This window comes from Bartonella sp. B30(2025), assembly GCF_053793825.1.
In genome coordinates this window covers 1,092,501-1,323,186 of the sequence record NZ_CP200034.1, presented here as the reverse complement: position 1 = coordinate 1,323,186, position 230,686 = coordinate 1,092,501, and the positions used below count along the sequence as shown (strand labels likewise).

Genomic DNA, 230,686 nt, shown 5'->3' with positions numbered 1-230,686 from the left:
ATTCTTGTATGGAGCGTTACCGTTCTTATAATAAGAATGATAATAGTTATCAGCCTTTTCATGGTCCCCGTAAACAATGTTTTTCTCGCATTTTTAAGGGGTAAAAGATACTAAAAGCAAAAAAATCGAGAAGCTTTGAGAGTATATCGTTTTCCATTATTAGTGGTTGTAGTATGAAATTTTTATATTACTTTTAAGTTTTGTTAAATCTTATTATAATAAATGTGGGATTTGCTACCAGCGCAGATTGTGAGGGGATAACAGGATAGTAATCTAGAGTTTTCATTTTGTTAATGACAAAATGTTGAGAGCAGGGTGGAGTTTAAAGAATGGCAACATGGGAAGCAATGTTGATATTGCTTGTTTTGCTTCCCTTTTGTGGAAGTGTTGCTGTTGGCTTTTTTCGCACGACAGCAAAAAATAACGAGGCGTGGTTTACAGGGATTATTGCGCTTATTTGTCTTATTTTTACAACAATGCTTTATCCCGCGGTGCGCGAAAACCATATGGTGCGTTTGGATCTTTTTTGGCTTCCCGAATGGGGAAGTAATTTAATTCTTCGTATAGATGGCTTGTCATGGCTTTTTTGTGTTTTAATTACAGGAATCGGGCTGCTTGTTGTTGTATATGCGCGTTACTATATGGATCCAGCAGATTCTATGCCGCGTTTTTTTTCTTTTTTTCTTGCCTTTATGGGATCAATGATAGGAATAGTCTTATCAGGTAATCTCATTTTTTTGGTTATTTTTTGGGAACTAACCAGTATTTTTTCTTTTTTATTGATTGGTTATTGGCATCATAATGCCAGCGCACGTGAAGGCGCTCGTATGGCTTTAACAATTACAAGCTTTGGCGGTTTTGCACTCTTTATAGGGGTTTTATTGATTGGCCATATTGTTGGCAGTTTTGATTTAGATAAAGTTTTGCAGTCTGGGGATCTGATTCGGTCCAGCTCTCTTTACAAGCCAGTTCTTGTTTGTATTTTGTTAGGGGGACTAACAAAAAGCGTACAGTTTCCATTTCATTTTTGGCTGCCTAATGCGATGGCAGCTCCGACACCTGTATCAGCTTATTTACATTCAGCAACAATGGTAAAAGCAGGACTGTTTTTGCTTGTTCGCTTATGGCCGGTTTTATCTGGAACAGAAACCTGGTTTTGGTTGGTTGGTTTTTCAGGGCTCTCGACACTGCTTCTTGGCGCTTATTTTTCCATGTTTCAACAAGATTTGAAAGGATTGCTGGCTTACTCAACTATTAGCCATCTTGGCTTGATTACAACTCTTTTGAGCCTTGGTAGTCAACTTGCATGTGTTGCGGCAATTTTTCATATGGCCAATCATGCAACCTTTAAAGCTTCTTTGTTTATGGCAGCTGGCATTATTGACCACGAAACAGGGACGCGTGATATGCGCAAGCTGACAGGACTTTTTCGCTTTATGCCGATCACAGGGACGTTGGCTTTAGTGGCTAGCGCAGCTATGGCTGGTGTCCCTTTGCTGAATGGTTTTTTATCAAAAGAGATGTTTTTTGCTGAAGCGGTTGAAACACATATGGAGTCATGGCTAGATTGGGTTGCGCCTTATGTGGCAACGCTGGCTAGCTTGTTTAGTGTAACCTATTCTATACGTTTTATTCATGGTGTTTTTTGTGGACCAAAACCTGTCGATTTGCCTAAAATACCACATGAGCCTCCGCATTTTATGCGTTTTCCAATGGAACTTTTGGTGTTTATTTGTTTAGCGGTTGGCATTTTCCCCAATTTCACAATAGGTCCTATTTTGGATAATGCAGCCATGTCTGTTTTAGGAGAGATGACATTTTCTTATAGTTTGGCTGTTTGGCATGGGTTTAATATGCCACTCGTGATGAGTTTTATTGCTTTATCAGGAGGTATATTGTTTTATGTTGTTGCACACCGTTATTTTTTATCTTGTGAGGATGGAGCGCCTTTTTTTCGTCATTTGAAAGGAACGCGTATTTTTGAACAAGTGCTTGTGATTATTTCTTGGAAGTGGGCACGTTCAGTAGAATCTTTTTTATCAACACGCCGTTTACAAACACAATTGCACTGGATTTTTTTAGTCTGTTTTGCATTTGTTGGTATTTTACTTTGGTATGATGGTTTGGTTTTAGCTGGTTTCTCACCGCTTTTTCCATTTGATATTCCTTTTTTTGTGTTGTGGTTGGTGGGTGGATTTTGTGCGCTTTCAGTGGCTTGGAAAGCAAAGTTTCACCGTTTGACATCATTAATGTTATTGGCGGGAGCTGGTTTAATAACTTGTGCAACTTTTTTATGGCTTTCTGCGCCTGATTTGGCAATAACACAATTGGTTGTTGAAATTGTAACAGCAGTCTTACTGCTACTTGGTTTGCGGTGGTTGCCTAAACGTTTGTGTGATACTTCCCCAAAGCCGATAACATTTTTCGTGTTTTTGCGTCGTGCGCGTGACTTTTGCATAGCTCTTATAGGAGGAAGCAGTATGGCATGGCTCTCCTTTGCGATAATGACACGTCCTCAAGGTACAACAATTTCTGATTTTTTTCTCAAACATGCTTATTCTGACGCTGGCGGTAAAAATGTTGTGAATGTCCTTTTGGTTGATTTTCGTAGTTTTGATACATTGGGAGAAATTGTTGTATTAGGTATAGTTTCACTTACTGTTTTTGCTCTTTTACGGCGGTTTCGTCCCGCTCCTGAAAGCATTTCTTCTCTTATTCAACAACGATTTTCGGTGTTTTTTGATACACTAAAGTTTGATAGAGGCATAGAAGGTAAAATGTCAGATTATTTAGTTATCCCTTCTGTTATGATGCGTTGGCTTTTTCCTGTTATTATCGCTTTTGCCATTTGTTTATTTATGCGAGGGCATGATCTTCCAGGGGGTGGTTTTGCTGGCGGTGTAATTTTAGCAATAGGGTTTATTTTGCAATATCTTGCGCGTGATATTCGATGGGTAGAAAGTCATTTGAGAGTTCTACCTTTGCGTTGGATAAGTGGCGGCTTATTATTAACAATCATAACAGGGATGGGTTCTTGGTTTTTTGGGTATCCTTTTTTAACTTCCTTTTTCCAATATATTCAACTTCCGTTGATCGGAAAGGTTCCCGTAGCATCTGCTTTTTTATTTGATTTTGGGGTATTTTCTTTGGTTTTTGGAGCAACAGTTCTCATTTTAATTGCACTTGCACACCAATCGATCCGTAGTTATCGAATTGGTAGGAAACCTATTGCAAAAAAGAAGGAGGATTAATGGAAATTATTCTTTCATTGAGTATTGGTGTTCTTGTTGGATCAGGTATTTGGCTTCTTTTGCGTCCACGAACTTTTCAGGTTATTCTTGGCTTGTCTTTGATTTCTTATGGTGTCAATCTTTTTATATTCTCGATGAGTAGACCGCGTAGCAATAATGCGCCTATTATTGATCCTTCCACTGTAATCAATACAGCTAATTATGTTGATCCTCTTCCACAATCTTTGGTTTTGACAGCGATTGTGATTAATTTTGCAACGACAGCTTTATTTTTGGTTATTCTTTTGGTTTCGCGCGGTTTAACAGGTTCAGATCACGTTGATGGGCGTGAGGTGCCGTGATGGAAATTGGCATGTATCATTTTCTGATTTTGCCTATTCTTTTGCCGTTAAGTACCGGTGTCATTCTTCTTTTCTGTGACGAACGCTATTCAAAACTTAAGTCATTAATTAGTATTTATTCTGCAATATTGTCGGTTATTATTGCGGCTATACTTGTTATGCGTTCTCGTGAAGTTGCACCAGCTGCAGATGTTTATTGGCTTGGAAATTGGTCAGCTCCTTTTGGGATTGTTTTAGTTCTTGATCGCTTGAGCGCTATGATGCTTTTACTTACCAGTTTATTAATCATGGCTGCGCTGGTTTTTGTACAGGCGCATTGGTATAAAGCTGGTTCTCATTTTCAGTCGTTGATGCAATTTTTTATGATGGGAGTGAATGGTGCTTTTTTAACAGGTGATTTATTCAATTTATTTGTGTTTTTTGAAATTATGTTAACAGCTTCTTACGGGTTAGCTTTACATGGTTCTGGTCAATTTCGTGTGCGTGCTGGGCTGCATTATGTGGTGGTGAATCTTGTTGCTTCGTTGCTTTTTTTAATTGGTACGGCGCTTATTTATGGAATTGTTGGCACTCTTAATATGGCTGATTTGGCTGTTAAAATAAAACAGATAGCCGACCAGGATATTGTTTTGTTTGAAATTGGTGCTGCACTTTTAGGTATTGCTTTTTTACTTAAAGCAGGTATGTGGCCACTTAATTTTTGGTTGATGCCAACTTATAGTGCGGCAGCTGCGCCTGTTGGAGCTTCTTTTGCAATTTTGAGCAAGGTAGGTATTTACATTATTTTACGTTTAACGCTGTTATGGTTTGGTTCTGAAGGTGGACATTTCAGCTCCTTTGTCCGCACAGTTCTATTTTATGGCGGACTTGCTACTATCATTTTTGGTTTTGTAGGGATATTGGCTAGCCAAATTTTAGTACGTTTAGCTGCTTATAGTGTTCTTGTTTCTTCTGGAACATTATTGATGGCTATTGGAATAAGCAATACAGCATTAATAGCAGGTGCACTTTTCTACATTGTTTCCTCCACTTTAGCTCTTGGAGCTTTTTTTCTCTTGGTAGAATTGGTTGAACGCAGCCAAGATGTGGCTGCCAATGTTTTGGCTGTGACGATGGAGGTGTACGGTGATGATGAAGAAGAGGAGGAAGATGAAGTTGGCGTTTATTTTCCGGTAACTTTGGCAATTCTCGGAGCTTGTTTTAGTTTATGTGCAGTTTTAATTATTGGGCTGCCGCCTTTTTCTGGTTTTGTTGCTAAATTTATGATGTTCATAGCAATTTTAAACCATAATCAATGGGGGGAAATTGCTTCTGTACCAGCTATACGTGATTGGCTTTTTATCATTTTTGTTACCATATCTGGCTTTGCAGCCTTAATTGCTATGACACGAACTGGTGTTCGAACTTTCTGGGTTTCTCTTGAAGCTAAAGTGCCACGCGTTCAAGTCATAGAATTTGCACCTATTGCTGTCCTTCTTGCTTTATGCTTTCTTATGACAATTATAGCTGCTCCCGTTGGTCATTATATGTATGAAACGGCTAAAACTTTGTATGACCCTCAGAGCTATATTGGAAGCGTGTTAAAGGATTTTTCTCTTAAAAATGGGGAGGTAAATCGATGAATCGTTTTTGTCTTTCCCCTTTTTTCAGTAGTTTGATTGTCTTTATGTGGATAATTTTAAATGGTTTTAGTGTGGGACAATTGCTTTTAGGGAGTGTAATTGCCCTCTTTTGTAGTTGGATGATGCAACTTCTTGAACCAGAAAAAGTCATTATTAAAAATTGGAGAGCGGTTTTTCATCTCATTTTTCGAGTATTTATAGATTCTATCACCTCAAATATTTCTGTAGCTTGGTTTGTTTTAACAAAAAGATCTCGAGAACAGCTGTCTGGTTTTATTGTCGTATCACTCTTGTTAGAAAACCATACTGCGTTAGCTGTTTTAGCGTGTATCATAGCCGCAACTCCAGGAACTGTTTGGGTTGCTTATAATAGTAAAAACGGTGAGCTTTTGCTCCATGTATTAAATTTAGAAAATGGAAATGATTACCAAAAGCTGATTAAACAGCGGTATGAGAAATTACTTTTGGAGATTTTCTAATGAGTATGATGATTCTTTATTGGGGTCTTTTTATCTCACAAAGTTTTTTAAGTTTGGCGATGATGTTTGCATTGTATCGTTTGATTATTGGCCCACGAGCACACGATCGCGTTATGAGTTTAGACGTCCTTTATATAATTACTATTCTTTTGTTTCTTACGTTTGATATCCAGTCAGGAACAACCATTTATTTTATAGCGGCTCTTATTATTGGGCTTTTAGGTCCGGTATCGAGTATAGCTTTGGCTAAATTTTTAATGCGTGGAGAAATTATTGAATGAAGAGTGATATATCACTTGCGGTTGCTATTATTATTACTATTTTTCTAATATTGGGATCTGTTTTAACACTGATCTCAACAATAGGGTTGGTGCGCTTTTCAAATTTTTATGAACGTTTGCATATGTCCTCTATGAGTACAAGTTGTGGCGCTGGAAGCATTCTCATTTCTTCGTTTCTTTATTCAACTTTTGTGGATGATCGTTTTGTTTTTCACGAAATCTTGTTGATGGGCTTTTTATTTGTGGCAGCACCTATAGCTTCTATGTTGTTATCACAAGCAGCTGCCTACCAATCATACCATTTAGAAGATCAATCGAAAGAAAAATCACTGGCTCTTTTATCACACAAAAGGGAAGAAGAACGACAAGCATCAGAAGAAACTTTATGTGAGGAGAACCAGTGCGATTTTTAATGCTTAATAACTTATTTTTCTTTTTCCTCTACACAAAGTATAGGCTTTTCTTGTTGAGGATCATTAATAAGGTCATAAAGCGTGGCTTCGTTCTTACTGGTCCACCAAACGTATTGAGCGCCCATATACTTTGCTCCGGATGCAGCAATAACATTGGCACCAACGACGCGATGATCTTTCCATTTAAAGTCAACTAACGAAATATCACCAGCATTATGATAAGTTGCTTCAACACGCTCTGTACCTGTTCCAATATTGCACTGATAGGCAATGGTCTCTGTTGTTGGTTGCGAATCATCTAATACTTCAATGACTAAAGAGCCAGCAAAAGCGCTTATTGAGCTGAAGAGTGATAAAGTTGAAGCGGCAAAAAGTGGTAAAATAAAAGAAGTTTTTCTCATGTACATTTCCTTAACTATCTAGAATAATAACGTTGACTCCTCCTTACAAAGGATAGGTCTTTTTTCTTCTGGATCATTAATAAGATCGTAAAGCGTTATATCGTGTAGGGTCTTCCATAAGATATAATGCGCTCCTGCGTATTTTGTTCCTTTCTCGGTCATGACATTGGCAGCAATGACGCGATCATTTCTCCATGTAAAGTCAGCTAATGAAACATTTTGAGCATCAATATAAGTGACCTCAATGCGTTCTTGGGGGGCGTCGGTATTACATTGATAAGCCAAAACCTCTGTTGTTGGTTCTGGATTGTCTGGTACTTCAAGAATTAAAGAGTTTGCAAAAGCATTGGTTAGCTTGAAGAGTGACAGACTTAAAGCGGTGAAAAATCCTAAAACAAATAGAGTTTTTTTCATAGTGCTTCCTTATTATTATAGAGTTGTGCAGAAAATAAACTGATTGCTGCGATGGCGTCTACGGCAGGATTCGAACCTGCGGCCCCAGGATTCATACCACTTCGATTTTCACCGCCAACCTTACAGGTTGTTTGTGGTCTGGACTGTCTCTTCACCTTGAAGCTTGCGCTTTTTAGGTGCTGCCCGTTCAGTCTCTACACCTTCCTCCTGCTTAACAAGAGGCTTGGCTCGGGATTGACATACAGTTTCCTATGAAGTTTTCCCCGAATTTGAGCAGATTCACTTTAAGAATTTCTTCTTAAGGTGCCCAATTCTTCAGGAATCCTGTGCTCTATCCTACTGAGCTACGCAGACATAATCACGTTTACTCCTTTAATATAAGTGTAAAAACGAATCAATTATATTCAATATGAATTAACCAATTTTAGCTAATTTTTGTTTTAAAAAGTTAAAAATTGTATTTTGTGGAACATTTTTTGCAATAAATGATTGTCCAAGTCCGCGCGTTAAGATTAAAGTTAAGCTGTTTTGCGAAACTTTTTTATCTTGAGCAATGAAAGTCATGAGTGTTTCAGCGTCTGGTAATTGGCCAGGAATATCCTTTAGTTGTGTGGGTAATCCTATAGTTTTCAAATGTGCTTCAATGCGTTGTGTGATCGCTGGACTTATTAAATTTAATTGAGCAGAGAGTTGGTGAGCTAAAATCATTCCAATTGCAACTGCTTCTCCATGAATTAAACGGTTTGAATCATAGGCAGTCGCTGTTTCAAGCACATGTCCAAATGTGTGTCCGAGATTTAATAATGCGCGTTCTCCTGCTTCATATTCATCGCGAGCTACAATGTCGGCTTTAAATTGGCAGGAGCGAACAATAGCTTCCATTCGTGTTGGTCCATTAGAAAAAACTTTTTCTCCATTTTTTTCAAGCCATTCAAAAAAATCAGGTTGGTTAATGAGTCCGTATTTGACAATTTCCGCATATCCAGCGCGAAATTCGCGCGACGGTAGCGTATCAAGAATACAAGTGTCAGCAATAACACATTGGGGTTGATAAAAAGTCCCAATAAGATTTTTACCATATTGGCTATTAATCCCGGTTTTTCCTCCGACAGAAGAGTCAATTTGCGCGAGAAGCGTTGTGGGCATTTGAATGAAGTTCATACCTCGACGTATGATGCTTGCGGCAAATCCTCCCAGATCTCCAATAATACCACCACCAAAAGCAACAATACAGTCACCTCTTTCCAAACGCGCGGAAAGAATTTTATTGATGACTGTTTGCAAGGTTGAAAATGATTTTGATTGTTCCCCTGCTTCTACAACAATAGGAACAGTATGAATTTTATTTTTTGCTAACTCCGCCTGTAATGTATTTAAATGAAGGGATGCAACATTTGTATCTGTAATAAGTGCTAAACGCGTTTGATGAAAATCTTGTTTGCTAAGAGCATGCTTAATCTGTGAAGCTGCTTGCTTAATCAGATTTGGACCGATAATGATATTGTAACAGCGCTTATCCAATTGAACAGTAACGGTTTCAGCTTGCATGCTTGTTATTCCTATTGTTGATTTCTGTATATAAATAGCGTTGTACAGATTTTATGGCATTTTGTGCTACGGCATGACAGCTCTTTTTATAGCTGTTAATAGTTAAGTTTGCTTTTGCGTAAATAGGGTATCGTTGTTCCATGAGTTTTCGCATGGTTTCTTTAGGGTTTTCTGTTTGTAGTAATGGTCGTGTGGGGCGTCGTGAAACACGTTTCATGAGAATATTGAGATCTGTTTTAAGCCATATAGATATAGCATTCTCATGAATGGCTTTGCGGATATTTTCATTGATATAGGCACCACCACCTGTTGCTAAAACAAGAGGACTTTTTTTTATCAAATTTAAAATAATACGCTGTTCAAGAGCACGAAACTCTGATTCACCATAGTTTTGAAAAAGTTCGGTGATTGTCATTTGTGTTGCTCTTTCAATTTCTTGATCAGAATCATAAAAAGGCAAATTGAGCATGGTTGCGACATGTTTTCCAATTGTTGATTTGCCTGTTCCCATAAGCCCTACGAAAACAAGAGCCCGTTTATCAAGGAATGAGAGGAGATGTTTTTTGATTTCTACCATAGGGATATGTTGAGATTGATTACTTTGCATGCTTTTATTTCGGCATTTAATTTGCTTAAAGTCAATTCCTGTTAATCTTTTTAAGGCATGATAAAAGAGAAAGAGGATATTTTTTATAGAGTTTATTGTCTTATGCCAACATTAACCAGACTTTTGATGATTCTTTTTATTTTGTTTGTTGTTCTTTTCAGTATAATGGTGTCTCTCGTAGTTTTTGTTGAACCGAGAACAGCAGATATCTATATCGATGTTCCTTTCGATTCACCAAATCTTTCTTTTAGTGAAAATCAATGAAGAATAGCTTTGTGATAGATCGTTTTCTTGAAATGATGAGTGCTGAGCGAGGAGCTTCTGCTCATACGCTTGCAGCTTATCAACATGATTTGCAATGGGCCCAGGATGAGCTCTATTCGCATTCAGTTTCATTGTTTTCGGCTAAGAAAGAAGATCTCATTGGTCTTTTATCACTTATGCACACTCTTGGTTTTGCTGCATCTTCGCAAGCACGTCGTTTATCAACATTGCGTCAATTTTATCAATTTCTTTATTCGGAAGGGTTGAGAGAAGATGATCCTTCCGATGATATTGAATCGCTTCGTCGAGGGCGTCCTTTACCGAAAATCATAAGTGAGGATGCAGTGATAAAATTGCTTGATTTTGCGCAATACGAAGTTAATCAAGCAGATTATGGATCAAAAGATTACTTTCGTGCATTGCGTCGTCAAGTATTCCTTGAGATGCTTTATGCAACAGGACTTCGCATTAGCGAGTTGGTAAGTCTTCCAATGCAGGCAGTTCGAAGAGAAGAATATTGTATTTTGGTACGCGGTAAAGGAAAAAAAGAACGAATGGTGCTTTTATCAAAAAAGGCACAAGAAGTTCTCTCAAAGTGGTTAATATTGCGTGGTAAGGGAAAAGATGCTACAAGCCTTTATCTTTTTCCTGCTCACTCTAAAACAGGGTATATTGCGCGTCAAGTTGTTGCGCAGGAATTGAAAAATCTTGCTAAAAGAGGTGGAATAAAAGCTGATTGCTTTTCTCCCCATGTGTTGCGCCATGCCTTTGCTAGCCACCTTTTGCAAAATGGTGCTGATTTGCGTGCTGTTCAACATTTGTTAGGTCATTCTGATATTTCTACTACTCAAATTTATACACATGTATTAGAAGAGGGGCTTTATCGTTTAGTTAATGAGCATCACCCACTTGTCGATGAAGAGAAGGCTGGATAAAAAGAGAAATGTTTAAAAAAATACTTTAACAATAAATTAATAAATTTATAAATCATACCAAATAAGTTGGCTACAATGCATAATTATCTTGATTTTGAAAAACCAGTTGCTGATCTTGATGGACAGATTCTTGAATTAAAAAAGATTGCTCAAGAAGAAAATAGTCTTGATATGAGCGAAGAAATTGCTCGTCTTGAAGTGCGTTCTCAAACGGCGTTACGCGATATTTATAAAAAATTATCACCATGGCAAAAAACACAGGTAGCTCGCCATCCTGATCGTCCCCATTTTATGGATTATTCTGCGCAATTATTAAGTGATGTTACACCTTTGGCGGGTGATAGAAAATTTGCTGAAGATGAAGCTATCCAAGCAGGTTTGGCAAGATTTAAAGGTGAAGCCGTTGCATATATAGGCCAAGAAAAAGGTCATGATACGCAAACACGTTTACGCTATAATTTTGGTTCTGCACGTCCTGAAGGATATCGTAAAGCTGTACGCATCATGGAAATGGCTGATCGTTTTGGTCTGCCATTACTAACTTTTGTAGATACAGCAGGTGCTTATCCTGGTGTGAGTGCTGAAGAACGTGGGCAAGCAGAAGCAATTGCGCAATCAACAGCAGCAACTTTACGCTTAAAAGTTCCTGTTGTTTCAGTCATTATTGGAGAAGGTGGTTCAGGAGGGGCGATAGCAATTGCTGCGGCTAACAAAGTTTATATGCTAGAGCATGCAATTTATTCTGTTATTTCACCAGAAGGGGCAGCTTCTATTTTATGGCATGATTCAGCACGCGCGAAAGATGCTGCAATGAATATGCAGATTACTGCACAAGATTTGTATAAATTAAAAGTTATTGACGGCATCATTCCAGAACCATTGGGAGGTGCTCATAGAGGAAAAGAAATTGTGATTGATGCCGCCGGTGATGCTATCTTAGAGGCTTTAAAGTCCATGTCTGGAAAAGATGGTGAGGTTATTAAACAAGAACGATGGGAAAAATATCTTCAAATTGGTCGATCCTTAGCATAAGGCGCTTTGCAAGAAATGAAGGTTTAATAGGTTAGGGTTTTATTCAATGATATTAAATAGGTTTTGTGCGGTATGTATTTTGTTGTCAATTGGAGTATTGACGGCATGTGGGATGAAATTGCCCCCTTCTATTCAGGCTAAAACTGAGCAGCCATTACCAAAAAACATCCAGAAAAAAATGGCTTTGTCTAATGTGGACAAATATGCACCAATTATGATGCGATTTTTTAAGAAAGAAAATGTGGCAGAAGTTTGGAAGCAGAACCGTCAAGGAACCTTTGTGCTTATAGCTAGCTATGGTATTTGCAAATGGTCGGGTAAACTTGGACCTAAATATAAGGAAGGGGATTTGCAGACTCCAGAAGGTTTTTATTCTGTTAGCGCAAGTCAAATGAATCCTTATTCAAAATATTACCTTTCATTTAATATCGGTTTTCCTAACCTTTATGATAAAGCCAATGGCCGTACAGGAAGTTATCTTATGGTTCATGGTTCTTGTTTTTCTGCGGGTTGTTATTCCATGAGTGATAAAAATATGGCGCAGATTTATGCTTTTGCACGAGATGCTTTTAGAGGTGGACAGAGAGAGTTTCAATTGCAGGCTTTTCCTTTTCGGATGACTGATGACAATATGAAACGTTATCGTGGCAGCCGGCACTATAAATTTTGGGTTATGCTTAAAGAAGGATACGATTTTTTTGAAAAAAATCGTAAGCCTCCGAAAGTTGATGTTTTTGGAAGAAATTACATTTTCAATCATAATGTGAATAAAATGTCAGCTTCTGTAACGCAATGAGTATCATAAATTGTAAATATTTTTACATGTTCAGAATATGATATTTTTCTATAAATGCGAAATAGAATGCTGATGTTTAGAAAGATGATAAGAAGAATAGGTAAAGCGTGTTTGCAACGGACGTATTTTTATACGTTCCATAAAAAATTTTTACGCATTTAAGCTTGAAGGAAAAATTAAAATTTCATTCCTGGGATGGACAATGGATTATTTAATATGGCCGCTTTATCTGCGGTGTCTATTGCTGGTTTATTTGAAAAGGCATCAAAGAGTTTTTGTATTTCCTCTTTTTTAATTCCATCGGCAATGATGACAAAGCGGGTTTGTGAGATTCCTTTCGGCCATGTTGAAAGTTTTATTGGCGGATGGAAAAATGTTTGTACACTGTGCAACACAAGTGGGTGGTATGGATCGTCTCGTAGTGCAATAATTGCTTTGATGCGTAATATTTTTTTTCCATAAAGATTTTTTAGAGTATCTAAAAAAGCTTCTAAAGTGGCATAATCAAGAGGCTCATAGCAGTCTAGTGAAAAGGCGTGAATGCTTCTGTGGTGATTATGTGCATGCGGAGCAACGGTGAGCCATTGTTTAAGCTCTGTATTTTCTTCTTTTTCATTCCATAAGGTTTTATTGATTAAAGCCTTTGGACGGCAAAGATCGGAATGAACGTTAATAATTTGTGCTGTAGGATTAATCGCTTTAAGTGTGCTGATAAGCGTATCTAAGTGCCTTTTTGAATCAATAAGATCTGTTTTTGTAAGGATAATTTTATCAGCGAATGCTATTTGTTTCTGTATTTCAGGATGTTCTTCCAGTATAGAAAGCTTGCTTAATGTATCAAATGTTGCAATGATAGCATCAATGGACAATGTTTGACTTAAAAAAGGATGGCTTAAAAAAGCTTGTAAAATTGGAGCAGGATCGGCTAATCCCGTTGTCTCAATGACAATACGATTGAGTTGTTTAAGATGTCCTTTATGTGTACAATTGACCAAATCTGTTAATGTATCAATGAGATCACTACGCAAATTGCAGCATAAACAACCATTTGCTAGTTCGATGATCCCTTCTGTTGTTTTTTCAACAAGAAAGTGGTCAATGCTCATTTCACCAAATTCATTGATGATAACAGCGCTATCGGCCAAAAGAGGATCTTGTAACATGCGATTAAGCAAAGTTGTTTTGCCAGATCCTAAAAATCCAGTGATCAGAGTGATAGGAATACGTTGTATTTTCATATTTATTATTGGCCGTGATTTGCAGCCTTTATCATAGAAGAGCGTTCTTGTTGTTTATGCGGAATGTTGGGTTTTTTTAACGGTTTTACTTTGATTTTATGCGTCGGCGGGTTACTAATGAGCCGTACTTGTAGAGGGAGAGCAGGAGAAGGAGACGCCGTGATTAAAGGTGAGGTGATGATAATATTTCCTTTATCGTCATAAGAATCCGCAAGTATTCTTACGGATTCAGCATTGCAGGTTTGCTGTCTCATGTCTGTTGCTTGTTCTATTTTCGTGCCATAAGGTTCTAATGTTGTTAATGTTAATTGTAATGATCCTTGATTTGAAAAGCCTGTTTCAAGAAGTTCTGCAGCTTTTTTTTCTCTTTCGCTCATGTTATGAGCCCCTAAAATAATAGCAATAATTGTGCGTCCATTGCGGGTTGCTGAAGCAACAAGATTGAAACCAGACGCACAAATAAAGCCTGTTTTCATACCATCTATTCCTTCAAAGCGGCCAATGAGGTTATTGGAATTTGGATGGACTTTTCGTTCATCACCAAAATCAATTGCAGGAATAGAAAAATAGTGGGCATATTGAGGAAATTCTTGGCGAATTTGAACTGCTAAAAGGGCAATATCGCGTGCTGTAGAGTAATTTTGGGGATTTGGTAATCCGCTTGCATTAGCAAAATGGGTTCCAAACATGCCTAAGCGCTGTGCTTCAGCATTCATTCTTTCCACAAATTCTTCCTGCGAACCAGCAACTGCTTCACTCATGGCAATAGCTAAATCATTTGTGGATTTGACTAAAGTGATGCTCAAGGCTGTATCAAGTGAGAGAATGGAACCGGCTTTATAACCTGAACGGTACTGAGGAGCTTTGACAGCATGTTCGCTGACAATAACATGCTTATCGGGTGAAATTTCTCCTGTGCTCATGGCGCGAAAAATAACATAAGCAGTCATTAATTTTGTTAAAGAGGCAGGGTACCAACGTTCAAAAGCTTGATTATGTTCCAGGATACGTCCAGTTGCAACATCAACAGAAATAAAAGGATGAGAGAGAGCAAGATTGCTTGTTAAGCTCAAAGTAAAAAACAAAAACAAATTATGTAAAAGACGCCGCATCAAGAAGATCCAATTATTTTTTATGTATTAGTTAGAATTATTTTAATGTATCACAGAATAATTTTGAGTCCATACAGGTGGAAAGTAAAGGTTAAGGATATATCCACTGATTTTCAATGATGACCGAGAGTCTGTAACTTTTTTACTGCAGAGGGGGGCATAGGAGGAGGTGTGGGATCTTGTGCTGCTTGCACAAGCAATTCGTCGCAAGCTGTTTCTGTTTTTTGTATAAGTTTATCCAGGAACTCACGTTTGCTTAAACCAGCTTCGATAGGAGGAAGGATACGAACACGAATTTTTCCTGGGTAGCGGCGAAAGTTATTGCGTGGCCAATATAATCCAGCATTATGGGCGATGGGAACAACGGGAAGTTTCAATTCATTGTAGAGCGCAACAATTCCTGGTTTATAATCTGGTTCTTGTCCAGGAAGCCGACGTGTTCCTTCTGGGAAGATTAAAATTTGGCGTCCTTGTTTTACCTTTTTTTTTGCTTCTTGCACTATGATTTTAAGGGCTTTAATGGGGGTCGTTCTATTAATCGGAATGATTTGTGTTTTTGCCATATACCAGCCAAAAAGAGGAATCCATGTTAATTCACGTTTTAAAATGAGAACAGGATCATCAAGATGAGGGACAAGACCGAATGTTTCCCACGCAGATTGGTGCTTTGGAGCAATGATATAAGCTCCACTTGGTAAATTTTCTATACCTTCAATTTCATAATCAGTACCAGCTATATATTTTTGTAAAAATAATGTAACACGTGCCCATGTTTTAGGGACAATCCACGCTTTTTTGCGTGGCATGAGAAAGTAGAAAGGTGCATAAAGAATCATTTGTAGAAAGGTCGTTATGTAAAAAGCGAATGTAAAAAGAAGAGAACGCAAAATAAGCACTGTATTGTTCCGTTTTGTATCTGCAAAAAAGTTTGTGTGTAATTTAATTTATAAGAAAAATATACCTTATTTGCATATTTTCAGATATTTTAAAATCCTAAAAGGCAGCGATTGATGACATCACAAGTTTTCAGAGATAAATTGTTTATTCCACGAATTTTATCTATTGCAGGCACTGATCCTTCTGGTGGAGCTGGAATGCAGGCGGATTTAAAGACTTTTTCAGCAATGAAAACCTATGGCATGAGTGTTGTGACTGCTGTTGTTGCACAGAATACACAAGGGGTCCGGGCTTTTCACGCATTAGATGCATCTTTTGTTGCTGATCAAATTGATTCAGTTTTTGAAGATATTCATGTTGATGCCGTTAAAATTGGTATGATAGCAAATGCTCAAATTGCTCAGATTATTGCAGAGCGTTTAGCCTATCATAAAGTGCGTTTTATTGTTTTTGACCCAGTTGTGGTAGCAAAAAGTGGAGATATCCTTTTAAAACCTGATGCGATTGAAGTTATTCGTGATGTTCTTATACCTATGTCAACTTTGATTACGCCCAATTTACCTGAGGCAGCTATGTTATTGGGATGTGAAGTGCAATGGTCGTTAAATACTATGTATGAATATGGCCCGAAGCTTTTGGAACTTGGTTGTGGTGCCGTTTTACTAAAAGGTGGGCATTTAAATAATTGTGCGAAGGAGGGAGACAATTATGATGATTCTAGTCCTGACCTTTATTGTGATTGTGAAAGCGTTGTGGCATTTGAGTCTTCCCGTTTTGCAACTATTAATGATCATGGTACAGGTTGTACTATTTCAGCAGCAATAGCTGCGCTTTTACCAACAGAGTCTTTAGTTTGTGCTGTAAAAAAAGCCAAAAACTATCTTAACAAGACTTTAGCGACTTCAAGTGTTTTAAAAGTCGGCAAGGGGCGCGGTCCAGTCCATCATTTTTGTGAATTGTGGATATAATTTCGTTTTATACATTTATACATATAAGCTTGTTTGCATGTTTTAGTGTATACTTGTATACGGCATTTAGTATTGAAAAAAGATTAATTTTTTAAACAATCAATCCTATTGTATTTTTAAACAAAAATAATTACGAAATATTGTCTGGACGTATAGACAATATGCGATGCGAAGCAACATAAAGAGAAAGGAATGCGCTCCCATATCGCGCTGTAGTGACCGACCAACACGCGTCAGCTAAAACATTAACGAAATTAACAATTGATTAGAATAAAAATAAAACATGAGTTTTGAGAAATATGAAAAAATTTTTAATTATCATTGTATAGATTTTTACAATTTAATATAATGACAAAATTAAAAGAGGGGGAGATATGAAAAAAAGCTATGTTGTAGTTTTTGTTAACTGTATCATGTCTTATGTGTTTGCAGTATTGAAACAGTTTCTTATGATTTCTTTTTATGTTCTGTATTTGCCATTATTTTTATTATTAAGTTGTGGTGTAATTGCCATTATTATTAACATATTTATTTTGTTATTTGTCGCTTTTAAAACAGAAGGAGGATGGTCAAAAGATATAATATTAATTATAGTTCAGCGTTTTGTTGCGGGTCTATTAGTAACTGCTTTATTAGGGCTGCTTTCCGCATGTAATATGTATTTAAAGCGCGGACGTATTAAACGGTATCGTTGATCTTTTTTCATCTTATTCCTTTAAGACAAAAGCAAATATTATTTATTAAATATTTTTTTACGATATGAAATCCTCAAGATCGGCTTGATATTTGTTATCCAAAAGATTTAATTTATTGGAAGATGATTGGTTTGGATCTTTTTGTATGAATGTCACAGATTTAGAATCTCTGAAAAATATAGAAGGATTAACCCAATATTGATTAGTTAACTTTGGTTTCAAAATACTTTTTTTATGAGTTCTTGTAATCAAAGTGCCAGTGTTTTCTTTTTCATATCAAGCTCTTTTCCATTAGCTATGATAGGCCCAAAGAACATATTTTTCCAAACAACAATATTTGCTGTTGATAGAATTTGTGTGCAAAGAAAAAATAACCTTGAAAGCGTATCATCCAATGCTTGCCCCCCAGTGATAATTGGGTGAATAATTACATTCCTTTTAACATTGGCTAATATATCAAAAGCTTCATTTTCTTGCAGATAATAAGCTAAAGGTAAAAATGTTGTCGCTCCGTTATCAATAACATATTGATGATCAGAATGAAGTAATTCTTCCATGAGGGCATCAAAATTACGAGGAATCATTACACTTTTCTTGAGGAGTTCTCATTGTTTTACATTAAAGTTTTTATAGTTTGCAAAAGTTTGATTGACTGGGTCCGTATCAATCCCTCTAACGTCGGTTTTATTTTCTAGTAAATATTGCATCACAAGACTAGCTACAAGAGATTTTCCTACCCCGCCTTTTCCTTGCAGGACTATGTGAATATTTGTCATACCATATCCTCTAATTTTTTATTTGGATTGTGCTTAAATGTAAGCGAAGCTTGCTTTTTTGTAATAGGCTCAACAGAGGTAGTTAATGTAGGTACTGGCACGGCATCTGCTTTGTTTTTTGAATATTTCCGAACGTATGATGCCAAAGAATGGTACGGTATATTTAAAGTTGGATTTTTTCTTAAAATTTCTTTTAGGGAGTATCCTTCTTCAATAAGACCTAAAATTAAATCTTTATTTGCTAAAAAAACTACACGAAATCCCCCCCATTGTTTTTTCTGTTTCATTTTTATTAAACTTATTAAATTCTTTAAAAACTTTTCAAATCTTATTAAATCTTTTTAAAAAATCAATTTATATTTTCTTTTTAATAAGATTTAATAAGATTTATTTTAAAAAGTATGGCAAGATGTGTAATGTAGCGCTACGCGATAACATTACTTTACATATTCGCATAAATGTTCAAGCTCTCTTGCTCTACGAGGTTTGATTGCTACCGCAATTTGGGAGGGAGAAAAGTAGCTTATAAAACGGGTATCTTTTTACGTAAAATTTAAATCATTATTTTTATAAAGAATAGAAATAGTGGTGTATAAGTGTTGATGGTGGCACAAATTATTGATTGCTGATGATAAATTGAAGCAGAAAAATTTACAATAAGGTCTGCCTACATTGCATTAAGTCTTGCTATCATAACATTTATTGCAATACAGTTATCAAACTATGAGATTTTTAGATCGGTATTTATTTAACGTAGTTAGCAATAAGATAACCAATTTTTCAGGAATATATCATGTTTAATTCATTTTTTCCCAGATCAGGATATTTTATCTCGGTTTTTATATGGGGATGTATTGCAGTTATTATCTGGCAAGCAGGCGGTAATCTTTATCTTGCTGAGTGGTTTAATGTATCAAAAACACCCCCCATTAGCATAGCACGGTTTTGGTCTGGCAGTTATCTTATTTTTTATACCTATTATGCACTTTGTGTTGGAATTTTTGCCTTGTACTGGTTTATTTTTCATCCACATAACTGGCAACGCTGGTCTATTTTGGGATCAGCAGCAATTATTTTTGTAACGTGGTTTTTGGTTGATGTTGGTGTTACTATCAATGCTTGGTATGCTCCATTTTATGATTTGATTCAAACTGCGTTGAGCAAACCAAATTCAATAAGCATTACACAATTTTATCATGAAATTAACACTTTTTTAGAAATTGCACTTGTTGCTGTTGTGGTAAGCGTGCTTAATAATTTTTTTGTTAGCCATTATGTTTTTCGTTGGCGTACAGCAATGAGCGATTACTATACAAATAATTGGCCACGTTTGCGTCATATTGAAGGGGCAGCTCAACGTGTGCAAGAAGATACCATGCATTTTGCTTCCACAATGGAAAGTTTAGGTATCGGCCTCATCAAGGCTATTATGACACTCATTGCATTTTTACCTATATTAATGCATCTTTCTATGCATGTTCCGACGCTTCCTATTATCGGAAGTGTCCCTTATGGGTTGGTGATCGCTGCTCTTATATGGTCAATAGCGGGAACTGGAATATTAGCAGTGATGGGAATAAAACTGCCAGGTTTGCATTTCAAAAATCAACGTGCTGAAGCGGCATATCGTAAAGAGTTGGTTTATGGAGAGGATGATAGTAAACGTGCGTCACCGCCAACAATTAAAGAGTTATTCAATGAGGTACGCGCTAATTATTTTCAATTGTATTGGCACTATGCTTATTTCAATGTTGCGAGAATGCTCTATTTGCAGGTTGACAATATTATTGGAATTCTATTGTTATTGCCGTCTATCGTTACTGGTGTTATTACGTTAGGGTTGATGACGCAAATCATTAATGTGTTTGAGCAAGTGAGAAGTGCGTTTCAATATCTTATTAATTCGTGGACAACTCTGGTAGAGCTTATGTCGATTTACAAACGTTTGAAAAGTTTTGAGCAGGAATTGATGCATCCAATCAATGAAGGTAATTAAAGAACTTGAAAATGAAATGATAGTTAACGATAGCTCATATTGTTTTGATACCTTAATATTATACCAGAAAATAACAATGAGGTAATAATCATTTTGGGTATTAAGAGCTTGAAGGCAAATTGATCTCTGGCTGCATTCGCTATTTCTTCATCAGAATTACACGTATTCAGAATACATCTTAACTTTTGGGTACGGGTCTTTAGCAATATCGGTTAGTAAATATGTTGTCATAGGTTGAAATGAGCCATTTCGACACTCACTCAATTTCAATATATTTTAACTTGAGCTGTCGTTAGATTTTTTAATATGTGCAGTGATGTAATCTAGTAAAAAAGAAATTTGATTCCTATAATAACTATTACGCGAAATGACATCAAGCTTTTTAAGCATAGTCATCCCCCAATTTGTTTATTTACCTTAGTTCATTTCTGAAGTCATAAAGTGGTTTGCTTTTCGAATATAAATTACAAAACCCACTATACAGCATGTAGCTAATAAAACAGCAACTTCCAAAGGATTATGTCCAGATATTCTCCCTATAACTGCTGCACTAAACGTTGCACTCCCTAATTGTAAGGTTCCCATAACGCCAGATGCTGCTCTAGCTTGGGGATGTGATGCAATAGTTAATGCTGTCTCTAACGGCAACAAAAAACTATTGCCAAAAGTCAATGATGTTAGTCATCTCACATCTGTAAGCGGTTGCATTAAAAGTTCTTCGATTTTAGTAAAAAAGTATATATTTTGTAGCGTCATGATACATTCATTGGATCAAATTTTTGGAACTATGATTATTGCTGGTTGTGAAGCCGGTTTTATTCACGGATCAAAGTTGTTTTTCCGCTTTTTATTTTCCTCTTTCCCATTTTTTCGTGGTAAACTTTTTCTCTTGCTCTTGTTTTTGGCGTTCTATAGCAAGTTGATAGTCTGCTACTCGTGCATTTTCACAGTTTTTCGGATGTTTTGTCCATCCACATCTCCTATCCATTTTTCACGTAATTTTTCATCTTTCTTAAAGTTTGCTACGCTATAGTTTTTTTCGCATCCAGCAGGCGAAAATTTCGGTGCCAAGAAGCAAAATTATTACAGTGATTTTGTTCATGATTTTCCCGCTCTCTGTTAATTGTACCCATTACATTTGTAATCGGCTCCATTAAAGCATGCTCTCTTATAGCAAAAATGGTTGTCTTTCCTAACGCCATTATATATTCACTTTGTTAAATTTTCGGGAATACAATTGGTTTTTATGAAACATTTCTGCCTATCGTTTTTCGGTTTCTTTGATTAGTTTTTGCAAGTTTTTTTTCGCTCTTGCTTCTGCTGCTTTTGTTTCTTCTTCTATTTGGATTCGTACTTTTTCACGTTCAGCTTCTCGTTCGGCCCTCTCTTTTTCTTCTGTTCTACGCCATTCTTCTTCTTCTTTACGAATTCTCTCTTGCACTTCTTTTTGGCGTTCCATAGCAAGTTGATAGTCTGCTGTTCGTGCATTTTCGCAATTTTTTAAAGTTCCTGTCCATCCACATCTCACTATCCATTCTTCACGTAATTTTTCATCTTTCTTAAAGTCGGATACGCTATAGTTTTTTTCGCACCCAGCAGCAAGAATTCCAGTGCAAAGAAGCAAAATTACTCCAGTGATTTTGTTCATAATTTTCCCGCTCTCTTTAATTGTACCCATTACATTTGTAATCGGCTCTATTAAAGCATGCTCTCTTGTAGCAAAAGTAGTTGTTTTTTTTAACGCCATTATATATTCGCTTTGTCAAATTTTTGAGAATACGATTAATCTTTCTGCAACAGTTCTTTCAGTTGTTTTTCGTTTTGTTCGATTAGTTCTTGCATTTTTTTTCTAATATTTTTATCTGCTTCTATTGACTGTTGTTCTCTTAGAATTCGCATTTTTTCTTCTTGAGCTTTTCGTTTGGCTTCTTGCTGGGCTCTCTCTTTTTCTTCTTTTTTACGTCTTTCTTCTGCTGTTCTACGCCATTCTTCTAATTCTTTACGACGTCTCTCTTGCGCTTGTTTTTGGCGTTCCATAGCAAGTTGATGGTCTGCTACTCGTACATTTTCGCAATTTTTTGAAGTTCCTGTCCATCCACATCTCACTATCCATTCTTCACGTAATTTTTCATTTTTCTTAAAGTCGGATACGCTATAGTTTTTTTCGCACCCAGCAGCGAAAATTCCGGTGCAAAGAAGCAAAATTACTCCAGTGGTTTTGTTCATGATTTTCCCCTTCCTTTGTTTTGAGATTTAATTGCCTAGCAATTGTTTTGCATAATTTCTGTATCGAGCGTTAAATTCTTCTCTGGTGCGCGGATTTGTACAGCTTTTTCTTGCGGCTTGTTGAACCATGGCGGTTGCTTGCATTTGTAGGAGTTGTGCTTGTAATTCTGCTTGCACGGTTGATAATTGTGTTTGAATGTCCTGGACCTGAGCAGCCGTTTTGGCATTTTTAAGTTTTGCAGAAAGCTTTCTAATTGTTTTTTTGATTTCATTAGTGTCGTTGTAGATCGATTCATCTAATGCTGCTTGTCCTACATTGTTCTTATGTAGTTTTTCGACTTTTTGTCGATAAAAAGCATCGACTGCGGCTTTTGATTCCGCACCGCTTGGTGGCTCTTTGTAGAGAAGTTTGTCTTCCCATTTTTTAGTATTTTCATTGTTACCGTTACTGGTGCCCTCTATTGATTGTTCAAAATGATTAAAATCAGAAGGCAAAGTAGAATTTTTACCTATTTTATCGAAAAATTCTTGTAAAATAGACAAATCAGTGACACCATTTAAGGAACCATATAATCTTTTCATTTCATTGATTTGTCCTTTTAATTGTTCAAGTAGCAGTTGTCCTTGCTTTAATTGGTCTATCATTTTGGCGAGAGCTGCGGCATCAAATGTAGGTACTACTGCAAGTGCATTTGTATGCAAACCAAAGAAAATTACATTAATAACTATCGCTAATAAATATTTTTTCATTTTTCGCGCTTTGTTTGAAAAAGTGATAACCATTTTTCTGGAGTTCACCGAATTCATCAATGTCTTCTAGTAATTCAATATTCCTAGTTGTGCTACTAAAAATGGATATTTCATCATCTAATCCACGCAAATTTAGTTCTGCTACAACAGAATTTTGCCCTTGTTTGATGAGAAAACGTCGTGACTCTCGTGTTAATTCTGTTTGTATAAGGTTAAATTCTCTCTCTGATAATTTAAAACCTTCTACATAATCAGTATGATTTTCCTTTTGGTTAGGAAAATAAATCTGTGTTGGACATTGCTCTATAATGGTGTGTGCAATTGTTGAGTTAAGTGCATCTTTGGGGGGATTGTGTAGCAAACAACATAAAACCATTTTTTCTGTGTATTTGATAAAGATAGTTGAGAATTATTCTTATAATTCAATATATAATTTTTTCATACAGTATTCCCCCAACAATTAGCATGTATAAATTCCCTTATGCAGTTAGACTAATTGATTCTTGAGCAATGCCTATACTAAAAACTACATAAAATTTGTAAATATCACTTTCTATATGAGATAAAAAAAGCAATACTTATTAAGTTTAGTAAATATAATTAAAAATAAGAAGCTTACCACAGTGCGCCATCACTACAGCGCTATATGAGGTTGTGTTCTGGCTCGTTTGCACATCCCATAAAAAGGAGTGCGGCTAAAGCTGGAAAACTTCTTATTTTTTTGTTTCTGTAAAAATTTTTAAGAACTGTTTGGTATCATTATTTGAAAAGTCTAGATTTAAGTCATTTAGTTTTTGCGGAAAATGGCTGCATTTGATATTTTTGCATGAACGTTACAAATGAATTGTCTTTGAAGAATAAAGAAGGATTAACCCAATATTGATTACGTAATTTTGGTTACAAAAATCCTTTTTTGGTGAGTTCATATTTGCATAAAGTGGAGAAAAAGTGGGATTAGTTAAGAATAGGTTATAATTTGTTGTTTTTATGTATACCTTCACCACTAAATGTATGTCCAATCAAATTGGAATTTGACACCTAAAAGTTGTAAAAATCAGAATTTTAAAATAAAAAAGACAGGAATCTTTGAAAAAATAGATCGGTGTAAAATAAGGTGGAAAGCTACAACACACGAGCACTAAGCAGAATATTATCAATTAATGGAGCGGGCGATGGGATTCGAACCCACGACCCCAACCTTGGCAAGGTTGTGCTCTACCCCTGAGCTACACCCGCTCATAATATTCGAAACATTTCTACTTCAAACGTTGTCTGTATGACTTAGGCTTATGAGAATTGCAACAAAAAAATAATAATTCAGTGTAATTTATTTTTTTATGTTAAAAAAAATAGAAAAAAGGTTAGTTTTTGAGCGTTCATTTTTAATAACTTATTTTCTGTAATGATTAAAATCATTAGGAAAATAAATTTAAATGCGTAAAATTGTGTATTGCTGTTCGGATTATTTTTAAGAGCAATAGCTTTATTAAAGTAACAGAAAATAATGATAGTTTTTATAAATTATGCTGTGTCTTGTTAAAGAGCGCAATTTGTTGAGAAGTGTGGGATGGTGCACATTTGCAGAAAATGGCTATAAAGATAGCGGGAATCGCAAATATATATTTATGGACGACAAGGCTGTATTTTTGCAACTAATGCAAGTTGCATAAAATTTATTTATGATAAACTTGATGTGATTATCATTATTAGCATAATTTCAGCACAATCAATATCTATCGATATTTGCTAATAGCACAAACAATCCTACTATTTTGACTGAGATTTTTAATTGTGTCGCAACAAATTATTATTTGTATTTATAGCGCTAAAAAATGCTGGTTCTGTTATGCAATTGAAAAATAATTGAAGAGAAAAGACTAATCACGATTATAGTGATACATTCTATATGCTAAAAATCCTAATTATAGAGAAAGATACTTATGTTGCATAGTGAGGTACTTTTTCATATCTCTTAAGAAGAATCTAGAAGATTTGTGGTGAACTTTTTTATGATGAACTTGTAATGGACTAATATTTTGGCTCAGACAAAAGCACATGAAGTTGATAGTTTTTTAACACGCCTTTCGCGTTCTTTTCCCATTGTTCTCATTTATGGACCTGATCGTGGTCTTGTTTGTGAACGTATACAGCGTTTTATTAAGCTTACGCAGATAGAAGTACAGGATCCTTTTTCTACTGTTCGGTTGGATGCGATTGAGATTGATAAAGATCCTGCGCGATTGGGAGATGAAACACGCACGCTATCGCTTTTGGGTGGGGATCGTTTGGTATGGATATCTAATGCAGCTAATCAAAAAAACTTTCTTGCAGCGCTAAAGCTTTTAGTTAAAGAACCACCAGAAAAAAGTTTTGTTTTAATTGAAGCAGGGGATTTAAAAAAAGGAACGGGGCTTCGTAATATTATTGAGACAGCGCAAACAGCAATGGCTTTGCCTTGTTTTGCTGATGATATTCGTTCTCTTGATGTATTAATTGATAAGGTCTTGAGAAATTTTAATATGACCATTTCTTCAGATGCGCGTAAATGGTTGCTTCATCATTTGGGAGGAGATCATCTTATTTCTCTGAGTGAATTAGAAAAGCTTTGCCTTTATGCATTGAAAAAAACACATATTGTTCTTGAAGACGTGAAGGCTGTAGTAAGTGATGTGAGTCCGCTTTCTCAAGATGAAGTGATCGATGCTGTACTACTGGGAAACATAGCGAACTTTGAAGCACATTTTAGCCGGCATGAAGCGACGCAAAGCGCCTATTCTTTTATTTTGAATACTGCGCAAAGACATTTGCAACAATTACAGCTTTTGCGTTATCAAATGGATATTGAAGGTAAAAATGCCTTTACAGCAATTTCTCAAGCGCAGCCTCCCATTTTTTTTCAGCGAAAAAAAACTATTGAACGAGCTCTAACATATTGGAAAGTTGAGCAAATTTCTTATGCGATGGAACGAATCCAGCGTGCTGTTTTAGAAAGCCGTAAAAATCCACTTTTGAGCGAAGCTATTACTCGTCAAGCTTTATTGGGGGTGGCAATTATTGCGCAGCGTCAAATGAATTCTTAAAATATTTTGCTCTGTTGATGTTTATCTTTTTGTATTAGAATTCTGAATATAGTATTTTATCTGTTCTTTTTGTTAAGAGGAGAAGGATAACATGAGGATTGTTTTATCTCTTTTTATGCTCTGCCTAACAAAATTTTAAATATGATAAAAGAGGTATTCACTCTCGTTAGCAAAAGCGCTGATGAAGAGAAAGATTAAGTTTTCTAATATTATGAAGAAATGTGCATAAAGCCACAGAAATTTACTTTTAATTTGAATAAAAGCTATTTTCACATAGATTTTCCGTCTATACTGAAATCACAAATTTGTAAAAATGTTAGCTTTTTATTCTTTATGTCAATAAAAAGTGCTTAATCAATAAGCCTAGAATTTTTAGAGTAATATTATGTTTTCTATTGCTGGTTTTTATATATTATTTCAAATAAAAATAATGTGTTATAAGCTTTTGCTTGCGATGATTCATGGATGCTTATCTTGTTAATGACGATGATTTTTTAAGATATTTCGCAATGCTGTTATCAGTATCCATTATCGATAGCGGTATTATTATCGCTTTAAAGGTGAAAGATGCTCTATATTCGGTTTGAGAAAATAGCCCTAATTGGAATTGGTTTAATTGGTTCTTCTTTAGCAAGAATTATTAAAAAGAATAATCTTGCTGATCAGGTAAATATAGCTACACGCAGCCGGAAAACGTTAGAAAGAGCACGAGAATTAGAACTTGGAGATTTTTATACAACAGATAATGCAAAGGCGGTTGAAGGAGCAGATTTGGTCATTATTGCTGTTCCTGTTGGAGCAAGTGTAGAAGTTGCAAAAACCATTCGTGACCATTTAAAGCCTGGTGCGATTATAAGTGATGTTGGTTCCACAAAAGCATTGATGATTGCAGAAGTGGAACCTTTATTACCAAAATCTGTACATTTTATTCCTGGTCATCCCATAGCTGGAACTGAATATTCTGGACCAGATGCTGGTTTTCCTGATTTATTTATAAATCGCTGGTGTATCTTGACACCTTCAGCTGATAATGACACCACTGCTATAGCAAAATTAACCGCTTTTTGGGAAGCTTGCGGTGCACGTGTTGAGAAAATGGATCCAAAACATCATGATCTTGTTTTGGCTGTTGTTTCGCATTTACCGCATTTAATTGCATATAATATTGTTGGGACAGCAAGCGATTTAGAAAAAGTCACCAATTCAGAGGTGATTGCTTATTCAGCTTCAGGCTTTCGTGATTTTACGCGTTTGGCATCTTCTGATCCTGTTATGTGGAGGGATATTTGTTTGCATAATAAGAATGCAATTTTAGAAATGCTGGGTTATTTTAATGAAGGTCTTGCGTATTTAGAACGTGCAATCCATCAAGGAGATGGAGATGCGTTGTTTGATTTTTTTACGCGGACGAGAGAAGTGCGACGCAGCATTATTGCTGCTGGACAGGAAATTGATTCTCCTGATTTTGGACGGCATGCGGTTCTTAAAGAGGATGTGTAAAAAGAGTAAAATTATTTACTGCTATTTAACCGCAAAAGTTATTTGTGAATAATACAGAGTCGGTTTTATTCTTACATTAATCTTTAGAGGTGGTGAGGTATAGTCTTGAGATAAGAAGAAACGTGTATTTATATGTGTGTAGCAATGAGTGTTTATTATTTTGTTTATAATAATAAATATTTCAGTTGTCGTGTACGCAACAATATCATCCAGATGTTATATTGTATTCTAGCTTTTAAAAATATTGGTGAGGTTTGTTAATCTCATTCTTAGATTGTTCGATACAAATGAGTAGTGCTTGATTATATTTACTCTTGCTTTTAAAATATATAGCATTTGGGGAGGGAACAGATTTTAGTTAATGAATGCAGATAATATTTTTTACAATATAGTTTTTCCAATAAAGTTTTTTCAGAAAGTGCTAAATTTTGATACGACATATATTGAGATATAGTTATCGTATTTTTGTCAATGCTGTGAGCCATTATTTACGCGATAACGGGAATGCTTTTGCAAGTCATGTAGCACTTTCTGGACTGTTGTCATTTTTTCCTTTTTTCATTTTTGGAACTTCCCTTGCCAGTTTTCTCGGAGCTTTTACCTATACGCCGCAAAAAATAAAAGAAGTCGTACAATTATTGCCAGATGCAATTGCGGAGCCTTTGTCTCAGGAAATTGTTAATGTTTTAACCACTCAACGAGGAGGGTTACTAACAATTTCTGTTATTGGAGCAGCATATTTTGCTTCTAATGGTGTGGAAGCTTTGCGTACAGCTTTAAATAGGGCTTATCGCGTTGTTGATTATCGTAATGTATTTTTTTGCCGTTTACAAAGTTTATTTTTTGTGATCGTTGGAGCAATGGGTTTATTGGTGCTCAGCTTTTCATTAATTGTTGTGCCTTTGTTTATCCGAATAATGCGAAATCATTCCTCTTTTATAGCCGAATATATTGGCGTAATACGGTTATGGCATTATGCGATTGTGTTGGTTGTTCTTTTCGTAAGTCTTTTGATTGTTCATAGATGGTTACCGGCTGGGCGTCGGAAATTTATAGATATTTTGCCAGGAATTATTGTAACAATATTCCTTTGGTTTGTGGTTTCTATTGCCTTTACCCAATATCTTGCAATGTTTAATTACATTTCTACCTATGCAGGATTAGCATCTATTATGGCTGCGATTATTCTTCTTTATATGTTGAGTGCGATTTTTATTTTTGGAGGAGAAATAAACGCAGCGATAATGTTTTATCGCGATAATTTGCAACATTCATATAAATGAAAGAGCTTGTTATTGAATAGAAACCAACAGACCAATACACGACAAAAATCTTCCATTACTTTGTTGGTTGATGCTGACGCTTGTCCTGTAAAGTCTGAAATTTACCGTGTTATGAACCGTTATCAGCTCAAAACATTTATTGTGGCAAATCGTTTTTTGGTTCTTCCAGATGAACCAATTCTTGAAAGAGTGATTGTTGCTAAAAAACCAGATTGTGTGGACAATTGGATTGTTGAACATCTGTGTGAGACTAGTATTGTTATTACAAGTGATATTCTTTTAGCCGCGCGTGTTGTGCAGGCGGGAGGAACTTGTCTTTCGCCAATAGGACGTATTTTTGACGAAAATTCGATTGGTCAGGCTTTGGCAATGCGCAATCTTATGGAAGATTTGCGGGGACAGGGTAACGTTACAGGTGGTCCCCGTCCTTTTTCTCGCAAAGACCGATCTACTTTTTTATCGGCATTGGATTTAACGATACAGCGTTTAAAAAAGCGCGGCTATTAGGCTATTTTTCATTTTTAATAACGGCTTTTATGAGCGCTTTTGCATCGTCGTTGCCCCATGGAGCGGCACCATTGAGTGAGGCAATGAGATAACCATTTTTATCAATTAAAAACGTAACGGGTAATCCCAAAGCTGGAAATATTCTGCCAACATTTTTAAAAATATTCATTGTGCTATCGCGGTAATAAACAAGATTATTGGCCTGAGCGTCATATAAAAATTTTTGAATTTTTTCAAAAGAAGCGACTTTATCAACATTAATCGCCATGACATCAAAGTTATCTCCACCCATTTCACGCTTTAATTGTGCTAATTCTGGCATTTCTGTTCGACAAGGTGCACACCAGATGGCCCACAGATTGATGAGCATCGGTTTTCCAGAAAATTCAGCGAGTTTATGGTCTTTCCCTTGAATATCTTGAAAAGAAAGCTGTCTCATATCATGAGAAGCATTTGCAAATTGTATATGGGTAAAAAAGCCTTTAGATGCTTTTTTTATTTCCATTATTCTTTCTTCTTGCGTTTTATCAAGATTTTGTGCTTGTTCTGTTGTTTCTGACATAAAGTGGGACGTAAAAAATACTTTTTTACCTATGTAATTTATTGCTGCGTATAGACAGACGATGACCAAAAGTATTAGGAAAAATTGTGTTTTTTTACCCTTTTTTCTAAAATTATTAAAAATTTGAGAAGTCATAACGTTGTCCTTTTAAGAGATATTTTTAGAAAATGAAAATACAAATAATTGCCAAGATAGCAGGAGATACAGCAATTAATAAATATAAAATAATGAATGCTTCAGTCATTTTTGCTCAAAATTTTACCAATAGAGTGTATAGAAGGTTCAATTTTTGATGCAGTAATACTGCTGTAAATAAATTTTGTTTCACGGATTGGTTATAAAGAACTGCTCCTAATTTAAAGTTTATTCATTAAAGAATAAAAAGTATAGAGTGACTTTTTTATAAAATTTTGAATATTTATGAGAATATTGAGATATGGTTCAATAAATTAAGCACTTTTTTAGTAAAGTGTTTGCCTATAGTATGGTTAAAATTCTTTTGTTGAATGCTTAGTTGGAAGAAATGTTCATTTAAGTCATTCTATTTTTCATAAAGATACAAAAAAAGATTGATATGAGTAAAGAGGGCATATGGAAATTGTTTTAAAGAATTGGATAATTATCCTTGTTTCTAGTATTGTTTTGTTTGGGTGTGGACGTAAAGGTGCATTAGAACTTCCTTCTTCAGCTGTAAAAAAAACTACGCAGAGAACATTTGTTGATAAAAACAAAACAGATAAGCCTTTTATTCTCGATCGATTGATAAAATAGAGATTTTTATGCGTTTTTTTTCTTATCATAAAGGAGAGCTTTATGCTGAGGGTCTTTCTCTTGCTGCGTTAGCGCAGGATGTGGGGACACCTTTTTATTGCTATTCAGCTAGCGCAATGGTTGCACGTTTAAAAGAGTATCAAAACGCATTTCGAGATATGCCAAATTTGATTGCTTATGCAGTGAAGGCGAATTCTAATCAGGCAGTTTTACGACTTTTAGCTACAAATGGTGCGGGAGCTGATGTGGTTTCAGAAGGTGAGCTGCGACGTGCAATTTCTGCTGGTATTCCTTCTCATCGTATTATTTATTCGGGCGTTGGTAAAACAGTTAAAGAAATAGATTATGCCCTTATGCACGATATTTATTGCTTTAATGTTGAATCAGAGCCTGAATTGGAACAACTTTCGGCACGTGCTGTCGCGCTTTCAAAAACAGCCCGCGTTTCATTGCGTATTAATCCTGATGTAGATGCAAAGACTCATACGAAAATTACAACGGGAAAATCTGAAAATAAATTTGGTATTCCACTCTCATTGGCGTTGGACGCGTATAAAAAAGCTGCACAATTGCCAAATCTCCATGTATGTGGTGCAGATATTCATATTGGTAGTCAAATTTGTGATTTAAAGCCATTTGAAGATGCATTTCTTATAGTGGCAGATTTTGTACGCCAGTTATGGAATCATGGACATAGAATAACACATATCGATATTGGAGGAGGGCTTGGTATTACATATGGTAATGAACAAAAGTCTCCCCCTGCTCTTGCCGATTATGCAGCGTTGGTAAAGAAACATATTGCACCTTTAGGGATTAATGTTATTATGGAACCTGGACGCAGTATTGTTGGTGAAGCTGGTTTATTAGTAACAACTGTTATTTATATGAAAAAAGGGGAAGGGCGAGATTTTGTTATTGTTGATGCAGCAATGAATGATTTCATGCGCCCAACACTTTATGATGCTTGGCAAGATATCGTATTGGTGAAGCAAGCAGAGATGAATACACCACGCATGAGAGCAGATATTGTTGGTGCGGTTTGTGAAACTGGTGATTATTTAGGGTTAGATCGTTGTATACCAGTTTTGTCCGCGGGGGATTTGCTCGCAGTTACTGGGGCGGGTGCTTATGGAGCAGTGATGGCTAGTACCTACAATAGCCGGCTGTTAGTGCCAGAAATTCTTGTGCAGGATACGCGTTATGCAGTTATTCGTCCACGCCTTGATTATGCGCAATTAATAGGCTGTGATCATGTTCCAGATTGGGTTAAGCATTGTTAAATCTTTTTTGTCTTATTTTTATTAAATTTTGATGAAACAATCTATTTTTTGGAACTGTTCTTATTATGAGCTTTATAATCTCAACTTGCCGCTGTAAAAAAGGACAGATGTTGGCTTATGGGAAATAAAAGCATCGGAATTTTTGTAACAATAAAGTTTTTATATGTACATATTGCGGTGTGGTGTATCTTAACTTTTGAACGGATATGGCCACGGTTGTTACCGTTTTTTCTGATTTTGAGTTTCCTTTGTTCGCTTAGTTGGTTTGGTATTTTTAGCTTTTTGGGTTATTGGCCACACTTACTATTGCTTTGGCTTATACTTTTTTTTGCTGCAGGAAGTTTATTTTTTCTTGTCCGTTTTCGCTTTCCTACTGTTAAGGATGTTATCCATCGTATTGAACAAGTCAATGGTCTTAAAAATCAACCTTTAAATGTTCAAACAGATCATTTATGTCCAGAAAATGATGACAGTTTTCGCGCAGTTGTTTGGCGTGAACATCAGCGCCGTATGGCAAAGCAATTGGATAACTTAAAAACAGGATTTGCTCACCCTCATAGTGCAACTTATGATCCTTTGGCGCTTCGGACTTTATGCATTTTACTTTTTGTTTGCTCTTTTAGTTTCTCTTTTGGCTCTTTGGGAGGGCGCTTGGCAGATGCATTTGATTTACGTCCTATAGTCGATGAAGAATCAGTACGCATTGATGCTTGGATAACACCACCTGTTTATACAGGCGTTGCACCTATTTATTTAACAAAAAGCTCAGCAACACAGCTGACAGTTCCTGAAGGAAGTAATGTTGCTGTGCGCGTTGTTAATGGCGCTGGCATTACAGTAAAAGGGATCTTTAAAAAGGATGCACGAAAAGTTTTATTTTCCCAAAAAAGCGAAAAAAACACTTTTGATGATTCAATCGTTCAGTTTGAAACGCGTTTAGAACATTCAATGGATTTGCTTATATCATCACGCCATAAACAACATAAATGGTATTTACAGGTGATTAAGGATCAATCACCAACAATTCGTTGGTTAGAAAAACCAGGAAGAGTTTTAGCTGGTTCACTAGAGCTATTTTATGAAATGAATGATGATTATGGAGTGACAAAAGCTTTTGTTGAAATAGAACCTTTTCTTGATCAGCAGAAAAGGACTTCTTTTCTTTATAATGCACCTGAAATAAAGCTTCTTTTGGCACGAGGGGGAAAGGGTAAAATGCGGATGGTACAAGATATATCAAATCATCCGTGGGCTGGCTTAGAAGTTAAAATAACTTTGGTGGCAGAAGATGGTGCTGGGCAGCAAGGTCGTAGTAAAACTTTTGTAATGACACTACCACAACGTGTTTTTTCGAACCCTGTTGCGCGTGCAGTGAGTGAATTGCGTCGTTTATTGGCTCTTAATGCTTCTGCACAGGACCGTGTACTTGATATGCTTGCCGCTTTACTTATGAATCCAGAAAATGGTTTGCAGAATCTAACACATTTTCTTGCTTTACAGAGTGCGTGGACAAGGCTTTTTTTAGCACAAACAGAAGATCAGTTATATGATGTGGTTGATTATTTATGGCAGATTGCTTTGGGTATTGAAGACGATCAGCATGAATCAGTTCAGAAAAATTTAAAACAAGCGCAAGCTGCTTTACGTGACGCACTGCGCCATGGTGCTTCAGCGGCAGAAATTGAACGACTTATGGCAAATTTGCGTCAAGCTATGGATGATTATATTCGCACTTTGGTTGAAAAGGCGCAAGATCGTAGCAATTCTTATAAACCGAGTCTTTCTGAAGATACATTACAAAAAAAACTGAACGAAATTGAAGAAATGGCTAAAATGGGTTCTTCTTCTGCTGCTGAACAGTTGTTAACTGAAGTTGAAAAAATTCTCGATCATTTACAGGTTCATAAAGGCTCTCCAGAAGAAGAAATGAATAATAATCAAACCTTGCAGATGAGAAAAAAAATGAATCAGCTTGGTGACTTGATGCGTCGTCAGCAAGAAATCCTTAATGAAACACATCAGCTTCAAATGGAACAACAACGTGAGAAAAATTTGCTCAACAAACAAAGCGAAGCTTTAAAAAAACGTCAGGCTGAATTGCAGAGTGAATTATCAACATTAGAAAAAGAATTGTCAAAACAGGGACTTAATCATGAAAACGCTTTTAAAAAAGCTGAAGAACATATGAACTTTGCAAAGGATGCTCTTGATTCTGGAAACCATGAAATGTCGATACAAAGTCAGTTAGATGCTTTAGAAGCTTTAAGGCAAGGTGCACAAAATGTTGTAAAAGAAATGCGTGAAGTGCTCAAAAAAACAGGAAATAATCAAAATGCTGATCCTAGTATTAAAGATCCTCTAGGACGTTCACTTTCTTTAAGTACAGACCGCGAAGAAGGTGTGGTTATACCACAAGAAAGTGATCAAATGCGTGCGCGACAAATTTTGGAAGAAATTCGTAAACGTCTTAGTAAAGAGCATATTCCCGAAGCAGAAGAAAATTATCTTGAAAGATTGCTTCATCTGAATTAGTCGCTTAAATTTTCTTTAATAGATATAAAAACAAAATTCTGGAAGCTTTTATAGGGCACTGGATTTAAAGATAAATAGAAGTATTTTGTGTATTTTTTGCGGTTATAAGGAAAAAATATGAAATGTTAAAGTTTTTGTCATTGCAGAAAAAAGGCAACAGTTCATATAAATGCGTATATAAAAGCCTGTAATTTTTGGATTTTTTATACGGTATATTGAGTTGGATATAGTCACGCTTAGAAATTTTTATGATTCTGCACTTGGTAAGCGCGTGCAAGAAACACTGCGTTATCAATTAAATTTACGTTGGCCAGATCTTGTTGGTAAACGGGTTATGGGTCTTGGTTATGCATTGCCCTATCTTTCTGTGTTACGTGCACGTGCACAACAATGTTTTGCTTTTATGCCTGCGGCTCAAGGCGCTTCACCTTGGCCTTGTGTTGATAAAGTGGCGACAGCACTTGTTTTTGAAGAAGATTTGCCTCTTCCCGATGCTTCAATTGATTGCATTTTGTTGGTACATGCGCTTGAATATACAGAAAATTCATTTGAAACGTTAAATGAGATATGGCGTGTTCTCGTTCCCAATGGAAGCTTGATCGTTATCGTTCCTAATCGCTCTGGATTTTGGGCGCGCAATGGTTGCACTCCCTTTGGTTATGGTGAGCCTTATAGTCGACAACAAATAGCCCGTTTATTTGAAAAAACAAATTTTATTTCTGGATCAGTACAAGAAACTATACACTATATGCCTTCTTTAGGATATACTTCTCGGTTGTTCTCATTTGTTTATGAGCCGTTTGCGCGTTATCTTTTACCTTATTTTGGCGGACTTTTAGTATGTCAGGCTCAAAAATGTGTTTATCAGGGGGTGCCTGTACAACGCCGTCAGTCACGTCGTGTTTTTATTCCTGCATTATCGCCACAAGCGTGAAAAAGATTTCTTTTGTCTTGTCTTTGTTTTGTTGCATAAAAATAAGAGTTTAAAAATCCTTTTTTAAATATCCAAAAGATAAAGCTGAAAGATTAAGGCGATATCAATTATGATTTATGATGATAATGGACGCATGAAACTTTTATGTGCGTAATTTTTATTGCGCTATTATGTTTTCTGTATCAACAATTTTTACTGCAGGAGTTCTAAATTTTTATGTCTTTAACAAGTGCTTTATCAAAGTAAGATAGAGATCATTTTCAATGATTAAAAGAACAGAGTCGTTTATTTTCCTTTCATAATAAGATAGGGCAATGCTACAATTGGTTGAAAGAAGCTTCATGAAAAATAAGATCTCATGCAAAGAAAATTGAAGAAAAATCTTGTAAAAAAAACTTTTGTTTCTTCCATCACCATTCGTCGGCAAGCTGGTGGACAGAGGCGGGGCATTTTATGCGCTGGTCAGAACCGTTTTTTTTGCGCATTGGGGCGGACAGGTATTTCGGCTTTGAAACGCGAAGGTGATGGCGCAACACCTTTAGCACATATGCGCTGTTTAAAAGGATTTTTTGGAGATTCTTATCGTCCTTTTCTACGTTCTGTTTTGCCTTTTCACCGCATTCGAATACAGGATGGTTGGTGCGATGCCAGTGGTGATGCTAATTATAATCGCCTGGTACGTCTTCCCTATTCTAACAATGCTGAAAAGATGTATCGTGAAGATGGTCTTTATGACATTGTTGTTGTTCTCGATTGGAATATTACAGAGCGGAAAATGGCAAAAGGAAGTGCTATTTTTATGCATTTAGCACGAAAAAATTATACACCAACGCAAGGATGTATTGCACTTTCTCGCCGTGATATGGAACGACTTTTGCCGCATATGAATCGACAAACAAAAATTATTGTTTTAGGTTGACAGCATTTCCATTTTAAGATTTCCCATTAAACAGACTTCTTTCCATTCATCTTCTGTGACTGGTTGTACTGATAAACGGCTATTGTTGACAAGTACCATATTTTTCAATGTTGGGTTGGCTTTGATCTGCTTTAGTGAAACAGGAGTTGGCATATCATAAAGTGCGCGGATATCTACACATTCCCAGCGTGGATCAGAGGTTGTCGAATCATGATGTGCTTCAGCACAGACTTCTACAATGCCTACGATTTCCAACCCTATATTTGAGTGATAAAAAAAACCTTGATCACCACATTTCATAGCGCGCATATTGTTTCTGGCTTGATAATTGCGTACACCATCCCATTGTTCACCACGATCTCCTTTTTGCTTTTGCATGTTCCATGACCATTTATGTGGTTCTGATTTAAAAAGCCAATAAGCCATAAGATCTCCTTTTATAGATTGTGCTATATTTAACCTATCGTAGGTGTTTGTATAGCATTCTAAAAATTATTTTGGATTCACAAAGAATATAAACTCATTTAGGATCGATCTGTTTCTTTATTTTTGACAAAAGAGAACAGTGCTAGTCTAATGCTCAATGTATTTTTTCATATGTTTTATGAAGATGTTTTGCCCTAAATTTACTTTCCGTAAAAAGAGATATGGGAGTGTAAAAAATAGAAAAATATAGAAAGTTAAACTGTTTTTTCTCGTTTGGTATAGAAAATTTTTTCAGCATTATTGCGTTAGAAAAATGTAGTAAAAAAAAACGTTTCTCTAATATCAAAGCACCACAACAATAAAGATTGTGGGAAAGCATTACGTAACGATGATTTACTTTGTCTTGTATGAAAAACATGAAGTGCTAATCTGTTTTTATGCTTTGCTTCCACGGCGCCCCGTTCCAATTAAAGGAGCGGCTTGTTCATCCAGTGGCCAACGTGAGCGAGGAGCGGTATCAAAGGAGCTTGTTTCTCCCCGTGCAAATCGTTCCGCACCAGCAAAAGCAATCATTGCTGCATTATCGGTACATAAAGAGATGGGGGGAGCTATAAATTCAAAACCATGTTTTTGTGCAAGTTCTTGCAACGTAGATCTAATGGCTTGATTGGCCGCTACTCCACCAGAGACAACTAAGGCAGGAGGACGATGTCCTTGATATTGGGAAAGAGGATATTGATGCGTAAAGTGTTGCAAAGCTAAACAAACACGATCATGCACTGTATCAGTAACTGCGGCTTGAAAACTTGCTGCAATGTCAGCAACATCGCGTTCTGTAAGGGGAGCTATGGCTGTTGCTGCTTGTCGGACGGCGGTTTTTAAACCAGAAAAAGAAAAATCTAACCGTTTTTCACCCTTTAAGGGTCGTGGAAGAGGAATACGATTTTTATCACCTAATAATGCAGCTTTTTCAAGCGCTGGTCCACCTGGATAAGGAAGACCTAAGAGTTTTGCAGTTTTATCAAAAGCTTCTCCCAATGCATCATCAATGGTGGTTCCCAACCGTTGGTAATTTCCCACTCCGTGAACAAGGATTGTTTGCGTATGCCCCCCTGAAACTAATAACAACAAGTAGGGAAATTTAACATTATGAGTTAAGACAGCTGTTAAAGCATGTCCTTCTAAGTGATTGACGGCAATAAAAGGCTTTCCCGTTGCAAGAGATAATGCTTTTGCACTCATAACACCTACTAAAAGTCCTCCTATTAAACCAGGACCACTTGTAGCTGCAATGGCATCGATATCTTCTAACCGTGTCTTAGCTTCCTCTAATGCTTTTAAAATCAATCCATCGAGAATTTCAACATGAGCACGAGCGGCAATTTCAGGAACGACACCACCATAGGGAGCATGATCGTCAATCTGGCTCCAAACAACATTAGAAAGAATTTGGCTGTTTTCTTCATTGTTGCGTTCAACAACAGCTACCGCTGTTTCATCGCAGCTTGTTTCTATTCCCAACAGGCGCATTTCAGACAAAACCTTATGTTAATATACTTTTCGTATGTGGGTATCACGGACGAGTAAAGATGCAAAGAGCTCCCCTTAAAAATTGTTTCCTATAGAGAAAGTTAATTTACTCTTTATTCTGATATCGTATTTTTGGGTATACAATGCTAATGTATTTCTAAAAACTTGTTTATTGAAGTATATCATTGTAAATACAGAGAACAATGATGCAGTGTTAAAAATTTTGAAAATAAATGCTCTTGATAAGAAGAGCATAAAATGAGTTATCTTATTAGGGGCACTTAAGTTTTAAAGCTTTTTTCATTTTGTTATTGTACAGTTTAAAAGAATTGCGAAAAAAGTGAGTATGATGGTAGATTCTTCAAAACCAAAAACTATATCACATGATGCTAATGCTCGTCGTAAAAAAACTGTGATTGAACAGGAAGTTGTAGGTAATGATTTAGAGAAAGAAACACAAAATTGTGAAGAATCATTGGTTACAATAAAAAAACAGCGTGAACAAAACACGAAAAATAAATGCAAATTGGATATAAAGTGGATCTTCTTACCACTTTCAGGCGTTTTGGGTGGTTTTGTTGCTTTTTGTCTTTTGATAGGGGTACAATGGGCAGGCTTTCTTTCTTTTCCTTTTGTGAAACATCATACGGATCATACTGGGGAAGGGAAAGCTGTGCAGATTGCTGAAAGTACAAAAGATCTGGTTGAAGAAACAAAGAAGCAATTAGAGTATGCTTTTCAAGAAATCAATTCGTTAAAAGCAGAGTTTTCTTCTCTTTCATCGCAAGATGTTGAAACTTTTCAAGATGGTGAAACTTTACAAGAGGAAAACAAAAAAGCCTTTACGGCTTTAGAGGAAAAAGTGCGTAATCTTGAAGAGCATCTGCAAACTTTAAGTGAAGTATCAAAAAATGTTAAAGTGGCTTTGTCCATGGGACAAAACAATACAGATGATCTTGCACTCTTAAAGCAACAGTTAGAAACTGTAGAGAAAGAAATTGCCACAAGAAATGATGACAAAGAAAAAACAAGTACTGCACTGTTTATTGCGATCAATTCTCTGAAAAATGCTGTAGAGCGCGGCGGATCTTATAGCAATGAGTTGAAAATAGTACAGCAGCTATCGCCTTCTATTGAAGGGCTTGATCTATTACAAGAAACAGCCACTGTAGGTATTCCAAGTTCTGTGCAACTTTCAGCGGATTTTGCTAATGTTGCGGATGCAATTGTTGGTACGCAAAACATTGTTGAGCCAGGTGTTCCTTTTTGGGAACGGGCTTGGGCATGGGTAAAGAGTTTGGTTGTTTTACGGCCAGTTGGAAATGTTGAAGGCATGTCGTTAGGAGCGATTGCAGCGCGCATGGAGGTTGCTATTCAAAAAGGTGATTATGAAAAGGCTTTGAGCGAATGGCAAACGTTGCCTCAAGGTGCAAAAGATGTTTCTGTAGATTTTGTTCGTAAACTTGAAAAATATATTGCGATTCACAACTTTCTCCAACAGCTGCCGTTCTTTGTGCAACAAGGGTCTTTTGAGGAAAAAGAGATGTAAATAGGCTCAAAATGATACGTGTTTTTATTTATAGTCTTGTGGTATGCGTGCTTGGTTTAGCTTTTGGATGGATTGCTAATCACAATAGTGTTTTTGTTGTCACATTTTTACATTTTCGATTCTCTGTTTCATTGTTAACAGTTGTAAGTACAGCTATTTTATTGTTTGGAATTATAGCGCTTTTGTGGTGGATTTTGCGGGCTATTTTTTTCGCACCCAGAAATTTATTCAATTATTTTTATAAACGACATAAAAAGTACGGCTATGAGGCTCTTTCACAGGGAATTTTAGCGGCTTTTGCTGGTGATAGTGTTGTAGCGCAAAAAATGGAAGCACGGGTTGTAAAATACCTTTCCGGCAATCATGAGCCATTAATAAATCTCTTAAAAGCGCAAACCTTATCTTTGCAAAACAACTCTGCTCGTGCCATTGGCCTTTACGAGCAAATGAGCAAAGAAATACCAACAAAATTGGCTGGGCTGTACGGTTTATTTCGTGAAGCAATGAATACCCAAGCTTATGAAGCAGCACAGCAGTATGCAGAAGAAGCATTAACTTTATCACCAGCACTCCCATGGGCCAATAAAGTGGTACTTGATCGATTAAGTGCGCAAAGCAAATGGGATAAGGCACTTGGTATTTTTGAGCGGGCGCAGAGAGCTTTACCGCGTTCTACTCGTTCAACTGTAGAACGCTATCATACACAGGTTTTACTGTTAAGTGGACAAGCTCTTCATCTTTTTGAAACGCATCTTATGGAAGCGCGTGCAGCTATTTTAAAAGCTCATAAATTAGAACCTGATTTTATACCGACAACAATTATTGCGGCTAATATTCTTTATAAACTAAATGAAACGCGTAAAGCTGATAAAATGATTATTGCAGCTTGGCAAAAAGAACCTCATCCTGACCTGGGAGCACTTTATCTTGAGCAAGAAGAGAGAGCTGTTGGTCGGTTAAAAAGAGCCAAGACACTTGCTGCTTATAATAAAGACACATTTGAGTCAGCTTTTCTTATTGCCAAAGCTGCTTTAGATGCTGGAGAAAAAACATTAGCTAGGGAATATGCACAAAAAGCCTTGAAATATCATCCACGAGAAAGTGTTTATTTGTTATTGGCAGAGATTGAAGAAGCGCAGGGGAATAATCAAGGGGCGGTGCGTCAATGGCTTTCTTTGGCACTGCGTGCTGAGCGTGATCCTGTATGGATGTGTGACGGTGCCATTTTTTCTTCTTGGTTAGCTGTGTCTCCAATAAGTGGGCGTTTGGGTTGTTTCGAATGGAAGGCACCGCCCTGCAGGCCTCCTCTTACTTTAGAAGCTAATAATATTGTTTTGAAAAAAGAAGACAAAGAAGATATAGTTGACAAAAGTACTGTTGTTGAAGATAAGCGTACTGAAGAGTTATTACCTATAAAAGAGAGCTCTTTGCATAACATTGAAAAAGAGAAACAAGATACAAAAACATTTTCCCAAACGCGCTTAAATGTTGACGATCCAGGAATTAAAACAGAAGAAGATCATGGATTTTCATCGAAAGATCAATTCATGTTATTTTAAAAAGAGGCGTGTGACGGTGAATGTGTTTCACTGAAACCACTTTTTTTATGCTGAAAAAATTAAATGTGTCTTGTTGCAGAAATAATTGATGAGATATGTCTTTGATAGAAAATAGTTGTCATAAAAGGCAAGAAAATTGCAAACCTAAAATTGCCATTGTAACTCATCGCCAATCCACATATACTGGCCGTTTAGAAAAATTTTTGCAAAAAAATGGCTTTGTTATTGATATTTATCATCCTATTTTAGGACAAGAACTTCCTCATACATTACAGCATTATGCTGGCGCTGTTATTATGGGAGGGATGATGAGTGTAAATGATAAAGATCTGTATATTGGTAAGGAAATTGATTGGATTTCCTTGTTGCTGAAAGAAGATAAGCCTTTTTTAGGGATTTGTCTTGGAGCACAAATGTTAGCGCGAAATTTAGGTGGGTGTGTTGGTCCAAAAAGCGATGGGACTGTAGAAGTTGGTTGGTATCCACTCGAAGCAACCCCACAAGGTAAAGAACTTATGGATTGGCCAGAAATGGTTTACCAGTTTCATGGAGAGGGTATTTATGACCTTCCTAAAGATGCAGAGCTTTTGGCAACAGGACATACATATCCTACACAAGCTTTTCGTTACGGAAAAAATGCATGGGGTTTTCAATTTCATGCTGAATTTACACGTTCTATGATACAGTTTTTGATAAAGAGCTCAGAAAAAAAATTGACTGAAAAAGGTGCTCAACCTGCTTTCGCGCATTTAAAAGGTTACTTATTATATGATAGAGCTTTGAGCCAGTGGTTTGAAAATACATTACGGTATATTTTTCTACGCCCATTGTATTCATAGGAATGCTAACTAAAAAGTTTGGCTTTATTGGTTATTATTACCAAGAAAAGCAAGTTTTAGTTCGGCAATGTTTTAATTGATTTCATTGCGGAACGTTTTATTGGCTGTCTGTTTGGTCTTCTTTTGGTACTTATTTATATCTTACCTGTTTTTTTTCACGTAAAAGAAAAAATAACATATGCTTACCAATATATCTTCTCGCAATAAGGTGGTTGTGTGCCAACATATGCGCAAGAATAGTTATCCGTTACATATTGGTATTATTTATGATAGATTTCAGTTTGCTTTGTTTTTTCACGATTTTCTTTATCAACTGGGTGTTTGATGATTAATATCAATTTATATGTCTTATCTTGTTAAGATTAATGTTCATTCTCATGCACCAATTATTGTAGCAGGAAAAACTTTTACAGTATCAAGCTGATACAATTTGCTGATTGAAACAGGGACTTATTGAAAGATGAATAAGGCATTGAGACTTGTGACAGAAGAGATTGAAATTTTTACTGTCGCATCATCTTTTTGGGAAAAAACTTCAGGCAGAAAATAAAAAATAATATAAAAAAACGAAAATTAAGCATCTTTGGAAGATGTTGATGATACAATTGCGTATTCGTTAGACACAAAAAATGTGCAAAAAAATAACAGTAAAATTTAAACTTCTCTTCATCTTAACTAGCAAAGTTTTTTCTATGATATAGCCGTTTGTTTCTTAAATAAGCAATAGTTTTCAAGTTTTGTTTTTTGGCTCTCTACTTAAAAACGTAGACGACCAATTTTATTTTTCCTGACTAGATTACCCATGGGTGGGTAAAATTAGGAACATTTAAGTTTGGCCGTCTTGCCGTACTTTAAGTTTTTTAAAATAATCCTTTATGGATTTAAGCTTGAAAAGCGGTGTTTTTAAGCTGAGCAATCATGCCTGCTGCAAAGGTAAAGCGAGAAATGTTAAGATCATTTTCAATAAGAGCGCAAATTTTGTTCGTTACATTGTATATATGATCTTTTTCTACTTCACTCCAAGCTGCAAACGGATCGTTTTTGTCTCCATAACTTTTCAAGATTTTTGTGACAATTTGTCGCAAGTTCTCGGCAATATTTTCTTTAGCTTGGCTTAAAACCATATTATCGTAGTAATCAAGCATGGGTATTGTTTGACTTGCTTCATTAATGCGGTTTGCACGAATGATTTGGGTCAGTGAAAAGTAAATGTTTGCAATTTTAATAAGATCAGTCTTATTTTGTTGTGCGAGTAAAGAAATATCACAAATTATTGGAGCAGCTTCTAAGAGAGCCAATTTTTCTGCTAAATTTTTGGGTGCTCCTTCTTCATGGTATTGCATTACCTTTTCTTTGATTTTTTTATTAACATCCCTATCGTTGGAGCTCATTAGCTGTTCTTCAATAATAGAGCGAGCTTGCTTAATTGTTTTTACGAGTTCTTCTAGCGAAACAGAAAGATCCATATTGCGCAGACCCCAATAGGTTGTCTCAAAGAGCATTGAGGTTATAATGGCGTAAAATTTATTTTGAACAAGACCAGGTATTTTATTATCAAGATCATCAATCTGGTTGGATAATTGATCAATTTCAAATCCATCACGAAGAGCGATGAAAACGCGAAGAATATTTTCGACCTTTTGTTCTGTTGCATCTTGTAGACGACTAACAAAAGTAGATCCTCCACGATTCACGATATCATTGGCAATAAGGGTTGCAATAATATTGCGGCGTAATTGGTGATTAATGACTTCTTTCTCAAAATTTTGCTGAATTTGAGTTGGAAAATAATGCAATAAAGTCGTGTTAAAATAGCCATCATCAATGATAGGGCTGTGAACGATTTCTTCTTTCAGGGTTAATTTTGCATATGCCAAAATAACAGCGAGTTCTGGACGGACTAATCCTTGTCCTTTTGTTATTCTTTGGCGCAAAACCTGCTCATCAGGAAGAATTTCAACTCTACGATCTAAAAGTTTTTTCTGCTCCAGATCATGCATAAAGCGTATTTGATAAGGTGAATCAGCAATGCTTTGATTTTCAGCTAAGGAAAGAGTAAGTGTCTGCAAATAATTATTGCGCAAGACTAATTGTTCAACTTGTGATGTCATTTCTTTTAAAAGCGCATTACGTTCTTCACGCGTAAGTGTTTTTGCACGAAGCGCTTGTGCGAGAACAATTTTGATATTAACCTCAACATCAGAACAATTAACGCCTGCGGAGTTATCAATGGCATCGGTATTGCATCGTCCACCGTTTAAGAGATATTCAATTCGACCACGTTGTGTAACGCCGAGATTAGCGCCTTCACCGATCACTTTTGCGCGGACTTGCGTACCAGTAATGCGCAGGGCATCATTAGCACGATCGCCTACTTGAGTATTGGCTTCTGTTGTTGCACGTATATAAGTACCAATGCCTCCAAACCATAAAAGGTCAACAGGTGCTTTAAGAATAGCAGACATAATTTCAAAAGGCGTTCCCGTTTGTTTTTCAAAACCAATAGCCTGTGCCGCTTCAGGTGAGAGTGTGATGGTTTTTGCTGTGCGTGAAAAGACGCCACCACCTTTTGATAATTTCGCATGGTTGTAATCTTGCCAGCTCGAGCGAGGTAGTTGAAAGAGGCGCATACGTTCTGCATAACTTTCAGCTACATCTGGATTAGGGTCAATAAAGATATCGCGGTGATCAAAGGCAGCTATAAGCTTTGTTTGTTTGGAAAGTAACATACCATTTCCAAAAACATCACCAGACATATCACCAACCCCAACACAGGTAAAAGGGGTTGTTTGAATATCGCGATCAAATGATTCTCGGAAGTGTCTTTTAACTGCTTCCCATGCGCCTTTTGCTGTAATCCCCATGGCTTTGTGGTCATAGCCTGCGGATCCTCCAGAAGCAAAAGCGTCATCAAGCCAAAAATGATTTGCTTGGCTAATAGCGTTTGCAGTGTCAGAAAAGGTTGCGGTGCCTTTGTCGGCAGCGACAACAAAATAGGGGTCATCACCATCGTAACGGATGATATTAGAAGGTGCGCTTACTTTCTCATTTACTACATTATCGGTAATGGACAGTAAGGCTGTGATAAAGTCGATATAAGCTTGTCGTGCGGCTTCCACCACAACGGCTCTATCATTGGTTTGGGGGAGACGATGAGGATAAAATCCACCTTTGGCACCAACAGGAACAATAACAGCATTTTTAACTTGTTGTGCTTTGACAAGATTGAGCACTTCAGTACGATAATCCAATGCACGATCAGACCAACGAATTCCTCCACGGGCAATAGGACCAAAACGTAAATGAACCCCTTCAACTTCTGGTCCATAAACGAAAATTTCTCGATAAGGGCGTGGTTCAGGCAAACCTTCAATTTGTCGTGGATCTAACTTTGTTGCTAAAATGCGTCGTGGGCTGCCATCTTGAAGGGGGGTAAAAGCATTCGTTCGTAAAGTTGCACTGATGAGGTTGAGATAACGGCGTAAGATAAGATCATCATCTAAACCGAGCACCTTTTGTAATTTTTCTTCAATACGTTGTTGAATGATTTGTTGGTTTTCTTCTCTTTCTTTTTCTGTATAACTTTGGTGAAATTTGAAGTGAAACAAAGCATAAAGATCTTGTGTAATATCAGGATAAGCATTTAAAGTTTGAGCAACGCGCTCCTGTGAATAAGGAATTCCCGCTTGTTGGAGGTAACGTCCATAATGGCGTAAAATAACAATTTCATGCCAATCAAGCTGCGCTGTTTGTGTTAAAGCATTAAAGGCATCATTATCAGCATTCTGGTCCCAAACGGCTTCAAATGTCTCTGCATGTTTTTGACCGGTTTTATCAAGATCAATGCAGAGTTGGAAAGCACTTTCCAGTTGCATATCATGAAGATATACAGAGCCTGCGTTCCCGTCTGGTAATTCAAGTGTTTGCTCAGCAATAACCCGAAATCCCATATTTTCAAGAAGCGGTACACGTTCGGAAAGAGCAAGAGTTTCACAGCGATGAAAGAGTTTGAGAAAAACAGTGTGCTTTTCTTTGTTATGTGCATGATAAAAAGTAACAAAAAGCGATTTTTTATCATTAAGATTTAAAATATGTCCTGCATCTTCAATTGCATTTTTAGCTGAAAATAAGTCACGATAGCTATTGGGAAATTGGCTGGCTAAACGCTCTTGTTGATCTGTTGTTGTGCAGGTTAGAGCTGCGGCTTTAACGCTGTCCTCCCAGTTTTGAGCTATAGAACGCACATTTTGTTCAAGTGTAGTACGTTCGATGACAGGAACGCTTTCGCTGCTTTTGCGGCGTATGATATAATAAACGCGTATTAGAGTACTTTCTAAAAATAATGGGTAGGATTCAAAAAAATCACCTTTGTAAAGTTCAACAAAATACTCACCAATTTTTTCACGAATATTGCTGCTGTATTGATCACGGGGAATATAAACAAGTATAGAAACAAAGCGCCCAAAAGAGTCCGTATGAGCAAGCACCCGTAAGCGTGGGCGTTCATCTAGCTGCAGGATAAGTTTGACATTTTCTGTTAATGTATCAACATCAGAGCGAAACATCTCATCTCTTGGATAAGTTTCTAAAACACTAATGAGTGCTTTTCCGGAATAGTCAGCACTGTCATATCCAAGACGTTGAATAATGATGTTGGCTTTTTCTTTCAAGAAAGGAATTTTCAAAATAGAGCGTGTATAAGCTGAGGAAGTAAATAATCCTACAATACGTAATTCCCCACAAAGGAGTCCTTTTGTGTCAAAGATTTTAAGACCAATATAATCGAGCCAAACAGTACGGTGAATTTTTGAGCGACTGTTAGCTTTTGTCACAATAAATAGATTATCACTTTCCATAAAGGATAAAACTTCTTGAGGAGGCTCTTGTACACGTGCATCACCAATAATACGAATAGAAGCATCGGTGAGAATACCAAGCTCAACATCACTAGCGATAAAGGCTTTTGTAGGTTCCTGGTCTTTTATAAAGTCATAACTACGCATGCCAAGAAAGATAAAATTATTGTCCATCAACCAATTAAGAAATTCAATAGCTTTTTCGCCTTTTTGTTTATAGTTTAATGGAAGATTTGTTTGATAGCCATGAATATGCTTTTTTACTTGTTCAAGCATAGGCTTCCAGTCTTGTACAGCAGCATTTACTTGTTCAAAGACTAAAGTTAATTCCTCTTTAAGTTTTTGCACCTGCTGTTCATTTAATGATTCAATGTGAATTTGTACTAAACTGATACGTTGTCCAGAAGAACAATCTAGTATGGGATGTGCAATCAAATAAATGTGATTTTTATGCTGGTTAAACACATTTAAAACAGAATCCAGAAGGAAAGGCTTATTGTCGTTGACGAGTGTGACAACGGTTATAGGCTTGTTATTGCGGGTTAAATTTTGTTCAAAGCAGATAGTACTTTTGCCTGCCTGATGTAGATTAAAAGCTGAGATAGCGGCAGTTGCTGCTTTTTGCAGTTCTTGATTTTCATAACAGGCAATATCCTCTTTATCTGTATGAGCAAAAAGAACTTGTTCTATTTTGTCCTGATTATTTTTTATCTCTGATGCCTCTGATTCTAACACTATAGTCTTCCCCTTTTTTTTGAGCACTCTCTCTATTTTTTATAATAAGACGCTTTTATCTCGTTTTTTTATGTATCATAAATTATTTGTTTCATTCTATAGTAATAATTTGACATTCTTAAAAAATAATATTGTGTCTATATAAAGAACATTCTTAGCATTTTAATAGTGCTGTATTGTACTAAAAATGTACAAAATGAAAAAATATGGGGAAATCAATATAGATGACATATCTACCAGAAAGACTTTTAAGTGGGTATAAATCTTTTATAGAAAGCCATTTTTTATACAAAAAAGAACATTATTTCCAATTAGCGGTTGAGGGACAAAAACCTGAGATCTTAATTATTGCTTGTTGTGATTCACGTGCAGTACCAGAAATGATTTTTGATGCAAGACCAGGCGAAATTTTTGTGGTACGCAATGTGGCAAATTTGGTGCCGCCGTATTCTCCTGATGATAAATATCATGCAACATCAGCTGCTATTGAATATGCGGTGCAATATCTTAAGGTTAAGCATATTGTTGTTTTGGGTCATGCCTGCTGTGGAGGGATTAGCACTGCTCTCAAAGGAGGGTATGAATCTTTACAGTCAGATGATTTCATTGGCAAATGGATAAGCATTTTGGCTCCTGTAGCAAAAGCAGTTATTGATAATAAATTGCTGACTAAGGAAGAAAAACAAATGGAATTAGAACGACTTTCTGTCTATCACTCGCTAAAAAATCTAGAAACATTTACATGGGTAAGAGCACGCAAAGAACAAGGTGTTTTGACTTTGCATGGAGCTTGGTTTGATATTTCAAATGGCCAATTGTGGGCTATGGAACAAGAAACAGATAATTTTGTGCGTATTAAGAATGAAAATGTTCATCAGCTATAAAGGTGCGTTTGCTGCTTTTGCGTTTTATATAAAGGGCACTATATGATAAACCTTGACAAATTGAGGGTTTTGTAGTTTGAAGAGGCGAGAGCTTTCAGTGACAAAATGAACTTGGAGCCACCGACTGAGACCCCATTTAAATAGGGTATAAAGAGATCTCAGAGGTCAACATCCGACGACGCGGTGCGTTCTCGGATGCCGTTTTGGTTTATTTGTTGTACAGCAATGAGGTAAATGATGTTTGAATCTTTGCAAGAACGACTTAGTTCCATCCTGTCTAATTTAACAGGGCGTGGTGCATTGTCTGACCAGGATGTCGCAACGGCATTGCGTGAAATTCGTCGTGCTTTACTAGAGTCTGATGTTGCTCTTGAGGTTGTTCGTTCTTTTACCGATCGCGTTCGTGAAAAGGCTGTTGGGTCTGCAATTGTTAAATCAATTAAACCTGGACAGATGGTTGTTAAAATTGTCCACGATGAATTGGTTAATATTCTTGGAAATGAAAGCGTTATAAGTGATTTAAATGCTCCAGCACCTGTCGTTATCATGATGGTTGGTTTACAAGGTTCTGGGAAAACAACCACAACCGCAAAGCTTGCAAAGCGTTTTACAAATAAACAGGGTAAAAAGGTTTTAATGGCGTCATTAGATACGCGTCGTCCTGCAGCGCAAGAACAATTGCGCCAGTTGGGAGAACAGGAAAAACTTGCAACTTTGCCGATTGTTGAAAATCAATCTCCTGTTGATATTACAACACGTGCAATACAAGCAGCTAAACTGGGTGGTTATGATGTGCTCATTCTTGATACGGCTGGTCGTAATCATATTGATGAAGCTTTAATGCTCGAATTGACCGAAATTAAAGCGTCTTCTCTTCCTCATGAAATTATGTTGGTTGCTGATAGTCTTACGGGGCAAGATGCTGTTCACCTCGCACGTTCTTTTGATGAACGGGTAGGGATTACAGGAATTATTTTAACACGTATGGATAGTGATGGCCGCGGTGGTGCTGCTCTTTCAATGCGTGCTGTTACGGGGAAGCCAATTAAAGCAATTGGAACCGGTGAAAAAATAGATGCTTTAGAAGAGTTTCATCCAAGTCGTGTTGCAGATCGTATTTTAGGAATGGGTGATATCGTTTCTTTAGTGGAAAAAGCTTCTGAAGCGATGGATTATGAAAAAGCTGCAGCTTTTGCAAAAAAGATGCAGGCTGGAAAATTTGATTTAAATGATCTTGCAGAGCAATTGCAGAAAATGAAAAAGCTTGGAGGTATGGGTAGCTTGATGGGAATGCTACCAGGTTTGGGAAAGATAAAAGATCAAATTGCTTCTGCAGGTCTTGATGATCGTTTGTTTAATCGTCAGTTGGCAATCATTTCGTCAATGACACCTGTAGAGCGTGCAAATCCAGAAATTTTAAAACATAGCCGTAAACAACGTATTGCAAAGGGATCCGGTACAAGTGCTGCTGATATTAATAAGCTTTTAAAAATGCATCGCCAAATGGCTGATATGGTAAAAGCTATGGGCGGTAAGGGTAAAAGCGGTTTGATGGGAAAAATGTTTGGAGGGATTGGTTCCAAAATAGGGCTTGGAGGTATGGGCGATTTTGGAAAAAATCCTGGTGCTATGCCTGATTTATCAGGGTTTGATTCAAAGAAATTATCAGAATTACAAAAGCAATTTGAAAGCGGTAATAGAGGCAGTACATTACCTGGTTTACCAGGGCGCGGACCTATATTTCCTGGAATTTCTAAAAGTACGACTGATAGTAGGGGAATATTTCCTCAGCATTCCAAGAAAAAATAGGCTTCAAAGAGGGAAAAAGTGTCATGCAGGAAGAAATATTGAATAAATTGGCGCATTTACGTTCATCCATTGATAATTTTGATGCAGCTTTAATTCATATTTTGGCAGAGCGTTTTCGGTGTACCAAAGCTATTGGACATTTAAAAGCATGTCATGATTTGCCTATGGTAGATCACCTGCGTGAGCAACGTCAGGTCACGCGTTTGCGTCAACTCGCTATGGAAAGTCATCTTGATCCCGATTTTACCGAAAGATTTTTAAAATTTATTATTAAAGAAGTTGTTCATCATCATGGGATTATTGCTGATGAGCAAAAAAGAGAACAAGTAAATTTAAACGAAAGCCAGAGCTGACAATAGGAGATAAAATATGGCATTGAAAATTCGTTTGTCCCGTGGAGGCTCAAAAAAGCGTCCTTACTATCACATCGTTGTTGCTGATGCACGTAGTCCGCGCGATGGGCGGTTTCTTGAGCGTGTTGGTGCATGGGATCCAATGTTGCCTAAAGATGGACCGCGCGTAAAGCTTAACGAAGAGCGTATAAAACATTGGCTTGGGCAGGGTGCGCAGCCAACAGATCGCGTTTTGCGGTTTTTAGATGCTGCTGGTTTAAAACAGCGTCCAGCTCGCAATAACCCACATAAAGGTGAGCCTGGAAAAAAAGCACAAGAACGTATAGCTGCTGCAAAACAAGCTGCTGAAGAGGCAGCTGCCGCCGTCGCAGAAAAAGAGGCATAATATTTTCTAGCATAATAAATGATGCTTTTAAAAACTTGATATATAAGACAGCTGTGGTGATCTGGAGCTGTCTACTTTTGTCTTATCTGTAAAAACAGATTCTCTTTAAAGAGTGTTGATTCTTGAAATTCACATCACACTTTTTTAGAAGCCAATAGCTTTAAAAATCAATGGCGCGACCTTTAATTTCCCAGTCTCCATAGCGTGAAGGGTCTTTACCACCGCGCCCGCCGTTTTCAAAAGGTTTGTCTTCATTTATTTCTTTTGTACGTCTTTCTTCAGCTTCAAGAAGTGCACGTTGTGCTTGTGGAGAAAGGGATTGCAGTTTATGAGTTATTGCATTTTGTTTGTTTATTTTTTCACCTTTTTTGTCCATTTTATATCTCTAATTTTATTGAAGAAGAAGAAAGAAAATCCCATCATATAAGAACAATTATAAAATATAAAATAATTATATTTTATTATGGAGTTTTTGAACAATGAATATAATGCGTACCGCAATGCTTTTAGCTTTTATGACCGCTCTTTTTATAGCGGTTGGTTATCTTGTTGGAGGTAGCAACGGTATGGTTGTTGCATTTTTAATAGCAGCAGCATTAAACTTTTTTTCTTATTGGAACGCGGATAAAATTGTTTTACACATGTATGGAGCGCGGGAGGTTAATGAACATTCTTCACCAATTTATTATAAAATTGTTAGCGATTTAGCGCAAAAAGCATCTCTGCCTCGACCGCGAATTTATATTATTGATAGTACACAGCCAAATGCTTTTGCGACAGGACGCAATCCTCACAATGCAGCTGTTGCTGCAAGTACTGGGTTGCTAAAGCAATTGAGTGTAGAGGAAATTTCTGGGGTTATGGCACATGAGTTGGCGCATATTGAACATCGTGATACATTAACAATGACGTTAACCGCAACGATTGCAGGTGCGATTTCTATGTTGGGTAATTTTGCTCTGTTTATGGGGGGGCAGCGTAATGCTTCTGGACAGTCTCATGGTTCTGGAGTGCTTGGGGGTGTTATTGCATTGTTTGTGGCGCCTTTTGCGGCGATGCTCGTGCAAATGGCTATTAGCCGCACACGTGAGTATGCTGCTGATCGGCGGGGTGCTGAAATATGCGGTAATCCTTTATGGTTGGCTTCGGCGCTGGGTAAAATTGCAGGGGGCCGACATAAGGTTTATAATGAAGAGGCTGAACATAATCCAGCAACAGCACACATGTTTATTATCAATCCTTTAAGTGGTGAAGGTGCTGATAGTCTTTTTTCTACGCATCCAGCAACCGCGAATCGTATTGCAGCTCTTTATCGGCAAGCAGAAGAAATGAAGGGGTTTATGACCAAGAGCTTAGGGTGGAATGAGGAAAGCTTTGTTTATCAAAAAGATAGGAACTTAAGTGATAGGGATTTAAACCACAGTGCTAAAGCCAATATCCAAATTGATCAGGAAAACAATACCTTGAGGCGTGTCACAAAACGTCCTTCTTGGCTTCAGTATGAAGGCTCAAAAAAATCGAAATCATAAAATTCTTATTTAAAGGATAAAAACATAAAGGTATTATTTTGAAACATAAAAAAGCGGGGCATGCATCTGAAATAAATGTTCCAGGATTAAGTGTAAGACAAGTATGTGTCCGTCTTTTAGGGGCAGTGCTTGATAAGCGCACGCCTCTTTCTGGTTTAACAGATAATGAACATGGACATCCACAATATTTGAAGCTGTCGCACCAAGATCGTTTGCTATGTCGGGCTATTTTGGGAGCTGCTTTGCGTCATCGAGGACAGATTACAGCGGCTTTATCGCGTTTTTTGGTGCGTCCTTTACCCCAAAAGGCCTTTTCATTACAGCATCTTTTACATATCGGTGTAGCACAAATTCTTTATCTTGATATTCCTGATCATGCTGCAATCGATTTGGCTGTGCGTGTGGCTAAAATTGATCCTCGTATGCGCCGTTTTGCAGGGGTCGTAAATGCTCTTTTGCGTAATGTCGCACGTGAGGCTGTATTTTTACGTCAACAAGCCCCTACCATTAATGGGGTTCCATCGTGGTTTGGAAAAATTTTAATTTCAGCTTATGGAGCAGAAAAAGCTGACAAAATTTTAGCAATTCAAACTCTTGAGCCGCCCCTCGATTTAACAGTGAAATCTGACAGCATCGGATGGGCAGAACGGCTTGGGGGTGTTGTTTTGCCTAATGGTTCAGTTCGACTGATTCGTTTAGATTGTCCCGTCTCTGATTTACCAAGTTATGCAGAGGGCGCTTGGTGGATTCAAGATTTTGCAGCAGCTTTGCCTGCTCGTTTGCTTGGAAATATTCATGGAAAACGCGTTGCTGATCTTTGTGCTAGCCCTGGAGGAAAGACGGCACAATTGGCTTTGCAAGGAGCTGATGTGACAGCTGTTGAGATGTCTGCTAATCGGATAAGACGTTTGAAAGAAAATATGGAACGGCTTCATTTTTCAGTGCGCTATTTTGAAGGTGATATGAGAAATTTTCGTCCAGATCAACTTTTTGATGCCATTCTTCTTGATGCTCCTTGTTCTTCTACAGGAACGATACGTCGTCATCCAGATGTTTTATGGACAAAATCGATGGATGATATCGCTAAATTAGCAGCACTACAATATGATTTGCTTTTGGCGGCAATCGCTTTGCTGAAAAAAGGTGGATGTATTGTTTTTTCCAATTGTTCATTGGCAAAAGAAGAAGGTGAAGATCTTATTGAGAAAGTTTTATCGACATGCGATGACGTTGTGTTAGATCCTATTTGTCCAGAAGAAATGGGAGCTATGGCACATTTACTTTCAGCTCAAGGAACTTTGCGCACAACACCTGCTGATTTCTGTCACGAAAATTTTACCAATCAAAACTGTACGGCTGAAAAAAAAGTATTTTTGGGAATGGATGGTTTTTTTGCAGCTCGCCTCCGGAAAGTCGTTTAATTAACGGTTTGTTTATTAAAATGACCGAAATTGTGTTTGATTAAGCACATACGGAGACAAAATTGTGACAATTGCGGTAAAAAATATTCAAATAAGAATGTTCGATTTTGTGAATATGACGCATCAACTTATGCGGCGTTTATGGGTAGGGCCACTCTTTCGTTGGAGGTTTTCGGGGTTTCGTCCTCATAAAATTTTAGCACATCCTGTTGATTTGTATTTTGCTGATCCAGGAGTGGCACACGAATTTTACTATGGTCGTTTTGTTTTTGCTGGTCGTATTGTTAATGCTGGTGCTTCTTCGCCTTTTTCGTTAACGCCGCCAACGCCAGAATGGGAAGCAGCACTTCATAATTTTCATTGGTTACGGCATATGACAGCAGCAGATAGTAATTTAGCTGCAGCGCATGCACGTGCTCTCCTGGAAGATTGGCTTGACCATGGTGGAAAGAAGGTGAAAGGGATTCCTTGGAATGAAACTATTGTGGCACAGCGTTTGATTGCGTGGATTTGTCACTCTAAAATGCTATTGAATGGAGCAAGTAAACGGTTTGAAAAGCGTTTTTTGCGTGCACTTGGTTTCCAGTTTCGCTATTTGCGTACAACCATTTATAGTATGGAAAATAACCATAAACGTTTACAGGCAGCAGTAGCTTTGACATTTGCTTCTCTTGCTTTACCTGTTGCTGTAGCAATAAAGAAAAAGGTGCAAACTTATCTCGTAAAGGAGCTTTCGCGCCAAATTTTGCTTGATGGTGGACATATTTCGCGCAGTCCTGCACTCTTGCTTACTTTATTACCCAATTTAATATCTTTGCGTCATCTTTTTGCGTATAGTAATGAAACGGCACCGCGTATTTTAATTGATTCTGTTGAACGGATGTTGCCAGCTCTGCGGTTTTTTATTCATGAAGATCAAACATTGGCGCGTTTTAATGGGGTTGGGCCTATTGCTCCTGAGTGTTTATCAATGATTTTAAAGCATGATGGAACAGCAGGCAGTCCTTTTAGCTATGCACGTTATTCAGGATTTCAACGTTTACAAGCAAATCAAACCACAGTGCTTGCTGATACAGGAAAATTTCCACCATCTTTTACAGCAGAACATGCTTGTTCTGGCTGTTTGTCTTTTGAAATGTCATCACAAGGAAGCCGTTTTATTATTAATACTGGTGTCAATTCTTATGGAAGCCAAGAGTCTCAACATTTTGGCCGTGTTACTGCAGCACATTCAACAGCAACGGTTAATGATTGTTCGGTGGGTTTTTTTAGTAAAAAGAAGAAAAACAGTGCTCCATTTTTACTTGGAGGACCGATGGATGTGAGAGTACAACGTATAGAGGATTCAAAGAAAACAGGTTTTGTCGCTAGCCATGATGGTTATATGCGGCGTTTTAATCTTGTTCATAAGCGCGGTCTTGTTTTAGCGAAAAATGGCGCAATAATTGAAGGTTTTGACCATTTTTTTACGCCTTACAAAAAGAAAGCAAGTAAGTATAGCAAAGAGCAAAATGTACAAAATCAAAATAATGTTGCAGTTCGATTTCATCTTCATCCAGAAGTGAAGGTAAATTATGACGGAAATTCTGTGCGTTTAGCTGTAGGTAATGATGGTGATGGTGAGCAGGTATGGTACTTTATGTCACCTGATGCTGATATTTGCCTTGAAGATTCAATTGATTTTGCTGGATTAACAGGTCCGCAACGCACCCAACAGATTGTTTTGTATTTTCGTCCTGCCTTCCAAGAGAAGGTTCGTTGGCGTTTTATCCGCCGTTAATTGAGAAAATGATGTGCGACTTTGTTATACAGACAAAAACGGTATCGCTCTTTGTGCGTTAAAACAAGGAATTTATCCTTTTGATGTTTTTTAATAAAAGTTTACGCTAAAAGCTAATGAGTGTATAAACGCGTTTTGTTGTTATTTTTATATGTTATTTCGGGATTCTTAATTTATGGGTATTGTTGCAAAAAATTTTCCCATACCTGACTTGCATCAGGTTCGTCGTGCTCTTCTTTCTGTATCTGATAAAACAGGTCTCGTTGCTTTTGCACAAGTGCTTCGCACTTATGGTGTTGAATTAATTTCTACAGGAGGAACAGCAAAAGTTTTAATGGACGCTGGTTTACCTGTAAAAGATGTCTCTGAAATTACTGGTTTCCCAGAAATAATGGATGGACGTGTCAAAACACTCCATCCTTTAATTCATGGTGCTTTATTAGGAGTAAGACAAGATCCAAGCCATGCGGTTGTTATGGAAAAGCATGGTATTTATGGAATCGATCTTTTGGTTGTTAATCTTTATCCTTTTGAAGAAACTTCCAAATCTGAAGCTGATGAGCAAACAATTATTGAAAATATTGATATCGGCGGACCGGCAATGATTCGCGCTGCAGCAAAGAATCATGCTTATACTGGTGTTGTAACAGCAGTGAACGATTATGATTTAGTTTTGAATGAATTAAAGCAGAATGGTGGACGTTTAAGCCTTGCTATGCGACGTCAATTAGCGATGCGTGCTTATGAGCATACTGCTGCTTATGATGCAGCAATAGCAGCATGGTTTGCGCAGGATTTAAAAGTTAATACACCTTCCTGGAAGAGTTTTTCTGGTCATCTTAAAAATATCATGCGCTATGGAGAAAATCCTCATCAACAGGCCGCATTTTACCGCAATAATGATAAACGCTTTGGCGTTGCAACAGCACAGCTTTTGCAAGGTAAGGCTCTTTCTTATAACAATATAAATGATACAGATGCGGCATTTGAACTTGTGGCAGAATTTGATCCTCAAAAAACTGCTGCTGTTGCGATTATTAAACATGGTAATCCTTGTGGTGTTGCAGAAGGGCGGAATGTAAAGGAGGCTTATTTGAAAGCTCTTATGTGTGATAATGTTTCCGCATTCGGTGGAATTATTGCTTTAAATCAGCCACTTGATGAAGAATGTGCGAAAGAAATTGTCAAAGTTTTCACAGAGGTAATTATTGCGCCTGATGCAACAATGGCTGCACGAGAAATTATTGCACAGAAAAAAAATCTCCGTTTGTTGATTACAGGAGGTGTTCCTAATCCACGTGATGCAGGAATGGTTGCGAAAACACTTGCAGGGGGAATCTTAGTGCAGTCGCGCGATAATGTGGTTGTTGATGATCTTGAGTTGCAGGTGGTGACAAAGCGAGCGCCAAATAAAGAGGAAATGCGTGATCTGCAATTTGCTTTTCGTGTGGTCAAACATGTGAAATCAAACGCTATTGTTTATGCCAAAGATAGTGCAACAGTTGGGATTGGGGCTGGACAGATGAGTCGTGTTGATTCAGCAAAAATTGCTGCACGTAAAGCAGAGGAAAGTGCACAAAGAGCAGGCTTAAAGCAATCTCTTGCTAAAGGCGGTGTGGTTGCATCGGATGCATTCTTTCCTTTTGCAGATGGTTTATTAGCAGCTGTGGAAGCTGGTGCAACGGCGGTTATTCAACCAGGAGGATCAGTGCGTGATGAAGAAGTTATTGCTGCAGCTGATGCCCATGGTTTGGCTATGGTGTTCACAGGCGTAAGACATTTTCGCCATTAATAATAACAGTTTTATTTTAAGCAAACCGCACACTTCTTTCATGTTGCAGAGGTTATAGTACCTGCTTGTTATAAAATTGTAGCGCTAACAGTTTTGCAATTTTCTCTATGATTGATAGAAAGTTTGTCTGAGGTTTGGTTAAAGAGGGACGATATTTTATTTTTTCTGTGGTTGGCGTTGGGATATCATGCTCGGCGGTTAATGACTCTTGTTATCTTTGAAGATATGCACGCAATTTTTGATATTAATGAATAATTTTAATATTAAGTAATAGGCGACTGATAGGAACTCGATTTATTGTACTCTTTACATCAATTTTATTGATTATTGATGGACACCTAAATGGTGTGTTTATGATCGATAAACATCTGATACACGCGCGTGGTGTTTTGTTATGGGACAGAAAATTTGTAATAGAAAAAGATGTTTGTCTTTTTTTAGATTGTTGCTTTCGGACAAAAAAGTTCAAATACGCAATGTTTTGGACATAACCCGTTTAGATAATGCTTTCTCGCGAAGAGTGTATTTTTTGAAATAAAAAACAACCAAAATTTTATTACAAAGCTTGAGGTATTTGTTGTCCATTTTTATTCAGTTTTTTGTTGCGGCAAAAAAGTAGGCACCTAAGATTCCAGCAGCTAAAATAAACCACGTGATAGCATAGATAAGATGATTGTTTATAAAGTGTACAGCGGTAAGACCAGCAATAGGAAGGTCTTCCTGCGGAACTGTTTTTTTTCCAGCATCAATAAAATAAGGTGCAACGATGGACAGACCAAGTTTTTGTGCCATAGCAGGAATATTGCGTGTATACCATAAATTCTGATCAGGATTATTCTTGCGTGGAAAAACCCCATTTTTTTCACTCATACGCAGCAGACCTATTACCGTGGTTTGTTCTGCATCTGCGGCAGAATCTCGGTCTAATGTGTTATGTACGTGCGACTGTTTTTGGTATTGAAACTTATGGTACGCATCCATAGGGATAAAACCGCGATTCACGAAAACCAATGTGTTATCATCCGTTTGTAAGGGGGTTAAAACCCAGTAACCACTAGTATTTTGAGCGACAGCAGTGACAAAAATATTTTTATCTTTCAGAAGTTTTCCTGTAATAATCACGGGTCTATACTCGTCTTTTTCAAAAGTAACATTCCTCCATTGATTTTGAGGTGGTGCTTTTATGGGAGGCAAATGAATACGCTCATTAGCACTGGTAATAAGGTTTGTTTTCCAACTTAATCGTCGGACTTGCCATACACCAAGTGCACTGAAGATAAGAAAAAAACATAAACATAAAATACTAAACAAAATAAAAGAGAAGCTGATGTATTTTTTATGAGGCTTGGTCATAGGGGCATCTCTTATTTTGTTTATGTTAACAGCTTCTTTTAGCATGGTAAGAGTTTAAAAAAAATATTTTGTACATCTTTCGTACAAAAAGATTAAGAGAATTAATTGGCGAAGTACATAAAAGGCTTGACCTTTTATCGTCAAAAGCCTATTAGAAAATAATTCTCAGTAGTTTCTGTTCAGGGTAATGTTTTGTGTTTATCCTGTTTTGTTGAGATTAGGGTTTGTAAATTTCTCAGAGTTTAAAGGTGAAGTCTATGTCTCGTGCATGCGAATTGACAGGAAAAACAGTTCAGTATGGCAATAACGTTAGCCACGCGAATAATAAGACTCGTCGTCGTTTTTTACCAAATCTTTGCAATGTGACGTTGATTTCAGAAGTGTTACAGCAAAGTTATCGTTTGCGCGTTGCGGCAAGTGCTTTGCGTTCTGTTGAGCACCGCGGTGGTCTTGATAGTTTTTTGATGAAAGCTGATGATAAGGAATTATCGCAACGAGCACGTTTGTTAAAACGGCAAATCGTTAAGAAAAAAGCTGAGCAAGTTGCGTAACTACTTTTATTTATCCGCAAGGGAAAATTGTTTGTTCTCATGTTAAGGAACATGAGTTTTTTGCTGTTTGATTGCTGTATTTAACTGATTCTATTGCAAGGTGAAAAGATGTCTTCAGCACGTGGTCTTTCATTAGCGCAGCAAAAAAAGAGATATATTGTTTTTTTTAGCTTTGCGATGTGTTTTGCTGTGACCATTTCTAATATTTTGGTCCAGTATCCTGTCTATTGGTTTGATTTAAATGACCTTCTAACCTATGGTGCTTTTACATACCCAATAGCTTTTCTTGTAAATGATTTGACTAACCGTTTTTATGGTCCAGCTGCTGCACGGCGTGTGGTTTATGCTGGTTTTTTTGCTGGTTTTTTTGTTTCTTGGGTATTGGCGACACCGCGGCTTGCAATTGCTTCTAGCTCTGCATTTTTATTTGGACAGCTTCTCGATATTGTTGTTTTTTCCCCTTTGCGACGTAAAACATGGTGGAAAGCGCCTTTAGCAGCAGCGCTGGTTGGTTCGGCTTTGGATACAATTTTGTTTTTTGCTCTTGCCTTTTCTAGCTTTTTTGCTTCTATCGATCAAATAACAGGGCATGCTGATAGTTCTATTTTGGAGAATGCTATTTTCTTTGGTTTTGAAATTCCGGTTTGGCTTTCGTTTGCTTTTGGTGATTTTTTAATAAAAATTGTTATGAGCTTTCTCATGCTGATCCCCTATGGAACAATTCTTAGCAATTTTAAGCTTCCTCTTTACCAGAGCGGCTCAAAAGACTATTAACCTTTAGTTTTTTTATAAAAAACAATATTTATTCTTGTCTTCTTAAGAAGAGAGCGAGCTTTACATTTATATTTAAGTGAGAGCCGCATTTGAAAAATATGTTTTCCGTAGATACTTCCTCAGATACATATTAAAAAAATATTTAAACTTATCTACAAAGCTATGAGCTTAGACTTAAGAGATTTGTTTTTAAAATCTTCTGTGAAGATAACGTTTTTTATCGCTAAAAAGCTCTGCCAATTGTTCTGTTATAGCGTCAGCTAATTCTTCAGCATTCATAATTGTGACAGCATGTTGATAATAACGTGTGACATCATGACCAATTCCAATGGCAATGAGTTCAATAGGTGAGCATGTTTGGATTTTTTGAATCACAGCGCGCAAATGTTTTTCAAGATAACCGCTGGAATTAACTGACAATGTTGAATCGTCAACAGGTGCTCCGTCAGAAATTACCATGAGAATTCGACGTTGTTCACGCCGTGATAAAAGGCGCTGATGAGCCCAAATAAGTGCCTCACCATCGATATTTTCTTTCAATAAGCCTTCTTGCATCATAAGCCCTAAATTGCGTCGTGCGCGACGCCATGGCGTATCAGCGCTTTTATAAATGATATGGCATAGATCATTAAGACGTCCAGGATTATTGGGTTTGTTTTGGTTAAGCCATTTTTCACGTGATTTTCCACCTTTCCAAGTTTTGGTGGTAAAGCCTAAAATTTCAACTTTTACGCCGCAACGTTCTAGAGTTTGTGTCAAAATATCCGCACAACTTGCTGCAACAGTAATTGGCCGTCCTCGCATTGATCCAGAATTATCAATGAGCAACGAAACAACAGTATCTCGAAATTGGGTATTGCTTTCTCTTTTGAAGGAAAGTGGTTGCATTGGGTCAATAATAAGGCGCGGAAGTTTTGCTGTATCGAGATATCCTTCCTCTAGATCAAAATTCCAACTGCGATTTTGTTGTGCCATAAGACGGCGCTGTAAGCGGTTTGCTAAGCGTCCAACAATGCTTTGAAGATGATTGATTTGCTTATCGAGATAATGACGCAAGCGATCTAATTCGCTTTCAGAGCAGAAATCGGTTGCTTCCAAGATTTCATCAAATTGACGGGTAAAAATTTTATAATTCGTAAGTTCTTCCATTTCTTCCGAAATAGCGAAAATACGTTTAGATTTACTCAGTTTATCTTGCTTAAAGCTCTCTTGCTCTTCATCAATTTTATCGTTGTCACTTGACCGTGTTGCTTGCGTTTTTCCGTCATCTTGTACATCACTTTCTTGTTCAGTGCTTGTTTGTTCTTTACTTTTGGCGTGTTTTTCGTTTTCGCTTTCTTGTTCTAATTGGTTTGGAGGTTCACACCCATTTTGTAATTTTTTATTGTTGTTGCTATCAGAGGTTTCTTCTAATTGAACTGTCATTTTTAGTGCAACAAGCATTTGCCGAACAATTTGTGCAAAAGCATATTGGTTATAAATATGATGTGTAAGCTCGTTTAGTTCTGCTGCGGCTTTTTGCTCGATTGAATGACGCCATAATTCCAAAACAGATCCAGCTTCTTTTGGAGGGATTCGTTCTGTTATTTTTTCACGTAATAAAAGTGCAATTGCTTCTTGAATAGGAGCTTCACTCTGGGTGCTTATCCTTTGATAATGCGCCCTTTCATATTTATCTGCGAGCATAATATCAAGATTTTTTGCAACCCCTTTCATGGATAAAGTTCCAATTGCTTCAATACGTGTTTGCTCTAATGCGTCAAAGATAGCACGTGCTTCTGGTTCTAGAGGGGCAAATTGGGTGTGGATTCGACTATTATGCCATGCTTTTCGTAAAGCCATGGAATCGCCTAATCCACGGGTAACGGCGATATCTTTATCATTTGCTTGTTGTGTAAGTTCTGGCAAACGTGCGCAATTTTCGCTCAGTGATGGTCTGTAATTACCAAAAGCAACTTCAAGACGATGTGTGCCAGCGATTGCACGGATACAAGTAGAAATGGCTTTTTTAAAAGTGTCAACATCAAGGGGACTGTGAGGCAGGCTGTCTGTTAGATTTTGGCTATTGTCTCCAGCTTCTGCGACCATGTGGTATATCCTTAAGGCAAAACACTGTTAATGAGTGATTCGGGAAGCTCTTGTCCAAAAGCACGCTGATAAAACTCTGCAACAGTAGCGCGTTCAAGTTCATCACACTTATTGAGGAAGGTTAATCGAAAAGCAAATCCAATATCTTGAAAAATTGTGGTATTTTCTGCCCAAGTAATAACAGTTCGAGGGCTCATGACTGTTGAAAGGTCTCCGTTGATAAAAGATTGACGTACCATTTTAGCAACATGCACCATTTGTGAAATTGTCTTTTTTCCTTCAGCAGTTTGAAAAGATTTGACTTTAGAACAAACAATATCAACCTCTTTATCGTGAGGTAAATAATTTAATATTGTGACAATGGACCAACGATCCATTTGAGCTTGGTTGATTTGTTGCGTGCCATGATAAAGCCCTGTTGTATCACCAAGACCAATGGTATTTGTGGTAGCAAAAAGACGAAATGCTGGATGAGGGGCTATGACACGACTTTGATCGAGTAAACTTAATCGTCCAGAGGCTTCGAGCACGCGTTGGATAACAAACATAACATCAGGGCGTCCCGCATCATATTCATCAAAAACAAGTGCAATATTGTTTTGGTAAGCCCATGGTAAAATACCTTCTTTAAATTCAGTAATTTGTAAACCATCTTTTATGACAATGGCGTCTTTTCCTACCAAATCAATACGACTGACATGGCTATCTAGGTTGATTCGGATACAAGGCCAGTTAAGACGTGCTGCCACTTGTTCAATATGTGTTGATTTTCCTGTACCGTGATAGCCTGAAACCATGACGCGACGGTTAAATGTAAATCCTGCCAAAATTGCCAAAGTCGTTTGTTGATCAAAAAGATAATCAGGATCTAGGTCAGGAACATGAGAACTTTTTGTACTAAAAGCAGGGACTTGCATATCTGTATCAATATTAAACAGATCGCGAGCACAAAGCGTGATATCAGGTAAATTTTCAATTGTAAGTTTTGTTTTTGTCATTATTTTCTGGAAAATACGCTATTCATTTTTTGTTAGAAAACGATACAAGAGTTAAAACACTTATGCAATGCTCTAGAAAAAAAGTCTATAATAGGAAAGAGATACTTTTTTATGCTGTTTTTGAAAAGCAATAACAGTATGAAATGAAGTGCGTTCGCATTGGTATGCACTTTTTAACAGAGACCAGATTTTTTTAACAAATTATAAGCATTTAAGACATCACGAAAGCGTTCTTCTGAAGAACGGTTTCCACCGTTAGTATCAGGGTGATGTTTTTTAACCAATTCTTTATATTTCATTTTAATATCTTCAGCTGAAGCATTTGCTTTGAGTCCCAATGTATCAAAAGCTTTAGCTTCTAAGGGTTTTAATCTTCGTGAAGAATTATTAACCGAATGGCGTTGAGTAAAGAGAGTAAAGGGATCACGCATGCGGTTTTGATAGGCAGCAGTCCCAGAGCGAATTTTTGCATAACTGGCAGCAGTTTTTTTCGACATGCTATTTTTCATATCTGTTGGCCATGTAGGACGATGACCTGTAAGATCTTCTTTTCGAAATTTAGCTATATCTTTATCACTTAGATTAGAGAAGTAATCAAAATTTTTATTATATGCACGTACATGATCGAGGCAAAAATGCAAATATTGCCCTTCGTAATTGCGCCCTGCTGGTGCTTTATGGATCCCGGCTTTTTCACAGCCTTCCCATTGGCACTGTTGCGCTTGCGATTCAGTTTTTCCTTTTTTATTAGAGCTGATTCTGATTGAATCGAATAATTTAGATGTTATTACCATATCTTTTGTGTATGAAAAATCGATTGATTTGACAAGAATTGACTTTTAAAAATTTATTTGATGATAGATAAAGACTCATTAATACTGCGTGAAAAAACACAAAAATATTTTGTGGAGAAACAAAAATGTCTACTGCAGTTCAAACAATAATTACAGAAAAGCTCCAAGATGCTTTTTATCCTAAGAAGCTTGAAGTGATTAATGAGAGCCACCTTCATGCAGGACATCCTCATGAGGAGCACGCCTTTGATGGCAAAGGGGAGACACATTTTCGGATAAAAATTTTATCTTCTGCTTTTTTAGGCATGACACGCGTGGAGATACATAGAGCGATTTATAAAGTTTTGCAGAAGGAGTTAGCAACATGTGTTCATGCTCTGGCGCTTGAGGCTGATTCCATTTAATATAGTGCTTTGTTTGAAATTTTTTTAAGCCCGTGGGTGCGCTTTTTGGTAGATTTCCAACAAACGCTCGGTATCGATATGCGTGTAAATTTGTGTTGTAGATAAGCTGGCATGGCCGAGAAGTTCTTGAATGATGCGCAAATCTCCTCCACGTGATAAAAGATGAGTTGCGAAAGAGTGGCGCAGTGCGTGGGGTGTTGCGGTTTCTGGTAAACCAAGATGTGCGCGTAAATTTTGAACGGTTCGTTGAATAATCGCCGGCTGCAAGACACCACCGCGAGCACCACGAAACATTGGTTGGTTGTCCGCTAAAGGATAGGGACAACATTTAAGATAATTTTGAACTGCTTCGTAGACGATTTTTATGAGAGGAACAAGGCGCCTTTTTCCTCCTTTTCCAATGATTGATAAACTTGTTTTTTCAGGATCGGAAAATTGCTCTGGTGTGAGTGATAGAGCTTCTGATATTCGCATTCCACAACCATAAAGGAGCATGAAAACAGCAGTGTTGCGGGCGTTAATCCAAGCTTCGTCTTCCAGTTGATTTTCTTGTTTAACGATATGAAGTGCTGATTTTATAGCCAAAGGTTTTGGCAATGATTTTGGTTGTTTTGGGGTTCGGACAAGTTTAGAAGCAGGGACATTAACAATTCCTTCGCGGGACAAATAGCGAAAAAAAGAACGCAAACTCGCCATTTCGCGGCTTAAAGAGCGGGCGCTTATATTATGCGTGCGGCGATATGCTAAATAAGCGCGGAAATCAATTACGCGCAAATTGTTAAAATCATGAAATGTTGGCACATGTCCGAGATGTTGACAAAGAAAAAACAAAAACTGTCGTGTATCGCGCTCATAGGCTTCTACTGTTTGTGCAGACATACGGCGTATTTGTATAAGACTATCAAGCCAATTTTTTCTTGCGTCTAAAACAGTATGATCTGCTAAAATCTGAGAGATATTTTTATTTTTTCTACTGTCACTTTTTATGGACATCTTTAATTAAGAGTTTCTTGCTTTTTAGATTCTTCATTATCGGAGTTATCACCCTTTTGGAGGGATTTCTCTTCATGATTAATGGTTTGTTTCTCTCCTTTGAGAGAAAGTATTTTTAAAAGATTGTTCATTGACATAAGATGTGCAAAAATTTGTCCTAAAAAGCCACTTTTATGAAGTTTGGCAAGCTGACTAGCAGATAATTTATTGAGTTTTTCTTCATCAACAATCCAGAAATCTTCTAATTGTGCTGAAAGACCTCTATCATTTTTTACATTAATTGACTTTTGACTTAGAAGATTCATTTCTACAAGAGTATCAATAAATTCGGATGTTTTTTCCATGGCGAGTTTAAAGCTTTCAAGAAAGCGAATACGCTCTTCCATAAAAGGCGAAATAGATCCATCTGAATTAAAAAGTTCTGTTCCTGCAACTTCATTAAACATGCCTGATTGTTGATCAAAGCAAACAGAAAGCTCTGTTTCATTAGGAACTTGTGCAAGAACGAAAGGATAACGACGCACAAAGGCTGGGACATAGGTATTTTTTTTCCAGTTTTTGTTGGAGATGATATAATCATTCTCGTCATTAGAAAGTCCCACAAGAGCGGCAGATGTGTAGTGTCGTTTTTTTTGATCATCTTCTGCAGACATAAATAAAATCGGATAATCTAAAGCCGCTTGAAAATATTCACTGCTTGCTAAAGGAATCCAATGGGTATCCTTGGCAAAGGACATATCATTTGGAGGAGAAAATTTTAAATTTTTATGTATAACTTTGTTGATTGGGGTTATATCTTTATAGAATAGCATAATATTTGCCATAAGACTTCTCCTTATTATTAATTTATTTTTGTCACCAAGAAAAGTCTTTTTGGAAGATTTCGATATGGTAACAGAATAGTAGGTTACGAGATTTAAAGTTTAACTTTTAAAATACGATATTTTGCATGGAAGATAATCAAAAAAAACTTAAAAATAAAGTCTATCTTGCTATTATTAATTCAGCACATGGCATAAAAGGGAACGTTTTGGTTAAAGTATTAAGTGCTGAACCTCAACGTTTAAGAGATTATGGTACTCTTTATGATGATACAGGACGTTCTTATGAAATTGTAACACTTCGTATACAAAAAAATAAAACCAATACTGCAATTGTAGGTTTCAAAGGGATTGAAGAGCGCAATGTTGCCGAATCTCTAAAAGGGATTCGCCTTTATGTTATGCGTGATCAATTAAGCAATGATTTGGATGAGGACGAGTTTTACCAAATAGATTTAATAGGGCTTCGTGTTCAAGATTGCACAGGTAAAATTTTAGGTGAGGTAAGCAGTTTTTTTAATTTCGGAGCCGGTGATTTGCTTGAAGTACGCTTAGAAGAGCGCAAAACTGTGCTCATTCCATTTAGTAAGGCGGCGGTTCCAAAAATTTGTATTGCTTCTGGTTTCCTTGTTGTTGATCTCGTGGCTGCTGGTTTAAATGATAGCCAAGGAGATGAAGGGTAAGGGGTGGCTTGAAGAAAAATATGGGTACCAAAAAAGATGAGAGAATGCAAAAATGGGTTTTCAAGCGCGTGTAGTAACGCTTTATCCTGAAATGTTTCCTGGATTTTTGGGTTATTCTTTAGCCGGAAAAGCTTTAGAGCAGGGAATATGGTCGCTGGAGACCGTGCAGATTAGGGATTTTGCCCTTGATAAACATCGCAGTGTTGATGATACACCAGCCGGCGGTGGTGCGGGTATGGTGATGCGAGCGGATGTATTAGCCGCTGCACTTGATAGTTTTCCCAATGATTCGCCAAAATTATTAATGAGCCCGCGTGGGCGCCCTTTTAATCAAGCTTATGCGCGCTCTTTGGCGCTTAATTCTGGCGTAACCTTGGTTTGTGGACGTTTTGAAGGTGTCGATGAGCGGATTATTACAGCACGAAAATTAGAAGAAGTATCAATTGGTGATTATATTCTTTCAGGTGGGGAAGCTGCAGCATTGGTGGTTTTAGATGCAATCGTACGTCTCTTACCCGGCGTTATGGGCAACGAAACTTCTGGAAAGTGTGAAAGTTTTGAAAATGGACTCCTTGAGTATCCTCAATATACGCGCCCTTCTGTTTTTGAAGGATGTGGTATTCCGTCAGTGTTAATGTCAGGGCATCACAAAGCTATCGCGGATTGGCGTCAACAGCAAGCTGAGTTGTTAACACGTCAACGTCGTCCTGATCTTTATGCTCTTTTTGATAAAAATCGTCGGAAAACTTGATTCATTGTGCAAGATGGTGTATTGCACGACCACTTTCGAGAGAGTTTTTCCGTAAAGGACTTATGTGAATCCAAAATTAAAATTGAGGGATGGTGTATTCGCTCCTGTGTAAAGCATAGCCTAAAGAGCTTCTTTTTTCTCGTGTGAGAAGGCTTTTTCGGTAAGAGTTGAGCGCTCTGACTGTTCGAAAAGAACATGAAGGATAAGAACATGAATATTATCGCACAGCTTGAAGCTGAACAATGTGCAAAAATTGAAGCAAAACGCCAGTTACCAGCGTTTCAAGCAGGGGATACTGTGCGTGTCTTGGTGCGTGTGACAGAAGGTACGAGGACACGTGTTCAGGCTTATGAAGGTGTTTGTATCGCACGTTCAGGAGGCGGCTTAAATGAAACTTTTACAGTACGCAAAATTTCTTATGGTGAAGGCGTTGAGCGTGTATTTCCTGTTTATTCTCCTTTGATCGAAGGTGTTGAGCTCGTGCGCAGAGGTAAGGTTCGTCGTGCAAAGCTTTACTATCTTCGTGCCTTAAGAGGAAAAGCTGCGCGTATTGCTGAAAAGAGAGATTATCGAAAAAAAGACGCAAAAGCGAGTGAAGGTGTAGAAGCAGGAGCTATTGAAAAGCAAACTGCTCAGTAGTGGATATGTCAAAAGTTGATGAAGGGAGCGGCTTATATGCCGCTTTTTTTATGCTGTTAATAATAATGTTTCCAATTATATTATAAGGCGCAGTTTAAATGTTAAAATTTTATAGGATATAGGGCATTCATATGAGAAAGTGGTGTTAAGTGCACTTGAAAAAATGCGTGTTTATGCCTTAAAAATGCGTGTTTATACCTTATAAGAGATGTTAGACCTTTGACGTGAAGGCAAAATTGTACTAAATAAGGCAAGTTTTATGGCTTTTGTCTGTAAAGCAATCGGTTTTTTTTATGCGCGACCTTTAATCCGTTATTTGAGACAACCGACCTGGAGTATTGGTTATTAAGATGCCAAGTAAGTGGAAACGGTAATGCACTTGGTCATTTTTTGCGAATCTTCTCGCTATGACGCTGTTGCAGTAGGAGTCAGGTCAGGACTATGTTATGACAGATATAATTAAGACAAAAGAGCGCCCTCGTTCCCCTCATATAACTATTTATCGTTGGTCTATCACTATGGCGATGTCAATTGCACATCGAATCACTGGTATAGCACTTTATTTTGGGATGGTTCTTCTTGCTATTTGGTTAGTTTCTATCGCTTGTGGAGCTGAGGCGTTCAGAACGATTAATGGAATTTACGGTTCTTTTCCTGGGCTTTGTGTGTTGTTTCTTTACACGCTTGCCGGAGTTCATCACATGGTTGGCAGTGTTCGCCACATTGCTTGGGATATGAAACCTTGCCTTTTGGCTAAAGAAAAAGCAACCTTAACAGCTTGGACGACAGTTTTTATTTCTCTTATTATTACTTTTACAATTTGGATTATTGGATATATTGTTGCATAAGTTAGGGGGGGATAGAGAAAGATATGAAAAAAGATTTTCGGACAGAACTTGGAAAAGCGCGTGGATTAGGAAGTGCACATAGAGGAACAGAGCACTTTTGGTTAGAGAGCTTGGTAAGTTTTATTAATCTGCCATTTTTAATATTTTTCATTGTTTTGGTTCTTTCATTGGTTGGAAAAGATTATAGCGTTGTGCATGCACGGCTTGCACACCCTGCGATTGCTGTTGTGATGATGTTGATGACGGTATCAGTTCTTTATTATATGAGACTTGGAATGCAAGTTGTTATCGAAGATTATATTCCACGCGAAAATATACGAATATTATTTTTGGCATTAAATGTTTTCTTTTGCTTTGTTCTGGGCGGTATAATTATCTTTTCTCTTTTAAAAATTGCGTTAGGGGGGTAATAGGATGGGCACAAGATCATCTCTGAATGCTAAAGCAGGTAACACCTCCTATCACTATGTAGATCATAAATTTGATGTTGTTGTTGTCGGTGCAGGGGGTGCAGGCTTACGCGCAACGCTTGGTATGGCTGAGCAGGGGTTAAAAACAGCGTGTATCACAAAAGTTTTTCCAACGAGGTCACATACGGTTGCAGCACAGGGCGGTATTGCAGCGTCACTTGCAAATATGGGACCCGATAATTGGCAATGGCATTTATACGATACGGTAAAAGGCTCTGATTGGTTAGGAGATACCGATGCAATGGAATATTTGGTGCGTAATGCACCTGCTGCGGTGTATGAATTAGAGCATTATGGAGTTCCTTTTTCGCGGACACAAGAAGGTAAAATTTATCAACGACCTTTTGGGGGGCATACAACAGAATTTGGGGAAGGACCACCAGTCCAACGCACTTGTGCTGCTGCAGATCGTACTGGCCATGCAATTTTACATACTCTTTATGGACAAAGCTTAAAGCATAATGCGCAGTTTTTTATTGAATATTTCGCTCTTGATTTGATTATGACTGATGGAGTGTGTACAGGCGTTGTTGCATGGAACCTTGATGATGGCACAATCCATCGTTTTTCTGCCAAGATGGTTGTTTTGGCGACAGGCGGATATGGGCGTGCGTATTTTTCTGCAACATCGGCGCATACATGCACCGGTGATGGTGGTGGAATGGTTGCGCGTGCTGGATTGCCGCTTCAAGATATGGAGTTTGTTCAATTTCATCCTACGGGCATTTATGGCTCTGGTTGTTTAATCACAGAAGGTGCTCGCGGTGAAGGAGGCTATTTGATTAATTCGGAAGGTGAACGCTTTATGGAGCGTTATGCGCCTTCCTTTAAAGATTTGGCTTCACGTGATTTGGTTTCGCGTTGTATAACGCTTGAAATTCGTGAGGGACGTGGCGTTGGTCCCAAAAAAGATCATGTTTATTTAGTTCTCAACCATATCGATCCTGCTATATTGCATGAACGTTTACCAGGAATTTCTGAGTCTGCACGGATTTTTGCTGGTGTTGATGTGACAAAAGAACCTATTCCTGTTATTCCTACGGTCCATTATAATATGGGAGGAATTCCTACAAATTATTATGGGGAAGTTTTAAATCCGACAGCTGATTCACCCGATCGTATCCAACCGGGATTAATGGCTGTGGGTGAAGCAGGGTGTGCCTCTGTTCATGGTGCTAATCGATTGGGTTCAAATTCATTGATTGACCTTGTCGTATTTGGGCGTGCAGCTGCAATTCGCGCTGGCGAAGTCATTGATCGTAAAGCAAAAATTCCACCTATTAATGAGGATGCTGTTGATGTGATTATGGCGCGTTTTGATCGTTTACGTTTTGCTAAAGGGAAAATGCCAACAGCGATGTTGCGTGAAAAAATGCAGCGTACGATGCAAGAAGATGCTGCTGTGTTCCGTACAGCAGATTCTTTGCAACAGGGGTGTCAAAGAATAACGAAGATCTGGGGAGAGCTCGCTGATCTTAAAGTAACAGATCATTCGTTAATATGGAATTCTGATTTGGTTGAAACATTAGAACTTGAAAATTTAATGGCTAATGCAATTGTAACTGTTTATTCTGCTCAAGCGCGTTTAGAAAGCCGAGGAGCTCATGCGCGGGAAGATTATCCAGAGCGTGACGATAAAAATTGGCGCCAGCATACGCTTTCGCATTTATCAAAAGATGGTAAAGTGACGTTATCATATCGTCCTGTTCATGTGGATCCGTTAACATCTGAAGCGGATGGTGGTATCGATTTAAAGCGCATTGCGCCTAAAAAGCGTGTTTATTAAGGGGGAGAATGAATTATGGTACAAATTAGGCTTCCCAAAAATTCTCAAGTTAAAGCTGGAAAAGTTTGGCCTAAGCCCGAAGGTGCTACTCGGCTAACAGAGTTTCATATTTATCGTTGGTCGCCTGATGATGAGGAAAATCCTCGTATTGATACGTATTATGTCGATCGTTCAGCTTGTGGTCCGATGATTCTTGATGGACTTTTGTTTATCAAAAATCACATCGATCCGACTTTGACGCTTCGTAGATCATGCCGTGAAGGGATATGTGGCTCTTGCGCAATGAATATTGATGGAACCAATACATTGGCTTGTACTAAGGGGATGGATGATGTGAAGCATCCAATTAAGGTCTATCCTCTTCCCTCTATGCCTATTGTTAAAGATTTGGTTCCGGATTTAAAGCATTTTTACGCGCAGCATCGTATAATTGAGCCTTGGTTGCAGACTGTTTCGCCTGAGCCTGAAAAAGAGTGGTTGCAAAGTCATTCTGATCGCCAAAAAATCGATGGTCTTTATGAATGTATTTTATGTGCATGCTGTCAAACATCGTGTCCGAGTTATTGGTGGAATGGTGATCGTTATTTAGGACCTGCTGTTTTGCTTCAGGCCTATCGTTGGATTGCTGATTCACGTGATGAAAAGCATGGTGAGCGTCTTGATAATTTAGAAGATCCTTTTCGACTTTATCGCTGTCATACCATTATGAATTGTACGCAAGCTTGTCCAAAGGGATTAAATCCAGCTAAAGCGATTGCTGAGATTAAAAAGCTCATGGTTGAACGCCATCTTTAAAAATTTTACCGCTTATTTAAGCGGTAAAATAAGAATTGATTAAACTATCCTTTACATATTTTTATGCTTCTTTGGACTGCTTTGTACGAGGGTTTGCCTTATAAAGCTGATTGTTTTTTTATGAAGACGAAAATGTGCTATTGTCTTATTAAAAGGCGAATACACTTTTAAGCTACGCTGCATTGGATAAGGGATTAAGCCGGTATATTTTGGGCAATAGAAGAAGATGAACAATGTAATAGATGGAACTAACCGTCATAAAAAACATGATTGATCTTAAGGAAGTTTTGTAAATATCAATCTTATATTCTCTGATTTAAAGGAAACAGAGATTTTTGTTTTTTAGGGAAGTACTCTAGTTATTCTGCCATTTGTTTTCGTACAAATTTCACAAAGTGTACTTGGAAACAAAAAATGTATATTGTAGCTTTACCTTTCGAGATGAAAGGTAAAATTTAAAACAAGTATCAGTGATATAGCTAATCAGTCTTTGCTGTTTATATTTTTTCTGGCGAGAGAATCAAGGCAATTAAGAGATTTTGTGTTCATTTGTTTACGATTTTTTGTAAGTATGTATAGATTATATTTCTAACCAGAACTTATGCAAAAAGTTAAATTTCTCCATTGGTTGACACATGATTTGTGATGACACAAAGTTCTTGTCATATAAGAAGATTTAAAATGGAGTAGCTATAACCTTGTATGAGTAGTACAATAAAATCGATTTTAATATACTCTTAGGTGCCAGTTTGTTGCTATAAATGGGTTAGTATAATATTGAGCATAACCCATAAAGAAAAAGCTAAAAAAATCATCAATTATAATTGTACAATCGATAAAATATAGCAATGGATGTTTTGCGTATACGTATCATTTATAATATAAAAATAAAATAGCATATTCTTTATTTTTCGTTCTCATAAGTTTTTTGCAAGTATAGCAAAAGTCGAAAGAAGAATAAGAAAACTATTTTAGACAAGCTTAATAAAAAAGCTGCGATAATTCATCACAGCTTTTGTTATTTTTTTCGATATCTTTAGAAAAGCTTTTTTATTTTAGATTAGCTTTGATTTAGCAAAAATTGGATCATAAAAAACTTCAGAAAGCTTTCGGTTGTTGAAAAACAAGACTACATCAACAGTGGTATAAAGAACGCGTTTTATCATTTGTACGTCAAGCTGACGTCCAATGTCTGACCTTTTAATCAATGTAGCGCATCGTTCAAATGTTTGCAAAGCACTGTTGGCGTGTGTTGTTGTGATTGATCCAGGGTGTCCAGTATTGAGTGAGTTGAGATATTCCCATGCTTCGTTACCACGCAACTCAGCAAGAAAGATACGGTCAGGCGATTGACGCATACACGCATCTAAACATTCTTCAGCTGAAACACGGTCAGTACTGTTACCATAGATCATATGCACATGGTTAGGATGATTCGGAAGAAAAATTTCATGAACATCTTCAATTGTAATAATACGCTCTTCCACCGGCACTTTCCCGATTAAAGAACGGGCAAATGTCGTTTTCCCTGATCCTGTTTTACCTGCAATGATGATATTACGTTTATGAAGTATGCATTTTTCTAAAAAATCAATAATTTTTCCATCGCGTTTTAGCTGCAGTAATTGCGCTTCAAATGGCTCTAACCGCGTGAAATCATGCTGTAACAACAGGTTATTGACTTCTTGTTCAGAAGGCTTATTGAAGCTCACGTCAATAAAATCATCAAATGCACCTTCGTCCCTGAGGTCTTCTAGCGTCTTAGCAACAAGGGAATGCTTACGAATCATAAAAGACAGCGTACCATTAAGAACAGCTGGTTCTTGTATAATTGTACCGCGCTGTCCTCCAGGCAGCAGGACATAATTGATACTTTTAGGGGACATACCATTATAAACAATAACGGCTGTGATCAGTGTTTGTAAAAAGGCGTCTGTTAGCTCCGGCATACTATGTACCTGCCATCCCTCAAAACTTTTGGCCCATATTTCACCAGGACGGCAGATCGATAATTCAGTAACTTTTGGATCTTCCAAAAAACGATCAAACGGTTGCAAAAGTTGCGCAACTGCTTGATCTTTCTTTAATTGATTAACGTGTAACGAGGCTGTAGACATCACTGAAGTCCAGATCACGAGCGACAAGGATATTAATCCGTTCACCTTGGTTTTTGTAAAGGGTTGGTGCAATACTGATTGTGTTTTGCAAGACATCCGCGATAACCGCTTCAGCACTTTGCGCTTTTTGAGATCGCGGATCTTCCTGTTGTGGATTTTCCTTTTTCGGATCTTCTTTGTCTTTTTTTCCTAGGCTAAATTGACTTATTTGACCTGTTAACCATTCACTTAAATCACTGATTACACTAATCATAATTGCTCCACTGAATCGTTCCCAAAAATGACGGTCAACCCAACCACCAAGACCAGATTCTCCAAGTGGACCACTTCCAGGTGAGTCAAGATAAACAATAACACCAGAAGGTGTTTCAACACGAGACCATTGTACGAAAACACGCGCTTGTCCCTGTTGTAGACCACTTTGATAAAAGCCCGTAACTTTAGAACCACGATCTAACAAGATAACACGACCGCTTGTAGAATAAACATCACGTGTTAAATAGCATATCGTCATTCCGGGCTGCGTTGTGATGATCTTGGTTTCTAGCACGCAATCTATCTGTGTTCCTTGCGTTATCAATAAGTCACGATTACGCAATTGAGCTGCATGTGATCTGTTTAAGCGTATAGGCTGTAGCCTGTCTGATAAGATACCACTATCTACATCATTAGATGTTGCTGGGCGACTATCTGAGGAGCCTTCACTACCGCCATTATTAAGACCAGAGTGCAACATACGTTGTCGAGCCAGTATTTCAGAATCCCTCATTAATTGTGATGGAATAGTTGTTTGCAGAAGTTGAGCCAAAGATGTTGAAAGATCTTGAGCTTCCTCTTCTTCAGTTTTTGTTGGTTTTTTTAGCTCTTCTGCGACTTCTTGCTCTTCTTTAATTGGAGGACTGATTCGGGGAGTATAGCTTGGTATAACTTGTTGCACCGTTTGCTGCGACTTTTCTTCCTCAATACTCACGGTATTGCTCATTTTTAAAGCTTTCCAAGACAGCATAATTGGTATTGCTATTATAACAATGATTCCCACGAATAATAATGCACGTACACCAGGAACTTTAGGGCGATGCTCAAGACCTAGCTCAGAGCCACCGTAAGCCCCTTCAATATGTTTTTGCTCATCGTAGTTTAATTTTGTGTTTATATTAATTCCATCCCCTTTCTTACTGCCGAACATTATCTTTCTCCTTTATTAATACGATGAACTACCGAGGATACTGTTCCTGTTGTGCTTGGTACGCCGTGGGGATCATAAGCCTCGTTAAAGATTGCCAAAACGCTTTTACCAAGTCGTATCATCCATTTTGGATTGATTTTGTGTACAGCAATAATATCATTGGAATTGCCAACAATAGTGCGTGGTATTAAACTTTCATTTCCCTCTGGGTCCACTACATAAATTGATGGCATATCCACGTTGGCGGAGAATTTAAAATAAGTGATGCGCCCGTTATCCCAAACGTTAACCGGAGCAATATCTTTGTTTCCGCTCATAGTGTAGCTCAAGTTGTACCCCTTCACGCCTTGATTAAAGCCTTGTTCAATAGAGGCACGCTGTTTATCTTCGTCTATTTTTTTTACGCCTGTATCAGGATAATGAAACGCTAATTCATAAGTTGATCCGGCACGATCATTGCGAAACTGTAGTCGAAATTTATAGCTACGCTTATCAGTAACAACAATGAGATTCGTATTAGCAAGTTCTGCTTTGGGCTTAATAAAGATATGTCTTCCTTTATGAGCAAAAGCATATGCATCAGAATCACCAAAAGCATGAGTGATATACTGCTCTCCTTCTTCAAGAATGATGTGAGTTGCCACGCCAAGAACAGTTTCAATCTGGACTACATCATCTAAGTTATAGGTCACATAGCGAATGCGATGATCATATTGAGAGTTTGATGGGATCTTAAGCGCTTGTACAGGCATAGTGTAAAGAGAGGACAGCAAAATAATAAACGCAAGTTTTTTCATAACAATCACTTCCTCAATTATTTAAAAGTACTTCCGAATCAGCACGGTAGCTTGTAACTTGGAAACCAAGGGGATTAAGCAATCGATCAGATGATTTCATTGGCGCACCAACATATGTGTATCCAATCGTTGCAATTTGATGGTGTTGTGGTCCATCAACTGCCCCACTGCTGTTGAGCTGTTGTGTTGTAAAACGTACAGTTGCCTGTCCACGCCCATTTGGTTGAATTGAGCGTACTTTCACTGTGATACGTGCTTTGTTTGAGAGTACTTTGTCACGTGCATTTTCACCATCATAGATTTTATAAAACTCTTGTTGAACTGCGGGTGAACTTAAAAGCGCTGTCGTATCATAATTCAGTTGAACAGTATCATAGTCGTAAGTTTCACGATTTAGCACATATTGATTAAGCCAATATCTGTCCACAACTTCACCATAAGTGTCTTCACGCTCACGCATAATAGAGATAACATCAACCGCACCAGTTGTATTATCCACACGCAATACCAAAGGTGTTGGAGCCGGTTGAGAAAAACCAGCTACTCCGCATGCCATGCCAAGCAATCCCAAAATACCAACAGCGCCTGCCACCCGCCACGCTGTTTTACGTGATTTTATAAATTCACTAATGAGTTCACGTTCCAACCCTTTGCTTTCTTCATAATAACTACTGAGTCGCTCGGCTTTCACTGGTTTAAATTCTTTTCTTGTCATATCGCTTCTCGTTGAATTTCTATCGGGACTGTTTTGTTCACAGGAACTCGATTCCAATTGCTTGGTTGTTTTGGCTTGGGAGCCAATAGACAAGCCGATAAAAGATTAGCAATCAAAATTACAAAAATGATTGATCTCATTTTAATATCCTTTTTTTCGACTGTTAGATTCTGTCTAACACTTTTTTATTATTATTTCAATTTTGATTAGAAATATAGCGCACTATTGTTTTAATTTTTTATAAATTTTACCTCATGGAGATATTTTTTTTCGTACTCTGAGATATTTTGATTATTTTGTTACATGATTTTCTACGCTCTACGGGAAGAATTGCCACTTCCTGCACTTAAATTCCATAAATGTCCAAACGTAACACCTTTTGCTAAAGCATTTGCCATGCTTGATAATTTCAGCAACAACACAATAGAAAGAATGGATAGGGAAAAAGCACCACCGAGCGTATAACTCACATTTTGCTTACCATCAAATTTAAAGTCCGCCATGTAATTTGCAAAAATATCCATCATAAAACCGAAGACGGCAGCTAAAAGAACCATGAGAACGATATAGCTTAATAATTGCGCGATCCATTGTTCAAAAAAGCGATAAGTTGGTTGCCAGAGCAAAGCCATAATGAAAAAAGGTCCAAATCCGATGAGAAGGATAAGTGCGAGTTTTACTAGCAAAATGAATGCCCCACCAATTGCCACTAATGAGCTTGTTGCAATTAAGATGAGGGTACCCAAAATTCCGTAAAGCAATCCGTCAGAATTCAAGAAAGCAGCTTCTTCGAAAGCTTCAGCGGCTCGGCTGAAGCCTTGTGTGGCGGCTCTATCAATTAACGTGTTTAATTGCATATCTGTTAATGGATATTTTATCAGTGCTTTTGATAATTCATCGGGAAGGGTCTTTATTAACTCCACAAGTTCTGTCTGATAAAGTCCTCCAGTGAATGCAATTGAGGTAATAATACTGACTCTAAGACAACGATTAACAAAGCTGGTGAGGGGCATATCTATCGCCCCCCGAATAATAAGCCATCCATATATGATAAAAGCTATGGTTATACCTACTGATGCTATAGGTGTAATTGCACGGATCGCTTCTGATGAAATATCTGTGATATATGATTTTGTTATATGATCAACTTTATTAAAAAGTTGCGTGAACATTGCAAAATTCGCGGCATGATTCATAGCATTTCTCTTTAATGAATTTTTACTGTTTCGTTATTTTGGGACATCGGCATGGTATGTCTTTCATGTGCATTCACATAAACTTGCCACAGAATATCAAAATCATTTGGATTGGCTTACTATCTCCCGTGCTTGCTTCTCAAACTATTGAAGTCGCACGGGATGTTCTGTTGGTATTGTATGATGTTTTTGCATTTGTAGTTAAATTAAGATCGGCAGCATAAGCACAACATTCATCATAAAACTTTGTTACCTGGGGCTTGTATGCCGTATAGTTGGCATTGATAGATTATGACTGCTGAGAATTTTTACATTACGAGTCAGTTTTTGCTGATCTATGAGTATTTTCTCAGCATTACGTTGATGTAAAATCATTTGCAATTTTGTGGCTTCATTCTGGATCATTGTGAGAGTGCCAACAATTTTTGCCTGTAAATCAGCTGCGTCTTTAAGATTACCTGTTTTTTCTGCTTGTGCTAATAGTTCATTAATTTTCTTAAAACGATTTTCTGTTTCTTCGAAAACGCGTAAACTGACAGTCTGATCCATTTCTGCTGCATATTTGCTGCGAGCACGAATAGTTTCACGCATAGAAATGGCAGAATCATCTTGCAATTTATTTTTTTGCTCAACTGATTTGAACAAATCAGAAATTTTACTATCAATCCCCCCTTGATCATATATGAATTGTGGATTTTTAAAAAAAAGATCACTGTCATTGCCCAGCATTGCTAGACTTTTCTGTTTGTTATGAGATGCCATGAGTGATCCATAGACGTTTTCTAATTGTTTTAGCTGTTGTTTAGCCACTTCGAGTTGTTCTTTTGGTAGATTAGCTTTTAGATCAGTCTTTGGTGCAGGTTGGCTAAGTTTGCTGGCTGAAGCAGTATAATGAGTACCCATACCGTAACTACCACCTATTCTTAAATTGTTGAAGCTATTTCCGTCATAGCCGATATCATTTCCTGTATTTGAGACATAGCTTTTAGGTGGGACATAACTTTTTGATCTAGGATGGTGTATCCCTGGAAGCTCATTACTAATAATGTGATTATCATAGAAGCCAGGTTTGCTTTTTCCTGTAGCTAAGCTTGGCATTCCTAAAAAAGCACTTATTACTACTGTAACAATAAGCTTTCTCATATCTTTCTCCTTAGGCTTTTATATATTGCGAAAAAGCTCGCTTTATAAAATAATTTCTGATTTTATAAATTTACCAATAAGTTTACGGTCCAATCTTTTGCTTTCTTCATAATAACTACTGAGTCGCTCGGTTTTTACTTAAAATCCTTTTTTGTCATATCGCTTCTTGTTGAATTTCTATCGGGACCGTTTTGTTTACAGGGACTCGATTCCAATTGCTTGGTTGTTTTGGCTTGGGAGCCAATAGACAAGCCGATAAAAGATTAGCAATCAAAATCATAAAAATGATTGATCTCATTTTAATATCCTTTTAAAACTGTCATATTTTATACTGTTTGTTATTATTTCAATTTTGATTAAAAATATAGAGCACTATTGTTTTAATTCTTTATAAATTTTACCTCATGGAGATATTTTTTTTCGTACTCTGAGATATTTTGATTATTTTGTTACATGATTTTCTACGCTCTACGGGAAGAATTGCCACTTCCTGCACTTAAATTCCATAAATGTCCAAACGTAACACCTTTTGCTAAAGCATTTGCCATGCTTGATAATTTCAGCAACAACACAATAGAAAGAATGGATAGGGAAAAAGCACCACCGAGCGTATAACTCACATTTTGCTTACCATCAAATTTAAAGTCCGCCATGTAATTTGCAAAAATATCCATCATAAAACCGAAGACGGCAGCTAAAAGAACCATGAGAACGATATAGCTTAATAATTGCGCGATCCATTGTTCAAAAAAGCGATAAGTTGGTTGCCAGAGCAAAGCCATAATGAAAAAAGGTCCAAATCCGATGAGAAGGATAAGTGCGAGTTTTACTAGCAAAATGAATGCCCCACCAATTGCCACTAATGAGCTTGTTGCAATTAAGATGAGGGTACCCAAAATTCCGTAAAGCAATCCGTCAGAATTCAAGAAAGCAGCTTCTTCGAAAGCTTCAGCGGCTCGGCTGAAGCCTTGTGTGGCGGCTCTATCAATTAACGTGTTTAATTGCATATCTGTTAATGGATATTTTATCAGTGCTTTTGATAATTCATCGGGAAGGGTCTTTATTAACTCCACAAGTTCTGTCTGATAAAGTCCTCCAGTGAATGCAATTGAGGTAATAATACTGACTCTAAGACAACGATTAACAAAGCTGGTGAGGGGCATATCTATCGCCCCCCGAATAATAAGCCATCCATATATGATAAAAGCTATGGTTATACCTACTGATGCTATAGGTGTAATTGCACGGATCGCTTCTGATGAAATATCTGTGATATATGATTTTGTTATATGATCAACTTTATTAAAAAGTTGCGTGAACATTGCAAAATTCGCGGCATGATTCATAGCATTTCTCTTTAATGAATTTTTACTGTTTCGTTATTTTGGGACATCGGCATGGTATGTCTTTCATGTGCATTCACATAAATTTGCCACAGAATATCAAAATCATTTGGATTGGCTTACTATCTCCCGTGCTTGCTTCTCAAACTATTGAAGTCGCACGGGATGTTCTGTTGGTATTGTATGATGTTTTTGCATTTGTAGTTAAATTAAGATCGGCAGCATAAGCACAACATTCATCATAAAACTTTGTTACCTGGGGCTTGTATGCCGTATAGTTGGCATTGATAGATTATGACTGCTGAGAATTTTTACATTACGAGTCAGTTTTTGCTGATCTATGAGTATTCTCTCAGCATTACGTTGATGTAAAATCATTTGCAATTTTGTGGCTTCATTCTGGATCATTGTGAGAGTGCCAACAATTTTTGCCTGTAAATCAGCTGCGTCTTTAAGATTACCTGTTTTTTCTGCTTGTGCTAATAGTTCATTAATTTTCTTAAAACGATTTTCTGTTTCTTCGAAAACGCGTAAACTGACAGTCTGATCCATTTCTGCTGCATATTTGCTGCGAGCACGAATAGCTTCGCGCATAGAAATAGCAGAATCATCCTGCAATTTATTTTTTTGCTCAACTGATTTGAACAAGCCGGAAATTTTACTATCAATCTTCGCTTGATCATATATGGATTGTGGATTTTTAAAAAAAAGATCACTGTCATTGCCCAGCATTGCTAGCTTTTTCTGTTTGTGATGAGATGCCATGAGTGATCCATAGACATTTTCCAATTGTTGCAGCTGTTGTTTAGCCACTTCGAGCTGTTCTTTTGGTAGATTGGCTTTTGAATCAGACTTTGGGGCAGTTGGCGAAAACTGATGACGATAATCCACGTTAAGACCATAACTACCACCTAATTTACTGTAATCGATCTCTGGAAGAATTCCTTGAGCGAGAATATCATTGCGTATTTGTTTTGTACTATCTTGTAAATCTGAGATGCTATTCCCTGAATCTGGAACTTTACTTTTGGGACCGCTAAATCTACTTGGAACACCACCTAGGGAATTGCCACCCATCATACCGTTGCCCAAGGGGTACTTCCTATATTTTGGACTGCTTGGGTAACTACCTCTTGAGTCGCTAAAGCCACTTCTCTTTTGCCCTACAGCTAAGCTTGGTGTTCCTAAAAAAGCACTTATTACTACTGTAACAATAAGCTTTCTCATATCTTTCTCCTTGCGGCTTTCACTGGTTTAAATTCCTTTTTTGTCATATCGCTTCTCGTTGAATTTCTATCGGGACTGTTTTGTTTACAGGGACTCGATTCCAATTGCTTGGTTGTTTTTGCTTGGGAACCAATAGACAAGCCGACAAAAGATTAGCAATCAAAATCATAAAAATGATTGATCTCATTTTAATATCTTTTTTCGACTGTTAGATTCTGTCTAACACTTTTTTATTATTATTTCAATTTTGATTAGAAATATAGCGCACTATTGTTTTAATGTTTTATAAATTTTACCTCATGGAGATATTTTTTTTTCGTACTCTGAGATATTTTGATTATTTTGTTACATGATTTTCTACGCTCTACGGGAAGAATTGCCGCTTCCTGCACTTAAATTCCATAAATGTCCAAATGTAACACCTTTCGCTAAAGCATTTGCCATGCTTGATAATTTCAGCAACAACACAATAGAGAGAATGGATAGGGAAAGAGCACCACCGAGCGTATAACTCACATTTTGCTTACCATCAAATTCAAAGTCCGCCATGTAATTTGCAAAAATATCCATCATAAAACCGAAGACGGCAGCTAAAAGAACTATGAAAACGATATAGCTTAATAATTGCGCGATCCATTGTTCAAAAAAGCGATAAGTTGGTTGCCAGAGCAAAGCCATAATGAAAAAAGGTCCAAACCCAATGAGAAGGATAAGTGCAAGTTTTGCTAGCAAAATGAATGCCCCACCAATTGCCACTAACGAGCTTGTTGCAATCAAGATGAGGGCACCCAAAATTCCGTAAAGCAATCCGTCAGAATTCAGGAAAGCAGCTTCTTCAAAGGCTTCAGCGGCTCGGTTGAAGCCTTGTGTGGCTGCGCTATCAATTAATATGGTTATTTGCATATCTGCTGATGGATATCTTATCTCTATTGATGGATATTTTATCAGTGCTTTTGATAATTCATCGGGGAGGGTCTTTATTAACTCCACAAGTTCTGTTTGATAAAGTCCTCCAGCGAATGCAATTGAGGTAATAATACTGACTCTAAGACAACGATTAACAAAGCTGGTGAGGGGCATATCTATCGCCCCCCGAATAATAAGCCATCCATATATGATAAAAGCTATGGCTATACCTACTGATGCTATAGGTGTAATTGCAATGATCGCTTTTGATGAAATATCTGTGATATATGATTTTGTTATATGATCAACTTTATTAAAAAGTTGCGTGAACATTGCAAAATTCGTGGTATAAACCATAGCATTTCTCTTTAATGAATTTTATTGTTTTGTTATTTTGGGACATCGGTATGGTATGTCTTTCATGTGCATTCATATAAATTTGCCACAGAATATCAAAATCATTTGGATTGGCTTACTATCTCCCGTACTATCTTCTCAAATTATTAAAATAGCACGGGATATTATACACTAATTTTTTATTTTAATGAAAAAGTTAACCAACAATATTATAATATTGATGATAAAGTTCTATCGTATAGAGCGTATAGTTGGCATTTCTGTATTACTACTGTTGAGAATTTTCATGTTGCGTTTTAGTTTTTGCTGACTGATCAATTCCCGTTCTGCATTACGCATATGTGCAACCATCTGCAATTTCGTAGCTTCATTTTGAATCATAGCCAGTCTTGCTTTAAAACGGGCCTGCAATTCAGCGATGCTTTTCAAATCTTTTGCTACACTAATTTCTTCTAATAGACCTAAAATCTGCTGAAAACGTTTTTCTGTGTTGTCAAAAGCGTGTAAACTAACGGCTTTATCGATAACAGCAGCATATTGACTGCGTTCACCGATAGACTCACGCGCATTACGAACAGAATCGGAAATTTTTTCTTCGTTCAAAATTTTTGCGAGTAATACACGGACATTAGAGATATCAGAATTTTTACTTTCATCGTAAATTGACTGTGGGTTTTCAAGTAAAAAATCGGCACGCTTCATTTTTGCAAGACCAACACTTCGATTTCCCGTTATAGATTTATACATCTCTTCTGTTTTGGCAAGTCCCTGCTCTTTTAAACGAATGTGTTTTTTTATTAAATCAACAAGCTCTGTATTATTAGGTAAAGAGGTTTTCTTTGGGGGCGTTGGTTTCGTAGCTTTTTTAGATGGCGCTTTTCCAAAAAACCAACTAGAATTTGGAGTTGAGCGTTCTAGATCTGCCATTCCCGCTCCCCCCCACCATGTAAAAGCAAAAGCAGTGCTAGGTGTTCCCAAAATTGTTGCTATTACCATTGAAATAATAAGCTTTTTCATGTCGTTCTCCTATCAACTTTTATATGTTGTAAAAAAACTGGTAACCACTTTGCAGGATCATCGCCTACTTCGGCGATGATAGCTTCAACCAATTCTGCATTATCGGGTGTTCCCGATAATATTAAAAGTTCATCATTAAAGTCTTGCTCGACAATTTCTCCGTCAATTACTGTATGAAATTTGCCTAAATTTAATTCTGCAAGCGCTGATTGATCTCCTTGTTTGATAAGAAATTGTCGACTAAATTCACCAAGCCCTTTGACCAAGTCAAATTCAGCATCTGTTAATTTGAATCCTTCTGTATATTCTTCATAGTTTGCTTTTGGATTTGCTAGAAAAATATAAGTCGCACATTGCTGGATCAGTGTTTTTGCAATATTACTTTCCAGTGCGTCGCTAGGCTCTTGGGTAGCGTAAACAAAGATACCATTTTGTTTACGAATAGTTTTTTGTTTATTCTTTGCTAAATCTTCAAAATATGGATCTTGCAAAGGTTTCCAAAACTCATCAAAAATATACATAAACCGTTGTCCGGTGATCATTCCCTCCGTGCGATAAAGCAAATACATCATCATCGGAGTACGAATTTCTGGATTATCCAAAAATTCAGTCGTATCAAAGCCGTAAATTCTGTGTGTTGAAAGATCAAGTGCATCATTGGGGTTATCAAATAACCATCCGTAATCATTTCCTTCACACCACCTTATCAAGCGGGCATGAACGGTTGGACGACTATTATAATCACTCATACGTGGATTTGGTAAAAACTGTACTAAAAAAGATAAGCGCCGCAATGAGCTGTCAATATTGTCACTCATAATGGCATTAACGGCTTGATCAATTTCTTCTTCGTCGCGGTGTGTAATCTCACCACCTGTTTCTGCTAATTTTTTAACAAATTGTTTAAGAAAAATAAGGTTATCTTGTGTGGGTGGGAGCTGAAACGGGTTAAAACCACTGGGTTTGCCAGTTTTAAATGCGAGATATCGACCACCCATTGCCCGAATAACAATTTCCATACCACGATCTTTGTCGAAAACAACAGTTGTTGGCTTAAACTTTTGCGCTTGAGCCAATAAAAATCCAAGTAAAACTGTTTTACCAGAGCCAGATTGCCCGATAATTGCAGTATTTCCAAGTAAGCGTTTATCTGTCGCATCTTCTTCAAGTTGAGAGGCATGAAAATTAAAATAAAGTGGCGTTTTACTAACAGTTTTTAAAATTGTAACCGCTGGACCCCATGGATTTCCTGTCGGTTTTCCTGACATAAAATTATGAAAAGATGAAAATGACAAAAAATTAAGTGACGTAATTGGTGCGGGACGTGGTCGCCATTTCCAATTTGCGGGAAGCTGCGCCCAATAACCAGCTTCTAGAGCCAGATCTACAGGTTTTGGCAATATTGCAGCATCAAGCATAGCCGCACCTGCTTTTGCCATATAATCGCGAACTTTTTGAACTGTATCGCCGTAAATAGTCAGTGTACAATGATGCTCGCCCATGACAAAATGCCCACTTACAAGCTGATTAAGCGCCTCGTCAATTTGCTCAATTTGACTTGTTGCCACATCTCGAGCATCGATAAGATTACGCTGGTGTCGCTGTAAATAATCTTTAGCAGCGTGCCGAGAGAGTATAGAAAAACTCTGCGTCAACACAAATTCGAAATCGCTTTCTAACAATACATTTAATTGACCAGGCCTAGTTGTAACATCATATTCTTTAATTTCTATCATTCCAAATCGGCGTATTCCAGTGGATGTCTGCAATTCACCGACAGCACCCCATTTCGAAAAGAAGGGGCGATTAATAGACATATAATCAGCAAAACGATCTTGGCAGATCGGCATAGGACGATATTCACCATTAAGCAGCATTCCAAGAAACTCAAGGGCGGAAGAATAAGCATAACCATTTTTTTCATAAGCACCAAGAAGCTCTGCACCGTAACGTTTAAACGACTGACTTAGAGTGTGGTTAATGTCATTGAGAGCTTTTATACATGACTCTTGTCGTAGCTTTTTTTGATCAAGGGTTTCACGTTCATGTTGAGAAAAAAACGATATAATCTTATCAGCTACCGGCCTATAAACGACAGTCAAATATAAATCATTGACCATGAGATTATAGCCAGTAAAACTTTGACGGTATTTTTCATCAAGCTGATAGCAAAATATTTCATTAAATGTTGAATCAGGATATTCATAAACACGGCGACGTACAATATGTGTCCACAAAGACAAATTAGCAGACGCAATACCACGTAAAGTATTGTTAAGCTCTTTAGTCCACTGGAAAATATCTTCTTCCGAAGCACTTTGATGCGAACGTCCATCAATTTTCCAAACGGATAAATATTCCGCATCTTTTGTAGAAATGATCGTGTCCGTAACGTGATGTGAATAGGGTACGAATAGACTCACAGGGACTTCTGACATGAGCAATTTGCTGCTTTCAACAGCTTTCATGCTTATCTCCTTTTACGATAATTAGAGGGACTGTAACTCGATGCACCCCAAAAGCTCTTGTTACGATTACGAAATTTGGTATCAATCCACAACCACCAGATACGAAACGCTTTGTCATCATGTTTAGTAACTTGCACCATAATGAACCATAATGGTGGTGCAAAGAGCCACAAAAAAAAGTTTATTGTCATGGCAACAGAAGCCACTCCTATAACCATAGAGATAGCTGGCATCATGGGAACACCCCAAATTGTTGGAACACGAGTTGCTCCTTTAAATAAGGGAAATTCTTCATGTTTTTGCATTTTCATGAACAACCTCATTAATGAATATAAAACAATATATTGCTAAGATAAAATGCTGCACCAGCAAGTACGATACTAAATGCCCACCGTAGAAATGTCGCTTTCGCAATAAAACGCAATAGATAAATAATTAATAAGAATACAAACAGAATAGCTGCAATAATAGGAATAAGCATGCTTAATCCGTAATGCACCCCCATTAAGAGATAGGCATCATGAGTTGTTGCTTGAACATATGCAGGTTGAGTCACGAAAAACATGATAGCAGCTATAAAGGCCATATCTACTTTATGACCAATTCTTACTTTAAAAGTATTTGAGCATTTCATATTTTTTATTACAGCTAGAATGATCATAACTAATACTCTCTGTTTGCAATACAAATAAATCGATAATTCACTGTATTCATAATTACTGGGATGCTAATCTTATTTAAATAAAAAATATTTCACGCTATATCATTATGGTTTACGTTAATTTGGTTTGAATAACATATCAGCAAGTCCTGTTGCTGATCCGGCGATAATAACGCCCACTGACCAACGTAGAAACGTATCTTTTTCAATGAACCGTCCTGCATAACTGATTGCTAGACATAAAAGTATAACTGCAGCAGCAATAGGAACAATATCTACCAATTGTTTTTGCAGAGCCTTTAGAGCTTTTCCGGCAGTTTCCAAATCTTTAGCATATGTAGGGTGAGTTATAAAAAATGTACTCACAGCTGTAACAGCGATGATGAGCCTATTAATCATTTCTGATTGAAGAGTTTTCAAATATTTCATGTCATGTATCCTGATTAAAGTTGTCACAAGTAATATTTTCTATTGCGTTATAATTAAACATTCACACTAATGTGTTTTCAATACAGGAGTGCTAATCCTTATTTTAAATAAAAATATTTCACGCTATATCATTATAATTTACGTTAATTTGGTTTGAATAACATCTCGGCAAGCCCTGTTGCTGATCCGGCGATAATAACGCCCACTGACCAACGTAGAAACGTATCTTTTTCAATGAACCGTCCTGCATAACTGATTGCTAAACACAAAAGTATAACTGCAGCAGCAATAGGAACAATACCTACCAATTGTTTTTGCAGAGCCTCTAGAGCTTTTTTGGCAGTTTCCAAATCTTTAGCATATGTAGGGTGAGTTATAAAAAATGCATTCACAACTGTAACAGTGATGATGAGCTTATTATTCATTTCTGACTGAAGAGTTTTCAAATATTTCATGTCATGTATCCTGATTTAAAGTCGCTACAAATATAATATTTTTTGTTGCATCATAAAAAACACACTCACACTGATGTGTTCTCAGTTATTGAAAGCCAGTCTTATTTTAAATAAAAATATTTTACGCTTATAAATACGGTTTACGCTGGTGGCTTAAATAACATCTCAGCAAGTCCCAGTGCTGATCCCGCAAGAATAACGCCCACTGACCAACGTAAAAATGTATCTTTTTCAATAAACCGTCCTGCGTAACTGATTGCTAAGCACAAAAGTATAACCGCAGCAGCAATAGGAATAATTTTATCCAATTGCTCCTTTAATTTTTCCAAAGCAGTTTTAGCGTTATTCAAGCCCTGTGGCGCTTGAGCACACACAGGATGAGACATCAAAAACGCGGTTACAAGTATGGCAGTTGAAGTAATTTTTTTATTAATTGTTTTCTGAAGAATATTTAATTGTTTCATATTGTGTGTCCTGTTTATCCTGTTTAAGACTGAACTGCCCACAAACAACGCCTCTCTCATAAAGAAATTTAAAGAGATACTTTGGATCAACCCAAGTTCTCAATTTCCCCCTTTGTGTTAGAAGCGCATATTTATTTGGCTTTCCAGTTACTGGATCATCTGCAACAAACGTAAAGTACCACTCTCTTTCCGAGCGCATGATGACTGTAATTTCACGTGCTGCCTTTTGATTAAATGCTATATCAACGCTGTTTTGTTCTATCATTTTCATTATTTTGGCCCTCAATTAGAATAGATTTTTTTCCAATCTTACTAATTAGAGCTTTAATACTCTTTTATCTAGTTTTCATTTTTGCACCTTATCAAAATTGAAATTTTAATTCATAAATGTAGAAACGTTATCTTCATTATCTTTAAAAGAAGATGGAGTTTTCTCCGTAAAGACATCTTGTGCACTGCTCGCTTTGCTTTTAAATGCGTCTGCTAATTCTTTTTGTGGAACAACAGAAGGTTTTACTTTAACTGTCTGTTTTTGCGCTGCAGTTTTACTCTGCACATATTCTCGCTCTCCATTATTCATAGAGATGAATGTGGGAATCCTTGTTCCAACATGCGAAACAATTTTTTGTACATATTGGTTAATAAAACCATGTTTAAAGTCCCCTATCTTGTAATAGCTTAAAGCAGTTTGCAATGCATCTTGCTCAAAACTATACTTCAATGCTGTGCGCTCATAACAATGAACCGAAACTGTCTGCACAGCTTGAAGATTTTTACATGGGTTAAACAAACCAGAGAGAGACATACAAAGCCATTTAAAGCTTTTGATATTAATCTGTCCTAAACCAGCGTCAAAACTATATCCGCTACGTTTAAGCTGCTCAGCTGTCATAATAGCTTTTTTAAATGTGGATGGTTGATGCAATAATTTATAACCACCGTTAATGTCTATTGTACCAAGATCACCCCGAGACTTTTGCATAACAACAGCTGATAACTTTGTGGGATGAATAGAAGGGGCATATGCAGTTGCAAACATCATGAGATCTGGTACAATCATGAGCGCACCCTCGTATTACAGAAAAACTTATCAATATAAATATTAATTTTGCGCCAATTCCATAAATATTGCTGCATCACATTGCACTTATAAATTAGCGAAATGAAACCACTTGGTTTCCAAATTCTTTTTTTTCGATGATAAGTTTGATTGTCCCCCAAAATATTTTTTGCGTATATCGGTATATAACCGATCTTACGAATATATGAGACAAAATTTAAAATACCACGCTGATCAATACTGTGATTATTAAAGCCACAAAAAACAAAATTATATCTAAAAGATAACCATACTTTTTGATTTGCTATGGATGTTGATACCATATTGCAGCCTTTGATAGACTTTACTTTTTGAGAATATGGTCCATATGAAGTAGAGAATGGCTGCAAATGAAAATGCTCCTTATTAGCACAATAAACTACTATATCGCTATGCATAAAGGGCTTGTTCTTTGACAAATATTGCCATAGTTTATAAAGTTGCGATTTATATTCATTTTCGTTTGCTGATATATGGAACTTAAAGAAGTATAACAAGGAATGTATACTCTCATTGCCAATCCTAGCAACCGAATTGAAAAAGGATACGGCTGTAGCAACTGATGCACAAACGAATTTTTTTTTGTGTTTCAAAGTACATCTCCGTAAAAATTTTTATTGATCGTAATTATATTTTTGATCCTAAACGGAGGGAAATTGTCTATAAATTGTGTCTAAAATATGACAAGATGCAATTCTTTTTTGCAAAGGGAGGTAATAAGGTGAATGATTTCAAAAACATGAATCTTGATGAACTACAAGAAATACGTGCTCAAATTGATATAGAATTGAAAAAAAGACAAGCAAAAGAGAAGCAAGATGCACGGCAAAAAATTCTTGAAATTGCTAGCGCGCATGGCATTGATATTGCTGATCTTATCAAGAAAGAACGTCATTATAGAAACCCCAATAATCAGTGGGAATTATGGAATGGGCGCGGGCGTAAACCTAAGTGGATTAAAGAATGGTTAGAAAGAGGTTATTCGCTTGAAGAATTAGAAGTTACGTGACATATATGCAACAATTGTAAATTATTTACAATTAGTAATTATGAATGGGGGATTGTGTTTTTTGGTGATCTGATACGCTTAAATATCGAATCAATATGATAAACTCTTCAATTGATATGATTAATAAATAATGGATTTAAGTGTAAGTAGAGAAAGCGATCGTGTCTATTTCTTTTATGTGCTTGCAACGCTTATTTGGATAGTAAAAGCTTTTAGTATTTTTTTAGCTTTTTGAATTGTGTAGACAAAAAACAGTGTCTGTTATGTATAATTCTTTCTGTAGGGAGGATGAGCTTTTTTGCTGTAAGAGAAGCAAAAAAACTCAGCGATCTTTTTTATCTAATTTTAAACATAAATAAAACAAATGAATGAGCGCAGGTCTTAAGTCCTATGCTAAGAGAACACAGGTATAATAAAAGATTGCATTCAAATTTATGGATTATTTACGAATGGTTGAATCATAAAATATTTCTCTTTTTAAGTTTTATGATAGGGTTTTATTTTTTGTACACAAACTGCTGTGATCTTAATATTATCTTAGATAATATTAAGATCACAGCAGAAAACCAATTGGAATTGTTATAAAACAATCAGCAAAAGAGTTTTGGAATGATCTAAAATTTGATAATCCCTTTTTAAAAAGAGGAGTTTTTTATCAAGGATCGTTTTAGTAATAGGTCAAAAACAGAGAAAAATATTTTTAATTTTTACTTAAAGCGGAAGCCCGCGTAAAAGACGAGGAGCATTAGAGGTAAGTCCTGCTGCTTCTTGAATAAGATATTTTTTCATTTTAGGCATTTGATTGACAACTCCAAGACCAATATCACGAAACATTCGCAAAAAGAGGCGATCATTAGAAAAAAGTTGATTAAGCCAATCATTACTCAATGCCATGCGTACAATTTCAAAACGTCTCCAACGTTGATAGTTTTCGAGAGCTATGAAAGACCCAATATCAAGACCCAATCGCGCTGTTTCAACAATGACTTCTGCCAGAGCAGCGCTGTCACGCAATCCTAAATTGAGTCCTTGTCCTGCAATAGGGTGGATTGTATGAGATGCGTCACCGACGAGAGCAAAACGAGGCTTGATACATTGTCGTGTTAAAGAAAGCGTTAAAGGAAAAGCTTGACGTTCGCCGTTCCAAGAAAGGTTTCCAAATCGGTGACCAATGCGTTTTTCGATTTCTGCTTCAAAAATAAGAGCATCAGCTTTGAGGTAATATTGAGCCGTTTGATAATGTTCACTCCAAACAATAGCGGAGCGATTCCCTTTAAGAGGAAGAAGAGCAAAAGGTCCAGTAGGTAAGAAATGTTGGATTGCTTGTCCATGATGGGGTTTTTCATGTTCAATTGTGCATATGATCGCTGTTTGTTTGTAGGCACGAGAAAAGCTTCTAAGTCCTGCTTTTTTGCGCAGTTGAGAACGCGCTCCATCAGCTGCAATAAGTAATTTTGTTTGCCAGATTTCTTCATTATTTAAAACAACCGTTGTGTATTGATCTTCTTGGTGAAAATCAGTGACAAGCACATTTTTGATGAAAGGGATATCAAGATCTTTTACACGCTTTTTTAAAGCACTGATGAGCTTATTATGTTCAATTGTCGTTGCAAAGGGTTCGTTGGGAGTAATATCTCCTTCAAAGGTAAGAAAAGTTGGCTTTATAGGATCATTTGCATACGCATCAGTAATAATCATTGAACGAATGGGTTGAGCACAAGATTCTATATGTTCCCAACATTGCAATTGTTTAAACATACGAACGCAAGCAGCGGCAAGGGCAAGTGTTCGGATATTTGCTGTGGGAGAGTCTTGAGAAGTTGCGTCAACGATATTAATTTTTAGGCTGGGTGCAGCTTGTTTGAGCGCTATTGCAAGCGTTAGACCAACTGCTCCACCTCCCGCAATGAGAAGGTCACATTGTTTTATATTTTTATTGGGATCAAAATGCACAACGTTTCTTTTCACTTTCGCACAGTTTATTATTTTTTATATATCTTAAACAAAATCGATACTTTTACTTCATAACATTTTTTGCATAATATTAAAGGAAATAGTTGTAGTTATAATGGTTAAAACAGTGTTAACATTTTTAAAGCATAACTTTTTATTTGAAGTATTAAGCTTAAAGATTTTATATTTGGGGTCGATGAATGCATCAGAGCTCTTCTCCTTATGATTTATTAGAAGCACAAAGTGCTCAAAGATCACGCCTTATGAAAATGTTTTTGCGCCAAATCGGCGTGTTCATAGGGCTTGGGCTTTTTGGCTTCATTGTTTTTTGTATTGTAGCTTTGGCAACTTGGGATATAGCAGATCCTTCATTAACACATTCAAACACCAATGAAGTTACAAATTTGATGGGACTGCCAGGAGCAATTTTTTCAGATTTGTTTATGCAGTTTTTTGGTTTAGCAAGTCTTCCTGTTTTGTTGCCACCACTTTTTTGGTCGTTTCTTTTGTTAGCACAAAAAGATATCCATAATTTAATTTTTCGCTTTTTCTTGTGGGTGTTTTCGACAATTTGTTTTCTTGTTTCTTTTTCTCTGATGACTCCTCTTGCCTCTTTTACCTATTGGCCATTGCCAATAGGCTTTGGAGGCGTTTTGGGTGATAAAATTTTAAGTGCTATCTATTTCATTTTTCCTTCTGTTCTTTCCTCTTTTCAGAACGTAATTTTGGGAATTATTCTTGCACTTTTTAGTTTTTTTATGGCTGCTTTTGCTGGCAATGTCGTGTGGCGGCGCGATACAAAAAAAAGAAAAGTAAACACTATCCAAAAGATTGAAACTGCAGATCCAATTTTTGATATGTTAGAAGAAGATGCAGAAGCTATAGAAGATGCAGAAGATTTTGCAGATGAAGCCCGTCACGGTTTTTGGGCTACAACTTTTGGAGCAGTTTTGCATCTTTTTTACTTTTTACAAGCAAGATTGTTCCATCTTTTTCGTTTCAACCGTAAAAATAAGAAAAAAGAAAAATCATTTGATCGGGTTGAACCAGTTTTTTTTGATGAAAAAGACGAAAAAATAAGATATGACGCTTCTGAGGATACTGTATCGAGTTCTTCTGTTAAAAATCGTGTTGTTAAGCCTTTAATCTCTTCCCCACAAGGAAGCTTTGTGCTTCCGAGTTTGGACTATCTTTCAGCACCTGCACCAGCAACAAAAGATGCAAAACTTTCTCCTGCTCATTTAAAAGCAAATTCTCGTGAACTTGAGGGAATTTTGTCAGATTTTGGAGTTAAGGGAAAAATCATTGATGCACGCCCTGGTCCGGTGGTGACTTTGTATGAATTTGAGCCAGCTGCTGGAATTAAGTCATCTCGTATCATTGGTTTAGCAGATGATATTGCGCGTTCAATGCGTGCGATATCCGCGCGTGTTGCTGTTATTCCTGGACGCAATGTAATAGGAATAGAATTGCCCAATGCAATACGTGAAATGGTTTATTTAAGAGAAATTTTGCAGGCGAAGGAGTTCGTGGATAGCAAAGCAAAATTAGGGCTTGCTTTGGGAAAAACAATAGGTGGTGAAGCTGTCATTGCGGATTTAGCAAAAATGCCACATCTTTTGGTGGCAGGGACAACAGGATCGGGAAAATCTGTTGCGATTAATACGATGATTTTATCTCTTCTGTACCGCATGACACCTGAGAAATGTCGTTTAATCATGGTGGATCCTAAAATGCTGGAACTTTCGGTTTATGATGGGATACCACATTTATTAACACCGGTCGTAACAGATCCTAAAAAAGCGGTTATTGCACTTAAATGGGCTGTTCGCGAAATGGAAGAGCGCTATAGCAAGATGTCAAAAGTAGGGGTACGAAATATTGATGGATTTAATGCGCGTCTTAAGGACGCGGAAAATCAGGGTGAGGCAATATCGCGTACAGTTCAAGTGGGGTTTGATCACGAGACTGGTGAACCTCTTTATGAGACGGAAACACTTCATTTAAGTCCCATGCCCTATATCGTTGTCATTATTGATGAAATGGCTGATTTAATGATGGTTGCCGGCAAAGACATTGAAGGTGCAGTTCAACGTTTAGCGCAAATGGCACGTGCTGCTGGTATTCATGTGATTATGGCTACACAGCGTCCTTCAGTAGATGTGATTACGGGTACAATTAAAGCCAATTTTCCCACACGCATTTCTTTTTCTGTGAGTTCAAAAATCGATAGCCGAACAATTCTTGGTGAGCAGGGAGCTGAGCAATTATTGGGGCAAGGCGATATGCTCTTCATGATGGGGGGAGGACGCATTCAGCGTGTTCATGGACCTTTTGTCGCTGATGATGAAGTTGAACAGGTTGTAGCGCATCTTAAAACTCAAGCCGTTCCTGATTATTTGGAAACTATTACGCAAGACACTGCAGAACATGGGGCTGATGTTGCTCTTAATACTCCTGCAGCCGATGATCCTTATAGTCAAGCTGTTGCTGTTGTCCTTCGTGATCGCAAAGCTTCCATCTCTTATATTCAACGCCGTTTAGGGATTGGTTATAACCGTGCTGCTTCTCTCATTGAGCGTATGGAAGAAGAAGGGATTATTAGTCCAGCTAATCATGCTGGTAAACGAGAAATTTTAGTGCCTTGTGCTATCAATGATGAGATTGAATGACGAAATTGGGCTGTTTTTATGCTTTTCAAAAGAGCAGCAGTGTTTGATGATTTAAAAATCACTACATAAGAAACAGGAGGGGAGCTTGCTGCTGTTGTTCTTGACGTTTTATGCTGCTGCAGTTGATAACCTTTATAATCAAGCTGTATATTCAAAGCTATTATTGTTGTTTTTTGTGATAGCCAAAGCTTTCATTTTTTATCTTCAGCAGCATTGAGAGAGTATATTATAATTCATGCGGCTTCCTGCATTAAGTATATGGAAGAAAAGATGCATTGGTCTCGTTTATGATATCATTAAATGAAAAATTTTTCTATTTTCTAAAGGATTCTTTTGAAATCAAAGTCTTTTAGTAGTTTTTTCAAAAAATATACTTTAAAAAGAGCATCTATTCATCATTTGTCAGGAATAGTGAAGGCGAAAAGACATTGCTTGGGAGTATTTTTATGAAAACGTGTAGAAGAACATTTTGGTTTGCTAAAGTTATTGTCTTTTTGTTCATAGCTTTTCCTGCGTTTTCTCAGTCTCCTAATCAGGTGGCACGTGCACAAAATATTGCTAACCGCTTTGCTGCTATTAAAACAATGACGGGTGATTTTATTCAGTTTAGTCCAAAGGGAAAAGTAACCGAGGGAAAATTTTATTTAGAGCGCCCAGGAAAGATTCGTTTTGCATATAAACAATTGCCTCTACAAATTATTGCGGACGGAAAATTTGTGGGCATTAATAATCGCGCTCTCAATACTTGGAATTTTTCCAATCTTTCTCAGACGCCAATGAAGTTTTTGTTGGGTAATAAAATTGATTTATCATCAGGACGTTTATTAGCATTTCGTGAAGATCCAGGAGCAATAACGATAGTTTTGCGTGATGATACGATTGGGAGAGGACAAATAAAAATGGTTTTTGATGCTAAAAGCTATGCTTTACGACAATGGACAATCATTGACCAACAAAATTTGGAAACCACTGTTCAAATCATGAATGTGCGAACGGGTGTTAGGTTTGTGGATGGGATGTTTAAGCTCCCTTATAAACACAGTGCAGTATCGCGTCATCGGAATTGAAATTGATGTTTTTTCGTATTGCTACTTGGAATATCAATTCTATTCGTTTGCGTCTTGCACAGGTTCTTCAATATCTTAACAGATTTGATGTCGATATTTTGTGTTTACAAGAAACAAAATGTCCAGATAATTTATTTCCACGTGGGGCTTTTGAAGAGATAGGTTATGCGCATATCGCCGTGAGCGGACAAAAATCTTATAATGGTGTGGCAATTATTTCTCGTTTGCCGCTTAAAAATGTTGAGACACGCTTTTTTTGCGAAAAGCAAGATTGTCGTTACATTTCAGTTATTGTTGAGGCGTATGGCAAGTCGGTACAGATTCATAATTTTTATGTTCCCGCAGGTGGTGATGTGCCTGATGCTGATGTAAATGAGAAATTTCGTCATAAGCTTGATTTTTTAGAAGAAATGTCGTCTATTAAAGTGGATCAAAGGGGCCATTTATCTTCTCTTTTAGTAGGTGATCTCAATATTGCTCCTTTGGAAGATGATGTTTGGTCTCATAAACAGTTGTTAAATGTCGTAAGTCATACACCAATCGAAACTGAGCGTTTACAAGCTTTATGTTTTCAAGGGGGATGGGTTGATTTAGTGCGCAGGCACTTTCCTGCTCCAACCAAGCTTTACACATGGTGGAGTTATCGAGCGCGTGATTGGGCACTTTCTGACCGTGGTCGACGGCTTGATCATATCTGGTCTTCTCCAGATTTAGTTCCTTTTGTTGCTGATCTTAAGATTTTTCGTGATGCACGAGGATGGGATCGTCCTTCAGACCACGTTCCAATACAAACTACATTTGATTTTTCACGATAAATTTGAAATAAGAGCTTTGTAAACAAAATGTTCATAAGGTGATTCTGAAAAAAAATGCGGGAGAATCAATGTATAGGTGGGTGCACATCAGAAGTCTAAAGCGGATAGCTTTTAAAAATTCTTTTTGTATTATACCTTTATGTCTCTATGTCTTTTCAGGATGTACAGTTGGTCCTGATTACCGTAAAGCATCTTTTAAGGTTCCGTCTGTTTGGGGACAGCAGCCTTCACAAATATCTACACATCCCGTTGTACTTGCAGGATGGTGGAAGCGTTTAGATGATCCTATTTTAAATATATTAATAAATGGTGCGATTTCTGAAAGTAATGATGTTGCTCTTGCCAAAGCACGGATCCGTGAAGCGCGTTCCGGTTTAGGGCAAGTAGTAGGGCATCTTTTACCAAGTTTATCAAGTTCAATTTCAGGAACGCGCAATTCTGAATTATCTGATACATTTTTTAATCAGTATCGTAGCGGTTTTGATGCGAGCTGGGAGCTTGATTTCTTTGGCAAACATAAACGTGCGATTGAAGCTGCGCGTTATGGTATTGATGCTGCTGAGGAAGATATGCGTGCCACAATGGTAACGTTAGTGGGAGATGTGGCAACAAATTATATTCAAGTGCGTGGTTGGCAACAAAAATTGTTGCTGATGAAACAAATTGCTTCATCACAACGTAAAACATTAGAATTGGTGCGTTCTAAGTTCAATGCTGGTGAAATTTCACAGCTTGATGTTTCAAATGCACAAGTACAAATGGCAAATACAGAGGCAGATATATCACAGACAGAAGCGAATTTGGCTATGAGCATTCATCGTCTTTCTGTCTTAGTAGGCCGTGTGCCTATGGCTTTGAATGATCTTTTACAAAAAGATGCCGAAAATATTAAAATTCCACAACCAGATTGGCCGATAGCAGCGGGAATTCCTGCTGATATTTTATTAACACGCCCAGATTTACGACGGGCAGAACGTCAATATGCGCAAGCAACAGCGCGCATTGGTCAGCGTGAAGCAGAGCGTTATCCATCCCTGACCTTAACCGGTAATATTTCAACAGTAGCAGAAACAATTGATCAGTTATGGAAAAATGCAACAATTGGTTGGTCTTTTGGACCCAATCTGCGTTTTCCTTTTTTTAATGGAGGACAAATTATAGCTTCTGTAGCGGTGGCACGTGCGCAGCGTGATCAAGCTTTTATTGCTTATCGGGCTGCTGTGTTGAAGGCATTAGAAGATGTAGAAAATGCGCTTGTGAGATTGACGAAAGAACACCAGCGCTTAAAAAAGTTGATTGTGGCAGATTCCGCTTCTTTGCATTCATTAAAGCTTTCACAACGTCTTTTTGAAAATGGAACCATCAGTTTTCTTGAATTGTTAAATGCTGATCGTTCTTATTATTCTGCGCAAATGGCGCTTAAAGATAGCCGGATTGCTTTAGCTACCCAATATATTGCTCTAATGAAAGCCTTGGGTGGTGGCTGGGACGGTATGGTTGATGTATCACGTCCAGAAGTCGTTGATGGTGTTACACATGTGCGCACAAAGGTAAGGCAATGAAAAAAAAATTAATCAAAAATTTTATTATGAAGCGCAAAAAACTTTCCTTATTTTTAGGAGGTCTTTTTCTTGTAATCATTTTGTTATGGTTGCGTTCTTGTGAAAGTTCTAAACCGATTTATATGACAGCGGTGGTTAAACGGGGTGATATCGAGGAAAGTGTTTTAGCTTCTGGTATTGTACGTCCTTATCGGTTAGTTGCTGTTGGTGCACGTGCAACAGGACGTGTTATATCAATGAATGTTTTTCCTGGAACTGTTGTGAAAAAAGGAGATCTCTTAGCGGAAATTGATCCTACAGATCAGGAAAATGATTTAAAAAGAAAAAAAGCAGTTTTAGCGCGTTATTATGCGAGTTTATCAGAACAAGAAGCGCATCTTGCGCTTGCACAAAAAAATTTAGATCGTCAAAAACAATTGATTGAAGCGCGTGCTATTTCACGGGCTAACTTTGATGATGCTACAGCACAAGTCAGAATACGTGAAGCGCAAATTATCCAGCTTCGTGAGCAGATTGCTCAAGCACAAATCGACGTAAATAGTGCAGAGGTTAACCTGAGTTATACGCGCGTGACGGCTCCTTCAGCCGGAACTGTTTTAGCAACAGTTGTAGAAGAAGGACAGAATGTGAATGCAGTGCAGTCAGCACCAACAATTGTTATTTTAGGTGATTTATCAAAGATGACAATTAAAGCGCAAATTTCAGAAGCAGATATTCTAAAAGTTCGTACCGGACAATCTTTGTATTTTACCGTTTTAGGTGATTCACAACGCCGCTATGATGGCATTTTAGAACGGGTAGAGCCTGCTCCTGAATCAATTCGCTCTGATGTGAGTATTAACCCTGGTATGGTTGGAAATTCTAGTGCTTTAGCATCATCTGCTATTTATTATAACGGGATTGCGCATGTTGATAATAAGGATAATTTTTTACGTACTTATATGACAGCGCAAGTCCATATTATCTTAGGCCGTGTTCAAGATGTTTTGGTTGTGCCAAGTGATGCCTTACGTGATATGACAAAAGAGCGTAAAGCTTGGGTTTCTCTTCTTGTGAATGGGAAGGTGATTGCAAAACAGGTAACAGTTGGGCTCAATAATAAAGTGATGGCAGAGATTGTCTCAGGGTTAAATGAAGGAGATGTGGTTATCACAGGTTCACGCAGTGAAAGGGGATTAGATGCTTCTAATATGCACGACGATAAGGATGAGATCTAAAATATGAAACCAGAGCAAACGGATGCTGTAATCGTTTTGGAAAATATCGTGCGCAAATTTCCTGCGGGGGAAAATTTTGTCACTGTTTTGAACAACATCAATCTTACTATTAAGCGTGGTGAAATGGTGGCCATTGTGGGAGCTTCTGGTTCAGGAAAATCCACATTGATGAATATTTTAGGATGCCTTGATCGACCAAGTTCCGGTCGTTACTGGATTTCCGGGAAAGAAACAGCAACTCTTACCTCTGATGAGCTATCGGCTTTGCGGCGCAACCATTTTGGATTTATTTTCCAGCGGTATCATTTATTGAATGAATTGACAGCTCTTGGTAATGTTGAAATTCCAGCTATTTATGCAGGATGTTCTGCTCAAGTCAGAAAAAAACGTGCACAGGATCTCTTAATACGTTTAGGTATGGAAGGTAGGATTAATCATCGTCCAAATCAGCTTTCAGGGGGACAGCAACAACGTGTTTCTATTGCTCGTGCACTCATCAATGATGCTGAGGTCATTCTTGCAGATGAGCCAACCGGTGCATTAGATAAAAAAAGTGGTCAAGAAGTATTGCGTATTTTAGATGAGCTACATAAAGAAGGGCGCACCATTATTATTGTAACCCACGATATGCAGGTAGCAGAAAAAGCAGAACGTATTATTGAAATAAGCGATGGAGAAATTATTGCTGATAATCTCTTAAACACTGCAAAAACAGAAAAAGAGAGTAAGCCTCTTTATCAAAAGGAAAATTTAAACGAGCAACACAAATTTGGATTTTTTCATTCTTTTGTTGAGCATTTTCGTGAAGCTTTTGTTATGGCTTTGTTGGCAATGAATGCGCACCGAATGCGCACTTTTTTAACAATGCTTGGGGTGATTATCGGGATTGGTGCGATTATTGCAATGGTGGCTTTAGGAAATGGTACACGAGAAAAAATTCTAGAAAATTTTAAGAGTTTAGGCTCTAACACATTGACAATTTTTCCTGGAAAAAGCTTTTCTGATCCACAAGCAAATAAAATAACCAGTTTGGTTGAGGCTGATGCAGAAGCTCTTGCAGGATTACCTTATGTTTCTGGTGTCACACCGCAGATTTCAGCAAGCTCTAAGATACGTTTTAATACAATTGAAGTGAATGCGGTGATTGCAGGAGTGGGAGAGCAGTTCTTCCAAACACAAGGGCTTAGTGCTGTTGAAGGGCAGTTATTTGATAGCAAAAGCGTACGTGATCGAGCGGTTGATTTAGTCATAGAAAAAGAAGCAATACCTGTTCTTTTCCCTCATAGTCGCGAGAGTGCTATTGGAAAAGTGGTGCTTATAGGTAAAGTTCCAGCGCGGATTGTTGGTGTTGTGGCTCCAAACAATAAGATGGATACGTCGTCAAATACGCTGCAAATTTATTTGCCTTACACAACAGTGCAAACACGTTTTCTTGGAACTACAGATGTTCGTGCGATTACCTTGAAGATTGCTGACAATGTTGATTCGCGTTTAGCGGAAGATATGGTACAGCGTTTTTTAATGGCTCGACATGGTGAAAAAGACTTTTTCATTAGAAACTCTGAAGCATTTCGCAATCGTATCATCGAGAATACACATATTTTAACGCTTTTAGTGTCTTCAATTGCTGCAATTTCATTGATTGTTGGTGGTATTGGAGTCATGAATATTATGCTTGTTACTGTTTCTGAGCGCATCAATGAAATTGGGGTGCGTATGGCAGTGGGTGCACGTCAAAGTGATATTTTGCGGCAGTTTTTAATTGAAGCCATTTTGGTTTGCGTGATTGGTGGTGGTTTAGGAGTTCTTTTAGGATTTTCTATCGGAGGGTTGTTTATATTGTTTAATGCGCCTATCCCTTTCATGTATACAATTGATTCAATCATTACCGCTCTCGCTTTTTCAACGGCTATTGGGCTGTGTTTTGGCTTTTCGCCAGCGCGGCAAGCTTCACGGCTTGATCCTGTTGTTGCTCTTTCACGTGATTAAGCGTTATCAATTTTGCAAAAAAGAGCTAGGAGAGAATCATCATAGTTATTCTGACATGAGGTTAGCTCTTGGGTTGAGGTATTTCATGTAAAGAAAAACTCTGATTGAAAGGGGTGCAATCGTCTAAAATTGATTTATTGGTCAAATTTTAAGGACGTTTTCAAAAAAGCATGAAAAACATCTTATTTCTCGAGCATTAAAGCTTTGAGTGTACATAAAAACGGTGATGTTCTTGTTGTATGGAATGTTAATTTTAACACAATGGTGAGCAGGGAAGTAAGATTTTTTTGTTGTTGTAAAAAATCTATTTAAAATTGATTTAAAAACAGCATTTTTGTTCTGAAAAGCGCTTTAAAATCTTTATAAAAGAACGCAGTTAAAGGAAAAGGACCCATTCAATACAGACGGATGTTATAATATTGAAGTGATCATTGTTGCGTAAAAGCGAATATATCTTATAAGAAAGAACTCTTAATTTATGCGGACTTAAAAAAATTTACAGAAAACGGATGCGGACAGATTAGAATATCGTTCTGATATAGACCCCGATAGTTTTAATATATTCGGATGCCAGAATGCGTATTCGATTGATTTGCTGTATCGTATTTTCAATATCGTTATTTTTAACAGGATAAGAGATAAAATTGATATCAGGCATTAAATATTTAAGCTCACGTAGAGAGCGCCACATGTGGTAATCATGGGTGACGATATAAACTGTTTTATAATTATATTTTCTGATCCAAGCTGTGCTTTCTTCCGCATTTCCTTTTGTGTTTATTGCTTTATCTCCAATGTCAATACAACAGGTAAAAAGACTGTAATCAATATGGTTGGTGTATATAAGGCTGTCGGAATTCGTTGTTGTGTTGACGCCGCTAATAAGTAAGCGCGAACCAAGACCCTGTTTCAAGAGATTAATTCCTGTTTTTATTCGATTTTCTCCACCTGTTAAAACAATGATGGCATCTGCTTTCGGCAAAGGATCTTGTGGTTGAAGCTGATCAGTTTTTTCAGAAAAGATAACAAATCCAATACAAAAGCAGACCATTATCATTAAAAGATAAAGTGTTGTCGGTGGGAAATAGCGGAACAAATTCCAACGACGTTCTACATATGGGGTTTGCTTTTGATACGCAAAATGATCTTGCTTTATTGATTTGAGATCGTGGGAATTGTTCATCATAAATTAAAATAAGCCGTCTTCACATTGATAAATTTTTTTAAGTTGTGTTAAAATCGTCATTCGATTTGTCAGTGTTGTAAGACAAGAAACAAAAAAAATCAGGAAAATGATTTTTTCATAAGGTATAGTCGTTATGGAAATATTTCCAAACAAAGCAGTGATTTGGCTGGCTTCGACTGTTCCTAGATTATAGCTTGTCCAAAAAATGAATATACTAAATAAGAATATACTCCCTGCACCGCCGTATAATGCACCACGGAATGCGGTTTTAAAAAAATGCCAATCAAATTGTCGAGCAATGAAAAGTGACTCAGTGCCAAGAAAGTATAATACATTGATAATATGTGCATTTTCTGCCAATGCATTGCGTGTGGCAAAAATGATTGTGAGTATTAATGAGCAGAGAACCAATATTAAAATTGAAAAACCAATAACAACAGTGATATGCGCCATTTTCTCAAAACGGTCTATCCACATACTATGATCGTCAAACTGTCCTCCTGGGATTTTTGTTTTAATTGCTTGATTAATTGCGTGAAAATTAATCTTTTCACCCTCTTTTAGTGTTACGATGATTAATCGAGGAAGTGGTAATTCATTTAAATTTAAGCCTGTTCCAAGCCACGGTTCAAGCAATTTTTCGGTGGATTTTTTATCAACAATTGTCGCGCTTTTTACACCATGAAATGTTGTAACCAATTTAACTGCATCACGAAGAGCTTTTTCGATATCAACATTTTCCACGGGGCGTATTTGAATTGTTGCTTCATGACTAATTTGATTGTTCCAATTGTCAGCAGCACGTTGCATTAAATCCACACCAATTAAGGTTAAGCTTGATAAAAAGGTCATAATAGCGATCACAGCAACGAGCGCTTGTCCAGAAATATTATCTCTAGGAATAATAGCGGTTGTATGCTTGTTATTGTTTGTAAAAATCGGGAAAGATTTATTCATGAATTGTCATCCGTCCATTATGGAGAATCATACGCCGCGCTGCGACTTTTTCCATAAGTGCAACATCATGGGTGGCAATGACAACAGCAGTTCCAAAACGGTTTAATTCGATAAATAAACGCAATAGACGCTTTGCCAAGGGTGGATCAACATTTCCTGTTGGCTCATCAGCGAGCAGGATTTCAGGTTGATCAATCAGTGCACGTGCAATTGCCACTCTTTGTTTTTCTCCACCAGAAAGAACGGGTGGTAAAACATGAATATGGTTTCCAAGACCTACCCAACATAAAAGATCTTCTACTTCACTGCGGTAAGTTGATTCTTCTAATCCTTTAATGCGCAAGGGTAGAGAGACATTTTCATATGTGGTCATGTGATCAAGTAAGCGAAAATCCTGAAAAACAACTCCAATACGTTGCCGTAATGCAGGAAGTTCTTTTTGTTTAAGCAATGCTGTATCTGTGCCGAATAAATCAATATGTCCACGGGTTGGCTTAAGTGCTAAAAACATAAGACGCATTAGCGATGTTTTACCTGCTCCAGAAGCGCCAGTTAAAAACTGAAATGAACCAGGAGGGATGTGAAAACTAATATCACGCAAGATTTCAGGTCCCATTCCATAACGCAAACCGACATTTTCAAAATGAATCACTGTTTGTTACCACTTCTGCTTCTATATTGAATTGTATATAGGGTACGTTGTAATCATTATGTTATGTTCTTATGAGTATTTATATTTAATCATTCTGAATATTTTCTTTTTTAAGTTCTTCGTTTGTATTGAGAGATGTTCTCTGTGTTTAAATAATGCAAAAATATCATCAATTACTATATTTCTCTTTTTTTTATTTCATTGATAATTTTAACAGGAATATTAGAGCGATTCTAGCAAAAACACTAAGACAGATATTGTTCGTGTTTTTGTATGAACAATAACTTTTTTAGGTTTGACGGTTGGGAATAAAGTTATCAATGATCTGTAGTTCAGCAAGAGTTGAAATATCTCCTAGATTGTCAAAAATTACTTTAGCCGATTTTTACGCAAAGAATGTTCATCTAACATATTGAATATGTTCATTAATATTAAAAAGGATATATTTTTGCATGAACAATAACTTTTTTAAGTTTGACGGTTGGCAATAAGATCATCAATGACTTGTGGTTCAGCAAGAGTTGAAATATCTCCTAGAGTGTTAAAATCATTTTCGGCGATTTTTCGCAAAATACGTCTCATGATTTTTCCCGATCGCGTTTTGGGTAGTTGAGAGGCAAATTGAACTTTGTCCAACAGGACAATGGACCCTATTTCTTGTTTAACATGCTGAATAAGCTCATTTTTTAACTCTTCACTTGGAGTTCTGCCTTCCATTAAGCTGACAAAACTATAAATTCCCTGTCCTTTAATGGGATGAGGGTAACCCACAACAGCTGCTTCTGAAACTGCAGGATGAGAAACAAGTGCCGATTCAATTTCAGCTGTTCCCAATCTATGTCCAGAGACATTGAGAACATCATCAACACGTCCTGTAATCCAATAATAACCGTCATGGTCGCGTTTACAACCATCACCTGTAAAGTATTTTCCTTTATATGTAGAAAAATAGGTTTGTATAAAACGCTCATGGTCATTATAGAGGGTGCGCATCTGACCTGGCCAGGATTCAATAATGCAGAGATTGCCTTCTGCTTCACCTTCCAAAACATTTCCTTTTGTATCAACGATTTGAGGTTGAATACCGAAAAAAGGGCGTGTGGCTGATCCTGGTTTAAGTGGTGTTGCTCCAGGTAGAGGGGTAATCATATGTCCTCCGGTTTCTGTTTGCCACCATGTATCAAGAATGGGACAGCGGCTGTTTCCGACTGTATGATAAAACCATTTCCATGCTTCTGGATTAAGAGGTTCTCCTACGGAGCCAAGCAGACGAAGAGATGTTCTTTTAGAGCGCTCAACAAATGAATTTCCTGCACCCATTAATGCGCGAATAGCTGTGGGTGCAGTGTAGAGCGTATTGACTTTGTGCTTATCAACAATTTCCCAATATCGGCTCTGATTAGGAAAAGTTGGTGTCCCTTCAAACATTAAAGTGGTCGCACCGTTACACAAAGGTCCATAAACTAAGTAAGAGTGACCAGTGATCCAGCCAATATCAGCAGTACACCAATAAATTTCATTAGGACGATAATCAAAAACATATTGATGTGTCATCGAGACATAAACAAGATAACCGCCTGTTGTATGCAAAACACCTTTTGGTTTGCCTGTTGAACCAGAAGTATAAAGAATGAAAAGCGGATCTTCAGCATTTATCTTTTCTGGTGGACAGTCTGTTTTGGCATGAGATATTTCTTCATGATACCAAAAATCACGTCCTTTTATCCAATCAATTTTTTCATTGGTATGCCGGATAACCATAACTTGATTGACATGTACGTTCTGGCGGGCTGCTATATTAATAGCGTGGTCAATATTCTCTTTTAAGTTAATCCGTTTTCCTCCACGCAAGCCTTGATCGGCGGTAATAATGAAGGTTGATTCGCAATCAATAATGCGTCCTGCTATTGCTTCAGCAGAAAAACCAGCAAAAATAACCGAATGAATAGCGCCAATGCGGGTGCAGGCAAGCATAGCGTAGATTGCTTCAGGGATCATCGGGAGATAAATAGTAATCTTATCGCCTTTTTTTACACCGCGTTTTTTTAAAAGATTGGCAAAACGACAAACATGTTCATAAAGCGCATTGTAAGTTATTTTTTTATCATGGTAAGGATTATCGCCTTCCCAAATAAGAGCAATATTTTCACCATGATTTTTTAAATGGCGATCAATACAATTATAGGCAACATTTGTAATACCATCTTCATACCACTGGATTGAAACATTATCGTTAAAGGAGGTATTTTTTACTTTTGTATAAGGTTTAAACCATTCAATACGTTGCCCGTGTTTTGCCCAGAAAGCTTCTGGGTCATGGATGCTTTCTTGATACCATTTTTTATAGGTATCTTCATTAATCAAAGCATCTTTTTTGATATTCGCTGGTATTGGATAGATTTTTTCCGACATATTTCCCTCCCGTGGGTTTACTGTTTGGAAAGATGAACCAATATATTTTTATTTCTTAGAACAATCCCCTCTTTGACTTCTTTTTGGTTTCTCTTTAAAAAGCCTCATTTTTGAACGTAGAGTACTATATATAGATTAGGGTAACAATTTTAAAACTTCACATTGATTATATTCCAAAGGGAAAAACTTTACGGTTGGTATTGCGTTTCTAATGCAAAATTTGCATTAAACGTGAAATTAAGCAGGACGTTTTCCAAACAGAGCTGAACCAATACGAAGAATATTAGAGCCAAATTGAAGAGCAGTTTTAAAATCGCTAGACATTCCCATAGAAAGTTTTGGAAGATCAGCTTTTTTTGCAAGTTTTGCTAAAAGAGCAAAATAAGGACCGGGGTTCTCTTCTACTGGTGGGATTGCCATAAGACCTATAATGTTAAGTCCATATTGATTTTTGCACTGTGTAACAAAAGGGACCACTTCTTGCGGTGCTATGCCACTTTTTTGTGGTTCTAATCCGATATTAACTTGAACATAGCAAGGAAGATATTTTTTTTGTTTTTGCATTTCTTCAGCGAGATATCGAGCTATTTTTTCGCGATCAACCGTTTGAATGACGTCAAAAAGCTTAACAGCTTGTTCTGTTTTGTTGGATTGCAAAGGTCCAATGAGATGAAGTTCAATAGAATCAAATTGTTGTCGCAAATTTGGCCATTTTTCTGCAGCTTCTTGCACACGGTTTTCAGCAAAAAGAGACTGTCCTGCTTGCAAAAGAGGGATAATGTTATTTGCAGATACCGTTTTTGAAACAGCTAAAAGTTGAACCTCGTCTAAAGGGCGACGCATTTCTTGACATATTTCAGTAATGTCTTTTTTAATGTTTTTCCACGCTTCAACAGAAGACATGTCAGAGGCAGTGTAAAGTGTGCTCATATGTTCATACGCTTTCTACTTTTGTTTAAGAGTGGAGCAATGATTTGTAAAAACTTTGAAAATATTTACTGAAAATGTTGACGATTGGCTTAATCCATGGTGAAGCATAAAACAAGTTTTTGGTTTAATTTTATTAAAGAGTATAATGGGAATGACAGTAGAACGCTATAATCCACGTGCCCAGGAAAAAAAATGGCAGACAATTTGGAATGAAAAGAAGATTTTTCAAACAAACCAAGGGGATCAGCGTGATAAATATTATGTTTTAGAAATGTTTCCCTATCCTTCGGGTCGCATTCATATGGGGCATGTGCGCAATTATACCATGGGGGATGTTGTTGCACGCTATAAACGTGCAAAAGGGTTTAATGTCCTTCACCCTATGGGATGGGATGCTTTTGGTATGCCAGCTGAAAACGCGGCTATGCAAAATAAAGTGCATCCAAAGACTTGGACTTATCAAAATATAGCCGTTATGCGTGAACAATTAAAGCAGTTGGGCTTTTCTTTGGATTGGTCACGTGAATTTGCGACGTGTGATGTGGATTATTACCACCGTCAACAAATGCTTTTTCTTGATTTTTATGAAAAGGGATTGGTTACACGTAAAGTGGCTAAGGTCAATTGGGATCCTGTTGATCAGACTGTTTTGGCAAATGAACAGGTTGTGGATGGACGGGGTTGGCGTTCTGGTGCATTGATTGAGCAGCGTGAATTAACGCAGTGGTTTTTTAAAATTAGTGATTTTAGTGAAGATTTATTGGCAGGTCTTGAAAAACTTGATCAGTGGCCAGAAAAAGTCCGCATTATGCAAAAAAACTGGATTGGAAAGTCACAAGGCTTGTTGATCCGTTGGGCTTTAGAAATGACAGAAGTAAACAAGGATATTTGTGAGAAGTTCAATGAAGTTGTCTGTTACTCAACACGTCCTGATACACTTTTTGGAGCTTCTTTTTTAGCGTTGTCTTTTGATCATCCTATTGCACAAGCTCTCGCACAAAAAGACAAAGCTCTTAGCGATTTTATCGAAAATTGTCGATGTGGTGAAGTGACAACTGAAGCGCTTGAAACTGCTGAAAAACAAGGATTCCGTACATCGCTTTTGGCTGTTCATCCCTTTGATCAAACCGTGCGTATTCCTGTGTATATTGCCAATTTTGTACTCATGGACTATGGGACAGGTGCTATTTTTGGTTGTCCTGCACATGATCAAAGAGATTTAGATTTTGCACGCAAATATGATCTTCCCGTGCGACCAGTGGTTTTGCCGCAAGGAATTGACGCTAAGGATTTTACGATTGCTGAAACAGCTTACACTGGTGATGGGGTGATGATTAATTCAGGGTTTCTGGATGGTTTAACGCCTCAACAAGCTTTTGAAGCGGCAGCAAATCGTCTTGAGAAACAAGTGCTTCATGGTCAGCCTCAGGGAGAAAAAACAGTACAGTTTCGATTGCGCGATTGGGGGATTTCGCGTCAACGCTATTGGGGATGTCCGATTCCTATGATCCATTGTACTGCTTGTGGGGTGGTGCCTGTGCCACGCGCAGATTTGCCAGTTGTTCTTCCTGATGATGTAACCTTCGATCAGCTTGGCAATCCTCTTACGCGTCATGAAAATTGGAAAACAGTGCCATGTCCTTCTTGTGGTCAGCCTGCCACACGGGAAACGGATACAATGGATACATTTGTTGACTCTTCTTGGTATTATGCGCGCTTTACTGCACCTTGGGCGCAAGAGCCTGTTGACAAAGATGTCGCAACTCAGTGGTTGCCCGTGCAACAATATATTGGCGGAATTGAACATGCGATTTTGCATCTTCTGTATGCACGTTTTTTTATGCGTGCCATGAAAATTATAGGTTATGTGGATATCGATGAGCCGTTTAAAGGACTGTTTACCCAAGGAATGGTTGTGCATGAAACTTATAGAGATGATAAGGGGTGGGTTTCACCAGAAGAAATTACTATCGTTGAAAAGGATGGAAAACGTCACGCTTATAAATTGACCGATCAAAGCGAAGTGACAATCGGTTTGATTGAAAAGATGTCAAAATCAAAAAAGAACGTCGTTGATCCTGATGATATTATTATGTCTTATGGAGCTGATACTGTACGCTGGTTTGTCTTGTCGGATTCTCCTCCTGATCGTGATGTTATTTGGACAGAATCTGGAGTTGAAGGTGCACATCGCTTTGTTCAGCGTGTTTGGCGCTGTGTGGCTTTGTGTGCCCCAATTTTAAAGGATGTAATTCCATGTGCTGGTCATCAAGGACAGGCTTTGGAACTTTCAAAAGTAGCGCATCGCACGCTTTGTTCTGTGGAAGATGATTTAGAAAAATTTGCGTTTAATCGAGCAATTGCACGTCTTTATGAATTTTTGAACGTGATGACACCATTGTCAAATAATGTTGCAAGCCTTGAAGATGAAATGAAGGCATCTTTACGCCAAGCAATGGACTTTTTTCTTGCAATGATTGCCCCGATTATGCCTCACTTAGCAGAAGAATGTTATGCTGCTTTAGGAGGAGAAACTTTAATTTCTGAGCGTTCGTGGCCTTTTTATGACTCTACATTAACCATTGAGACATGTTATACTTTGCCTGTGCAAGTTAATGGAAAAAAACGTGGGGAGATAACAATTCCAGCTACAGCTAGTGAAACAATGATTAAAGAAGCTGTCTTGGCTCTTGATTTTGTCCAAGTACACCTAACCCAAAAACCAATAAAAAAAATAATTGTTGTCCCGCAAAGGATTGTTAATGTTGTTTTTTAAAAATTTTATTGTTGCTTGTTTTGTGAGTTTGCTCTTGTTCTTGTGTGGATGCACTATTGAGCCGCTTTATCGTGAACCATCTCAGATTTCTACAACAATGAATCCTGTTTCCCTTAGTCAGTCTTCAAGCAAAAAATCTTTGGAGCTTTCTGCAAAGCTTGCAAGTATTCTCATTGAAGAAGCTGAGGATCACTTTAGTCAAATGGTACGTAGCCATTTATTATTTCTTCTCTATGGAAATGGAGATGAACCTTCTGCTCCTACTTATAGGTTAGTTTTGAGCACATCAACATTCACACGAGCGTCTGTGTCAGTAGAGTTTGACCAAAATGAGGAAAGACGGTTTTCGCTTGGAACCGTCATGAGCAGAGCTTCCTATACACTACACAATATGGAAAATACAACCATTTTAAGCGGAATGGAAACGGCAAATGTGTCTTTTGAACGGCTTCAGCAAGAATACGCAACGCTACAAGCAGAAGAAAATGCACAAAGACGGGCAGCTGAGGAGCTAGCAGAGCGGATTTTCTTGTCGCTTTCAAGAGATCTTGTAAAACGTTAAGCAATATTTTGCCCAGTTTTTTTCCAATCCTCTAAAAATATTTGTAAGCCTCTATCGGTTAAAGGATGTTTGATGAGAGCTTTTAAGATTGTTGGTGGGACAGTTGCCACATCTGCACCGCTTAGTGCAGCATGTTTAACATGATTTACGGTGCGGATCGAGGCTGCCAAAATTTGTGTTTGAAAGCCGTAATTATCGTAAATTGTGCGAATTTCATGAAGTAATTCACAGCCATCCGCTCCGTAATCATCGATTCTGCCAACAAAAGGTGAAATAAATGTTGCACCTGCTTTGGCTGCTAATAAGGCTTGGTTAGCAGAAAAACAAAGGGTAAGATTCGTTTTTAATCCCCGTTTTGTTAAAGCTTTACACGCTTTCAATCCATCAAAGGTTAAAGGAAGTTTTATACAAATATTATCAGCAATTTTTGCCAAAACTGCAGCTTCTTCCATCATGTTTTCAAATTCAGTTGCGGTAACTTCAGCGGAAACAGGTCCCTTGACGAGCGTACAAATTTCTTTTGTGACATCAAGAATATTACGTCCTGATTTTAAGATAAGAGATGGATTTGTTGTAACACCATCAACAAGACCCAAATTTTGCAATTCTTTGATATCTTCCACATTCGCGCTGTCTACAAAAAATTTCATGTTCAAATTTCTTTCCTTAGTTTTTCGCTTTTTATACTCATAATTTTTGCTGTTATGCGCCATCATTTATCATAAAAGCAAGAGAGGCAGTGGCTGCTGTTATAGTAAGTTGATGATTTTTTGAGAAAAAGGGAAAGTTTAATCTTTGGAAAGTGAGCAAAAATGTGACAAAATCTTATTATCAATTTTAGCATGTATGCGATGTATCAATATTCAATGTAAGTTCAAAATAATTACTTCTGATTATTGTTGTTGAAAGGGCTAAAGTGATAAATCACGCAAAAAATTTTGCGGAAAATCATATGTTAAAAGACAAAGTATTAAAATAATATCTGTCTAAAAGGTTCGTATAAAGATTGGTACAAAAAGTGAAATCACATATGGTAGAGGAAAAAATTGTTTCTGTATTAGTGCCTCTCCCTGTTTCTTATGCTTATAGTTATGTGGTTCCGTCTTCTATGGAGGTAGAGGTTGGTTCTTTTGTTCGTGTTCCAGTGATGGGACGTCAGCTTTGTGGTTTTGTGGTGGAGGTTGGCGAGCAAACAGCTAAAACTTCGCAAATGGCCAAGCCTGTGCCTCGTGAAAAACTACGTTCAATTCTTCACGTTTTTGATTGTCCTCCACTAAAAGCAGAAATGATTTCATTTTTGAGTTTTGTTGGCCAATATACGATGACACCATTTGGTTCTATTGCACGGTTGGTTTTGTGCGTGTCGGCTGCTTTAGAACCAGAAACACAGGTGATGGGGTTGCGCTATTGTGGTGGGGATGTGGAACGTTTAACACCAGCACGATTACGGGTTTTAGAGTTGGTACGCGATGGTAAAGTTTGGACACGTTCTGGACTTGCGCATGCGGCGGGCGTTTCTGCTTCTGTTGTTGATGGGTTAAAATTGCTTGGGATTTTTGAAAATGCTACAGTTCCAGTTCCTGACCTTGTTGCGATGCCTGATCCCCATTTTTGTTCTCCCGTGTTGGAAGGCGCGCAAAATGAAGCTGCTATAGTATTGCGGGAAGGTATTTTGGCTTCTAAGTTTCAAGTTTTTCTACTTGAAGGCGTTACGGGATCAGGAAAGACGGAAGTTTATTTTGAAGCAGTGGCTCAGGCGCTGATATGCGGCAAGCAAGTTCTCATTTTGTTGCCAGAAATTGCTTTAACACAGCAATTTTTAGATCGTTTTTACGCACGTTTTGGCGCAGCAGCAGCAGAGTGGCATTCAGATTTGGCACCGCGTCGTCGTGAGCGTGTATGGCGGCAAGTCGCAGAAGGGCGCGTGCGGGTTGTTGCCGGCGCACGATCAGCGCTTTTTTTACCCTTTCAAGAGCTTGGACTCATTGTTGTTGATGAGGAACATGATAATGCTTATAAACAGGAAGAGCGCGTTTTTTATCATGCGCGTGATATGGCGGTAGCACGGGGTTCTTTTGAACATTTTCCTGTTATTTTATCCTCAGCGACCCCATCGGTTGAAAGCCAAGTCAATGTTTTGTGGGGACGCTATAAACAGGTCAATTTGCCATCGCGTTTTAAAGCGGCAGCACTTCCGCAATTGCGAGTTGTTGATATGCGTCAAGGCGGTGTGCCAAAGGGGCGATTTATTTCTTCCGCTCTTGAACAGGCTCTGATGCAAACCCTTGAGAAGGGGGAACAGGCACTTCTTTTTCTCAATAGGCGTGGTTATGCACCTTTAACTTTGTGTCGGATTTGTGGGTATCGTTTTCATTGTACGAGCTGTTCAAGCTGGTTAGTTGAACATCGTTTACAAGGACAATTGAAATGCCACCACTGTGGTTACCATCAACCCCTTCCAGAAGCATGTTCTGAATGTGGAACTCTCGATCATCTTGCAGCTTGTGGACCAGGTGTGGAAAGAGTTGCTGAAGAAGCACGGGCACTTTTCCCACAGGCAAGGTTATTGATTCTTTCAACTGATCTGAAAGGTGGAGTTGGTCAATTGCGAAGAGAATTGGAGGCAGTTGCAAAGGGAGATGTTGACATTATTGTTGGGACTCAGCTTGTCGCGAAGGGACATCATTTTCCTCAGCTTTCTTTGGTTGGAGTCATTGATGCGGATCTGGGTCTTGCTAATGGTGATTTACGTGCGGCTGAACGCACTTTTCAGCTCTTGTCTCAGGTCACAGGCCGGGCAGGGCGCATGGGATTAAAAAGCTTAGGATTATTGCAAACTTATCAACCTGATCATCCGGTGATACAAGCCTTGCTTTTACAAAAAGGTGAAGATTTTTATAAACATGAATTTGCAACACGAAAAAATTATCATTTACCTCCTTTTGGGCGACTTGCTTCTTTAATTGTTTCCTCAGAACAACGCCAAGCTGCAGAACATTATGCACGTGCATTGCGTCAGGCTGCTCCACAGGAAAAAAATGTCTCACTTATGGGACCTGCTGAAGCTCAACTAGCTCTTGTGCGGGGACGTTACCGTTTTCGACTTTTATTGCAGGGAAAACGCTCTTTTAATATGCAAGGCTTTATTCGTAAAATTCTTGCAAATGCTCCTAAACTTCCAAGTTCTGTTCGGGTACAAATTGATATTGATCCGCAAAGCTTCCTCTAAAAGTAAAACAACATAACAGAGAGAGTTGTTTTTCCCAAAAAATGTTTAAAAAAAACGACCTTTAATGAAAGCGTACTTTCTTTTTAAAAACTAGGAAAGATAAAAAAGATACAAAAAATGTCGCTTTATTCGTATCCAAAAATCATCTTTAAAAATGTTTTATTTAAAATTTTTAGAAAGTATCGATTTGTGCTGTTGCGAGTCGGTTATGTCTATGCTAGAAAACAAAAAGTTTTTTGTTCTAGGTTTTAAGTAGAGGATTCTTAAAATTTAGAATATCTGTTTCATTTCATCTGATAATTATCAGAGGGTTGCTCTAGGGAAAGAGGCGGTATTTCGTGTCAGATTCATTTTCTCTTATACCGCTGCCATTGGTAGACCAGCGTTACGCAGAGGCACTTTTTGACTTTGTTCAAGAAACAAAATCTGTTGAAAGTGTTGAAAAGGCAGTAGCATCTTTTTTGATTATATTGGATCAAGATAAAAATTTGAAGCGCTTTGTACAGAGCCCATTTTTTTCAGCAAAAGAGCAAATCAAAGTGATGTCTTCTGTTTGCGATAGTATTGAGTTTTCTAATGAAAAAGCAGGTCAGGTTATTCGTAATTTTTTGCGTGTGATTGCAGTAAATCGTCGGCTTTGTGCTTTATCTGGTATTTTACATGCTTTTCAGCGCCGTGTTGCTTTGTCTCGTGGAGAAGTTGTGGCGCAGGTTGTTTCTGTGCGTTCACTTAGTTCTCATCAGGAAGAGGAGTTGCGTACGGCTTTGAAAAGTGTCGTTGGGGAAAAAATTTTGCTACGTATCATTGTCGATCCAACAATTCTTGGCGGGTTAATTGTTCGCTTAAGATCGTTTCAGATTGATGCGTCTCTTGTGGCTAAATTATCTTCGCTTAAGCTTGCATTGAAAAAAGAGGTCAGCTGATGGACATTAGACCGTCTGAAATTTCAAAAATTCTAAAAGAGCAAATCAGAAACTTTGACCAAAAGGCTGAAGTTTCAGAGATTGGTTGGGTTTTATCTGTAGGTGATGGTATCGCCCGTGTTTATGGCTTGGACAATGTCCAAGCTGGTGAAATGGTTTCTTTTTCGAATGGTGTCCGTGGGATGGCATTGAATTTGGAGATCGATAATGTTGGGGTTGTGATTTTTGGTTCAGATCGTGGTATTCGCGAAGGTGATTGTGTTAAAAGATTAGGCGCTATTGTGGATGTCCCTGTAGGACCAGAGTTGCTTGGGCGTGTTGTTGATGCTCTTGGAAACCCTATAGATGGTAAAGGTCCGATTAAAGCAAAAGAGCGTCGTCGTGTTGATGTTAAAGCTCCAGGAATTATTCCGCGTCAGTCAGTTCACGAATCAATGTCGACAGGATTGAAAGCTGTTGATGCACTTATTCCCATTGGGCGTGGACAGCGTGAGTTGGTGATTGGAGACCGTCAAACGGGGAAAACCGCGATTTTGCTCGATACTTTTTTGAATCAAAAGCCTTTTCATGAAAAAGATTCTGGACGCGAGCAAGATAGAGTCTATTGTATTTATGTCGCTATTGGTCAAAAACGTTCAACCGTTGCGCAATTTGTGAAAGTTTTGGAAGAACGTGGAGCTTTAGAATATTCAATTGTCGTAGCGGCTACGGCTTCTGATCCAGCGCCTATGCAGTTTATAGCACCTCTTGCTGGGTGTGCTATGGGAGAATATTTCCGCGATAATGGCCAACATGCTTTGATTGGTTATGACGATCTTTCAAAACAGGCGGTTGCTTATCGTCAAATGTCTCTTTTGCTTCGCCGTCCTCCTGGTCGTGAAGCTTATCCAGGAGATGTTTTCTATCTTCATTCTCGTCTTTTAGAGCGGGCTGCAAAGTTGAATGCTGAGAATGGTTCTGGGTCTTTAACGGCGTTACCTGTTATTGAAACACAGGCGAATGATGTTTCTGCTTATATTCCAACCAATGTGATTTCGATTACCGATGGGCAGATTTTTCTAGAAACCAATTTATTCTATCAGGGTATTCGTCCTGCTGTGAATGTTGGTCTATCGGTATCACGTGTTGGTTCCGCTGCACAAATTAAAGCGATGAAGCAAGTTGCAGGTTCAATTAAAGGTGAGTTGGCACAATATCGAGAAATGGCGGCTTTTGCGCAATTTGGTTCAGATTTGGATGCATCCACGCAGCGTCTTTTAAACCGTGGTGCACGTTTAACAGAGCTTTTAAAACAGCCACAATTTTCTCCGCTTAAAATTGAAGAGCAAGTCGTTGTTATCTTTGCTGGTGTGAATGGTTATCTTGATGCCTTAGATATTCCTGATGTTGGTCGGTTTGAGCAGGGGCTTTTGACACTTATGCGCAGCGATTATCATCATCTTTTGCAAGCGATTGCTGAACAAAAGCAGTTAACAGATGAGATTAAGGAGAAATTGGTTGCTGTCCTTAATAATTATGTGAAAAAGTTTTCATGATAAATTAATTGATGGAATGCTTAAATGGCGTCGCTAAAAGATCTGAGAGACCGTATCGCCTCGGTTAAGGCGACACAGAAGATTACCAAAGCTATGCAAATGGTTGCGGCGGCGAGGTTACACCGTGCGCAAGAAGCTGCTGAATCTGCGCGTCCTTATGCTCAGCGGATGGCTGCTATTTTGGCTAATGTTGCTGTTGATGTGGACGCTATTGATGCGCCCCCTCTTATGCGGGGGACTGGTCGAGATGATGTGCATCTTTTAGTGGTATGCACTGCTGAACGTGGTTTATGTGGTGCTTTTAATGTGCAAATTGTGCGTCGTGCTCGCGAGCAAATTGAGGCGCTGTTGTCAGCTGGTAAAGTTGTTAAAATTTTAACTGTTGGGAAAAAGGGTGCAGATATTTTAACACGTAGTTATAAGCCCTTGATGATTGACCATATTGATTTGCGTTCTGTAAAATGGGTTGGTTTTGCAGAAGCGTCAATGATTAGTCAGCGTATTTTGGAATTATTTAATGAGGGTGCGTTTGACGTGTGTACGCTGTTTTATTCTGAATTTGTTTCAGTCATTAATCAGCGCCCGACGGCTTTTCGCTTAATACCAACGATTTCTCCAAAAGAGGATGTCGTGGGTGAAAATGTTGCTGAAAAGACAGGAAAAAGTAAAGATTTAAAATCGACAGTTTATGATTATGAGCCTGATGCAGCTTCTCTTTTGGATGAACTTGTTCCACGCAATCTTTCGGTGCAAGTTTTTCGAGCTTTGCTTGAAAATGTTGCGGGTGAAATGGGTGCAAAGATGACTGCTATGGATAATGCATCGCGTAATGCAGGCGAAATGATTAATAAATTGACGGTGACTTATAATCGTCAGCGTCAGGCACAGATCACTACGGAACTGATAGAAATTATTTCCGGCGCTGAAGCGCTTTAAAATTGAAAAGGTAAGGATCGATGGTAAAAGCGGTAACGTCAAGCAAAGGAGCGCCAAAAGCTGGAGAAAAAAAACCAGCTGCGCGTTCAAGCGTTAAAAAAAACACCTCAAAATCTCAAGCTGATGCAAAGGATTTTTCAAGTTCTACGCGTACTTCTTCTGAAGCTGTGCATACAAAAGGTTCAGTTGGTGAGATTAAGCAGGTTATTGGTGCCGTCGTTGATGTGCAATTTGAAGGCGAGTTGCCAAATATTCTCAATGCGTTAGAGACAGACAATTTGGGCAATCGGTTGGTTTTAGAAGTTGCGCAGCATTTGGGTGAAAACACTGTACGCACGATCGCCATGGATACGACAGATGGTCTTATGCGTGGTCAAAAAGTTTTTGATACAGGGACACAGATCAGTGTTCCCGTTGGAGAGGAAACGCTCGGTCGTATCATGAATGTGATTGGGGAACCCGTTGATAATGTGGGACCCATTGTTACAGCAAAGAAACGCGCCATTCACCAAGATGCTCCCGCATATGTTGAGCAATCAACAACATCAGAAATTCTTGTTACTGGTATTAAAGTTGTTGATTTATTAGCGCCTTATTCAAAAGGTGGTAAAGTTGGGCTGTTTGGGGGGGCTGGTGTTGGTAAAACCGTTCTCATTATGGAGCTTATCAACAATATCGCAAAAGCGCACAGTGGATATTCTGTGTTTGCAGGTGTTGGAGAGCGTACACGTGAAGGAAATGATCTTTATTATGAAATGATTGAAAGCCGTGTAAATGTGAATCCCAAAGACAACGATGGTTCAACAAAAGGATCAAAATGTGCACTTGTTTATGGACAGATGAATGAGCCACCAGGGGCACGTGCACGTGTTGCTCTTACAGGGTTGACTATTGCTGAAAACTTTCGTGATGAAGGGCAGGATGTTCTTTTCTTCGTAGATAATATCTTCCGCTTTACACAAGCGGGAGCTGAAGTATCTGCTCTTTTGGGGCGTATCCCTTCTGCAGTGGGTTATCAGCCAACTTTGGCAACAGATATGGGAGCTTTACAAGAACGTATTACGAGTACAAAAACAGGGTCTATTACTTCTGTGCAAGCTATTTATGTTCCAGCAGATGATTTGACTGATCCAGCACCTGCTACGTCTTTTGCTCACTTGGATGCAACAACTGTTCTTTCACGTTCTATTGCTGAAAAAGGTATTTATCCAGCGGTTGACCCGCTTGATTCTTTCTCACGTATGTTAGATCCATTGATTGTAGGTGAGGAACATTATTTTGTCGCAAATCAGGTTCAAACTATTTTACAAAAATATAGATCTTTGCAGGATATCATTGCTATCCTGGGAATGGATGAGCTTTCTGAAGATGATAAGTTGCTAGTAGGGCGGGCTCGTAAAATTGAACGTTTCTTTTCTCAACCTTTCCATGTGGCTGAAGCTTTTACGGGTTCACCGGGAAAGCTTGTTCCTTTGGAAGATACAATTAAAGGCTTTAAGGGGCTTTGTGCTGGTGATTATGATGATTTACCAGAAGCAGCTTTTTATATGGTTGGTACGATTGATGAAGCCATTGAAAAAGGAAAGCGTCTTATTGCAGAAGCTTCTTCGTAAGGTGTGAATCTATATTGAAGATATGGTAAGAGGTTTTTGTGGTGAGCCATGTGGAGGTTGCTGTGGAAAACAATGGGATAGAGAACTTTTTATTTGAGCTTGTATCACCTGAAAAACTCGTTCTATCAGAGCAGGTGAAATCTGTTGTTCTTCCTTCAGCATCAGGTCAGTTAACGGTCATGGCGCATCATGCTCCTTTGGTAACGAACATTGTGTTGGGAAGTGTCCGCGTTTCATGCTTTTCAGGTGAAAAGTTGTTTGCGGTTTTTGGTGGTGTTGCTGATATTAACTCTTCGGGTTGTTCTCTTTTAGCCGAAAAAGTGGTTGCTGTAGATCACATGTCTTTTGATGTTTTAGAACAAAAAATTTTGCAAGTTCTTGCAACATTGGAAGGGGAAGCAAGTGATAAAACAGACCACAAGGTAAAGGAGTTTTTTCGTCAATTAGCAGATGTTGATGGTGCGTTGATGGAGGCATAAAAGGTCATGCAGGAAAAACGACGTGAGCGGTAAAAAAAAGTCAGCTATGTCTAAGAAATATGCTGGGCCGTTTCCTCGTCCTGGTACTGTTTTCGCGGGACCTTTGCCAAAGTGTTTTGTTTATATTTTTGCTTCTTTCATTTTGCAGTGGGCTTATGGTTTAGGGGCGAATATTGTTCAATCTAACATTATCCAGCTTACGGGTGATTTTCATGCAACTATAACTGAAACTATATGGTTGGTTGCTGTTTATATGGCGCCAAACGTCAGTGTTGCGATCATGTTGATCAAAATTCGTTACCATTTTGGTTTGCGTGCTTTTGCTGAATTATCAATTCTTGGGTTTGTGTTGGTATGTATTTTGCAGTTGTTTGTGACAGACCTGCGTTCTGCACTGATTATTCGTTTTTTTGCTGGGATTGCGGCAGCGCCTCTAGCCTCACTTGCACTTCTTTATATGATGGAAGCTTTTGCACCAGCAAAAAAATTTACCATTGGACTCAGTTTAAATTATATGAATGCGAATTTGGCAGCGCCTTTATCTCATCTGATTTCTCCTAAATTAATGGAAAATGGTGGATTTTTTAGTCTTTCTGCGTTGGAAATGGGATTAGTCCTTATCAGTTTGGGATGTATCTTTGCTCTTCCACTCACTCCTGTTAAACGCAATAAAGTTATTGTGACGTTAGATTGGGTAAGTTATGGTCTGATTGCGCTTGGTCTTGGGTTGAATGCTATTATTATGTCGGTTGGCACGTTATACTGGTGGTATGAGGCTCCGTGGATTGGTTGGGGATTTGTTCTCGTTATTTTATGTTTGATGATTGCAACTATTCTCGAGCTTAATAGAGAAAAGCCATTAATTGATTTTCGCTGGCTTTTTAGTAAAGAAATGGTGCAGCCTGTTCTTATTTTACTGGCTTTTCGCGTTCTTTTATTGGAAGATTCAAATTTAGTATCCGAATTTTTTAATCTTTTTGGTTTGTTGAACTCTGAAACGGCACCTATGTACCTTGCTGTTACACTTGGGACCCTATTAGGGGGAGGAATTTGTGTTTTTTTTCTACGCGAAGGTCGAGAAGATTATTTTTATCTTATTTCTTTGAGTTGCTTGGCATTTGGAGCATACTTAGACAGTTATGTAAGCCAATTAACACGTCCAGCAGATATGATGTTAAGTCAAGGACTGATTGGTTTTGGTTATGCAGTTTTTTTGCCTGCTGCTCTTTTTAAGGGGTTTGTCATATCCAGTGAGCGTGGACCTCGTTATGTTTTAAGTTTTATTACGATTTTTTTACTAACGCAAATGACAGGGGGATTAATGAGTTCGGCTTTCTTTGGCAGTTTGCAGCTTTTTTTCGCCTATATGCATTTTGAACATTTAACACAGAATATTGTTGTTACAGATCCTCTTATTTTAGGTGAAATGAATACCTTATTTTCGTATCCTTACGATGTATCAGCTTCTCATATTTTAGGAGATGAGAGAGGAATGTCTGAACTGATTAATAAATTGAAGTTAACAGCAAATATTTTCGCTTATAATGATGTTTTTCGACTGTATTTTTATATTGCAACAGTTGTATTTGTTGTTTTTTTTGCAAAAGTCCTTTTCAAATCATGTTCTTTGATAGCATTCAAAAAGCTAAATAATGTGCACCAAGAGGGATAAAAAATGACAAAAGTATTAAAAATGGTGAGAACATTAAGGGCAAAGAGAACAATTGTTGTATTTTTATCAGGTACTGTTGGCATCTTATTGATTTTGTGGGCTTGGAAGCTTCCTCCTTTTGTAACTACAATTCAAATGACGGATAATGCTTCAATTAAGGGCAATGTTACCCTGGTAAGTACGCAAATTTCTGGTGTGGTTTCACGGATTTATGTCCAAGATTACCAAAAAGTGGAACAGGGAATGCTTTTATTTGAACTCGATGATTCTCTCTTTAAACAACAACTTGCACAAGCACAGGCAGTTCTTGATTCAAAAAATGCAAAACTTGCGAGTATTCTATTGCAAGATCAGATTTTGCAGGGAGAAATTAATATGATGGAAATCGAATTATCGCGTTCACAAAGATTTCCCAATGCTCTTTCTGGACAGAAAAAACATAGCATTGATGATGTTTCAAGTCCTGCTGCTCGCTCTCTTTCACAATTATTGGCAGCGCTTGAAACAAAACGTAAATTGCAAAAACAATTGAGTCTTGAACGGCAAAGCTTACAGTCAGAGGCTGACGGGGCAAAGGTTGGTGTTGAATTAGCTAAACTTAATTTAAGACACACGAAAGTGGTGTCTCCTAGAACGGGGCATGTTGGATTAGTTGGTGTGCAAGTGGGACAATATGTTGTGCCTGGTGCGCAATTAATGTCAGTTATTTCGGATGATATTTGGATTATTGCCAATTATAAAGAAACGCAGCTTTCTCAGATGCGTGTAGGACAACCTGTTGTTTTTTCTGTTGATGCATTAAATAATAAAAAATTAACAGGACGGGTGGATAGTTTCGCACCTGCTACGGGCTCGGAGTTTTCATTGTTAAAAACAGATACTTCAATTGGTAATTTTATAAAAATTGCGCAACGTATCTCAGTTCGTATTTCTTTAGATCCTGGACAAGATGGTGTTGAAAAACTTATTCCAGGGATGTCTGTTGTGACATATGTAGATACTACACAAAATGTTTCTGGAGGTTGAAGTTTTGCTTCTTTTCAGTTTGATTTTTATTCCCTTTTCATACAGTAAGTGGGTATTTACCTTAGAAGATTTTATTTGGTTTATTATGACGAAGATTTTATCTTACTATCTCTATTTTTGATCTTGCAAAGCTGTAACAATATAAACACAGCCCGCTTGAAAGCGGGCGCGAGAATGGTGGTATTATATTTAGTTTTTGCGTGTTAGAAGAAGGCCAGCTAACATCATCCCAGCTATTAATGCGAGAGTTCTTTTAGGGTTTTCTGCTACTTTTTTTTGCAATTTTATGCTATGATCGTTTAGATAACAAAGTGTATGCAAGCATTTTTTTCTCCACGCTTCGAGCTGCATGTCGAGGTTGTTATGATTAGAATACCAATGATGTGTGGGTTTGAATTTATTTTTAAATTGTGCAATGCATCTTTTAATTTTAGCATTTCGTAAATAAGATGAAAATGGATACATTTGTTGATTCCTTCATATTTTATAATATCTTACGGTACTTGGAATTATTCTTGGAATTTTCTATAACGGATAGAAAATTGAAAAGTTGCATTGGTTATGCTTCTGTAGATGAATAGTGAAAGAAAGAGTTTTCGCTAAATAGGGGTAAATTTCTTTCATCTATTTTTTTAAATTATACTCTGATAAGTGTTATTCATAATAAGAGTGATCTATATATAATATAGGTTTTGCAAATGTAAGGATTTGATGGGCACAGTGTCTTATTTATCTAAACCTCTTGAGCGTCGCCGGTCTGTTGCTGTTGCAGTTGGCGATGTAATTGTCGGTGGGTCTAGCCCGATTGTTGTTCAGTCAATGACGAATACGGATACTGCTGATGTTGACGCAACGGTTGCACAAGTTGCTGCTCTTTGGAAGGCAGGTTCGCAATTGGTCCGGATAACGGTTGATCGGGATGAAGCGGCTGTTGCTGTACCTAAAATACGGGAGAGGTTAGAACGGATAGGTATCTCTGTGCCATTGGTGGGGGATTTTCATTATATTGGTCACAAGCTTTTATCAGATCATCCCGCATGTGCTGAAGCACTGGAAAAATACCGAATTAATCCTGGAAATGTTGGTTTTGGTGCAAAAAAGGACCGTCAGTTTGCAGAAATTATCGAGATTGCTTGTCAATATAATAAGGCTATTCGAATTGGTGTGAATTGGGGTTCTCTCGATAATGTGCTGTTGACGGGACTTATGGATGAAAATGCTCGGAAGGAAAATCCATTACCTGTTGCTGAGGTCATGCGGGAAACTGTTGTTCAATCTGCGCTTCATTCGGCTCGTTTGGCTGAAGAGATTGGGCTTGGACGTGATAAAATTATTCTTTCTACGAAAATGAGTGGTGTACAAGATCTTATTGCTGTTTACAGCTCTTTAGCGGAGCGTTGTGATTATGCGCTCCATTTGGGATTAACAGAAGCCGGGATGGGAACAAAGGGGGTTGTAGCATCTTCAGTTGCTTTGGGGGTTTTATTGCAGCAAGGAATTGGGGATACAATCCGCATTTCATTAACGCCTGAGCCTGGCGGAGATCGGACACGGGAAGTAAAAGTTTGTCAAGAGCTTTTACAAGTCATGGGGTTTCGACAGTTTTTACCTGTTGTTGCGGCTTGTCCTGGATGTGGTCGAACAACCTCGACAGTTTTTCAGCAATTGGCACAGAAAATTGAAGAAAATTTATGTAAAAATATGCCTGTGTGGCGTGAAAAATATCCTGGTGTTGAAGGGTTAAAAGTTGCGGTGATGGGATGTATTGTAAACGGGCCTGGAGAATCAAAACATGCAGATATTGGAATCTCTTTACCTGGGGTAGGGGAAAGCCCTGCTGCCCCCGTTTTTGTTGATGGAAAGAAGGTTAAAACCTTGCGGGGTAATCATATTGCTGAGGAATTTGAAGCAATACTTGGTGACTATATTCATACACGCTTTGGGCAAGGTTAAAGTTTGTAATCGGGATGACGTTTAGAGCAATAGGGCAAAAGACAAAGAAAAAATTTTGCTTGAATCTTAATGCTTGTCTCTTGGTATTTTAAGTGTAGATCAGCGATTAATTTTGGCGTGTTGCGATGAAATGGGCTGCTTGCTGAAGTGGCTTTGCTTTAGCACCAAAAGATTCTAGCAATTCTCCCGCTTTAGCGATGAATTCATCTCGTTTTTTCTGTGTTTCTTGCACACCATAAAGGCGAACAAAGGTCGCTTTTTGTGCAGCTTCATCTTTTCCAGCAGTTTTTCCTAAAACTTCAGTACTAGAAGTAATATCGAGTAAGTCATCTGCTAATTGAAAAGCAAGACCAATATATGTGCCAAAATCAGCAAGGGCCTGGATTTGTGCGTCAGAAGCATTTCCAATCATTGCTCCCGCTTTGCAGGCAAAGCTTATAAGAGCAGCTGTTTTCATGCTTTGCAGAGAGATAATACTTTCGCTATTTTGTGGTTTTTTTTCGGCTTCAAGATCAAGAAATTGCCCTCCTACCATGCCTCCAACCCCTGCCGATTGTGCAAGAGATGTGATAAGGTTTATTTTGGTTTCAAAGGAAAGTGCGTGAGCTTTATGTGCGATGATTTCAAAAGCAAAAGTGAGAAGAGCACTGCCTGCTAAAATTGCCGTAGCTTCATCAAATGCTACATGGACAGTGGGTTGTCCGCGTCGGAGTATATCGTTATCCATGGCGGGGAGATCGTCATGAATTAGTGAATAACAATGAACGCATTCTAAGGCTATTGCAACGTCAAGAGAGTGTTCAGCAGGAATATCAAAAAGAGCGGCACTTTGAATAACAAGAAAAGGACGAAGACGCTTACCACCATTTAATACACCATGGCGCATAGCTTTGATTAATGTTTCAGGGCGGGAAATTTCACCATTTTGAACTTCGTGATTTAATAATGCATCAAGCCGTTTTTCAATGGTATGACCATGTTTTGCAAGAAGGGTAGTAAATTCATACATTCTTGCTTTCCTTATATTTTAGCAAAAATATTGAGTAAAATGAAACTTTAAAGTTTAAAGCACAAAGATTTTCTGTCCTGTATTTTATTAAATCAATTTTGCTCAAACTTTAATCGTTGTTTATGAAAAAGGTTTTTATTTTGTATTTATTAATATTGTATGCGGGAGTTTTGTTAATGCCAAATAAAAAATTAAATGAATGTCTAGTCAAACGACTTTAATCAGTGTATAACCAAACAAAAATTTCTAATGTTATTAATAAGGGTTGTGTCATTTTTGATACTGCCTGTTCTTTTAATGGATTTGGAGTGTCTCTTTATGGCTGTACCTAAACGAAAAACCTCTCCATCAAAGCGTGGTATGCGCCGTTCGGCTGATGCCCTTAAGGTGCCGACTTATGTTGAAGATAAAAATTCTGGCGAATTGCGTCGTCCTCATCACATTGATTTGAAAACAGGAATGTATCGTGGACGTTCCGTTTTACCTGCTAAAGATTGAGATAATCTGTCTCATAAGTGGTAGATAACACTTTGTTTAGTTAATCTTTAATCTCATAGCCTTAGCAGGCACAGAAAAAGAAATACTTTTAAGGTAGCTTTCTTAAAAGTATTTTTTGTTAAAGTAAAAAAAATTCCGGTCGTGTGTAAGATTTACTTGTCGGCTTATTTGTTATTTTCAAAATACCCTAAGAGCTTTTTAGCTTTTGGGGCGTTTTTTTATAAAGCGACTTGATCAATTTCTACTGATATCAATGCAATATTAAGTATAATAATTAAAGTATTTTTTCTAATAAGATTCTAACGTGCATGTAACAAAAAAACTAGCTTCATCATAAGAGATGAAGCTATGGGTTCAATTCTATTAATACCCCGTTGTACAAAAAATCCTATTGATTTTCTGTAAAGTTCCCTCTATGTGCGAAGATTTGCTAATCGTAATAAGCAACCCGTATACAGCTTATTTTGGTATTCTTCTGAATAATTTTTGCGTTTATTATATTTATGCAGCGTAGACAGTACTGTTGCTTGCATTAGAGTTATCAATTCCTGTCTTAAATTTACGCTTTGCTCTGTTAGAGAGATGCATCTCTATAAGATTAATAGCCTCTGTTTCGGAAAGACTATTAATCACAGCGATTTCACGCGCCATCCGTTCCAGTGCAGCGGTATAGAGTTGGCGTTCAGAATAAGATTGCTCAGGTTGTATATCTGAGCGAAAAAGATCACGCACGACTTCAGCGATACAAATAAGATCTCCAGAATTAATTTTAGCATCATATTCTTGAGCACGGCGTGACCACATAGTCCGCTTAATTTTTGCTTTCCCTTGTAAAATTTTTAAGGCACGTTCAACAGAATCAACAGCAGACAATTTACGCATTCCAACAGAAATTGCTTTTGCAATTGGCACTTTGACATCCATTTTGTCTTTGGCAAAGTGAATAACAAAAAGCTTTAATTTATGTCCTGCGACTTCTTGATCTTCAATCGCTATAATCTGCCCTACTCCATGGGTGGGATAGACGATATATTCAGATGTTGAAAACCCTTTAGCATTGGAAGAATCGCTCTGTTGGGATGCCATATTTTAATCTACTCCCTTATGACTAATAAGTGTGCCAAAAAACAGGCATAGAGCCTGATTTGAATATTCTTTAACCAAGCATATTACATTAATTTAGCGAGCATAAAAGCTAAGTACTTTTAAATGTAAAAAGAACACCCCGCTCTATAACTAAAAAGCAAAGAAAAAACACTTATGAAGAATAACTATATCACCTTGACACTAACACCAAAAATGAAAAAAATCAATCATTTCGCGTGGAATTTTTTAATTTTGCATAGAATGAATTTAAACTTTTGAAGAAATTCGATTTGGTTCATATTTATGCAAGATTATTCGCCACTTCCTGGATTTTCTGAAAAATATTTTTCGAATTTATTGGGAACCCCATCCATTTCTTTTGCTTGAGGAAGAGGATCTTTTCGAACGGTTAAATTAGGCCATTTTGTTGCATAATGTAAATTAAGTTCTTGCCACTTTTCTAGTCCTGGTTCTGTATCAGGCTTAATAGCTTCTGCAGGACATTCTGGCTCACAGACACCACAGTCGATACACTCATCGGGATGAATGACAAGCATATTTTCACCTTCGTAAAAACAGTCAACAGGGCAAACATCGACACAATCAGTATATTTGCAGTGAATGCAATTGTCAGTTACTACATAGGCCAAAATTAAACTCCATTTCTACTTTAGTGATCTTTGTGAGAAAGTCTATCTGTATCCTTGTCATTTGTGAGTTTATCACGCAACGCCATTAATTTTGCAAAAGGTGAATCAAGATTGAAGGTTTTTTCCTTTTGGAATGATTTATGATTTGGGCGTTTATTACGAGACTTGTTTGCGTTGTAAGAATGCTTCTCTTGCAATGTCTCTTTTTGATGGGGATTTGCACTTGTTTTATTTTCTTTTTTTAAAGTTTTTTTGTTTTGCCAGGCTTTCTCTTTACTGCGTTTTTTTTGAGAATGGTGGTGAGATTGATAATTATAACGCCATAATAAAATAACTTTCTCTTCTGCGGCAATGCGTTTTTGTTTTGCTAAATTGCCTACAGGCTCTGCTGCGGGGAGGCATTGTGTAGCACAAGATTTTTCCTCATTATTGGCAGGTAAAGCGTTTTTTTCTTCTTTAATGGTTTTTGATGTATCCATGGTTTGCCATTGATCACCAACAAATTCTGCTGCAGGAATATTTTGTGTTTTCGTTGTGTAATCAGAAGCTGTATTTTGCATAAGATTTTGTTCAAAAACAGCACTGCTACAAGGATGCGATTGATAGCCAAGTCCTGTAAGAATTTCTTCCATATCGGTTGCATTGGCTCCAAGAATAGACATCATGGTTGGAGTGGAAAAAAAACTTTTTCCATCATATGCACCATCAGGTTTTGGTTCATCGCCCTGTTTCCAATTGAGTGCAGAACGGATTAGGTTTGCAAGACGTTCTAAAATATCAATTCGTACAGCACGCCGCCCTAAAATTCGATAACCAGCTAATTGATAAAACTGATGATTATAAGTGGGATCAACAACCAGAGAAGTTCGTCCCGCAGCCAAAGCTGTTAAAATTTCATTCAATCCCGTTTGGTCATGATTCTCATTTTGAAGACTCCATAAAAGTGTGATGGCTTGGATTGGAGCTGGTTTAAGCATTGCTGCAATATAAATATGAAAAGCACCAAAACGGACACCTAACCGCCGTAACACTGCACGTGATTCCTGATCAAGATTTTTGACAGTTTCAGCAACTTCTCGACGAGGTAAAATGCCTAAAGATTTAATCAGTTGTAAAGCGATATCTCTTGTAGCATCTGTTAAATCATCGGCATTATGCAAGTCAAACAGCGGCTTTAAAGCTGTTTCAAAATGAAAAGTGATAAAACGCTCTAATCGTTTTACTACGTTTTCGTGCGCATCTCCTTTTAATTGCGCATCTGCTAAAAGAATAAGTTTTGGTTTTAAAAAATCTTCTGTTGCGACCAGTTTGCTTACGGGTTGACCAGCCCAGCGTACGATTCCATCAGAACTGAGGGTAAAGTCCGCATTAGCAGAAGCACAAAAGCGTATAGCACGCTTTTCAAAGGCAACAACAAGATTTTCTTCATTTGCTAGATTTTGCGTATCAACTGATTGATCAGTACTGCTTTTATTGGCATAAAAACGAAAACCTTCGAATCTGCCATTTCCATATTTTTCAATAAGAACATCATCCTGAAGAATACCATTGTGTTGAATAATCTTGCTATCCATGATCATTTCTTTCTCAGTGCTGTATCAGTAAAAAGCTTATCCTTTACAATTGCATAAATTGTGTCGCTCCTTTAGCACGTTTGTTGTGCTTGCTTCAATCATTCTTGTTACTTTTTGATACTTCTTTTTGTTTTTGCCACTTTTATTTTATATTTTGCGATTTTTTCTTTTTTATTTCATTTGTGGATATTGCTCGTATGAGTTGTATTTTAAACGAAAAGTTGTAAAATACCTCTTTATTTAAGAGTTTTTTAAGTTAAGCACTAAACAAAACAAATCTTATTTTATTGGGCTTCTGATTTTATTCATTTCTGTCACAATGATGTAGGGAAAAATTTTTTTCATAAATTTCTAAAAAAAAACAGGCATATAGCGGCTTTTTCGTCAATAAATTTACACTTTAAAGTAGTAAGTTTTGTGATTACAACAAAAAAACAATTGCGATTATAAAAATACACGCTAAAGTAGCGATATAAAAATAAACAACTTTTACGTTCTTTTTTGAAAGGAACGGTGGTGTCGTTGCCAAGTTAATTTTAATAATTTTAATCGCAAGGGGTTATTGATGAGTAATCTTGTAGGTGCTGTTTATAAGAACGGCAAAAATTATGGCGATGCGGATAAAAGCTTGGGACGCAATATGATGCGTTCTGCCATGCAAGCGCCTTATCTTGAACGACAAAAAGAGCATGATTTAGCTCTGCGGTGGAAAGATAAACATGATGATGAAGCTATGCATCAAATTGCGGCGGCTCATATGCGTTTGGTAATTGCGATTGCAAACCGTTTTAAACGTTTTAAAATGCCATTGGGAGATCTTGTCCAAGAGGGCTATGTGGGACTATTAGAAGCAGCAGCACGTTTTGAGCCTGATCGTGAGGTTCGTTTTTCAACTTATGCAACATGGTGGATACGCGCTTCTATTCAGGATTATATTTTGCGAAATTGGTCAATTGTTCGAGGAGGAACGAGCTCTTCACAAAAAGCACTTTTCTTTAATCTTCGTCGGCTGCGAGCTAAATTGGTGCAAGATGATAGCGCTTTAACAAAGCAAGATATTTTTCGTACAATCGCTGAAAAGCTTGGCGTTTCAGTCCGAGATGTTGAAACGATGGATTTCCGTTTTTCTGGTGCGGACAACTCATTGAGTGTTTCTATTTCTGATACGAGTGAAAATTCCGCTGCTAAAATGGATGCTCTCGTGGATGATAATCCACTTCCAGATGTTTTAATTGAGCAAGCAATTGATGGACAGAGACGAACACAATGGCTTTATGATGCATTACAAATTCTGAATGAACGAGAATTGGAAATTATTCGTTTTCGCCGTTTAAATGAAGAGAGTGCTACTTTAGAAGTTTTGGGTGAAAAGTTAGGGATCTCGAAAGAACGGGTGCGCCAAATTGAAGCACGTGCTTTGCAAAAATTGCGATCTGCTTTGTTGAGCGCTAATCCTGTAGAAGCTTATGAGGTATAAACACTTTAGCAAGTTCTCTATAAACAAAATTGGAATTTGCGTATTACAAATAAGGAAGAAATGCACTCATATCAGAGCAAGAGTTTGGTCGAGACAATATGAAGTGATTATTAAGAATGCAGGAAATTTAAAAGTTCTGCATTCATTCAGAGATAATTTTAACGCGTTTGCCTGGGTGTAAAGTTGTTGTTGGTGAGAATGCATTAAGAATCCGAAAGAGTTTTTCTTTGTGGATTGTATTGTGCATTTTGTTCGCAAGGCTTGTAATGCTGTCCCCTGGTTTAACGCGTACAACGCGAATTTTTAAAGGTTTTAACTGTTTTAATTGTAATGATGAGAGGGGATGGAAACTTTGAGTGATTGCTTTAGCAATGGTTTCAAGGTTTTGAAAATGGTGAGGAGCTGCAATAAGGAATCTAAAGGCGTGATTGTTAAACAAAATGACAGCGACATCAAATTGCCATTGTTCATTGAAAGCACGGGCGTGGGCTCCAGATAAACCTTGGATCATGATTGGGTGAACAGACGATTCGTCTAGCCCTATAATCCATCCGCTTTTTAAATAATCGCTTGCAGATATATTGAGAGGAAGTGGGACTGCATCAAAGCGAATAGCCACTTTATCTTGGTTGCTGGCTAAAAAAGCACTGGTTGAATTGGTGATTACAAAATTATTTGGGATAGAAAAAGTTATGCCTAATTGTGGATGAATGAATTGATTGTCTCGAATATACCCTGCATGAAAATTACCACCAAAAATCATGCCATCGATTGCATTTAAGAAATTGTTGCGGTCTGTAATTCCAGTATTAGGTGTATAGACTTCACGCGCTTTTTTCATAGCAAGGCGAATCCGTTCAGGGGTTGTTGGATGTGTTGCTAGAAAATCTAATGAGGTATTTGTGGTGCCTGGCGTATTGCTAAAGGTACTATAAGCTGCCAGTGATTGTAAAAATCGTGGTGATGCAAATGGATCATATCCAGCACGGTTAAGCATTTCAATTGCGATTGAATCAGCTTGCAGTTCTTGATTGCGTGAAAACTGTGCCAATTGTTGCTTATTTTTAATCGTGTTTTGGCCTTGTGTTTCAGAATGTGATAACACATTTTTGGAATTAAGGTTTGCAAGCCTCAATTCTGCTTTTTTTTGTAAACGTAAAATGCCATGATTAGCTACGATATGAGCTATCTCATGCGCTAAGACTGCTGCAATTTCTGAAGAATCATTTGCTAATACCAACATTCCGCGTGTTACATAAATATAACCGCCTGGTAGTGCAAATGCGTTGACACTTTCTGAGTCTAAAGTTGTAATATGATAGGTCTGGTGAGAATTTTGTGAGGCAATAGTCAGTTTATGCATAATGTTTGCCAACAAATTTTCAAGCTTTGGATTATGATATGCTCCACCATATATTTGCAAAATACGTGGATGTTGTGTAGCACTTAATGTGGCGTAAGCATTGTTTCTGTTTGCATTTTTGATTTGTTCAGGAGCATTTAAAGAAGAAAGCATATTTTTTGGGGGAAAAGGCGCATGGCAGGCAGAAAAAAGAAGCGTAAAGCTTATGGACAGTGCTTTACAGATTTTAGCACAAAGAAAAAATATTCGTTGAAAAAATCTGATGCTTCGGATCACTTTACACCTCGTTTTCTGATAGAAGCTTTGAATAAATTCATGCCCATTTATAATTTAAGAAGTTCTTAGGAAAAAATCTTTTGGACGGCAATCATAACGATTATTTACAAAAAATAATATGAAGAAAGCATTACGAAAGGCATAATATGTTATGACAACATTTACAATATTGTTAAATGGAGATGTTTACGTCACTGATCGCTTACGCAATCAAATTCGCAATAGCCGTGTGATTGCAGCTGATGGTGGAATGCGTCACGCTGCTGCACTGGATGTGATGCCTGAATTATGGTTGGGTGATTTTGATTCATTTGATGAAACTTTAACATATGCATATAGTAATGTTCCCCGCGAAATTTTTCCTTCAGATAAAGATATGACCGATAGTGCACTGGCGTGTGAAAGAGCTTTACAACGTGGTGCAAAGAAACTTATTCTATGCGGTGCTTTTGGAGGTGAGAGGAGTGATCACAGCCTTTCTCATATGACACAAGCACTGATGATGGCAGAAAAGGGTATTTCCATATTATTAACCAGTGGCAATGAGGAAGGATGGCCGGTTTTACCACAGCCTTTTTCTTGCGATTTGCCTGATGACTGTCTTTTTAGTATTATTGGCTTTTCTGATCTACGAGGGTTAACTTTATCAGGTGTAAAATGGCCAATTTATGACAAAAATATACCTTTTGGATCTTCCTTAACACTTTCTAACCGTATTTATGGAACTTTTTCCTGTCATTTAGGTTTTGGAAAAGCTATATTGTTAGCATCTGTACCTATTCCCAAAAGCTCTTAAAATCTGTTTGAGCGAAGCAAATAGAGGTATAGCGGTCATTAAGTGCTGAAATTGAGTGGTACATTTTATATTTTGATGTTTAAAGGAGAGGGTTTTATATGCTAAAATCAATTTTAAAAGTGACGGCTGTTTCAGCAGTGGGATTAAGTTTAGTGGCTTGCTCTGCGAGTGAAGAAAGAGTAGCGGGTTATGGTGTTGGGGGCGCTGCTTTAGGCGCTTTAGCAGGGACAGCAATTGGTGGAACTACTGCGGGCGCAGCGCTTACCGGCGCAACAGTTGGGGCTGTGGCAGGTACAGTAACAGGTATTGCTGCAAAGCAAAGAAGAGAACAGAAAAATGCTATTATGATGCATCATCACGCTGTTCAGCAACCAACACTATGCACTTATCGTACGAAACAGGGATATGTCTATCAAGCACCTTGTAAGCAAGTGCCTCAAACGCCTCAATTGTGTACTTATCAAGGTAAAGGGGGTGTCGTATATCAGGCACCATGTCGTAACCGTTGAGAACGGTACCTTTACTCCGGCTTGATGATATTTTTTTAAGCTTTGGAATGACCCCTTTGCTTAATCAGGTTTGCTTGTCTGTAGAGCAAGGGGCTCGTATTGCGTTGGTTGGGCGCAATGGATGTGGAAAATCAACGCTGCTAAAAATTGCGGCTGGAATAATAGAACCAAGTGGGGGGCAAATTTTTCGCCACCCTCGGGTTACGGTGCGCTATGTCTCGCAAAATCCTGATTTTTCAGAAAATGAAGATATCCATACCTATGTGCAAGCTGGTTTAGATTATGCCCCTGATGTGCAGTGGGTCAATATACTGCTCAAAAATCTTGGGTTTTCAGGAACAGAAAAATTAGCAACGCTTTCTGGTGGCGAAAAGCGGCGCGTTTCGCTATTACGAGCAATCGCTGTAAAACCAGATATTCTTCTCTTAGATGAACCAACCAATCATCTTGATTTGCCAACGATTGAATGGTTGGAAGGTGTTTTGCATTCTTTGCGTTCAGCTATTGTTGTGATTTCGCATGATCGGCGTTTTTTAGAAAATGTTACGCGTTCAACAATATGGCTTGATCGGGGCACAACAAAAAGATTGGAAAAACGTTTTTCTGAATTTGAGAGTTGGCGAGATAAGGCGTTAGAAGAAGAAGCGTTACAGCAACATAAATTAAGTCGGCAGATTGTGCGTGAAGAACAATGGTTGCGCTATGGGGTAACCGCGCGGCGTAAACGTAATGTGCGACGTTTGAGTGCATTAAAAGAACTGCGACAAGTGCATCAAACTTATAACGGACCCTTGGGAAGTGCGGTCTTTGCAGCTTCTAAAAGTCATGATTCTGGTCAATTGGTCATTGAGACGAAAAGAATTTCAAAATCTTATGGTGATCACATTATTGTAAAAGATTTATCTTTACGGATTCAGCGTGGAGATAAGATTGGTTTGGTCGGTCCCAATGGAATAGGAAAGACAACATTGTTGTCTGTTCTCATTGGACAAGAATCAGTCGATAGTGGAACAATCAAACACGGACATAATCTTTCCGTAGCATTACTTGATCAACAGCGTATTTTAAATGAAGAAGAAACTGTAGCACAGTATTTAACAGGTGGAAGAGGTGATACGCTTCTCATTAATGACAAAGAGCGACATGTCGTTTCTTATCTGAAGGATTTTTTGTTTTTACCGGAACAAGCGCGTACACCGCTGAAAGAATTATCAGGTGGAGAAAGAGCGCGTTTAATGCTTGCTAAGCTCCTTTCACGGGCAGCAAATTTTTTGGTTTTAGATGAGCCAACTAATGACTTAGATATGGAAACATTAGATTTGTTGCAGGAATTTATTGCTGATTTTGCCGGTACAGTATTGTTGGTAAGCCATGATAGAGATTTTTTAGATCGAACAGTAACACATATGTTGGCACCTCAAGGTGATGGGTTATGGGTTTTGTATGCTGGTGGCTATAGCGATATGATAGCACAGGACAAACAAGCGGCATTATTACAGCGTAAAGAGCTACCAAACTTTCGTGCGCGGGAGCATACAAAGCAAACTTCTATTCCAGCAGAAAGAAAAACACAGCGCAAATTATCCTACAAACAGGTCTATGCATTAGAAAAATTGCCTGAACAAATTGCGGTTTTGCAAGAGGAAATTAAAGAAATTGAACAAGAGCTTTCTGATCCAGCGCTGTATACGTGTAATAAAGATCGTTTTGAACGTTTATCAACAGCGCTGAATGAAAAGAAAAGCTCTTGCACGCAAAAAGAAGAAGAATGGTTGGAGCTTGAACTTTTGCGTGAAGAAATAGAAAAGGAAAATAGCGCTGCTAACTCATCCCAAGTGCATTTTTATAAAGTTGAATAATGGCTTCTTCTTCAAGCCGCTCATGGTCTTCTTTTTTGCGCAACCGTACAATGTTTCGAACAGCTTTACTATCAAAACCAGATCCTTTAAGTTCCGCATAAACTTCTCTAATATCATCAGAGATGGTTTTTTTCTCTTCTTCTAATCGCTCAATACGTTCAATAAAAGCACGCAGTTGATTTGCAGATATAGCGTGTGTTTGATCAGTCACTGTGTCCATTGTATCTCTCTCCAGATTGTATGTTTAAGGCTGTTTTTTCACAATACACTCATGTTTTGAATGTTTGAAAAACATAAAATAAATCAAGCTGTATAATTTTTTATAAATTTATTCTTAGACAAACAGTAAAATTCTCACGAGTCTTTATAATCAAAGTGACAATGATACAAGATATTTTTCTAACTGATTTTCCTAAACGAAGCCGATAATACAGCCATCGGCAACTCTTATAACAAAAGAAAATAACCATCTTAATGATCGTTTATTTTACTTCGTTGAAATCATCAATAGTGCATTTTGGTAATCCATATTTGTTCAAATGCATTTATATTTAAAGAGTATAGATTTATTTTCTAAAACAAGTATGAAGAATCATGTTTTAAGAATTTTTTATCATATTGATAAATAAAAGAATTTTTACAATTGCGTTTAATACTGATGAGATCTTTTATGAAGATTGTCGACGTATATTGAACTTTTCTCGATTTTATTACTCCTTTATCTGAAGGGTAAGTTTATAGTGTATTGTAAAGAGATAAAATGAAAATTTCATAATAACACAATTTTTTATAAAAGACTTGTTCGCTGTTGCATATATTTTGATACAAGCAAACAGCAGCGTTCTAAATTAAAAGAGGTTAATTTTTTAGTTAAGTTATATGCAAGATAACCTTGGCATCTTCTTTGTGGGTAAAGAGTTCATCATTGACAAAACACTCTTATTCCTCTGATCTTCTCTACGAAATTCAGATTTAAGGTTTTTATGTATAGATTTTATTTTATCAATGGAACTATCCTATTTTTTTCATCTATATCTACATTTTTTCTATTTAGTAATTCTTTATTAAATTTACTATTTTTATTGTGTTATTTTGAAAAATTTACTGGAGAAGTAAAAGATCTTTTGTAAAAGTCTAGAGCTATATAAATTGATAAAAGGGTGAAAAGAGGCAAAAAAGATGAAAATACATCTGCATGTGCACAAAGATCTTTAAAAAAAGAAAAAGAAAGAGATATATGTTTTGTTTTTGTAGTTTACGTCATAAAGGTGGTTTTGTGGTTGCTAAAAAACAAGAATGGGTGCTGCAGAAGAAATGGAGAGTTTTTCTTTTGAGTACTCTTTTTTTTATTTTATCCGTTGGTTTTGCAAAAGCAGATTTTCGGGTTTGTAATACTACGCAGCAACCTGTTGGAGTTGCCATTGGTTATCGTACATTTGCAGGCTGGGTGAGTGAGGGATGGTGGGTCATTCCTGATGCAGGATGTAAAACCTTAATTGAGGGGGCTCTTTCTTCTCGATTTTATTATTTTTATGCGGAAGGAGCCCAGAAAAAAGGCAACTGGTTAGGCCCTATCACTATGTGTGTGCAAGATAGTCAATTTATGATTCAAGGAGTTCATGATTGCTTTGCCAGAGGTTTCCAAAAAGCTGGTTTTAAAGAAATTGATACAGGAAATCAGACAAGTTGGGTGGTGCAATTAACGGATAAATCTTTGTTCAATGATTCGGTTTTATCTTCTTCCCCTTTCCCAGGAGTTTCTTCACCGTGAAATATGCGAGAAAAGTAAAAATTATTGCTACTCTTGGTCCTTCTTCTTTTTCAACTTCGATGATTGAAAAGCTTTTTATGGCGGGAGCAGATGTTTTTCGTCTTAATATGAGCCATCTGGACCATGAGACAGTGTGTGATTTGGTGAAACGAATACGCGATGTTGAAAAAATTGTTCGTCGACCAATTGGTATTCTAGTAGATCTACAGGGACCAAAATTGCGGGTTGGCTCCTTTGCCAAAGGGCAAGAAGATTTAGTGGTTGGGCAAATTTTTACTTTAGATGATCGTGATGTACTTGGTGATGCGCAGCGTGTTTTTTTTCCGCACAAGGAGATTTTTACAGCTGTTAAACCGGGAGATCGGTTGTTGATTAATGATGGGAAGTTGGAACTGCGTGTTGAAGTGTGTGATAGCCATCATATTCAGTGTCGTGTGGTCGCTGGTACCTATATTTCTGACCGAAAAGGGGTGAGCTTTCCTGATACGGTTTTGCCTTTTGGTCCGATAACACCAAAAGACCAAAAAGATTTACAGGTTGTTTTAGAACAGCCCGTTGATTGGGTTGCACTTTCTTTTATTCAGCGTCCAGAAGATATTAAGATGGTGCGTCAGTTGACGAAAAGTAAAGTAGCTTTAATGGCTAAAATTGAAAAACCACAAGCTTTGGAGCATATAGAAGAGATTATTGATATTTGTGATGGTATCATGATCGCACGAGGAGATCTCGGTGTGGAAATGCCATTAGAGAAAGTTCCTGCTATTCAGATGGAGCTCATAAAAGCATGTCGTCTAGCAGGAAAACCTGTTGTGGTGGCGACACAAATGCTTGAATCAATGATCACATCATCTGTTCCAACACGGGCAGAAGTTTCTGATGTAGCAACAGCTGTTTATGCAGGAAGTGATGCGGTGATGTTGTCGGCTGAATCTGCCTCTGGGCTTTATCCTGAAGAAGCAGTATTAATGATGGACAGAATCACGCGGAGCATTGAACAAGATCCAACCTATGCTGCGTTAATTGGTGCACAGCACCCCGTTCCAGAATCAACAGGAACAGATGCGATTTCTCTTGCTGCTCGCCAAATTGCTGAAACGCTTCAAGTAGCGGTCATCGTTGCTTATACAGCTTCAGGAAGAACGGGTGTGCGCGCATCGCGTGAGCGCCCAAACAGACCAATTATTGCTCTTTCACCCATTGTGGAAACTGCGCGGCGATTGGCGTTGGTTTGGGGGCTTTATTGTGTGGTTACAGAAGATGCACGTGATTTAGAAGATATGGTTGATCGTGCAGCGGCAATTGTTTTTCAAGAAGGGTTTTGTCGTGGAGGAGATAAATTTATTGTGACGGCAGGCATTCCTCTGGGAACGCCAGGAGCTACAAACTTATTGCGCATTGCTTCTGTTTCTCAAGACGGAAAAAAAAGCGTTTAATGTAAATTTTTGCACTTTTAAAAAAAGATTTCAGTATATTTACTATTATTATTGCGTTTGTATGATATTTTCACAATTGTATTTATCTTTCATAGTTCGTTTACGATCATGATATGTCTTATATCGTTTTATTATCTTGGAAATCTGTATTATTATTTTGATTATCCTTAAGCAATTGAGCAGTGAGCTTTTCAATTCGCTCAGTCGTATCTTTTATAATTTTATTCATGGTACGATCTCTCTCATTGTGCTGCCGTAAAAGAGTATCATAATCTTCTTGTAGTTTTCTATTTTCTCGTTTTATTTCCTCTAATTCATCAATAATCATAATACCGGCCATGATGGACAAACGATTGTCACCAATTTCACCAAAGTTTTTTTTCAGATGTGTGATATATTGATCCAATCGTGCTGCCAGTCTGGTAAGATGATGCTCTTGCCCTTTATTACAGGCTATACGATAAACTTTACCATCAATGGTGACGGAAACAGTTTCCATGTGCTCAAATCCTTATCTATCAATTACGACACGAATCGTTTCCATCGCTTTAATGAGCCGCTTGGAAACTTCTTTGTTAACTGCCTCTAACCGTTCTACATGGGCTTCTGCCTTGTCAAGCGCTTGAGCAAGACGGCTACGATCAGCATTCATTCGTTGAATCTCTTCTTCCCATTCATTATGTTTATCAATAACAGCATTGCGGTTTATAATGGTGATCTCCAAAGTTCTGAGTGCTTTTTCTAGTTGCTCCAAGGTGTGTGGCAGAACCTTCATTTCTTGGTTCATAGTGATTATATCCTTTGAGTGATTATGTTCTTATATCAGTCCCTTATATAAAAACGAATCATTTATTTTACTTTTAAGTATGTAAGATATTTTAGCAAGCAACGCAGAACGCACATGTTAATTAAAAGCTGGATTTTTTAAAACTGTTGGCATAAATGGTATGTGCGCGGAAGATCTGTGAGAGCACTTACTTAAGTAATTAAGAGTCATATGCCAGAAATTTTGGTAAATTAAACAGTACTTCTTAAGGCATTTTTGAAAAAAGCAGTAAAATTAACAAAATGGTCTATTAATCATGACAAATACTGAAGAGCAAAATCAGATGGCTAACGCCATTCGCTTTCTTGCAATTGATGCAATTGAAAAAGCAAATTCTGGTCATCCTGGTTTACCTATGGGAGCAGCGGATATTGCAACTGTTCTTTACACAAAATTTCTTGCCCATGATCCTAAAAAACCTTATTGGCCAAACCGTGATCGTTTTGTGCTATCAGCAGGGCATGGATCGATGCTGCTTTATGCTTTATTGTATCTCTCTGGTTATGAAGATATTTCTCTTGAAGATCTTAAAAACTTTCGCCAGTTAGGGTCTAAGGTTGCTGGCCACCCAGAATATGGGCATGCGGCAGGAATTGAAACAACTACTGGACCTCTTGGACAAGGGTTGGCCAATGCTGTGGGAATGGCTCTCGCTGAACGTTTAAACAATGCACGTTTTGGTGACTTAATCGATCATTATACTTATGTGTTGGTTGGGGATGGATGTCTCATGGAAGGGATTTCCCAAGAAGCTATCTCACTTGCGGGACATTTAAAATTAAAAAAGCTTATAGCTTTGTGGGATGATAATAATATTTCCATTGATGGGGATATTTCTCTTGTTGATAGTACAGACCAGATAGCACGTTTTAAAGCATCTGGTTGGAATACAATCAGAGTTAATGGGCATGATCAAACAGCAATTGCACGTGCTATTGAGACAGCACGAGCTTCTGATAAACCAACGTTGATTGCTTGTAAAACGGTTATTGGGTTTGGTGCACCCAATAAAGAAGGAACCAGTAAAGCGCATGGTTCGCCTTTAGGGGCACAAGAAATTGCTTTAACACGTTCTGCTTTGGGATGGGATGCTGAACCTTTCGTTGTTCCAGCAAACGTGCTTGATAATTGGCGCTTAGCAGGGTTAACAGCAGCTAAAAAGCGTCAAGAATGGGAAGCAAAACTGGCTGATCTTCCTGTGCTAGAGCGGGTAGAGTTTGAAAGAGTGATGCGGGGCGATCTCATCGGGGGATTTGACGACGCTATTGATGTTTATAAAAAGCAATTGGTTGAAGATTGTCCTAATGTTGCCACGCGTAAGGCTTCGGAAATGGTGCTCGAAGTCATCAATGAGATAGTGAGCGAAACCATTGGTGGTTCTGCGGACCTAACAGGGTCAAATAATACAAAAAGCAAGCAGATGAAAACGATTTCTGCAGATGACTTTTCAGGACGCTATTTGCATTATGGTATCCGTGAACATGCTATGAGTGCAGTGATGAATGGTCTTGCTCTTCATGGCGGTTTTATCCCTTATGGGGGAACTTTTTTATGCTTTTCTGATTATATGCGTCCTGCGATGCGCTTATCTTCTTTAATGGGATTGCGGGTTATTTACGTGTTGACCCATGATTCAATAGGTCTTGGAGAAGACGGTCCTACCCACCAGCCCGTAGAACATTTAGCGGCATTGCGTGCGATACCCAATCATTTTGTTTTTCGACCTGCTGATGCTATGGAGACAGCAGAATGTTGGCAGTTGGCTTTAAAAACACGTAAAACGCCTTCCACTTTGGCTTTGAGCCGGCAAAATTTACCGTTTTTGCGTAAAGATTATGAAGAAGAAAACTTGTGTATGTTGGGTGCATATGAATTATTAACAGCCAGCGATGATGCTCAAGTGACCGTGTTTGCTTCCGGTTCAGAAGTGCAAATTGCAGTCAAGGTACATAATGTGTTAGAAGCAAAGGGAATCCCAACACGTGTGGTTTCTGTGCCTTGTTTTGAGTTATTTGATCAACAACCTCGCTCTTACCAACGTGCCTTAATTGGTGATGCACCGATTAAGGTGGCAATTGAAGCAGCTATTCGACAAGGTTGGGATCGTTTCATTGGGAATGAAGGGATTTTTATTGGGATGAATGGATTTGGTGCAAGTGGTACAATGGAAGCGCTTTATGCACATTTTGGTATTACTTGTGAAAATGTGGTAGCTACTGTTGAAGAAAAGCTTAAAAAGATGGATAAGGAAAGTATAAAATGACTGTTCGCGTTGCAATTAATGGGTTTGGTCGTATTGGGCGTAATATTTTGCGTGCCATTGTAGAGAGTGGTCGGCAAGATATTAAGGTTGTGGCAATTAATGATTTAGGCTCAGTAGAAACAAATGCTCATTTGTTGCGTTATGATTCCGTTCATGGGCGTTTCCCTGGAACTGTTAAAGTTGTTGATGATACAATTGATATCGGCTACGGTGCGATAAAAGTAACCGCAGAGCGAGATCCAGCACAATTGCCTTGGAAAGCGTTGGATGTTGACATCGCTTTGGAATGTACAGGTATTTTTACTGCACGTGAAAAAGCAAGTATGCACTTAAGTGCAGGTGCAAAGCGTGTTCTTGTTTCTGCTCCCTCAGAAGGCGCAGATCTTACGGTGGTCTACGGGGTTAATCATCAATCTTTGAGCAAACAGCACCAGGTTGTTTCAAATGCTTCTTGTACAACAAATTGTTTGGCACCTGTCGCGCAAGTGCTGAATAATGTCATTGGAATTGAAAAGGGTTTTATGACAACGATCCATTCTTATACAGGAGATCAACCTGTGTTGGATACAATGCATCGTGATCTTTACCGTGCGCGGGCAGCTGCTCTTTCTATGATTCCTACCTCCACAGGAGCAGCAAAAGCTGTAGGACTCGTTTTACCAGAATTGAAAGGTTTGCTCGATGGGGTGTCAATTCGTGTTCCAACCCCCAATGTTTCCGTTGTTGATTTAACATTTACAGCAAAGCGTTCTACAACTGTGGAAGAGATTAATGAAGCTATTGTGACAGCAGTGCAAGGACCACTTAAGGGCGTTGTGGATTATACGCAGGAAAAGCTTGTGAGTTGTGATTTTAATCATAATCCGCATTCGGCTATTTTTCACAATGATCAAACGAAGGTGATCGATGGCAAGCTTTGCCGTGTTCTGGTTTGGTATGATAATGAATGGGGGTTTTCAAATCGTATGGCAGATACTGCTGTAGCTTTTGCGAAGACAATTTAAGAAAAAGGTCTTTAAGACCTTCTTTCATGAAAAAGCAAGACTGTGCTATTTGAAAAAAATGGGCGTAAAGGTTATTGTTTATGTGCTAAAAAACTGCAACTTAAACAAGCAAAATTATTAAAATAAAAAAAGTTGGAAAAACGCGGGATATAGTGCATCTCCTTTATTGAAGGTAAAGAAAGGGAACATTGCGCGTATATGTTTGCTGAAAACAACAGAAAGTGAAGTGGAGCAGTGAGAGGTTTTCGTACACTTGATGGTGTTGATGTTGCTGGGAAACGTGTTCTTGTGCGGGTGGATTTTAATGTGCCTATGTTACAAGGAAAGGTCTGTGATGAAACACGTATTGAACGGCATAAAGAGACAATCATTGAACTGCAAAAACGTGGTGCTAAGGTTATTCTCCTTTCGCATTGTGGTCGTCCAAAAGGGCAGGTGAAGTTAGACTTTTCACTCCGTCCTGTTGTTGAAGTTCTAGAAAAAATCATCAACCAGCCAGTTGCTTTTGCATCTGATTGTATTGGCGAGACCGCGCAGGTAGCGGTTGAAGCCTTGCAAAATGGTACTGTTTTGCTCCTGGAAAATGTTCGTTTCCATTCTGGAGAAGAAAAGAATGATTGCCACTTTGCAGAGTCTTTAGCGCAAAATGGTGATCTTTATGTTAATGATGCTTTTTCAGTCTCTCATCGCGCTCATGCTTCTGTGGAGGGGATAACACATTTGCTCCCCTCTTATGCAGGGAGAGCGTTGCAGCGTGAATTGCAAGCGTTGGAAAAGGGACTTGATAATCCAGTACATCCTGTCATCGCGATTGTTGGTGGTGCTAAGGTTTCAAGTAAGCTTTTTGTGCTCAACCATTTAGTTGAAAAGGTGGATCACTTGGTGATTGGTGGTGGTATGGCCAATAGTTTTTTAGCAGCACAAGGAATTCATGTTGGCAAGTCGTTATGTGAACATGATCTGATGGATACGGTAAGAAAAATCACTGCAAAAGCACGAGAGTGCCAATGTGCACTTTTATTGCCAGTGGATGCTGTGGCTGGGTTTCACTTTGAAAAAGATACGCCGCATAATCTTTATGATATAGAGGATATTCCTGAAAATGGGATGATCTTAGATATTGGTCCGCGCTCCATTGCTCATATCAATGCTGTGATTGATAAGGCTTCTACTCTTGTGTGGAATGGTCCTCTTGGTGTTTTTGAGATGTCTCCTTTTGACCAGGGAACGATCGCAGTAGCACGTTATGCAGCACAACAGAGCAAAAGAGAAAAATTGGTTTCAGTTGCTGGAGGGGGAGATACGGTTTTTGCTTTAAACCATGCCGGTGTTGCCAATGATTTTACTTATCTTTCAACTGCAGGAGGGGCTTTTTTAGAGTGGATGGAAGGAAAGGTACTTCCTGGTATTCTTGCCCTTATGCAGAATAATGATGGGTTGTATTCGTAGATGATGCAAGCATGTTGATGTATCGCTTACATTTAGAAATTAAGACAAAAAAGAGGAATTGTTTATGAAGGAACGTCTTGAAGACATTGCGCTTGTTTTGGTGAGTAAAGGCAAAGGAATTTTGGCCGCAGATGAAAGCACCGCGACGATTGGGAAGCGCTTTGAAAGCATAGGTGTTGAATCGAGTGAAGACAGTCGTCGCGCTTATCGTGAAATGCTTTTCACAGCGAAAGAAGCAATGGAAAGTGCTATTTCTGGTGTTATTTTGTTTGATGAAACGCTTCGTCAAAAGGCATCATCGGGGCAAATGTTGACAGATCTTATTCGTGATACGGGTGCTATACCAGGGATTAAGGTTGACACAGGTGCAAAACCGTTGGCAGCGTTTCCTCAGGAAATGATTACAGAAGGATTAGATGGCCTGCGTGAACGTTTAAAGGACTATTATGCTTTGGGAGCACGTTTTGCAAAATGGCGTGCGGTTATTGCTGTTGATGATCAAACTTTGCCAACAAGAGGAGCAATAAGACAAAATGCACAGGCTTTAGCGCGTTATGCTGCTTTGTGTCAGGAAGCCGGAATTGTCCCTATTGTTGAGCCAGAAGTGCTGATGGATGGACCATCACGTCGACATTCAATTGCACGCTGCTTTGATGTAACAAAAGCTGTTTTAAGCACTGTGTTTAAAGAGTTATCTGGAGCGCGTGTCCGTCTTGAGGGGATGATTTTGAAACCCAATATGGTTATTGATGGAAAAGATGCACGGACTGCATCTGTGGAAGAAGTGGCTGAAAAGACAGTGCGCGTTTTAAAAGAAACTGTTCCTGCAGCTGTTCCTGGGATTGCTTTTCTTTCTGGAGGGCAATCCGATGAGGAAGCAACCGCGCACTTGTCTGCGATGAATGCTTTAGGAGCATTGCCTTGGAAATTGACCTTTTCTTATGGTCGAGCGTTGCAAGCGGCAGCATTAAAAGCATGGGCTGGAAAACATGAAAATATTCTTGCGGCACAAAAGGCTTTTGCGCATCGTGCACGGATGAACCATCTTGCCGCTTTAGGACAGTGGACAAAAGAGCAGGAAAAGTCTTGTGCTTAAAGAGCAATAAATTTTGCTTTTAGGCAAAATAGTTTATTGATTTTTAAATATAAATTATAAAATGATGTGATATCATATCTTCTGGTATAGCATCATTTTTTTTATTGTGCACAGTTTGAGATCATTTTAGAAAAATAAAAGCGCAAATTAAGATTTTTTGAGCAGAGCAAATCAGCTTTTATCTTCTATTGAGATGCACGAATAAGAGCATCTGCTTCTATAGAAAATCCAGATTTTTGCAATCGATCAGCAAGTTTTGTTACCACCTCTTTTACATGTTCCTTGAATTCAAGATATATAATTCCTTGAGCATCTGAAGGAATTTCAAGATGTTGTTTTTTTAGGATGACAACATTTTTGCGCTTAAAGGTAGCAATCAACATGCCCATTTCAAAAACAACGTTTTGTCGCGCACGGGGTTGAGCGCATTCTGCACCGTCAGATTTTGCGTAGCCCATGTCATCGGGAGTAAGCAGCACAATACCAAAATTTACAGGGCCATCCGTTGTACAAATCTCTTTTTCTAGAGCTTCGATAATCGTCAAACCATCGCTACTGTTATTTTGCAAAACACATGCTTCAATTCCAAGCTTGAGAAGAAGAAGTTCAAGCTCTCGAAGAGAACTGTGATCATGACCGTGAACGATAAAAATTTTATTTTTTGTTTTGGAAGATTCAGGCGCAAAAACTTCTGGAAGCTTGAAAGAGGAACCTTCTACAGGTTCAGCTGCAGGAATCTGACTTTTTACTTCTTCTATATTTAGACGCAAATCTACTTCTAGTTTTTGTTTTGCATCTCGAGCACCTTGAACTAGAATTGTTCCTGTTGTTTCATACCAGGTAACTACTGCTCCGGAATAAGTTTTTATCTGCTTGTGTTGGGGTAGGGATTGAATAAGTGTGGAGGATTTAATCTCATGTCCAGCTTTGCAAATTATTTCTTTAAGATCTTCAAATGTTCCATAGTACTTCATTTTTTATTGTCTGATGCTATAGAAGTGTGCATAAGTTAGCTGAATTCAATTCACTTCTAGCCTTTCATCCCCCCTCCTTATTTCAGTCTTTTAATCTTTATAAGAAGTAATAAAATTTACATACCGAGATTACCGAAACGATTTTTAAACTTAGAAACACGTCCACCGCGATCTACCAATGTTTGAGATCCTCCTATCCATGCTGGATGCGTTTTAGGATCAATATCTAGATTAAGGGTATCGCCTTCTTTTCCCCATGTGGAGCGCGTTTGGTATTTTGTACCATCCGTCATAACAACGGTAATCATGTGGTAATCAGGATGAATATTCGCTTTCATGTAGCAAACCCTCTGCTTTCGTACAAAGAAATAGCATACACTTTATTTTTTAAGTGCGCTTTCTTAGTCTTTTTGATAAGTTGATTCAAGTGCTCTTTCTATAACTGAGCATGCGTAAAAAAACAAGTGTTTAAGGTGCATCATTGCATTAAGAGTTGTAAATAGTTTGATAGAGTGAGCGAAATTTTATGAAGTCATCCAGTTATATAGAAAAATCTACAAAGTCTTCCAATCCAAAACCTTCACTTTCTGCGCTTTCAAGTTTTGTTCCCTATATCATGCGTGATCGTTGGCTGATTATTTTGGCTTTATTGGCTTTATTTGTTGCTGCTCTTGTGACTTTGGCTTTACCTATTGCTATTCGTCAAATGCTTGATCATGGCTTTTCTGCTTCAAGTCATGGCAATATTAATTTTTATTTCGGCATTTTGTTTTTGTTAGCCTTTTTGCTCGCACTGGCTTCTGCTTGTCGCTATTACAGTGTTATCACTTTGGGGGAGCGCGTTGTTGCTGATTTACGACGTGATGTTTTTGCACATATCACGCAACTTTCTCCTGACTTTTTTGATAAGTCTCATTCTGGTGAAATTGTTTCGCGGCTTTTAACAGATACTACGCAAATAAAATTGGCTGTTGGTTCAACAGCTTCGACAACACTGCGCCATCTGATTGTTGTGATTGGGGCGATTGTGATGATGATTATCACCAATACCAAATTGTCTTTGCTTGTTTTGTTTGCTATCCCTTTCGTTGCTATTCCACTGGTTTTCTTTGGACGCCAGGTTCGTGCACGTACCCGTGCTGCACAAGACCGGATTGCCGATGCAAATGCTTTAGCATCAGAGCAGGTCAGTGCAATGCGTATTGTGCAAGCTTTTACCGCTGAAAAAAGCATTTCGGCACATTTTTCAGCGTTGATTGAACGCGCCTTTCAAACAGCACGTTCTTCTGTAATTTTACGTTCCTTTTTCACAGGCTTTGCAATTTTTTTGGTTTTTAGCAGTGTTGTTGCTGTTTTATGGATTGGTTCGCATGACGTTTTGAATGGTACTATGTCGGGTGGAACACTAGGACAATTTGTCCTCTATGCTGTTTTTGGAGCTTCAACCTTTGCTCAGTTATCAGAACTTGGTGCAGAATTGATACAAGCAGCAGGTGCTGCTGAACGGATTGCCGAATTGTTGCAAGAAAAGCCCACTATTGTCGCTCCCAAAAAACCAACTCCATTAACACGTCCTGTTCAAGGAGCAATTGTTTTTGACAAAGTGGATTTTGCTTATCCTTCAAGACCCGAAGATAAGATTTTGCGCTCTCTTTCTTTTTCTGTCAAAGCGGGTGAAACGATAGCTTTTGTTGGTGCTTCAGGGGCAGGGAAAAGCACTATTTTTTCCTTAATTCTTCGTTTTTATGATCCAATAAGTGGAAAAATCAAGTTTGATGGGACAGAGATTAACCGTCTTTCTCTTCAGGATTTGCGTGGTTCAATTTCTTATGTTCCGCAAGATGTTACTATTTTTGATGGTACGTTACGCGATAATATTGCCTTTGGGACCGAAAATATGAGTGAAGAGCAAATCATTGCTGCAGCTAAAACAGCTAATGCGTTTGAGTTTATTGAAGCTCTACCAAAAGGCTTTGACACGGAAGTAGGAGAACGCGGTATTATGCTTTCTGGTGGACAGAAACAACGTATTGGTATTGCACGAGCAATTTTAAGAAATGCTCCTCTCTTGTTGCTTGATGAAGCAACGTCTGCTTTAGATGCAAACAGCGAAAAATTAGTGCAAGAAGCCTTAGAGGGACTCATGCAAAATCGCACAACATTGGTGATAGCACACCGTTTAGCAACAATTTTAAAAGCAGATCGCATTTTCGTTATGGAGAAAGGTGCGCTTGTTGAAGAAGGAACACATGCACAACTGATTGCGCAGAATGGGGTTTATGCAAAATTAGCAAAATTGCAATTATTGTCTGAATAAGTTTCTGTCACAAAATTGGGACTACAGTTGCCTAACTGTTTTGATAGAAAATCAGCAATTTTTATATTGCTGATTTTCTTATGTTTATTAAATTTAAAGACCTTTTTTAATTGCTGCTTCTAATTTTGTACGAATGCGTTCATTTCCAGCAATAATATTTTTTTTGCGGAATATATCACTACCACCTTCTTTGTCAGTGACAAAACCTCCTGCTTCACGCACGATCAGTATTCCAGCTGCCATATCCCAAATTTGAAGATTATCTTCCCAAAATCCATCAATGCGTCCCGCAGCAACATAAGCCAGATCAAGAGCAGCAGCTCCAAAACGGCGAATACCAGCTACTTGAGCCATTATGTTGCGTAATTCAATGAGATATGTCCCATGATTAGGACGGCTTAAATGAGGTGTTCCCGTTGCAATAACGCAATCTTCTAATTTCTTGCGTGCAGAAACACGGCAACGTCTATCATTAAAGAAAGCTCCTTTACCGCGCTCAGCAGTAAAGAGCTCATCACTAACGGGGTTATAGATCACACCAGCAGCAATCTGTCCTTGGCTTTCCAAAGCGATGGAAATAGCGAAAAAAGGAATGCCATGTAAAAAATTTGTTGTTCCATCTAAAGGGTCTATAATGAAACGATGTTGGGAATCTTCCCCAATGATTTCCTCGGATTCTTCCATCAAAAACCCAAATTTAGGTCGTGCTTTGCTTAGCTCATTGAAGATAATTTTCTCAGCTTTGCGATCTGCTTGACTCACATAATCTGCCGGTCCTTTCAAAGAGACCTGTAAATTTTGAACTTCACCATAATCACGCACCAGCGAGCGTCCAGCCTTCATTGCGGCTTGCACCATGACATTCATGATTGCAGAATGGGCCATCTTTATCCCTTTATTTATCCTTTATCATTTGCACGACGCAAATAGGTTAACTCATTGGTATCAACAATAACGCGTTCACCTGCATTAATAAAAGGTGGAACAAGAATGCGAATACCATTTTCAAGAACTGCTGGCTTATAAGAGGATGTAACTGTTTGTCCTTTTATTGCCGGATCAGCTTCCGCAATTGTTACGGTCACCTGATCGGGCAGCGATATTCCGATTGGCTTTTCTTGATAAAGTTCAACGGTTACTGTCATCCCATCTTGCAAAAAAGCAGCGCGGTCACCGACAAAGTCTTTTTGCAATTCCAGTTGTTCATAAGATTGTGAATCCATAAAAACCAGAGATTCACCTTGTTGGTAAAGGAAAGTAAAGTCTTTTTGTTCAAGACGCACTTTCTCAACTGTTTCTGCGGCGCGAAACCGTTCATTAAGCTTTGTACCGTCGATTATATTTTTCATTTCGACTTGGTTAAATGCGCCCCCTTTTCCTGGCTTTACAGCATTGCATTTCACCGCTACCCACAAGCTGCCTTGGTGCTCTATCACATTGCCAGGTCGAATTTCATTGCCATTAATTTTCATAATCCATATCCAATTCTGTTCTTGAAAAAGAGCTCTCTTGTTGTTCTTGCAGAGAGAAAAGATCAAAAAAATCCTTAAATGGTTCTTTGTGTATCTTAGCTTTTTAGCTTCTTGCAAGACCATAAAAACAGTTCTGACGCAAGTTTTTTAAAAAAAATTCTAAAATATTTTTTGACAGATGAAAAATTTAAGTAAAAAGAACCATGTTATAAAGATTGCTTACGCTTATCATACTATTGGGCATGTCCATTTTATAAAGCGTCCAATTTTTAAAGAATAGGTAAGAATGTTGCGGCTTTTTGCTGTGCTTTTTCTAATTGTTTGTCATCCATACCTTGGAGCATAGTTTCAAGATCAGGCGCTTGTGCATGGGCTTGTTTTGCCACCATATACCATGCAGCTGCTGTGATAATATCGCCATTTACTCCTATTCCATCTCGATAAAGTCTTGCAAGAGAAATTTGTGCAGGGATAATCATGTTGAAGGCGTTGGGAAGGAGGAGAGAGAATGCACGTTGAAAATCACGTTCTCCTCCTCGACCTTCTACAAGCCATTTAGCTAAAAGAACTTGGGCCATGGGATGTTTATTTTGGGCAGCAATTTCCATCAATTTACGTGCATTATGGTCATCTTTTGGTCGTGTAAAAGTTCCTGAGGAAAGAATTTTTGCAGCAGCAAAAGCGGCTTCAGGCTCCCCAAGAGCTGCACCTTTTAAAAACCATTTTAATGCTTGCTCTACCGCTTTGTTGTCGCGGCTTGGTACAGAGACACCTGCTAAAACTTCTTTTTCGCGCGAAGCTTTATAAAGAATTAATTGCCCATAATAAAAATAAGCTTCTTTCACACCAGCTTGGACAGATTTGAAAATAAATTCTTCACTAAGCTGTCTATTTTGTGCAATAAAATGACCATCAAATAACATAAGACCATAACGTAATTGTGCTTGTGGCTCGCCTTGTTTTGCTGCACGCCCAAACCATAAAGCTGCACGTGCGCCATCCATTGGCACAGCATTTCCTTCCATATAAAGCCGAGCAACTAATGTTTGTGCGATTGGGTCATTTTTTTCAGCACGTCTTAAGGCTTCACGAAAAGCTTTTAAATAGTAACCTTGGATATAATAATCATAGGCTTGATCATATTGTCCAGCTTTCAAGGGTTTAAACGGTTCTTCATTATTGCTTGAAGGCTCTTGAATAGTATTGAAAGAATGTTCAAAGTCTGAATCCTCTTTGGAGTTTCCCATAGAATTTGCAATAAAGACTGCAAGCCAAACAATTGCTAGGATAAGCAGATCAACACTTTTCTTTATCATAAATGCACCTTCTCCACGGATAAGGGGAAATTTTGACATTTTTCTTTCACCATATTAAGTACAGCAAAAGGATTATTGTTTGAAAAAAGGATTTCTTCAATAGCAATAAATTCGCACCCGGTTTTCAAAACTTCATCAAAGGTGGAAAAATCACTTCCCGCTTGAAGAACCGCAGGGATTTCCATAATTTCCGCCCACCACTGCGCTAATTGGATATTTCGGGGATGTGCATCTGGTTTTTTATCAGCACCTAATTTTCCAAAAAACAAATAATCAACACCCGTTTCTGCAGCAACCATGGCGCCATGGCGATCGCGTAAATTACCAAAACCTCTTATTTTTTGTTCTTTTTTCTGGTTTTCAGTTTTAAGAGCATCAAGATCTCCTTCTAGATGTAAGCCATCAGCTTTTATCCGTCCAGCGATCCGGCTGTCGTTAGCGATAAGAAGCGCAGCACCATTATTTTGAATATCTTCTGCGTAAGTTTGTGCTTGTTTTTGTAAAAAAATCTCGTCCCTTTGGGAATCATAGAGGATAACACTTACAAAAGACTCTGTTTGCATAATTTCGCGTAAAAAGATAGCGTCTAAGGTACGCCGAACATCTGATGTTAAAACCAATTGAGGGAAAAAATAAGATGCAGTTTGCTTATTCTTTTGCTTTGTCATATAAAATCCTTGATTCTATAAAAATAAAAACTTACCCTAAAATCTAGGCGTTCTTTGTAAAAACAGGTTTTTTCCTTTTAACGCATAGGAAGCAATTCACAAAGATACGGTGGTTTGTTTTTCATGACATGAAGCTTTCTTGTTGCGATATGTTCATTGATATTTTTCATTTTTTTAGCTTTATAGATGGTTTTCACCAATCATATTCTGAGAGTATACAACACATAAAAATTGTTGTTTTTTGATTTAATAGAAGTTTTTGTTTCAGGTATTTCTGTTGAGCTCCACTTTCATGTTTGTCGATATCGGGAATTTCTTCTTTTATTGTGTGTCAATTTTGGCAAAGGGTTGTACAGCTTTACGGAGTATATCTTTTTATTGCATTCGTAACTTTATACCTCACTTTACAGAAGAAGTTTTGTATTGTGGCTTATAGAAAATGAATCAATAAATGTAGCATGATTGTCATTTAATCTTTTTAATACCTGAAGACTTTGAGCTTCAATACGGTTATAACTTTGTTTTTTCACGTCATAGTGTTTTGGTTATTTTTGCTTTTTATTTTTGTGCAAGCAGTAAAAATGGCTGCTTTTGTCCTTCTTTATGCTTTATCTTGTAGGTAGATTTTTAAGTTTTCTCTTCTGGTTTCTTACGAGAGAAGTATTTTTTGAATTCTTGCTCATGGCAATTTTTTTGTTATCAGTTAACAGATTTCTTCATATCTTAAGCAAGAAAAAAATCTTTCTTCAATCTTTTGTGATTGTGGGGTGAAGAGAATATCTTTGATTTACACTGTTATTATGATGGGAGGATTGAAATTGGTGAGGTGTTCGGATTGGTTTCAAAGGCTTTCTCCACTTCTTATTACTTAATAATAAAACTTTTTCAAGTCTGCCTGGTTTATTCCATATTTTTGCATTAATTTCTTTAGATGTCTTTTTATCTAAAGCTTAAACGAGAGGTGTCGCTTTTTACTGCAAAAATCTTTAAAAACTTTAGGGAGAAGATATAATTTACGGACATTTATGATGCGCTCTGTTTTTGTGATGTTTAGATAAGTTAAAAAAACATTGATGACTAAAGTGTTTTTTTTCGATATTATATTCAAAGAATGAGCGGTGTTGTTACGCAATTTGGTGTTGTTTATTGTCATTTATTTTTGTGAAAACTGTCAATTTTATCGGTTTTCTTAAAAAAACAGGTGGGTCTATAGTGTCATTGCCTGTTAACCCTAATGCAAAAAGCGCATTGAATGAGAGTTTTGAAAGAGGTACTTAATTTAAAAAGATAAAGAAACCTTTTTCTTTTTTGTACGTTGAGTAAGTATTATCGTTTTCGTGCGAGTATTGGAGTATAAAAGCGTGAGTGCACATGAACGCCCTTATGATAAAGATAAACCCATTGTCATGATTGAGCACGGTGCTTTTGAAAATGCTTTCAATCGTCTTTATGAAGAAACCATGAGTCTGATTGAAGAAACAGCATCTTATATTGATTCAGACGGAAAATTAGCTGCGCGCACGCTTTCTGCAGAAGCTTCTGCAATTTATGCAAAAGAAGCAATGTACTTAAGTACACGACTTATGCAAATAGCTTCTCAGCTTCTTCTTTTTCGCGCAGAGCGTGAAGGAGAAATGTCACCAGAGCAAATACAAAAAGAAATCGCAAAAGTATCACTTCATACACCAACCTTAAAATTAGAAACTGTACATTGGCAAGAATTGCCAGAGATCTTTCGCTATTTTGTTACACGTTCACTTCGCTTAGAAAAACGAATGCAATATATGAATTACAATAAAGAGCACGGCTCTTGCTATGATTTGGAAGATACTAATCCAGTGAATAAACAAATCGAGTTACTTAAAACAGCTTTTCAGCATTCTTAGAAAATTTTGTCTTTCGCTTTTTTTTATTTTTTGCTTTTCTATATGCTATTTTGTTTTAGCAAAGTGAATTTTGGCATGCCTTTTATGATGTTTTATGACTATATTCTTCTTGTTTTATTTGTTTTCCAATATCTGTTCAAATATAAAAAAATAACATAAACTTAGCTCATGGCAGAGACGATTCGTATTATAGGTATTGATCCTGGACTCAGGCGAACGGGGTGGGGCGTGATCGATCTCTCTGGCAATCGTCTTCAGTTCGTTGCAGCAGGTACTATTACTTCTAACGTGCGATGTGATCTTGCTTCCAGACTGTGCCAACTTTATGATGGGCTTTCAGGTATTTTGCATGAATTCATGCCTCATGAGGCGTCTGTGGAGCATGTTTTCGTTAATAAAGATGCGACGGCGACTTTAAAACTTGGTCAAGCACGTGCTATTGCGCTTCTTGTTCCAGCGCAGGCAAGTCTACCTGTTTTTGAGTATGCTCCTAATAAAGTAAAAAAATCGGTTATTGGTGTTGGTCATGGAGATAAGGAACAAATTCACATGATGGTGAAAGTTCTTCTTCCACGTGCGCAATTTGACAGCAACGATGCAGCGGATGCGCTTGCACTTGCTCTTTGTCATTCTGCGCACCGCACTAACCTACAATCTCGTGCAGGTGTTTTGGCATGATTGGCAAACTAAAAGGAAACCTTGAACACATCTTTGATGATCATATCATCCTGAATGTTCACGGTGTTGGTTATATTGTTTTTATTTCACATCGGTTGCGTTGTTCATTACCCGCTCTTGGAGAAAGTTTAAGTTTATTTATTGAAACGCACGTTCGTGAAGACGCGATCCGTCTTTTTGGTTTTGCAGAGAAAATAGAACAAGAATGGTTTTGTCTTTTGCAAAATGTACCAGGTGTTGGGGCGAAAGTTTCTTTAGCAATCTTAGGAATCTTATCACCAAATGAGTTGACGCAAGCAATTGCATTAAGCGATGTTGCTATGATTAGCCGTGCTCCAGGTGTTGGCAAAAAAGTTGGAGAAAGAATTGTGAGAGAGCTCAAAAGTAAAGCGCCATCCTTTCATGGTGATGCGGTTCATTCCATTTCTTCCTCATCACTGGCAACACAAAATAATCAGCCCATTGATGATGCACTCGCAGCTTTGATCAATCTTGGATTTGAGCGCGATCAAGCAGCCCAAGCTCTTGGTTTAGCGATGAAGGATTTGGAAGAGGAAGAAACGGTTTCCTCTGCACTGCTTATTCGTAATAGCCTTAAATTGCTTTCCCCTCCAGTGAGTTCAAGGTAAAAATGCATAAAGATGATGAAGAACAACGCCTTTTGAGTAGTATTCCCCTTCCTAATGATCCAGATCGCTCCTTAAGACCACAAGTGCTTGATGACTTTATTGGTCAGGAAGCGGCGCGTGCAAATTTAAAAATCTTCATTGAAGCCGCAAAAACACGCCGAGAAGCGCTCGATCATGTTTTATTTGTAGGACCCCCTGGCTTAGGAAAAACAACACTTTCACAGATTATGGCTAAAGAGTTAGGGGTTAATTTTCGTTCAACTTCAGGTCCTGTTATTGCCAAATCTGGAGATTTGGCAGCACTTTTAACCAATTTAGAAGAACGAGATGTCCTTTTTATTGATGAAATTCATCGCTTAAATCCAGCTGTTGAAGAAATTTTATATCCTGCTATGGAAGACTATCAGCTTGATCTTATCATTGGGGAAGGACCAGCAGCGCGTTCGGTTAAAATTGACTTAGCCAAATTTACGCTGGTGGCTGCTACTACGCGTTTGGGACTTTTGACAACACCTTTGCGAGATCGTTTTGGTATTCCTATTCGGTTAAATTTTTATACCATAGAAGAATTGGAATATATCGTAAAGCGTAATGCGCGCCTTTTTTCGGTCCAAATTAGTGATGATGGTGCTCATGAAATTGCACGCCGTGCACGAGGGACTCCAAGGATTGCAGGACGGTTGTTACGCCGTGTTTGTGATTTTGCTTTGGTCAAACGGGCAAAAAAAATTGATTGCGCACTTGCTGATGAAGCTCTTTCTCGTCTTGAAGTTGATCATTTAGGGCTCGATCCACTTGACCGTCGTTATTTGTTGCTGATTGCAGATACTTTTTTAGGTGGTCCCGTCGGTATTGAAACCATTGCTGCGGCTTTATCAGAACCACGTGATGCTATTGAAGATATTATTGAACCCTATCTTCTACAACAAGGCTTTATTCAGCGTACTGCCCGCGGACGAATACTGACAGAAAAGGCTTTTGCTCATTTAGGGCTTTCTCCACCTTCTTCTATGGCGTCCATGCAAAAACGGACACAACTTTCTAATTTATTAGAAGAGAGTTTACCCATACAAACAACTTTATGGGATGGAGCAGAAGATTAAAAAAATTATGGAAACAGAGTAGAAGATTAAAATACACTTTATCATAAAAAAGTTTAGGTTAATTTGTGATTTTGCATTTCATAATTTCAACATAAAAAATGTTCAATTGCTTGATGTCTCAAATAATGAACAAATATAGACAATTTTTTAGGATAAAGAGGATGAGTGGGACAGCGTCTGAAAACAACGATATAAACGATTTTCATGATTTGCAGGCACGGGTTTATGTTGCTGATACAGATTTTTCAGGTGTAGTTTATCATGCGCGTTATTTAGAATTTTTTGAACGAGGACGTTCAGAGTTTTTACGGGCTATAGGTTTTAATAATCATATGTTGGCAGAAGGGGGGCAGGGAGAAGAGTTATTTTTTGTTGTGCGTCATATGGAAATCACTTTTTCCCGACCAGCGCGTATTGATAATCTTTTAACAATAAAAACGCGCCTGGACTGTGTCCAAGGAGCACGTTTCTTCATGGATCAACATATTGTACATGATAATACCATGCTGGTTGCTGCAAAAGTTGAGATTGCTATCATTAATAAAGAGGGGAAACCGCGACGTTTACCCAAAGATCTTTTTTCGAAAATTCTTGCTTAAAAGTGTTTTTGATTTAATTTCACAGTGTAAAGAGCTTATTTATATATAGAGAGAGTGAGATTTGTTTTTTTATAATTTAGGAACTATAAAATAAGTTTATTTATAAAAAATAATCTTTCATTGAGAGGGATGAATTTATGCCGCATATAGAATTTGCAAGTCCAGAAACAATCGGAATTTTAAGCTTATTTATGCAAGCGGGATGGGTTGTTAAAACTGTTATGGTTGGATTGCTACTCGCTTCTATTTGGAGTTGGACAATTATTTTTGATAAAATTTTTACCTATCGACAAATTCGGCGTAAAATCAAACAGTTTGAAGATGAATTTTGGTCAGGGCAGCCACTGGAAGATCTCTATGCCGTGTACAAAAATCAACCCACTGACAGCATATCAGTGGTTTTTATGGCAGCAATGACAGAATGGAAAAAATCTCTTGCAAAAGGGATCCATACATCAACCAATCTGCAGAGTAGGATTAATAAAGCCATGGATCTTGCTTTAATCCGTGAAAGTGAAAAAATAGAATCAAAATTAAATTTTCTGGCAACACTTGGGTCTGCAGGTCCTTTTATTGGACTTTTTGGGACAGTAATTGGTATTATGAGTTCATTTCTTTCTATTTCCGCTTCTCAAAATACCTCGTTGGCAGTTGTCGCACCGGGAATTGCAGAGGCACTTTTAGCTACAGCGATTGGTTTGCTTGCAGCGATTCCAGCAGTTATTGCTTATAACAAATTTGTCCATGAAAGCGGTAAAATAATAGCACAAATAGAAAACTTTGCTGATGAATTTTCAACAATTATGTCACGACGCATTGATGAGATACAAAGATCTCATACATCATCATAAAGGAGAAAATCTATGGGCGTTTCTATTGTTTCTTCTGGTCGAAAAAATACGCGCAGACGGCATTATTCGCGCAGCCAACTCATGAGTGAAATTAATGTTACACCTTTTGTGGATGTGATGCTGGTCTTGTTAATTATTTTTATGGTTTCTGCTCCACTTTTGGTTAATGGTGTTCCTCTTGATTTACCTCATAGTCAAGCTGGTCCTGTACAAATGAATAAGCCTCCGCTTACGGTTTCTCTTGATGAACAGGGGCGTTTGGCTATCAATCAAGATTATTATGATACACCAGAAGCTTTAATCGCACAGCTTAAGGCTAAACTTGTGACTGATCCTGCACAAAAAAATCAACGCATCTTTGTGCGTGCTGCTAAAACTGTTGAATATGAACAAGTCTTAAAATTGCTTGCTGATATTCAAGAGGCTGGTTTTTCACAAGTTGCTTTAGCCAGCTTGGCGCAGTGATTAAAAAAATACAAGGTCTAAAGATGAACATTGATTCTTATTCTGGCATAAAGAAAAGTTTGGCTTTGTCTCTTTCCATACATGCCATTCTTTTAGGATTAGGAGCTGTTCACTTCAGTAATCCTATTTCTTCACAACAGCAAGAAGCAATTTCTGTCACTCTTGCACCTCTTGACCAAGAGCTGTCCTTTCAACAGGGAGCGTTAAATGCGCCTGTTCATATCATTCCTGCAGTCAAGCCAACTGTAAAACCACAAGAAAAAGAAGAAGCGCACTATATTGGAGATGGACAGGTTGATAATTTTATGTCTTTCAAGCCAAAGGAAAAACCGCGTAACATTGAGGTAACGCCTACACCGTCGGGAGAAGAGAAAGTATTAGAAACAAATACAGAGACGTTTTTAGAGGCTCCATCTGAATCTGATATGATGCAAGAGATTGAGCCAGAGGTGTCTCCAGAATCTTCATCAGAAGTTACACAAGAGATTGAGCCAGAGGTATCTCCAGAATCTTCATCAGAAGTTACACAAGAGATTGAGCCAGAGGTGTCTCCAGAATCTTCATCAGAAGTTACGCAAAAGATTGAGCCAGAGATATCTTCAGAATCTTCATCAGATATAATGCGAGAGATTGAGCCAGAAGCGTTTCTAGAAGCTTCACCAGATGTGATGCAAGAGACGGCACCAGAGGTATTATCAGAAGCTTCACCAGAATTTTTGCCAGAGGTTGCTCAAGAAATTGCGCCAGAGGCATCTTTAGATGCAGCGCCAGAGGAGATACAAGAAAGTTCCCCAGAAGTGTTTTCAAAGATGCGCTCTGAGGTATCCAAAGAGGCGCCTAAAGATGATAGGGTAATACCATCGCAAAAACCAGTTTCAACTGTACAAGAAATCCTTGAAGAACAAGTTTCACCTCCCCAACAAACTGCAAAAATTGTGCTACCAGAAAAGTCTCCTCGTCCACAGGTTAAACCGCATCCTATAAAACAGCCTGACACCAAAAATACACAAGCTGCGAAAAAACAAAATAAAACAAAAACTGAGCAGACAATTGAAGATATTTTGGAAGTAGAAGAAAAAAGTTTGCTTAATCATGCACGCACACAGGGGGGTGGAGCAAAGCGTTCCAAAAAAGAAGAGGCTTTTGGTGGACGAAAAAATATCGGTGATGTTGATAAGATGGCCCAAACACTAGTTAATATCGCTGGTGCATGTATTCAAAAAAAGCTTAAGCTTGTTGCTCTTGGTGGAGATTTAAAAAATCGTCCAGTTGTGCGTCTGAGATTTTATCTCAATCGTGCAGGAATGGTTGTGGGAGATCCAATCATTGATCCACTGAGTGGTGCACCGAGCCAGCAAGCTATTATGGTGCGACAGGTCTATGCAGCTGTTTTTGCGTGCCAACCTTATACAGATCTTCCCCGTGATCAATATGATTTGTGGGGGCAAGGCTTTGATTTTAATGTTGATCCGCTTCAAGAGTAACACGATGAGATACAGATATATTTTCTCTTTAATACAAAGGATACATTCTGTTATGTCTATGAAAAGACGTATATTTTCCCCTTGGTTTCTTGTTACCACATGGTTATGGTTTTTAAGCTTTTCAACTGCTCATGCGCAATTGAAAGGGACCATTTCTAGTGCTGACTTTAATCCCATTCCCATTGCAATTACAGATTTTGTTTCTAATGATTCTTTAGGATTAAAAATTGCAGCCGTTATTACAGAAGATCTTGAACGATCTGGACTTTTTTTGCCCATTAATAAAGCATCTTTTTTAGAAAAAACTCTCGATTTAAACACGCAACCGCATTTTGCTGATTGGCAAGCCATCAATGCACAAGGCTTGGTTGCTGGGAAAGTTATAAGAGAAGCCGATGGACGATTGAGGGTAGACTTTCGTTTATGGGATGTTTTTAGTCATCAACAACTCAAAGGACGGCGTTTTGATACTGCGACAGAACGTTGGCGACGTGTTGCACATATGATTGCAGATGAGATCTATAGTGCAATGACAGGAGAGAGTGGCTATTTTGATACACGAATTGTTTTCATAGATGAAACAGGACCTAAAAATGCGCGTATCAAACGTTTAGCGATTATGGATCAAGATGGAGCAAATTTAATTTATATTTCTGATGGACGTGAACTGGTGCTTACACCGCGTTTTTCACCTAAACGACAAGAAATTACTTATATGTCTTATGGGGCTAATCAAACACCCCATGTTTATCTGCAACAAATTGAAGTTGGACAGAGGGAATTAATCGGAACTTTTAACAATATGACAATTGCCCCTCGCTTTTCTCCTGATGGGCAAAAAGTCATCATGAGTTTATTGCAACATAATGGCAGTGCAAATCTTTACACAATGGACTTACAGACCCGTATGATGACGCGACTCACAACAACTTCAGCTATTGATACGTCAGCATCTTATTCGCCAGATGGGACAAAAATTGTCTTTTCATCGGATCGTAGTGGAAAGCAACAGCTTTATACGATGAATGCTGATGGTAGTAATATTCAACGTATTTCTACAGATGAAGGAAGCTATTCAACACCTATTTGGTCCCCACGTGGTGATTACATTGCTTTTACAAAACAAGTTGATGGTAAGTTTTCTATTGGAGTTATGCGTCCTGATGGAATGGGAGAGCGAATTTTAACGACAGGTTTTCACAATGAGGGACCAACGTGGGCACCTAATGGTCGCGTGCTAATGTTCTTTCGTCAGGATCCAGGTTTAGGACCAAAAATTTATACGATCGACATTACTGGACGCAATGAACGCTTATTGCCAACACCAAATGATGCTTCTGATCCAGCATGGTCGCCTCTGCTTAGTACGCGATAAAAAGCGAATTGTTCAATTGAAGTGAATAATGAAGGAAAAAAGAAAATGGATCTGTGTGCGATTTTTGTTTAAGAGCGCTGGTTTTCTGTTTTGCTGATTTCTCTAAATGGCTGACTAGTAGATTTATAGCGTGGGTGCACTTCATTGTGTGTGGAAGAGACTTTCATAAAACGCTCTTTTAAATGAGGAAGCTGTTGTAAGCCATTTGCGTCCGGTATTTTTGTTAAAAATTTTTACAAAATAAAAAGCCCCACATTAAAGCGGGGTTTTTATATTTCAGGATGACAAATATCAATAACACTTTCGTAGATCATAATGATAGAGAACGAACAGAAAAAAAATGCGTGTTCATGATTGCACACAAGAGATGATCTTACGAAGGATGTTATGCAGATAATTTTGCTAAGATTTCATCGCTGACGTCAAAATTAGCATAAACATTTTGTACGTCATCATCTTCTTCTAATGTTGCAATCAGTCGTAAAACCGATGAAGCTTTTTCTTCATCTATTGGTGTAAGAGTAGAGGCTTTCCAAACAGTTTTGATTGATTCTGCTTCGCCAAGCTTCGTTTCAAGTATTTTAGAGACTTCGCCGATATCTTCAAATGCGCAGGTAATATGGTGTCCGGTTTCTTCTGATTGCACATCTTCAGCACCTGCTTCAATCGCTGCGTTCATGATGCTATCAGCTGTACCTGCTTCAAGCTTATAAATTATTTCACCAATTCGATTAAACATGAAACTGACAGAACCCGTTTCACCTAGTGCTCCTCCTGATTTTGTGAAGGCTGCACGTACATTTGAGGCAGTGCGGTTTCGATTATCAGTTAAAGCTTCGACAATAACCGCAACCCCTCCTGGACCATATCCCTCATAGCGCACTTCATCGTAATTTTCGCTATCGTTTCCTGAAGCTTTTTTAATTGCGCGTTCAATGTTATCTTTCGGCATTGATTGTGCTTTAGCGTTTTGAATAGCAAGTCTTAGACGCGGATTCATGGCGGGGTCAGGAGAGCCTTGTTTGGCTGCAACTGTAATTTCGCGCGCAAGTTTAGAAAATATTTTTGAGCGCATCGCATCTTGACGTCCTTTACGGTGCATAATATTTTTAAATTGTGAATGGCCTGCCATTGTTTTCCTTCCTGTTTGGGAGCTTTTCCTTAAATTAAGGCGGTAAACACCCATTCCGACGGAACAAATATGCCAATAAGTGCGTCGCAATCTAGGGTGAATAAATTTAATAAACCTTTATAAAAAAAATCGCATGAAAGGTAAAGATACATCCTTGATGATCATTGCAAGACAGATATCTTGTCGTTGGTTAAAAATAACGTTATAACGTGATGTAATTTTATAGTAAAAACGGCTTATTCTGCGTCTCACTTTATTTTGAGCGCAATAGAAAAGGCCTATATATAAAAAATACCCCATAATTTAGGGGAGGGCAATGGTCTGCCTTTAAAAGGAAATAAAAGGATATTATAGAGATGGCAACGCAACTTTTGATGCCTAAAGCGACAGCTGTTTGGCTGGTTGATAATACTGCACTTTCTTTTGATCAAATTGCAGAATTTTGTAAATTGCATGTGTTGGAAGTAAAAGCTATTGCGGATGGCGAAGCTGCCTATGGTATTAAGGGGTTGGATCCAATTAGTTCTGGGCAGTTAACGCGTAGCGAAATTGCACGTGTGGAGGCTGATAAAAATGCACGTTTGAGAATTTCAGAATCAAAAGTTCACATTCCTGAAAAAAAACGCAAAGGTGCGCGCTATATCCCTCTTTCTCGGCGTCAAGATCGTCCAAATGGTATTTTATGGTTGGTGACAAATCATCCTGAGTTAAAAGATGCTCAGATCGCACGTTTAATTGGTACAACAAAAGCAACTATTGAGCAAATTCGTAACAGAACACACTGGAATAGCGCTAATTTGGTCCCTCTGGATCCTGTAGGGCTTGGCTTGTGTTCGCAAATTGATTTGGATCTTGAACTTCAGCGTGTTGCAAAAGATCGTCCTCTCTCGGCTGAGGCGGACCAATCTTTGCTTCCTGCATCGGTTACAGAAAATGTCACTTTTAGTGAAGAAGAAGATATACAAGATCTCAACAAAAATTTTGATGCTGATAAAGTTTTTGCAAAGTTAAACGCGCTGCAGAAAAACCGTCAGGATAATACGTAAACAAAGCAAGACTTATTGTGTATAAGTATGCAACTGTTCGTATTATGTTACTCTCTGAAAGGCTGTTGTAAAAAAATGTAGGGGATTAAACGATAGTAAATCATATATTCACTAATAGTTAATAATCATTCTTGAAGAACAAGTAAAAGAGTTAATCCCTTCAATTTTGATGTTTACAACAAGGAGAACCAGTCTATGAGCTCTGTCAGAAATATTTTCTTCCATCCATTGACAGTCATTTTGTTTTTTTCACTATTTCTGGTCGCTTGTGGAGGAAAACATATCAACGCTACCAGTGATATGAACAGCTCTTTCAGTGGTGATTCTGACTTTTATCAAATGCCGCAAAATCCAAAGCAGAACTTTATGGTTACTGTTGGAGACCGCGTTTTCTTTAGTCTGGATTCTTCCTCTATTGAACCTGACGCGCAGCGCGTTTTGGCGCGTCAAGCAGAATGGTTGCTTCGTTATCCTGTTTATTTGATTACCATTGAAGGACATGCTGACGAACGTGGTACGCGTGAATATAATTTGGCACTTGGGCAGCGGCGTGCTGTTGCAGTACGCGATTATTTGATTTCTCTTGGTGTATCTGCACAACGGATACAAACAATTTCTTATGGAAAGGAAAGACCTGTTGCAATATGTAACGATCTTTCTTGTTGGAACAAAAACCGTCGTGCTGTTACCGTAATCAACAACGGCAGTAATTGGCAATAATGAATACGAATACCAATGGTCAATCGAGGTTATGAGATGAGATTTTTAGGGAAAACGGATATATATATTTAAAAAACGAAATTGGAAATTCATTGTTTTTATATAAACTTTTATATGTTGTTTTCCCTTCACTTCTCAAAGTGCGTCGCAAAATCCGACAGAATTTTTTGCTATAATACGGCACTTTCCGTTAAAAAGACTGTGGCTTTAAGCGTGAGCAAAGATATTCTCTCTCGAGATATAATGTCTTTTGTTTTTGATTCTCTCCTTTCCAGTAAGAGTATTCTATTTCGAGGAATAACATTTTTCGTTTGGGAGTGTGCTGTCTTTTGTGGCTCATACATTTGCCTTAACGAAAAGTGCAGCGCAAGGTAAGAAGTTGAGAAGATTTGGAGTTCTTTCTCAAAGATTATGATGTAGATAAAGTTTTTGCACTTTTCAAAATCGTTATAAAGAAGATCTTTTGGGTATTGGTGTTTTGTTTTTGTGCGCAGAAGTTTTCTTGAGACAAGAGCGTTATTATGAAGTGGTTCAAATGTATCTCATGTTATGGCATACAAACAAAAAACTCTTCTCCGATTCTGAAATTTTATTAAAGCTAGCAAATTAGTATGGATGCTTTTGAGAAAAATGAAGTGGATTGTGTTCTCTTGGAACAAAAACAAAATAATTTAAAAATGTTAGAAAGTATCTTTTATAAGCATCTATAAAGGGAGTGAAATCATTTGTGATGTTTATAAAATTAGCAAAAGATCTCTTTACAACATCAGATTTTATCCAATGTCAAAAACTAATCCTTGCGGTTTCAGGAGGAAGTGATTCGCTTGCTTTGTTATTTTTGGTCAGAGATCATTTAAGGACTATGACTGTTCCTCCAGAGATGATTGCTGTGACTGTAGATCACCAGTTACGCAAAGAATCTGCTTATGAAGCGGAAAATGTTGCAAAAATTTGTCATGCACATCGCATTCAGCATGTCATTTTGCGATGGGAAGGCAATAAGCCGAAAACGAATATCGCTGAAAAAGCGCGCACTGCTCGCTATGATCTTTTGTTTCAAGAAGCGCAAAAACAAGGCGCAACACTCATTATGACAGGGCACACACTCAATGATCAGGTTGAAACCTATCAGATGCGTCATCAACGTGTTCGAGAGCGTGCGAGTCTTGTAGAGCAAGAGTGTTTTGAAGCTGAGTGCGAGGAAGGGTGTACAACAAACGCGGCAAAAAATATCATAAAAAAAGAGTGTATTTTGATGTATGAGCGCGGTTTATCCTGTATTTCGCGTGAAGCATTATTACGTCAAAAAGTGCGCTTAATCCGACCACTTCTTGGCGTAAAACGTAAAACATTGCGTGCTTATTTGTGTGTTCAAGGACAAACATGGATTGATGATCCAACAAATGAGGATATTCATTTTGAACGTGTGCGTGTGCGCCATTCTCTTCATCCACACAAGCTCACTGTTATTGCTAAAAAAGTGAATGAAGCCGCACTTGAACGTCGTAAACAGGCACAAAATATTGCTGACTTGATCTTGGCTTTAGATGTTGTTGTTGAACATGGGTGTTGCTTTATCGGAAAGCCTGCGCCATTCTTACATAAACATCCCAATTTTCCTTTTGTGGTTGGACTTTTTGCGGCGCTGATGGGAGGAGGATTTTATTTGCTTCCCTTTAAAAAGTTCATCACTCTTAGCAAAAAGTTGTGTCTATCCGTTCCACAAAAACAGCGCTTCACTTTGGCAGGTTCCGTTATTGAACATAGCCAAAGTGGAATCACTTTGTGGCGTGAATCTCGAAATATTAAAGAAGCTGTTGTTGGAGTAAAAAAAACTTTTTTATGGGATGGACGCTACCAAATCACCAATTATGGGACTGTGCCTATAAAGGTAGGCGCAGCTGATTTGGGACATTTGCAATCCTTGTTAAAAAACAACATGTTTGATATTGAACGTCCTCATTTCCCCTCTTTACAATCGCTTTTAATGATTTCAAATGATAAAGGTATCGATATTCCAGAGCTTACGGATCAGACATATTTTCAACAAAAACAAGATGCGATTAAAAATGTTGTTATAAAAAGAATTATGGCACCTTTTCATTGGCTTTTATTAAGCGAAGATGCTGCTCTTGTTAATGTTCTTGAACCTTTTTTTAATATAGAGATAAAAAGATAAAGAAAAACGACCTGAAAAAGTGATAAACATCTTCTCATATCTTGGCAAGGGACAAACAAGGTTATATGTTAGGGGAAATATTTAAGAATTTTGACATGGTTTAGTAAGTGGACATAATATGAATTCCAATTACCGTTCTCTCCTTATTTGGGGGGTTATTGCATTAATTTTGATTGTATCGTTTTCTCTCTTTAATGGAGATGGTCAGCGCTCCGGAGGTGGAGAGGTATCTTATTCTGAATTTTTGAAAAAAGTTGAGAATGATGAGATTAAATCTGTGACTATTCAAGGTCAGAAATTAACAGGATATACCTCTGAATTTAGAGTTATTTCAACTTATGCTCCACGAGATTTGGGCTTGATACAAAAATTAGAAAATAAGAATGTTAATGTTAAAGCTATTCCTGAAAGTTCTGGGAATGGTATTTTTCTAAATCTTTTGTTTTCTTTGCTGCCTGTTTTAATCATCGTTGGAGTGTGGATATTCTTTATGCGGCAGATGCAAAGCGGGTCGCGTGGCGCAATGGGGTTTGGGAAGTCTAAAGCAAAATTGCTTAATGAAGCTCAGGGCCGTGTTACCTTTCAGGATGTGGCCGGGGTTGAAGAAGCAAAGCAAGATCTGCAAGAAATTGTTGAATTTTTGCGTGAACCACAAAAATTTCAACGTTTAGGAGGACGTATCCCACGTGGTGTTTTGCTTGTTGGTCCTCCAGGAACGGGTAAAACCCTGCTTGCGCGCTCTATTGCTGGTGAAGCTAATGTGCCTTTTTTTACTATTTCAGGGTCAGATTTTGTTGAAATGTTTGTTGGTGTTGGTGCAAGCCGTGTGCGGGATATGTTTGAACAGGCTAAAAAAAATGCGCCTTGTATTATCTTTATCGATGAAATTGACGCTGTGGGACGCCACCGTGGTGCAGGATTGGGTGGTGGAAATGATGAACGTGAACAGACCTTAAATCAGCTGCTCGTTGAAATGGATGGCTTTGAACCTAATGAAAGCATTATCCTCATTGCTGCAACAAACCGTCCTGATGTACTCGATCCTGCTTTGTTAAGACCAGGGCGGTTTGATCGGCAAGTCGTTGTGCCAAACCCTGATGTTATGGGGCGCGAACAAATTTTAAAAGTTCATGTGCGCAATGTGCCTTTGGCGCCTAATGTTGATCTGAAAGTGTTAGCAAGAGGAACGCCAGGCTTCTCTGGTGCTGATCTGATGAATCTTGTCAATGAAGCTGCTCTTATGGCTGCTAGCCGCAATAAAAGAGTGGTGACGATGCAAGAGTTTGAGGATGCTAAAGATAAGGTTATGATGGGGGCTGAGCGTAAATCAACCGCTATGACACAAGCAGAAAAAGAGCTCACAGCATATCATGAAGCAGGACATGCTATTGTGGCGCTTAATGTGCCTGTTGCTGATCCTGTTCATAAAGCAACGATTGTACCACGAGGAAGAGCTTTGGGTATGGTGATGCAGTTGCCTGAAGGTGATCGCTATTCCATGAGTTATCGATGGATGATTTCTCGTCTTGCCATTATGATGGGGGGACGAGTGGCGGAAGAATTGAAGTTTGGAAAAGAAAATATCACTTCTGGTGCTTCGTCTGATATCGAACAAGCAACAAAATTAGCACGTGCCATGATCACTCGATGGGGATTTTCTGATCTGCTGGGTAATGTTGCTTATGGCGATAATCAGGATGAAGTTTTCCTAGGCCATTCCGTGGCACGGACACAAAATGTCTCTGAAGAAACCGCGCGTATGATTGATTCTGAAGTGCGTAAGCTGATTGACGATGCTTATACAAATGCAACAAAAATTCTGCAGGAAAAAAAGAAAGAATGGTTTGCTCTTGCAGAAGGATTATTAGAATATGAAACTTTAACAGGTGCTGAAATTAGTGAAGTTATTGCAGGAAAACCTCCTTCACGCACACATAAAGATGAAAATGCTCCTTTGCGCACTTCATCTGTGCCGAAAACTGGAATAAGTAAGGGAGAGCCTGCAAGCGAAACAGAAGATCAAACACATGTGAGTGATCATGACGAAGAAAAAGGACTGGGAGTTAGAAAAAAAACGGTAAAATCTAATGAAACCAAGTCTAAAGAGAAAAAGTCTAGTGGAGCTGAAAAAAAGTCAAATTCCGCTGAACGCAAAGAAAAAAAAGAATCCTCTGATGATTCTTGAGTAGATGTTTTTTACAAAACTTTAAGTAAAATTTTTAAAAGGTGTAGGTTTCCCTGCACCTTTTAAAGTAATATTTATAAAAGTGCATAAAATATAAAATCGGCAATATTTTTTTTCAAAAGAGTACAAAAAATATTTGAAAAGCTGATTTGGATAAGACCTGTTGTTAATATAAATTGTAAATTTATTCTTTTGTTGAGTTTAGAGCTGTGTCTGCATAAGCTAAACATATTCAAGAATAATTGTTAGGTATGAGATATAAGCATTGGAGATGAAGTGGTTTATTATGAGATAGGATCAACTTTTCTTTCATTGATTCAAGCTTGTAAAAGAAGAATTAATACATGCGGTACAAAATATTGTATTGAAGTGCTTCATGGTCTTTGCAAAATTAAAAACTTTAGGGGTATGGGGTAGAGAGTGGCAGTTCTATTTGTTCTTTAAAGGAATACAAACTGTAAAGAGTTTCACTATTTAAGGGGATTTTGTTGTATCAAAATTTTTACTACTATATCAGGATCGCGCAGGAATGTGCATATGAAGGAAATAAAGATGGCACAAAAATATTTTGGTACAGATGGAATTAGAGGCAAAGCCAATTCTTTTCCTATGACACCAGATTTTGCTATGAAAGTAGGGATGGCAGTGGGGGTTTTTTTAAAATCGCAACGTCAGTCGCATCGTGTGGTGATTGGTAAGGATACCCGCTTATCTGGTTATATGTTGGAAAATGCTTTAGTTTCAGGATTTACTGCTGCTGGAATGGAAGTTTTTTTACTTGGTCCTGTACCAACGCCTGCTGTTGCTATGTTGTGTCGTTCATTGCGCGCTGATATTGGAGTGATGATTTCTGCTTCTCATAATCCTTTTTATGATAATGGGATTAAGCTTTTTGGTCATGATGGTTTTAAGCTTTCAGATAACATAGAAGCAAAAATTGAAGAGTTAATTGATATAGACCTTTCAAAATCTTTAGCAAATGCTACAGAAATTGGCTGCGCAAAGCGAGTTGAAGGGGATATTTATCGCTATATTGAATATGCGAAACGAACTTTGCCACGCAATATGTCTTTGGATTCTTTGCGGATTGTTGTTGATTGCGCAAATGGAGCTGCCTATAAAGCTGCACCGCGTGCTTTGTGGGAATTGGGTGCTGAGGTTTTTGCTATTAATAATGAACCAAATGGTTTTAATATTAATCAAAAATGTGGATCAACCGATCTTACTTCCTTAAAACAAAAGGTTCATGAAGTGCGTGCCGATGTGGGAATTGCTCTTGATGGAGATGGAGATCGTGTTTTGCTTGTTGATGAAAAAACGCAAACAGTTGATGGCGATCAGTTAATTGCTGTCATTGCGGAACATTGGCATAAAGCAGGGCGCTTAAAGCGCAATGGTATTGTAACAACAATTATGTCAAATCTTGGACTTGAGCGCTTTTTGAGCAGCAAAGGGTTGGAGCTTGTGCGGACCAATGTTGGTGATCGCTATGTTGTTGATGCGATGTGTCAGGGGGGATATAATGTCGGGGGAGAGGCTTCTGGGCATATTGTGTTAAGTGATTTTGGAACAACTGGTGATGGATTGGTGGCTGCTTTGCAAGTGCTCTCTTGTATGAGAGAGAGGCAAACTTCTATGAGTGATTTGTGTAAGCAGTTTGAGCCTGTGCCACAAATTTTAAAAAATGTTTTGATTCAAAACAAAAATGTGCTGAAAAAAAGTGCGGTCAAAACAGCAGTGAGTCAAGCAACGCAGCGTTTGGGAAAAGAAGCACGATTGATCATTCGTCCCTCGGGAACAGAACCTGTGATTCGCGTTATGGCTGAAGGTGATGACCAAGAAGTTCTTAATGCTATTGTCACAGAGATGATAGATGTTATCGCGCATCATGACGCTGCTTAAAAGGTATATTTTCATGAAAGCACGAAGGATATTTTTATCAAAGCAGTTTTCCATCTTCTCTAAGAAAGCTTAGCAATAAAACATGTTCTTTATATTGAAGAACAATCAACGTGGATTTTCAATAGCATGCTGTCAGACAATAATTTTGATAAAATTTTTCTGATGTGAGTGATGATCTTGGCAATGCCATACATTAATAATGTTGCGGTGAGGCAAATATTGTATGGAGACGTTTCATTCTTATCCTTAAACATTGGTCATATTTTTAATGGAAAAAAAATACAATATCTTTAATGAGGATGAAAGGAGGGTATGCAAAAAAGTACTTTCTCTCACTATGGTTTAAGAGAAAGCACTGGGTGGGATAGGAGAGATATAAAATATCTCTTAAAAGTGTTTTGTTTTATTTCGTTTCCATAAAAAGCAGGTTATAAGCCCAAGAATTGGAATGCTCAATTTGGAACAAGAAATGTGTTTGCTTAGCATTGAAAAGCTCAAAAGCGCTGTTTCTGCTAGAAGTTTTTCTTGTTTTTCCCATTTTTTTTGTTGGGAATAGCGTTGATATGCTCTAAGAACGTGCCAAACGACAACTCCTAATGCTGCAATGAGCAACCATAGGAAAAACATTATGCTAGCAGCCACAAGAGGAGTGGTAACAGAGCATAGAGCAATAAAGCCGGTGACACATAAAAATATCAAAGACATGAACGCTGAAGCTCCAACAACCACGCAACATATTGCTTGAAGGCGTATTCGCTTAACCGTGTTTTTTAATTCTCTCCCAATAAAATGGTTTGAAAAAAGAGCTATCAACTTATACATGAGAATTAGTGACGCAATAATTGTGAAAGAAGAAAACCGAATCCTGCTGCAACGAGGACACTTTTGTTCGGGTTCTTACGAACACACCGGCTTAGAGCATCTTCAAAAGTTTTTATACTGTTTTGTGTATGTGATATCATATCTTCACCACTTTCTTTTGTTGAGTTGTACAGTTTTTCTGTTTTATCTTTAGCTTTGTCTAGTTTGTCTGCACCAAAATTGGTTAAATTCGAAGTTATATTTGAAACTTCATTGCGTAATTTTTCGAATTGTGCTTGCAAATCTTTTTCTGATACTGATTTGTGATCTTCTACTGTTTTATTGTTTGCCATAATGATATTTCTTTCTTTGTACTGTTACCTATTATTTTACGCTGACTGTGATCATTTGCTTTCAAGTAAAAAAATTTTACAACTTTGTAACGTCAAACACTTGTTTTGGTTCCCTTATTTTTCTTCAATTTAAAAAGCTTTTTTGATAAAAGAAATTTGACACTTTAGTCTTATAAGTAAAATGAAGTTGCTTATGAAGTTCAGTAATGTATGAAATAAATTGTATTATATAAAAATCCAAAACGACATTTTTTAATAAGTTTAGAATAAAACTATACTTGATTTATTATAGGTTGTTCCTTAAATTGAACACACAGTGAAATTATAGGGGATTAACGTTACAGAACAGTGATGCTACGGCGGGGTGGCTTGATTGTGACAGGAAAATAAAAAATGTAAGACCTAAATGGTATGGAACGGAAATGGAATCTGATACAGTACCCTCAAGCAGTGTGTCTGCTGCACTTTCTACGCATGATCTTTCCCCTTTTTCTATGTTTATGGCGGCTGATTGGGTCGTTAAAGCTGTGATTATTACTTTATTGTTGGCGTCTGTTGTTTCTTGGACGATTGCTTTTGTTAAAATTGTTGAAGTAACGATAGCAAAACGAAGAGCACGCTATGAACTTCAATTGATTTTTAATACACAAACACTTGCGCGTTTGAATGCGGGGCTAAAAGAGAGCAAAGGTGTTGGTGTAGAATTTTTAAAAGAAGTTTTAAAAGAAGTTTATCTTTCCACACAACAGATCAATTTTGTGAAAAATGAAAGTTCTAGTAGCAAGCAAGGTGAGCGGGCGGCTTGTCGTGAAAATGACGTTTCTTATGAAGAAGCCGTTCGGTATGGAGGAATTGCTCGAGATCTTAATGATGGGGTGAAGGAACGTGTACATTTGCTTTTGTCACGCTGCTTGTTGGCCGCTACGCATCGCGTTGCACGTGGAAGTGCTGTTTTAGCAACTATTGGCGCCATTGCCCCCTTTGTTGGTCTTTTTGCAACTGTGTGGGGCATCATGAATGCTTTTATCGGAATTGCTGAATCTCAAACAACGCGGCTTGATGTGGTCGCACCTGGAATTGCTGAAGCTTTGCTTGCAACCGCTATTGGACTTTTTGTGGCTATTCCTGCCATTGTAATGTATAATGCTCTTATGCGTGCTTTAAGCAGTTATCGAAATGATTTGGGCGATATCGCTGCCGCTATTGAAAGGATTTTAAGCCGCGAACTCGATAGGCAAATACACCAAAAAAGTTGTAAATCATGAAAGCAAACTTTAATGATGATTGGGCTAGTGATGATAGTGGGTTGCACAATGAAATTAATGTGACACCTTTCATTGATGTCGTTCTGGTCTTGCTTATTGTTTTTATGGTGGCTGCACCTTTAGCAACATCAGCCATTTCTGTTCAGTTACCTTCTATAACGCAAGCGCCTTCTGTTGAACAACGTGATGAACCTTTTTATGTTACTTTACAAAAGGATAGTTCTCTTTATGTTGGTGATACTCTAGTTAGTAAAACAGCATTCGCTGAAGCTTTGTTGAAAAAAACAAATCAAAATCTAGAAACAAAAATTTTAATTAAAGCAGATAGCGAAATTGAGTATGGAGCTGTTGTGGACTTGCTTAATCAAATACGAATGGCTGGATATACTAAAGTCGGCCTGATGGGACTGCAGAAATCTGTTAATATTGTTGCAAAAAGTGAAGAACAAAATGCACAAACCGATGTGACAAATCATATGCAGCCCATGGTAAACCAACCAAAAGCAGGTATGAAGAATGATGAGTCATCACATTCACAATAGAGATATGACAAATACGTATAAATTGTCACGAGGTAAAAAAGCTCACTCGTCATCTTACATAGCAAAGTTCTTTTCTACTCAATATTTAATATAGAGAGGAAAGTTATCTCTGTATCTATGCTTAATTATGCCCTGTTGAGCCAAATCCACCTGCACCACGCGCTTTTATGTTATTTGATGTTTGCTCGCTGGTTTGTTGATTCGGTTCAATTTCGCAAACATGAACTTGCACAACTGGTGCGATGACTGTTTGTGCAATGCGCATCCCACGCTGTATGGAAAAATCTTCTTGCCCTAAATTGATGAGAAGAACTTTCACTTCGCCGCGGTAATCGCTATCAATTGTACCAGGAGTGTTCAGGCATGTAATACCATGTTTTAAAGCTAAGCCTGAGCGTGGGCGTATTTGCGCCTCAAATCCAGGTAAAAGATGAAAAATAAGACCGGTTGGAATAAGAGCGCGTTTCCCAGGAGCGAGAACAATTGTTTCATCTTCTAAAAGTGCCGCTCTTAAATCAAGACCCGCTGAACCTGCTGTGGCGTAGTGAGGAAGTTCTAAACCTTTTCCATGTTGAAGACGCTGGACAGATAAGACTATTTGTTGGGAACGATGGGAAGAGGAGATTTCTTGGCTATTGAATTGTATGTTGGTTTGCGTATCAGGCATGGTCATGGCGTTCCTAAAATGAAAAGACAAAGACCCACCTTAGTAAAAATTTTTCTACAAAACAAGCATCTAACGATCTCTGGATATAGGTAAGATCCGTTGTTTGTTGAGTGGAGTTAAACACTTGTGTTTTCTTTATATACTGCCAATAAAAATACCCACGGCAAAAACCAGAGCGCCGCCAATAATGACTTGTAAAGCTGCTTTCCAAAAGGGTATCGACATGAATCTATTTTGAACCCAAGCAATAATCCAAAGTTCAAAAAATACTACGATAAATGCGATGGTTGTCGCGATGTAAAAAGAACTCATTAAATAAGGGAGCGTGTGTCCTAATCCCCCAAGCGTTGTCATAACACCATTGGCAATTCCTCTTTTGAGTGGAGAACCACGACCTGATAATTTACCGTCATCATGTACAGCTTCAGTAAAACCCATTGAAAGACCTGCACCAACTGAAGCAGAAAGTCCTATCAAAAAGGTTTTGTGTGTATCACCTGTAGCAAAAGCTGCGGCAAAAATTGGGGCAAGGGTGGAAACAGATCCATCCATTAACCCTGCGAGACCTGGTTGAATCCATGTTAAAATTGTCTGTCTATCGACTTTTGATGGATCGTGTGTCTCTTGATTGGTCTCTGCTGCTGCAGTTTGAGCCTGAGTATGCAAGCGTTTATTTTTTACAAAAGAGGGATGTGTGTATACTTGCGCTGCAGTATGGGAAAAATTATTACGAGAAAGGCGAAAAAGCTGCTTATAATTTTTCAATTCTTGCAGTCCCATTTCTGTAAAAATTTCAGCTTGCTTAGAAGAATAAGGCGCTAAAGCTTGTGCATATCTTAGATAAGCAGTGGCACGTTTTTCTTTCGATTTCAGCGCACGAAGTATTGTTTCACGAATCTTCATTCCTTCTGTTGAACCCAAGGACAGTATCTTGCGTTGTATAAACGAAAAAAAAGATTTTAGCATTTGTTGTTCTCATTTAATTTAGAATAATTCTAAAATATAGAAAAAAAAAAATAGAAGTCAATCGAAAAAAGTTAATTAAAAGTTTCAAAAGCTGAGAAAGAGAACGGAAAAAAAAGAACTTTTTCCATGAAGACAAGAAAAAATTATTCAAAAAAAATCTCGTGAAAAAAGAGGATGTGTTTAAAATTAAAAATATGCGCAAATGCTATGAATGACAGGCATAACAGAGAATAACTAAATAAGTAGAATAGGCAAATCATGCCGATAAGAGATTTTATGCTTCACAAAGAGTTATTATGTTTGGGAGTTATTATGTTTGGTAAAGGCTCTTTTTAAAGAAAAAGAGCTCCTGACAAAACTTATGAAAATACATTTAGCGTTTGGCGATATGTGTATTGTTTCGTTTGCATGAAAAATGATAAAAAATTCAACTGATTCAACAAGAAAGATTTCACGTATCACTTATATGATTTGCAGATATTTTAAGATCGGTACGATAAAAAGTATATATTAAAGCTTTCACAAAGAATAGTTAGAAAGATAAATAAAAGTTTTACAATGGGCGTCAAAATATTTACGCAAAATCAATCCATAAATGACGAAAGGAGTGGACAACCACTCCTTCGTTCCTGTCTCTCCTTTGCGGAGAAGCGGCCACCATTACTGATGCCGTAGATACCCTTATATATACGTCTATTTTTGAAAAAGTCAAACTTTTTACTTTATTTTTTAATTAAAAATAAAGTTTTTTATTAATGTTGTAAACGCGGTAAAAATTTTAGAGTAAGAGCAACAATTTTATGAAACTCTTTTTCGGACAATCTTGGTATATTGCGTGAGCAGCTTAAACGACTGACGGAAACTGTTGTGACATAATTGCAAATAATCCATGCTTTTTTGTTGCTTATAGGCGATTGAAGTGCAAATGCAGCTGGATTATTAGGTTGTGACTTTGTCGTAAAAGGCAATACTGTCACATTGCCATACAGTTTTGCATTTTTGGAGAGTATTAAAACAGGACGTTTTTTCCAAAATTCTGGCAATATCGAATCATGAGGAAAGTCGCACCAAAAAACTTGTCTAATACGTGGTGCTGATTTCACTCGTGGTTTTATATGAGGTGGACGTGTATAAGGAGCGTTTAAGTCATACCCTAGCACGTGCTCTTTCCATGCGTCATGGTCGTGTTCCATGGGAACACCGGGCTCTTCAAGCTGGTTTATATCAAAGGAGGAGGTAGACGATGGAGTTAAAAAAGAAGGTGGTGTATTTTTATCCTTTGGCATAGCATACCATTCATATTGACTGATTATGCCCCTCACTTATTCTATAGCTTTTCTATATAATTTTTATCAAACTATTGCTAATAAGTATAGAAGAGAAGAGGATAAACTATACAATTATTTTCATTTTTTTGCCACTTTTGAAAATAAATCAGAATATGGAATATTGCTGACAAGGCTTTATTATGCTGGTGAGAAAATAGAAAAATAAAACAAAATATTGCCAAATGTTAAAATTGGAGAGCGCAATTTTGCGCTCTCCTTTGGGCTTTGCTGTTACACCCTAGGTTTTCTGTGATATTTTTTGTTTTTCTATGATATCTGTTTGCGTCTTGAAAGGATACCTTTTGAAGCAACATAAAGGCAGATCACTGTATAAAGTAAACTAAAAACAGCATTCCACCCAGCAAATGAGAGAAAAAGAAACCGCCATGGTGCATCAGCACAAGAAGCAGGGTGGATGTTATTTAATTGATTAAGTAGCTGGTTTGCGTCCATTGTTAAAGCCGTCGCGTTTGTACCACAACTAGCAGGGGCTGGCCAAAAATTATATTCGACCCCCGTATGATACAGCGCTAAGACTGAACTACCTGCCATTAAGACAAAAACACAAAAAAATAAAAATTGTACCCCAAAAGACATACGAGAAAACCACGCGCCAAGACCTGCCAGAAGCAAAAATGGTAAGGCGATATAATAAGGTAAACGTTCCGTTAAACAGAGATTACAAGGAAGATATCCACCAATATATTCAAATCCAAGAGCGACACCTATGGTGGTGGATAAGCAAAAAATAAGAAAAAAAGCCCATAAGCCTTGCTCTTTTTTACTTGGTGCCATGTAAAGATGTCGATGTAAAATATGCCAAAAAGACGAAGTACGTGCCATTGAGCATGTTCCTTAAAATAACAAGTGTTTATTTATAAAAAATACAAAAATTCCGTAAATTGTTAAAAGCGTCACAGAACCAATTAGGATAATCCATTTAAAATTCTGAAAAATAAAATTAACAATTTTCTGCCCAAAACGTTTAATGAGCCATGCAAAAAAGTAAAAACGCCCTCCCCGAGTCAGAATTGATATTATAATAAAAATTCCAAGATGTACATTCATAGCTCCTGATAAGATTGTTACAATTTTAATAGGAGGGAAATGAAAAAAACCTGAAATAATCAGTAAAACCACCAAAAAGTCCAAAGTCGTATCATTTCGCAGTGCTTGAAACTTTTCATACTTACCATAAAACTCTAAAATGGGTTTGGCAATTGTTTCATAAGTAAAATGTCCGATACACCAACTAGCAATTCCTCCTAAAACAGAACACACAGTAGCAATAAAAGCGTAGTGATAAGCACGATGCGGACGGACAAGTACCATGGGAATATATAAAATATCTGCTGGAATTGGAAAAATAAAACTTTCAATAAAAGCAACAAATCCAAGCCAATACGGCGCTGTAGGCCTATTCGCTAAAGAAATCGTCCAAAGCTTTAATGTTTCCAATGTTACAGGTTTTTTCATAAGCTTAAATAGACAAAGATTAAAAAATTGACGTTTAATAAACCAAGCAGAATAAAAATAATATAAATTTTTAAAATAAAGAGAAGTCTTATGTTGACGAATCTAAACTTCTTCATATAGTGCCAGAGGTGATGAACAAATTTGTTCATTTATAATGATGTGCGGGTGTGGTGGAACTGGTAGACGCGCCAGACTCAAAATCTGGTTCCGAGAGGAGTGTCGGTTCGAGTCCGACCACCCGCACCATTTCATTATAATAGTAAAGAGATTCAATTCTCGGTAAATTTTCAAATCTTCAACAAGCCCTTTCATTAAATTTTTTTATTGGTTTGTTTGGCATTTTTCTTTCATGTTCTAATTGTAATTTCATAATAAACAACCATAATACGATAATAATATTAACAAATTTTGAGCAAAACAAAAATTGTTCTCATAAATTTCAGTAATATTTAAAATAAATAATAATGATACATTAAAAAAAAGCTCAGATAAAACATAATAAAGCAAAGAAACAGTAAAAAGCATTTATTATAAACTTATCTTATCAATTTTTATCAGATTCTGTTTATTAAACCTTTAACTCCCTTAACGCATTATTTAGAGCAAATAACCAATAAAAAGAAAAACAATATTGCTGTAACATAGAGATAAAAATCAAGCAAAATAGATGCTCCAAAAAATGAAGAAAGTTTATTGAATGAAAGTTGCATTGCTTAAGCCTTTTAATAAAAGTAAACCTTTATAAAAATAAGAAATAGAACAAGTATAAAACGATATTCGTTATTAATAAAAATAAAAGCTAAGCAAAACAAATTCATAAAAAATACAAAATTATAGAATTAAATTTTTATCGCTTAACCTTTTATAAAGAATAAACTATTATATAAGTAAAAGGGGTAGTATGTATAAATTTATTAAAAGGCCCTAAAAAATAAAGGGCCTTTTAAGCAATTTGAATCCATGAAATATATTTTGATATTTGGAGATTATATTTATGAATTCTCATGCACAACTTTAATTATTTAATTAGCTGTGAGAAGAAGGTGTGTTGCAAAATAATTGTATGATAATATTCGCAATAGAGCGTAAAAAACCAAAGAGTGCACCTATTAATTTTCTTCCATTATTATAAAAATCATCCATTTTTTCTTGTGGTATTCTGCTTGTAACAAGGTCAACATTATCGAATGTACCATTTATATTTTCAATAAAATGTAAATCCTTTTTTGGATAAGTAAAAGATTTTTTATTATAAGTAAAAGATTTTTTAGCATCAGTAAAATTAGTAATAACAGGAGAATTTTTTTGTATTGCCTTATGATCAGATGTTTGAATTGCTAAAGCTAAGCTACTGGTAACTGCACCTGCTATAAAAAGATATCTGATATTCATAGTTTTTCTCCTATATTTATTCTTGTAAATAAATATCATAATGGATTATATATAAAAACACTTTAAATAACTATAGTAAAAATGCAACAGTTATAAAAAAGAATCTAATTTATCTATAATTTTAGAAATTTAATCCTTTTCTTTTTCAATAAAACTACGAATTTATTAGAGAAATTCTTTAAAATTTTTTTTTATTTATAATCAAAACGGAATTTAAAATATATAAATAAAATCGTCATCAAATTGGTATTTATAAATCATTTATTTATATCATAATAAAAAGATATATAATCAATAAACACTTATAAATACTAACTTAAATGCTGTAATATTGAAGCATATCTTGTAATAATAATTTCTATAATAAAAGATTATTATAATCTTTTTTTATCATAATTATCGTTATTTAATTTGTGCTTTGAATTCTTTTTTTATCTTTAATAGATACTTCTTTTTTCATTAAGGGAATAAAACTTTTTTAGCTCTTATGGAGATATAAAGTTTAATTTTGAGCAATAAAGATAAAAATACAGTATGTATAGAAAAATTGATTTTTATATTTTTCTTTCTTTGACTATGTTTGAATAACGTTCATAAAGGAAACTCTGAAAAATATATGTGTCATATCATTAAAAATATATAGAATAAAATAAAGGTGACATATTTGGTTTTATTATAAATTTATTCTTTTACACATATGACGAATATGTATTTTTATTGTTGTTTATAATTTATTATATAGATCATTTTAAACATATTGTTTTAAACATATTGTTGATATGAAAAATGTTTTCTCATTCATAATAAGCAAGATTCTAACGAGAAAAGAAAAACTAGCAGTTTGCTGAAATTGTAAAAAGAATGCGAATGCTGCAATGCTTCCCCCCTTATTTGCTGAAATGTACTGATTATTTAAGGATGTATCTCTTTAATGAAGAGTAGAGAAATAGAAAGAACAATTTTTAGAAAAAATTTATCAATCTGTATAAGACGACCATTTATTTTTTAGTGACATTGGTTTTTAGGGAAAGGGGCATTTTAAGAGCGTTAGGTGTGAGAAAAATAAAATGAGTGAAGCTGGTAATCATTTTCAATATTTACTGTTATCACTCATTCTATTTTATGAAGAGAGTGTTTCCGATGGTGCCTCTGACAGTACTTATAATGTTTAACTTCTTGTTTATTGCCTGAATTTTAATCTGCTGTTTTTTATACTTTTTATGTAGTGCAGAGAGTTTCTTAAGAGCATTTTTGGTTTGTATATCCCCAATGCAAGGCAAGTAAATCTAAACAATCTCGTAAATGGTCAGCAAGTGAATTTTGTTTGCGTTTTGAGGCATGTAAATCTTTTATTGCTTGACCATAACCGACAACTTGTTCAACAAGCTGATAGCCAAGAATACCAAGGGAAATTTTGATCGTGTTTAAGTGATTGGTTGCCTCTATTTGACTTTCAATGGGATGAACATAAGCTTGATTTCCATCAACCTTTTGACGCGTATAATCAAGGCTCATGTGAAGATCAGCTTGGCTTTGACGCCAGTAACTATAAAAACGTTCTGCTGCTTTATATTGTGCTTTATTGATATGTCCTTTTGCATATAAAAGTGCAATGGGACGGCTATTGGCATTGGCAATGGCAACAATGGTTCGCGGGTTACTGGTGCTTTCTTGGTAGGCTGGTTGAAAGTAAGGATTGCTTGTCTTAACAGATATTTCTTGCGTTTTTAAGTGTCCAATGCGTTGTTTCTCTGTAGCGTGGTGAGAGGAAGGAAGAGTGGATGCTTTTCTTTTTTGTGCATCTTTATTGTTGTGCTTGTTTTGATAAGGCATAATATCTCCTTCAAAGTTATGGTTTGGTGGTATGCTTCAAAAAAGTGGGTATGTTGTCTCCTTGCAAAAGAGAAATTTTAATGCTGTTAGCCAGGTGAGTATTGAGAGAGATTGGACTTTACTTTTTTGTTGCTCAAGCTTTTTCTTTTGTGCCAAATTTTGTAAGAAAAACAAGGGAATGCTTTAAAGTTTATGTAACATTCAAGAGGGTAATATTGGGGTAAGGGCAGTTATCATTGCAAGGATTCTTTGGCTGGTTTTTCTGCTTGTCCAAGATAATGTCTGGTAGATGAAGAATATTCACAAGAACAACGATAACGATAGGTTTGTAGGTCAAACCAAAGACCGACTTTTCCTTCAAAATCACCGGAACGTTGTTTGGCAATATTCATAATGACACCGGGACGTTTGGCTAAAGCTGCCTTTTCTTCTCTATTAGATGTTGCGCAAATTTTATCTTCTAACGACCGATTGCGCCAGATGGTGATAATATTAAACGCATTCGCTCCAATTTCTGAAGCACCTTTAATATCTTCAGTGGTAGGCACTTCCCTTTCTAGGCCGCTTTTGCGTGTATGGGAAACAAGATGAATGTGCACTGCATTTGAAACTGCCCAATTCACCATTTTATAAACGGCTTGTTCTTGCCCTGTGTAATCATCAGAAGCGATTCCCAGTCGCATGAGGCTATCGATAATAAATTGGTCGCAGCCATAACGTGCACGGCAATAATCGAAGACATCAAGCAATGTGTCGACACTTGATTTTCCAACATGTTCATAAAGAATAAGCCCTTCATCTAAAAAGTGTAAGATCTGTTCAATCATTTCTTTTGTAGGGTGTTTTAATCCTCCTGTTTGTTTTATTAAACGGCGCAAGGATTGTTCTCCTTTCATTTCCAGCGATGCTAAGCAAAGACGGCTCTTTTGTGCAATCCAATGAGGGATGCAATCCGACAACAGTTGGCTTTTTCCTACACCACTAGATCCACTCCAAAGAGTTAATTCTGCTGGACGAAAATAAAGTTTATCTTTGAGCTTAGGGTAGGGAACCGTGTAACCTTGACGCTGTTCTGGGGTTGGCCAAAACAGTCCAATGATTTTATTTTTATAGTCGGAAGCCCGCCTTAATCCTTCTGGAGCGAAGCTTTTTGCTGACGAAAAAGCTGCTTGTATGGTTTCAATATTGATACCTGTGGTCAGACATTCATTTGCGTCTTTTTTGGGCAAGCGGACGCGATAACAGCGATGGCGACCAAGTCTATTGGCAATCTCATGGGCTGCTTCTTCTCCTGATTTGTCCATATCGGTTGCTAAAAAAATGGTTTCGAACGATTCTAAATGATCAAATTCATTTTCAATCCAGTTTTGTTTTCCTCCAGTACCTCCTCCAAATGGCACTGAAACTGCTGGATAGCCGTAAGCGGCTAGTGAAAGGGCATCAATTTCGCCTTCGGTGATGACAATTGTGCGATTGGTTGAGCCAAAGTTTGGCTTTTCTAGTACAAATTTTTGATTCGCTAAAAATGCTCCCCAACTCCTTTGTTGTTCTGATATCAGTTTTTGACTTGTTGCAAGACACTCTTGATTTGCTAAAAAAGTTTCTTTCTGCGCTGGTGTAAGCTCTTGGCTTGCTGGAGAAAGATGCTGATTCGCTGAGACAGGTTTCTGCTGGACGGATGTAAATTTTTGATCTGTAGAGCAATCTTCCTTTTGTGCCAAGGTAAGTTCTGAATCCGTTTGTAAGGCGCATTGATTTGTTGAAGCACAAGCGGGATCCCTGGGGAAAAGCGCTTGCCAGCCAAACAAAATTGCTTCACACTGCGATGTTGTTGGTTTTGCTTTTGCACCTGCTTGCGCTAGCCTTTCTTTCACCAAAGCAAGTGTGCCATCTGGCTTGTAAAAGGGAAAAATAATCTTTTTACCATTTTCTTTTATGTGGTAACGTTCTAAAATCGCAAGAGGGATATGGCGTTCTTTGTTGAGGTAAGTTTTTACCAAATTCTGCGGAGTGTCTCCAGAGGGAAGTGATGGGCGATGATAAAAACGTTGAGGCGCCATAAATGGTTTGGGACGTTTAAGGTTAAGGTAGCTGCGCGCTTCCTCTAATGCTTGGGAAAGGGTGATCCCCTTTACACCGCACCAAAGATCTAAAAGATCGCCTCCACTGCCTTCGGCAAAATCATACCAAAGTCCGGCTTTGTCGCCGCTCAAACAGACTGATAAACTTTGTCCGGCTTCACCCCGTACATTGCCTACAATCCAATGATTGCCACGTTTATACCCTTGTGGTAGCAGCATTTGTGCAACGGAATCGGCTTGAAATGAAAGCTTTTGTTTGATTTCAAAAATTGTGCTCATGTTAAAGCGTGTGGTAGTTGATGAGGTTGCGGTAAAAGGCATCGTCGTTGCTGGAATGCGACGCTGAAGCTTTGTGAGAGGAAAAAGTTGCAAGTCTTTCCTGATTCTCTTTTAACCGTTCAATTTCACGGCGAAACCAGTTGCGCCATGTCGCTTGCCAATCAACTTTAAGCGCTTCTTTACCGCTTTTAGCATGCCAATAATCGCGAAATTTCTTTTCTTGCCAACGAGCTTGTTCTTCACTTAAACCTTCTAAAACTGCTGCATGAATATCTGCTGTCCAATCGGCAGGTAAACGCTGCCCTTTGGCTATGTGAGGTTCAGCTTTTTTGCACATACTCATGGCATTTTGCCTATGCTCAGCTGTATTGGTTATGTGTTTTACAGCTTCAGCTCCACTGGTGAAATGATCCATATGCTCATTGGAATTGGTTAAATTTTCTGCATGATCAGGAGCACGGGAAAGGCTTTGTGCGTTCTCTTCCTTTGCCGAATCAGAAAAATTTTCTGTTTCATCTCGTCCTTGGGAAATCAAGGAAGAAGAGAGTTTCCCAAATGATTCTCCCCATTCTCTCTCCTTCCTTGTGTGTGAAGAAGAAAAAAACTTCTTTTCACAAACACCGGTAGGTGTTTGTTTTTCTTCTTCCCTTTGAGCTTCTGAGTTACGTTCATCATCTCTTGCTGTGTTGTTAAGCAAGTGTTGAATTCTTTTATTGATTTTATTGCGTTTTTTTGCTGAAGCGCGACCCGCAAATGATTTTTGTTCTAGCAATTTTATTCGCTCATGAAAAACATTTTCGCACCGCTGATTCCATAAACCATTTGCTAAATTTAAAATCTTACCTTCTTCAATTAGCATCTCTAAAACATGGGTAAAAGTTCGTTTATCACAGCCGCAAAGACGTGCTAGTCTTTCTGTTGACAATTCTAAAGGGCGACCACGAGCGTACATTTCGTTAAGTAAGATGGTATAAATGCCAATTTCATGCGCGCGCATTCCACGCACGCTTCCTAAAAAATCATTTTGATACCAACACACATAAGGAAGTGTGGAGGCTTCATAATGAGGAGTTTCTTGTTGATGAGCGTGTTTCATACTTCAATCTACTTTATTCTTTATTTATATAGCTTTACTCGTAATAAAATTGAAATGAATGCTTTGATGCATTTCAATGATATTTTTGAGAGCGTTTATATTTGAGCTATTATGTTACAGTTTTGTTGCAGTTTGTTCTATTGGATGATAGATCTTTAAATGTTTTTATAATATTTCATAGGTTATGTTATTATGTATGCCAAAATGCATGCAACTTTACAGTTTGATGTTGCGTAAATGGCAAAGGGTTAATAATACAATATTTAGACGCATAGGTTTTCGGGGGCACCTTTTTGCATCCTTTGGGGTGGCAGAGTGTTTTTATTGTCCGAGAATTAAATTTGTCCTCCAGAGAATAAATTTTATCCTTTTTTGAGGATAATACAAGTCCATTTTTTAAAAAGGACGTGTCTTTTTTTAGGAGACGCGTTATATGGTGAGACTATGAATATCGATGGTTGGCGTCAAAGATTACGCGTAGCACTTGAAAAAAGTGGGCGGTCAAAAAGATCAATTTCTCTTGCTGCAGGAAAGGGGGCAGGATACCTTCATTCTGTTCTTAAAGAAGGTAAAGAGCCAACAATAGAATCTCTTGCTCGTATCTGCCATGAAATTAACGTGAGTATAAATTATATTCTTTATGGAGATAGCATGAGCTTTGAAGATCAAGAGTTTATAGAGCTTATTTCGAAGATCTCTCCGGAGGAGAGGCAAGCGATTTTGACTCTTTTACGGCGATCAAATGGCGAAGCATAAGAATGATATCTTTTTGTGTTTTTTGATCAAGAGTGCACCAATATTTTATTAATTTTAAATCACTCATTTTAGCTTCCCCCGTCTATTAGCTTCCCTTGTCTATTGGTGTTGGGTTGGTAAGAACAAATAGAGAACAGTGCAACGGTATTATGCAAATGAAGGTGGGTAAATTTTGCATTCACATATGTTGTTTTTACGCCATACAGATTAAAATATATCTTTTATTAAGGATAAAATAATTGACATATCTCCAATAGAGGATATAAGACTACTGCTATATTTGGTCATGTCAAGATAAAGATACCCTTTATCAACTATCCAAAGGGGGAAATCATGAAAAATATTCCATTCGTTAAAGAGGATGAAATTATCATAATTCTTTGTGAAAATGAAAAGAGCGATGCATATGAAGGACCTATCGAACAAGTAGAAGAAGTCCTCGAATTTATTGAAGAATGTGAAATGGTTCAAAGAGTTTTGCGTCTTGATCTTATAACGCTTCATGCGGATGATGTGAGTGAAGAATTGGCATATGCTTATATCCAAAATAATGATCTTGATGAGCAAAATGCACAACTACAACCATTTATTTTCAACAGCGATGCCTATCATGCCTGTTTAGATGAAAAAGTTGCGAGAGAGTACGAAAAGAATCTCTATGGATCTTACGAAAAACAACACCGTTTGCGTCCATGTGATGTATTAAAAGACTATTGGTGGTAAAATCATGCCAAGTTATCTCAAAACTATTTATAATGGAATTTCACTCTATTATGCTGGAAAAAACAAAAATACCATAAAACTCGAACCACAAAAACAAAATGCAGTACCTTTCACATCATACACGGTAGCACAACACGCTGCAAAAAAACTTGCTTACGAACATCTGCGAGATGATTTTTTCATAGAAGAATAACAAAATCTCGCAGTCTCCCATTTTTTGTAAAGACATAAAAGCTAAAAATGGGAGAAAAAATATATAAGAAGGCAATTTAGAGAAAAAACGATATTATGCTTGGTCAAGAAAAATGGGCTGCCAAGATTGGATCTGACAAGTAAAGAGCTGCGAGAAAAGGACTTATGTCAGAACAAAAAAACCTTCAAAATGATTTGCAAGTGAGAAGACCTGATAAAAAAAGTTACTGTGGAAAAACATGACAAACAGATGAGCCAGATGAGTCTGAGAAGAGAAGTGATAAAGGTGGCTCATTGAGTGAGAAGAATTTTAAATAAAGCGCATGCTTTACAGAATATGCGCATATATTTTGCACCAAAAGCATATAGAAGTCTCTAAAAATTAAAAAAATATCTGAAAACAAAAGCAGTTCATACATTCAATAACAAAACACAAACTGTATTTGCAAAAGTGAGACAAGAAACATCAGATGATGTTGGAGGAAAAAAGCAACACATAAAAAGCTGTCAGAAATCAAAATTGAATATTGAGAAAGCGTTCCAAAAGTGGGCTTTTTAAAGGGAGAAAATATTATGCCAATCGTTATCGATTGTGTTCAAGGAACAGATGAATGGTTTAAAGCACGCAGTGGTTTGATTACTGCTTCTTTGTTTGAAATGGTTATGGCAGAAAAAAAACAGGGACAAAAAACGCAAAAATATTATTCCATTATGATGAAGCTCGCCGGAGAAAGAATCACTGGAAAAATCGTTGAGGAGGGCACAACGCTTACTATGCGACGAGGAACAGAATTAGAACCTGTCGCACGCCAGCTTTATGGCACGCTCACTCAAACACAGCCTGAAATTATTGGATTTGTTTTAGCCGATGATCGCAAAAAAGGATTTTCTCCCGATGCTTTTATTGGAACAAATGGACTATTAGAAATTAAAACAAAAAAACCTGAAGTTCTCATTCCTTATTTTTATCAAAAGAGCTTTCCTCAAGAACATAAAGCACAGTGTCAGGGGGGATTATGGATTGCTCAACGGGAATGGATAGATTTAATGCTTTATTGGCCTGATATGCCACCTTTAATTAAGCGAGCCTATCGTGATGAAGCCTATATTCGCAAGCTTGAAAATGAAATTAATTATTTTAATGAGGCTTTAGACAATATGGTGTACCAAATTAAGCATGCTGATACAGAGGGAATAAAAGGTGTTAAAGCGTTTCCAGGGACGTTTACTGTTTCTTCGTGCTTTCCTGGTATGGATGAAAAAATTGTAAGGAGGGTGGAAACACATCTAGAAAAGAGACCCATTTTCTCGACATTGGGGAAGACAAAAAGAAGATTTGTAAAAAGAGCGGGAACGACTTTCAAAAATATAAGCAAAAGCAAAATTTGACAAAAGTCTGAAAAAGCCAATGCAGGATTTAAAACAGTGTAACACAGTCTCTCAATAAAATGATACGATATGGCGGAAAATGATGTTACGAGAAAATGGTGCTGCGAGAGAGGATTGAACTCTCGACCTCTCCCTTACCAAGGGAGTGCTCTGCCACTGAGCTACCGCAGCATTTTGCAATCTTTGTGCTGCGTTTTGCCATATTGATGAAAAATAGGCAAGAGAACATTTACACATTCTTGCAAGAAAGCTTTTCTTGTGTCATGACATAAAGTTCTTACATTACAGCAATGAGTTTTTTTTTAATAAACGAATACTGCTCAAAAGGCTGCACAATGACGCAAATATTTCAAAACAATAAAAAAGAAAAAGTCAATCACCAAGATGAAAAAGAAAAACGCCGACAGGAAAGATTGGCGAAACAATTACGCGAAAATTTAAAACGCAGAAAAGAGCAAAATCGAAAAAGAATGCAAAAAGAAACATAAAAAACTATTTTTCGCCACTTTTGCAACAAAACTTCTTAATGTCTCGTTCTAAAACACAGCTTATAGAATAACTTTTCAAGAGTTTAAAACCTTTGAAAAGAAAAACTCAAAGGGAGAGAGTGGAACTATTATGGATGCTATTCAAACCGTTGGTGGAAGACAGCTTAAAGGAATTATTCCTATATCAGGAGCAAAAAATGCGGCATTGCCTCTCATGATTGCCGCTTTACTAACAGAAGATACTCTTACTTTAGAGAATGTTCCACATTTGGCTGATGTGGAATTGTTAATTCGTATTCTTAATAATCATGGTGTTGGATATGCGGTGGACGGGCAAAGAGAGACTTCAGACACGATCTCTTCAAGGACAATCCATTTTTCTGCACAAAAGATAGCAACAACATGCGCTCCATATGATTTGGTAAAAAAAATGCGCGCAAGCTTTTGGGTCATTGGACCTTTGCTTGCTCGATGCAAAGAGGCCTATGTTTCACTGCCGGGTGGATGCGCTATAGGAACAAGACCGGTCGACTTTATTCTTGAGGGGCTCAAAGCTTTAGGAGCACACATTACAATCGAAAATGGATATGTGCATGCTAAAGCTGCAAAAGGATTAAAAGGTGCTCAATACCGTTTTCCTAAAATCACTGTCGGGGGAACTCATGTTATGCTTATGGCAGCAGCAACTGCAAACGGAAAAACCGTTCTTGAAAATGCTGCTTGTGAACCAGAAGTGGTAAATCTTGTCCAAGCTTTAAATGCAATGGGAGCAAAAATAACGGGACAAGGAACCTCGACTCTTATCATTGAAGGGGTAAAAAAACTTACTGGTACAAGAATACCTGTTATTGCTGATCGAATCGAAGCAGGAACTTATGCAATGGCTGTTGCCGTGGCGGGGGGAGATGTCTTGCTGAAAAATGCAGATCATAATCATCTGACAAAAGTGTTAGAGGTTCTTAAAAAAACAGGTCTTGATATAGAAATAAAACCTGAAGGTATCCGTGTGAGACGGGATAAAAAGCGCACAAAAATAAATCCCGTGGATATTAAAACAGGCGCTTATCCTGATTTTCCAACCGATCTCCAAGCGCAATTTATGGCTTTGATGACATGCGCCAAAGGAACGTCTCATATTACAGAAACAATTTTTGAAAATCGCTTTATGCATATTCCAGAACTTAAGCGTTTGGGTGCAAAGATACAGCTCGATGGACAAACAGCAACAGTTCATGGAACAGAAAATCTGCAAGGGGCTCAGGTGATGGCAACGGATTTGCGTGCTTCCGTTTCTCTTGTAATTGCTGCTTTGGCAGCTAAAGGAGAAACTATCATTAATCGTGTCTACCATCTTGATCGGGGATTTGAACAGTTGGAAAAAAAATTAGCTGAATGCGGAGCGTCTATTCAACGCGTAACAGTGTAATCTTCTTTCTCTCTTTTGAGAGCTGATTTTGTAAAAGGGTTTCTCTTGTAGAACTTATGTCTCTCATGGAGGAACTCCTTTTCTTTAAGAACAATTGCTCAGAAGCTTTCTTGTAAAAGAAAAAACTTCTTTGAAAAAAGTGATAGGAGAGAGAAAGGTGATGAAACAGGTTTTCAGTGTGGACATTCTTTTTAAAACTGAGGCTCTACAAAGCACGCAATTCTTGAAAAGATTACCAAAAATCTGGACTTTCCGGCTTTAAACGGGGACCAATCCGCACTGCCGAAACCTTTTCAGCTAAACCTGTTTTGTCTGAAATTTCAACCGCTAAACCGCAAATCGTCGCTGGCCCATGTGCAGGCTCGTAGCGATCTCGCTTCTTTTTATAAAGAAAACGGTATAAAGGTTCTTCTTTATCCATGCCAAGCGAAGAATTGTAATCGCCGCACATTCCAGCGTCCGATAAATAAGCACTGCCACCCTCTAAAATTTGCGCATCAGCTGTGGGAGTGTGGGTATGTGTTCCCACAATAACGCTGACGCGACCATCAAGAAAATGTCCAAAACATTGCTTTTCACTTGTTGTTTCTGCGTGAAAATCAAAAATAATTGCATCTACCTGTTCATTCAAAGAACAAGCTGCCAAAATCTTTTCAGCTGTTTCAAATGGGTCATCTGCCTTGCATGGCATAAAAACAGTTCCTAAAAGATTGGCAACAAGAACACGTGCTCCGTTCTTAGCCGTAAAAATACTACAACCTCTTCCTGGAGTGCCTGTGGGAAAATTGGCAGGACGCAAAAACCGTTCGCATTCATATGCATATTGCAATGTTTCTTTGCATCTAAATGCATGGTTGCCCGTTGTAACAACGTCAGCGCCTGCAACTAAAAGATTATGATACGTTTCATGCGTGATGCCAAAACCATTAGACGCATTTTCGCCATTTACCACAACAAAATCAAGTTTCCACTTTTCAATAAGTCGCGGAAGCTCTTGAAAAACAGAGCGACAGCCCGTGGTTCCAACAATGTCACCTAAAAATAAAAATCGCATAAGCGCTTTAATCACATTTTAACATTCTATGAAACCTTTTTCCGTAAAAATACCTTGTACAATCAAATCATGCTCTGCATGAGGAATCGATTCCACTTCTTGACACGAAAATCCTAAACCAAATAAACGTATCTGGTATCCTTGTTTTGTTAAAGTTTCAATAGCACGGTCATAATATCCTCCTCCATAACCAAGGCGATGACATTGGCGATCAAAGGCTGAAAGCGGGACGATAATAATATCTGGAATAACAACGCGACTTTCTACATTGGGACCTATTGTGCCAAAACGCATTTCCTCTAAAACCGTGTTTTCTGAAAATTCACGAAAAACCATTGTGGTTGAGTCAAGCACTGCTGGCAATGCTAAATTGCCACCACAAGATCTTATAAAATGAAATAAAGGATGAGGAGCTATTTCCGATCTGATGGGTAAATAACCAGACAAAATGATGCGTGAAAGATCTTCTCTGCTTTTTTTTAGAAAATCTATGACGTAGGAGCAAGCTTGGTGTGAATAAAGAGTGCGATCTTGTGTAGAAAGCGCGTCGCGGCGGGAGAGACCACGTTGACGTAACTGCGACCGAATCGAAAAAAATGACTTTTGAGGAGTGGTCTTTTGTGTCATTCTTTGTTCAATCATTGTGTAAATAACGAAAAACCGTAAAAAATTTTCATAAGTTTCGTAAAAAAATCACCGTAACACTTTATACGGAAAAGAATCATCATAGTTTGCATCATTGGCATAAAAAATGGTGATCCACAACAGCCGATGGAAAAAGTTGATCCCAAGAACCTACACAAGTAGGTGGGCGCCATATGAAAAAGCCCACGAGCCTTCTCAGGGACAGCTCCCTTGGAAATCAATAAGGTCTCAGGAATATGTTATCTCCTGTCGAGAAGCGCAGAACACCTCTTCGCAATATAAGATAGTTATAAGCCTTTTTCTAGACGAAAAATTGCTTCAATATAATATTTGAAAATATGTGCAATCTTTGCGTTGAAAAGATACTGTAAAGTAACAGGAGAGAGCTTAAAATTTATTATATAGCTAAGCAAAGCTTTGCATTCAAAGAGCCTGAGAAGATTTCTTGTCTAATAAAAAGGTAACACGCTTTTGAAGCTTTTGCATTTGTGGATAATAATAAAGAGCTGTCTCATATGCTTTGATAGCAAGTTGTGGACGCTCAGTTGCTTCCATGATAACTCCAAGCTCAAAAAATGCAATATAATTACGCGGTTCAAGACTGATAGCGTGATTAAGATCAGACATAGCAAGTTTGAAATCACTAAATTGAATATGAATCCAAGCACGCCTAATCCACGCTTCAGCATAATTGGGCGAAAGCACAAGGATATTATCAATATAATCAAGAGCAAGACCATAATCGTTGTCGCTAATAGCATTTTCAGCCCATGTCATCAAAAGATCAATGGTTTCACTGCCGGATTGTGACCATAAACGTTGAAGTTGTTGGCTTATTTTTTTTGCTTTGCTGACGTCGGCAGAAAATTTAAGCTCTTTTAGCAAACGTGAAATTTCCGCTTCTTTTCGTTGCTTGGCTCTGTCGTTTTGAAAGGGAGAAAATGTGTTAAGAGAATCTACAGCATCTCCTTTAACATCGGGATCATCGGGAACTGAGGGAGAAGGGGCCGGTATGAGGTCATCTAAGGGTAAAAGCGATTGAGGAGAATAATCATCAAACGGAGAATCAGGAAAATCTTGCCCATACGCAGGAGAAAGCAAGAAAAAAATCCCTACAAAAACAATAAAAACACTTTGTCGAAAAAGAAAAAAGCTTCGCAATCGTAAAGCTTTCAAAAAAATAGAAGTTCCCATAACAACACGCCATCAAAAACGAATCACTAAAAAATAGTTCACCGCACTCTGAAGCAAAATAGCATATGGTCAATCTCTTGCCAAAAAAAGGCAAAAACTATTAATCTCTGAAAATTATCAACCTTGACGCGCTCTAAAGCGTGGATTAACTTTATTTAAGATGTAAACACGACCTTTGCGACGCACCAAACGGTTATTACGATGGCGTTCTTTTAATGCTTTAAGAGAATTTTTAATTTTCATAATACTCACCGTTTATACATAACAATGCAACATATCAAGAAAATAAAACACCATGCTTACAGCGATATCGCTTTGGTGCGCATTCTCTTCACCTTAATGCATTAAAATTTTACACCAGACACTTATTTGTTATGATTACTGTAAGAAAATGCGCTACGAAAAATAAAGCATCTGTTTAAGCGCTTCAATAACATAACTAAAAAGCAAAAATAAATCACCAGACCTTTAACAAAAACTATTATTCTTGTCAAGAATTATGCTCTATAAATTCCTTATAAAATTGAGAAAAAATGTAGAGAACAGGACAGAGAAGAAGACAGAAATAGGAAAACTAAAAAGTGATATTTCGTATCTCTTTAAAAAGTCGAGAACTATGTTTTTAAACACTAAACTGTTGTTTATATCATGTTGGTGAAAGACGATATTGTCTTGATCTTACTTATAAGCATGAAAATGTAAATCAGTAAAACAGGAACAATGAATATAAAAAATAGAAAACAAAGATTTATAAATTTTGGATAAATGCAACGTCCAAAAGGTAAGTAAATGGAGAAATGCAAACAAGAGAGAAAGAAGATAAAAAAGCATACAAGATAGCTGTTACAAGTGTAAAAAATGACAAAGAGAGCAAAAAGCTAAAGGAAAAGAATCTTTATAAATTCTGACGTTTATCATAAAAAGGAACTCTAAGATAAGAACTAAAATATGTGCTTAAATTTGTGCAAAGTAAAATGAAAAATTATTGTGTGAGAAAAAAGGGAGGCATTAAAAACAAAAGCTTTGCAGAATAATACAAAAAACACATTGTTGAAAAATATCTTAAGAGTTATTTGAAGTAAACAGGGCTAAGAATGTTTTTAAAGAAGCTCTAAGAGACTTTTTGAAAAAAGCAAAGCAATTTATATTGTTTATGTGACTTAAAGAGCGTGCTTAAAAAATGAATGAAAAGAGCGTCTTTTTTTCTTTATATTTTGCGTTGAAGCGTTTCGCTAAAAGACATCATAATTGGGCGAAAGACATTGTCTTGATAATAAGGTAAAGATTATTGTTTTGTTGCAGACCCTATGACTCCTCAGATTTATTTGCTGGACCCGTTAACTTGATAACATGCCCCATTTTGCGGGTTGGTTGAACAGAGTTTTTTCCATATAAATGCACCGATGTGCGGTCTTGCGTTAAAAAATATTTGAATTCTCCAAAATTATTGCCAAGAAGATTGGTCATTTCACAATCGCTATGACGGTAGGTGCTGCCCAAAGGAAGCCCACAAATGGCACGGATATGCTGTTCAAATTGTGATGTTATGCATGCCTTTTGAGTCCAGTGACCAGAGTTATGTACGCGGGGTGCTAATTCATTCACTAAAAGAGTGCCATCTGCTAAGACAAAAAATTCAATACAAAGAACTCCGACATAATTCAGGCTATCCATAACTTGTACACTAATTTCTTGAGCAGCTTTTTGTACATGCAGTGGAATACGAGAGGGAACAAACGATTTGTGAAGGATGCCTCTTTGATGCTGGTTTTCAGGACAGTCATAAAAAATATATTCTCCTTGCGGTGTGCGTGCTGAAAGAACCGAAATTTCAGATAAAAAGGGAACAATTTCTTCCAAAATGAGTGGTTGTTCTTGAAAAGTTGTAAAAGCTTCGACAATGGCCTGTTCATTTGAATGATCTAGCATTATTTGATTTTTTCCATCATAACCAAAACGGCGTGTCTTTAAAAGACCGCGATTGCCTAATGCGGAAAGGCTAGAAATAAGAGACGAACAGTCATCAATAGGATGCCACGAGGCTGTGCGAATACCCTCTGCATTCAAAAATTGTTTCTCAAATAAACGATCTTGCGTTATCTCCAATGCCCTGGATGGTGGATAAACACTCTTGCTTTTTTCTATATATTTAACCATGGAAAGTGAAAGATTTTCAAATTCATAGGTCACAATATCGCACAGAGAAATAAAGCGATCTAATGCGGAACTGTCATCATAAGATGCAACAATGTGTTGATTGGCTGTTTGTGATGCAGGGCAATCTGCTTCAGGACAAAATACAACCGTTTGAAACCCAAGTTCTGCAGCAGCTATTGCTAACATGCGGGCTAATTGCCCCCCACCTATTAAACCAATCGTACTCCCTGAAGCGAGCATATGAGAGGAAGGTGATGAATGATCAGATGAGGAAAAAATCTTGGACGATACAGAATCTGTCATCTTAAATCTCAATCAATAGGAGTTTGTTCAACACTATTTGTCTGTTGTTGGCGCCAATCTGCTAAACGGTGCGCCAAATTCTCATCATAAACAGCCATCACTGCTGCCGATAAAAGGGCTGCATTAATAGCACCTGCTTTGCCTATCGCTAATGTACCAACAGGGATCCCAGCTGGCATTTGCACTATAGAAAGTAAAGAATCTTGACCAGACAACGATTGTGTATGTACGGGAACACCAAAAACAGGAAGTGGGGTGAGAGCTGCTAACATACCAGGAAGATGGGCTGCTCCACCAGCGCCAGCAATCAAAACTTTAAAGCCTGCTTCTTTTGCACCTTTCGCAAATTGATAAAGACGGTCAGGGGTGCGATGTGCTGAAACAATTTTAGAAATATGGGAAATTCCAAGACAGTTTAAAATATCCGCACTATGACGCATCGTTTGCCAGTCAGATTGACTACCCATTAAAATCGCTACGTCATATGATTGTTTAGTCATTAAACATCCTTTTCAAAGATATAATGTGATTCCCCCCCATTGTTTTTTAAAAGTTTGTATTCATTTTGCAAAGTAAATTTATACACAGCAACAGTTTTTTGATGCACGTTGAAAACAGGTTTTAGAGACCATTTTAAGTAAAAATAGAGATCTAAAAAGTGAAAAATAAAAATGCCATTTTTTTTTACAAATGACACGCTTATTGAAGACATATTATTTATTCTATAAGGAAAAGATGACAATATGAATGTAAAATAAAAAAATTCTTTCGTTATTTACGATAGTATAGAAACTGTAAAGTGTGCTATTAAGCAACAGTAAAATGATAAAATGAAGATATTGTTTTATAATTGAAGTGTGATTGGGTACAAAAGCTTCTCTCTCTCTTTTAAAATACATCCCGGAAAAAGAGAAGTAAGTTGCATTGCTAAGAGCATTTATCACTATGAAAAAGAAAATGAGCATTCAACATAGCAATTTAAAGAGAGAAAAGTTTTTTTATTATAAAACTGAAAAGGCATGAATGCTTGCGCTTTATGAACACAAAAATAGGTTGATGAGATCTCTTTTACTATATTCAGAAGCAAAATGAAGATGAGCTAAACGCTCATTTCTCAATAGTTGTTCAAAAGTTTGCTGTATTTTTATTCTTCTTCATCTGTTTTTTGTGATGGAGATGGCAAGATATAAGCGCCTGAAAGCCATCGATTCAGATCCAGAGCTCGACATCTTGTTGAACAGAAAGGATAAGAATTTTGTTGCGATGTCTGACCACAAATTGGACAAGGGTGCGGAGAACGTTTTAAAGTTTTCTCTCTTTTTGTTGCATTTGTTTCTTTTGACATGTTTGATTTTATACTTTCATGGCTTGTTTATGCAGTTTTTTTGTTTCGCTTCCCTTTTTTGTGAATCTTGAGACTATTTTATTTTGTTATTTTCTATTACGCTATTTCCTTGATCCAATGAGAAATAACAGGGTAGTGGTAAGAAGTAAGGAGATCCATTGTTTCAGCTAAGGGTAAGCCAACTATATTAGAATAGGATCCAGAAATATAGACAACAAAGGAACCAGCTTTCCCTTGAATAGCGTAGCCACCTGCTTTTCCTTCCCACTCTCCAGATGAAAGATAAGCTTCCATCATGGGGGAGGTCAATCGTCTAAAACGGACGCGGCTTTCAACTAATTTTACAGTTTTTTTTCCACTTTCATTGAGGGCGCAAATAGCGCCATACACTTTGTGTACACGCCCTGAAAGATATCGTAAACATTCATAAGCTTCGTCTTTATTCTCTGGTTTAGGTAGAATAACACGTCCAACAGCAACCACAGTATCAGCGGCTAAAATTACGGTTTTTTGTCCTGCAAATTCTTCTTTTCTATTTTGTTTGTACAACTGCAAAGTTTCCTGCACTTTGAGCGCCTTTTCTTTTGCTAGACGTTTTGCTAAATTTGCAGGATGTTCTTTTACTTTTGGCGTTTCATTAATATTGGGTGCCAAAACAGTGTGAGGGTCAAGACCAAGTTGTGATAAAAGAGCCAAACGACGTGGTGAAGCAGAAGCAAGCACCAAATGTACTTCTTCTGGATGCGTTTTCTTTAAGCAGACTCCCCTTATGATTCCCATTTTCAACCTCTTGAAAGTGACCTCTCATCCTCATATTATGAGTTTTGCATCACTCTTTTGTGAACCATCTCCCCCCCGCTTATCTTCTTTAAATTCGCTAAATCATTTTTTCGTATTTCATTTGCTGAGAGAAAATTTCTTGCAAAAATAAAGAAGGTATTTTGCAAAAATACCTCTGTTTTTAACAGAAAGTAAAAATCTTTTATAACTTACTTATAACGATAAGTAATACGCCCTTTTGTCAAATCATAAGGGGTCATCTCAACCATAATTTTATCACCAGCTAACACACGAATACGATTTTTACGCATTCTTCCCGCGGTATGGGCAATAATCTCATGATCATTTTCTAATTTCACGCGAAACATAGCGTTAGGGAGGAGTTCAGTCACAACACCAGAAAATTCCAAAACTTCTTCTTTGGACATAAATAATGACTTCCTTTACAATTTGTAAATAATTTCAAATATTCGTAAAATCGATAATTCTCTGCATTAATTTTACTTGCAGGTTATTTTTTAGCGTTCATATCTTATTTTTCTAGTTTTGTGAACAAAAATTCAACAGAAAGAAAAGGATTTTTTTTATCTTGCCTTCTTGCGGGAAAGTTTTTGATAAAATTGCACCTCTCTATATGCGATAGATAGTGACAAAAACTCATCCTTATCACTTTTTGTCATTTTTAATTTTTTTCAGCAACTAGCTATGTTGGTTACTTTTAAACTCTCATTTATAAATTTTTATTTTGAAGACATTATGTCTTGATAGACTTTTACAATAGATAGTAAGAGCGCATTTTTGTGATGACATATTTGTCTGTTGCTTGTTCTTTTTATTGTCTTATTTACATTTTAACGCTTATACAGATATACAGAAAAAATTATATAAGTAAATACGATAATAAGTTTTCACATTTATAAGTTTTAAAGATTCTATAAGAAAGATATTTCTGAGTTATAAGAGATCACTTTTTATAAAAAGAATATCTTTTGCAGTTTAGGTAAAGGCTGAAATATATAAATTTCTGATCTTTTACAAAGAGATCTCTCGGATCAAATTAAGATCTACAAAATCTCTTTGATTCTAAATTTTTTCAATAGAAATCTCTTACAGTTAAGAAGAAAACCAATGATGTAATAACTCGTATCTGACAGGATTACCAACACATTGCCCACTTCCGCACTCTAGAACAGTAGAAACTAGATTTGCTGCAATCAAAAATATAAATAAAGCACTTGCTGTTTTCTTTAATAACGGCAAAGAAGGAAGTACTTTAAATTTGTTCGTAAGTTCCGTTAAAATCATTATCAAAACAACACCAAGAATACAAAGAATTGATGTAATAAAAGCCCAACTATATAAATGTATTCCAAAGAAAGCTGAGCCATATCCAGCCTCTCCCGGCATAATATGTAAAAGTATTTGTCGAGTAGCTACAAGGATTGTTACCATACAACCAATAATAATCATGGCATAATGGGTATTTTTAACTTTATAGTATATATTGAAGAAAAAACCGAATCCAGCAAGTATAAAGCCCACACGTTGAAGAAGACAAAGAGGGCATGGCAATTCAGATTTCTCTAATTGAAAATAGAAGGCTATTATCAAAACAAGAGATAATGAGATTAACCCTAAAGCATTCATAAGTATGACAAAATCATAATTTTTCTGTTCAGTATTTTCCATCATTATCTCCTAAAAAGATAAATTTAAAACAGACGTAGCATGCTGCTTAAAGATTAAAAGAATGGCCGCGAGCAAAATTATCCATAAAACATAACTTAGATTTTTTTTGCCATAAACAGTGGCAACCGCTGCACTGAAAGCAATTAAAAACGGAATAAACATAATTGCAATCTCCTCCATTGTGTCATTTTGTGCGGTTATTCATCCCAAAAATATGAGAGTATTTGTAAAAGGTAGCAGTTCTTTATTTCACGTTTATCCTTTTCACTTTTATGCGCTCAAAAATAATGAAATGTATGGATGATAAGCGCACAGCAAAAAAGAAATCGTGAAACATGAAATGTCGTTTTCATTAAAAACGTAAAAATTTTTATCACTGTACGGAGTAGATATTGGTTTAAATTTTTAGCTTTTCATGATCCCTTGTCATTAAAACGCTTTTCTAAAGTTTTTGTTGCATTGTTCTCAAAATTAATTTTTTCTTATCCATAATTTTTGCAACTAAACGTGCTATTTTCCAAATATAATTTTGAGCAAAAAAGACAATTAAAGAATAAAGTCACCTTTAAAATCAGATTAAAATGATGAAAATGCAAAAAGATTTTTATTGATTTATGATAACACATCTTTTTTCTTGGGAGGCTTTTAAGCTGTGTTTTGTGTTGTTTTTAAAGATGCTTTTTGACTTTGATGAGCGATTGATGCAGTTTTTTAATGGTAAAGTTCCTTTCATTTTGTCCTTATCGTTGATGCTTGAATAAGCTTCTTGGCAACTTTTCAGAATATTCACTCTTCTGTTCATTTCACACTATGTTTAGAGAAGTATTTTCTCTTGCATCACAACAGTCCCTATAAAAAATGAACAAGCTTTTGTAGAAATTTTGCAAGATGGTTGGTTTAAGGGACATTTACTTTTGTTTTTTCTCTATCCGTAAATATTTAATTTTACCAATAGGTAGCTAACGTAGAGCGATATTGTATATTTTTGACTTAGAAAGAGTAGAGTAGATAAGTTCATCTATCCCGTTTCATAAGCTCTTATAGATCTAGAAATTATATGAATATAATTCAAAATTGTTTATTTTGTTTAAAAGTAAAGTGTCATCGCTTTTCATGGAACACACTTTGCTCGTTTCCTTTTAGGAGGGGGGTACGGAGTCTTTTTGAGAATGTGCAAAAAATAACCCTAAGTGTCTATCAGTCTCTCTATCAGTATTATTTATCTATTGTGACTGCTAACTTTATCTATATTGGGCAGTTGTGATATATATTTTCATACAAAGATGAAGAGAATAATGGGCGTTTTAAGTGGAGGGTCAAAATCATGATCGCAAAAAATGAAGTTTCTACAAAATGTTAGCTAAATTATGCTATTAGAATACGATTTTGGAGAAAACTTGTAAAAGCATATCAAAATCTACTCTTTGCAAATGTCAAAAATATTGCGCAACACTCCCATAAAACAGTTGAACATACCCCTCTCATTTTATTGGTTTATTGTGTCCCATGTGATTTCTATTCACCATTACCTAGAAGCTGTAGTTGCACTTTTAAAAGCAAAAACAACAGTCTTATAAAATTTTTTGTCTATGGCATCAACAATGTTGATTGAGCCTGGAGAGAGAGACATTTGTAAACATATTGCCATAACTCTTAGGTTTAGGTGAGATAAAATGTTTCTAAAACTGCAACTGAAAATCAATATAAAGGAAAGAAAAAGCAGAGTATCAAAAAAATAAGAGCAGTGGGAATTGGAGAGAGAAAGTAGAAAAAAATAGAATACCTAACATAGAGTATTGAGAATTAAGAGAATATCGCTTTCTTTTCTCTTGTCAAAGAGCAAACAGTCAAAAAAACCGTCCACATGGAGAGAGAGGCTTGTCTCTTTCTCGTGGTGAGGGCTTTTGCCATAATTTTTCCTTATTTAGAGTTCTTTCCCCTTGTACTACCTCTTATAGAAACCCATATTTATGGCTACATTATAGCTATTTTTATACTGCGTTGTTGGTGCTGCAAGGCAAGATTTTGTTAATTTTTTTTAAGAGCCTTTAAGAAGTTAAAGGGCTGTGGTGGTTACGAAAGGGAAAAAAATGAACCTAGAAAAATATAGCGAACGTGTTCAAGGTTTTTTACAATCAGCACAAAATAATGCTCTCGCTTCTGACCACCAACAATTTACACCGGAACATCTGCTTAAAGTCTTGTTAGAAGATCCCCAAGGGTTAGCAGCCTCTTTGATCCAAAGAGCGGGTGGGGATCTTTCTCTCATTCAAAAATCTCTAAAAGAATCCCTTGAGGCTATGCCAAAAGTGCAGGGAGGAAATGGACAGCTTTATCTATCCCAGCCTTTGGCAAAAGTTTTCTCTATGGCAGAAGAACTTGCACAAAAGGCTGGTGATCAGTTTGTAACGGTGGAGCGTGTATTACAAGCGCTTCTAATGGAAAAAGCTGCAAAAACAGCTGAGAGTTTAACTAACGCAGGACTAACTCCGCAAGCGTTAAACCAAGCAATTAACGAGATTCGTAAAGGAAAAACAGCAACAAGTCGACACGCAGAAAGTCAATATGATGCTCTCAAAAAATATGCTCGGGATTTAACAAAAGATGCTCGAGAAGGAAAATTGGATCCTGTTATTGGACGAGAAGAAGAAATTCGCCGGACTATTCAGGTACTTTCAAGACGCACCAAAAATAACCCCGTTCTCATTGGTGAACCAGGAGTGGGAAAAACCGCAATCGTTGAAGGGCTCGCATTGCGAATTGTTAATGGTGATGTGCCTGAAACTTTGCGCGATAAACAGCTCTATGCACTGGATATGGGAGCTCTTATTGCTGGAGCAAAATACCGTGGGGAATTCGAAGAACGTTTAAAAGCAGTATTGGCTGAGGTGCAAGCCGAAAGCGGACATATCATTCTCTTTATTGATGAATTGCACAATCTGGTCGGAGCAGGAAAATCCGATGGACCTATGGATGCTTCAAATCTCTTAAAACCAGCTCTTGCTCGCGGGGAACTCCATTGCGTGGGCGCTACGACTCTTGAAGAATATCGCAAATATGTTGAAAAAGATGCTGCTCTGGCAAGGCGCTTCCAACCTGTCTTTGTTGCTGAACCAACCCTTGATGATACAGTCTCTATTTTACGCGGGATTAAAGAAAAATACGAACAACATCACAAAGTGCGCTTGGCAGACAATGCTTTAGTTGCTGCTGCACGCTTATCTAATCGCTATATTACCGATCGTTTCTTGCCAGATAAAGCCATTGATCTGATTGATGAAGCTGCCGCAAGATTGCGTATGCAAGTTGATTCAAAGCCAGAAGAACTTGACGCTATTGATCGACGGATTTTACAGTTGAAAATCGAACAGGAAGCTTTGAAAACAGAAGTCGATCCAAAAGCAAAAGAGCGCTTAAAAACTGTACAAGATGAACTCGAAAAGTTAGAGCAACAATCTGTAGAAATGACAAGTGCTTGGCAGGCAGAAAAACAAAAATTGGGACATGCTGCTGATTTGAAAAAAAAGCTCGAAGATGCACGTAATTCTTTAGCTATTGCACAGCGTAATGGACAATTCCAAAAAGCTGGTGAACTGGCTTATAGTGTTATTCCAGAACTGGAAAAGCAACTGAGTTTAGCGGAAAATGATGACCAAAAAAATAATCTTGTCGAAGAAACTGTGAACGCAGAACATGTGGCTCGTATCGTTTCAAAATGGACAGGAATTCCCGTTGATCGTATGCTGGAAGCAGAGCGAGAAGCGCTATTGCGGATGGAAGACGAAATTGAAAAACGTGTTGTAGGACAAGACAATGCTGTTCAAGCGGTCGCGCGCGCCGTACGACGTGCACGAGCAGGGTTGCAGGATCCAAATCGACCCATCGGATCTTTTTTGTTCTTAGGACCTACAGGTGTTGGAAAAACCGAATTAGCTAAAGCGCTTGCTGCTTTTCTTTTCCAAGACGCTAATGCAATGCTGCGCATCGATATGTCAGAATATATGGAAAAACACGCTGGTGCACGCTTGATTGGGGCACCCCCAGGATATGTCGGATATGAAGAGGGAGGTGTACTGACAGAAGCCGTGCGCAGAAGACCTTATCAAGTTATTCTCTTTGACGAAATTGAAAAAGCACATCCTGATATCTTTAATCTCTTGCTCCAAGTGCTCGATGAAGGACGTTTGACTGATGGTCAGGGAAGAACCGTCGATTTCCGAAACACTTTGCTCATTATGACTTCTAATCTGGGAGCTGAATTCTTAACCGCGCTTCCAGAAGGACAAAGTGTGGATCAGGTAAAAGAAGATGTCATGAAGGTTGTAAGAGCAGCTTTCCGTCCAGAGTTCCTTAACCGTATTGATGAGATTATTCTTTTTCAAAGATTACAGCGTCATGATATGGAAAAAATTGTCGATATTCAGATACAACAGTTGCAAAATTTGCTCAATGAACACAAAATAACCCTCCATATCAAACCAGAAGCACGACAATTCATCGCTGATAAAGGATATGATCCTGTTTATGGAGCGCGACCTCTCAAACGTGTTATCCAAAAAGAAATTCAAGACCCTCTTGCTGAAAGTATCTTGTTTGGAAAAATTCAAGATGGAACAAATGTCACCGTAGAAAAAAAAGACGATAAATTAGTTTTTTTACCTACTACACAAGCAGAAAATAATACTTAAAAGGATAACTCTAAAATATAAAAACTTGACAAGGTAAATCTAAAAGGCTATCATTACAACATAATCGGAATTGTATATTTTCCTCAGTTGTCTGATGAAAGCAAAGATCTCGCTTCTATGAGATTGTCTTCTTTAAGTGTCTTTAGTTTTTGTGATTTCAGTGAACTCTTGCAAACGCGAAAGTGTGTGAGGGGAGTACTGGATTTCTAATTTTCTGGATTTGTCTTCATAGCTCTGTCAGAAAATGCTGGTTAATCTATAATCAGCGATGTAGCATCTACAAGGGGCTTTGGTTAAGATATAATGAAGAGCTTATCTTGCAAAGACCCTATGGCAAAGAGTTTCAATATTTGCAGTCAGCGGTTTCAATAAAGAAAATGTCATGCTCCTTTAAGGTGTCATGCTCCTTTTAAGAGTGAAATTTCTGAGAGGATGCAGTCTCTTTTTGAGTAATTTTGCTAAGATTATTCTATCTGTGATCTTAATTATACGGACAGTCATATTTAACCAAAAGGACCAAAAGAATCTTGTTGGCTTTCTTCTGAAGAGATTTTTTCTCTCTTTTAGCTCTGATGAGTATATCCTTATAATATTACTTTTGGGGATCGCTGTTATTTTCTCTTTTTATATTTTCATTGGGAAATGAAAATGCCGGTGTGCTTTTTAAAAAAGACTATAATTCAATTTCCCAGAAATAGAGAGAGCAATAAACAAAAAAGGCAAGCAGATCACGGTAATATGAGTGAGCGAATAGAAAAACACGACTGCAATGTTATTAAGAGTAGTGATAATGGGCACTGTTGATCAAAGATAAAAGAGAAATAATGAATCATCAAAAGGCAGCCGCAAAAATTGTACCATTTAAAATAAGTGATGAAACAAGCATTTTAAATTTATGCACAATTGCACCACGAAAGATACATGATATTATGAGAATGTTATATAAGTTACCTTATTGATTATTATTAAAATTTTTCTGATTTTGATGCAATAAAATCAGATCTTATTTTTTATAGGAACATGATGGTAAAAGAAAATGAGAAGTGCCTTCCTTTGCGCAAAAGAGGGCGGCCAAAAGGTGCGTTAAATAAAACAGCAAAACGCTTTAATGAAGCTCTGCTTGCTGCTGCAGAGCAGGCTGGATCCCAATATGGTGAAGATGGATTGGTATCTTATTTGCAATATCATGCACTCAATAACCCTGTCCCTTTTTTTTCGCTGCTGGCAAAGGTTTTACCTTTACAAGGAGCCGCAGAGGCTAAAAGCAATGGTAAAACAATTTCACGTGTTGAGATTGTGCCAGTCGTTTCAAAGAATGTGACATCAGATGATCTTGATGCTTGAGGATATGGTGTTGTTAGAACACTGTAGCGCTTGAAGATAAAAACTTTTCTTTTTGCACATATTAACGCTTATAATCATACAAAATCTTATCAATTTTATATTTTTTTTATACTGTTGTGCAGTGTGATTGGTACGCAGTGGAATCCACTCAAAGAAAAAACAGAACAAAGAAGATTGCTGGTAAATCAGTGTTGAAAAATTTTCTTTAAACGATCTTTCAGAATTTCCTTTAAAAAACGAGAGAGAATTCTATTTCTCAGTCACAAAATCAAAATGACAATTACTCAAGTTGCTCTCATTCCAAAATTGATCCCTGTTTTTACTGGAAAAGCAGATATACGTGCCGCTTGGGGCGGACGCGGATCTGGAAAAACCCGTTCTTTTGCTTTGATGACGGCTGTAGTCGGATATCGGCATGGAAAAGCAGGAGAGCGGGGCATTATTCTTTGTGCGAGACAATTTCAAAATTCACTTAATGAAAGTTCATTAGAAGAAATTAAACGTGCAATTGAATCTTATTCTTTTTTACAAGATTATTATGAAGTTGGCGATAAATATATCAAATCAAAAGATGGGCGAATTGTTTACGTTTTTTCTGGTCTTGATCGCAATATCGCCAGTATTAAGTCGATGGGACGCATCTTTCTTTGTTGGGTGGATGAGGCTGAACCTGTGACAGAAGCCGCTTGGCAAACCCTTATTCCAACATTGCGCGAAGAAGGAAAAGATTGGAACGCAGAGCTATGGGTGACATGGAACCCTTGCCGAGAAAATGCGCCCGTTGAAAAACGTTTTCGAAATGTTTTGGATCCCAATATCAAAGGCGCTGAAATCAATTGGCGCGATAATCCGAAGTTTCCAAAAAAGCTCAATCGAGATCGAAAAGCAGATTTGCAGCAAAGACCAGAACAGTATGGACATATTTGGGAAGGCGAATTTCTTCAATCTATTCAAGGGGCTTATTATCAAAAAGCTCTTTTGGAAGCAGAGCAAGAAGGACGTATTACCACTGTGCCACGCGATCCTTTAATGCAGATTAAAGTTTTTTGGGATATTGGTGGAACTGGTGCAAAAGCCGATGCTACCGCTTTGTGGGTGGCTCAATTTGTCGGACGAGAAATCCGCGTTCTTGATTACTATGAAGCGCAGGGACAGCCTTTATCAGAGCATATAGGATGGATATTCCAAAAGGGATACGATAAGGGGCTGATGGTCTTGCCCCATGATGGCGCGACAAAAGATCGCGTTTATAATGTCAGTTTTGAAAGTGCACTTCAACAAGCCGGATTTCAAACAAAAGTTATCCCTAATCAGGGAGTAGGCGCTGTGAAAATGCGCATTGAAGCCGTAAGGCGATTGTTTCCTGCTATATGGTTTAATCGTGAAACAACAAAAGCTGGACGAAAAGCACTCGCATGGTATCACGAAAAACGAGATGAACAGCGCAATATTGGATTGGGTGCTGAACATGATTGGGCAAGCCATGGAGCCGATAGTTTCGGGCTTCTTTGTATTGCTTATGAACAACCAACTCTTCGACCGAAAAAAAATTCTTATCGAACTTCTAACCATTCTCAAACTTCATGGATGGCCTTTTAATGAATAATTCTACAGACTCTTTTCATCAATTTGAAACGCTCGAACATCAAGCTCTTTTTAAAAAACTCGTCGGCTGGTATCAAGATGATATAACCCATGTTGAACAATGGCGAAAAAATGCTCAAGAAGACTATGACTTTTATAATGGGCGCCAATGGAATGACCAAGATATCGCATTGCTTAGAGAACAAAACAGACCAGTAATGACTTTTAACCGGATTGCTCCTTTGGTCAATGCTGTGATTGGTACCGAGAGAAACAATAAAAGACAAGTGCAATTTATTCCACGACAAGAAGGTGCAGCCTTTGCAAATCAAATTTTAACAGGAGCTGCTGAATGGTTTCGTGATGAAGCCGATGGCGAATACGAAGATTCTGATGCTTTCCAAGATGCTATCATTTGCGGAATGGGGTGGACAGATACGAGATTGGATTTTGAAGAGGATCCGCAGGGAAAACCTGTTATTGCACGATTAGATCCTATGAAGATGGTTTGGGATACAAGTGCGATAAAACCAAATCTCATCGATGCACAGCGTGTGTGGTATATTGATGAAAAACCTCTTGAAGTTGCTCAAGAAATGTTTCCTAATGTTCATTGGAGCGATCTTAATGCGGATTGGGTTAAACATAATATCTTTTTGCATAAAGCAAGCGATGATAATACGCAAAGCTATGACGAAAATTCTTATGGAATAGAGAGCGCACAGAAACCAAAAATGGTTACATTAGCTGAATGCCGCTGGTTCGAGAGGGAGGTTCTTTATAAAGTTCTCGATCCACAAACTGGAAAATTTATCAATTATTCAGAACAAGAGTTTCAAAAAATTAGCAAAGATTTTCCCTACATTCAAGCAACAAGACTGACTACAAAAGTCGTTAAACGAGCATTTTTAGGAAAAAAATTACTCGATGCACCAGATAAGCCATTGGTTCCGCCTAACCAATTGGGCTGGGAATGTATTACTGGATATTTTGATAAACTAAGTCGACAGTTTTATGGAATTATTAAACCAACAAAAGATCCTCAACGCTGGGCGAATAAATATTTTAGCCAAGTGATGCATTTGCTCAATAGCCAATCAAAAGGTGGAATTATGGCTGAGCGTGATGCTTTTGATGATGATCGTCAAGCTGTGGAAAGTTGGGCTAGAGCAGATAGTATTACTTGGCTTAAAAGTGGTGCTGTGGCAGGTGGTAAGATTCAACCAAAACCCGTAGCGCAATTCCCACAAGGTTTTTTTCAACTCTTTAACGAGGCAAAAAACGCTATTTCGCAAGTGACAGGTTTGTCTCCTGAATTTATTGGGACGCGTGCGGTTAACCAACCAGGTGTTCTTGAAGAACAGCGGCGTCAATCTTCACTCAATCTGCTCGCTTCATTCTTTGACGGCTTACGCAGATACCGCCAACGACAGGGAAAAATTATTCTTTATCTCATTCAAAACTATCTCTCTGATGGGCGGTTAGTGCGGATTGCAGGAGATGAAAATGCGCAATATGTGCCACTGACGCGTGAAATGATTACAAGTTTGGAATATGATATTGTTGTTGATGATGCACCAACAAGCCTCAATGAAAAAGAACGCACTTTTGCTATTATTATGCAATTACTGCCTTTAATGCAAAGTTTCATAACACCAGATATTATGCTCGATCTTTTGCGTTATTCACCTTTGCCGGCATCACTCATTCACAAAATTGCTGTAAAAGCACTCAAGCAGGAACAACTGCAACAAGAGCAAGAGATCTCCTCCCAACATAGCGGAGAGGCTCAAGCACAACAAGGTGCTGGAGCAGAGCAAATAATGCAAGCTATTTTGCAGATGGCAAACGCTCAACAATAAGCTGCTTCACATAAAATAATCCTATGGTCTGAAAAAAGAGAAGGTCAATAAAATGGATCAAGAACAATTAACACTGGAAGAACAAAATCAATTGAAACAGGATGTTACGCCAACAATACAAGAAGAAAAAGGCAACCAGTTTAAAGAGGAAGCAGAGGGAAAAACGCTTGAAGTCAATTTACAAGCGTTGGAAGAAAAAGATCAACAACTACTAGCACATCAAGAAAGTCTGCCACAACAAATTGAAAAAGATATACAAAAAGGAGATGTTCCCCCAGACCCAGAAAAAGATTTTATGGGATATATGAAATGGTTAGGAAAAACACTCCATAAACAAGAACTATTGCACACCAAACAACAACATCATGCGACTTCTCAAGCTGAACAACTGCATTCTTTTTATCAGCAATCTGTTGCTGCTGTTAAACAAAAATACCATGATTTTGATAAAGCAGCAGATTTTATTTATGATATGCGTGCCAAACAATTGGCTGCTTTCTCTTCAATCTATCCAGAAATGGCTAATCAACAAGTTGTGGATACAGTGATTGGCAATGAATTGAAACAAATCTTGCAGCATTGTGCGCAGAAAAATAAAAATCCTGCAGAAGTCATCTATTCTATTGCGCAAAATATTGGTTATACAAACCCCCAAAGCAATACTGTTGAAAATTTGCAAGAAAAGCACAATTCTGCACGCACATTGGCAGCTTCTAACGGATTAACGCCTAGCGGTCCTATTTCTTTGGATATGCTCGATAAAATGCCAGAAACAGAATTTAGTACCTGGATTAGTGATCCAAAAAATAAAGCTGCGTTTAACCATTTAATGCAGGGAAAGTAGCTATAAAAAAGAAATCTATGAGAAAGTATCTCTCAAAAAAATTGTGAGAGGTGATTGGATGAAAGGAAAAAAATAAAGCAAGATCTCTCGTGTAAGAATGCTTAAAAGAAGCCTCTCCAAGATGGGTATATGAAAAAGCATCTTTTAGAAAAAGAAGATGCTCTCAATAAAATCCATATAAACACGCAACAAACCAATCCATCATTTGAAAAATGAATAATGTGGATAGCAAATAATCGGCATTTTGCCGATTTTTTTATATCAATAATTTTAAGAGGGAAAAATGTCTACAAGTTATATCGGAATCAATGATCAAAAGACTGTGTGTATATGGTCTAAACTCTTGAATCAGGAAATTTCAAAAGCAATCCCTATTGCTTCGTTAATCGGAAAAGATTCTAACAGTATCATACAGTTAAAAGATGAAGCGAATAAAGCAAGTGGTGACTCAATTAGCTTTAATTTGCGCATGCAATTATATGGAAGCGGAGTGAGTGAAGGAGAACAACTTGAGGGTAGTGAAGAACATCTACACTTTTTCAGTGATCGTGTGGCTATTAATGAGCTTTCTCATGCTGTACGTGTAAGAAATGAAGGAACAATAGATCAGCAGAGAGTCATATATGATTTGCGCACAGAAGCCAAAAACGCTTTGGTAGATTGGTATGCAGATCGTTTAAGCACGATGTTTTTTCTCCACGTTTGTGGGTATACTGCAGACCACAATGTCTTTGAAGGACGAAAGAACTTTATTTTACCAGTACATTACGGATTTAATAAACCAACACCAGCTACGGATAAACGCATTATACGACCTAATGGAAAAACAGCAGATGAAGATTTAGATGAAAATGATGTCTTTAGTCTCAAGCTTATTGATAAAGCTGTGGAACGCGCTAAGCTCGCAAACCCAAAAGTTAGACCAGTGCGTGTCGATGGGAAAAATGTTTATGTACTTTATCTCCACCCAACACAGGTAACACAATTACGGACAAATACTGAAGCAGGGCAGTGGCTGGACATTACGAAAGCTATCTATAGTGGAAATAACATAAAAAATCCCATATTTGATGGGTCGCTGGGCATGTATAATGGGGTCATTTTGCGTGAAGCTGAACATATTACTGAGGGTATCAAGCAAATAGCACCAGAAAGTGATGATTCTGAGCCTGTAAACAATGTGCGTCGTGCTGTTCTGCTTGGAGCACAAAGTGCTGTTATTGCTTTCGGCAAAGATAGTGGAGCGACACGCTATAAATTGGTGGAAGAGCTTTTTGACTATGAACGCGAATTTGGAGTGGCGGCGAAAACAATTATTGGTATGAAAAAAACATGTTTCAATTTTTCTACAAATAATAATTCATATTACGATTCTGGTTCATTTGATGATGGTTTTATACAAGATTTTGGGACAATTGTGATACCAACTTATGCAGAGTCTGCTTAAAAGGTTTTTGAAAAAAGAAATGTAAAACAGTATATCAGAAAAGTACTGCAATAAGATATGTTCTCATGAAATCTTAAAGATAAGGCAAAAAAAGTTGCCTCTAAAGATCAAAAAGCTTTGTAAGCACTATCAAATAGTTGAAAAATATTCGGTAAAAAATTGTTGTACCTGTATTTGCTCCATATCAGCAGTTGATAGCAACTGTTTTCATTTCTTGGGATAAACCAGAGCAATGCTAAAAACATATTGAGTACTTGACTCAATAATTCCAAGATTCAAACTGTCTTTAATAATTTAATGGATGACAATATTTGTCAAGGAAAATGTCTAGAAAGCGCCTTTAAAAAGATGATGCGTGAGAAAAACTTCTCAATGAAGATCCACAAATAGGAAATAACATCCACCATACGCAAAAGCAAAAATGTGCACCAATAATAATCGGCATTATGCCGATTATTTTGTATCAATGGTAATATTAAAGAGTTCAAATGACAAAAAACCATATCAAACAAAATAGAAAAACAGCATTAGAGACTTACTTTCAATTTTTTAATAAAGAAATTGCAAAGATAACTCCTATTGCTGCATTAATTGGAAAAAGTGATAATAATATCATACAATTAAAAGAGGCAATCAATAAAGGAAGCAATGATACAGTTATTGTTAATATGCGCTCGGATTTAACGCATAATGGTGTCAGTGAATTTATGCAGCTTGGCAGTTCGGAAGAAGAGCTATATTTTCTAAACGATAGCATAAATATAAATAAATTGTCTCATGCTGTGCATTTCTATAAGGAAGAAACGATCAATCAAAATATGATGCGCAATTTGCATACAGAAGCTAAACGTGCTTTGATTAATTGGTATGCTGTCCGTTTGACGCGAATGTTTTTCATGCAAGTTTGTGGGTATACAGCAAGCCACATATCTTACGATGAAAAACAGCTACAGATTTTTCCAATGCATTACGGATTTAACACGCCAACACAACCGACAGATAAACGTATTATACGACCCAATGGAAAAACAGCAGATGAAGATTTGTATGAAAAGGATATCTTTAGTCTTGACCTTATTGATCAAGCTATTGAACGCGTTAAGCGTGAAAAGCCAAAAATGAAACCGGTATATGCAGGAGGGGAAGAATTTTATGTGCTTTATCTGCATCCACAACAGGTAGATCAATTGCGCAAGAATACAGAAAAAAAACAATGGCTCGAAATTACGAATGAAATCCATAAGGGAGATCGCATGAAAAGTCCTCTCTTTGATAGGGCTCTTGGTGTATATAATGGGGTTATTTTGCACGAAACTGACTATGTGACTCCAGGAGTCCAGATTGGCCAAGAAAATAGCGCTTATAACACTACCTTACAAAATGTGCGTCGTGCTGTTTTACTTGGAGCACAAAGTGCTATTCTTGCTATCGGCAAAGGTAAAGGAATGGGCTATTATCAGCTTGTAAAAGAGTCTTTAGACTATGATGATGCGTTCGGGATGGCAATAAGATCCATTGTCGGAATGAAAAAGACGCGCTTCCATATACTTCCACAGAATATGCAATATTCAGAAAGTATGTATAACGTGAGTCAGCAAGATTTCGGAGCACTCGTACTCCCTACTTATGTAGAGACAGAAACTCATTAGAGACTGTGCGATCAATTTTGAATTTTTCCTCCAATAAATACTCCTGTTGGGGGAGAAAAGGACATATTCAAAATATCTTATACTTAAATCAAGGATTATGATGCTTCATGACTGCTTCATCTATCGATGTTACACAACCAGATAAGTCCCAAATTTTTGCTTGTATGATTGCGCTCATTCAAGATGAAATTGATGATACAACGGGTGAATATTACATTCAAATTCAAGATTCAATTCTTACCGCTTTACGTTTGTGTAAACGGGAAAATTTTTTTTTCACTGACAAGATGGCAACAACTTTTAAAACGCAAAGTGGAAAAACATGGTATGGGCAAGAAGTAGGACTCTTTATTGATACAGAAAAAAATATCATGTCCATGTTTTGGGGAACAAACCCCGCAACTCAAAGACAGTTATTTTATGAAACTCCAAAGATTCTGAAAAAAAAATATGGGGCAAATCCACCGCTAGGAATACCTCTTTTTTACACCTGCGTAGATCAAAAAATAGGTCTCTTCCCAGCACCAAAAATGAATAATACGGTGCAATTGTTTTATGCTCCTGTAAGGTTCGGTGAAGAAAAGTGCATGCTTGAAGATGATCCTTGGATGCTCTATGCATTTGATCTTATTAAAGCGCGCGCAAAATACGAGCTGTATAAAAATATCCTCAAAGATCCTGAATATGCTGCTTTTTCTTTTAATGATTTCCAAGAACAGCTCAAAATTTTGCATATCGAAACATCAAGCCGAAAAAACGCTTCAAAAATTATTCCAATGAGGTTTTAAATGGCTTTTTTTCCAATCGCAGATTATCGCCCAGATGTGGCCGACATTAATGGTGTTTTTACTGATGAGCTTATTAATGTATTGCCAGCTGATGGATCTTATATTCCTATGCCAAGCTTTATGCCATTTGCACCGCCTTGTTCTGACAATATTTTAAGCGCTATTGCTGTGAAAACAAAGTTTGGTGTATCAATTATAGTGGGAGCAAACAAAAAAATCTATATGCTCAACAATACAACAATGCAGTGGCAAGATATTAGCCGAGAGGGGGATCCATATCTTGCGAATGTTGATGCGCCTTGGTCTTTTGCTTTGTTTGGTGATTATGTTATTGCTGTGAACGCTAATGATAAGCCACAAGTTATTAATCTTGTTAATAATGATAGTAGATTTAGAAATTTAGGCGGAAATCCACCTCGAGCTGGAATTGTACGGGTATGGGGCGATTTTGTCTGTTTGATGAAATTGACAGAGCATCCAAGGCGTGTGCATTGGTCAGGCTTAAATGATGCCGAATTCTGGACTGTTGGACAAAAAAGCTGCGATTATCAAGATTTTCTCGACGGAGGATTTGTCCAGGGATCAACTGAAACAACTAATCCAATCATTTTTATGCGCTCAGCAATCTATGCGGGATCTTTTATCCCTGGATCCAAGATGATTTTCAGTTTTCAAAAAATACATGATAAACGTGGTGTCAAAAATCCAGAATCTATCGTTTGTAGAGGAAATTTTTCTTTCTTCGCTGATGATGGTGGATTTTACCAGATAACCAATGAGGGAGAAATTATACCTATTGGGTTTGAAAAAGTAGATCGAACTATCACAACAAAAGTTAATAACAGTAATCTGTCTACTTTATTTGCCGCTATCGATGGAGTTTATAATCGCGTCTATTGGATGGTTAAGAGAGATGATCAGGAAGAAGAACGCATCTTATTCATTTATGATTGGGGTTTGCAAAAATGGACAAAAGCTATTTTGCACATTAAAATGATTTTGCCTATTTTCTTATCAGGAAGCACGCTAGAAGGGCTCGATCAGATTTCAAACAACATTGAAAATCTTTCTTTTTCTCTCGATAGTAAAGCTTGGAAAAATGAGGCTCCTGTTCTTGGTGCCTTTGATAACCAAGGCAGACTTGGTTCCTTTTCGGGTAAACCCATGGCTTGTATTGTGACATCACAAGAAATGGGACAGACAAGTGGCATGATGACAAGGATAAAAAATATTTTTCCTCGGATCAATAGTGGAGAATTTTATCTATCTGTTGGAATACGTTTGCGCCAATCTCTCGAAGAAAAAACCGTTTGGCTTCCAGAAAAGCAGCCATCTTATAACACTGGTAAAATTCATTATCGCGTAAGAGCACGATTTTATCGCTTTAAATTACGAATCCCTGAAGGGGTTAATTGGTCTCATATTACGGGGTTCGATGTAGAGTTGAAACCTGCTGGCATGCGTTGAGCAGGTTCTTCAAACAAAAAACGGTGCATTGAGCATATTCCTTAACTTGAACGATGTGCTGATCCATGTTTTTCAAGTTTAAAAGAGGGATGCACCGATCTACAGCGCTTATCAAAAACAGAATTGAGATCATACCTTGTAATTGATGATGTGGCTAATTGCAAAGGGCTGAAAAATAAAATTATGATACAGCAACAAGCTAATAAAAACCTTTATTCTGTTCATCTTACCAATCAATGGCCATGGGAAAAAATAGCACAATATAAAAATGACATTAATGCTGCTATGACAAAATACGCAAAACGATTTCCAGATGATGTGTGTTTACCAATTATGGCTCAAGAAATCGCTATGGGACAAACACAATTATGGATTGTTTTAAAAAATAACACAAAATTTAGCGCTTTCGTGATCACAAAAATTGAAATGACGCACACAGAAAAAAAACGTGTTGTTATTTTGGATTTGGCTGGAGAGGGAGGCATAAAATTAGTTACATTGATTGGAAAAATTGAAGAATGGGCTCGTAAAATAAATGCTGATGAAATGCTAACACTTGGGAGACCTGGATGGGCTAAAATGCTCGCTCATCATGGATATTCTCGTAATCTAATTCATTATAGAAAGGTGCTAATTCCATGAGAAAGAAAGTAACACCACAAATTCAAACAACAACACAAACAAGTGCTCCACCTACTTGGGCAGAAGATATTTTTAAAACAGCCAGTGATCAGGCACTTTCTCTTTTTAATCAAGGGGTTGGCGGCAATGTCTACCAAGGTGATCGCATAGCTGGTTTAAGTGATACAACACAAAATGCAATCGCAGGATTACAAAACGCTGCTAATCAATATAATAATCCCGTATTGATGAGAGCAATCAATACTCCAACACAAAGTGCAACAAACCTTGCTAATATGGCACAAGGAAATTTGATTGGGGGCAATAATAAATTTGATATAGCTCTGCAAAATGCTCTCAATAAAACTTCTGATGCGGTTAATCAAGCTATGGCAGGAGCTGGACGTTATGGCTCTGGTGCGCATACTGGGGTGCTTGCTGATGAACTCGGAGCATTAGCAACAAATGCTACCGCGCAGCAATATAACCAAGATGTGAAAAATATGATGAATGCAAATCAGATGATCGATAATTCTTTGCGTGATCAGGTTAATGCTGCAAACGCTTTCTTTCAAGGGCAAAGTAATGCGCAAAGCAATGCTTTGAAAGGCGGGATGGCTCAAGATACTGTAAGTCAAAAGGCTTTAGATGCTCAGCACCAAAAGTGGACGGAAGAAGATAATAAGGAATGGAATCAACTAGAACGGTTATTACAAACCGGAACGCAAGCTGCAGGAAACTACGGAACAGTATCAGGACAGAAAATAACAAATCCATCAACAGTAAGTGATCCGTTAAATGATGTACAACGATTGCTTGGATTGGTAGGCGGAATCTTCGGATTATCTGATGTGCGGGCTAAAGAAAATATTGTGCCAGTGGGAAAAAAAAATGGTTACCCACTTTATATGTTTAATTATAAAGGAGATCCACAGCGTTATTGCGGTGTTATTGCTCAAGAGATACTGCGTTTGAATCCAAAGGCTGTGTATGTAGACCCAAAAACAAAGTTGCTGCATGTCGATTATAGTAAAATTGGTTTCAAAATGAAAAAAATTACAAAGCCTAAAAATAAAATCTCTTCTTTCTTTTTTACTCTCTTTACTCGTTTTCGTTTTTTCAAAAAAAGCTATGTTTTGTGAGCACAATATATAATGGTTTGAGAAGCGGCATTTAAAAATATTTACGTCAATGAAACTATGAGTTGGAGTAAAAAGTCAAAATAGTACTCAAGATGAACAACTGGTGGTGCCCTTTACGCTATAAAGAAATCTATAAAGTCTTTATCAGATAATGATAATTTGATGGGTGAGAGCAGTGGCGGAGGGGAAAAAAGCTTTATTCGTTTGATTGGCATGGTTTCGTAAGAGCTTCTTCTCTGAATGATCAGTATTGTAAATTTAAGTTTGAAAGAAAGGGATGGGGGTGAGAGTGAAAGCAACGGTTGTGAAAATGAAATAGAGCTTTGTATGCAAAAAAATTTTGATGCAACTTGTCTGCGCTGGTTTATGATAGCGGCATGTTTGGAAAAATGGAAAAAGTGACCCCTTTCGAAATCCAACTTTATCCTTTTTTACATTTGGTGAATAATAGGCTTTATGATGGCTTTTACTATGAAAAAAGTTTAAAAAAATAGCTCTGCTTATGATGATAGAGCCCATTTCAGAAAAAATATACAATTTTTTTGATACTATTGGTCAAATAGAAGAAAAAGGTAACGTGTATACAATATTTCTGATGTAAATGTTTTAGAATTTTATAAATGCACATAGTGTAAAAAGTAAGCAATACGGAAAAACATAAAAAGATCGATGGCGTTATTATTGGTTGTGTTTGTAACGCTGATGCAAATATTCATTTCTCTTACTTAAATGCAAAAAAAAATTAGAAAGTTTTTAAAATTCAAGTATTGCGCGTGCGCTGACTGTTATCTCATTTTTGATGCATGTAAAAAGAGTAACAGTGCATATGAGATAAAAGCCAGAAAATGTTATTTACCCTGTATTTGTGGAACAAATAGGAGATCATGAAATGATATTCTTGCCATTTTCGATTGCTGATATTGATGATCCTGAAAATATTCGTGTGGTGCTTTATGCCAGTGGAAAAATGGGACATGCCCCCTTGAATGCATTGCTAGAAAAAATGCGTCAAAATATCGGCAGCTTTGATAAAAAAATAACAACAAACATGACACAGATCTTGCAGCGTTTAGATGCTTTAGAACAACAGTTAGAAATGCTTCAAAATATTAGTCAAGAATAGAATGCCATAAAAAGTAAAGATCATTAAATAGAAAAGTAAAAAACGAAGATGCTTAAATACAACTATTTTGATTTATTTTATTCTCCAACCCTGCCTTTATACACCCTTGATACATTATAGGTTGTTTTAGGAATTAAAAAAAATGCGAAAAATTTCAAAAGAGGGGCTTGCTCTCATTAAAAAGTGGGAAGGTCTTCGATTACAAGCTTATAAAGATGCTGTTGGTTTATGGACAATAGGTTATGGACATACTGCACAAGCAGGGAAACCTTTTGTACAAGAAGGAATGCAAATTACTGAAAAACAAGCAGAAATTTTATTACAAAAAGATTTAGAAAAATTTGAAGAAACTGTTGAGCGAACGGTTAATCAATCTTTAACCGACGAACAGTTTGCTGCTCTTGTTTCCTTTTGCTACAATGTAGGAATAAAAGCGTTTTGCAACTCTACGCTTTTAAAAAAACTCAATGGAGGAGATTATGAATCTGTTCCTGCGGAGCTGCAAAAATGGACAAAAGCAGGGGGAAAACGCTTACAAGGTCTCGTATACCGACGAGTTGCTGAAGCAAGTTTGTGGACAAAAGGGAATTATATTTCTCCTAATTATCAAGAAGTCGAATCACCACAAAATTTTTTTTTGGAATTAGAAGTTTTAGCACCAATTATTGGGTCATTTTCAGGGATAACAGGATTTTTAACGGGACATGGACCTATACAATGCGCTCTGGCTGTTATTATGGTTTTGGCTACCATTGCTGGTATTGGAATATCAATCTATCGGATGAGGGAATAGGACAAGTGGCTTTTTATCCCGTTAAAGTCTTCTCTTTGCCTTGTTAAGGGAATATTGTTTGGAGTGTTTTTTTATGGATGATCAGATCTTTTAAGAAAAAAAATTTAATTAAGTTCTATCCTCATTTTTCAAAAGTATAAAAAACAACCAATAACGACGTTTTTTCTTCTTTTCTATTTTTTACTTTTGTTTTTTTAGGATGATACCAAATAAACACGCTGTTTTATTGCACTGGATACATAAAAACTACAATCATTGATCAACAGGCTTTTTTAGTAAAAACAGAACGCGTATTATTATGCTGGATTGTGAAATCAGATCAATTTTGTCAAAAACAAAGTTGTTGAGGATTGTAAAAAAAAACAAAAAAGACAAGTATTTTTTATATCGTACATCTTTTAAATTGAGATGCGGGTTCTCAGTATTTTCTTCTAAAACCCCGCATATTACATCAAGATATTTCAATTTCTTTTATTGAGGTTTTAAAAAGTGATAGTAAAATATCAATTATGTTTGCTGTATGAAGTTTTACATTCATAAAATCTTATGATAAACCTTCCACACTTTTTCATAAAATGAACAAAAATGATAAAAAAGCGTGAAAAAGTGCGTGGTATGAGATATTAAAAAATTCTTTTTTAAAATATATTAAAATATACAAGTTACTTTCTTTATGCGAGGTTTAACAGTGTGATTTATTGATAATATGTCTTCGGTAAAAATGGGTATATTTATATTATGTATGATCCGTTGCAAAAGAGCTTACCCCATACGTTAAAGGATATGATATTTATGGAAAGAAGAGTCTATGCAATGAGAAAATTGTATCGCAAAAAGTTATCTTATATCATTTCTCGTATTTGTGTTGTTGTTTTTTGTTCTCTTTTGTGTGTTTTTGCCATTATGCAATCTGTGAGCTATTTTTTTCCTGAAAAAAAAGTTGTACAACAAGAGCTTGCTCATTTAAGCATTCCAACATTTGATTTGCGTATTTATTGCAAAGAAATCTCTGCTTCTGTTTTGTCTGAGATAAAATCAGAAGTTTATTATCGTTGTGTTAATTTAGAAAGTGAAGCCTATTTTGCAATCCGTGACATGTGGGACGATTTTTCTTATCACGTGAAGGAAAGATGCGTGAAAATGGTGAGACCGGGAGATGGAAGTTATTTTCTTCTGAGGAACTGTTTTATGAGCGAAAAAAATAATGAAGAATACAAGGTTCGTAATTACTTTTAGTTCTTGTTCCTATCGTAAAATCTCATTCCAAAATTATAAAAATTGCGATCTTAAAATGATCTAAAGACTTTATCCTCTATTTTTTTAATCGACAGCAATACTGATATAGGAACTTAAAGTTATAGTTTTGATTGATTAAAAAAGACGTAAAAAATAACTAAAAAATACATAAATTTTTCAGTTTTCTTTGGTTAACCATTACAAAATGAACAGAGTATTTCCTATTGTAAGATAGGTTGCTTGAATGTGAAAATACTGTGTCTGTTTTTGTAAGAAAATTTTTAACAGCTAAATACGATAAAAAAGCGGGTTAGGTTTTACTTTTCTTATTTTTAAGGCTTCAATTTTAAAAAAATTTGTGGTATGTGAGAGTATCTCTTTCAAGAATCTGCGGTTGTTTTGTTAGATGTAGATTGCTTTTAGGCAATTTAAAGTAAATTTTACAGTACAGCTTACTGATTTCAACAAAAGTATGTTTTTTTGACAGTAAGAGTACTTGAATAATATAGTATGTTCACTTACCTATAAGGGAGCGAGTGGTTATATAACGCGATGTTAAATAGTCACTTAGAGTGGGGAGTGCTTTGGCGCAAAAAATTATGTTGCATAAGGCGCATGGTTGTGTGTTAAGGTAGTTTTTTTGGGAAAGAGGCGTTTATGAGCTGAGTACGCAAATGGACGGAGGGTTCTATCGTTTTTTAGAAGCAGTGGTTTTAAAAGTGGTAGAGAATCACTGAGTTTTATTGGTGCGCTTATTTGTTTACTTAAGGTGCTGTGTGCGTATTTTCGTTTCTTACTGTTTTCCACAAAATGGTGATTTTTCGAATGAAATTTTGTCTATTTTTAAAAAAAACACTTGGCATTTTGTGTGAACATCATTACGTTTCTGCTGATTAAAAGAGAAATAGGGAATTTTAGACTTAGGTTTTCCCTGGTGTTTTGTAATTCTCAAAAAATATAAGTTTTTATCAAATATCAGTAGGTATCATTTTAGTAAAATAAAACACGGATAGTCTGATAACCGTATTTTAAACATGATCTGCGTTATTGGGAAATAATGCGATAAAGAAGAGTCAATTAAGACACACTCCAAAAGGGATGAATATGAGGCCACAACAAAATAGACGGGTACGCGGTCGCAATAATAATGGAAATAACAATAATCGTCGCGGTCCTAATCCATTGTCTCGCAATTATGAGAGTAGCGGTCCAGATGTTAAGATTCGTGGAAATGCACAACAAATCGCTGACAAATATTTAAGTCTTGCACGTGATGCACAAGGAAGTGGTGATCGCGTGATGTCGGAGAATTATTTACAGCATGCTGAGCATTATTTGCGAATCATTCTGGCAGCAGTTGCGCAAATGCCTCAATCTACACGTCGTGAAGAAAGTAGTGAGCAAGAGTGTGATGAAATAAACAGTGAAAGTGCAAATAAAGACGATATCAGCTTTGATAAACATAAAAAACAGAAAAAAAACGGTAATAGCCAACAAGCTAAGACACAAAATGGCTATGTGGATGATGATGCGTTGAAGACAGATGCTGTATCTGATCAGATCAGTGATCAAAAGCAGTTTGTTGTGCAAGAAAACAGTGAACCTGTTAAAAGAACACGTCGTACATCACGTCGGCGCGTTATGGTCAATCAAGAAGCGTCTTCTCTTGAGCTTGAAAAAGTAGCGTCAGGGGCTTGTGAAAATGGAGAAGCATCAGCAGAAAAAGTTTCTTCTCTCCCGTTATTAACTGAAGAAACCCCAAAGAAAACACGTCGGAGGCGAGTAGCAACACCTCGGGTAGAGACATCTTCGGCAGAAGGAAATATTTAAACAAGAGATTATATGAGGTGCATTTAAAAATGCTTCTTTAAGAGACATGTATCCTTTACAAAGAAGGCGGATTGAGTGTTTTTTCTTGTGTTGTTTTTACAGAAAAAATTGCAATAAGTGCACCGGTATAATAATTATAAATCATAAATTGTATTTGTCCTTCAGGTGTTAAGATTTTCAGTACTATATTGTGCTCTGAAAGGCTTTGTGACAAAATCTGAGATCCTTTTGGCAGAGAGAGTGTATGGTGAGCAACTTTGGAGTTTTGGTTTTGAGAAATGACAGAGTCTTTTTGCTGAGAAGTCGCTGCTGGTGCCATGATTTTGTATATAACACCAAACAATACAGCAAGAATGAGAACAAGCGTTATTGAAATGGAGATAGCCATCAAACGCATGAGCTTTTGTCTGATACGTTCCACTGCTGGATCTAAGGGTTGATCTTGAGCTATGGTATCTTTCTCGGCATAATGATTGCTTGGAATATAAATCTGCTTATTATCTGCCATGCTACACTCTTTCATGATTTTTTTTAGAGTGTTACTGATTTATGCTTTTAATCATTTTTATGCAAGGGATCTAAACGCATTCTACGCACAAAAGGATATGATGAGGTAAAAGAATCTGTTTCATGATTTTTGCGCAGATTATTTATGTTTTGGTTTTTAATCAGAAAATTGCCTCGATTTGTGACTGACCAAGTAATATTAATGTGTTCTTTATATAAATTTGTGTGCACGTAGGTGCATTGTGCAAAGATTTGTTCGCCATAAAGTGCAAATTGTTTGACGGATGGTTCTAAATCTTGTTCACATGTTTGGGCTGCAGGGTAAATTTTGGCCATTGTGTTATGAGAATAACAACTGTTAAAATCGTCTGTACATGCAACGAGTAAGAGAACAAAAACAAAAGGATTCATAAAACATTTTCTTAAGTTAAAGTCTGAGTGTGTGTAACACAAGTTATCAGGCTAAGATGAGCTTTCTTAACTCTTAAACGTTTTTTAAAGATTGTTTGTTCCCAAATAGAAAGGATTTTCGTTAAATTGATTTGCGTGCGGTTTTATGACAGTAACGTTGGTTATGTTGGGTGCAAAAATATCTGCTAAAAGTATGCCGTGGGAATTCAGGCATTTCGTTTTTAATTTTTCAGGATTGGAATTGCTTTTTTAAGAAACAGTATCAAAGTAAGTATCAGGAACAGAGAGGCAATAGATAATGCCTTTTTCTGTTAATTTTAAAGAAGCAGACCCATTTACAGAAACAGGAACGATTTTTTCTAGAACAGCACTGCCAAAACGGTTTTTTTTATCAGCAGAAACAAGAGTCTCAGATCCAAAATTCTCATTCCAAGTAATGAGGAGCTGTTTTTTTTCATTTTCTTTTTTATTGATTTCACAGCGCACACATATATGCCCTCCTTCTTGAGATAAAGCACCAAAAGAGAGGGAGTTAATGATTAATTCATGAAAAGCTAAACCAATATGCAAAGCTGCGTTTGGAAAAAGATAAGGATCTATACCTTCAATAGAAAAGCGCTCTGTTTCTTTCACCATATAATCTGAAGTCTGCGAGTGAATCAATTCACGAAATTGAGCACCACGCCAATCAGAATCGGTAATAAGATCTTGAGAATGAGAAAGAGAATGGATACGTCCTTGAAATTTGCGTAGAAAAATCTGCAAGGATTCAGTATAGCGTGCGGTTTGGCTAGCAATACTTTGAATGATGGCTAAAAGATTTTTAGAGCGATGACTGACCTCTCGGAGTAATATTTTCAAGACTTGTTCACGCCGGCGTAATCCTGAAATATCAACACCAGTTGTTATAATACCAATAATTTCTCCACTATCATTGCGATGACAATCAATAGAAAATTTGTACCAAACAGCTTGTTTTGTCATGTCCTCAAACCGGGCTTCAATGGTTTGCATTTTTCCAGTAGCTAAAACTTGTAATTTGATTGTTTCCATATTGTCAGCAAGATCGAGTGAAAAAAAATCAATATCACGACATCCAACGCGCCATTTATGATGCAAATGCTTTGGTAAGTTTTCAGCCCATGCGTAAACCAAATTTGTTGTCTGATACAAAACAAAGATATCAGCACCGCGTATGGCTTGCATTAAAGCGCCAAGATGTGATTTCTCTATTGGTGGCTTGGGAGCAGAAGCAACAATCATAATAAAAAATGTTACCTTGTGCTAAGCAGCTTTGGAAGCGTTTTTTTGAAAAAATAGAGCCTGTGAAATAAGTGCTTTTACCATGTCGGGATTAAAAGGTTTTGTTACTAAAAAAGTTGGTTCTGGACGTTCTCCAGTCAATAATCTTTCAGGAAAAGCAGTGATAAAGATTACCGGTATATTATTATCATTTTTTAAAATATCATTGACGGCATCGATACCAGAGCTGTTATCGGCCAATTGAATGTCAGCTAAAATCATGCGTGGCTTTTTGTTATGATGCATCATTACAGCTTCGTCGCGAGTGCGCGCAATCCCAACAACTTGATGCCCAAGACTTTCTACCATTTGCTCAATATCTATAGCAATGAGGGGTTCATCTTCAATAATCATAATCCGTGTAGCAATTTGTTGTGAAATATCCGTTGATGCTTGGTTGAGAAGATTGCGGAACTCTTTTGGATCAAGATTCATGATTTCACTTGCTTCTTGCTCATTAAACCCTTCAACCGCAATTAATAAAAATGCTTGGCGTGCACGTGGTGTGAGATATGACAATTTTGCACTGGTCTTCTGCTCAATGCCAAATTGTGGCAGCGGATCAGGAATATTAGGTGTTGTTTGGTCAAAAAGATGGCAAAAAAGCCAATAAGTTCCGATGCGATCGCTGGTTGCCTTTGGAAAAATGGAAATATCAGCAATAAGTGCTTCTAACATTGCAGATACATAAGCATCACCCGATGTTTGGCTACCTGTAACAGACCGAGCAAAACGTCGAAGATAGGGAAGATGTGGTGCGATGCGCATTGATAATGACATATTTATAACTCCTTTAGTCTTTGAAGCACTTGGTTAAGCGATAATCATCAACAGACAAAAAAGTTCCCCTCTCGTATGGAACTTTTTACATAAAATTATATTTACAACCATAGGGCGAAAAATCTCTTTTCACTGTTACCTTTGTTATATGGATTAGGGGGATAAAAAATGAACGACCGTGATGAAAAAAATCTTACCAATTGCTTTGCTTTTGGAGAGGATATTCTCGGGGTCAATAGTGAAATAGCGCGAAAGTTGCGTCAATTTTACATGGAAATTCAAGAAGAAGCATTGCCTGTACGTTTGTTAGAGCTCTTGGAAAGATTAGATCAGGCAGAAAAGTTAAGCTTAAACAATGCAAAAAAGGTTTGATTTTTCATGAAAACAGGCGCGCAAAATTTTAAACAGGAGTTACTTTTGATTTTACCTTCACTGCGGGCGTTTGCTGTTTCTTTAAGCAAAAAGCACGATAAGGCTGAAGATTTGGTTCAAGATACCATTATGAAGGCATGGGCTAAACAAGACAGTTTTGAAATAGGAACAAATCTCAAAGCATGGCTTTTTACCATTTTAAGAAATGAATTTTATAGTCAATTACGCAAAAAAGGAAGAGAAGTTCAAGACAGTGATGGTGTATTTACCAAAAATGTTGCGATTCATCCTGCTCAATATGGATCACTCGATTTGCAAGATTTTAAAAATGCCTTAAATACATTATCCGATGATCAAAGAGAAGCCATTATTCTTATTGGAGCATCTGGCTTTTCTTATGAAGATGCTGCCGCTATTTGTGGCTGTGCTGTTGGAACAATTAAGAGCCGCGTGAGCAGAGCACGAAGTCGTTTGCAGGAACTTCTCAAAGTCAATGGTGAATCTGATTATGGTCCTGATGCTTATTCGGCGGGAAGCACATTATGTTCATTTAGTGGCTAAATAAACATAATAATTATGGTAGGTATTCTTGTTTTTTTTATTCCATTTATAGCTATTAAAGTAAAGATAATGTTCTGGGGAAATTTAGAGAGTTTGGCGTATATCATTGGGAAAATAAGAGTGCAGCCTATGTGAGGCGATCAATCAGGACTTTGTGCCATGATCTATAAGGCAGTTCTCTTTTATACTGAAAAATGACAATTTTCAGGTTTGCTGATGGAAATTATATGACAACAAAGACAAATTTGCTGCCTAAAATATCTACTTCCGCAATTTCACGCTGGCGTTGGGCAGCGATTATTGTATCTCTTGTTATGGCCTTTTTGGCATCAGTCTTTATTATGTTGCTCTCAAATGCTGTTGATAGAGAAGTTGCTAGATTAAATACAAGTTCAGAATTGCGTGAGCAGGCTGACTTGGTACTCATTAGTTTAATTGATATGGCTGTTGCTGATCGCAGCTATGCAAAAACCAAAAATCCTGCAGATAAAGAACGTTTTGAAAAAGCGTCCCGAAACCTTGATGATATTCTCGAGTATGCTGCACTTATTGTTTATGCACATCCACAATGGTATGAGTGGTTTGCAGCTTTTAAAAAGGAAGTCGAAGCACGAAAAGCTTTTATGAATGCTCATATGCTTGCTCTTGATGAAAATTCTGATTCCGCTTCAAAATCGTACGCTGCTCCTGAAATACGTAAAATTCAAGTTGCACGTTTAGCACAATTAATGACAAGTTTTATTAATGGGGATGATATTGTTCGGCAAAAACAACGCGAGGAAATAGCTATCATGCGTGCTGCTTTAACATTGGCAGCAATTATTTCAGTGGTGAGTACTTTTATTTCAGCTTATTTTGTTATTAATCGCTTTCATCGTGATGTTCGTTCCTTAAAAACATATCAATTGCTGCTTCATAGTGAAAATGCTGCTCTTGAAGCGCGTGTTAAAGAGCGTACACAAGAATTAGAACGAGCGCGCAATCACGCTGAAAAAGAGCGCCAACGTGTTGAAATGTTATTACAGGATGCAAGCCATCGTATCGGTAATTCTCTTGGTACAGTGTCTTCTTTGCTTGGTTTGCAATTAAATCGTAGCACAAATGAAGAAGTGCGCTCTGTTCTGGGTGCTGCACGTGATCGTATCCAGACAATCTCCGCGGCACACCGTCGTTTACGTTTAAGTGATGATATGGAAACAACTTCATTGGCAGAGTTTTTAAGTTCAGTCGTTCATGATGTTGAGCTAGCTGTGCCTTTTGAATTGCGCGAAAATATAACGATTCATACTTCTTTTAAAGATTATCGATTATCTTCAAGAGATGCTACGACGCTTGGAATTATTCTTGGTGAATTGCTTACAAATTGTTTAAAACACGCCTTTCCTGATCAGCGTTCTGGGAACATTTATATTTCATTTGGTCCACAAGAAGATGGAAAAATGATGTTAATTGTGGAAGATGATGGTGTAGGTATGCGGGCGCAGAGTGCAAAGAAAAAAACAGGTCTTGGCCGCTTGGTTATCGAGCAACTTTGTATGCAGTTTGGTGAAAAACCAATTTTTGAAACTTCTTCTTTGGGAGGGACAAAAGTTATGATCTCTGTGCCTAAATTGAGCGTGAATGATTAAAAGAAGATACGACTTTATCAAAGAAGAAAAAAATTATAACGAGAAAAGCATTGTATATTTGAGCCTATTCATGTCAAAATTTTTAACAAAAATAACTCATCTTTTACATAATAGTCAGTATGAAAATAACATGTCTTTGAAAAAAATGACTTTGACAAAGTGATGAATTACAATGTTGATAGATCTTTTATAGCATTTCTGACATTTTAAAATTTAAATCTTTACGAATTGAAGAAAAAGTATTTTTGAAATTGATGGTTGTTTTCTTTTTCTTGTAAACAGTTGTTCGATTGTCTTTTAACCAATTTAAAAAATTTTCAAAAAAGAAGATATTTTTTTGCTTTAAATAAACTGAATCAATTTAACGATGCATATAGCAAATGTCGCTGTTTTTTCATAAAATACAAACTCTTTTTTATAAAGAGACCTTTGTGTTGCAGTAAAAAAGCGATGAAATTTTTCTCGTTTGGGTTAGTTATCACAGATTTTCTTGTGCCAAAATTGAAAAGATATCCTGTGCGGTATACTGTGAAAAGCGGTTTAAGAAGCATCTTCTGGGAATGTTGCCGGACTGTTTATCAAAGAATCAATATTATTTTTTTCTTGTAAGAATGATTGTAAATCTTGATTTGTTAAAGATTTGCTCTCGGGCAGGCGGATACGCATTGGATTTACTTTTGTGCCATTGACAATGATTTCAAAATGAACATGGGGACCTGTTGCCATCCCTGTTGATCCGACATACCCAATCACTTGTCCTTGTCGGACTTTAACGCCTGGTTTGATACCTTCTGCATAACGACTTTGGTGTGAATAAGTGCTGATATACCCATTAGCATGTCGAATTTGTGTGTGGTTTCCATATCCGCCTGTTACACCCATTCTTATTACAACTCCATCTCCAACAGCAATGATGGGTGACCCTTTTGGTGCAACCCAATCAACGCCTGTGTGCATGCGAACATATCCTAAAATAGGATGCTTGCGCGGACCGAAAGGAGAACCAAAAACACCATGTAGAAGAGGTTTGCGGATTAAAAAAGGTCTTGCGTTTTTTCCTTCTGAATCATAGTAATCCACGCTTCCATCTTTTGATTGGTAACGGTAATATTTATAAGTTGTATTGCCAAATGTAGCGCTAATATAGCGAATCTCAGGATCTGCATTCTCGATTATTTTTTTTCCATTTTTTGCTTCTTGATTGTTTTTGTTTATATCGTTTCCTTGTGGCAGGGCATAAAATATTTCGATATGATCTGTCGGAGTTATCCGACTTTTCATATCAATATTGGTTGCAAGTAGACGAATGATATGCTGAGAGAGAGAGTTTGACATATTATGACTCAGTATCGCGCTATAAATGGCATCATAAGCTGTTGGTAATTGTCCTGTATTGATATGGGGAATACCATTTTGAAAAGCGGTTTTAAGTGCGTGTGACATTTCTGGTTCAGCGCTTTCAACGAATTGATTTTTATCATTGAGAGCAATTGTGAGAACATGATGTTTCCCTTTATAGATGCTTGCTCGCACAATATGATCTTCTTCTCCAAGTTGCGTAACGATCCCAATACGCAAAAAACTTCTTTCTTTCAGTGTATCAGAATGATTAAAGATGCTTAAAATATTTGCAATCTGTTCTACTTGTTCTTCTGTATAATTATTTTTTTTAAGAGCATCGATGATTTTTTGTTTTTTAGGAATGGGAATAATATCTTCAGCATAATTTTTTGTGAGATCGATTCGATGATTTTTAGGGGAAATGGTCATATTTTCTTGGATGATACGTACCTCTGGAGCCTCTGTAAATTTTGGGGTAGAAGATAATTCTTCTAACTTTAAGGGATCGATCAGTGTTAAAACCGAGAGATGCTCATTGGTTCTATCCAAAGAAAGTTCGGTTTTTTGCAATTCTTGTTGTATTTCATCAGAAGTTAGAACATCGGCACCATCAAATCTTATTTGATCAACAACAAAATCATAATTGCGGAGAATCATTTTGGTTTCTATTTTCGCTCCGTAGATTCGTCCAGAATCCTGCATTGTAACCGAGGTGTTTTTCGAATCATCATCCAAAATGCTTAAGGAATCAAATTTAGGATAAGTATAGTGATTTGTGCGTTCTTCAGCTAACGCCATACGAATCCATTCAAAATTTTGGGTTTGAATGATTCTTTCATTGCCTTTTTTTTGCAAAATTGACAGTTCAAATTTGCGTTTGCTATCAAAACTTTGTCGCGCACGCGTAGGAAAAATACGGTCACCTTTGTGTCCATTTGCGTTAGGCGTTTGCGTTTTTGGTAGGGCGTTTTGCTTAAACCATTGCGGAGGTGTTACGAGTCGTTGTTGTTCATCTAAAGCGGTAAAGAGCGCAATTCCCATAAGAATACAGGAGGTTATTCCAGTGAGAATCGTTCCTGTCAGCCAGCGTACAGAAACTTTTCGACGAGCAGGAAGAAAACGTTCAACTTCAAGGGCGGGGTCTTGCCCAGGGTCATTTTTTTGATGTTGATTATCCCACATAAGTCCCCATTGCACTCTATTTAGAATATTGAACCCTTTTTGAATATTATATGTAAAAAGCTAGCACAGCTTAGGGGGATTCTACAAGAATTTGGTGATTGTTTTTAAGAGTGTAACACTCCTTAATTTAAATAAAAATGTTTTTTTGAATTATTATAGCCAGGAAAAGTAATAAAGTACTTGATCATTGGCATCAGTTTTATTTTTAAGTGTATTTTTTTAAATAAAACTTTTGATTGTAAATTACAGAAAAGATATTTATTTTTGCGTTGAGTTGAAAATAGTATTGACTCTTAGATGAAAAGAGTTCTATATAGCGATGTAACGAGAGTGGTTTCTACTTGCGGTGGGAGTTTTTTTGCTCTTGTTTATTTTAAGAATTTAGCATATACGTTTTTGGCTGTTTGAGCTTATTTGGTTTTAGTTTTTACGCTTTTGCGTGTATGGTTTTGTTTGTTTTTTTTTGACGGTTTTTTGACTGTTTGTTCTTTGACAAGAGAAGAGAGAAGAAAGAGAAACGTGGGCGGCATAGTCTGTGGAAGTTTTAAGGTTTACTTTAAGATTTTCTAAAAGAATATGGCGGCACGTTTTTTCAAGAGAAGATGTTAATACCGGATCTAATTATAAGATTAGATTGGTGTGTAAATATGTTCTCGTCGATTCAAGCGTGACCATTAATTGGTCGCTTTATAATGAAGCGAAAAGACCAAGAATAAAGCCAAATCAGATTT

Annotated in this window: 212 protein-coding genes, 3 tRNA genes, 1 other RNA gene and 2 pseudogenes (1 of these 218 running past the window's edge); 117 read left to right on the top strand and 101 right to left on the bottom strand. The window is 37.4% G+C overall.

What is annotated here, in order from left to right; all coding sequences use genetic code 11:
- From V4P55_RS05680 to mnhG, 7 genes are all read left to right on the top strand, one after another.
- Window positions 1-104, top strand: the 3' end of a protein-coding gene (locus tag V4P55_RS05680; RefSeq protein WP_455474124.1) for a BA14K family protein. Its footprint begins 382 nt before the window's first position; only the last 104 of its 486 coding nucleotides appear in the window; the start codon falls outside the window, past its left edge; its stop codon occupies window positions 102-104.
- A 225-nt stretch (window positions 105-329) separates the two neighbouring features.
- Window positions 330-3,251 carry a monovalent cation/H+ antiporter subunit A gene (locus tag V4P55_RS05675; protein WP_455474123.1) on the top strand — a complete coding sequence of 974 codons (2,922 nt, stop codon included), beginning with the start codon at window positions 330-332 and terminating at the stop codon, window positions 3,249-3,251.
- Window positions 3,251-3,592 (top strand): Na+/H+ antiporter subunit C, encoded by a 342-nt coding sequence (locus tag V4P55_RS05670; RefSeq protein ID WP_455474122.1) that lies wholly within the window; start codon window positions 3,251-3,253, stop codon window positions 3,590-3,592. Before V4P55_RS05675 ends, V4P55_RS05670 begins: the two co-directional genes overlap by 1 nt.
- Window positions 3,592-5,214, top strand: a complete 1,623-nt coding sequence (locus V4P55_RS05665; protein ID WP_455474121.1) for a monovalent cation/H+ antiporter subunit D — start codon at window positions 3,592-3,594, stop codon at window positions 5,212-5,214. The genes V4P55_RS05670 and V4P55_RS05665 overlap by 1 nt, the downstream gene beginning before the upstream one ends.
- Window positions 5,211-5,693 (top strand): Na+/H+ antiporter subunit E, encoded by a 483-nt coding sequence (locus V4P55_RS05660; RefSeq protein WP_455474120.1) that lies wholly within the window; start codon window positions 5,211-5,213, stop codon window positions 5,691-5,693. The genes V4P55_RS05665 and V4P55_RS05660 overlap by 4 nt, the downstream gene beginning before the upstream one ends.
- Window positions 5,693-5,974 carry a K+/H+ antiporter subunit F gene (locus V4P55_RS05655; RefSeq protein ID WP_455474119.1) on the top strand — a complete coding sequence of 94 codons (282 nt, stop codon included), beginning with the start codon at window positions 5,693-5,695 and terminating at the stop codon, window positions 5,972-5,974. Before V4P55_RS05660 ends, V4P55_RS05655 begins: the two co-directional genes overlap by 1 nt.
- Complete coding sequence (gene mnhG, locus V4P55_RS05650) at window positions 5,971-6,387, top strand: monovalent cation/H(+) antiporter subunit G (RefSeq protein ID WP_455474118.1); 417 nt, start codon at window positions 5,971-5,973, stop codon at window positions 6,385-6,387. The genes V4P55_RS05655 and mnhG overlap by 4 nt, the downstream gene beginning before the upstream one ends.
- An 11-nt stretch (window positions 6,388-6,398) precedes the next feature.
- On the opposite strand, the gene V4P55_RS05645 is transcribed toward mnhG, so the two are convergent.
- The 5 genes from V4P55_RS05645 to V4P55_RS05625 all read right to left on the bottom strand — a co-directional run bounded on the left by V4P55_RS05645 (window position 6,399) and on the right by V4P55_RS05625 (window position 9,357).
- Window positions 6,399-6,788 carry an MliC family protein gene (locus V4P55_RS05645; protein WP_455474117.1) on the bottom strand — a complete coding sequence of 130 codons (390 nt, stop codon included), beginning with the start codon at window positions 6,786-6,788 and terminating at the stop codon, window positions 6,399-6,401.
- Between the two features lie 18 nt (window positions 6,789-6,806).
- A complete protein-coding gene (locus V4P55_RS05640) occupies window positions 6,807-7,202 on the bottom strand; it encodes an MliC family protein (protein WP_455474116.1) in 396 nt (131 codons plus the stop codon).
- Entirely contained in the window at window positions 7,199-7,357 is a 159-nt protein-coding gene (locus tag V4P55_RS05635) for a hypothetical protein (RefSeq protein WP_455474115.1), read from the bottom strand. The genes V4P55_RS05640 and V4P55_RS05635 overlap by 4 nt, the downstream gene beginning before the upstream one ends.
- A gap of 259 nt (window positions 7,358-7,616) precedes the next feature.
- Window positions 7,617-8,750, bottom strand: coding sequence for a 3-dehydroquinate synthase (aroB, locus tag V4P55_RS05630; protein WP_455474114.1), 1,134 nt, complete (start codon window positions 8,748-8,750; stop codon window positions 7,617-7,619).
- Window positions 8,740-9,357, bottom strand: coding sequence for a shikimate kinase (locus tag V4P55_RS05625; protein ID WP_455474113.1), 618 nt, complete (start codon window positions 9,355-9,357; stop codon window positions 8,740-8,742). Before V4P55_RS05625 ends, aroB begins: the two co-directional genes overlap by 11 nt.
- A gap of 260 nt (window positions 9,358-9,617) precedes the next feature.
- Between V4P55_RS05625 and V4P55_RS05620 the strand changes: the two genes are divergently transcribed.
- The 3 genes from V4P55_RS05620 to V4P55_RS05610 all read left to right on the top strand — a co-directional run bounded on the left by V4P55_RS05620 (window position 9,618) and on the right by V4P55_RS05610 (window position 12,384).
- Window positions 9,618-10,556 carry a site-specific tyrosine recombinase XerD gene (locus V4P55_RS05620; RefSeq protein WP_455474112.1) on the top strand — a complete coding sequence of 313 codons (939 nt, stop codon included), beginning with the start codon at window positions 9,618-9,620 and terminating at the stop codon, window positions 10,554-10,556.
- 75 nt (window positions 10,557-10,631) lie between these two features.
- On the top strand, window positions 10,632-11,588 hold the full coding sequence (locus V4P55_RS05615; RefSeq protein WP_455474111.1) for an acetyl-CoA carboxylase carboxyltransferase subunit alpha: 957 nt from the start codon (window positions 10,632-10,634) through the stop codon (window positions 11,586-11,588).
- A gap of 46 nt (window positions 11,589-11,634) precedes the next feature.
- Window positions 11,635-12,384 (top strand): L,D-transpeptidase family protein, encoded by a 750-nt coding sequence (locus V4P55_RS05610; protein ID WP_455474110.1) that lies wholly within the window; start codon window positions 11,635-11,637, stop codon window positions 12,382-12,384.
- Between the two features lie 176 nt (window positions 12,385-12,560).
- Here the strand turns inward: V4P55_RS05610 and V4P55_RS05605 are convergent, their stop codons facing one another.
- From V4P55_RS05605 to V4P55_RS05595, 3 genes are all read right to left on the bottom strand, one after another.
- Window positions 12,561-13,622 carry a CobW family GTP-binding protein gene (locus V4P55_RS05605; protein WP_455474109.1) on the bottom strand — a complete coding sequence of 354 codons (1,062 nt, stop codon included), beginning with the start codon at window positions 13,620-13,622 and terminating at the stop codon, window positions 12,561-12,563.
- Window positions 13,623-13,627: 5 nt separating this feature from the next.
- A complete protein-coding gene (locus tag V4P55_RS05600) occupies window positions 13,628-14,734 on the bottom strand; it encodes a D-alanyl-D-alanine carboxypeptidase family protein (RefSeq protein ID WP_455474108.1) in 1,107 nt (368 codons plus the stop codon).
- Between the two features lie 113 nt (window positions 14,735-14,847).
- The gene (locus V4P55_RS05595) at window positions 14,848-15,630 is read right to left on the bottom strand and encodes a lysophospholipid acyltransferase family protein (protein WP_455474107.1); all 783 of its coding nucleotides are present in this window, start codon (window positions 15,628-15,630) and stop codon (window positions 14,848-14,850) included.
- A 114-nt stretch (window positions 15,631-15,744) separates the two neighbouring features.
- On the opposite strand from V4P55_RS05595, the gene thiD reads away from it, so the two are divergent.
- Window positions 15,745-16,599 (top strand): bifunctional hydroxymethylpyrimidine kinase/phosphomethylpyrimidine kinase, encoded by an 855-nt coding sequence (gene thiD, locus V4P55_RS05590; protein ID WP_455474106.1) that lies wholly within the window; start codon window positions 15,745-15,747, stop codon window positions 16,597-16,599.
- Between the two features lie 374 nt (window positions 16,600-16,973).
- Window positions 16,974-17,294, top strand: a complete 321-nt coding sequence (locus V4P55_RS05585) for a hypothetical protein (protein ID WP_455474105.1) — start codon at window positions 16,974-16,976, stop codon at window positions 17,292-17,294.
- A 248-nt stretch (window positions 17,295-17,542) separates the two neighbouring features.
- Here V4P55_RS05585 and V4P55_RS05580 read toward each other — a convergent pair whose 3' ends face one another.
- The 3 genes from V4P55_RS05580 to V4P55_RS05570 are packed head-to-tail and all read right to left on the bottom strand — an operon-like array spanning window position 17,543 to window position 18,357.
- Window positions 17,543-17,878, bottom strand: coding sequence for a hypothetical protein (locus V4P55_RS05580; protein WP_455474104.1), 336 nt, complete (start codon window positions 17,876-17,878; stop codon window positions 17,543-17,545).
- A gap of 21 nt (window positions 17,879-17,899) precedes the next feature.
- Window positions 17,900-18,070: a nucleotide-binding protein gene (locus V4P55_RS05575; protein WP_455474103.1), complete on the bottom strand. Its 171-nt coding sequence runs from the start codon at window positions 18,068-18,070 to the stop codon at window positions 17,900-17,902.
- The gene (locus V4P55_RS05570) at window positions 18,067-18,357 is read right to left on the bottom strand and encodes a hypothetical protein (RefSeq protein ID WP_455474102.1); all 291 of its coding nucleotides are present in this window, start codon (window positions 18,355-18,357) and stop codon (window positions 18,067-18,069) included. Before V4P55_RS05570 ends, V4P55_RS05575 begins: the two co-directional genes overlap by 4 nt.
- Before the next feature lie 506 nt (window positions 18,358-18,863).
- Here V4P55_RS05570 and sbmA point away from each other — a divergent pair.
- The gene (sbmA, locus tag V4P55_RS05565; protein ID WP_455474101.1) at window positions 18,864-20,066 is read left to right on the top strand and encodes a peptide antibiotic transporter SbmA; all 1,203 of its coding nucleotides are present in this window, start codon (window positions 18,864-18,866) and stop codon (window positions 20,064-20,066) included.
- A 417-nt stretch (window positions 20,067-20,483) separates the two neighbouring features.
- On the opposite strand, the pseudogene V4P55_RS05560 reads toward sbmA, so the two are convergent.
- The 8 genes and pseudogenes from V4P55_RS05560 to V4P55_RS05525 form a co-directional block, all read right to left on the bottom strand.
- Window positions 20,484-20,738 (bottom strand): annotated as a pseudogene (locus tag V4P55_RS05560) (Bcr/CflA family drug resistance efflux transporter); the annotation flags it as partial.
- Between the two features lie 175 nt (window positions 20,739-20,913).
- Window positions 20,914-21,054, bottom strand: coding sequence for a hypothetical protein (locus V4P55_RS05555; protein WP_455474100.1), 141 nt, complete (start codon window positions 21,052-21,054; stop codon window positions 20,914-20,916).
- Window positions 21,055-21,088: 34 nt separating this feature from the next.
- Complete coding sequence (locus tag V4P55_RS05550) at window positions 21,089-21,268, bottom strand: hypothetical protein (RefSeq protein WP_455474099.1); 180 nt, start codon at window positions 21,266-21,268, stop codon at window positions 21,089-21,091.
- A gap of 59 nt (window positions 21,269-21,327) precedes the next feature.
- Window positions 21,328-21,813 carry an EexN family lipoprotein gene (locus V4P55_RS05545; protein WP_455474098.1) on the bottom strand — a complete coding sequence of 162 codons (486 nt, stop codon included), beginning with the start codon at window positions 21,811-21,813 and terminating at the stop codon, window positions 21,328-21,330.
- A 35-nt stretch (window positions 21,814-21,848) separates the two neighbouring features.
- Complete coding sequence (locus tag V4P55_RS05540; protein ID WP_455474097.1) at window positions 21,849-22,292, bottom strand: EexN family lipoprotein; 444 nt, start codon at window positions 22,290-22,292, stop codon at window positions 21,849-21,851.
- 27 nt (window positions 22,293-22,319) lie between these two features.
- Window positions 22,320-23,042 (bottom strand): type IV secretion system protein, encoded by a 723-nt coding sequence (locus tag V4P55_RS05535; protein WP_455474096.1) that lies wholly within the window; start codon window positions 23,040-23,042, stop codon window positions 22,320-22,322.
- Window positions 23,039-23,425: pseudogene (locus V4P55_RS05530) on the bottom strand (transporter); the annotation flags it as partial. The gene V4P55_RS05535 and the pseudogene V4P55_RS05530, both read right to left, overlap by 4 nt.
- Before the next feature lie 778 nt (window positions 23,426-24,203).
- Window positions 24,204-24,278, bottom strand: a tRNA-Gly gene (locus tag V4P55_RS05525).
- 800 nt (window positions 24,279-25,078) lie between these two features.
- Between V4P55_RS05525 and holA the strand changes: the two genes are divergently transcribed.
- From holA to V4P55_RS05505, 4 genes are all read left to right on the top strand, one after another.
- Entirely contained in the window at window positions 25,079-26,122 is a 1,044-nt protein-coding gene (gene holA, locus V4P55_RS05520) for a DNA polymerase III subunit delta (protein ID WP_455474095.1), read from the top strand.
- A 567-nt stretch (window positions 26,123-26,689) separates the two neighbouring features.
- Window positions 26,690-27,622 (top strand): prephenate/arogenate dehydrogenase family protein, encoded by a 933-nt coding sequence (locus V4P55_RS05515; protein WP_455474094.1) that lies wholly within the window; start codon window positions 26,690-26,692, stop codon window positions 27,620-27,622.
- 428 nt (window positions 27,623-28,050) lie between these two features.
- A complete protein-coding gene (locus V4P55_RS05510; protein WP_455474093.1) occupies window positions 28,051-28,905 on the top strand; it encodes a YihY/virulence factor BrkB family protein in 855 nt (284 codons plus the stop codon).
- Between the two features lie 12 nt (window positions 28,906-28,917).
- Entirely contained in the window at window positions 28,918-29,412 is a 495-nt protein-coding gene (locus V4P55_RS05505; RefSeq protein WP_455474092.1) for a YaiI/YqxD family protein, read from the top strand.
- Window position 29,413: 1 nt separating this feature from the next.
- On the opposite strand, the gene V4P55_RS05500 is transcribed toward V4P55_RS05505, so the two are convergent.
- The gene (locus V4P55_RS05500; RefSeq protein ID WP_455474091.1) at window positions 29,414-30,109 is read right to left on the bottom strand and encodes a TlpA family protein disulfide reductase; all 696 of its coding nucleotides are present in this window, start codon (window positions 30,107-30,109) and stop codon (window positions 29,414-29,416) included.
- 456 nt (window positions 30,110-30,565) lie between these two features.
- Here V4P55_RS05500 and lptM point away from each other — a divergent pair, with 456 nt between their 5' ends.
- The 5 genes from lptM to V4P55_RS05475 all read left to right on the top strand — a co-directional run bounded on the left by lptM (window position 30,566) and on the right by V4P55_RS05475 (window position 36,413).
- The gene (gene lptM, locus V4P55_RS05495; protein ID WP_455474090.1) at window positions 30,566-30,745 is read left to right on the top strand and encodes an LPS translocon maturation chaperone LptM; all 180 of its coding nucleotides are present in this window, start codon (window positions 30,566-30,568) and stop codon (window positions 30,743-30,745) included.
- 8 nt (window positions 30,746-30,753) lie between these two features.
- Complete coding sequence (lysA, locus tag V4P55_RS05490; protein WP_455474089.1) at window positions 30,754-32,028, top strand: diaminopimelate decarboxylase; 1,275 nt, start codon at window positions 30,754-30,756, stop codon at window positions 32,026-32,028.
- A 117-nt stretch (window positions 32,029-32,145) separates the two neighbouring features.
- Window positions 32,146-34,560: a TIGR02302 family protein gene (locus V4P55_RS05485; protein ID WP_455474088.1), complete on the top strand. Its 2,415-nt coding sequence runs from the start codon at window positions 32,146-32,148 to the stop codon at window positions 34,558-34,560.
- A 220-nt stretch (window positions 34,561-34,780) separates the two neighbouring features.
- Window positions 34,781-35,494: a methyltransferase domain-containing protein gene (locus V4P55_RS05480; protein WP_455474087.1), complete on the top strand. Its 714-nt coding sequence runs from the start codon at window positions 34,781-34,783 to the stop codon at window positions 35,492-35,494.
- A gap of 358 nt (window positions 35,495-35,852) precedes the next feature.
- A complete protein-coding gene (locus V4P55_RS05475) occupies window positions 35,853-36,413 on the top strand; it encodes a L,D-transpeptidase family protein (protein ID WP_455474086.1) in 561 nt (186 codons plus the stop codon).
- Here V4P55_RS05475 and V4P55_RS05470 read toward each other — a convergent pair.
- On the bottom strand, window positions 36,405-36,839 hold the full coding sequence (locus tag V4P55_RS05470; RefSeq protein WP_455474085.1) for an EVE domain-containing protein: 435 nt from the start codon (window positions 36,837-36,839) through the stop codon (window positions 36,405-36,407). The genes V4P55_RS05475 and V4P55_RS05470 overlap by 9 nt on opposite strands.
- Window positions 36,840-37,274: 435 nt before the next feature.
- Window positions 37,275-38,369: a tRNA (adenosine(37)-N6)-threonylcarbamoyltransferase complex transferase subunit TsaD gene (gene tsaD, locus V4P55_RS05465; protein WP_455475058.1), complete on the bottom strand. Its 1,095-nt coding sequence runs from the start codon at window positions 38,367-38,369 to the stop codon at window positions 37,275-37,277.
- A 349-nt stretch (window positions 38,370-38,718) separates the two neighbouring features.
- Here tsaD and V4P55_RS05460 point away from each other — a divergent pair, with 349 nt between their 5' ends.
- The 3 genes from V4P55_RS05460 to V4P55_RS05450 all read left to right on the top strand — a co-directional run bounded on the left by V4P55_RS05460 (window position 38,719) and on the right by V4P55_RS05450 (window position 42,316).
- Window positions 38,719-39,918, top strand: coding sequence for a COG4223 family protein (locus tag V4P55_RS05460; RefSeq protein WP_455475057.1), 1,200 nt, complete (start codon window positions 38,719-38,721; stop codon window positions 39,916-39,918).
- A gap of 11 nt (window positions 39,919-39,929) precedes the next feature.
- Window positions 39,930-41,477 carry a heme biosynthesis HemY N-terminal domain-containing protein gene (locus V4P55_RS05455; protein WP_455474084.1) on the top strand — a complete coding sequence of 516 codons (1,548 nt, stop codon included), beginning with the start codon at window positions 39,930-39,932 and terminating at the stop codon, window positions 41,475-41,477.
- 95 nt (window positions 41,478-41,572) lie between these two features.
- Window positions 41,573-42,316, top strand: a complete 744-nt coding sequence (locus V4P55_RS05450) for a glutamine amidotransferase (RefSeq protein ID WP_455474083.1) — start codon at window positions 41,573-41,575, stop codon at window positions 42,314-42,316.
- 881 nt (window positions 42,317-43,197) lie between these two features.
- On the opposite strand, the gene V4P55_RS05445 is transcribed toward V4P55_RS05450, so the two are convergent.
- The gene (locus V4P55_RS05445; RefSeq protein ID WP_455474082.1) at window positions 43,198-47,907 is read right to left on the bottom strand and encodes an NAD-glutamate dehydrogenase; all 4,710 of its coding nucleotides are present in this window, start codon (window positions 47,905-47,907) and stop codon (window positions 43,198-43,200) included.
- A gap of 224 nt (window positions 47,908-48,131) precedes the next feature.
- Between V4P55_RS05445 and V4P55_RS05440 the strand changes: the two genes are divergently transcribed.
- From V4P55_RS05440 to rpsP, 4 genes are all read left to right on the top strand, one after another.
- Complete coding sequence (locus V4P55_RS05440; RefSeq protein ID WP_455474081.1) at window positions 48,132-48,791, top strand: carbonic anhydrase; 660 nt, start codon at window positions 48,132-48,134, stop codon at window positions 48,789-48,791.
- A 237-nt stretch (window positions 48,792-49,028) separates the two neighbouring features.
- Complete coding sequence (gene ffh, locus V4P55_RS05435) at window positions 49,029-50,600, top strand: signal recognition particle protein (RefSeq protein WP_455475056.1); 1,572 nt, start codon at window positions 49,029-49,031, stop codon at window positions 50,598-50,600.
- Between the two features lie 23 nt (window positions 50,601-50,623).
- Complete coding sequence (locus V4P55_RS05430) at window positions 50,624-50,953, top strand: chorismate mutase (protein ID WP_455474080.1); 330 nt, start codon at window positions 50,624-50,626, stop codon at window positions 50,951-50,953.
- A gap of 16 nt (window positions 50,954-50,969) precedes the next feature.
- Window positions 50,970-51,338 (top strand): 30S ribosomal protein S16, encoded by a 369-nt coding sequence (rpsP, locus tag V4P55_RS05425; protein ID WP_455474079.1) that lies wholly within the window; start codon window positions 50,970-50,972, stop codon window positions 51,336-51,338.
- A 160-nt stretch (window positions 51,339-51,498) separates the two neighbouring features.
- On the opposite strand, the gene V4P55_RS05420 is transcribed toward rpsP, so the two are convergent.
- A complete protein-coding gene (locus tag V4P55_RS05420; protein WP_455474078.1) occupies window positions 51,499-51,714 on the bottom strand; it encodes a DUF1674 domain-containing protein in 216 nt (71 codons plus the stop codon).
- Between the two features lie 103 nt (window positions 51,715-51,817).
- On the opposite strand from V4P55_RS05420, the gene htpX reads away from it, so the two are divergent.
- The 4 genes from htpX (at window position 51,818) to purH (ending at window position 57,860) form a co-directional block, all read left to right on the top strand.
- Window positions 51,818-52,867, top strand: coding sequence for a zinc metalloprotease HtpX (gene htpX / locus V4P55_RS05415; protein ID WP_455474077.1), 1,050 nt, complete (start codon window positions 51,818-51,820; stop codon window positions 52,865-52,867).
- Window positions 52,868-52,905: 38 nt separating this feature from the next.
- On the top strand, window positions 52,906-54,288 hold the full coding sequence (locus tag V4P55_RS05410; RefSeq protein ID WP_455474076.1) for an RsmB/NOP family class I SAM-dependent RNA methyltransferase: 1,383 nt from the start codon (window positions 52,906-52,908) through the stop codon (window positions 54,286-54,288).
- Between the two features lie 64 nt (window positions 54,289-54,352).
- A complete protein-coding gene (locus tag V4P55_RS05405; protein WP_455474075.1) occupies window positions 54,353-56,068 on the top strand; it encodes a heparinase II/III family protein in 1,716 nt (571 codons plus the stop codon).
- 175 nt (window positions 56,069-56,243) lie between these two features.
- Window positions 56,244-57,860 (top strand): bifunctional phosphoribosylaminoimidazolecarboxamide formyltransferase/IMP cyclohydrolase, encoded by a 1,617-nt coding sequence (gene purH / locus V4P55_RS05400; RefSeq protein ID WP_455474074.1) that lies wholly within the window; start codon window positions 56,244-56,246, stop codon window positions 57,858-57,860.
- Between the two features lie 591 nt (window positions 57,861-58,451).
- Here purH and V4P55_RS05395 read toward each other — a convergent pair.
- The gene (locus tag V4P55_RS05395) at window positions 58,452-59,213 is read right to left on the bottom strand and encodes an SURF1 family protein (RefSeq protein ID WP_455474073.1); all 762 of its coding nucleotides are present in this window, start codon (window positions 59,211-59,213) and stop codon (window positions 58,452-58,454) included.
- A 257-nt stretch (window positions 59,214-59,470) separates the two neighbouring features.
- On the opposite strand from V4P55_RS05395, the gene rpmB reads away from it, so the two are divergent.
- Together rpmB and V4P55_RS05385 are read left to right on the top strand one after the other, a co-directional pair.
- The gene (gene rpmB, locus V4P55_RS05390) at window positions 59,471-59,764 is read left to right on the top strand and encodes a 50S ribosomal protein L28 (protein ID WP_455474072.1); all 294 of its coding nucleotides are present in this window, start codon (window positions 59,471-59,473) and stop codon (window positions 59,762-59,764) included.
- Window positions 59,765-59,872: 108 nt separating this feature from the next.
- Window positions 59,873-60,538, top strand: coding sequence for a VUT family protein (locus V4P55_RS05385; protein ID WP_455474071.1), 666 nt, complete (start codon window positions 59,873-59,875; stop codon window positions 60,536-60,538).
- A 189-nt stretch (window positions 60,539-60,727) separates the two neighbouring features.
- On the opposite strand, the gene cobT is transcribed toward V4P55_RS05385, so the two are convergent.
- From cobT to V4P55_RS05370, 3 genes are all read right to left on the bottom strand, one after another.
- Window positions 60,728-62,626 carry a cobaltochelatase subunit CobT gene (cobT, locus tag V4P55_RS05380; RefSeq protein ID WP_455474070.1) on the bottom strand — a complete coding sequence of 633 codons (1,899 nt, stop codon included), beginning with the start codon at window positions 62,624-62,626 and terminating at the stop codon, window positions 60,728-60,730.
- Between the two features lie 11 nt (window positions 62,627-62,637).
- Window positions 62,638-63,624 (bottom strand): cobaltochelatase subunit CobS, encoded by a 987-nt coding sequence (cobS, locus tag V4P55_RS05375; protein ID WP_455474069.1) that lies wholly within the window; start codon window positions 63,622-63,624, stop codon window positions 62,638-62,640.
- A 173-nt stretch (window positions 63,625-63,797) separates the two neighbouring features.
- Window positions 63,798-64,418 (bottom strand): J domain-containing protein, encoded by a 621-nt coding sequence (locus V4P55_RS05370; protein ID WP_455474068.1) that lies wholly within the window; start codon window positions 64,416-64,418, stop codon window positions 63,798-63,800.
- Window positions 64,419-64,543: 125 nt separating this feature from the next.
- On the opposite strand from V4P55_RS05370, the gene V4P55_RS05365 reads away from it, so the two are divergent.
- The gene (locus V4P55_RS05365) at window positions 64,544-64,822 is read left to right on the top strand and encodes a BolA family protein (RefSeq protein ID WP_455474067.1); all 279 of its coding nucleotides are present in this window, start codon (window positions 64,544-64,546) and stop codon (window positions 64,820-64,822) included.
- Window positions 64,823-64,846: 24 nt separating this feature from the next.
- On the opposite strand, the gene V4P55_RS05360 is transcribed toward V4P55_RS05365, so the two are convergent.
- Both V4P55_RS05360 and V4P55_RS05355 read right to left on the bottom strand, forming a co-directional pair.
- Complete coding sequence (locus V4P55_RS05360) at window positions 64,847-65,815, bottom strand: tyrosine recombinase XerC (RefSeq protein WP_455474066.1); 969 nt, start codon at window positions 65,813-65,815, stop codon at window positions 64,847-64,849.
- Between the two features lie 2 nt (window positions 65,816-65,817).
- Complete coding sequence (locus V4P55_RS05355; RefSeq protein WP_455474065.1) at window positions 65,818-66,639, bottom strand: SapC family protein; 822 nt, start codon at window positions 66,637-66,639, stop codon at window positions 65,818-65,820.
- Between the two features lie 125 nt (window positions 66,640-66,764).
- On the opposite strand from V4P55_RS05355, the gene rimM reads away from it, so the two are divergent.
- The 7 genes from rimM to V4P55_RS05320 all read left to right on the top strand — a co-directional run bounded on the left by rimM (window position 66,765) and on the right by V4P55_RS05320 (window position 72,608).
- Window positions 66,765-67,319, top strand: a complete 555-nt coding sequence (gene rimM / locus V4P55_RS05350) for a ribosome maturation factor RimM (protein WP_455474064.1) — start codon at window positions 66,765-66,767, stop codon at window positions 67,317-67,319.
- Window positions 67,320-67,371: 52 nt separating this feature from the next.
- Window positions 67,372-68,070, top strand: a complete 699-nt coding sequence (trmD, locus tag V4P55_RS05345; protein WP_455474063.1) for a tRNA (guanosine(37)-N1)-methyltransferase TrmD — start codon at window positions 67,372-67,374, stop codon at window positions 68,068-68,070.
- A gap of 210 nt (window positions 68,071-68,280) precedes the next feature.
- A complete protein-coding gene (rplS, locus tag V4P55_RS05340) occupies window positions 68,281-68,709 on the top strand; it encodes a 50S ribosomal protein L19 (RefSeq protein WP_455474062.1) in 429 nt (142 codons plus the stop codon).
- A 446-nt stretch (window positions 68,710-69,155) separates the two neighbouring features.
- Entirely contained in the window at window positions 69,156-69,557 is a 402-nt protein-coding gene (gene sdhC, locus V4P55_RS05335; RefSeq protein ID WP_455474061.1) for a succinate dehydrogenase, cytochrome b556 subunit, read from the top strand.
- A 23-nt stretch (window positions 69,558-69,580) separates the two neighbouring features.
- Entirely contained in the window at window positions 69,581-69,967 is a 387-nt protein-coding gene (sdhD, locus tag V4P55_RS05330; protein WP_455474060.1) for a succinate dehydrogenase, hydrophobic membrane anchor protein, read from the top strand.
- A 4-nt stretch (window positions 69,968-69,971) separates the two neighbouring features.
- Window positions 69,972-71,813, top strand: a complete 1,842-nt coding sequence (sdhA, locus tag V4P55_RS05325) for a succinate dehydrogenase flavoprotein subunit (RefSeq protein WP_455474059.1) — start codon at window positions 69,972-69,974, stop codon at window positions 71,811-71,813.
- Window positions 71,814-71,828: 15 nt separating this feature from the next.
- Window positions 71,829-72,608: a succinate dehydrogenase iron-sulfur subunit gene (locus tag V4P55_RS05320; RefSeq protein ID WP_455474058.1), complete on the top strand. Its 780-nt coding sequence runs from the start codon at window positions 71,829-71,831 to the stop codon at window positions 72,606-72,608.
- A 1,055-nt stretch (window positions 72,609-73,663) separates the two neighbouring features.
- On the opposite strand, the gene virB11 is transcribed toward V4P55_RS05320, so the two are convergent.
- The 6 genes from virB11 to V4P55_RS05290 all read right to left on the bottom strand — a co-directional run bounded on the left by virB11 (window position 73,664) and on the right by V4P55_RS05290 (window position 78,619).
- Window positions 73,664-74,725 carry a P-type DNA transfer ATPase VirB11 gene (virB11, locus tag V4P55_RS05315; RefSeq protein WP_455474057.1) on the bottom strand — a complete coding sequence of 354 codons (1,062 nt, stop codon included), beginning with the start codon at window positions 74,723-74,725 and terminating at the stop codon, window positions 73,664-73,666.
- Complete coding sequence (gene virB10, locus V4P55_RS05310) at window positions 74,700-75,911, bottom strand: type IV secretion system protein VirB10 (protein ID WP_455474056.1); 1,212 nt, start codon at window positions 75,909-75,911, stop codon at window positions 74,700-74,702. The genes virB11 and virB10 overlap by 26 nt, the downstream gene beginning before the upstream one ends.
- On the bottom strand, window positions 75,911-76,708 hold the full coding sequence (gene virB9, locus V4P55_RS05305; protein ID WP_455474055.1) for a P-type conjugative transfer protein VirB9: 798 nt from the start codon (window positions 76,706-76,708) through the stop codon (window positions 75,911-75,913). The genes virB10 and virB9 overlap by 1 nt, the downstream gene beginning before the upstream one ends.
- Before the next feature lie 13 nt (window positions 76,709-76,721).
- Window positions 76,722-77,423 (bottom strand): virB8 family protein, encoded by a 702-nt coding sequence (locus V4P55_RS05300; RefSeq protein ID WP_455474054.1) that lies wholly within the window; start codon window positions 77,421-77,423, stop codon window positions 76,722-76,724.
- Complete coding sequence (locus tag V4P55_RS05295) at window positions 77,420-77,563, bottom strand: TrwH protein (protein ID WP_455474053.1); 144 nt, start codon at window positions 77,561-77,563, stop codon at window positions 77,420-77,422. Before V4P55_RS05295 ends, V4P55_RS05300 begins: the two co-directional genes overlap by 4 nt.
- Window positions 77,564-77,734: 171 nt before the next feature.
- A complete protein-coding gene (locus tag V4P55_RS05290) occupies window positions 77,735-78,619 on the bottom strand; it encodes a type IV secretion system protein (RefSeq protein ID WP_455474050.1) in 885 nt (294 codons plus the stop codon).
- A 65-nt stretch (window positions 78,620-78,684) separates the two neighbouring features.
- On the opposite strand from V4P55_RS05290, the gene V4P55_RS05285 reads away from it, so the two are divergent.
- The gene (locus V4P55_RS05285; RefSeq protein WP_455474049.1) at window positions 78,685-78,843 is read left to right on the top strand and encodes a hypothetical protein; all 159 of its coding nucleotides are present in this window, start codon (window positions 78,685-78,687) and stop codon (window positions 78,841-78,843) included.
- A 25-nt stretch (window positions 78,844-78,868) separates the two neighbouring features.
- On the opposite strand, the gene V4P55_RS05280 is transcribed toward V4P55_RS05285, so the two are convergent.
- The 3 genes from V4P55_RS05280 to V4P55_RS05270 form a co-directional block, all read right to left on the bottom strand.
- Entirely contained in the window at window positions 78,869-79,762 is an 894-nt protein-coding gene (locus V4P55_RS05280; RefSeq protein WP_455474052.1) for a type IV secretion system protein, read from the bottom strand.
- Window positions 79,763-79,916: 154 nt separating this feature from the next.
- Window positions 79,917-80,060: a TrwH protein gene (locus V4P55_RS05275; protein WP_455474051.1), complete on the bottom strand. Its 144-nt coding sequence runs from the start codon at window positions 80,058-80,060 to the stop codon at window positions 79,917-79,919.
- 163 nt (window positions 80,061-80,223) lie between these two features.
- Entirely contained in the window at window positions 80,224-81,108 is an 885-nt protein-coding gene (locus V4P55_RS05270) for a type IV secretion system protein (RefSeq protein ID WP_455474050.1), read from the bottom strand.
- Between the two features lie 65 nt (window positions 81,109-81,173).
- On the opposite strand from V4P55_RS05270, the gene V4P55_RS05265 reads away from it, so the two are divergent.
- The gene (locus V4P55_RS05265; RefSeq protein WP_455474049.1) at window positions 81,174-81,332 is read left to right on the top strand and encodes a hypothetical protein; all 159 of its coding nucleotides are present in this window, start codon (window positions 81,174-81,176) and stop codon (window positions 81,330-81,332) included.
- A 25-nt stretch (window positions 81,333-81,357) separates the two neighbouring features.
- Here the strand turns inward: V4P55_RS05265 and V4P55_RS05260 are convergent, their stop codons facing one another.
- The 12 genes from V4P55_RS05260 to V4P55_RS05205 form a co-directional block, all read right to left on the bottom strand.
- The gene (locus V4P55_RS05260; protein WP_455474048.1) at window positions 81,358-82,332 is read right to left on the bottom strand and encodes a type IV secretion system protein; all 975 of its coding nucleotides are present in this window, start codon (window positions 82,330-82,332) and stop codon (window positions 81,358-81,360) included.
- A 43-nt stretch (window positions 82,333-82,375) separates the two neighbouring features.
- Complete coding sequence (locus tag V4P55_RS05255; protein WP_455474047.1) at window positions 82,376-82,519, bottom strand: TrwH protein; 144 nt, start codon at window positions 82,517-82,519, stop codon at window positions 82,376-82,378.
- A gap of 170 nt (window positions 82,520-82,689) precedes the next feature.
- A complete protein-coding gene (locus tag V4P55_RS05250) occupies window positions 82,690-83,595 on the bottom strand; it encodes a type IV secretion system protein (protein WP_455474046.1) in 906 nt (301 codons plus the stop codon).
- Window positions 83,596-83,826: 231 nt separating this feature from the next.
- Window positions 83,827-84,612, bottom strand: a complete 786-nt coding sequence (locus V4P55_RS05245) for a type IV secretion system protein (protein WP_455474045.1) — start codon at window positions 84,610-84,612, stop codon at window positions 83,827-83,829.
- Window positions 84,609-87,080 (bottom strand): VirB4 family type IV secretion/conjugal transfer ATPase, encoded by a 2,472-nt coding sequence (locus V4P55_RS05240; protein ID WP_455474044.1) that lies wholly within the window; start codon window positions 87,078-87,080, stop codon window positions 84,609-84,611. The genes V4P55_RS05245 and V4P55_RS05240 overlap by 4 nt, the downstream gene beginning before the upstream one ends.
- A 2-nt stretch (window positions 87,081-87,082) precedes the next feature.
- Entirely contained in the window at window positions 87,083-87,391 is a 309-nt protein-coding gene (locus V4P55_RS05235) for a type IV secretion system protein VirB3 (RefSeq protein ID WP_455474043.1), read from the bottom strand.
- 11 nt (window positions 87,392-87,402) lie between these two features.
- Window positions 87,403-87,741: a conjugal transfer protein gene (locus V4P55_RS05230; protein ID WP_455474042.1), complete on the bottom strand. Its 339-nt coding sequence runs from the start codon at window positions 87,739-87,741 to the stop codon at window positions 87,403-87,405.
- A 117-nt stretch (window positions 87,742-87,858) separates the two neighbouring features.
- Window positions 87,859-88,170, bottom strand: coding sequence for a VirB2 family type IV secretion system major pilin TrwL (trwL, locus tag V4P55_RS05225; protein ID WP_455474041.1), 312 nt, complete (start codon window positions 88,168-88,170; stop codon window positions 87,859-87,861).
- Window positions 88,171-88,313: 143 nt separating this feature from the next.
- Window positions 88,314-88,625 carry a VirB2 family type IV secretion system major pilin TrwL gene (trwL, locus tag V4P55_RS05220; RefSeq protein WP_455474040.1) on the bottom strand — a complete coding sequence of 104 codons (312 nt, stop codon included), beginning with the start codon at window positions 88,623-88,625 and terminating at the stop codon, window positions 88,314-88,316.
- Between the two features lie 140 nt (window positions 88,626-88,765).
- The gene (gene trwL / locus V4P55_RS05215) at window positions 88,766-89,089 is read right to left on the bottom strand and encodes a VirB2 family type IV secretion system major pilin TrwL (protein WP_455474039.1); all 324 of its coding nucleotides are present in this window, start codon (window positions 89,087-89,089) and stop codon (window positions 88,766-88,768) included.
- Complete coding sequence (gene korA / locus V4P55_RS05210; protein ID WP_455474038.1) at window positions 89,055-89,360, bottom strand: KorA family transcriptional regulator; 306 nt, start codon at window positions 89,358-89,360, stop codon at window positions 89,055-89,057. The genes trwL (V4P55_RS05215) and korA overlap by 35 nt, the downstream gene beginning before the upstream one ends.
- Before the next feature lie 105 nt (window positions 89,361-89,465).
- Window positions 89,466-90,149: a lytic transglycosylase domain-containing protein gene (locus V4P55_RS05205; protein ID WP_455474037.1), complete on the bottom strand. Its 684-nt coding sequence runs from the start codon at window positions 90,147-90,149 to the stop codon at window positions 89,466-89,468.
- A 760-nt stretch (window positions 90,150-90,909) separates the two neighbouring features.
- Between V4P55_RS05205 and V4P55_RS05200 the strand changes: the two genes are divergently transcribed.
- Window positions 90,910-91,197, top strand: a complete 288-nt coding sequence (locus tag V4P55_RS05200; protein WP_455474036.1) for an H-NS histone family protein — start codon at window positions 90,910-90,912, stop codon at window positions 91,195-91,197.
- 711 nt (window positions 91,198-91,908) lie between these two features.
- Here V4P55_RS05200 and V4P55_RS05195 read toward each other — a convergent pair.
- Window positions 91,909-93,165 carry a ubiquinone biosynthesis hydroxylase gene (locus V4P55_RS05195; RefSeq protein ID WP_455474035.1) on the bottom strand — a complete coding sequence of 419 codons (1,257 nt, stop codon included), beginning with the start codon at window positions 93,163-93,165 and terminating at the stop codon, window positions 91,909-91,911.
- 185 nt (window positions 93,166-93,350) lie between these two features.
- On the opposite strand from V4P55_RS05195, the gene V4P55_RS05190 reads away from it, so the two are divergent.
- The 6 genes from V4P55_RS05190 (at window position 93,351) to V4P55_RS05165 (ending at window position 102,472) form a co-directional block, all read left to right on the top strand.
- Window positions 93,351-95,822, top strand: a complete 2,472-nt coding sequence (locus V4P55_RS05190; RefSeq protein ID WP_455474034.1) for a DNA translocase FtsK 4TM domain-containing protein — start codon at window positions 93,351-93,353, stop codon at window positions 95,820-95,822.
- A gap of 446 nt (window positions 95,823-96,268) precedes the next feature.
- Window positions 96,269-96,889, top strand: a complete 621-nt coding sequence (locus V4P55_RS05185) for a LolA family protein (RefSeq protein ID WP_455474033.1) — start codon at window positions 96,269-96,271, stop codon at window positions 96,887-96,889.
- Between the two features lie 5 nt (window positions 96,890-96,894).
- The gene (locus tag V4P55_RS05180) at window positions 96,895-97,704 is read left to right on the top strand and encodes an exodeoxyribonuclease III (protein WP_455475055.1); all 810 of its coding nucleotides are present in this window, start codon (window positions 96,895-96,897) and stop codon (window positions 97,702-97,704) included.
- 80 nt (window positions 97,705-97,784) lie between these two features.
- Entirely contained in the window at window positions 97,785-99,266 is a 1,482-nt protein-coding gene (locus tag V4P55_RS05175; protein WP_455474032.1) for an efflux transporter outer membrane subunit, read from the top strand.
- Entirely contained in the window at window positions 99,263-100,483 is a 1,221-nt protein-coding gene (locus V4P55_RS05170; RefSeq protein WP_455474031.1) for an efflux RND transporter periplasmic adaptor subunit, read from the top strand. Before V4P55_RS05175 ends, V4P55_RS05170 begins: the two co-directional genes overlap by 4 nt.
- 3 nt (window positions 100,484-100,486) lie before the next feature.
- Window positions 100,487-102,472 carry a MacB family efflux pump subunit gene (locus V4P55_RS05165; protein WP_455474030.1) on the top strand — a complete coding sequence of 662 codons (1,986 nt, stop codon included), beginning with the start codon at window positions 100,487-100,489 and terminating at the stop codon, window positions 102,470-102,472.
- A gap of 520 nt (window positions 102,473-102,992) precedes the next feature.
- Here V4P55_RS05165 and V4P55_RS05160 read toward each other — a convergent pair.
- The 5 genes from V4P55_RS05160 to V4P55_RS05140 all read right to left on the bottom strand — a co-directional run bounded on the left by V4P55_RS05160 (window position 102,993) and on the right by V4P55_RS05140 (window position 108,609).
- Complete coding sequence (locus V4P55_RS05160) at window positions 102,993-103,658, bottom strand: YdcF family protein (RefSeq protein ID WP_455474029.1); 666 nt, start codon at window positions 103,656-103,658, stop codon at window positions 102,993-102,995.
- A 3-nt stretch (window positions 103,659-103,661) separates the two neighbouring features.
- Window positions 103,662-104,615, bottom strand: a complete 954-nt coding sequence (locus tag V4P55_RS05155) for a cell division protein FtsX (RefSeq protein ID WP_455474028.1) — start codon at window positions 104,613-104,615, stop codon at window positions 103,662-103,664.
- Window positions 104,608-105,267 (bottom strand): cell division ATP-binding protein FtsE, encoded by a 660-nt coding sequence (gene ftsE / locus V4P55_RS05150; RefSeq protein WP_455474027.1) that lies wholly within the window; start codon window positions 105,265-105,267, stop codon window positions 104,608-104,610. Before ftsE ends, V4P55_RS05155 begins: the two co-directional genes overlap by 8 nt.
- A 468-nt stretch (window positions 105,268-105,735) precedes the next feature.
- On the bottom strand, window positions 105,736-107,679 hold the full coding sequence (gene acs, locus V4P55_RS05145) for an acetate--CoA ligase (RefSeq protein WP_455474026.1): 1,944 nt from the start codon (window positions 107,677-107,679) through the stop codon (window positions 105,736-105,738).
- A gap of 237 nt (window positions 107,680-107,916) precedes the next feature.
- On the bottom strand, window positions 107,917-108,609 hold the full coding sequence (locus tag V4P55_RS05140) for a YggS family pyridoxal phosphate-dependent enzyme (protein WP_455474025.1): 693 nt from the start codon (window positions 108,607-108,609) through the stop codon (window positions 107,917-107,919).
- A 151-nt stretch (window positions 108,610-108,760) separates the two neighbouring features.
- On the opposite strand from V4P55_RS05140, the gene leuS reads away from it, so the two are divergent.
- Window positions 108,761-111,385 carry a leucine--tRNA ligase gene (gene leuS, locus V4P55_RS05135; protein WP_455475054.1) on the top strand — a complete coding sequence of 875 codons (2,625 nt, stop codon included), beginning with the start codon at window positions 108,761-108,763 and terminating at the stop codon, window positions 111,383-111,385.
- Window positions 111,372-111,947 (top strand): hypothetical protein, encoded by a 576-nt coding sequence (locus V4P55_RS05130; protein ID WP_455474024.1) that lies wholly within the window; start codon window positions 111,372-111,374, stop codon window positions 111,945-111,947. Before leuS ends, V4P55_RS05130 begins: the two co-directional genes overlap by 14 nt.
- On the opposite strand, the gene fsa is transcribed toward V4P55_RS05130, so the two are convergent.
- Window positions 111,944-112,597: a fructose-6-phosphate aldolase gene (gene fsa, locus V4P55_RS05125; RefSeq protein ID WP_455475053.1), complete on the bottom strand. Its 654-nt coding sequence runs from the start codon at window positions 112,595-112,597 to the stop codon at window positions 111,944-111,946. The genes V4P55_RS05130 and fsa overlap by 4 nt on opposite strands.
- Window positions 112,598-112,977: 380 nt before the next feature.
- On the opposite strand from fsa, the gene V4P55_RS05120 reads away from it, so the two are divergent.
- The 9 genes from V4P55_RS05120 to ispG all read left to right on the top strand — a co-directional run bounded on the left by V4P55_RS05120 (window position 112,978) and on the right by ispG (window position 125,313).
- A complete protein-coding gene (locus V4P55_RS05120) occupies window positions 112,978-115,176 on the top strand; it encodes a primosomal protein N' (RefSeq protein ID WP_455475052.1) in 2,199 nt (732 codons plus the stop codon).
- A 338-nt stretch (window positions 115,177-115,514) separates the two neighbouring features.
- On the top strand, window positions 115,515-116,099 hold the full coding sequence (atpH, locus tag V4P55_RS05115) for an ATP synthase F1 subunit delta (RefSeq protein ID WP_455474023.1): 585 nt from the start codon (window positions 115,515-115,517) through the stop codon (window positions 116,097-116,099).
- Complete coding sequence (atpA, locus tag V4P55_RS05110) at window positions 116,099-117,634, top strand: F0F1 ATP synthase subunit alpha (protein WP_455474022.1); 1,536 nt, start codon at window positions 116,099-116,101, stop codon at window positions 117,632-117,634. Before atpH ends, atpA begins: the two co-directional genes overlap by 1 nt.
- A gap of 24 nt (window positions 117,635-117,658) precedes the next feature.
- Window positions 117,659-118,570, top strand: coding sequence for a F0F1 ATP synthase subunit gamma (locus V4P55_RS05105; protein ID WP_455474021.1), 912 nt, complete (start codon window positions 117,659-117,661; stop codon window positions 118,568-118,570).
- A gap of 20 nt (window positions 118,571-118,590) precedes the next feature.
- Window positions 118,591-120,183 carry a F0F1 ATP synthase subunit beta gene (atpD, locus tag V4P55_RS05100; RefSeq protein ID WP_455474020.1) on the top strand — a complete coding sequence of 531 codons (1,593 nt, stop codon included), beginning with the start codon at window positions 118,591-118,593 and terminating at the stop codon, window positions 120,181-120,183.
- Between the two features lie 62 nt (window positions 120,184-120,245).
- Window positions 120,246-120,662 carry an ATP synthase F1 subunit epsilon gene (gene atpC / locus V4P55_RS05095; protein WP_455475051.1) on the top strand — a complete coding sequence of 139 codons (417 nt, stop codon included), beginning with the start codon at window positions 120,246-120,248 and terminating at the stop codon, window positions 120,660-120,662.
- 22 nt (window positions 120,663-120,684) lie between these two features.
- On the top strand, window positions 120,685-122,334 hold the full coding sequence (locus V4P55_RS05090) for an MFS transporter (protein ID WP_455474019.1): 1,650 nt from the start codon (window positions 120,685-120,687) through the stop codon (window positions 122,332-122,334).
- Between the two features lie 21 nt (window positions 122,335-122,355).
- Window positions 122,356-123,360: an HlyD family secretion protein gene (locus V4P55_RS05085; RefSeq protein ID WP_455475050.1), complete on the top strand. Its 1,005-nt coding sequence runs from the start codon at window positions 122,356-122,358 to the stop codon at window positions 123,358-123,360.
- 711 nt (window positions 123,361-124,071) lie between these two features.
- Entirely contained in the window at window positions 124,072-125,313 is a 1,242-nt protein-coding gene (gene ispG / locus V4P55_RS05080) for a flavodoxin-dependent (E)-4-hydroxy-3-methylbut-2-enyl-diphosphate synthase (RefSeq protein ID WP_455474018.1), read from the top strand.
- A 106-nt stretch (window positions 125,314-125,419) separates the two neighbouring features.
- Here ispG and V4P55_RS05075 read toward each other — a convergent pair whose 3' ends face one another.
- Entirely contained in the window at window positions 125,420-126,322 is a 903-nt protein-coding gene (locus V4P55_RS05075) for a polyprenyl synthetase family protein (RefSeq protein WP_455474017.1), read from the bottom strand.
- Window positions 126,323-126,640: 318 nt separating this feature from the next.
- Between V4P55_RS05075 and rpmF the strand changes: the two genes are divergently transcribed.
- Window positions 126,641-126,820, top strand: coding sequence for a 50S ribosomal protein L32 (rpmF, locus tag V4P55_RS05070; RefSeq protein ID WP_455474016.1), 180 nt, complete (start codon window positions 126,641-126,643; stop codon window positions 126,818-126,820).
- Window positions 126,821-127,321: 501 nt separating this feature from the next.
- Here the strand turns inward: rpmF and V4P55_RS05065 are convergent.
- The 3 genes from V4P55_RS05065 to V4P55_RS05055 form a co-directional block, all read right to left on the bottom strand.
- Window positions 127,322-127,906 (bottom strand): CarD family transcriptional regulator, encoded by a 585-nt coding sequence (locus V4P55_RS05065; RefSeq protein ID WP_455474015.1) that lies wholly within the window; start codon window positions 127,904-127,906, stop codon window positions 127,322-127,324.
- Between the two features lie 311 nt (window positions 127,907-128,217).
- Complete coding sequence (gene fdxA, locus V4P55_RS05060; RefSeq protein WP_455474014.1) at window positions 128,218-128,556, bottom strand: ferredoxin FdxA; 339 nt, start codon at window positions 128,554-128,556, stop codon at window positions 128,218-128,220.
- Between the two features lie 20 nt (window positions 128,557-128,576).
- On the bottom strand, window positions 128,577-130,136 hold the full coding sequence (locus tag V4P55_RS05055; RefSeq protein WP_455474013.1) for a hypothetical protein: 1,560 nt from the start codon (window positions 130,134-130,136) through the stop codon (window positions 128,577-128,579).
- Window positions 130,137-130,695: 559 nt separating this feature from the next.
- Here V4P55_RS05055 and V4P55_RS05050 point away from each other — a divergent pair.
- The gene (locus tag V4P55_RS05050) at window positions 130,696-131,607 is read left to right on the top strand and encodes an RNA polymerase factor sigma-32 (RefSeq protein ID WP_455474012.1); all 912 of its coding nucleotides are present in this window, start codon (window positions 130,696-130,698) and stop codon (window positions 131,605-131,607) included.
- Between the two features lie 142 nt (window positions 131,608-131,749).
- On the opposite strand, the gene V4P55_RS05045 is transcribed toward V4P55_RS05050, so the two are convergent.
- The gene (locus tag V4P55_RS05045) at window positions 131,750-133,123 is read right to left on the bottom strand and encodes a M48 family metalloprotease (RefSeq protein ID WP_455474011.1); all 1,374 of its coding nucleotides are present in this window, start codon (window positions 133,121-133,123) and stop codon (window positions 131,750-131,752) included.
- Between the two features lie 21 nt (window positions 133,124-133,144).
- On the opposite strand from V4P55_RS05045, the gene V4P55_RS05040 reads away from it, so the two are divergent.
- From V4P55_RS05040 to V4P55_RS05025, 4 genes are all read left to right on the top strand, one after another.
- Complete coding sequence (locus V4P55_RS05040) at window positions 133,145-133,315, top strand: hypothetical protein (protein ID WP_455474010.1); 171 nt, start codon at window positions 133,145-133,147, stop codon at window positions 133,313-133,315.
- Between the two features lie 82 nt (window positions 133,316-133,397).
- Window positions 133,398-134,042 (top strand): thiamine diphosphokinase, encoded by a 645-nt coding sequence (locus tag V4P55_RS05035; protein WP_455474009.1) that lies wholly within the window; start codon window positions 133,398-133,400, stop codon window positions 134,040-134,042.
- Between the two features lie 98 nt (window positions 134,043-134,140).
- Window positions 134,141-134,551 carry a hypothetical protein gene (locus V4P55_RS05030; RefSeq protein WP_455474008.1) on the top strand — a complete coding sequence of 137 codons (411 nt, stop codon included), beginning with the start codon at window positions 134,141-134,143 and terminating at the stop codon, window positions 134,549-134,551.
- 47 nt (window positions 134,552-134,598) lie between these two features.
- Window positions 134,599-136,410 carry an ABC-F family ATP-binding cassette domain-containing protein gene (locus tag V4P55_RS05025; protein ID WP_455474007.1) on the top strand — a complete coding sequence of 604 codons (1,812 nt, stop codon included), beginning with the start codon at window positions 134,599-134,601 and terminating at the stop codon, window positions 136,408-136,410.
- Here the strand turns inward: V4P55_RS05025 and V4P55_RS05020 are convergent.
- A complete protein-coding gene (locus V4P55_RS05020) occupies window positions 136,373-136,630 on the bottom strand; it encodes a DUF2312 domain-containing protein (RefSeq protein ID WP_455474006.1) in 258 nt (85 codons plus the stop codon). The two genes, V4P55_RS05025 and V4P55_RS05020, sit on opposite strands and share 38 nt — an antisense overlap.
- Window positions 136,631-137,647: 1,017 nt before the next feature.
- Between V4P55_RS05020 and V4P55_RS05015 the strand changes: the two genes are divergently transcribed.
- Both V4P55_RS05015 and pyk read left to right on the top strand, forming a co-directional pair.
- Window positions 137,648-138,181 (top strand): DUF1036 domain-containing protein, encoded by a 534-nt coding sequence (locus V4P55_RS05015; RefSeq protein WP_455474005.1) that lies wholly within the window; start codon window positions 137,648-137,650, stop codon window positions 138,179-138,181.
- Window positions 138,178-139,614, top strand: a complete 1,437-nt coding sequence (pyk, locus tag V4P55_RS05010) for a pyruvate kinase (protein WP_455474004.1) — start codon at window positions 138,178-138,180, stop codon at window positions 139,612-139,614. The genes V4P55_RS05015 and pyk overlap by 4 nt, the downstream gene beginning before the upstream one ends.
- Window positions 139,615-139,732: 118 nt before the next feature.
- Here pyk and V4P55_RS05005 read toward each other — a convergent pair whose 3' ends face one another.
- Window positions 139,733-140,113: a cell division protein ZapA gene (locus tag V4P55_RS05005; RefSeq protein ID WP_455474003.1), complete on the bottom strand. Its 381-nt coding sequence runs from the start codon at window positions 140,111-140,113 to the stop codon at window positions 139,733-139,735.
- A 12-nt stretch (window positions 140,114-140,125) separates the two neighbouring features.
- Window positions 140,126-140,401, bottom strand: a complete 276-nt coding sequence (locus V4P55_RS05000; protein ID WP_455474002.1) for a DUF4164 domain-containing protein — start codon at window positions 140,399-140,401, stop codon at window positions 140,126-140,128.
- Between the two features lie 295 nt (window positions 140,402-140,696).
- On the opposite strand from V4P55_RS05000, the gene tkt reads away from it, so the two are divergent.
- The 4 genes from tkt (at window position 140,697) to V4P55_RS04980 (ending at window position 146,252) form a co-directional block, all read left to right on the top strand.
- The gene (tkt, locus tag V4P55_RS04995) at window positions 140,697-142,703 is read left to right on the top strand and encodes a transketolase (RefSeq protein ID WP_455474001.1); all 2,007 of its coding nucleotides are present in this window, start codon (window positions 140,697-140,699) and stop codon (window positions 142,701-142,703) included.
- Complete coding sequence (gap, locus tag V4P55_RS04990) at window positions 142,700-143,707, top strand: type I glyceraldehyde-3-phosphate dehydrogenase (protein WP_455474000.1); 1,008 nt, start codon at window positions 142,700-142,702, stop codon at window positions 143,705-143,707. Before tkt ends, gap begins: the two co-directional genes overlap by 4 nt.
- Before the next feature lie 234 nt (window positions 143,708-143,941).
- Window positions 143,942-145,156 (top strand): phosphoglycerate kinase, encoded by a 1,215-nt coding sequence (locus tag V4P55_RS04985; RefSeq protein WP_455473999.1) that lies wholly within the window; start codon window positions 143,942-143,944, stop codon window positions 145,154-145,156.
- Between the two features lie 64 nt (window positions 145,157-145,220).
- Complete coding sequence (locus V4P55_RS04980) at window positions 145,221-146,252, top strand: class I fructose-bisphosphate aldolase (RefSeq protein WP_455473998.1); 1,032 nt, start codon at window positions 145,221-145,223, stop codon at window positions 146,250-146,252.
- 185 nt (window positions 146,253-146,437) lie between these two features.
- On the opposite strand, the gene V4P55_RS04975 is transcribed toward V4P55_RS04980, so the two are convergent.
- On the bottom strand, window positions 146,438-147,226 hold the full coding sequence (locus V4P55_RS04975; RefSeq protein WP_455473997.1) for a TIR domain-containing protein: 789 nt from the start codon (window positions 147,224-147,226) through the stop codon (window positions 146,438-146,440).
- 116 nt (window positions 147,227-147,342) lie between these two features.
- Window positions 147,343-147,564 carry a 50S ribosomal protein L31 gene (gene rpmE, locus V4P55_RS04970; RefSeq protein ID WP_455473996.1) on the bottom strand — a complete coding sequence of 74 codons (222 nt, stop codon included), beginning with the start codon at window positions 147,562-147,564 and terminating at the stop codon, window positions 147,343-147,345.
- A 188-nt stretch (window positions 147,565-147,752) separates the two neighbouring features.
- Here rpmE and V4P55_RS04965 point away from each other — a divergent pair, with 188 nt between their 5' ends.
- Window positions 147,753-149,543, top strand: a complete 1,791-nt coding sequence (locus tag V4P55_RS04965) for an ABC transporter transmembrane domain-containing protein (RefSeq protein ID WP_455473995.1) — start codon at window positions 147,753-147,755, stop codon at window positions 149,541-149,543.
- Between the two features lie 93 nt (window positions 149,544-149,636).
- Here V4P55_RS04965 and V4P55_RS04960 read toward each other — a convergent pair whose 3' ends face one another.
- The 4 genes from V4P55_RS04960 to V4P55_RS04945 all read right to left on the bottom strand — a co-directional run bounded on the left by V4P55_RS04960 (window position 149,637) and on the right by V4P55_RS04945 (window position 152,999).
- Window positions 149,637-150,428, bottom strand: a complete 792-nt coding sequence (locus tag V4P55_RS04960) for an inositol monophosphatase family protein (RefSeq protein WP_455473994.1) — start codon at window positions 150,426-150,428, stop codon at window positions 149,637-149,639.
- Between the two features lie 14 nt (window positions 150,429-150,442).
- A complete protein-coding gene (gene efp / locus V4P55_RS04955; RefSeq protein WP_455473993.1) occupies window positions 150,443-151,015 on the bottom strand; it encodes an elongation factor P in 573 nt (190 codons plus the stop codon).
- Window positions 151,016-151,284: 269 nt separating this feature from the next.
- Window positions 151,285-152,331, bottom strand: a complete 1,047-nt coding sequence (locus tag V4P55_RS04950) for a tetratricopeptide repeat protein (protein WP_455475049.1) — start codon at window positions 152,329-152,331, stop codon at window positions 151,285-151,287.
- Window positions 152,328-152,999, bottom strand: coding sequence for a thiamine phosphate synthase (locus V4P55_RS04945; RefSeq protein ID WP_455473992.1), 672 nt, complete (start codon window positions 152,997-152,999; stop codon window positions 152,328-152,330). Before V4P55_RS04945 ends, V4P55_RS04950 begins: the two co-directional genes overlap by 4 nt.
- Before the next feature lie 1,361 nt (window positions 153,000-154,360).
- Between V4P55_RS04945 and V4P55_RS04940 the strand changes: the two genes are divergently transcribed.
- The 9 genes from V4P55_RS04940 (at window position 154,361) to tolB (ending at window position 162,069) form a co-directional block, all read left to right on the top strand.
- Window positions 154,361-154,885, top strand: coding sequence for a DUF1465 family protein (locus V4P55_RS04940; protein WP_455473991.1), 525 nt, complete (start codon window positions 154,361-154,363; stop codon window positions 154,883-154,885).
- A gap of 168 nt (window positions 154,886-155,053) precedes the next feature.
- The gene (gene ruvC / locus V4P55_RS04935) at window positions 155,054-155,563 is read left to right on the top strand and encodes a crossover junction endodeoxyribonuclease RuvC (RefSeq protein WP_455473990.1); all 510 of its coding nucleotides are present in this window, start codon (window positions 155,054-155,056) and stop codon (window positions 155,561-155,563) included.
- Entirely contained in the window at window positions 155,560-156,192 is a 633-nt protein-coding gene (gene ruvA, locus V4P55_RS04930) for a Holliday junction branch migration protein RuvA (RefSeq protein ID WP_455473989.1), read from the top strand. The genes ruvC and ruvA overlap by 4 nt, the downstream gene beginning before the upstream one ends.
- A 2-nt stretch (window positions 156,193-156,194) precedes the next feature.
- A complete protein-coding gene (gene ruvB, locus V4P55_RS04925; protein WP_455473988.1) occupies window positions 156,195-157,295 on the top strand; it encodes a Holliday junction branch migration DNA helicase RuvB in 1,101 nt (366 codons plus the stop codon).
- Window positions 157,296-157,456: 161 nt separating this feature from the next.
- Entirely contained in the window at window positions 157,457-157,894 is a 438-nt protein-coding gene (ybgC, locus tag V4P55_RS04920; protein ID WP_455473987.1) for a tol-pal system-associated acyl-CoA thioesterase, read from the top strand.
- 137 nt (window positions 157,895-158,031) lie between these two features.
- Window positions 158,032-158,745, top strand: a complete 714-nt coding sequence (tolQ, locus tag V4P55_RS04915; RefSeq protein WP_455473986.1) for a protein TolQ — start codon at window positions 158,032-158,034, stop codon at window positions 158,743-158,745.
- Between the two features lie 12 nt (window positions 158,746-158,757).
- Window positions 158,758-159,210, top strand: coding sequence for a protein TolR (tolR, locus tag V4P55_RS04910; RefSeq protein WP_455473985.1), 453 nt, complete (start codon window positions 158,758-158,760; stop codon window positions 159,208-159,210).
- Window positions 159,211-159,233: 23 nt separating this feature from the next.
- Complete coding sequence (locus V4P55_RS04905) at window positions 159,234-160,694, top strand: hypothetical protein (RefSeq protein WP_455473984.1); 1,461 nt, start codon at window positions 159,234-159,236, stop codon at window positions 160,692-160,694.
- Window positions 160,695-160,746: 52 nt separating this feature from the next.
- The gene (gene tolB, locus V4P55_RS04900) at window positions 160,747-162,069 is read left to right on the top strand and encodes a Tol-Pal system beta propeller repeat protein TolB (RefSeq protein ID WP_455473983.1); all 1,323 of its coding nucleotides are present in this window, start codon (window positions 160,747-160,749) and stop codon (window positions 162,067-162,069) included.
- A gap of 385 nt (window positions 162,070-162,454) precedes the next feature.
- On the opposite strand, the gene V4P55_RS04895 is transcribed toward tolB, so the two are convergent.
- Window positions 162,455-163,201 (bottom strand): YebC/PmpR family DNA-binding transcriptional regulator, encoded by a 747-nt coding sequence (locus V4P55_RS04895; protein ID WP_455473982.1) that lies wholly within the window; start codon window positions 163,199-163,201, stop codon window positions 162,455-162,457.
- A gap of 356 nt (window positions 163,202-163,557) precedes the next feature.
- Between V4P55_RS04895 and V4P55_RS04890 the strand changes: the two genes are divergently transcribed.
- From V4P55_RS04890 to glmM, 5 genes are all read left to right on the top strand, one after another.
- Window positions 163,558-164,247 carry a DUF1013 domain-containing protein gene (locus tag V4P55_RS04890; RefSeq protein WP_455473981.1) on the top strand — a complete coding sequence of 230 codons (690 nt, stop codon included), beginning with the start codon at window positions 163,558-163,560 and terminating at the stop codon, window positions 164,245-164,247.
- A 195-nt stretch (window positions 164,248-164,442) separates the two neighbouring features.
- Entirely contained in the window at window positions 164,443-164,967 is a 525-nt protein-coding gene (pal, locus tag V4P55_RS04885) for a peptidoglycan-associated lipoprotein Pal (RefSeq protein ID WP_455473980.1), read from the top strand.
- Between the two features lie 730 nt (window positions 164,968-165,697).
- Window positions 165,698-167,146, top strand: coding sequence for a tRNA lysidine(34) synthetase TilS (gene tilS, locus V4P55_RS04880; RefSeq protein ID WP_455475048.1), 1,449 nt, complete (start codon window positions 165,698-165,700; stop codon window positions 167,144-167,146).
- A 118-nt stretch (window positions 167,147-167,264) separates the two neighbouring features.
- Entirely contained in the window at window positions 167,265-169,331 is a 2,067-nt protein-coding gene (ftsH, locus tag V4P55_RS04875) for an ATP-dependent zinc metalloprotease FtsH (RefSeq protein ID WP_455473979.1), read from the top strand.
- A gap of 552 nt (window positions 169,332-169,883) precedes the next feature.
- Window positions 169,884-171,233: a phosphoglucosamine mutase gene (glmM, locus tag V4P55_RS04870; RefSeq protein ID WP_455473978.1), complete on the top strand. Its 1,350-nt coding sequence runs from the start codon at window positions 169,884-169,886 to the stop codon at window positions 171,231-171,233.
- An 827-nt stretch (window positions 171,234-172,060) separates the two neighbouring features.
- Here glmM and V4P55_RS04865 read toward each other — a convergent pair.
- A complete protein-coding gene (locus tag V4P55_RS04865; RefSeq protein ID WP_455473977.1) occupies window positions 172,061-172,387 on the bottom strand; it encodes a DUF883 family protein in 327 nt (108 codons plus the stop codon).
- A gap of 422 nt (window positions 172,388-172,809) precedes the next feature.
- Here V4P55_RS04865 and V4P55_RS04860 point away from each other — a divergent pair, with 422 nt between their 5' ends.
- Both V4P55_RS04860 and V4P55_RS04855 read left to right on the top strand, forming a co-directional pair.
- Window positions 172,810-173,652: a MotA/TolQ/ExbB proton channel family protein gene (locus tag V4P55_RS04860; RefSeq protein ID WP_455473976.1), complete on the top strand. Its 843-nt coding sequence runs from the start codon at window positions 172,810-172,812 to the stop codon at window positions 173,650-173,652.
- Window positions 173,649-174,194: a biopolymer transporter ExbD gene (locus V4P55_RS04855; RefSeq protein ID WP_455473975.1), complete on the top strand. Its 546-nt coding sequence runs from the start codon at window positions 173,649-173,651 to the stop codon at window positions 174,192-174,194. Before V4P55_RS04860 ends, V4P55_RS04855 begins: the two co-directional genes overlap by 4 nt.
- Window positions 174,195-174,315: 121 nt before the next feature.
- Here the strand turns inward: V4P55_RS04855 and dut are convergent, their stop codons facing one another.
- The 5 genes from dut to V4P55_RS04830 form a co-directional block, all read right to left on the bottom strand.
- On the bottom strand, window positions 174,316-174,861 hold the full coding sequence (dut, locus tag V4P55_RS04850; RefSeq protein ID WP_455475047.1) for a dUTP diphosphatase: 546 nt from the start codon (window positions 174,859-174,861) through the stop codon (window positions 174,316-174,318).
- Window positions 174,862-174,996: 135 nt separating this feature from the next.
- Window positions 174,997-175,827, bottom strand: a complete 831-nt coding sequence (locus tag V4P55_RS04845; protein WP_455473974.1) for a VIT1/CCC1 transporter family protein — start codon at window positions 175,825-175,827, stop codon at window positions 174,997-174,999.
- Window positions 175,828-176,579: 752 nt separating this feature from the next.
- Window positions 176,580-177,113 carry a type II toxin-antitoxin system PemK/MazF family toxin gene (locus V4P55_RS04840; RefSeq protein WP_455475046.1) on the bottom strand — a complete coding sequence of 178 codons (534 nt, stop codon included), beginning with the start codon at window positions 177,111-177,113 and terminating at the stop codon, window positions 176,580-176,582.
- Window positions 177,114-177,422: 309 nt separating this feature from the next.
- Window positions 177,423-177,998, bottom strand: a complete 576-nt coding sequence (locus tag V4P55_RS04835) for a disulfide bond formation protein B (protein ID WP_455473973.1) — start codon at window positions 177,996-177,998, stop codon at window positions 177,423-177,425.
- A 12-nt stretch (window positions 177,999-178,010) separates the two neighbouring features.
- Window positions 178,011-178,631 carry a YqaA family protein gene (locus tag V4P55_RS04830; protein WP_455473972.1) on the bottom strand — a complete coding sequence of 207 codons (621 nt, stop codon included), beginning with the start codon at window positions 178,629-178,631 and terminating at the stop codon, window positions 178,011-178,013.
- Between the two features lie 161 nt (window positions 178,632-178,792).
- On the opposite strand from V4P55_RS04830, the gene V4P55_RS04825 reads away from it, so the two are divergent.
- Window positions 178,793-178,877 (top strand) — tRNA-Leu (locus tag V4P55_RS04825).
- A 780-nt stretch (window positions 178,878-179,657) separates the two neighbouring features.
- Here the strand turns inward: V4P55_RS04825 and V4P55_RS04820 are convergent.
- The 4 genes from V4P55_RS04820 to V4P55_RS04805 form a co-directional block, all read right to left on the bottom strand.
- Window positions 179,658-180,023: a hypothetical protein gene (locus tag V4P55_RS04820; protein ID WP_455473971.1), complete on the bottom strand. Its 366-nt coding sequence runs from the start codon at window positions 180,021-180,023 to the stop codon at window positions 179,658-179,660.
- 1,239 nt (window positions 180,024-181,262) lie between these two features.
- Window positions 181,263-181,856 (bottom strand): hypothetical protein, encoded by a 594-nt coding sequence (locus V4P55_RS04815; RefSeq protein WP_455473970.1) that lies wholly within the window; start codon window positions 181,854-181,856, stop codon window positions 181,263-181,265.
- A 233-nt stretch (window positions 181,857-182,089) separates the two neighbouring features.
- A complete protein-coding gene (locus V4P55_RS04810) occupies window positions 182,090-184,216 on the bottom strand; it encodes a toprim domain-containing protein (protein WP_455475045.1) in 2,127 nt (708 codons plus the stop codon).
- Between the two features lies 1 nt (window position 184,217).
- Window positions 184,218-185,312, bottom strand: a complete 1,095-nt coding sequence (locus V4P55_RS04805) for a YdaU family protein (protein WP_455473969.1) — start codon at window positions 185,310-185,312, stop codon at window positions 184,218-184,220.
- Window positions 185,313-185,756: 444 nt separating this feature from the next.
- Between V4P55_RS04805 and V4P55_RS04800 the strand changes: the two genes are divergently transcribed.
- The 4 genes from V4P55_RS04800 to V4P55_RS04785 all read left to right on the top strand — a co-directional run bounded on the left by V4P55_RS04800 (window position 185,757) and on the right by V4P55_RS04785 (window position 188,372).
- Window positions 185,757-186,068 (top strand): XRE family transcriptional regulator, encoded by a 312-nt coding sequence (locus tag V4P55_RS04800; RefSeq protein ID WP_455473968.1) that lies wholly within the window; start codon window positions 185,757-185,759, stop codon window positions 186,066-186,068.
- Window positions 186,069-186,401: 333 nt separating this feature from the next.
- On the top strand, window positions 186,402-186,791 hold the full coding sequence (locus tag V4P55_RS04795; RefSeq protein ID WP_455473967.1) for a hypothetical protein: 390 nt from the start codon (window positions 186,402-186,404) through the stop codon (window positions 186,789-186,791).
- A 4-nt stretch (window positions 186,792-186,795) separates the two neighbouring features.
- Entirely contained in the window at window positions 186,796-186,984 is a 189-nt protein-coding gene (locus tag V4P55_RS04790) for a hypothetical protein (protein WP_455473966.1), read from the top strand.
- A gap of 572 nt (window positions 186,985-187,556) precedes the next feature.
- The gene (locus tag V4P55_RS04785) at window positions 187,557-188,372 is read left to right on the top strand and encodes a lambda exonuclease family protein (RefSeq protein WP_455473965.1); all 816 of its coding nucleotides are present in this window, start codon (window positions 187,557-187,559) and stop codon (window positions 188,370-188,372) included.
- A 96-nt stretch (window positions 188,373-188,468) separates the two neighbouring features.
- Here V4P55_RS04785 and V4P55_RS04780 read toward each other — a convergent pair.
- Window positions 188,469-188,543: transfer RNA gene (locus V4P55_RS04780), tRNA-Thr, on the bottom strand.
- A 164-nt stretch (window positions 188,544-188,707) separates the two neighbouring features.
- Between V4P55_RS04780 and V4P55_RS04775 the strand changes: the two genes are divergently transcribed.
- The gene (locus V4P55_RS04775; RefSeq protein WP_455473964.1) at window positions 188,708-188,860 is read left to right on the top strand and encodes a hypothetical protein; all 153 of its coding nucleotides are present in this window, start codon (window positions 188,708-188,710) and stop codon (window positions 188,858-188,860) included.
- Between the two features lie 130 nt (window positions 188,861-188,990).
- Entirely contained in the window at window positions 188,991-190,286 is a 1,296-nt protein-coding gene (gene murA, locus V4P55_RS04770; protein ID WP_455473963.1) for a UDP-N-acetylglucosamine 1-carboxyvinyltransferase, read from the top strand.
- Between the two features lie 232 nt (window positions 190,287-190,518).
- Here murA and V4P55_RS04765 read toward each other — a convergent pair whose 3' ends face one another.
- The 12 genes from V4P55_RS04765 to V4P55_RS04710 form a co-directional block, all read right to left on the bottom strand.
- A complete protein-coding gene (locus tag V4P55_RS04765) occupies window positions 190,519-191,340 on the bottom strand; it encodes a TIGR00282 family metallophosphoesterase (RefSeq protein ID WP_455473962.1) in 822 nt (273 codons plus the stop codon).
- An 18-nt stretch (window positions 191,341-191,358) separates the two neighbouring features.
- A complete protein-coding gene (locus V4P55_RS04760) occupies window positions 191,359-191,967 on the bottom strand; it encodes a 5-formyltetrahydrofolate cyclo-ligase (protein WP_455473961.1) in 609 nt (202 codons plus the stop codon).
- A gap of 125 nt (window positions 191,968-192,092) precedes the next feature.
- Window positions 192,093-192,253, bottom strand: a non-coding RNA gene (gene ssrS, locus V4P55_RS04755) — 6S RNA.
- A 155-nt stretch (window positions 192,254-192,408) separates the two neighbouring features.
- A complete protein-coding gene (locus V4P55_RS04750; protein ID WP_455473960.1) occupies window positions 192,409-193,179 on the bottom strand; it encodes a tetratricopeptide repeat protein in 771 nt (256 codons plus the stop codon).
- Window positions 193,180-193,296: 117 nt separating this feature from the next.
- Entirely contained in the window at window positions 193,297-193,422 is a 126-nt protein-coding gene (ykgO, locus tag V4P55_RS04745) for a type B 50S ribosomal protein L36 (protein ID WP_220717794.1), read from the bottom strand.
- A gap of 1,062 nt (window positions 193,423-194,484) precedes the next feature.
- Window positions 194,485-195,639 (bottom strand): 5-(carboxyamino)imidazole ribonucleotide synthase, encoded by a 1,155-nt coding sequence (locus V4P55_RS04740; RefSeq protein ID WP_455473959.1) that lies wholly within the window; start codon window positions 195,637-195,639, stop codon window positions 194,485-194,487.
- 8 nt (window positions 195,640-195,647) lie between these two features.
- Window positions 195,648-196,139 (bottom strand): 5-(carboxyamino)imidazole ribonucleotide mutase, encoded by a 492-nt coding sequence (gene purE / locus V4P55_RS04735; RefSeq protein WP_455473958.1) that lies wholly within the window; start codon window positions 196,137-196,139, stop codon window positions 195,648-195,650.
- Window positions 196,140-196,783: 644 nt separating this feature from the next.
- Window positions 196,784-196,984 (bottom strand): DNA gyrase inhibitor YacG, encoded by a 201-nt coding sequence (yacG, locus tag V4P55_RS04730; protein ID WP_455473957.1) that lies wholly within the window; start codon window positions 196,982-196,984, stop codon window positions 196,784-196,786.
- 96 nt (window positions 196,985-197,080) lie between these two features.
- On the bottom strand, window positions 197,081-197,764 hold the full coding sequence (locus V4P55_RS04725; RefSeq protein WP_455473956.1) for a Maf family nucleotide pyrophosphatase: 684 nt from the start codon (window positions 197,762-197,764) through the stop codon (window positions 197,081-197,083).
- Window positions 197,765-197,973: 209 nt separating this feature from the next.
- The gene (gene infA / locus V4P55_RS04720) at window positions 197,974-198,192 is read right to left on the bottom strand and encodes a translation initiation factor IF-1 (protein ID WP_010702900.1); all 219 of its coding nucleotides are present in this window, start codon (window positions 198,190-198,192) and stop codon (window positions 197,974-197,976) included.
- A gap of 685 nt (window positions 198,193-198,877) precedes the next feature.
- On the bottom strand, window positions 198,878-199,453 hold the full coding sequence (locus V4P55_RS04715; protein WP_455475044.1) for a disulfide bond formation protein B: 576 nt from the start codon (window positions 199,451-199,453) through the stop codon (window positions 198,878-198,880).
- Window positions 199,454-199,462: 9 nt separating this feature from the next.
- Window positions 199,463-199,615, bottom strand: coding sequence for a DUF5993 family protein (locus V4P55_RS04710; protein ID WP_455473955.1), 153 nt, complete (start codon window positions 199,613-199,615; stop codon window positions 199,463-199,465).
- A gap of 1,928 nt (window positions 199,616-201,543) precedes the next feature.
- Between V4P55_RS04710 and clpB the strand changes: the two genes are divergently transcribed.
- From clpB to V4P55_RS04635, 15 genes are all read left to right on the top strand, one after another.
- Entirely contained in the window at window positions 201,544-204,141 is a 2,598-nt protein-coding gene (gene clpB / locus V4P55_RS04705) for an ATP-dependent chaperone ClpB (RefSeq protein ID WP_455473954.1), read from the top strand.
- Between the two features lie 1,020 nt (window positions 204,142-205,161).
- Complete coding sequence (locus tag V4P55_RS04700; protein WP_455473953.1) at window positions 205,162-205,485, top strand: hypothetical protein; 324 nt, start codon at window positions 205,162-205,164, stop codon at window positions 205,483-205,485.
- Window positions 205,486-205,758: 273 nt separating this feature from the next.
- Entirely contained in the window at window positions 205,759-207,084 is a 1,326-nt protein-coding gene (locus V4P55_RS04695) for a PBSX family phage terminase large subunit (RefSeq protein ID WP_455473952.1), read from the top strand.
- Entirely contained in the window at window positions 207,084-208,931 is a 1,848-nt protein-coding gene (locus V4P55_RS04690; RefSeq protein ID WP_455473951.1) for a portal protein, read from the top strand. The genes V4P55_RS04695 and V4P55_RS04690 overlap by 1 nt, the downstream gene beginning before the upstream one ends.
- Before the next feature lie 52 nt (window positions 208,932-208,983).
- Entirely contained in the window at window positions 208,984-209,775 is a 792-nt protein-coding gene (locus V4P55_RS04685) for a hypothetical protein (RefSeq protein WP_455473950.1), read from the top strand.
- A gap of 283 nt (window positions 209,776-210,058) precedes the next feature.
- Complete coding sequence (locus tag V4P55_RS04680; protein ID WP_455473949.1) at window positions 210,059-211,222, top strand: N4-gp56 family major capsid protein; 1,164 nt, start codon at window positions 210,059-210,061, stop codon at window positions 211,220-211,222.
- Between the two features lie 488 nt (window positions 211,223-211,710).
- Window positions 211,711-212,871 (top strand): phage capsid family protein, encoded by a 1,161-nt coding sequence (locus tag V4P55_RS04675; RefSeq protein WP_455473948.1) that lies wholly within the window; start codon window positions 211,711-211,713, stop codon window positions 212,869-212,871.
- A gap of 107 nt (window positions 212,872-212,978) precedes the next feature.
- Complete coding sequence (locus V4P55_RS04670) at window positions 212,979-213,659, top strand: hypothetical protein (protein WP_455473947.1); 681 nt, start codon at window positions 212,979-212,981, stop codon at window positions 213,657-213,659.
- Entirely contained in the window at window positions 213,660-215,126 is a 1,467-nt protein-coding gene (locus tag V4P55_RS04665) for a hypothetical protein (protein ID WP_455473946.1), read from the top strand.
- Between the two features lie 183 nt (window positions 215,127-215,309).
- On the top strand, window positions 215,310-215,768 hold the full coding sequence (locus tag V4P55_RS04660) for a hypothetical protein (RefSeq protein ID WP_455473945.1): 459 nt from the start codon (window positions 215,310-215,312) through the stop codon (window positions 215,766-215,768).
- The gene (locus tag V4P55_RS04655; protein WP_455473944.1) at window positions 215,765-216,889 is read left to right on the top strand and encodes a tail fiber domain-containing protein; all 1,125 of its coding nucleotides are present in this window, start codon (window positions 215,765-215,767) and stop codon (window positions 216,887-216,889) included. The genes V4P55_RS04660 and V4P55_RS04655 overlap by 4 nt, the downstream gene beginning before the upstream one ends.
- 889 nt (window positions 216,890-217,778) lie before the next feature.
- Window positions 217,779-218,012 (top strand): hypothetical protein, encoded by a 234-nt coding sequence (locus V4P55_RS04650; protein ID WP_455473943.1) that lies wholly within the window; start codon window positions 217,779-217,781, stop codon window positions 218,010-218,012.
- A gap of 142 nt (window positions 218,013-218,154) precedes the next feature.
- Window positions 218,155-218,805, top strand: a complete 651-nt coding sequence (locus V4P55_RS04645) for a lysozyme (RefSeq protein WP_455473942.1) — start codon at window positions 218,155-218,157, stop codon at window positions 218,803-218,805.
- A 792-nt stretch (window positions 218,806-219,597) separates the two neighbouring features.
- A complete protein-coding gene (locus V4P55_RS04640; protein ID WP_455473941.1) occupies window positions 219,598-220,041 on the top strand; it encodes a hypothetical protein in 444 nt (147 codons plus the stop codon).
- A gap of 1,104 nt (window positions 220,042-221,145) precedes the next feature.
- Entirely contained in the window at window positions 221,146-221,871 is a 726-nt protein-coding gene (locus V4P55_RS04635) for a DUF4167 domain-containing protein (protein WP_455473940.1), read from the top strand.
- Between the two features lie 55 nt (window positions 221,872-221,926).
- Here the strand turns inward: V4P55_RS04635 and V4P55_RS04630 are convergent, their stop codons facing one another.
- The 4 genes from V4P55_RS04630 to V4P55_RS04615 form a co-directional block, all read right to left on the bottom strand.
- A complete protein-coding gene (locus tag V4P55_RS04630) occupies window positions 221,927-222,379 on the bottom strand; it encodes a hypothetical protein (RefSeq protein WP_455473939.1) in 453 nt (150 codons plus the stop codon).
- A gap of 47 nt (window positions 222,380-222,426) precedes the next feature.
- Entirely contained in the window at window positions 222,427-222,789 is a 363-nt protein-coding gene (locus V4P55_RS04625) for a hypothetical protein (protein WP_455473938.1), read from the bottom strand.
- A gap of 249 nt (window positions 222,790-223,038) precedes the next feature.
- A complete protein-coding gene (locus V4P55_RS04620) occupies window positions 223,039-224,052 on the bottom strand; it encodes a sensor histidine kinase (protein WP_455473937.1) in 1,014 nt (337 codons plus the stop codon).
- A 21-nt stretch (window positions 224,053-224,073) separates the two neighbouring features.
- Window positions 224,074-224,871, bottom strand: a complete 798-nt coding sequence (locus V4P55_RS04615; RefSeq protein WP_455473936.1) for a response regulator — start codon at window positions 224,869-224,871, stop codon at window positions 224,074-224,076.
- A gap of 168 nt (window positions 224,872-225,039) precedes the next feature.
- Here V4P55_RS04615 and V4P55_RS04610 point away from each other — a divergent pair, with 168 nt between their 5' ends.
- The 3 genes from V4P55_RS04610 to V4P55_RS04600 all read left to right on the top strand — a co-directional run bounded on the left by V4P55_RS04610 (window position 225,040) and on the right by V4P55_RS04600 (window position 227,432).
- Complete coding sequence (locus V4P55_RS04610) at window positions 225,040-225,243, top strand: NepR family anti-sigma factor (RefSeq protein WP_455473935.1); 204 nt, start codon at window positions 225,040-225,042, stop codon at window positions 225,241-225,243.
- A 6-nt stretch (window positions 225,244-225,249) separates the two neighbouring features.
- Complete coding sequence (locus V4P55_RS04605; protein ID WP_455473934.1) at window positions 225,250-225,804, top strand: RNA polymerase sigma factor; 555 nt, start codon at window positions 225,250-225,252, stop codon at window positions 225,802-225,804.
- A 227-nt stretch (window positions 225,805-226,031) separates the two neighbouring features.
- A complete protein-coding gene (locus V4P55_RS04600; protein ID WP_455473933.1) occupies window positions 226,032-227,432 on the top strand; it encodes a sensor histidine kinase in 1,401 nt (466 codons plus the stop codon).
- Window positions 227,433-227,972: 540 nt separating this feature from the next.
- On the opposite strand, the gene V4P55_RS04595 is transcribed toward V4P55_RS04600, so the two are convergent.
- Window positions 227,973-229,955, bottom strand: a complete 1,983-nt coding sequence (locus tag V4P55_RS04595) for a M23 family metallopeptidase (RefSeq protein WP_455473932.1) — start codon at window positions 229,953-229,955, stop codon at window positions 227,973-227,975.
- Window positions 229,956-230,686 lie beyond the last annotated feature (731 nt).

Bases quoted from the DNA above. Each gene is read 5' to 3' on its own strand.
- V4P55_RS05005 (WP_455474003.1), bottom strand. From the start codon at position 140,113: ATGGAAACTGTTTCCGTCACCATTGATGGTAAAGTTTATCGTATAGCC.
- cobT (WP_455474070.1), bottom strand. From the start codon at position 62,626: ATGGTCGCAGAAGCTGGAGACAATAGCCAAAATCTAACAGACAGCCTG.
- V4P55_RS05015 (WP_455474005.1), top strand. From the start codon at position 137,648: ATGTTTTGTTTTTGTAGTTTACGTCATAAAGGTGGTTTTGTGGTTGCT.
- V4P55_RS04740 (WP_455473959.1), bottom strand. From the start codon at position 195,639: ATGACAGATTCTGTATCGTCCAAGATTTTTTCCTCATCTGATCATTCA.
- V4P55_RS05055 (WP_455474013.1), bottom strand. From the start codon at position 130,136: ATGATCATGGATAGCAAGATTATTCAACACAATGGTATTCTTCAGGAT.
- V4P55_RS05420 (WP_455474078.1), bottom strand. From the start codon at position 51,714: ATGGACAAAAAAGGTGAAAAAATAAACAAACAAAATGCAATAACTCAT.
- V4P55_RS05535 (WP_455474096.1), bottom strand. From the start codon at position 23,042: ATGAAAAAATATTTATTAGCGATAGTTATTAATGTAATTTTCTTTGGT.
- V4P55_RS04685 (WP_455473950.1), top strand. From the start codon at position 208,984: ATGGATCAAGAACAATTAACACTGGAAGAACAAAATCAATTGAAACAG.
- V4P55_RS05040 (WP_455474010.1), top strand. From the start codon at position 133,145: ATGGCAGGCAGAAAAAAGAAGCGTAAAGCTTATGGACAGTGCTTTACA.
- V4P55_RS05075 (WP_455474017.1), bottom strand. From the start codon at position 126,322: ATGTATGAATTTACTACCCTTCTTGCAAAACATGGTCATACCATTGAA.
- V4P55_RS05255 (WP_455474047.1), bottom strand. From the start codon at position 82,519: ATGAGATCAATCATTTTTATGATTTTGATTGCTAATCTTTTGTCGGCT.
- V4P55_RS04595 (WP_455473932.1), bottom strand. From the start codon at position 229,955: ATGTGGGATAATCAACATCAAAAAAATGACCCTGGGCAAGACCCCGCC.
- V4P55_RS05660 (WP_455474120.1), top strand. From the start codon at position 5,211: ATGAATCGTTTTTGTCTTTCCCCTTTTTTCAGTAGTTTGATTGTCTTT.
- V4P55_RS05205 (WP_455474037.1), bottom strand. From the start codon at position 90,149: ATGATTGTACCAGATCTCATGATGTTTGCAACTGCATATGCCCCTTCT.
- V4P55_RS05485 (WP_455474088.1), top strand. From the start codon at position 32,146: ATGGGAAATAAAAGCATCGGAATTTTTGTAACAATAAAGTTTTTATAT.
- V4P55_RS04960 (WP_455473994.1), bottom strand. From the start codon at position 150,428: ATGGCCCATTCTGCAATCATGAATGTCATGGTGCAAGCCGCAATGAAG.
- sdhD (WP_455474060.1), top strand. From the start codon at position 69,581: ATGAAAAAAGATTTTCGGACAGAACTTGGAAAAGCGCGTGGATTAGGA.
- V4P55_RS05245 (WP_455474045.1), bottom strand. From the start codon at position 84,612: ATGAAAAAGCTTATTATTTCAATGGTAATAGCAACAATTTTGGGAACA.
- rpsP (WP_455474079.1), top strand. From the start codon at position 50,970: ATGGCATTGAAAATTCGTTTGTCCCGTGGAGGCTCAAAAAAGCGTCCT.
- V4P55_RS05580 (WP_455474104.1), bottom strand. From the start codon at position 17,878: ATGATTCCTCGTAATTTTGATGCCCTCATGGAAGAATTACTTCATTCT.
- V4P55_RS05475 (WP_455474086.1), top strand. From the start codon at position 35,853: ATGCAAAGAAAATTGAAGAAAAATCTTGTAAAAAAAACTTTTGTTTCT.
- V4P55_RS05675 (WP_455474123.1), top strand. From the start codon at position 330: ATGGCAACATGGGAAGCAATGTTGATATTGCTTGTTTTGCTTCCCTTT.
- V4P55_RS04635 (WP_455473940.1), top strand. From the start codon at position 221,146: ATGAGGCCACAACAAAATAGACGGGTACGCGGTCGCAATAATAATGGA.
- V4P55_RS05610 (WP_455474110.1), top strand. From the start codon at position 11,635: ATGATATTAAATAGGTTTTGTGCGGTATGTATTTTGTTGTCAATTGGA.
- V4P55_RS05295 (WP_455474053.1), bottom strand. From the start codon at position 77,563: ATGAGATCAATCATTTTTGTAATTTTGATTGCTAATCTTTTATCGGCT.
- V4P55_RS04855 (WP_455473975.1), top strand. From the start codon at position 173,649: ATGAAAGCAAACTTTAATGATGATTGGGCTAGTGATGATAGTGGGTTG.
- sdhA (WP_455474059.1), top strand. From the start codon at position 69,972: ATGGGCACAAGATCATCTCTGAATGCTAAAGCAGGTAACACCTCCTAT.
- trwL (WP_455474041.1), bottom strand. From the start codon at position 88,170: ATGAAATATTTGAAAACTCTTCAATCAGAAATGATTAATAGGCTCATC.
- trwL (WP_455474040.1), bottom strand. From the start codon at position 88,625: ATGAAATATTTGAAAACTCTTCAGTCAGAAATGAATAATAAGCTCATC.
- V4P55_RS05190 (WP_455474034.1), top strand. From the start codon at position 93,351: ATGCATCAGAGCTCTTCTCCTTATGATTTATTAGAAGCACAAAGTGCT.
- V4P55_RS05230 (WP_455474042.1), bottom strand. From the start codon at position 87,741: ATGATCATTCTAGCTGTAATAAAAAATATGAAATGCTCAAATACTTTT.
- V4P55_RS04775 (WP_455473964.1), top strand. From the start codon at position 188,708: ATGACGCAAATATTTCAAAACAATAAAAAAGAAAAAGTCAATCACCAA.
- V4P55_RS04975 (WP_455473997.1), bottom strand. From the start codon at position 147,226: ATGAAGTACTATGGAACATTTGAAGATCTTAAAGAAATAATTTGCAAA.
- V4P55_RS04750 (WP_455473960.1), bottom strand. From the start codon at position 193,179: ATGGGAACTTCTATTTTTTTGAAAGCTTTACGATTGCGAAGCTTTTTT.
- V4P55_RS04700 (WP_455473953.1), top strand. From the start codon at position 205,162: ATGATGGTAAAAGAAAATGAGAAGTGCCTTCCTTTGCGCAAAAGAGGG.
- trwL (WP_455474039.1), bottom strand. From the start codon at position 89,089: ATGAAACAATTAAATATTCTTCAGAAAACAATTAATAAAAAAATTACT.
- V4P55_RS04810 (WP_455475045.1), bottom strand. From the start codon at position 184,216: ATGAGCACAATTTTTGAAATCAAACAAAAGCTTTCATTTCAAGCCGAT.
- sdhC (WP_455474061.1), top strand. From the start codon at position 69,156: ATGACAGATATAATTAAGACAAAAGAGCGCCCTCGTTCCCCTCATATA.
- V4P55_RS04655 (WP_455473944.1), top strand. From the start codon at position 215,765: ATGAGAAAGAAAGTAACACCACAAATTCAAACAACAACACAAACAAGT.
- V4P55_RS05020 (WP_455474006.1), bottom strand. From the start codon at position 136,630: ATGGACACAGTGACTGATCAAACACACGCTATATCTGCAAATCAACTG.
- V4P55_RS04605 (WP_455473934.1), top strand. From the start codon at position 225,250: ATGAAAACAGGCGCGCAAAATTTTAAACAGGAGTTACTTTTGATTTTA.
- rpmB (WP_455474072.1), top strand. From the start codon at position 59,471: ATGTCTCGTGCATGCGAATTGACAGGAAAAACAGTTCAGTATGGCAAT.
- ispG (WP_455474018.1), top strand. From the start codon at position 124,072: ATGGGCACAGTGTCTTATTTATCTAAACCTCTTGAGCGTCGCCGGTCT.
- V4P55_RS05045 (WP_455474011.1), bottom strand. From the start codon at position 133,123: ATGCTTTCTTCTTTAAATGCTCCTGAACAAATCAAAAATGCAAACAGA.
- V4P55_RS04680 (WP_455473949.1), top strand. From the start codon at position 210,059: ATGTCTACAAGTTATATCGGAATCAATGATCAAAAGACTGTGTGTATA.
- V4P55_RS04670 (WP_455473947.1), top strand. From the start codon at position 212,979: ATGACTGCTTCATCTATCGATGTTACACAACCAGATAAGTCCCAAATT.
- V4P55_RS05385 (WP_455474071.1), top strand. From the start codon at position 59,873: ATGTCTTCAGCACGTGGTCTTTCATTAGCGCAGCAAAAAAAGAGATAT.
- V4P55_RS04895 (WP_455473982.1), bottom strand. From the start codon at position 163,201: ATGGCAGGCCATTCACAATTTAAAAATATTATGCACCGTAAAGGACGT.
- V4P55_RS04905 (WP_455473984.1), top strand. From the start codon at position 159,234: ATGAACATTGATTCTTATTCTGGCATAAAGAAAAGTTTGGCTTTGTCT.
- V4P55_RS05455 (WP_455474084.1), top strand. From the start codon at position 39,930: ATGATACGTGTTTTTATTTATAGTCTTGTGGTATGCGTGCTTGGTTTA.
- V4P55_RS04650 (WP_455473943.1), top strand. From the start codon at position 217,779: ATGATATTCTTGCCATTTTCGATTGCTGATATTGATGATCCTGAAAAT.
- rimM (WP_455474064.1), top strand. From the start codon at position 66,765: ATGGAAGATAATCAAAAAAAACTTAAAAATAAAGTCTATCTTGCTATT.
- V4P55_RS04945 (WP_455473992.1), bottom strand. From the start codon at position 152,999: ATGACAAAGCAAAAGAATAAGCAAACTGCATCTTATTTTTTCCCTCAA.
- V4P55_RS05450 (WP_455474083.1), top strand. From the start codon at position 41,573: ATGTCTTTGATAGAAAATAGTTGTCATAAAAGGCAAGAAAATTGCAAA.
- V4P55_RS04625 (WP_455473938.1), bottom strand. From the start codon at position 222,789: ATGAATCCTTTTGTTTTTGTTCTCTTACTCGTTGCATGTACAGACGAT.
- V4P55_RS05550 (WP_455474099.1), bottom strand. From the start codon at position 21,268: ATGGCGTTAGGAAAGACAACCATTTTTGCTATAAGAGAGCATGCTTTA.
- V4P55_RS05240 (WP_455474044.1), bottom strand. From the start codon at position 87,080: ATGAAAGCTGTTGAAAGCAGCAAATTGCTCATGTCAGAAGTCCCTGTG.
- rpmE (WP_455473996.1), bottom strand. From the start codon at position 147,564: ATGAAAGCGAATATTCATCCTGATTACCACATGATTACCGTTGTTATG.
- V4P55_RS04845 (WP_455473974.1), bottom strand. From the start codon at position 175,827: ATGCTAAAATCTTTTTTTTCGTTTATACAACGCAAGATACTGTCCTTG.
- V4P55_RS05130 (WP_455474024.1), top strand. From the start codon at position 111,372: ATGTTGTTTTTTAAAAATTTTATTGTTGCTTGTTTTGTGAGTTTGCTC.
- V4P55_RS05025 (WP_455474007.1), top strand. From the start codon at position 134,599: ATGACCCCTTTGCTTAATCAGGTTTGCTTGTCTGTAGAGCAAGGGGCT.
- V4P55_RS04965 (WP_455473995.1), top strand. From the start codon at position 147,753: ATGAAGTCATCCAGTTATATAGAAAAATCTACAAAGTCTTCCAATCCA.
- ruvA (WP_455473989.1), top strand. From the start codon at position 155,560: ATGATTGGCAAACTAAAAGGAAACCTTGAACACATCTTTGATGATCAT.
- efp (WP_455473993.1), bottom strand. From the start codon at position 151,015: ATGAAAATTAATGGCAATGAAATTCGACCTGGCAATGTGATAGAGCAC.
- V4P55_RS04815 (WP_455473970.1), bottom strand. From the start codon at position 181,856: ATGCCTTATCAAAACAAGCACAACAATAAAGATGCACAAAAAAGAAAA.
- V4P55_RS04695 (WP_455473952.1), top strand. From the start codon at position 205,759: ATGACAATTACTCAAGTTGCTCTCATTCCAAAATTGATCCCTGTTTTT.
- V4P55_RS05615 (WP_455474111.1), top strand. From the start codon at position 10,632: ATGCATAATTATCTTGATTTTGAAAAACCAGTTGCTGATCTTGATGGA.
- V4P55_RS05105 (WP_455474021.1), top strand. From the start codon at position 117,659: ATGGCGTCGCTAAAAGATCTGAGAGACCGTATCGCCTCGGTTAAGGCG.
- V4P55_RS05645 (WP_455474117.1), bottom strand. From the start codon at position 6,788: ATGAGAAAAACTTCTTTTATTTTACCACTTTTTGCCGCTTCAACTTTA.
- V4P55_RS05365 (WP_455474067.1), top strand. From the start codon at position 64,544: ATGTCTACTGCAGTTCAAACAATAATTACAGAAAAGCTCCAAGATGCT.
- tilS (WP_455475048.1), top strand. From the start codon at position 165,698: ATGTTTATAAAATTAGCAAAAGATCTCTTTACAACATCAGATTTTATC.
- V4P55_RS05235 (WP_455474043.1), bottom strand. From the start codon at position 87,391: ATGAAAATGCAAAAACATGAAGAATTTCCCTTATTTAAAGGAGCAACT.
- pal (WP_455473980.1), top strand. From the start codon at position 164,443: ATGAGCTCTGTCAGAAATATTTTCTTCCATCCATTGACAGTCATTTTG.
- V4P55_RS04600 (WP_455473933.1), top strand. From the start codon at position 226,032: ATGACAACAAAGACAAATTTGCTGCCTAAAATATCTACTTCCGCAATT.
- V4P55_RS04645 (WP_455473942.1), top strand. From the start codon at position 218,155: ATGCGAAAAATTTCAAAAGAGGGGCTTGCTCTCATTAAAAAGTGGGAA.
- V4P55_RS04890 (WP_455473981.1), top strand. From the start codon at position 163,558: ATGGCAACGCAACTTTTGATGCCTAAAGCGACAGCTGTTTGGCTGGTT.
- V4P55_RS05640 (WP_455474116.1), bottom strand. From the start codon at position 7,202: ATGAAAAAAACTCTATTTGTTTTAGGATTTTTCACCGCTTTAAGTCTG.
- V4P55_RS05500 (WP_455474091.1), bottom strand. From the start codon at position 30,109: ATGACTTCTCAAATTTTTAATAATTTTAGAAAAAAGGGTAAAAAAACA.
- V4P55_RS05275 (WP_455474051.1), bottom strand. From the start codon at position 80,060: ATGAGATCAATCATTTTTATGATTTTGATTGCTAATCTTTTATCGGCT.
- V4P55_RS05470 (WP_455474085.1), bottom strand. From the start codon at position 36,839: ATGGCTTATTGGCTTTTTAAATCAGAACCACATAAATGGTCATGGAAC.
- V4P55_RS04800 (WP_455473968.1), top strand. From the start codon at position 185,757: ATGAATATCGATGGTTGGCGTCAAAGATTACGCGTAGCACTTGAAAAA.
- yacG (WP_455473957.1), bottom strand. From the start codon at position 196,984: ATGTCAAAAGAAACAAATGCAACAAAAAGAGAGAAAACTTTAAAACGT.
- tkt (WP_455474001.1), top strand. From the start codon at position 140,697: ATGACAAATACTGAAGAGCAAAATCAGATGGCTAACGCCATTCGCTTT.
- V4P55_RS05460 (WP_455475057.1), top strand. From the start codon at position 38,719: ATGGTAGATTCTTCAAAACCAAAAACTATATCACATGATGCTAATGCT.
- rpmF (WP_455474016.1), top strand. From the start codon at position 126,641: ATGGCTGTACCTAAACGAAAAACCTCTCCATCAAAGCGTGGTATGCGC.
- ftsH (WP_455473979.1), top strand. From the start codon at position 167,265: ATGAATTCCAATTACCGTTCTCTCCTTATTTGGGGGGTTATTGCATTA.
- V4P55_RS05270 (WP_455474050.1), bottom strand. From the start codon at position 81,108: ATGAATCATGCCGCGAATTTTGCAATGTTCACGCAACTTTTTAATAAA.
- V4P55_RS05165 (WP_455474030.1), top strand. From the start codon at position 100,487: ATGAAACCAGAGCAAACGGATGCTGTAATCGTTTTGGAAAATATCGTG.
- leuS (WP_455475054.1), top strand. From the start codon at position 108,761: ATGACAGTAGAACGCTATAATCCACGTGCCCAGGAAAAAAAATGGCAG.
- V4P55_RS04980 (WP_455473998.1), top strand. From the start codon at position 145,221: ATGAAGGAACGTCTTGAAGACATTGCGCTTGTTTTGGTGAGTAAAGGC.
- cobS (WP_455474069.1), bottom strand. From the start codon at position 63,624: ATGACAAAAACAAAACTTACAATTGAAAATTTACCTGATATCACGCTT.
- mnhG (WP_455474118.1), top strand. From the start codon at position 5,971: ATGAAGAGTGATATATCACTTGCGGTTGCTATTATTATTACTATTTTT.
- V4P55_RS04830 (WP_455473972.1), bottom strand. From the start codon at position 178,631: ATGAAAAAACCTGTAACATTGGAAACATTAAAGCTTTGGACGATTTCT.
- V4P55_RS05320 (WP_455474058.1), top strand. From the start codon at position 71,829: ATGGTACAAATTAGGCTTCCCAAAAATTCTCAAGTTAAAGCTGGAAAA.
- V4P55_RS05655 (WP_455474119.1), top strand. From the start codon at position 5,693: ATGAGTATGATGATTCTTTATTGGGGTCTTTTTATCTCACAAAGTTTT.
- fsa (WP_455475053.1), bottom strand. From the start codon at position 112,597: ATGAAATTTTTTGTAGACAGCGCGAATGTGGAAGATATCAAAGAATTG.
- tolB (WP_455473983.1), top strand. From the start codon at position 160,747: ATGTCTATGAAAAGACGTATATTTTCCCCTTGGTTTCTTGTTACCACA.
- V4P55_RS05185 (WP_455474033.1), top strand. From the start codon at position 96,269: ATGAAAACGTGTAGAAGAACATTTTGGTTTGCTAAAGTTATTGTCTTT.
- ruvB (WP_455473988.1), top strand. From the start codon at position 156,195: ATGCATAAAGATGATGAAGAACAACGCCTTTTGAGTAGTATTCCCCTT.
- V4P55_RS05140 (WP_455474025.1), bottom strand. From the start codon at position 108,609: ATGAGCACACTTTACACTGCCTCTGACATGTCTTCTGTTGAAGCGTGG.
- acs (WP_455474026.1), bottom strand. From the start codon at position 107,679: ATGTCGGAAAAAATCTATCCAATACCAGCGAATATCAAAAAAGATGCT.
- V4P55_RS05030 (WP_455474008.1), top strand. From the start codon at position 134,141: ATGCTAAAATCAATTTTAAAAGTGACGGCTGTTTCAGCAGTGGGATTA.
- V4P55_RS04725 (WP_455473956.1), bottom strand. From the start codon at position 197,764: ATGGGAATCATAAGGGGAGTCTGCTTAAAGAAAACGCATCCAGAAGAA.
- tsaD (WP_455475058.1), bottom strand. From the start codon at position 38,369: ATGCGCCTGTTGGGAATAGAAACAAGCTGCGATGAAACAGCGGTAGCT.
- virB11 (WP_455474057.1), bottom strand. From the start codon at position 74,725: ATGTCTACAGCCTCGTTACACGTTAATCAATTAAAGAAAGATCAAGCA.
- V4P55_RS04715 (WP_455475044.1), bottom strand. From the start codon at position 199,453: ATGGAAAATACTGAACAGAAAAATTATGATTTTGTCATACTTATGAAT.
- V4P55_RS04630 (WP_455473939.1), bottom strand. From the start codon at position 222,379: ATGGCAGATAATAAGCAGATTTATATTCCAAGCAATCATTATGCCGAG.
- V4P55_RS05670 (WP_455474122.1), top strand. From the start codon at position 3,251: ATGGAAATTATTCTTTCATTGAGTATTGGTGTTCTTGTTGGATCAGGT.
- V4P55_RS05440 (WP_455474081.1), top strand. From the start codon at position 48,132: ATGACATATCTACCAGAAAGACTTTTAAGTGGGTATAAATCTTTTATA.
- V4P55_RS05285 (WP_455474049.1), top strand. From the start codon at position 78,685: ATGTGCATTCACATAAACTTGCCACAGAATATCAAAATCATTTGGATT.
- V4P55_RS05300 (WP_455474054.1), bottom strand. From the start codon at position 77,423: ATGACAAGAAAAGAATTTAAACCAGTGAAAGCCGAGCGACTCAGTAGT.
- lysA (WP_455474089.1), top strand. From the start codon at position 30,754: ATGCGTTTTTTTTCTTATCATAAAGGAGAGCTTTATGCTGAGGGTCTT.
- V4P55_RS04615 (WP_455473936.1), bottom strand. From the start codon at position 224,871: ATGTCATTATCAATGCGCATCGCACCACATCTTCCCTATCTTCGACGT.
- purH (WP_455474074.1), top strand. From the start codon at position 56,244: ATGGGTATTGTTGCAAAAAATTTTCCCATACCTGACTTGCATCAGGTT.
- V4P55_RS04665 (WP_455473946.1), top strand. From the start codon at position 213,660: ATGGCTTTTTTTCCAATCGCAGATTATCGCCCAGATGTGGCCGACATT.
- V4P55_RS04795 (WP_455473967.1), top strand. From the start codon at position 186,402: ATGAAAAATATTCCATTCGTTAAAGAGGATGAAATTATCATAATTCTT.
- V4P55_RS05555 (WP_455474100.1), bottom strand. From the start codon at position 21,054: ATGGATAGGAGATGTGGATGGACAAAACATCCGAAAAACTGTGAAAAT.
- clpB (WP_455473954.1), top strand. From the start codon at position 201,544: ATGAACCTAGAAAAATATAGCGAACGTGTTCAAGGTTTTTTACAATCA.
- V4P55_RS05665 (WP_455474121.1), top strand. From the start codon at position 3,592: ATGGAAATTGGCATGTATCATTTTCTGATTTTGCCTATTCTTTTGCCG.
- V4P55_RS05545 (WP_455474098.1), bottom strand. From the start codon at position 21,813: ATGGCGTTAAAAAAAACAACTACTTTTGCTACAAGAGAGCATGCTTTA.
- V4P55_RS04860 (WP_455473976.1), top strand. From the start codon at position 172,810: ATGGAATCTGATACAGTACCCTCAAGCAGTGTGTCTGCTGCACTTTCT.
- V4P55_RS05170 (WP_455474031.1), top strand. From the start codon at position 99,263: ATGAAAAAAAAATTAATCAAAAATTTTATTATGAAGCGCAAAAAACTT.
- V4P55_RS05515 (WP_455474094.1), top strand. From the start codon at position 26,690: ATGCTCTATATTCGGTTTGAGAAAATAGCCCTAATTGGAATTGGTTTA.
- lptM (WP_455474090.1), top strand. From the start codon at position 30,566: ATGGAAATTGTTTTAAAGAATTGGATAATTATCCTTGTTTCTAGTATT.
- dut (WP_455475047.1), bottom strand. From the start codon at position 174,861: ATGCCTGATACGCAAACCAACATACAATTCAATAGCCAAGAAATCTCC.
- tolQ (WP_455473986.1), top strand. From the start codon at position 158,032: ATGCCGCATATAGAATTTGCAAGTCCAGAAACAATCGGAATTTTAAGC.
- infA (WP_010702900.1), bottom strand. From the start codon at position 198,192: ATGTCCAAAGAAGAAGTTTTGGAATTTTCTGGTGTTGTGACTGAACTC.
- V4P55_RS05265 (WP_455474049.1), top strand. From the start codon at position 81,174: ATGTGCATTCACATAAATTTGCCACAGAATATCAAAATCATTTGGATT.
- V4P55_RS04865 (WP_455473977.1), bottom strand. From the start codon at position 172,387: ATGGCAAACAATAAAACAGTAGAAGATCACAAATCAGTATCAGAAAAA.
- ykgO (WP_220717794.1), bottom strand. From the start codon at position 193,422: ATGAAAATTAAAAATTCTCTTAAAGCATTAAAAGAACGCCATCGTAAT.
- V4P55_RS05575 (WP_455474103.1), bottom strand. From the start codon at position 18,070: ATGACAAATATTCACATAGTCCTGCAAGGAAAAGGCGGGGTAGGAAAA.
- V4P55_RS05120 (WP_455475052.1), top strand. From the start codon at position 112,978: ATGGTAGAGGAAAAAATTGTTTCTGTATTAGTGCCTCTCCCTGTTTCT.
- V4P55_RS04660 (WP_455473945.1), top strand. From the start codon at position 215,310: ATGATACAGCAACAAGCTAATAAAAACCTTTATTCTGTTCATCTTACC.
- ruvC (WP_455473990.1), top strand. From the start codon at position 155,054: ATGGCAGAGACGATTCGTATTATAGGTATTGATCCTGGACTCAGGCGA.
- trmD (WP_455474063.1), top strand. From the start codon at position 67,372: ATGGGTTTTCAAGCGCGTGTAGTAACGCTTTATCCTGAAATGTTTCCT.
- V4P55_RS05050 (WP_455474012.1), top strand. From the start codon at position 130,696: ATGAGTAATCTTGTAGGTGCTGTTTATAAGAACGGCAAAAATTATGGC.
- thiD (WP_455474106.1), top strand. From the start codon at position 15,745: ATGACATCACAAGTTTTCAGAGATAAATTGTTTATTCCACGAATTTTA.
- V4P55_RS05065 (WP_455474015.1), bottom strand. From the start codon at position 127,906: ATGGCATCCCAACAGAGCGATTCTTCCAATGCTAAAGGGTTTTCAACA.
- V4P55_RS05280 (WP_455474052.1), bottom strand. From the start codon at position 79,762: ATGAGAAAGCTTATTGTTACAGTAGTAATAAGTGCTTTTTTAGGAATG.
- glmM (WP_455473978.1), top strand. From the start codon at position 169,884: ATGGCACAAAAATATTTTGGTACAGATGGAATTAGAGGCAAAGCCAAT.
- purE (WP_455473958.1), bottom strand. From the start codon at position 196,139: ATGACTAAACAATCATATGACGTAGCGATTTTAATGGGTAGTCAATCT.
- atpD (WP_455474020.1), top strand. From the start codon at position 118,591: ATGGTAAAAGCGGTAACGTCAAGCAAAGGAGCGCCAAAAGCTGGAGAA.
- V4P55_RS04710 (WP_455473955.1), bottom strand. From the start codon at position 199,615: ATGTTTATTCCGTTTTTAATTGCTTTCAGTGCAGCGGTTGCCACTGTT.
- V4P55_RS05430 (WP_455474080.1), top strand. From the start codon at position 50,624: ATGCAGGAAGAAATATTGAATAAATTGGCGCATTTACGTTCATCCATT.
- gap (WP_455474000.1), top strand. From the start codon at position 142,700: ATGACTGTTCGCGTTGCAATTAATGGGTTTGGTCGTATTGGGCGTAAT.
- V4P55_RS05000 (WP_455474002.1), bottom strand. From the start codon at position 140,401: ATGAACCAAGAAATGAAGGTTCTGCCACACACCTTGGAGCAACTAGAA.
- V4P55_RS04620 (WP_455473937.1), bottom strand. From the start codon at position 224,052: ATGATTGTTGCTTCTGCTCCCAAGCCACCAATAGAGAAATCACATCTT.
- V4P55_RS05370 (WP_455474068.1), bottom strand. From the start codon at position 64,418: ATGGTAATAACATCTAAATTATTCGATTCAATCAGAATCAGCTCTAAT.
- V4P55_RS04760 (WP_455473961.1), bottom strand. From the start codon at position 191,967: ATGACACAAAAGACCACTCCTCAAAAGTCATTTTTTTCGATTCGGTCG.
- V4P55_RS05395 (WP_455474073.1), bottom strand. From the start codon at position 59,213: ATGACCAAGCCTCATAAAAAATACATCAGCTTCTCTTTTATTTTGTTT.
- V4P55_RS04675 (WP_455473948.1), top strand. From the start codon at position 211,711: ATGACAAAAAACCATATCAAACAAAATAGAAAAACAGCATTAGAGACT.
- V4P55_RS05360 (WP_455474066.1), bottom strand. From the start codon at position 65,815: ATGTCCATAAAAAGTGACAGTAGAAAAAATAAAAATATCTCTCAGATT.
- V4P55_RS04820 (WP_455473971.1), bottom strand. From the start codon at position 180,023: ATGAATATCAGATATCTTTTTATAGCAGGTGCAGTTACCAGTAGCTTA.
- V4P55_RS05035 (WP_455474009.1), top strand. From the start codon at position 133,398: ATGACAACATTTACAATATTGTTAAATGGAGATGTTTACGTCACTGAT.
- V4P55_RS05540 (WP_455474097.1), bottom strand. From the start codon at position 22,292: ATGAACAAAACCACTGGAGTAATTTTGCTTCTTTGCACCGGAATTTTC.
- V4P55_RS05605 (WP_455474109.1), bottom strand. From the start codon at position 13,622: ATGAAAATACAACGTATTCCTATCACTCTGATCACTGGATTTTTAGGA.
- V4P55_RS05600 (WP_455474108.1), bottom strand. From the start codon at position 14,734: ATGCGGCGTCTTTTACATAATTTGTTTTTGTTTTTTACTTTGAGCTTA.
- V4P55_RS05355 (WP_455474065.1), bottom strand. From the start codon at position 66,639: ATGGCAAATATTATGCTATTCTATAAAGATATAACCCCAATCAACAAA.
- V4P55_RS04790 (WP_455473966.1), top strand. From the start codon at position 186,796: ATGCCAAGTTATCTCAAAACTATTTATAATGGAATTTCACTCTATTAT.
- V4P55_RS04805 (WP_455473969.1), bottom strand. From the start codon at position 185,312: ATGAAACACGCTCATCAACAAGAAACTCCTCATTATGAAGCCTCCACA.
- V4P55_RS04610 (WP_455473935.1), top strand. From the start codon at position 225,040: ATGAACGACCGTGATGAAAAAAATCTTACCAATTGCTTTGCTTTTGGA.
- htpX (WP_455474077.1), top strand. From the start codon at position 51,818: ATGAATATAATGCGTACCGCAATGCTTTTAGCTTTTATGACCGCTCTT.
- tolR (WP_455473985.1), top strand. From the start codon at position 158,758: ATGGGCGTTTCTATTGTTTCTTCTGGTCGAAAAAATACGCGCAGACGG.
- atpA (WP_455474022.1), top strand. From the start codon at position 116,099: ATGGACATTAGACCGTCTGAAATTTCAAAAATTCTAAAAGAGCAAATC.
- ybgC (WP_455473987.1), top strand. From the start codon at position 157,457: ATGAGTGGGACAGCGTCTGAAAACAACGATATAAACGATTTTCATGAT.
- V4P55_RS05250 (WP_455474046.1), bottom strand. From the start codon at position 83,595: ATGGTTTATACCACGAATTTTGCAATGTTCACGCAACTTTTTAATAAA.
- V4P55_RS04950 (WP_455475049.1), bottom strand. From the start codon at position 152,331: ATGATAAAGAAAAGTGTTGATCTGCTTATCCTAGCAATTGTTTGGCTT.
- ffh (WP_455475056.1), top strand. From the start codon at position 49,029: ATGTTTGAATCTTTGCAAGAACGACTTAGTTCCATCCTGTCTAATTTA.
- rplS (WP_455474062.1), top strand. From the start codon at position 68,281: ATGAATATTATCGCACAGCTTGAAGCTGAACAATGTGCAAAAATTGAA.
- V4P55_RS05085 (WP_455475050.1), top strand. From the start codon at position 122,356: ATGGTGAGAACATTAAGGGCAAAGAGAACAATTGTTGTATTTTTATCA.
- V4P55_RS04765 (WP_455473962.1), bottom strand. From the start codon at position 191,340: ATGCGATTTTTATTTTTAGGTGACATTGTTGGAACCACGGGCTGTCGC.
- V4P55_RS04835 (WP_455473973.1), bottom strand. From the start codon at position 177,998: ATGGCACGTACTTCGTCTTTTTGGCATATTTTACATCGACATCTTTAC.
- V4P55_RS05625 (WP_455474113.1), bottom strand. From the start codon at position 9,357: ATGCAAAGTAATCAATCTCAACATATCCCTATGGTAGAAATCAAAAAA.
- V4P55_RS04840 (WP_455475046.1), bottom strand. From the start codon at position 177,113: ATGCCAAAGGATAAAAATACACCACCTTCTTTTTTAACTCCATCGTCT.
- V4P55_RS04785 (WP_455473965.1), top strand. From the start codon at position 187,557: ATGCCAATCGTTATCGATTGTGTTCAAGGAACAGATGAATGGTTTAAA.
- murA (WP_455473963.1), top strand. From the start codon at position 188,991: ATGGATGCTATTCAAACCGTTGGTGGAAGACAGCTTAAAGGAATTATT.
- V4P55_RS05585 (WP_455474105.1), top strand. From the start codon at position 16,974: ATGAAAAAAAGCTATGTTGTAGTTTTTGTTAACTGTATCATGTCTTAT.
- virB10 (WP_455474056.1), bottom strand. From the start codon at position 75,911: ATGTTCGGCAGTAAGAAAGGGGATGGAATTAATATAAACACAAAATTA.
- V4P55_RS05160 (WP_455474029.1), bottom strand. From the start codon at position 103,658: ATGATGAACAATTCCCACGATCTCAAATCAATAAAGCAAGATCATTTT.
- V4P55_RS05180 (WP_455475055.1), top strand. From the start codon at position 96,895: ATGTTTTTTCGTATTGCTACTTGGAATATCAATTCTATTCGTTTGCGT.
- V4P55_RS05290 (WP_455474050.1), bottom strand. From the start codon at position 78,619: ATGAATCATGCCGCGAATTTTGCAATGTTCACGCAACTTTTTAATAAA.
- V4P55_RS05260 (WP_455474048.1), bottom strand. From the start codon at position 82,332: ATGAGAAAGCTTATTGTTACAGTAGTAATAAGTGCTTTTTTAGGAACA.
- korA (WP_455474038.1), bottom strand. From the start codon at position 89,360: ATGAAAATGATAGAACAAAACAGCGTTGATATAGCATTTAATCAAAAG.
- virB9 (WP_455474055.1), bottom strand. From the start codon at position 76,708: ATGAAAAAACTTGCGTTTATTATTTTGCTGTCCTCTCTTTACACTATG.
- aroB (WP_455474114.1), bottom strand. From the start codon at position 8,750: ATGCAAGCTGAAACCGTTACTGTTCAATTGGATAAGCGCTGTTACAAT.
- V4P55_RS05570 (WP_455474102.1), bottom strand. From the start codon at position 18,357: ATGAAACAGAAAAAACAATGGGGGGGATTTCGTGTAGTTTTTTTAGCA.
- V4P55_RS04640 (WP_455473941.1), top strand. From the start codon at position 219,598: ATGGAAAGAAGAGTCTATGCAATGAGAAAATTGTATCGCAAAAAGTTA.
- V4P55_RS05155 (WP_455474028.1), bottom strand. From the start codon at position 104,615: ATGAATAAATCTTTCCCGATTTTTACAAACAATAACAAGCATACAACC.
- V4P55_RS04690 (WP_455473951.1), top strand. From the start codon at position 207,084: ATGAATAATTCTACAGACTCTTTTCATCAATTTGAAACGCTCGAACAT.
- V4P55_RS05620 (WP_455474112.1), top strand. From the start codon at position 9,618: ATGAAGAATAGCTTTGTGATAGATCGTTTTCTTGAAATGATGAGTGCT.
- sbmA (WP_455474101.1), top strand. From the start codon at position 18,864: ATGTTTAATTCATTTTTTCCCAGATCAGGATATTTTATCTCGGTTTTT.